The sequence below is a fragment of the Bradyrhizobium sp. NC92 genome (assembly GCF_025200865.1).
In the GTDB taxonomy this organism is placed as follows: Bacteria; Pseudomonadota; Alphaproteobacteria; order Rhizobiales; family Xanthobacteraceae; genus Bradyrhizobium.
Map to the genome: position 1 here is coordinate 393095 of NZ_CP104171.1, position 230686 is coordinate 623780.

General features: G+C 64.2%; 199 protein-coding genes, 2 tRNA genes and 2 pseudogenes (2 of these 203 cut by a window edge). 100 read left to right on the top strand and 103 right to left on the bottom strand.

The window, feature by feature from the left end; translation table 11 throughout:
- A protein-coding gene (locus tag N2602_RS01885) for a DUF2336 domain-containing protein (RefSeq protein ID WP_260383821.1) crosses the window boundary here: on the bottom strand, nt 1-545 show its 5' portion. The gene continues 565 nt to the left of window position 1, outside the view; 545 of the gene's 1110 nt are visible here — the first part of the coding sequence; its start codon is at nt 543-545; the stop codon falls past the left edge of the window.
- Between the two features lie 232 nt (nt 546-777).
- Nucleotides 778-1479: an RluA family pseudouridine synthase gene (locus N2602_RS01890; protein ID WP_172789712.1), complete on the bottom strand. Its 702-nt coding sequence runs from the start codon at nt 1477-1479 to the stop codon at nt 778-780.
- 57 nt (nt 1480-1536) lie between these two features.
- Between N2602_RS01890 and ftsY the strand changes: the two genes are divergently transcribed.
- Entirely contained in the window at nt 1537-2481 is a 945-nt protein-coding gene (gene ftsY, locus N2602_RS01895) for a signal recognition particle-docking protein FtsY (protein WP_260381582.1), read from the top strand.
- Between the two features lie 122 nt (nt 2482-2603).
- Nucleotides 2604-3206 carry a septation protein A gene (locus tag N2602_RS01900; protein WP_172789710.1) on the top strand — a complete coding sequence of 201 codons (603 nt, stop codon included), beginning with the start codon at nt 2604-2606 and terminating at the stop codon, nt 3204-3206.
- Between the two features lie 138 nt (nt 3207-3344).
- Here N2602_RS01900 and N2602_RS01905 read toward each other — a convergent pair whose 3' ends face one another.
- From N2602_RS01905 to ccmA, 5 genes are all read right to left on the bottom strand, one after another.
- Entirely contained in the window at nt 3345-3935 is a 591-nt protein-coding gene (locus N2602_RS01905) for a DsbE family thiol:disulfide interchange protein (protein ID WP_260381583.1), read from the bottom strand.
- Nucleotides 3932-4117, bottom strand: a complete 186-nt coding sequence (gene ccmD / locus N2602_RS01910; RefSeq protein WP_172789708.1) for a heme exporter protein CcmD — start codon at nt 4115-4117, stop codon at nt 3932-3934. Before ccmD ends, N2602_RS01905 begins: the two co-directional genes overlap by 4 nt.
- Nucleotides 4114-4905, bottom strand: a complete 792-nt coding sequence (locus tag N2602_RS01915) for a heme ABC transporter permease (protein WP_172789707.1) — start codon at nt 4903-4905, stop codon at nt 4114-4116. The genes ccmD and N2602_RS01915 overlap by 4 nt, the downstream gene beginning before the upstream one ends.
- A 91-nt stretch (nt 4906-4996) precedes the next feature.
- Entirely contained in the window at nt 4997-5665 is a 669-nt protein-coding gene (gene ccmB / locus N2602_RS01920) for a heme exporter protein CcmB (protein ID WP_172789706.1), read from the bottom strand.
- A 77-nt stretch (nt 5666-5742) separates the two neighbouring features.
- On the bottom strand, nt 5743-6345 hold the full coding sequence (gene ccmA, locus N2602_RS01925) for a heme ABC exporter ATP-binding protein CcmA (RefSeq protein WP_260383822.1): 603 nt from the start codon (nt 6343-6345) through the stop codon (nt 5743-5745).
- Between the two features lie 241 nt (nt 6346-6586).
- On the opposite strand from ccmA, the gene acnA reads away from it, so the two are divergent.
- The 3 genes from acnA to N2602_RS01940 all read left to right on the top strand — a co-directional run bounded on the left by acnA (nt 6587) and on the right by N2602_RS01940 (nt 11158).
- On the top strand, nt 6587-9307 hold the full coding sequence (gene acnA / locus N2602_RS01930; protein WP_260381584.1) for an aconitate hydratase AcnA: 2721 nt from the start codon (nt 6587-6589) through the stop codon (nt 9305-9307).
- A 231-nt stretch (nt 9308-9538) separates the two neighbouring features.
- Entirely contained in the window at nt 9539-10315 is a 777-nt protein-coding gene (locus N2602_RS01935; RefSeq protein ID WP_260381585.1) for a thioredoxin family protein, read from the top strand.
- Nucleotides 10316-10786: 471 nt separating this feature from the next.
- Nucleotides 10787-11158 (top strand): DUF2794 domain-containing protein, encoded by a 372-nt coding sequence (locus N2602_RS01940; RefSeq protein WP_172788847.1) that lies wholly within the window; start codon nt 10787-10789, stop codon nt 11156-11158.
- Between the two features lie 213 nt (nt 11159-11371).
- Here N2602_RS01940 and N2602_RS01945 read toward each other — a convergent pair whose 3' ends face one another.
- From N2602_RS01945 to N2602_RS01965, 5 genes are all read right to left on the bottom strand, one after another.
- Nucleotides 11372-12625 (bottom strand): IS110 family transposase, encoded by a 1254-nt coding sequence (locus N2602_RS01945; RefSeq protein ID WP_172789764.1) that lies wholly within the window; start codon nt 12623-12625, stop codon nt 11372-11374.
- 319 nt (nt 12626-12944) lie between these two features.
- Entirely contained in the window at nt 12945-13475 is a 531-nt protein-coding gene (locus N2602_RS01950) for a GNAT family N-acetyltransferase (protein WP_212257666.1), read from the bottom strand.
- Nucleotides 13476-13750: 275 nt separating this feature from the next.
- Nucleotides 13751-14542: a Bax inhibitor-1/YccA family protein gene (locus tag N2602_RS01955; RefSeq protein WP_172788845.1), complete on the bottom strand. Its 792-nt coding sequence runs from the start codon at nt 14540-14542 to the stop codon at nt 13751-13753.
- 276 nt (nt 14543-14818) lie between these two features.
- The gene (locus tag N2602_RS01960; protein WP_260381586.1) at nt 14819-17389 is read right to left on the bottom strand and encodes an ABC transporter permease; all 2571 of its coding nucleotides are present in this window, start codon (nt 17387-17389) and stop codon (nt 14819-14821) included.
- Nucleotides 17386-18108, bottom strand: a complete 723-nt coding sequence (locus N2602_RS01965; protein ID WP_260381587.1) for an ABC transporter ATP-binding protein — start codon at nt 18106-18108, stop codon at nt 17386-17388. The genes N2602_RS01960 and N2602_RS01965 overlap by 4 nt, the downstream gene beginning before the upstream one ends.
- A gap of 55 nt (nt 18109-18163) precedes the next feature.
- Between N2602_RS01965 and N2602_RS01970 the strand changes: the two genes are divergently transcribed.
- The 12 genes from N2602_RS01970 (at nt 18164) to N2602_RS02025 (ending at nt 32343) form a co-directional block, all read left to right on the top strand.
- Nucleotides 18164-18799 (top strand): arylesterase, encoded by a 636-nt coding sequence (locus tag N2602_RS01970; protein WP_260383823.1) that lies wholly within the window; start codon nt 18164-18166, stop codon nt 18797-18799.
- A 176-nt stretch (nt 18800-18975) separates the two neighbouring features.
- Nucleotides 18976-19512 carry an RNA 2',3'-cyclic phosphodiesterase gene (gene thpR / locus N2602_RS01975; protein ID WP_172788842.1) on the top strand — a complete coding sequence of 179 codons (537 nt, stop codon included), beginning with the start codon at nt 18976-18978 and terminating at the stop codon, nt 19510-19512.
- A 197-nt stretch (nt 19513-19709) separates the two neighbouring features.
- Entirely contained in the window at nt 19710-20897 is a 1188-nt protein-coding gene (gene zapE, locus N2602_RS01980; protein ID WP_260381588.1) for a cell division protein ZapE, read from the top strand.
- Between the two features lie 321 nt (nt 20898-21218).
- Entirely contained in the window at nt 21219-22187 is a 969-nt protein-coding gene (gene mdh / locus N2602_RS01985) for a malate dehydrogenase (protein WP_027572983.1), read from the top strand.
- A 202-nt stretch (nt 22188-22389) separates the two neighbouring features.
- Nucleotides 22390-23586 carry an ADP-forming succinate--CoA ligase subunit beta gene (gene sucC / locus N2602_RS01990; RefSeq protein WP_260381589.1) on the top strand — a complete coding sequence of 399 codons (1197 nt, stop codon included), beginning with the start codon at nt 22390-22392 and terminating at the stop codon, nt 23584-23586.
- Between the two features lie 4 nt (nt 23587-23590).
- Nucleotides 23591-24070: a DUF1579 family protein gene (locus tag N2602_RS01995; RefSeq protein ID WP_172788839.1), complete on the top strand. Its 480-nt coding sequence runs from the start codon at nt 23591-23593 to the stop codon at nt 24068-24070.
- A 36-nt stretch (nt 24071-24106) separates the two neighbouring features.
- A complete protein-coding gene (gene sucD, locus N2602_RS02000) occupies nt 24107-24991 on the top strand; it encodes a succinate--CoA ligase subunit alpha (RefSeq protein WP_260381590.1) in 885 nt (294 codons plus the stop codon).
- Nucleotides 24992-25127: 136 nt separating this feature from the next.
- Nucleotides 25128-28085, top strand: a complete 2958-nt coding sequence (locus N2602_RS02005) for a 2-oxoglutarate dehydrogenase E1 component (RefSeq protein ID WP_260381591.1) — start codon at nt 25128-25130, stop codon at nt 28083-28085.
- A 182-nt stretch (nt 28086-28267) separates the two neighbouring features.
- Nucleotides 28268-29509 (top strand): 2-oxoglutarate dehydrogenase complex dihydrolipoyllysine-residue succinyltransferase, encoded by a 1242-nt coding sequence (odhB, locus tag N2602_RS02010; protein WP_172788836.1) that lies wholly within the window; start codon nt 28268-28270, stop codon nt 29507-29509.
- A 54-nt stretch (nt 29510-29563) separates the two neighbouring features.
- The gene (locus tag N2602_RS02015) at nt 29564-30325 is read left to right on the top strand and encodes an SDR family oxidoreductase (RefSeq protein WP_260381592.1); all 762 of its coding nucleotides are present in this window, start codon (nt 29564-29566) and stop codon (nt 30323-30325) included.
- Nucleotides 30326-30377: 52 nt separating this feature from the next.
- Nucleotides 30378-31778, top strand: a complete 1401-nt coding sequence (gene lpdA / locus N2602_RS02020; RefSeq protein ID WP_172788834.1) for a dihydrolipoyl dehydrogenase — start codon at nt 30378-30380, stop codon at nt 31776-31778.
- Nucleotides 31779-31812: 34 nt separating this feature from the next.
- Nucleotides 31813-32343 carry a hypothetical protein gene (locus N2602_RS02025; protein ID WP_172788833.1) on the top strand — a complete coding sequence of 177 codons (531 nt, stop codon included), beginning with the start codon at nt 31813-31815 and terminating at the stop codon, nt 32341-32343.
- Between the two features lie 162 nt (nt 32344-32505).
- Here N2602_RS02025 and N2602_RS02030 read toward each other — a convergent pair whose 3' ends face one another.
- The 5 genes from N2602_RS02030 to N2602_RS02050 form a co-directional block, all read right to left on the bottom strand.
- Nucleotides 32506-33093, bottom strand: a complete 588-nt coding sequence (locus N2602_RS02030) for a DUF4337 domain-containing protein (RefSeq protein ID WP_172788832.1) — start codon at nt 33091-33093, stop codon at nt 32506-32508.
- 136 nt (nt 33094-33229) lie between these two features.
- The gene (locus tag N2602_RS02035; RefSeq protein ID WP_260381593.1) at nt 33230-34699 is read right to left on the bottom strand and encodes an LTA synthase family protein; all 1470 of its coding nucleotides are present in this window, start codon (nt 34697-34699) and stop codon (nt 33230-33232) included.
- Nucleotides 34700-34769: 70 nt separating this feature from the next.
- Entirely contained in the window at nt 34770-36179 is a 1410-nt protein-coding gene (locus tag N2602_RS02040; protein WP_260381594.1) for a bifunctional 2-polyprenyl-6-hydroxyphenol methylase/3-demethylubiquinol 3-O-methyltransferase UbiG, read from the bottom strand.
- Complete coding sequence (locus N2602_RS02045) at nt 36172-36420, bottom strand: hypothetical protein (protein ID WP_260381595.1); 249 nt, start codon at nt 36418-36420, stop codon at nt 36172-36174. Before N2602_RS02045 ends, N2602_RS02040 begins: the two co-directional genes overlap by 8 nt.
- Nucleotides 36421-36572: 152 nt before the next feature.
- Nucleotides 36573-37538: a tyrosine recombinase XerC gene (locus N2602_RS02050; protein WP_260381596.1), complete on the bottom strand. Its 966-nt coding sequence runs from the start codon at nt 37536-37538 to the stop codon at nt 36573-36575.
- A gap of 112 nt (nt 37539-37650) precedes the next feature.
- Between N2602_RS02050 and N2602_RS02055 the strand changes: the two genes are divergently transcribed.
- Complete coding sequence (locus N2602_RS02055; protein ID WP_260381597.1) at nt 37651-39855, top strand: primosomal protein N'; 2205 nt, start codon at nt 37651-37653, stop codon at nt 39853-39855.
- A 207-nt stretch (nt 39856-40062) separates the two neighbouring features.
- Here N2602_RS02055 and N2602_RS02060 read toward each other — a convergent pair whose 3' ends face one another.
- Complete coding sequence (locus N2602_RS02060; RefSeq protein WP_172788828.1) at nt 40063-40560, bottom strand: septal ring lytic transglycosylase RlpA family protein; 498 nt, start codon at nt 40558-40560, stop codon at nt 40063-40065.
- A 658-nt stretch (nt 40561-41218) separates the two neighbouring features.
- On the opposite strand from N2602_RS02060, the gene N2602_RS02065 reads away from it, so the two are divergent.
- The 6 genes from N2602_RS02065 to N2602_RS02090 all read left to right on the top strand — a co-directional run bounded on the left by N2602_RS02065 (nt 41219) and on the right by N2602_RS02090 (nt 48137).
- Nucleotides 41219-41779 carry a F0F1 ATP synthase subunit delta gene (locus tag N2602_RS02065; RefSeq protein WP_172788827.1) on the top strand — a complete coding sequence of 187 codons (561 nt, stop codon included), beginning with the start codon at nt 41219-41221 and terminating at the stop codon, nt 41777-41779.
- Entirely contained in the window at nt 41779-43308 is a 1530-nt protein-coding gene (gene atpA / locus N2602_RS02070; protein ID WP_172788826.1) for a F0F1 ATP synthase subunit alpha, read from the top strand. Before N2602_RS02065 ends, atpA begins: the two co-directional genes overlap by 1 nt.
- A gap of 144 nt (nt 43309-43452) precedes the next feature.
- Complete coding sequence (locus N2602_RS02075; protein ID WP_172788825.1) at nt 43453-44328, top strand: F0F1 ATP synthase subunit gamma; 876 nt, start codon at nt 43453-43455, stop codon at nt 44326-44328.
- 34 nt (nt 44329-44362) lie between these two features.
- Nucleotides 44363-45805, top strand: a complete 1443-nt coding sequence (atpD, locus tag N2602_RS02080) for a F0F1 ATP synthase subunit beta (protein ID WP_172788824.1) — start codon at nt 44363-44365, stop codon at nt 45803-45805.
- An 85-nt stretch (nt 45806-45890) separates the two neighbouring features.
- Entirely contained in the window at nt 45891-46298 is a 408-nt protein-coding gene (locus N2602_RS02085; protein WP_172788823.1) for a F0F1 ATP synthase subunit epsilon, read from the top strand.
- A gap of 165 nt (nt 46299-46463) precedes the next feature.
- Nucleotides 46464-48137 (top strand): adenylate/guanylate cyclase domain-containing protein, encoded by a 1674-nt coding sequence (locus tag N2602_RS02090; protein ID WP_260381598.1) that lies wholly within the window; start codon nt 46464-46466, stop codon nt 48135-48137.
- A gap of 115 nt (nt 48138-48252) precedes the next feature.
- Here the strand turns inward: N2602_RS02090 and N2602_RS02095 are convergent, their stop codons facing one another.
- From N2602_RS02095 to proB, 10 genes are all read right to left on the bottom strand, one after another.
- Nucleotides 48253-48753, bottom strand: a complete 501-nt coding sequence (locus N2602_RS02095) for an RNA pyrophosphohydrolase (RefSeq protein ID WP_260381599.1) — start codon at nt 48751-48753, stop codon at nt 48253-48255.
- Nucleotides 48754-48952: 199 nt separating this feature from the next.
- Nucleotides 48953-49459, bottom strand: coding sequence for an RNA pyrophosphohydrolase (locus N2602_RS02100; RefSeq protein WP_172788820.1), 507 nt, complete (start codon nt 49457-49459; stop codon nt 48953-48955).
- A 75-nt stretch (nt 49460-49534) separates the two neighbouring features.
- Nucleotides 49535-50758 (bottom strand): divergent polysaccharide deacetylase family protein, encoded by a 1224-nt coding sequence (locus N2602_RS02105; protein WP_260381600.1) that lies wholly within the window; start codon nt 50756-50758, stop codon nt 49535-49537.
- A gap of 145 nt (nt 50759-50903) precedes the next feature.
- A complete protein-coding gene (locus N2602_RS02110; protein WP_172788818.1) occupies nt 50904-52265 on the bottom strand; it encodes a S41 family peptidase in 1362 nt (453 codons plus the stop codon).
- Nucleotides 52262-53620 (bottom strand): murein hydrolase activator EnvC, encoded by a 1359-nt coding sequence (locus N2602_RS02115; protein ID WP_260381601.1) that lies wholly within the window; start codon nt 53618-53620, stop codon nt 52262-52264. Before N2602_RS02115 ends, N2602_RS02110 begins: the two co-directional genes overlap by 4 nt.
- A gap of 32 nt (nt 53621-53652) precedes the next feature.
- Nucleotides 53653-54135 carry a 23S rRNA (pseudouridine(1915)-N(3))-methyltransferase RlmH gene (rlmH, locus tag N2602_RS02120; protein ID WP_172788816.1) on the bottom strand — a complete coding sequence of 161 codons (483 nt, stop codon included), beginning with the start codon at nt 54133-54135 and terminating at the stop codon, nt 53653-53655.
- A gap of 90 nt (nt 54136-54225) precedes the next feature.
- Nucleotides 54226-54582 (bottom strand): ribosome silencing factor, encoded by a 357-nt coding sequence (rsfS, locus tag N2602_RS02125; RefSeq protein ID WP_024338888.1) that lies wholly within the window; start codon nt 54580-54582, stop codon nt 54226-54228.
- Nucleotides 54583-54790: 208 nt separating this feature from the next.
- Nucleotides 54791-55435: a nicotinate-nucleotide adenylyltransferase gene (locus N2602_RS02130; protein WP_260381602.1), complete on the bottom strand. Its 645-nt coding sequence runs from the start codon at nt 55433-55435 to the stop codon at nt 54791-54793.
- Between the two features lie 20 nt (nt 55436-55455).
- A complete protein-coding gene (locus N2602_RS02135) occupies nt 55456-56751 on the bottom strand; it encodes a glutamate-5-semialdehyde dehydrogenase (protein WP_260381603.1) in 1296 nt (431 codons plus the stop codon).
- A 213-nt stretch (nt 56752-56964) separates the two neighbouring features.
- Nucleotides 56965-58086, bottom strand: a complete 1122-nt coding sequence (gene proB / locus N2602_RS02140) for a glutamate 5-kinase (protein ID WP_260381604.1) — start codon at nt 58084-58086, stop codon at nt 56965-56967.
- 208 nt (nt 58087-58294) lie between these two features.
- Between proB and N2602_RS02145 the strand changes: the two genes are divergently transcribed.
- Nucleotides 58295-59272 (top strand): Bug family tripartite tricarboxylate transporter substrate binding protein, encoded by a 978-nt coding sequence (locus N2602_RS02145; protein ID WP_260381605.1) that lies wholly within the window; start codon nt 58295-58297, stop codon nt 59270-59272.
- A gap of 145 nt (nt 59273-59417) precedes the next feature.
- Here N2602_RS02145 and N2602_RS02150 read toward each other — a convergent pair whose 3' ends face one another.
- The 3 genes from N2602_RS02150 to N2602_RS02160 form a co-directional block, all read right to left on the bottom strand.
- Nucleotides 59418-61052, bottom strand: coding sequence for an alkaline phosphatase family protein (locus N2602_RS02150; RefSeq protein WP_260381606.1), 1635 nt, complete (start codon nt 61050-61052; stop codon nt 59418-59420).
- A gap of 191 nt (nt 61053-61243) precedes the next feature.
- Complete coding sequence (gene obgE / locus N2602_RS02155) at nt 61244-62284, bottom strand: GTPase ObgE (RefSeq protein ID WP_260381607.1); 1041 nt, start codon at nt 62282-62284, stop codon at nt 61244-61246.
- An 84-nt stretch (nt 62285-62368) separates the two neighbouring features.
- The gene (locus tag N2602_RS02160) at nt 62369-62851 is read right to left on the bottom strand and encodes a MaoC family dehydratase (protein WP_260381608.1); all 483 of its coding nucleotides are present in this window, start codon (nt 62849-62851) and stop codon (nt 62369-62371) included.
- A gap of 267 nt (nt 62852-63118) precedes the next feature.
- Between N2602_RS02160 and N2602_RS02165 the strand changes: the two genes are divergently transcribed.
- Nucleotides 63119-64033, top strand: coding sequence for a DMT family transporter (locus N2602_RS02165; RefSeq protein WP_260381609.1), 915 nt, complete (start codon nt 63119-63121; stop codon nt 64031-64033).
- Between the two features lie 166 nt (nt 64034-64199).
- On the opposite strand, the gene N2602_RS02170 is transcribed toward N2602_RS02165, so the two are convergent.
- The 3 genes from N2602_RS02170 to rplU form a co-directional block, all read right to left on the bottom strand.
- On the bottom strand, nt 64200-64793 hold the full coding sequence (locus tag N2602_RS02170; RefSeq protein WP_260381610.1) for a GNAT family N-acetyltransferase: 594 nt from the start codon (nt 64791-64793) through the stop codon (nt 64200-64202).
- A 148-nt stretch (nt 64794-64941) separates the two neighbouring features.
- Nucleotides 64942-65211 carry a 50S ribosomal protein L27 gene (gene rpmA, locus N2602_RS02175; RefSeq protein WP_008538809.1) on the bottom strand — a complete coding sequence of 90 codons (270 nt, stop codon included), beginning with the start codon at nt 65209-65211 and terminating at the stop codon, nt 64942-64944.
- A 102-nt stretch (nt 65212-65313) separates the two neighbouring features.
- A complete protein-coding gene (gene rplU / locus N2602_RS02180) occupies nt 65314-65694 on the bottom strand; it encodes a 50S ribosomal protein L21 (protein WP_172788806.1) in 381 nt (126 codons plus the stop codon).
- Nucleotides 65695-66028: 334 nt separating this feature from the next.
- Between rplU and N2602_RS02185 the strand changes: the two genes are divergently transcribed.
- Nucleotides 66029-67159: an ROK family protein gene (locus tag N2602_RS02185; RefSeq protein WP_260381611.1), complete on the top strand. Its 1131-nt coding sequence runs from the start codon at nt 66029-66031 to the stop codon at nt 67157-67159.
- Nucleotides 67160-67555: 396 nt separating this feature from the next.
- Here N2602_RS02185 and N2602_RS02190 read toward each other — a convergent pair whose 3' ends face one another.
- Complete coding sequence (locus tag N2602_RS02190; protein ID WP_260381612.1) at nt 67556-68419, bottom strand: alpha/beta fold hydrolase; 864 nt, start codon at nt 68417-68419, stop codon at nt 67556-67558.
- 161 nt (nt 68420-68580) lie between these two features.
- On the opposite strand from N2602_RS02190, the gene N2602_RS02195 reads away from it, so the two are divergent.
- Nucleotides 68581-68670: transfer RNA gene (locus N2602_RS02195), tRNA-Ser, on the top strand.
- A 35-nt stretch (nt 68671-68705) separates the two neighbouring features.
- On the opposite strand, the gene N2602_RS02200 is transcribed toward N2602_RS02195, so the two are convergent.
- The gene (locus N2602_RS02200; RefSeq protein ID WP_260381613.1) at nt 68706-69617 is read right to left on the bottom strand and encodes a LysR family transcriptional regulator; all 912 of its coding nucleotides are present in this window, start codon (nt 69615-69617) and stop codon (nt 68706-68708) included.
- 111 nt (nt 69618-69728) lie between these two features.
- Here N2602_RS02200 and N2602_RS02205 point away from each other — a divergent pair, with 111 nt between their 5' ends.
- Together N2602_RS02205 and N2602_RS02210 are read left to right on the top strand one after the other, a co-directional pair.
- The gene (locus N2602_RS02205) at nt 69729-71369 is read left to right on the top strand and encodes an FAD-dependent oxidoreductase (RefSeq protein ID WP_260381614.1); all 1641 of its coding nucleotides are present in this window, start codon (nt 69729-69731) and stop codon (nt 71367-71369) included.
- A 78-nt stretch (nt 71370-71447) separates the two neighbouring features.
- Nucleotides 71448-72428, top strand: coding sequence for a tripartite tricarboxylate transporter substrate binding protein (locus N2602_RS02210; RefSeq protein ID WP_260381615.1), 981 nt, complete (start codon nt 71448-71450; stop codon nt 72426-72428).
- Nucleotides 72429-72624: 196 nt separating this feature from the next.
- Here N2602_RS02210 and N2602_RS02215 read toward each other — a convergent pair whose 3' ends face one another.
- Nucleotides 72625-73527, bottom strand: a complete 903-nt coding sequence (locus tag N2602_RS02215; RefSeq protein WP_260381616.1) for a LysR family transcriptional regulator — start codon at nt 73525-73527, stop codon at nt 72625-72627.
- 92 nt (nt 73528-73619) lie between these two features.
- Here N2602_RS02215 and N2602_RS02220 point away from each other — a divergent pair, with 92 nt between their 5' ends.
- The 4 genes from N2602_RS02220 (at nt 73620) to N2602_RS02235 (ending at nt 78072) form a co-directional block, all read left to right on the top strand.
- On the top strand, nt 73620-74681 hold the full coding sequence (locus N2602_RS02220) for an aldo/keto reductase (protein WP_260381617.1): 1062 nt from the start codon (nt 73620-73622) through the stop codon (nt 74679-74681).
- A gap of 88 nt (nt 74682-74769) precedes the next feature.
- The gene (locus tag N2602_RS02225) at nt 74770-75285 is read left to right on the top strand and encodes a nuclear transport factor 2 family protein (RefSeq protein WP_260381618.1); all 516 of its coding nucleotides are present in this window, start codon (nt 74770-74772) and stop codon (nt 75283-75285) included.
- A 370-nt stretch (nt 75286-75655) separates the two neighbouring features.
- A complete protein-coding gene (locus N2602_RS02230) occupies nt 75656-76795 on the top strand; it encodes an FAD-dependent oxidoreductase (RefSeq protein ID WP_260381619.1) in 1140 nt (379 codons plus the stop codon).
- 416 nt (nt 76796-77211) lie between these two features.
- Nucleotides 77212-78072 carry a DMT family transporter gene (locus N2602_RS02235; RefSeq protein WP_260381620.1) on the top strand — a complete coding sequence of 287 codons (861 nt, stop codon included), beginning with the start codon at nt 77212-77214 and terminating at the stop codon, nt 78070-78072.
- 15 nt (nt 78073-78087) lie between these two features.
- Here the strand turns inward: N2602_RS02235 and N2602_RS02240 are convergent, their stop codons facing one another.
- Nucleotides 78088-79023 carry a LysR family transcriptional regulator gene (locus N2602_RS02240; RefSeq protein ID WP_260381621.1) on the bottom strand — a complete coding sequence of 312 codons (936 nt, stop codon included), beginning with the start codon at nt 79021-79023 and terminating at the stop codon, nt 78088-78090.
- 94 nt (nt 79024-79117) lie between these two features.
- On the opposite strand from N2602_RS02240, the gene N2602_RS02245 reads away from it, so the two are divergent.
- On the top strand, nt 79118-79972 hold the full coding sequence (locus N2602_RS02245; RefSeq protein WP_260381622.1) for an NAD(P)H-dependent oxidoreductase: 855 nt from the start codon (nt 79118-79120) through the stop codon (nt 79970-79972).
- Nucleotides 79973-80020: 48 nt separating this feature from the next.
- Here the strand turns inward: N2602_RS02245 and N2602_RS02250 are convergent, their stop codons facing one another.
- Both N2602_RS02250 and N2602_RS02255 read right to left on the bottom strand, forming a co-directional pair.
- Nucleotides 80021-81229, bottom strand: coding sequence for an EAL domain-containing protein (locus N2602_RS02250; RefSeq protein ID WP_260381623.1), 1209 nt, complete (start codon nt 81227-81229; stop codon nt 80021-80023).
- A 601-nt stretch (nt 81230-81830) separates the two neighbouring features.
- A complete protein-coding gene (locus N2602_RS02255) occupies nt 81831-82994 on the bottom strand; it encodes a hypothetical protein (protein ID WP_260381624.1) in 1164 nt (387 codons plus the stop codon).
- Nucleotides 82995-83331: 337 nt separating this feature from the next.
- Here N2602_RS02255 and N2602_RS02260 point away from each other — a divergent pair, with 337 nt between their 5' ends.
- On the top strand, nt 83332-83952 hold the full coding sequence (locus N2602_RS02260; RefSeq protein WP_260381625.1) for a LuxR family transcriptional regulator: 621 nt from the start codon (nt 83332-83334) through the stop codon (nt 83950-83952).
- 77 nt (nt 83953-84029) lie between these two features.
- Here the strand turns inward: N2602_RS02260 and N2602_RS02265 are convergent, their stop codons facing one another.
- The 4 genes from N2602_RS02265 to N2602_RS02280 all read right to left on the bottom strand — a co-directional run bounded on the left by N2602_RS02265 (nt 84030) and on the right by N2602_RS02280 (nt 86209).
- A complete protein-coding gene (locus N2602_RS02265) occupies nt 84030-84278 on the bottom strand; it encodes a hypothetical protein (RefSeq protein ID WP_172788790.1) in 249 nt (82 codons plus the stop codon).
- Nucleotides 84279-84431: 153 nt separating this feature from the next.
- Entirely contained in the window at nt 84432-84806 is a 375-nt protein-coding gene (locus N2602_RS02270; RefSeq protein WP_172788789.1) for an Hpt domain-containing protein, read from the bottom strand.
- Nucleotides 84807-84960: 154 nt separating this feature from the next.
- Nucleotides 84961-85659 carry a Crp/Fnr family transcriptional regulator gene (locus N2602_RS02275; protein ID WP_172788851.1) on the bottom strand — a complete coding sequence of 233 codons (699 nt, stop codon included), beginning with the start codon at nt 85657-85659 and terminating at the stop codon, nt 84961-84963.
- On the bottom strand, nt 85607-86209 hold the full coding sequence (locus N2602_RS02280; RefSeq protein ID WP_260381626.1) for a hypothetical protein: 603 nt from the start codon (nt 86207-86209) through the stop codon (nt 85607-85609). Before N2602_RS02280 ends, N2602_RS02275 begins: the two co-directional genes overlap by 53 nt.
- A 343-nt stretch (nt 86210-86552) precedes the next feature.
- On the opposite strand from N2602_RS02280, the gene N2602_RS02285 reads away from it, so the two are divergent.
- The 7 genes from N2602_RS02285 to N2602_RS02315 all read left to right on the top strand — a co-directional run bounded on the left by N2602_RS02285 (nt 86553) and on the right by N2602_RS02315 (nt 93023).
- The gene (locus tag N2602_RS02285) at nt 86553-87005 is read left to right on the top strand and encodes a response regulator (RefSeq protein ID WP_260383824.1); all 453 of its coding nucleotides are present in this window, start codon (nt 86553-86555) and stop codon (nt 87003-87005) included.
- A 407-nt stretch (nt 87006-87412) separates the two neighbouring features.
- A complete protein-coding gene (locus tag N2602_RS02290; protein ID WP_260381627.1) occupies nt 87413-90199 on the top strand; it encodes a hybrid sensor histidine kinase/response regulator in 2787 nt (928 codons plus the stop codon).
- 27 nt (nt 90200-90226) lie between these two features.
- Nucleotides 90227-90700: a chemotaxis protein CheW gene (locus N2602_RS02295; protein ID WP_260381628.1), complete on the top strand. Its 474-nt coding sequence runs from the start codon at nt 90227-90229 to the stop codon at nt 90698-90700.
- A gap of 33 nt (nt 90701-90733) precedes the next feature.
- Complete coding sequence (locus tag N2602_RS02300) at nt 90734-91120, top strand: response regulator (protein ID WP_018321619.1); 387 nt, start codon at nt 90734-90736, stop codon at nt 91118-91120.
- 60 nt (nt 91121-91180) lie between these two features.
- A complete protein-coding gene (locus tag N2602_RS02305) occupies nt 91181-92059 on the top strand; it encodes a protein-glutamate O-methyltransferase CheR (RefSeq protein WP_172789328.1) in 879 nt (292 codons plus the stop codon).
- Nucleotides 92060-92061: 2 nt separating this feature from the next.
- Entirely contained in the window at nt 92062-92379 is a 318-nt protein-coding gene (locus N2602_RS02310; RefSeq protein WP_172789327.1) for a PilZ domain-containing protein, read from the top strand.
- A 140-nt stretch (nt 92380-92519) separates the two neighbouring features.
- The gene (locus N2602_RS02315; RefSeq protein ID WP_172789326.1) at nt 92520-93023 is read left to right on the top strand and encodes a response regulator; all 504 of its coding nucleotides are present in this window, start codon (nt 92520-92522) and stop codon (nt 93021-93023) included.
- Between the two features lie 20 nt (nt 93024-93043).
- On the opposite strand, the gene N2602_RS02320 is transcribed toward N2602_RS02315, so the two are convergent.
- Nucleotides 93044-93346 carry a hypothetical protein gene (locus tag N2602_RS02320; RefSeq protein ID WP_172789325.1) on the bottom strand — a complete coding sequence of 101 codons (303 nt, stop codon included), beginning with the start codon at nt 93344-93346 and terminating at the stop codon, nt 93044-93046.
- Between the two features lie 150 nt (nt 93347-93496).
- On the opposite strand from N2602_RS02320, the gene N2602_RS02325 reads away from it, so the two are divergent.
- Complete coding sequence (locus N2602_RS02325) at nt 93497-94132, top strand: response regulator transcription factor (protein WP_172789324.1); 636 nt, start codon at nt 93497-93499, stop codon at nt 94130-94132.
- Between the two features lie 199 nt (nt 94133-94331).
- Here the strand turns inward: N2602_RS02325 and N2602_RS02330 are convergent, their stop codons facing one another.
- Together N2602_RS02330 and N2602_RS02335 are read right to left on the bottom strand one after the other, a co-directional pair.
- Entirely contained in the window at nt 94332-97940 is a 3609-nt protein-coding gene (locus N2602_RS02330) for a PAS domain S-box protein (protein ID WP_260381629.1), read from the bottom strand.
- A complete protein-coding gene (locus N2602_RS02335) occupies nt 97918-98337 on the bottom strand; it encodes a response regulator (protein ID WP_172789322.1) in 420 nt (139 codons plus the stop codon). The genes N2602_RS02330 and N2602_RS02335 overlap by 23 nt, the downstream gene beginning before the upstream one ends.
- A gap of 387 nt (nt 98338-98724) precedes the next feature.
- Here N2602_RS02335 and N2602_RS02340 point away from each other — a divergent pair, with 387 nt between their 5' ends.
- Nucleotides 98725-100905: a methyl-accepting chemotaxis protein gene (locus tag N2602_RS02340; RefSeq protein WP_260381630.1), complete on the top strand. Its 2181-nt coding sequence runs from the start codon at nt 98725-98727 to the stop codon at nt 100903-100905.
- A gap of 60 nt (nt 100906-100965) precedes the next feature.
- On the opposite strand, the pseudogene N2602_RS02345 reads toward N2602_RS02340, so the two are convergent.
- Nucleotides 100966-101046: pseudogene (locus N2602_RS02345) on the bottom strand (GntR family transcriptional regulator); the annotation flags it as partial.
- A gap of 121 nt (nt 101047-101167) precedes the next feature.
- Between N2602_RS02345 and araD the strand changes: the two are divergent.
- Nucleotides 101168-102904, top strand: coding sequence for an L-arabinonate dehydratase (gene araD / locus N2602_RS02350; RefSeq protein ID WP_260381631.1), 1737 nt, complete (start codon nt 101168-101170; stop codon nt 102902-102904).
- 114 nt (nt 102905-103018) lie between these two features.
- On the top strand, nt 103019-103738 hold the full coding sequence (locus N2602_RS02355) for a ribonuclease activity regulator RraA (protein ID WP_260381632.1): 720 nt from the start codon (nt 103019-103021) through the stop codon (nt 103736-103738).
- 156 nt (nt 103739-103894) lie between these two features.
- Here N2602_RS02355 and N2602_RS02360 read toward each other — a convergent pair whose 3' ends face one another.
- Nucleotides 103895-106000, bottom strand: a complete 2106-nt coding sequence (locus N2602_RS02360) for a S9 family peptidase (protein ID WP_260381633.1) — start codon at nt 105998-106000, stop codon at nt 103895-103897.
- Between the two features lie 315 nt (nt 106001-106315).
- Here N2602_RS02360 and N2602_RS02365 point away from each other — a divergent pair, with 315 nt between their 5' ends.
- From N2602_RS02365 to N2602_RS02375, 3 genes are all read left to right on the top strand, one after another.
- On the top strand, nt 106316-107749 hold the full coding sequence (locus N2602_RS02365; protein WP_260381634.1) for an MBOAT family protein: 1434 nt from the start codon (nt 106316-106318) through the stop codon (nt 107747-107749).
- Nucleotides 107749-108855 (top strand): hypothetical protein, encoded by a 1107-nt coding sequence (locus N2602_RS02370; RefSeq protein ID WP_260381635.1) that lies wholly within the window; start codon nt 107749-107751, stop codon nt 108853-108855. The genes N2602_RS02365 and N2602_RS02370 overlap by 1 nt, the downstream gene beginning before the upstream one ends.
- A gap of 217 nt (nt 108856-109072) precedes the next feature.
- Nucleotides 109073-110401, top strand: coding sequence for an IS1182 family transposase (locus N2602_RS02375; protein WP_212257604.1), 1329 nt, complete (start codon nt 109073-109075; stop codon nt 110399-110401).
- 135 nt (nt 110402-110536) lie between these two features.
- Here the strand turns inward: N2602_RS02375 and N2602_RS02380 are convergent, their stop codons facing one another.
- From N2602_RS02380 to N2602_RS02390, 3 genes are all read right to left on the bottom strand, one after another.
- Nucleotides 110537-111724, bottom strand: coding sequence for an alanine--glyoxylate aminotransferase family protein (locus tag N2602_RS02380; protein ID WP_172789316.1), 1188 nt, complete (start codon nt 111722-111724; stop codon nt 110537-110539).
- A gap of 102 nt (nt 111725-111826) precedes the next feature.
- On the bottom strand, nt 111827-112552 hold the full coding sequence (locus N2602_RS02385; RefSeq protein WP_260381636.1) for a thermonuclease family protein: 726 nt from the start codon (nt 112550-112552) through the stop codon (nt 111827-111829).
- A 293-nt stretch (nt 112553-112845) separates the two neighbouring features.
- Nucleotides 112846-114573 (bottom strand): hypothetical protein, encoded by a 1728-nt coding sequence (locus tag N2602_RS02390; RefSeq protein ID WP_260381637.1) that lies wholly within the window; start codon nt 114571-114573, stop codon nt 112846-112848.
- 421 nt (nt 114574-114994) lie between these two features.
- On the opposite strand from N2602_RS02390, the gene N2602_RS02395 reads away from it, so the two are divergent.
- Entirely contained in the window at nt 114995-115843 is an 849-nt protein-coding gene (locus N2602_RS02395; protein ID WP_260381638.1) for a caspase family protein, read from the top strand.
- Between the two features lie 282 nt (nt 115844-116125).
- On the opposite strand, the gene N2602_RS02400 is transcribed toward N2602_RS02395, so the two are convergent.
- From N2602_RS02400 to N2602_RS02415, 4 genes are all read right to left on the bottom strand, one after another.
- On the bottom strand, nt 116126-117019 hold the full coding sequence (locus N2602_RS02400; protein ID WP_260381639.1) for an efflux RND transporter periplasmic adaptor subunit: 894 nt from the start codon (nt 117017-117019) through the stop codon (nt 116126-116128).
- 162 nt (nt 117020-117181) lie between these two features.
- A complete protein-coding gene (locus N2602_RS02405) occupies nt 117182-117352 on the bottom strand; it encodes a hypothetical protein (protein ID WP_172789311.1) in 171 nt (56 codons plus the stop codon).
- A 68-nt stretch (nt 117353-117420) separates the two neighbouring features.
- Nucleotides 117421-118548 carry a lactonase family protein gene (locus N2602_RS02410; protein ID WP_260381640.1) on the bottom strand — a complete coding sequence of 376 codons (1128 nt, stop codon included), beginning with the start codon at nt 118546-118548 and terminating at the stop codon, nt 117421-117423.
- Between the two features lie 128 nt (nt 118549-118676).
- Nucleotides 118677-118808, bottom strand: a complete 132-nt coding sequence (locus N2602_RS02415) for a hypothetical protein (protein WP_257187544.1) — start codon at nt 118806-118808, stop codon at nt 118677-118679.
- Between the two features lie 148 nt (nt 118809-118956).
- Here N2602_RS02415 and N2602_RS02420 point away from each other — a divergent pair, with 148 nt between their 5' ends.
- Entirely contained in the window at nt 118957-119133 is a 177-nt protein-coding gene (locus N2602_RS02420) for a hypothetical protein (RefSeq protein WP_260381641.1), read from the top strand.
- 88 nt (nt 119134-119221) lie between these two features.
- Nucleotides 119222-119344 carry a hypothetical protein gene (locus N2602_RS02425; RefSeq protein ID WP_260381642.1) on the top strand — a complete coding sequence of 41 codons (123 nt, stop codon included), beginning with the start codon at nt 119222-119224 and terminating at the stop codon, nt 119342-119344.
- A 31-nt stretch (nt 119345-119375) separates the two neighbouring features.
- On the opposite strand, the gene N2602_RS02430 is transcribed toward N2602_RS02425, so the two are convergent.
- The 4 genes from N2602_RS02430 to N2602_RS02445 form a co-directional block, all read right to left on the bottom strand.
- A complete protein-coding gene (locus N2602_RS02430) occupies nt 119376-119714 on the bottom strand; it encodes a hypothetical protein (RefSeq protein ID WP_172789308.1) in 339 nt (112 codons plus the stop codon).
- A gap of 220 nt (nt 119715-119934) precedes the next feature.
- Nucleotides 119935-120411 (bottom strand): hypothetical protein, encoded by a 477-nt coding sequence (locus N2602_RS02435; RefSeq protein WP_260381643.1) that lies wholly within the window; start codon nt 120409-120411, stop codon nt 119935-119937.
- 98 nt (nt 120412-120509) lie between these two features.
- Nucleotides 120510-123173 carry an EAL domain-containing protein gene (locus N2602_RS02440; protein WP_260381644.1) on the bottom strand — a complete coding sequence of 888 codons (2664 nt, stop codon included), beginning with the start codon at nt 123171-123173 and terminating at the stop codon, nt 120510-120512.
- 139 nt (nt 123174-123312) lie between these two features.
- Nucleotides 123313-124005: a hypothetical protein gene (locus N2602_RS02445; protein WP_260381645.1), complete on the bottom strand. Its 693-nt coding sequence runs from the start codon at nt 124003-124005 to the stop codon at nt 123313-123315.
- 181 nt (nt 124006-124186) lie between these two features.
- Between N2602_RS02445 and N2602_RS02450 the strand changes: the two genes are divergently transcribed.
- The 3 genes from N2602_RS02450 (at nt 124187) to N2602_RS02460 (ending at nt 127043) form a co-directional block, all read left to right on the top strand.
- On the top strand, nt 124187-125278 hold the full coding sequence (locus tag N2602_RS02450) for a LysM peptidoglycan-binding domain-containing protein (RefSeq protein ID WP_260381646.1): 1092 nt from the start codon (nt 124187-124189) through the stop codon (nt 125276-125278).
- A 148-nt stretch (nt 125279-125426) separates the two neighbouring features.
- Nucleotides 125427-126728, top strand: a complete 1302-nt coding sequence (locus N2602_RS02455; protein WP_260383825.1) for a Spy/CpxP family protein refolding chaperone — start codon at nt 125427-125429, stop codon at nt 126726-126728.
- Between the two features lie 66 nt (nt 126729-126794).
- Nucleotides 126795-127043, top strand: a complete 249-nt coding sequence (locus N2602_RS02460) for an AbrB/MazE/SpoVT family DNA-binding domain-containing protein (protein WP_409241882.1) — start codon at nt 126795-126797, stop codon at nt 127041-127043.
- A 46-nt stretch (nt 127044-127089) separates the two neighbouring features.
- Here N2602_RS02460 and N2602_RS02465 read toward each other — a convergent pair whose 3' ends face one another.
- The 3 genes from N2602_RS02465 to N2602_RS02475 form a co-directional block, all read right to left on the bottom strand.
- Nucleotides 127090-127956, bottom strand: coding sequence for a hypothetical protein (locus N2602_RS02465; RefSeq protein ID WP_260381647.1), 867 nt, complete (start codon nt 127954-127956; stop codon nt 127090-127092).
- A gap of 217 nt (nt 127957-128173) precedes the next feature.
- Nucleotides 128174-130621, bottom strand: coding sequence for an adenylate/guanylate cyclase domain-containing protein (locus N2602_RS02470; RefSeq protein WP_260381648.1), 2448 nt, complete (start codon nt 130619-130621; stop codon nt 128174-128176).
- Nucleotides 130622-130813: 192 nt separating this feature from the next.
- Nucleotides 130814-132865, bottom strand: coding sequence for an AsmA family protein (locus N2602_RS02475; RefSeq protein ID WP_260381649.1), 2052 nt, complete (start codon nt 132863-132865; stop codon nt 130814-130816).
- A 236-nt stretch (nt 132866-133101) separates the two neighbouring features.
- Between N2602_RS02475 and N2602_RS02480 the strand changes: the two genes are divergently transcribed.
- Nucleotides 133102-133776: a Crp/Fnr family transcriptional regulator gene (locus N2602_RS02480; RefSeq protein WP_172789300.1), complete on the top strand. Its 675-nt coding sequence runs from the start codon at nt 133102-133104 to the stop codon at nt 133774-133776.
- 24 nt (nt 133777-133800) lie between these two features.
- On the opposite strand, the gene N2602_RS02485 is transcribed toward N2602_RS02480, so the two are convergent.
- From N2602_RS02485 to N2602_RS02505, 5 genes are all read right to left on the bottom strand, one after another.
- Nucleotides 133801-136950, bottom strand: a complete 3150-nt coding sequence (locus tag N2602_RS02485; RefSeq protein WP_260381650.1) for an efflux RND transporter permease subunit — start codon at nt 136948-136950, stop codon at nt 133801-133803.
- Nucleotides 136950-137879: an efflux RND transporter periplasmic adaptor subunit gene (locus N2602_RS02490; protein WP_212258985.1), complete on the bottom strand. Its 930-nt coding sequence runs from the start codon at nt 137877-137879 to the stop codon at nt 136950-136952. Before N2602_RS02490 ends, N2602_RS02485 begins: the two co-directional genes overlap by 1 nt.
- A gap of 157 nt (nt 137880-138036) precedes the next feature.
- Nucleotides 138037-138708, bottom strand: coding sequence for an OmpA family protein (locus tag N2602_RS02495; RefSeq protein WP_260381651.1), 672 nt, complete (start codon nt 138706-138708; stop codon nt 138037-138039).
- A gap of 145 nt (nt 138709-138853) precedes the next feature.
- Nucleotides 138854-140425: a caspase family protein gene (locus N2602_RS02500; protein ID WP_212258984.1), complete on the bottom strand. Its 1572-nt coding sequence runs from the start codon at nt 140423-140425 to the stop codon at nt 138854-138856.
- Nucleotides 140426-140521: 96 nt separating this feature from the next.
- Complete coding sequence (locus N2602_RS02505; RefSeq protein WP_260381652.1) at nt 140522-140788, bottom strand: hypothetical protein; 267 nt, start codon at nt 140786-140788, stop codon at nt 140522-140524.
- On the opposite strand from N2602_RS02505, the gene N2602_RS02510 reads away from it, so the two are divergent.
- Nucleotides 140787-141593, top strand: a complete 807-nt coding sequence (locus N2602_RS02510; protein ID WP_172788228.1) for an N-acyl homoserine lactonase family protein — start codon at nt 140787-140789, stop codon at nt 141591-141593. The two genes, N2602_RS02505 and N2602_RS02510, sit on opposite strands and share 2 nt — an antisense overlap.
- Nucleotides 141594-141702: 109 nt before the next feature.
- Here N2602_RS02510 and N2602_RS38775 read toward each other — a convergent pair.
- From N2602_RS38775 to N2602_RS02530, 5 genes and pseudogenes are all read right to left on the bottom strand, one after another.
- Nucleotides 141703-141780 (bottom strand): annotated as a pseudogene (locus N2602_RS38775) (MarR family transcriptional regulator); the annotation flags it as partial.
- A gap of 114 nt (nt 141781-141894) precedes the next feature.
- Nucleotides 141895-142875: an ABC transporter substrate-binding protein gene (locus N2602_RS02515; RefSeq protein WP_260381653.1), complete on the bottom strand. Its 981-nt coding sequence runs from the start codon at nt 142873-142875 to the stop codon at nt 141895-141897.
- A 271-nt stretch (nt 142876-143146) separates the two neighbouring features.
- Nucleotides 143147-144592: an IS1182 family transposase gene (locus N2602_RS02520; RefSeq protein ID WP_260379597.1), complete on the bottom strand. Its 1446-nt coding sequence runs from the start codon at nt 144590-144592 to the stop codon at nt 143147-143149.
- Between the two features lie 156 nt (nt 144593-144748).
- Nucleotides 144749-145468, bottom strand: coding sequence for a class I SAM-dependent methyltransferase (locus N2602_RS02525; RefSeq protein ID WP_172788314.1), 720 nt, complete (start codon nt 145466-145468; stop codon nt 144749-144751).
- A gap of 89 nt (nt 145469-145557) precedes the next feature.
- Nucleotides 145558-146100, bottom strand: a complete 543-nt coding sequence (locus N2602_RS02530; RefSeq protein ID WP_212258981.1) for a MarR family winged helix-turn-helix transcriptional regulator — start codon at nt 146098-146100, stop codon at nt 145558-145560.
- 110 nt (nt 146101-146210) lie between these two features.
- On the opposite strand from N2602_RS02530, the gene N2602_RS02535 reads away from it, so the two are divergent.
- From N2602_RS02535 to fahA, 5 genes are all read left to right on the top strand, one after another.
- Nucleotides 146211-147827 (top strand): FAD-dependent oxidoreductase, encoded by a 1617-nt coding sequence (locus tag N2602_RS02535; RefSeq protein WP_260381654.1) that lies wholly within the window; start codon nt 146211-146213, stop codon nt 147825-147827.
- An 8-nt stretch (nt 147828-147835) separates the two neighbouring features.
- Nucleotides 147836-148060 (top strand): DUF2783 domain-containing protein, encoded by a 225-nt coding sequence (locus N2602_RS02540; RefSeq protein ID WP_025032749.1) that lies wholly within the window; start codon nt 147836-147838, stop codon nt 148058-148060.
- 18 nt (nt 148061-148078) lie between these two features.
- Nucleotides 148079-149035 (top strand): MBL fold metallo-hydrolase, encoded by a 957-nt coding sequence (locus N2602_RS02545; RefSeq protein WP_260381655.1) that lies wholly within the window; start codon nt 148079-148081, stop codon nt 149033-149035.
- A gap of 2 nt (nt 149036-149037) precedes the next feature.
- Entirely contained in the window at nt 149038-150384 is a 1347-nt protein-coding gene (gene hmgA / locus N2602_RS02550) for a homogentisate 1,2-dioxygenase (protein WP_260381656.1), read from the top strand.
- Between the two features lie 210 nt (nt 150385-150594).
- The gene (gene fahA, locus N2602_RS02555) at nt 150595-151866 is read left to right on the top strand and encodes a fumarylacetoacetase (RefSeq protein WP_260381657.1); all 1272 of its coding nucleotides are present in this window, start codon (nt 150595-150597) and stop codon (nt 151864-151866) included.
- Between the two features lie 118 nt (nt 151867-151984).
- Here fahA and N2602_RS02560 read toward each other — a convergent pair whose 3' ends face one another.
- Together N2602_RS02560 and N2602_RS02565 are read right to left on the bottom strand one after the other, a co-directional pair.
- Nucleotides 151985-152296: a DUF1272 domain-containing protein gene (locus tag N2602_RS02560; RefSeq protein ID WP_260381658.1), complete on the bottom strand. Its 312-nt coding sequence runs from the start codon at nt 152294-152296 to the stop codon at nt 151985-151987.
- A gap of 74 nt (nt 152297-152370) precedes the next feature.
- Nucleotides 152371-152850: an Lrp/AsnC family transcriptional regulator gene (locus tag N2602_RS02565; protein ID WP_036045971.1), complete on the bottom strand. Its 480-nt coding sequence runs from the start codon at nt 152848-152850 to the stop codon at nt 152371-152373.
- Nucleotides 152851-152971: 121 nt separating this feature from the next.
- On the opposite strand from N2602_RS02565, the gene hppD reads away from it, so the two are divergent.
- The gene (gene hppD, locus N2602_RS02570; protein ID WP_260383827.1) at nt 152972-154090 is read left to right on the top strand and encodes a 4-hydroxyphenylpyruvate dioxygenase; all 1119 of its coding nucleotides are present in this window, start codon (nt 152972-152974) and stop codon (nt 154088-154090) included.
- Nucleotides 154091-154225: 135 nt separating this feature from the next.
- Here hppD and N2602_RS02575 read toward each other — a convergent pair whose 3' ends face one another.
- From N2602_RS02575 to N2602_RS02590, 4 genes are all read right to left on the bottom strand, one after another.
- Nucleotides 154226-155332 (bottom strand): CaiB/BaiF CoA-transferase family protein, encoded by a 1107-nt coding sequence (locus tag N2602_RS02575; protein ID WP_260381659.1) that lies wholly within the window; start codon nt 155330-155332, stop codon nt 154226-154228.
- 309 nt (nt 155333-155641) lie between these two features.
- Nucleotides 155642-156442, bottom strand: a complete 801-nt coding sequence (locus tag N2602_RS02580; RefSeq protein ID WP_260381660.1) for a xanthine dehydrogenase family protein subunit M — start codon at nt 156440-156442, stop codon at nt 155642-155644.
- A gap of 13 nt (nt 156443-156455) precedes the next feature.
- On the bottom strand, nt 156456-158798 hold the full coding sequence (locus N2602_RS02585; protein WP_172788238.1) for a xanthine dehydrogenase family protein molybdopterin-binding subunit: 2343 nt from the start codon (nt 158796-158798) through the stop codon (nt 156456-156458).
- 84 nt (nt 158799-158882) lie between these two features.
- Complete coding sequence (locus N2602_RS02590; protein ID WP_025032739.1) at nt 158883-159368, bottom strand: (2Fe-2S)-binding protein; 486 nt, start codon at nt 159366-159368, stop codon at nt 158883-158885.
- Between the two features lie 697 nt (nt 159369-160065).
- On the opposite strand from N2602_RS02590, the gene N2602_RS02595 reads away from it, so the two are divergent.
- The 5 genes from N2602_RS02595 to N2602_RS02615 all read left to right on the top strand — a co-directional run bounded on the left by N2602_RS02595 (nt 160066) and on the right by N2602_RS02615 (nt 165687).
- The gene (locus N2602_RS02595; protein WP_260381661.1) at nt 160066-160509 is read left to right on the top strand and encodes a carbon monoxide dehydrogenase subunit G; all 444 of its coding nucleotides are present in this window, start codon (nt 160066-160068) and stop codon (nt 160507-160509) included.
- A 487-nt stretch (nt 160510-160996) separates the two neighbouring features.
- Complete coding sequence (locus N2602_RS02600; protein ID WP_246571711.1) at nt 160997-162712, top strand: PQQ-dependent methanol/ethanol family dehydrogenase; 1716 nt, start codon at nt 160997-160999, stop codon at nt 162710-162712.
- 142 nt (nt 162713-162854) lie between these two features.
- Nucleotides 162855-164030 (top strand): c-type cytochrome, encoded by a 1176-nt coding sequence (locus N2602_RS02605; protein ID WP_260381662.1) that lies wholly within the window; start codon nt 162855-162857, stop codon nt 164028-164030.
- Between the two features lie 153 nt (nt 164031-164183).
- Entirely contained in the window at nt 164184-164876 is a 693-nt protein-coding gene (locus N2602_RS02610; protein WP_260383828.1) for a response regulator transcription factor, read from the top strand.
- 115 nt (nt 164877-164991) lie between these two features.
- Nucleotides 164992-165687 (top strand): response regulator transcription factor, encoded by a 696-nt coding sequence (locus N2602_RS02615; RefSeq protein WP_260383829.1) that lies wholly within the window; start codon nt 164992-164994, stop codon nt 165685-165687.
- Nucleotides 165688-165828: 141 nt separating this feature from the next.
- Here the strand turns inward: N2602_RS02615 and N2602_RS02620 are convergent, their stop codons facing one another.
- Nucleotides 165829-167184 (bottom strand): hybrid sensor histidine kinase/response regulator, encoded by a 1356-nt coding sequence (locus N2602_RS02620; protein WP_260383830.1) that lies wholly within the window; start codon nt 167182-167184, stop codon nt 165829-165831.
- 5 nt (nt 167185-167189) lie between these two features.
- Nucleotides 167190-168356: an FIST N-terminal domain-containing protein gene (locus N2602_RS02625; protein WP_260381663.1), complete on the bottom strand. Its 1167-nt coding sequence runs from the start codon at nt 168354-168356 to the stop codon at nt 167190-167192.
- Nucleotides 168357-168622: 266 nt separating this feature from the next.
- Between N2602_RS02625 and N2602_RS02630 the strand changes: the two genes are divergently transcribed.
- Complete coding sequence (locus tag N2602_RS02630) at nt 168623-170662, top strand: methyl-accepting chemotaxis protein (protein ID WP_260381664.1); 2040 nt, start codon at nt 168623-168625, stop codon at nt 170660-170662.
- A gap of 159 nt (nt 170663-170821) precedes the next feature.
- Nucleotides 170822-172870 (top strand): methyl-accepting chemotaxis protein, encoded by a 2049-nt coding sequence (locus N2602_RS02635; RefSeq protein ID WP_260381665.1) that lies wholly within the window; start codon nt 170822-170824, stop codon nt 172868-172870.
- Nucleotides 172871-172987: 117 nt separating this feature from the next.
- Here the strand turns inward: N2602_RS02635 and N2602_RS02640 are convergent, their stop codons facing one another.
- The gene (locus tag N2602_RS02640) at nt 172988-173368 is read right to left on the bottom strand and encodes a DUF3175 domain-containing protein (protein WP_260381666.1); all 381 of its coding nucleotides are present in this window, start codon (nt 173366-173368) and stop codon (nt 172988-172990) included.
- A gap of 181 nt (nt 173369-173549) precedes the next feature.
- On the opposite strand from N2602_RS02640, the gene N2602_RS02645 reads away from it, so the two are divergent.
- The 3 genes from N2602_RS02645 to N2602_RS02655 all read left to right on the top strand — a co-directional run bounded on the left by N2602_RS02645 (nt 173550) and on the right by N2602_RS02655 (nt 177566).
- Nucleotides 173550-175034 carry an MFS transporter gene (locus N2602_RS02645; RefSeq protein ID WP_172788245.1) on the top strand — a complete coding sequence of 495 codons (1485 nt, stop codon included), beginning with the start codon at nt 173550-173552 and terminating at the stop codon, nt 175032-175034.
- 4 nt (nt 175035-175038) lie between these two features.
- Complete coding sequence (gene otsB, locus N2602_RS02650) at nt 175039-175860, top strand: trehalose-phosphatase (protein WP_172788246.1); 822 nt, start codon at nt 175039-175041, stop codon at nt 175858-175860.
- A gap of 242 nt (nt 175861-176102) precedes the next feature.
- A complete protein-coding gene (locus N2602_RS02655; protein ID WP_260381667.1) occupies nt 176103-177566 on the top strand; it encodes a trehalose-6-phosphate synthase in 1464 nt (487 codons plus the stop codon).
- Nucleotides 177567-177610: 44 nt separating this feature from the next.
- On the opposite strand, the gene N2602_RS02660 is transcribed toward N2602_RS02655, so the two are convergent.
- Complete coding sequence (locus N2602_RS02660) at nt 177611-177952, bottom strand: hypothetical protein (RefSeq protein ID WP_260381668.1); 342 nt, start codon at nt 177950-177952, stop codon at nt 177611-177613.
- A gap of 194 nt (nt 177953-178146) precedes the next feature.
- On the opposite strand from N2602_RS02660, the gene N2602_RS02665 reads away from it, so the two are divergent.
- Nucleotides 178147-178236, top strand: a tRNA-Ser gene (locus N2602_RS02665).
- A 762-nt stretch (nt 178237-178998) separates the two neighbouring features.
- On the top strand, nt 178999-184323 hold the full coding sequence (locus tag N2602_RS02670; RefSeq protein ID WP_260381669.1) for an NACHT domain-containing NTPase: 5325 nt from the start codon (nt 178999-179001) through the stop codon (nt 184321-184323).
- A gap of 196 nt (nt 184324-184519) precedes the next feature.
- Here N2602_RS02670 and N2602_RS02675 read toward each other — a convergent pair whose 3' ends face one another.
- From N2602_RS02675 to N2602_RS02685, 3 genes are all read right to left on the bottom strand, one after another.
- Nucleotides 184520-184981, bottom strand: coding sequence for a hypothetical protein (locus N2602_RS02675; RefSeq protein ID WP_260381670.1), 462 nt, complete (start codon nt 184979-184981; stop codon nt 184520-184522).
- Nucleotides 184978-186219: a recombinase family protein gene (locus N2602_RS02680; protein ID WP_260381671.1), complete on the bottom strand. Its 1242-nt coding sequence runs from the start codon at nt 186217-186219 to the stop codon at nt 184978-184980. Before N2602_RS02680 ends, N2602_RS02675 begins: the two co-directional genes overlap by 4 nt.
- 134 nt (nt 186220-186353) lie before the next feature.
- The gene (locus N2602_RS02685) at nt 186354-186797 is read right to left on the bottom strand and encodes a DUF2924 domain-containing protein (RefSeq protein ID WP_260381672.1); all 444 of its coding nucleotides are present in this window, start codon (nt 186795-186797) and stop codon (nt 186354-186356) included.
- A gap of 357 nt (nt 186798-187154) precedes the next feature.
- On the opposite strand from N2602_RS02685, the gene N2602_RS02690 reads away from it, so the two are divergent.
- The 5 genes from N2602_RS02690 (at nt 187155) to N2602_RS02710 (ending at nt 189646) form a co-directional block, all read left to right on the top strand.
- Entirely contained in the window at nt 187155-188012 is an 858-nt protein-coding gene (locus tag N2602_RS02690) for a hypothetical protein (RefSeq protein WP_260381673.1), read from the top strand.
- A gap of 90 nt (nt 188013-188102) precedes the next feature.
- Nucleotides 188103-188324 (top strand): AlpA family transcriptional regulator, encoded by a 222-nt coding sequence (locus N2602_RS02695; protein WP_260381674.1) that lies wholly within the window; start codon nt 188103-188105, stop codon nt 188322-188324.
- On the top strand, nt 188321-188530 hold the full coding sequence (locus tag N2602_RS02700) for a hypothetical protein (protein WP_260381675.1): 210 nt from the start codon (nt 188321-188323) through the stop codon (nt 188528-188530). Before N2602_RS02695 ends, N2602_RS02700 begins: the two co-directional genes overlap by 4 nt.
- Nucleotides 188527-189153: a helix-turn-helix domain-containing protein gene (locus tag N2602_RS02705; RefSeq protein ID WP_260381676.1), complete on the top strand. Its 627-nt coding sequence runs from the start codon at nt 188527-188529 to the stop codon at nt 189151-189153. The genes N2602_RS02700 and N2602_RS02705 overlap by 4 nt, the downstream gene beginning before the upstream one ends.
- A 286-nt stretch (nt 189154-189439) precedes the next feature.
- Entirely contained in the window at nt 189440-189646 is a 207-nt protein-coding gene (locus N2602_RS02710) for a hypothetical protein (protein ID WP_260381677.1), read from the top strand.
- A 70-nt stretch (nt 189647-189716) separates the two neighbouring features.
- Here the strand turns inward: N2602_RS02710 and N2602_RS02715 are convergent, their stop codons facing one another.
- Nucleotides 189717-190613, bottom strand: a complete 897-nt coding sequence (locus tag N2602_RS02715) for a 3'-5' exonuclease (protein WP_260381678.1) — start codon at nt 190611-190613, stop codon at nt 189717-189719.
- 36 nt (nt 190614-190649) lie between these two features.
- Here N2602_RS02715 and N2602_RS02720 point away from each other — a divergent pair, with 36 nt between their 5' ends.
- Nucleotides 190650-192632 carry a DUF2075 domain-containing protein gene (locus tag N2602_RS02720; RefSeq protein WP_260381679.1) on the top strand — a complete coding sequence of 661 codons (1983 nt, stop codon included), beginning with the start codon at nt 190650-190652 and terminating at the stop codon, nt 192630-192632.
- 324 nt (nt 192633-192956) lie between these two features.
- Here N2602_RS02720 and N2602_RS02725 read toward each other — a convergent pair whose 3' ends face one another.
- From N2602_RS02725 to N2602_RS38880, 4 genes are all read right to left on the bottom strand, one after another.
- Entirely contained in the window at nt 192957-193685 is a 729-nt protein-coding gene (locus N2602_RS02725) for an SOS response-associated peptidase (RefSeq protein ID WP_260381680.1), read from the bottom strand.
- Nucleotides 193686-193687: 2 nt separating this feature from the next.
- On the bottom strand, nt 193688-194137 hold the full coding sequence (locus N2602_RS02730) for a hypothetical protein (RefSeq protein ID WP_260381681.1): 450 nt from the start codon (nt 194135-194137) through the stop codon (nt 193688-193690).
- Between the two features lie 20 nt (nt 194138-194157).
- Entirely contained in the window at nt 194158-194463 is a 306-nt protein-coding gene (locus tag N2602_RS02735; protein ID WP_260383831.1) for a hypothetical protein, read from the bottom strand.
- 172 nt (nt 194464-194635) lie between these two features.
- Complete coding sequence (locus N2602_RS38880; RefSeq protein WP_409241883.1) at nt 194636-194956, bottom strand: GAF domain-containing protein; 321 nt, start codon at nt 194954-194956, stop codon at nt 194636-194638.
- A 1626-nt stretch (nt 194957-196582) separates the two neighbouring features.
- Here N2602_RS38880 and N2602_RS02750 point away from each other — a divergent pair.
- Complete coding sequence (locus tag N2602_RS02750) at nt 196583-196999, top strand: hypothetical protein (protein WP_260381684.1); 417 nt, start codon at nt 196583-196585, stop codon at nt 196997-196999.
- A gap of 503 nt (nt 197000-197502) precedes the next feature.
- On the opposite strand, the gene N2602_RS02755 is transcribed toward N2602_RS02750, so the two are convergent.
- The gene (locus tag N2602_RS02755; protein WP_260381685.1) at nt 197503-197766 is read right to left on the bottom strand and encodes a hypothetical protein; all 264 of its coding nucleotides are present in this window, start codon (nt 197764-197766) and stop codon (nt 197503-197505) included.
- A 282-nt stretch (nt 197767-198048) separates the two neighbouring features.
- On the opposite strand from N2602_RS02755, the gene N2602_RS02760 reads away from it, so the two are divergent.
- The 3 genes from N2602_RS02760 to N2602_RS02775 all read left to right on the top strand — a co-directional run bounded on the left by N2602_RS02760 (nt 198049) and on the right by N2602_RS02775 (nt 199844).
- Nucleotides 198049-198216 carry a hypothetical protein gene (locus N2602_RS02760; protein ID WP_409241884.1) on the top strand — a complete coding sequence of 56 codons (168 nt, stop codon included), beginning with the start codon at nt 198049-198051 and terminating at the stop codon, nt 198214-198216.
- A 1078-nt stretch (nt 198217-199294) separates the two neighbouring features.
- Nucleotides 199295-199579, top strand: coding sequence for a hypothetical protein (locus tag N2602_RS02770; RefSeq protein ID WP_260381686.1), 285 nt, complete (start codon nt 199295-199297; stop codon nt 199577-199579).
- Between the two features lie 34 nt (nt 199580-199613).
- On the top strand, nt 199614-199844 hold the full coding sequence (locus N2602_RS02775) for a hypothetical protein (protein ID WP_027571090.1): 231 nt from the start codon (nt 199614-199616) through the stop codon (nt 199842-199844).
- A 502-nt stretch (nt 199845-200346) separates the two neighbouring features.
- Here the strand turns inward: N2602_RS02775 and N2602_RS02780 are convergent.
- Nucleotides 200347-200589 carry a hypothetical protein gene (locus tag N2602_RS02780; RefSeq protein ID WP_260381687.1) on the bottom strand — a complete coding sequence of 81 codons (243 nt, stop codon included), beginning with the start codon at nt 200587-200589 and terminating at the stop codon, nt 200347-200349.
- 616 nt (nt 200590-201205) lie between these two features.
- Between N2602_RS02780 and N2602_RS02785 the strand changes: the two genes are divergently transcribed.
- The 3 genes from N2602_RS02785 to N2602_RS02795 all read left to right on the top strand — a co-directional run bounded on the left by N2602_RS02785 (nt 201206) and on the right by N2602_RS02795 (nt 205276).
- Nucleotides 201206-201802, top strand: a complete 597-nt coding sequence (locus N2602_RS02785) for an RNA ligase family protein (protein WP_260381688.1) — start codon at nt 201206-201208, stop codon at nt 201800-201802.
- 154 nt (nt 201803-201956) lie between these two features.
- Nucleotides 201957-204725 (top strand): adenylate/guanylate cyclase domain-containing protein, encoded by a 2769-nt coding sequence (locus tag N2602_RS02790; RefSeq protein ID WP_260381689.1) that lies wholly within the window; start codon nt 201957-201959, stop codon nt 204723-204725.
- A 95-nt stretch (nt 204726-204820) separates the two neighbouring features.
- Nucleotides 204821-205276, top strand: coding sequence for a hypothetical protein (locus tag N2602_RS02795; protein ID WP_260381690.1), 456 nt, complete (start codon nt 204821-204823; stop codon nt 205274-205276).
- 245 nt (nt 205277-205521) lie between these two features.
- Here the strand turns inward: N2602_RS02795 and N2602_RS02800 are convergent, their stop codons facing one another.
- The gene (locus tag N2602_RS02800; protein WP_260381691.1) at nt 205522-208545 is read right to left on the bottom strand and encodes a BTAD domain-containing putative transcriptional regulator; all 3024 of its coding nucleotides are present in this window, start codon (nt 208543-208545) and stop codon (nt 205522-205524) included.
- Between the two features lie 142 nt (nt 208546-208687).
- Between N2602_RS02800 and N2602_RS02805 the strand changes: the two genes are divergently transcribed.
- A complete protein-coding gene (locus tag N2602_RS02805; protein ID WP_260381692.1) occupies nt 208688-208978 on the top strand; it encodes a hypothetical protein in 291 nt (96 codons plus the stop codon).
- 278 nt (nt 208979-209256) lie between these two features.
- Here the strand turns inward: N2602_RS02805 and N2602_RS02810 are convergent, their stop codons facing one another.
- From N2602_RS02810 to N2602_RS02835, 6 genes are all read right to left on the bottom strand, one after another.
- Complete coding sequence (locus N2602_RS02810) at nt 209257-210249, bottom strand: ABC transporter substrate-binding protein (RefSeq protein ID WP_260381693.1); 993 nt, start codon at nt 210247-210249, stop codon at nt 209257-209259.
- Nucleotides 210250-210429: 180 nt separating this feature from the next.
- Nucleotides 210430-211413 (bottom strand): ABC transporter substrate-binding protein, encoded by a 984-nt coding sequence (locus N2602_RS02815; RefSeq protein ID WP_260381694.1) that lies wholly within the window; start codon nt 211411-211413, stop codon nt 210430-210432.
- A gap of 306 nt (nt 211414-211719) precedes the next feature.
- A complete protein-coding gene (locus tag N2602_RS02820) occupies nt 211720-212760 on the bottom strand; it encodes an SMI1/KNR4 family protein (protein ID WP_260381695.1) in 1041 nt (346 codons plus the stop codon).
- A 204-nt stretch (nt 212761-212964) separates the two neighbouring features.
- The gene (locus N2602_RS02825) at nt 212965-214041 is read right to left on the bottom strand and encodes a murein L,D-transpeptidase family protein (protein WP_260381696.1); all 1077 of its coding nucleotides are present in this window, start codon (nt 214039-214041) and stop codon (nt 212965-212967) included.
- 32 nt (nt 214042-214073) lie between these two features.
- Nucleotides 214074-214751: a nitroreductase gene (locus N2602_RS02830; protein WP_260381697.1), complete on the bottom strand. Its 678-nt coding sequence runs from the start codon at nt 214749-214751 to the stop codon at nt 214074-214076.
- 154 nt (nt 214752-214905) lie between these two features.
- On the bottom strand, nt 214906-215859 hold the full coding sequence (locus N2602_RS02835) for a LysR family transcriptional regulator (RefSeq protein WP_260381698.1): 954 nt from the start codon (nt 215857-215859) through the stop codon (nt 214906-214908).
- A gap of 98 nt (nt 215860-215957) precedes the next feature.
- Between N2602_RS02835 and N2602_RS02840 the strand changes: the two genes are divergently transcribed.
- The 7 genes from N2602_RS02840 (at nt 215958) to recQ (ending at nt 225382) form a co-directional block, all read left to right on the top strand.
- Complete coding sequence (locus N2602_RS02840) at nt 215958-217139, top strand: MFS transporter (RefSeq protein ID WP_260381699.1); 1182 nt, start codon at nt 215958-215960, stop codon at nt 217137-217139.
- Between the two features lie 10 nt (nt 217140-217149).
- Nucleotides 217150-218184: an aldo/keto reductase gene (locus tag N2602_RS02845; protein WP_260381700.1), complete on the top strand. Its 1035-nt coding sequence runs from the start codon at nt 217150-217152 to the stop codon at nt 218182-218184.
- 123 nt (nt 218185-218307) lie between these two features.
- Nucleotides 218308-219882: an amidase family protein gene (locus N2602_RS02850; RefSeq protein ID WP_260381701.1), complete on the top strand. Its 1575-nt coding sequence runs from the start codon at nt 218308-218310 to the stop codon at nt 219880-219882.
- Between the two features lie 247 nt (nt 219883-220129).
- On the top strand, nt 220130-221431 hold the full coding sequence (locus tag N2602_RS02855; protein ID WP_212258949.1) for an O-acetylhomoserine aminocarboxypropyltransferase/cysteine synthase family protein: 1302 nt from the start codon (nt 220130-220132) through the stop codon (nt 221429-221431).
- A 12-nt stretch (nt 221432-221443) separates the two neighbouring features.
- A complete protein-coding gene (locus N2602_RS02860; RefSeq protein ID WP_260381702.1) occupies nt 221444-222442 on the top strand; it encodes a homoserine O-succinyltransferase in 999 nt (332 codons plus the stop codon).
- Nucleotides 222443-222548: 106 nt separating this feature from the next.
- The gene (locus N2602_RS02865; protein ID WP_311738869.1) at nt 222549-223292 is read left to right on the top strand and encodes a polysaccharide deacetylase family protein; all 744 of its coding nucleotides are present in this window, start codon (nt 222549-222551) and stop codon (nt 223290-223292) included.
- Nucleotides 223293-223516: 224 nt separating this feature from the next.
- On the top strand, nt 223517-225382 hold the full coding sequence (gene recQ / locus N2602_RS02870; RefSeq protein ID WP_172788294.1) for a DNA helicase RecQ: 1866 nt from the start codon (nt 223517-223519) through the stop codon (nt 225380-225382).
- A gap of 180 nt (nt 225383-225562) precedes the next feature.
- Here the strand turns inward: recQ and N2602_RS02875 are convergent, their stop codons facing one another.
- On the bottom strand, nt 225563-226579 hold the full coding sequence (locus tag N2602_RS02875; protein ID WP_172788295.1) for a 1-aminocyclopropane-1-carboxylate deaminase: 1017 nt from the start codon (nt 226577-226579) through the stop codon (nt 225563-225565).
- 157 nt (nt 226580-226736) lie between these two features.
- Here N2602_RS02875 and N2602_RS02880 point away from each other — a divergent pair, with 157 nt between their 5' ends.
- Nucleotides 226737-227201, top strand: a complete 465-nt coding sequence (locus tag N2602_RS02880) for an Lrp/AsnC family transcriptional regulator (RefSeq protein WP_036014765.1) — start codon at nt 226737-226739, stop codon at nt 227199-227201.
- Between the two features lie 12 nt (nt 227202-227213).
- On the opposite strand, the gene N2602_RS02885 is transcribed toward N2602_RS02880, so the two are convergent.
- A complete protein-coding gene (locus N2602_RS02885; protein ID WP_260381704.1) occupies nt 227214-227504 on the bottom strand; it encodes a hypothetical protein in 291 nt (96 codons plus the stop codon).
- 291 nt (nt 227505-227795) lie between these two features.
- On the opposite strand from N2602_RS02885, the gene N2602_RS02890 reads away from it, so the two are divergent.
- Nucleotides 227796-228956: a PLP-dependent cysteine synthase family protein gene (locus N2602_RS02890; RefSeq protein ID WP_172788297.1), complete on the top strand. Its 1161-nt coding sequence runs from the start codon at nt 227796-227798 to the stop codon at nt 228954-228956.
- Nucleotides 228957-229068: 112 nt separating this feature from the next.
- Nucleotides 229069-229629, top strand: a complete 561-nt coding sequence (locus N2602_RS02895) for a carboxymuconolactone decarboxylase family protein (RefSeq protein WP_172788298.1) — start codon at nt 229069-229071, stop codon at nt 229627-229629.
- A gap of 16 nt (nt 229630-229645) precedes the next feature.
- Here the strand turns inward: N2602_RS02895 and N2602_RS02900 are convergent, their stop codons facing one another.
- Nucleotides 229646-230686 carry the 3' portion of a sensor domain-containing diguanylate cyclase gene (locus N2602_RS02900; RefSeq protein ID WP_260381705.1) on the bottom strand. It continues 543 nt past the right edge of the window, so only the last 1041 of its 1584 coding nucleotides appear in the window; its start codon lies off the right edge, out of view — the gene reads right to left on this strand; it ends in the stop codon at nt 229646-229648.

Below are 230686 nucleotides of genomic sequence, written 5' to 3' on the forward strand. Positions count from 1 at the left end.
TCGGCCTGGCCGACGATGATGGCAAACCCTTTTCCGGAGACGCGCGCGCCGGGATTGGCGGCGAGCCGCCGGCTGACGCTGGGATAGCGGCGCGCCAGCAGCGCGTCGGTGACGATCTCCTTCAGCCACCAGCGGCCGGCGACCGCGAGCAGATGCGGCTCGCCCTTGCTGGAGGCGATCTTCACCAGCTCGCCGTCGTCGAGCCGCGCGGATTCCTGCAGCACGGGGCCGGCGATGCGGATCTCGTCATTGTTGGCGAGGCGGCGGATCACCGACGGCGGCGCCTGCGCGATCGGCGCCAGCTGAGCGCTGATCTCGGCCAGGGCGACGCGTGCTGCCACATCGGCGATGGCGCGCAGCTCGATCGTGCCGATCAGGCGCTCGAGCACCTCGTCGAACAGCGCGATCTGCTCGTCGTCGAAATTGCCGGCGGAGGAGAGGAACAGCTCGGTGACGCGCCGCGCCGTCGCCAGGCCCTTTTCCGGCGAGCCGATCCGAAGTGCGGATTCGACCTCGTCGATGATCGATAGCCCGGCCTTGGTCATCACGCGCGGCTCGTCCTGAGCGGTTACGGAAGCTTTTTCTAAGCAACCGTTATCATTAGAGGTGAGCCCTGAACGTTTCGTAAACCATGGCGCGGTAGCCGGGCACGGCTCCGCTCCTCATCCTGAGGAGCCCGCAAAGCGGGCGTCTCGAAGGATTTGGCCGCGGGCGAGATGCGGGCCTTTCATGGATCGAGACGGCGCTAGCGCGCCTCCTCACCATGAGGGTCGACACCTATTCCCCATTCCACCCGCAGGCCCGGAGCTTCTCATGCATGTGCGGCGGGGCCGGCGCCACCACGCGGATCGGCTCCTTGTTCCGGGAGATCGGCACCACGATCTCGCGCGAATGCAGGTGCAGGCGCGGCTCGCCGAAGCGCGGGCCGTTGCCGTAAATGTTGTCGCCGAAGATCGGCCATCCGGTCGCCGACGAATGCACGCGCAATTGATGGGTGCGGCCGGTGACGGGTTCCATGGCAAGCCAGGCGAAACCGTCGCCCCGACCCAACACCTTCCAGTTGGTGATGGCCTTCTGGCCGTCGGGATCCGGCTTCTGCCACCAGCCGCGTTCGGCATTGAGCCGGCCGAGCGGCATGTCGATGATGCCCTCATCTTCAGCAGGGCCGCCTTCGACCACGGTCCAGTAGGTCTTGCCGATCTTGCCGTGCTTGAACAAAAGGCCCAGCGATGCCGTCGCCTTGCGGTGGCGGCCGAGCACGAGGCAACCCGAGGTATCCTTGTCCAGCCGGTGGGCCAGCACCGGCGGCCGCGGCAGGCCGAAACGCAGCGCGTCGAAGGAATCCTCCAGATTGGGGCCACCCTTGGGGCCGCGATGCACCGGCAGGCCGGCCGGCTTGTCGATGACCAGCATCAGCCCGTCGCGATGGAGCACGCGGGCCAGGATCTCATCGGCGGTCAATTGGGGAACATCGAGCAATTGCAGGACTTTCGGTCAAGGCTTTCGTTTACGGGCCGGAACGGCTAACACGCCATCATGAACGATACCACGTCAGATCCCCCCAAGCTGAGCTGGTGGCGCCGCCTGTCCAACGGGCTGAAGCGCACCTCGTCCTCGCTCGGGACCGCGGTCGCCGACCTCGTCACCAAGCGCAAGCTCGACCGCGCCATGCTCGACGACATCGAGGACGTGCTGCTGCGCGCCGACCTCGGCACCTCCGTCGCGGTGCGGATCGCGGACGCGGTCGGCACGGGGCGCTACGACAAGGCGATCTCGGCGGACGAGGTCAAGGACGTCGTCGCGACCGAGGTCGAGAAGGTGCTGTCGCCGGTGGCAAAGCCGCTCGTGATCGATGCGGCCAAAAAACCGTTCGTCATTCTCGTCGTCGGCGTCAACGGCTCCGGCAAGACCACCACCATCGGAAAGCTCTCGCAGAAATTCGCCTCCGAAGGCCGCAAGGTGATGCTGGCCGCCGGCGATACGTTTCGCGCCGCGGCCATCGAGCAGCTCAAGGTCTGGGGCGAGCGGACCAAGACGCCGGTCATCGCGGGCGCGCAGGGCTCGGATTCGGCGAGCCTTGCCTTCAACGCGCTCACCGCGGCGAAGGAGCAGGGCATCGACGTGCTGCTGATTGACACTGCCGGCCGCTTACAGAACAAGGCCGAGCTGATGAACGAGCTCGAGAAAGTCGTGCGCGTGATCCGCAAGGTGGATGACACTGCGCCGCATGCCGTGCTGCTGGTGCTGGATGCGACCGTCGGCCAGAATGCGCTGTCGCAGGTCGAGGCCTTCCATCGCACCGCCGGGGTCACCGGCCTCGTGATGACCAAGCTCGACGGCACCGCGCGCGGCGGCATCCTGGTGGCGCTCGCCGAGAAATTCAAGCTGCCGGTGCACTTCATCGGCGTCGGCGAAGGCGTCGACGATCTCGCGCCCTTCACCGCGCGCGACTTCGCCCGCGCCATCGCCGGAATCGAATAGCTTCATCCTTCGAGACGCCGCTTGCGCGGCTCCTCAGGATGAGGTCGTGCCACATAAGAGGTCCTCATCCTGAGGAGACCGCGAAGCGGTCGTCTCGAAGGATGGGAGAGACGGAAGAGAGAATGGACAAGACCCAGCCGCATCCGCTGTTCAAGCTCGCGACCGAGCTCGGTCCGCTGCTCGTATTCTTCTTCGTCAACGCGAAGTTCAATCTGTTCGCCGCGACCGGCGCCTTCATGGTCGCGATCGTGGCGGCGATGGCCGCCTCCTACATGGTGACGCGCCACATCCCGATCATGGCGATCGTCACGGGTGTGATCGTGCTGGTGTTCGGCACCCTGACGCTGGTGCTGCATGATGAGACCTTCATCAAGGTCAAGCCGACCATCATCTACGGCCTGTTCGCCGCGATCCTCGGCGGCGGCCTGTTGTTCGGCCGCTCCTTCATCGCCGTGATGTTCGATCAGGTGTTCAACCTGACCCCGCAGGGCTGGCGCATCCTCACCTTGCGCTGGGCGCTGTTCTTCGCCGGCATGGCGGTGCTGAACGAGATCGTCTGGCGCACCCAGAGCACGGATTTCTGGGTGAACTTCAAGGTGTTCGGCGTCACCCCGATCACGATGATCTTCGCCATCGCCCAGATGCCGCTGACCAAGCGCTATCACCTCGCGCCGGTCTCGCTGGAAAGAAGCGAGGCCGAGGCGGGCGATGTGAGCAAGGGGTAACGGTCTCTCCGCTCGTCATTGCGAGCGAAGCGAAGCAATCCAGAATGTCTGTGCGGAGGGACTCTGGATTGCTTCGTCGCACCAGCGCAAAATTGCTTCGCAATTTTGTCGCGGGGCTCCTCGCAATGAGGGTCTTGGCTAAGACCCCTTCAGCGCCTTCTCCATCTGCGGCATCAACACCGTCCGCAGATTGTCCGGCGTGATCGGACCGACCAGCTTAAAGACGATGGTGCCCTCGCGCCCGACGACGAAAGTCTCCGGCACGCCGTAGACGCCCCATTCGATCGAGGCGCGGCCGTTGGCGTCCACGCCGACATGGCCGAACGGGTTGCCGTGGCGGCCGAGGAAGCGCCGCGCATTGTCGGCGGCGTCCTTGTAGTTGATGCCGACGAGCTGGAAGCGCTTGTCCTTGGCGAGCTCGGTCAGGAGCGGCGCTTCGTCGTGGCACGGCACGCACCAGGACGCCCAGACATTGACGAGGCTGACCTTGCCCTTGAAGGCGGCGGGATCGAGCCCCGGCACCTGCGTGCCGTTGTCCTGCAACCCCTCGATCGGCGGCAGCACGGTCTGCGGCGCGGGGCGGCCGATCAGCGCGGAGGGAATCCGCGAGGGATCGCCGCTGCCGAGCCGGAACCAGAACAGAAGCGCAAGGCCGATGAAGGCGATCAGCGGCAGCACCACCAGGAAGGTGCGGCGCTGCGGCGGAGCGGAGGCAGGTTGATCGCTCATCGCGGCTCCGTCGCGCTGCGGCCCGACCGACGGGTGATGCCGCGCTGCTCCAGCTCGCGCAGGCGCTGCGTCTGGCTGCGATAATCGAGTATGACCCAGCCGATCAGGATCACGATCACGAGGGCGGCAGCGGCATAAGAGGTCACGATGAAGGAGGCGTAGGGACCGAGCGACATCGTCATGCAGCCCCAGCTTCTTTTGACGCATTGTCTTCACGCGAGCCGGATGCCACCTCGCTCGAAAACGCGATGCGACTCGCCTGCATCATCTGCAGCGAGCGGACACGGCGGCGCAAAATCTCGTTGCGCATCGCGGCCAGGTGCAGCGTGACGAACAGCAGCGTGAAGGCGATCGCCATCACCAGCAGCGGAATCAGGAACGATTTGTCCAGCGCCGAGCCGCCCATGCGCATCACCGAGGCGGGCTGGTGCAGCGTGTTCCACCAATCGACCGAGAACTTGATGATCGGCAAGTTGATCGCGCCGACCAGCGTCAGCACCGCAGCGGCGCGCGCCGCGCGCGAGGGATCGTCGACCGCGCGCCACAGCGCCATCAGGCCGAGATACATCAGGAACAGGATCAGCACCGAGGTCAGCCGCGCGTCCCATTCCCAATAGGTGCCCCACATCGGCCGACCCCACAGCGAGCCCGTGAGCAGCGCGAGGAAGGTGAAGGCGGCGCCGATGGGCGCTGCGGCCTTGGCGGCGACGTCGGCGAGCGGATGCCGCCACACCAGCGTGCCCAATGATGCGATGCTCATCACGCCCCACACGAACATCGACAGCCAGGCATTGGGCACGTGGATGAACATGATCTTCACGGTCGCGCCCTGCTGATAGTCGTCCGGCGCGTAGGCGGCCTGATAAAGACCGATCGTGAGCAGGATGATTGTCGCGGCCGCCAGCCACGGCAACACCCGCGCTGTCAGCGCGAGGAACCGCGTGGGGTTGGCGAGGTCGATCAGCGTCATGGTATCCTGATAATCACCGGGGGCCGCTCAGGCAATCAGCACGAAAGCCCGTGGCGAAAGTTGATCGGGGTCAAGGTTGGTCCGACCGATCTCAATCGAGACCATGGCGCAGGCTCGCCGCCGCCGCGAACGGGCCGATCACGAGGCTGACCAGCGACAGCGCGCACAAGATCGAGAACGGCGCGCCGAAGGTCATGGGACCGACGATCACCGCCTGAGAGGCCGCAACGCCGAAAATCAGCACGGGAATCGACAGCGGCAGCACCAGGACGGCCATCAACAGCCCGCCGCGATGCAGCGTCACCGCGAGCGCTGCGCCGATCATGCCGGTGAAGGTCAGGGCCGGGGTGCCCGCCAGCAGCGTCAGCGCCACCGCCGCCGTGGCGACCATGTCGAGGTTGAGCAACAGGCCGAGCACGGGGGTTGCGACAATCAGCGGCAGGCCGGCGGCGAGCCAATGCGCCAGCGCCTTGGCGGCGCAAGCGAGTTCCAACGGCGTCCGGCTCATCGTGATCAGGTCGAGCGAGCCGTCCTCATGGTCGGCCATGAACAGCCGGTCCAGGGTCAGCAGGCTCGCCAGCAGCGCGCCAAGCCAGAGAATGGCCGGGCCCAGCCGCGACAGCAGCGCCAGATCCGGCCCGACCGCGAACGGCATCAGCACCACCACGGTCAGAAAGAACAAGACGCCAATCAAGGCTCCGCCGCCGACGCGGAGCGCGATGCGGATGTCCCGGCGGATGAGGGCGGCGAGGGCGGTCATGGGGCCTCGGACCCCACAGGGGGAGGGTAGGGAGAGCACGGCGCCCAGCCGCTCGGAAAGCTGAGGGTGCATCGGAATCATGCCGCACCCCCGATCCGCAGCTCTCGCGAATCGACGCCGAGCGGCGAATGGGTCGCCGCGACGATCATGCCGCCGCCAGCCAGGTGCTCCCGCATCAATCCGGAAAACATGTCCTGACCGGCGACGTCCAGCGCGTTGGTCGGCTCGTCCAAGAGCCAGACCGGGCGGCGGACGGTCAGCAGCCGGGCCAGCGAGAGCCGGCGGCGCTGTCCCGCGGACAGGAATCCGGCGGGCAAATGGGTGGCGTGGTCGAGGCCGACCTTGGCGAGGCTGTCAGCCGCATCGAAACGCTCTCCTCCAAGAAAATCAGCCCAAAACGTCAGGTTTTCGGCAACGCTCAGCGCCGGCTTCAGGGCATCGCGATGGCCGAGATAGTGGCACTGCTCCGCCAGGGTCAGCTCGCCATCGCCCCCGTCCAGCGCGATCGTCCCGCCTGCGGGAACGAGCAGGCCCGCGATCAGCCGCAGCAGCGAGGTCTTGCCCGATCCATTGCGGCCGACGACCGCGACGGCCTCGCCCGAGACGGCCGCGAAATCGAGCCCGGCGAACACCTCGCGTCCGCCGCGCACGCATCTCAGCCCGTGACTGGACAGCTGCATGTCGCCCTGGTTCAATCCGCTCACAGCCGGGCCTCAGGAAATCTTGGGGTAGCGCATGGGAATTTTTGGCTCGCGGATTGCTGCAGCACGATAGTGGCTGTGGCGGCGCGGTTAGAAAGCTTCTATAAGCCCGGAACTACTTGATGCAGCAACTCAACCTGCCCCTGCAAGCGGCCCAGCCTGATACGCTGACGGTGTTAAAATACCCTGCCGGGTATAACTAACAATTGGGATCTCCTACATGACCTCGCTCGACAGCTTCAAATGCAAAAAGACCCTCAAGGTCGGCGCCAAGACCTATGTCTATTACAGCCTGCCTACCGCCGAGAAGAATGGTCTGAAGGGAATTTCCAAACTTCCCTATTCGATGAAGGTCCTGCTCGAGAATTTGCTGCGCAACGAGGACGGCCGCTCGGTCAAGAAGGAAGACATCGTCGCGGTGTCGAAATGGCTGCGCAAGAAGTCGCTGGAGCATGAGATCGCCTTCCGCCCGGCGCGCGTCTTGATGCAGGACTTCACCGGCGTGCCCGCGGTGGTCGACCTCGCCGCGATGCGCAACGCGATGCAGAAGCTCGGCGGCGATGCCGAGAAGATCAATCCGCTGGTGCCGGTCGATCTCGTCATCGACCACTCCGTGATCGTGAACTTCTTCGGCGACAACAAGGCCTTCGGCAAGAACGTCACCGAGGAATACAAGCAGAACCAGGAGCGCTACGAGTTCCTGAAGTGGGGCCAGAAGGCGTTCTCGAACTTCTCCGTCGTGCCGCCCGGCACCGGCATCTGCCACCAGGTCAACCTCGAATATCTGGCCCAGACGGTCTGGACCAAGAAGGAGAAGATGACGGTCGGCAAGAAGACCGGCACCTTCGAGGTCGCCTATCCCGATTCGCTGGTCGGCACGGATTCGCACACCACCATGGTCAACGGTCTTGCCGTGCTCGGCTGGGGCGTCGGCGGCATCGAGGCGGAAGCCTGCATGCTCGGCCAGCCGCTGTCGATGCTGCTGCCCAATGTCGTCGGCTTCAAGCTGAAGGGCGCGCTGAAGGAAGGCGTCACCGCGACCGACCTCGTGCTCACGGTGACGCAGATGCTGCGCAAGCTCGGCGTGGTCGGCAAGTTCGTCGAGTTCTTCGGCCCCGGCCTCGACCACCTCTCGGTCGCCGACAAGGCGACGATCGCCAACATGGCGCCCGAATACGGCGCGACCTGCGGCTTCTTCCCGGTCGATGCCGCCGCGCTCGATTACCTCAAGACCTCCGGCCGTGCCTCCGCCCGCGTTGCGCTGGTCCAAGCCTATGCCAAGGCGCAGGGCCTGTTCCGCACCGCCAAGTCGCCCGACCCCGTGTTCACGGAGACGCTGACCCTGGATCTCGGCGACGTCGTGCCGTCGATGGCCGGTCCGAAGCGTCCCGAAGGCCGCATCGCGCTGCCCACCGTCGCGGACGGCTTCTCGCTCGCGCTCGCCAGCGAGTACAAGAAGGCCGAGGAGTCGGCCAAGCGCTTCCCGGTCGAAGGCAAGAACTTCGATATCGGCCATGGCGACGTCGTGATCGCCGCGATCACCTCCTGCACCAACACGTCGAACCCGAGCGTCCTGATCGGCGCCGGCCTGCTCGCGCGCAATGCGGCCGCGAAGGGCCTCAAGGCCAAGCCGTGGGTGAAGACCTCGCTCGCCCCCGGCAGCCAGGTCGTCGCGGAATATCTCGCCAATTCCGGTCTGCAGCCCGATCTCGACAAGGTCGGCTTCAATCTGGTCGGCTTCGGCTGCACCACTTGCATCGGCAATTCCGGTCCGCTGCCCGAGGAGATCTCGAAGTCGATCAACGACAACGGCGTCGTCGCGGCCGCCGTGCTCTCCGGCAATCGCAACTTCGAAGGCCGCGTCTCGCCGGACGTGCAGGCGAACTACCTGGCCTCGCCGCCGCTGGTGGTCGCCTATGCGCTCGCCGGCAGCGTCACCAAGAATCTCGCCACCGAGCCGCTCGGCGAGGGTAAGGACGGCAAGCCGGTGTACCTGAAGGACATCTGGCCGACGACCAAGGAGATCAACGCCTTCATGAAGAAGTTCGTGACCGCGTCGATCTTCAAGAAGAAGTACGCCGACGTGTTCAAGGGCGACACCAACTGGCGCAAGATCAAGACGGTCGAAAGCGAGACCTATCGCTGGAACATGTCCTCGACCTATGTGCAGAACCCGCCTTACTTCGATGGCATGAAGAAGGAGCCGGAGCCGGTCACCGACATCGTCGAGGCGCGCATCCTCGCCATGTTCGGCGACAAGATCACGACCGACCACATCTCGCCGGCCGGCTCGATCAAGCTCACCTCGCCAGCCGGGAAATATCTCAGCGAGCACCAGGTGCGTCCGGCCGACTTCAATCAGTACGGCACGCGCCGCGGCAACCATGAAGTGATGATGCGCGGCACCTTCGCCAACATCCGCATCAAGAACTTCATGCTGAAGGGCGCCGATGGCAACATCCCCGAGGGCGGCCTGACGAAGCACTGGCCCGACGGCGAGCAGATGTCGATCTACGACGCCGCGATGAAGTACCAGGAAGAGAAGGTGCCGCTGGTGGTGTTCGCCGGCGCCGAATACGGCAACGGCTCCTCGCGGGACTGGGCCGCCAAGGGCACGCGCCTGCTCGGCGTGCGCGCCGTGATCTGCCAGAGCTTCGAGCGCATCCACCGCTCCAACCTGGTCGGCATGGGCGTGCTGCCGCTGACCTTCGAGGAAGGCACCTCCTGGTCGTCGCTGGGCCTCAAGGGCGACGAGAAGGTCACGCTGCGTGGCCTCGTCGGCGACCTCAAGCCGCGCCAGAAGCTGACCGCGGAGATCGTCTCCGGCGACGGTTCGCTGCAGCGCGTTTCGCTGCTCTGCCGCATCGATACGCTGGACGAGCTCGACTACTACCGCAACGGCGGCATCCTGCACTACGTGCTGCGCAAGCTCGCGGCGTAAGCGCGGATTTGTGAACGATGGCTCACTGCGAAGTGAGTAGAAGCCTTAACGAAGGCGGCCTATCAAAGGCCGCCTTCGCGCGTTTGCGGTACGCTTCAGATGGGCCCGCCCGGCGGAAAACCTCCCCTCGGACGGTGGCCCGGATGGATGAATGTACCGCGCCCCGTAAGACTACGGTGACCATCCGGCGATAAGATTTCCCTCTGAGAGCAACGGTGTGCGGCGTTCGACATGACGACAATGACGGCTTCCCATCTGATTCCACGTTGGACCGGTGCGCTCTGGTCGGGCGCTCTCGGCATATGTGCGATCATCGCCGTCATTCGTCCTGCCGAGGCTGATCCCCGCGCCGTCGTCGAATTGTTCACCTCGCAGGGCTGCTCCTCCTGCCCGCCCGCCGACCAGATCATCGGCGATCTCTCCAAGGATCCCTCGGTCATCGCGCTGAGCATGCCGATCGATTATTGGGACTATCTCGGCTGGAAGGACACGCTGGCGGATTCGCGTTTCTCTGCACGGCAGCGCGCCTATTCGCGCATGCGCGGCGACCGCGAGGTCTACACGCCACAGGTCGTGGTCAACGGCTCCACGCATGTCATCGGCAGCGATCGCGCCGGCATCGAGAACGCGATCGGCAAGACCGACAAGGGCAACGGCGTGATGAGCGTGCCGGTGACGATGTCGCTCTCGGGCAAGCAGATCAACGTGTCGGTGGCCGCGAGCAAGGAGCCCACGGTCTCGCATGGCGAGGTCTGGATCTGCTCGATCGCCAAGTCGGTGCCGATCGCGATCACCCGCGGCGAGAACCGCGGACAGCAGGTCACCTATCACAATGTGGTGCGCAACCTGCTCAAGGTCGGCGACTGGACCGGCCGTCCGGAGAGCTGGACGGTGCCGATCGAAAATCTCACGCGCGATGGCGTCGACGGCGCGGTGGTCTACGTTCAGGACGGCAGCCGCGAGCGACCGGGCCCGATGTTGGGTGCGGCGTACACGTCGCTGCATTGAAGCAAGCAGAACGTCTCAGCAATTGATGCTTCGCCATTCCGGGTTCGCGCCAAGAGGCGCGCCCCGGAATGACAGTGGCCGGAAACATCGCGGCACAAACAAAAAAGGACCAACTTGCGTTGGCCCTCCTTGTCGTGCGTACAGACCCGATCCTGTTCGACCCCGGGGGGCTGGGGGCTGAGGAATCCGGAACCGAAAGGACCGGGTCAACGCACACCAGTCTTTTCGCAATGCAGGGCGGCGGGCGGTTGGCGGAAAAGCGGCGATACTATGATTCCTGCTAACGATCCCGTGACGGTTTGCCGCGACGGAGTTCCACCCTTGCGTGTGCCCAGACGCACTGTCGATTCGACCGGTTGAGCCCCTTGCGGCGCGGAACGGTTGGCGCAATCATGCAAGTGTCATGAACGCGGTTCCGGGGACGGTCTTCGCGGACCCGGGTCATAGCCGTGCGATGAGGAGGCGCTTCCCATGAGTCTGACGTCGGAGGATGCCGAGCCGAGCGAGCAGCGCGCGGCGGCGCGTCCCGCCGCGGCGCATGCGCCGCCGAACCGGGTGACCTTCAACCGGCTCGAGCTGCACCGGATTCTCAATCTCTACGGTCGCATGGTCGCCGACGGCGAGTGGCGCGACTATGCCATCGACTTCCTGAAGGACCGCGCCGTGTTCTCGGTCTATCGCCGTGCCTCGGAAGTGCCGATCTACCGCATCGAGAAGGACCCGCGCCTCGCGCGCAAGCAAGGCATGTACAGCGTGATCTCGGCGACCGGCCTGATCCTGCGCCGCGGCCACGAGCTCGAGCGCGTGCTGCTGGTGATCGATCGCAAGCTGGCGGTGGTGTAGCGGCACGAACGCTGCCGTAGGACCTCCTACCCTTGGTCAAGGGGAACGTCCTTATAGGGCAATATGGTAGCGCCGTGCTCGATGCAGTCCAGGACGCTGCGCGCCGGCTTTGCCGGTGCCTTCGGCATCCTGGACAGCATCTGCGGGCGGCGCTCTGGCGCTCGGCAGGTCGGGACGAAGGAATGGTCGCCCGGCCGAACAAAGGAATGGGGCTCACCCGTTCGCGGAGTTCTTTGTGCCGTTATGGTCCGCATCGTATGGGGTCTGTCGCTTGAGCGTCGTGCACAGGGCAAAAAGCAAGCGATCTCCCACGCTGCGCAGAGCCCGCGCGTGACCGTGTCCTTTTCTGCGCAAGGCATCATACCGTCGCCTGCTGGCAGCGTCGTGTTGGATGGCGACACGCGACCAGTGATGGACGGCGCTCTGTAGCCGCCTGTTGCAGGCGAGGCGGCGGATCACGAAGCGTTGTTTGCCGCTTTGCCGCGTCACCGGCGCAGCCCCTGCCAAGGCGCGCAGAGCATGGTAATCTCGTCTGCGCAGGGGCTCTGCGGCCTCGGCGAGCAGTGTGGCGAGATTGATCCTGCCGATTCCTGGCCAGGAGCGTAGGATCGTCACGTCGCACTGCTCCGAGCTCTGCCCCGACGGCTTCTCCTCTCCTTCGAACTCGGCACATAGCCGGTCCAGGTTCTGATGAGCCTCTTTGATCTGCCGATTGACCAGGTGCAGACGTGCCGCCAGGCTGCGGATGTGAGCGCAGGCTGCCTCCGTCGTGCCGGGGGCTACGAACAGCGGTGCCTCGCGCAAAGTCCCGAGCACCGTCGCCGCATTGAGACGGCGGATACGATAGTCCCTGAGAACACCTGCGATGGCCTTCTCGCTGGCCTTGACCGCACTGGCGGGGGTCGGCACCTTCTGCCAAAGCGCCAGGAACCATTCGTCGGCGACATCGTCGGTCAACTTGGTGGCCTGGGGATAATATCGCCACAACTGCTGACGCAAGCGGTTGGCAAGCCGCGTGCGTTCCTGCTGCAGTTCGTCCGCCAGGCGCGACCACTCCCGCAGCTCAATCATCGCCGCATCGTCTGCCACAAGCCGACGGAAAGCAGCACGGTCAGTGCGCAGCGAGGCGCCGAGCACATGAGCATCGCGGCGGTCGTCCTTGGCACCGGCCACCGTGAAGCGATCGCGGAAGCGATCCAGTTGCTTGGGATTGATGGCAAACACCGCAAACCCGTGCTCGAGCAGCATCTCCACCACCGGGCCGTGCGGCATCTCGATCGCCACGGCGATCTGTCCCGGTGCGGCCTTGGTCTTCTCCAGCAGCCAGTCACGCAACTCCGTCAGCCCGGCGCCGCCATGGTCGAACTCGTGCTGCGCAACCTGTCTTCCCGCGGCATCCAGCAGGCAAACGCTATGGCTCCGCGTTGCCCAGTCGATCCCGACGAACCAGCGTACATCTTCGATCATTGTTGAGACCTCCTTGCTCGCAAGGCGGGCCACCACGATCCTGATCAGTCCCTGTACCGGCGCTCTTGGCGCGACCTCCTACCGGATCTCGATCGCGGTCGCTCCGCCGGGGCGCGGTTCCTACGTCGGTGCTCGAGGCACAGGTGGACAAGGCTGCTCCCGGCGGATCGGCCCGGACGGCCAGTCTACATCCGAAGGCCGCCACGAACCCCACAAGGGTACAGGGTGGGCAAAGGCGCACCGCGCCGTGCCCACGTCCTATCTCAATCGCCGCGAACGGTGGGCACGCTTGCGCTTTGCCCGCCCTACGAAACCGAGCTTACTTCCCCGGCACCGTGCGCGCGCCCTCGCCGAGGTCGCGCTGCATCATCACCGTGTCCAGCCAGCGCCCGAATTTCAGCCCGACGCTGGGATGCGTGCCGATCATCTTGAAGCCGCACCTTGTGTGCACGCCGATCGATCCGGCATTGGCGGAATCGCCGATCACCGCGATCATCTGGCGGAAGCCGCGCGTCTCGCATTCGGCGATCAGCCGTTCCAGCAGCATTGAGCCGACGCCGCGGCGGTGGAAGGACGGATCCAGATAGATCGAGTTCTCCACCGTGAAGCGGTAGGCCGGCCGCGGCCGGTAAGCGCCGGCATAGGCATAGCCGGCCACGCGTCCGTCCAGCATGGCGACGAAATAGGGATAGCCGCCGTCGATCAGCGCGCGATAGCGGCGCGTCATCTCCGTAAGGTCAGGCGGCTCCAGCTCGAACGTCGCCGTGCCCTCGCGGACGGCCTGCTGGTAGATGGCGGTGATGGCGGGAAGGTCGGCCTCGGTGGTGGGCCTGATATCGGGTGCGGACATGGCGGGAAGATTAGAGTGTTCCCGCGGCGGCCGGAAGGGGTTCCGCCGCCTCCGCCCCCGTCATTGCGAGCGGACCCTCCACTTTCTCCGCCGTCATTCCCCGCGAAGGCGCGGAATCCAGTACGCTGCGGCCTCTCGGTCAATCACGACTGCCTCTGGAATACTGGATCGCCTGCTTTCGCGGGCGATGACATTGAGCGTGTGGCGCGCTCCCGCCCCAAACAAATACCCCGGCCTCTCGGCCGGGGTTCGTGTCGTTCGCTCGGTCCTGTCGCCTACTCGCGCTGGCCGAGGAGCTGCAGCAGCAGCGTGAACAGGTTGATGAAGTTCAGGTACAGCGACAGTGCGCCGGTGATGGCCGCGCGCTCTGCGATGTCACCGCCGGCCGAGGCATAGCCGTAGATGTAGTCGTTCTTCAACCGCTGGGTGTCCCACGCGGTGAGGCCCGAGAACACCAGCACGCCGACCACCGAGACGATGAACTGCAGCATCGAGCTGGCCAGGAACAGGTTCACTAGGCTGGCGATGATGATGCCGATCAGGCCCATGAACAGGAACGAGCCCATCCCGGTCAGGTCACGCTTGGTGGTGTAGCCGTAGAGGCTCAGCGCACCGAAGGTGGCCGCGGTGATGAAGAACACCCGCACGATCGAGGTGTGGGTGAACACCAGGAAGATCGACGACAGCGAGATGCCCATCAGCGCCGAGAACACCCAGAACAGGATCTGGGCGGTCGAGGGGGCCAGGCGGTTGATGCCCGCCGAGATCACGAACACCATCGCGAGCGGCGCGAGCATGAACAGCCACTTCAGGGGGCTGACGAACATGGCGTAGCCGAACGGCGTCAGGAACAGCTTGCCGACGCGGACGGCGTCCGCCGTCGGGACGTCGGTCACGGCGGCCATGTAGACGCCGAGCGCGGCAAGGCCGGTGATGGCCAGGCCAATGCTCATGTAGTTGTAGATGCGCAGCATATAGGCGCGCAGGCCGGCATCGACCGTCGCGGCGTCGACACGCCCGGCGGCCCTGCCGAAAGGAGAAGCGTAGTTACGGTCTAGGTCCGACATGGTCGAATTCCCGTTGGTTGGTCCGGTCCGGCATGAGGGTCGCCATGCCGCCGGTTCGTCAAATTCTATCTCGGAGACCGCTGCCAGCCGACTAAATTTTGGCTCACAATCGGGGCCCCGAACCCATTCGATATGTGGGAAACTAACACATTCGCTGCAACCTTCCACGCGCGGCCGAATGTCGCCCTTGGCGGCAATCCTGACGTGGAGCTGACGAGCAGCGTGGTTAATCGCGGAAACCGGGGCGATTCCGGCTCGATCCGCCGCTTCAATTTGTCACAAATTTCGCAACACCGTCGCGGGCTTTTTGTTCAATGCCAGCAGCGTGCCGGCAAGCCCGAGCCCGACGGTGACGACCAGCGCGGCCGCGACCACGCCGGCGGCGCTGCCGGCCTGCCAGACGAAGCTCAGCGTCATCAGCCGCGTGACGATCATCCACGCCGCGATGCTGCCGGCGATCACCCCGAACACCGCCGTGGCAAGGCCGATCAGGAGGTATTCGAGAGCATAGGCGCCGAGCAGCCGCAGCCGCGTCGCGCCCAGGGTCTTCAGGATCACCGCATCATAGACCCGGTGGCGGTGGCCGGCGGCGAGCGCCCCGCCCAGCACCAGGATCGCCGAGATCAGGGTCACGGCGCTGGCGCCGCGGATCGCCAGGGCCAGATTGGTCACGACCGAGCCGACCGTCTGCATCACCTCGCGCACGCGCACGCTCGTCACCATCGGATAGGCGTCGGCGATCTCCTTGATGATCTTGCCGTCGCCCGCCGCATTTCCGCCCGCTTCCGTCAGCGTCGCGATGTGGGTGTGCGGCGCGCCCTTGAAGGCGTTGGGCGAGAACACCAGGACGAAATTGATGCCGAGCCCCTGCCAGTCGATCGTGCGCAAATTGCTGATCTTCGCCGGGATGTCGCGGCCGAGCACGTTGACCACCACCTCGTCGCCGAGCTTGAGGCCGAGCCCGTCGGCGATCTTCTTCTCCATCGAGACCAGCGGCGGGCCGGAATAATCGGCGCGCCACCACTCGCCCTCGACCACCTTGGAGCCCTTGGGCAGCTCGGCGGTGTAGGTCAGCCCGCGGTCGCTCTGCAGCACCCATTCGGAATCGGTTGTGGGCTTGAGCTCCTCGGCGCGCACCCCGCGCGCGGCGACGATGCGCCCGCGCAGCATCGGCACGTCCTCGATTCGGGCGCCGGGGGCGATCCGGTGCAGATAGGCGTCGAACTGCTCGGCCTGCGCGCTCGGAATGTCGATGAAGAAGAACGACGGTGCCTGGTCGGGGAGCGCGGCCAGGAACTGCCGGCGCAGATTGCCGTCGATCTGGGTGATGGTGACGAGCACGGCGAGCCCGAGTCCCAGCGACAGCACGACTGAAGGCGTCAGCGCGCCCGGCCGGTGGATGTTGGCAATCGCCAGCCGCAGCATCGGCAGCCGCGTCCGCGGCAGCCGGCGTGCGATCGCCATCAGCAGGGCGGCGATGCCGCGCAGCAAGGCGAACACGACGACGGAGGAGGCCACGAACACCGCGGCGATGCGCTTGTCGAACGACAGGCCGATCACGACCGCGATGAGCAGCGCGATCACGACCCCCATGAACACGAGATAGCCCGCACGCGGCCGGTGCCATTCGGAGCTGATGGTGTCGCGGAACAGCGCGGCCACCGGCACGTCGTGCACGCGCCCGAGCGGCCACAGGCCGAAGGCAAGCGCAGTGAGGAGGCCGTAGACGAAGGACAGCGCGAGCTCGTCGGCATGCACGGCCGGCACCACCGGCAGCGGCAGCAGCTTGCCGAACAGGCCAACGATGGCAAAGGGCATCGCGGCGCCGAGCGCAAGGCCGATCACGGATCCGATCGCCGCCAGCAGGACCACTTGCGCCAGGTAGATGCCGAACACGTCCCGGCCGGTGGCGCCGACGGCCTTGAAGGCGGCGATCACCTCGAGCTTGCGGTCGATGTGGCTCTTGACGGCATTGGCGACCCCGACGCCGCCGACCAGCAGCGCGGCGAGGCCGACCAGGGTCAGGAACTGCGTGAAGCGGCTGATATTGCGCTCGAGCTGCGGCGAGGCATTGGACCGGCTGCGGATCTCCCAGCCGGCTTGCGGCGCGGCGCTGCGCGCATCCGCGATGAAGGCTTCGGTGGCGCGCTCGTTGTTCGCAGCCTCTGGCAGCTTGACCCGGTAGACCCAGCGCACCAGGCTGCCGGGCTGGATCAGGCCGGTGGCGCGCAAGGCCGCCTCGCTGATCAAAAAGCGCGGCCCGAAGCCGATGCCGCCCGCGAGTTTGTCGGGCTCGGCCTCGACCGTCGAGCGGATCTGGAAGGTCGCCGCGCCGATGGTGACGCGGTCGCCGGTCTTGAGCGAAAGCCGCGCCAGCAGCGTCGGATCGGCGGCGGCGCCGAACGCACCGTCGCGCTCGGCGAGCAGATCGGCCATCGGCAGGGGCGGCGCCAGCGTCAGCTGCCCTAGCATCGGATAGGTGCTATCGACCGCCTTCATCTCGACCAGCGCCAGCTTGCCGTCAGCCGAACGCGCCATGCCGCGCAAGGTCGCAGCGGTCGACAGCGTGCCGCGCGAGCGCAGGAACGCGACCTCTTCCGGCTTGGCCTCGCGCTGGAACAGCACGAACGAGACGTCGCCGCCGAGCAGTGTGCGGCCCTCGCGCGCGAGACCATCGCTCAGGCTGGCGGACACCGAGCCGACGCCGGCAATCGCCATCACGCCGAGCGCGATGCAGGCGATGAAGACGTAGAAGCCGCGCAGGCCACCGCGCAATTCGCGCAAGGCGTAGCGCAGCGACAGCGCGACGGCGTTCGGCTTCGCGAACGGTTCGGCCACGGCGCTCATGCCGGCGCAGACTGCGTGTCGATGCGCCCGGAGCGCAGGCGGATGACGCGGTCGCAGCGGTGTGCGAGCGAGGAATCGTGCGTCACGAGCACCAAGGTCATGCCGCGCTCGGCATGCTTGGTGAACAGCAGATCGACGATCTGCTTTCCGGTCGCTTCGTCGAGATTGCCGGTCGGCTCGTCCGCGACGAGGATCGCGGGATCGGGTGCCAGCGCGCGGGCGAGCGCGACGCGCTGCTGCTCGCCGCCGGAGAGCTGCGTCGGATAATGATGCAGGCGGTCGCCGAGCCCGACCGATTGCAGCTCCTCTGCCGCGCGCTTGGCGGCGTCGGGATTGCCGGCGAGCTCCAGCGGCACCGCGACGTTCTCCAGTGCTGTCATGGTCGGGATCAGGTGGAAGGACTGGAAGACGATGCCGACCTGGCGGCCGCGGAAGCGCGCCAGCGCGTCCTCGTCGAGGGCATTGAAAGGCGTGCCATTCACCACCACCTCTCCGCTGTCAGGACGCTCCAGCCCCGCCATCACCATCAGCAGCGTGGATTTGCCCGAGCCTGACGGGCCGATCAGGCCGATCGTCTCGCCCGAGGCGACGCGCAGGCTGATATCCTTGAGGATGTGAACGCGTGCCGCGCCCGTGCCCAATGACAGATTGACGTTGGAGATGGCGATGGTGTCCGCGGCAGTAGCGGCGAGCGAAGAGAGGTCGATGCGAGTGTCCATGGTCCGGTCATATGGCAACTCCGCACGCGGGGTCGAGAGGCGTTACGGATTGTTCATGCACATAGCCGTGTTGATGCTCGCCTTCATGACGATGGCGAACCCGGCTTGGGCGGGCGCGACAAAACCGGTCAAGCTTGTCGTCCTCGGCGATTCCCTGAGCGCCGGCTTCGGCCTTCCGGCCCAGGAGGCGTTCCCCCAAAAGCTTCAAAAAGCCTTACAGGCCAAAGGCATAGAGATCGACATGACCAATGCCGGGGTGTCCGGCGACACCACCTCGGGCGGCCGCGACCGGCTCGACTGGTCGGTGCCCGATGGAACTGACGGCGTCATCGTCGAGCTCGGCGCCAATGACGCGCTGCGCGGCATCGATCCCGACGTGGCGCGCGCGGCGCTGACCGACATCGTCCAGCGGCTCAAGGCGCGAAAGATTTCAGTCATGCTCTGCGGCATGCTGGCGCCGCCGAATTACGGCGCCGAATACGCCGCGCGCTTCAATTCGATTTATCCGGATCTGGCGAAGACATTCGACGTGCCGCTCTATCCGTTCTTCCTCGAGGGCGTCGCGGCCGACGCCAAGCTCAACCAGGCCGACGGCATTCATCCGACCGCTGAGGGCGTCGACATCATCGTCGGCAGGATCATGCCCACGGTGGAGGCATTCGTTGGCACGATCGCTGAGCAACGGCGTTGAAAACCAGGCAAAGCTAACCCTAATTCCCAGGGTTTTACCGGGGTGAGGCGCGGCATGCTTCGCAGAGTCACACAACTGCGATAGGAATCAGGGTACCGGTGATTCGTCGCCGGCTCTAATTTGGATATGGTTCTCGCACTTCGAGGACTGTACCCAAGCATCGGGAGTGCGAAACGATGCCGCGTTTGTTCACGGGTCTGGAAATTCCGGCCGAGATCGGCCAGTCGCTTTCCAACTTGAGGGGCGGCCTCCCCGGCGCCCGCTGGATCGATCCCGAAAATTATCACGTCACCCTGCGCTTCATCGGCGACATCGACGGCGCTTCCGCCAACGAGATCGCCTCGATGCTGTTTCGCGTCGACCGCAAGCCGTTCGAGGTGAAGGTGCAGGGGCTCACCAGCTTCGGCGGCCGCAAGCCGCGCGCAGTGGTCGCCACCATCGCGCCGAGCAAGCCGCTGATGGAATTGCAGGCCGAGCTCGAGCGCATGATGCAGCGGATCGGCCTCGACCCCGAGGGACGCAAGTTCATCCCCCACGTCACGCTCGCGCGGCTACACGACGCTTCCGACCGCGACGTCGCCGACTATCTCTCGATCCGCGGCTACTTCCCGAGCAAGGCGTTCATGGCGGAACGCTTCGTGCTGTTCTCCTCGCGCGCCTCCACCGGCGGTGGCCCGTATGTGGTCGAGGACGCCTATGAGCTGTGTGAGTAGCACCGCTCTCGTGCCCCGGCCGCAGAGCCGGGGCCCAGTGCTCCGCGATGAACGTAAATGTGGTGATGAACGAGACGGTGGGTCCCGGCTCTGCGCAGCAGCGTTGCACGCTGCAGCGCGTCCGGGACACGAAACCGCATAGCTCTGACCTCATTTCACGGCTTGCAATTTCCGCCGGTCTCTGGCCGTAAAGGGCCATGCTCTCCACCGAAAGCTCCTCATTCCGCGAGGCCTACCAGGCCGAGATCGCATCCGGCGCGATCGAGCCCGATGCCGCGCAGGCCGAGGTCGCCGAGGCCTATGCGGCGCTCGACCTGCGGCTCTCGACCTACAAGCCCGCTCGCAAGCAAGGCCTGCTCAGCCGCCTGTTCAGCTCTGGTGACAAGGACGAGGCGCCGCGCGGGCTCTACATCCATGGCGAGGTCGGCCGCGGCAAGACCATGCTGATGGACCTGTTCTTCCAGCACTCATCGGTCGAGCACAAGCGCCGCGCGCATTTCCACGAGTTCATGGCGGACGTGCACGAGCGCATCTACGACTACCGCCAGAGCATCGCGCGCGGCGAGATCGCCGATGGCGACGTCATCGCGCTGACCGCCAACGCGATTTTCGAGGAGAGCTGGCTGCTCTGCTTCGACGAATTCCACGTTACCGACATCGCGGACGCGATGATCCTGGGCCGCCTGTTCGCGAAACTGTTCGAGCTCGGCACCGTCGTGGTCGCGACCTCCAACGTCGCGCCCGACGATCTCTACAAGGGCGGCCTCAACCGCTCGCTGTTCCTGCCCTTCATCAAGCAGATCACCGACCACATGGACGTCGCGCGGCTCGATGCGCGCACCGACTTCCGGCTCGAAAAACTTCAGGGCGTGCGGATGTGGCTGACGCCGGCCGATGGCGATGCCGACGCCGCGCTCAACCGCGCCTGGGTGAAGATGACCGGCAATGCCAAATGCAAGCCGCGCGACATTTCGATCAAGGGGCGCATCCTGCACGTGCCGTGCTCGGCCCATGGCGTGGCGCGGTTCTCCTTCGCAGACCTCTGCGAGCAGCCGCTCGGCGCATCCGACTACCTCAGGCTGGCGCACGACTATCACACCATCCTGGTCGACCATATTCCAGTGATGGACTCCTCCCAGCGCAACGCGGCCAAGCGCTTCATCACGCTGATTGATACGCTCTATGACAACGCCGTGAAGCTGATGGCCTCGGCCGACGCCAACCCGATCTCACTTTACCTCGCGACCGAGGGTGTTGAGGCCATGGAGTTCAAACGGACCGCCTCGCGCCTGATCGAAATGAGCTCGGAATCCTATCTGGCGCTGCCTCACGGCCGCAAGGATTCCACCGCCAGCGGCTCGACCAAGGGCCTGGTGGAGACTTAAGTCCTATTTCACCATCGTCCCCGGTGTCATTCCGGGGCGCGCGGAGCGCGAGCCCGGAATCCATACTCCCGGCTCGCGTGGCCCTTGGGCCATTCGCGCTACTTAAATTTGCCGCGCATGCGGCAAGCCGCAAGCGCGGGCGTGGTTATGGATTCCGGGCCTGCGCCTGTCGGCGCATCCCGGAATGACGGAGCGGGTATGCTGGCTGCTATCGCGGCAAGCCCGACAATTGGGCATTGGGCGACTTGAACGGGGGAGGCGAAAGGGATAACCACCCGTCTCAGTTTTCCCCTCCTTACGTGGTCTAAAGGACAGGTTCACATGGCGCGCGACAAGATTGCTTTGATTGGCTCCGGTCAGATCGGCGGAACGCTGGCTCACCTCATCGGCCTGAAAGAACTGGGCGACGTCGTGATGTTCGACATCGCCGAAGGCGTGCCGCAGGGCAAGGCGCTCGACATCGCGCAGTCCTCGCCGGTCGACGGCTTCGACGCCCACTACACTGGCGCGAACTCCTATGAGGCGCTCGACAACGCCAAGGTCTGCATCGTCACCGCCGGCGTGCCGCGCAAGCCCGGCATGAGCCGCGACGACCTCCTCTCCATCAACCTCAAGGTCATGGAGCAGGTCGGTGCTGGCATCAAGAAGTACGCCCCCGATGCCTTCGTCATCTGCATCACCAACCCGCTCGACGCCATGGTCTGGGCGCTGCAGAAGGCTTCCGGCCTGCCGCACAAGAAGGTCGTCGGCATGGCCGGCGTGCTGGATTCGGCCCGCTTCCGCTACTTCCTTGCCGACGAGTTCAACGTCTCGGTCGAGGACGTCACCGCCTTCGTGCTCGGCGGCCACGGCGACACCATGGTGCCGCTGGTGAAGTACTCCACCGTCGCCGGCATTCCGCTGCCCGACCTCGTCAAGATGGGCTGGACCTCGCAGGCGCGCCTCGACGAAATCGTCGATCGCACCCGCAACGGCGGCGCCGAGATCGTCAATTTGCTGAAGACCGGCTCGGCCTTCTACGCGCCGGCGGCCTCCGCGATCGCGATGGCTGAGAGCTATCTGAAGGACAAGAAGCGCGTGCTGCCCTGCGCCGCCTATCTCAACGGCGAGTACAGCGTGAAGGACATGTATGTCGGCGTGCCCGTCGTGATCGGCTCCAAGGGCGTCGAACGCGTGGTGGAGATCGAGCTCGCCGGCAAGGACCGCGAAGCCTTCGACAAGTCGGTCGGCGCCGTGCAGGGCCTGGTCGATGCCTGCAAGAAGATCGCACCCGATCTTCTCGGCCGCTAAGGCGCAAACGACATCCCGCCGAAGATCGAAACCCGGTCTTCGGCGGTTTCATTTCCGGGACCCACTGCCGGGGCGGGTTCCCTAGTCCAGAGATCTCGAAGTCAAAGAATCCGGGTTGCAGTTCCTGTGGTATATGGTATGCCAGCCACAAGACTGAGGTGGGCCCATGAGGTCACCGCCCGCGGGTTCAGGGAGCGACCATATGAATATCCATGAATATCAGGCCAAAGCGCTGCTGAACGAGTTCGGCGTGCCGATCTCCAAGGGCGTCCCGGTCCTTAAAGCGAGCGACGCCGAAGCTGCGGCCAAGGCGCTGCCCGGCCCGGTCTGGGTGGTGAAGAGCCAGATCCATGCCGGCGGCCGCGGCAAGGGCAAGTTCAAGGAAGCCTCGGCCGGCGACAAGGGCGGCGTCCGCATCGCCAAGTCGGCCGCTGAAGTCTCCGAGTTCGCCAAGCAGATGCTGGGCGCAACCCTGGTGACCGTGCAGACCGGCCCCGCCGGCAAGCAGGTCAACCGCCTCTACATCGAGGACGGCTCGGACATCGACAAGGAATTCTACCTCTCGATCCTAGTCGACCGCGAGACCTCGCGCGTCTCCTTCGTCGTCTCGACCGAAGGCGGCGTCAACATCGAGGAGGTCGCGCACAACACGCCTGAGAAGATCGTCACTTTCTCGGTCGATCCCGCCACCGGCATCATGGGGCACCACGGCCGCACGGTCGCGAAGGCGCTGAAGCTATCAGGCGATCTCGCCAAGCAGGCCGAGAAGCTCACCGCGCAGCTCTACGCCGCCTTCGTCGCCAAGGACATGTCGATGCTGGAGATCAACCCGCTGGTCGTGACCAAGCAGGGCCAGCTCCGCGTGCTCGACGCCAAGGTGTCGTTCGACGACAATGCGCTGTTCCGTCATCCCGAGGTGCTCGCGCTGCGCGACGAGACCGAGGAAGACGCCAAGGAAATCGAGGCGTCCAAGTACGATCTCAACTACGTCACCCTCGACGGCAACATCGGCTGCATGGTCAACGGCGCGGGCCTTGCCATGGCGACGATGGACATCATCAAGCTCTACGGCATGGCGCCGGCGAACTTCCTCGACGTCGGCGGCAGCGCCAGCAAGGAGAAGGTCGCGGCCGCGTTCAAGATCATCACTGCCGATCCCAACGTGAAGGGCATTCTGGTCAACATCTTCGGCGGCATCATGAAGTGCGACGTGATCGCCGAGGGCGTCACCGCTGCGGTTCGTGAAGTCGGCCTCAGCGTGCCGCTCGTGGTCCGCCTCGAAGGCACCAACGTCGAGCTTGGCAAGAAGATCATCCGTGAATCCGGACTGAACGTGGTGCCCGCCGACAATCTCGACGACGCCGCGCAGAAGATCGTGAAGGCCGTCAAGGGAGGCTAAGGCCATGACCCAGGACCATCTCGCCGCATCATCTCCGCTCCCCGAGCACACGCGCCTCGCCGCGTTCGCCGGCGAATGGGATGGTGAGGAGATGGTCTTCCCGTCGCGCTGGAACGCGGGCGGGCCGGCCACCTCGCACGTCGTCGCGCGCATGGACCTCAACGGATTTTATCTGATCCAGGACTCGGTCCAGATGCGCGACGGCAAGCAGATCTTCGCCACCCACGGCATCTTCACCTTCGACCGCGACGACCGGACCTACAAATTGTTCTGGTACGACTCGCTCGGCTACACGCCGCCTTCGCCCGCCTCAGGCGGGTGGGTCGGCAAGACCCTGACGCTGGTGCGCGGCTCGCTCCGCGGCAATGCGCGCCACGTCTACGAGATCATCAATGAGGATTCCTACTCGTTGAAGATTCAGTTCTCGCCGGACGCGGAAGGCTGGTCCGACGTCCTCACCGGCGTCTACCGCCGCATCCACTGACCCTCTCACTCTGTTAGTTTCGCGAAAGCAGACCTCATGTCCATCCTGATCGACAAGAACACCAAGGTCATCTGCCAGGGCTTCACCGGCAAGAACGGCACCTTCCATTCCGAGGCCGCGATCGCCTATGGCACCAAGATGGTCGGCGGCACCTCGCCGGGCAAAGGCGGCTCGACGCATCTGGGCCTGCCGGTGTTCGACACCGTGCGCGAGGCGCGTGAGAAGACCGGCGCCGACGCGTCGGTGATCTACGTGCCGCCGCCGGGCGCGGCGGACGCGATCTGCGAAGCGATCGACGCCGAGATCCCGCTGATCGTCTGCATCACCGAGGGCATTCCGGTCGTGGACATGGTGCGCGTCAAGCGCTCGCTGCTCGGCTCCAAGTCGCGCCTGATCGGGCCGAACTGCCCGGGGGTCATGACCGCCGGCGAGTGCAAGATCGGCATCATGCCCGCCAACATCTTCAAGACCGGCTCGGTCGGCATCGTCTCCCGCTCGGGCACGCTGACCTATGAAGCCGTGTTCCAGACCTCCCAGGAAGGCCTCGGCCAGACCACCGCGGTCGGCATCGGCGGCGACCCGGTCAAGGGCACCGAGTTCATCGACGTGCTGGAGATGCTGCTGGCCGATCCCAAGACGGAATCGATCATCATGATCGGCGAGATAGGCGGTTCCGCCGAGGAGGACGCCGCCCAGTTCCTCAAGGACGAGGCCAAGCGCGGCCGCAAGAAGCCGATGGTCGGCTTCATCGCCGGCGTCACCGCCCCTCCCGGCCGCCGCATGGGCCATGCCGGCGCCATCATCTCGGGCGGCAAGGGCGATGCCGGTTCCAAGACCGAGGCGATGAAATCCGCAGGGATTACAGTGTCTCCGTCGCCCGCCCGCCTCGGACACACGCTTGCCGAAAAGTTGAAAGGCTAATTCACTTCTTCGTGCTTTTCCGGGCGAAGTTTCGCAGCAAATAGGGTAAAGGGTGCCTGTCGCGTCGAGCCCTGTCGGGGAGCTCGGCGCCAGCGCCGTTTGTTATGCGCGAACCGAAATCGCCAGGAACTCAAGTATGTCTCGCCAGGACGCGAACGCAGCCTTTGCCCTGTCATCCTTTTTGCAGGGCACCAACGCCACCTACATCGACGAAATCTACGCCCGCTACCAGAATGACCCGTCCTCGGTCGACGCCGAGTGGCAGGAGTTCTTCAAGAGCCTGAACGACGCGCCTGCTGACATCAGCAAGAACGCGGAAGGCCCGTCCTGGGAGCGCGACAACTGGCCGCTGACCCCGAAGGATGACCTGACCTCCGCCCTCGACGGCAACTGGGCCGAAGTCGAGAAGGCGGTCGGTGCCAAGATCGCCGCCAAGGCGCAGACCAAGGGCGCCGACATCTCCTCCGCCGACGTGCTTCAGGCGACGCGCGACTCCGTCCGCGCCCTGATGCTGATCCGCTCCTACCGCATGCGCGGCCACTTCCACGCCAAGCTCGATCCGCTCGGCATCGAAGCCCAGCGCAACCGCGAAGAGCTCGATCCGCGCACCTACGGCTTCACCGAGGCCGATTTCGACCGCAAGATCTTCCTCGATCACGTGCTCGGTCTTGAATACGGCACGTTGCGCGAGATCACCGCGATCTGCGAGCGCACCTACTGCCAGACGCTCGGCGTCGAGTTCATGCACATCAGCAACGCCGCGCAGAAGGCCTGGATTCAGGAGCGCATCGAGGGACCCGACAAGGAGATCTCGTTCACGCGCGAAGGCCGCAGGGCCATCCTGCAGAAGCTGATCGAAGCCGAAGGCTTCGAAAAGTTCTGCGACACCAAGTTCACCGGCACCAAGCGCTTCGGCCTCGACGGCGGCGAAGCCCTGATCCCCGCGCTCGAGCAGATCATCAAGCGCGGCGGCAATCTCGGCGTGAAGGAAATCGTGCTGGGCATGCCGCATCGCGGCCGCCTCAACGTGCTGACGCAGGTGTTGGGCAAGGCCCATCGCGCACTGTTCCACGAGTTCAAGGGCGGGTCGGCCAATCCCGACGCGGTCGAAGGCTCGGGTGACGTCAAGTACCATCTTGGCGCCTCCTCGGACCGCGAGTTCGACGGCAACCGCATCCATCTGTCGCTGACCGCCAACCCCTCGCATCTCGAGATCGTCGATCCCGTGGTGCTCGGCAAGGTGCGTGCGAAGCAGGACCAGCACGGTGATCCCCCGGACATGCGCATCTCGGTGATGCCGCTGCTGATGCACGGCGACGCCGCGTTCGCCGGTCAAGGCGTGGTCGCGGAGTGCTTCGGCCTGTCCGATCTGAAGGGCTACCGCACCGGCGGCTCCGTGCACTTCATCGTCAACAACCAGATCGGCTTCACCACCTATCCGCGCTACTCGCGCTCCTCGCCCTATCCGTCTGATGTGGCGAAGATGATCGACGCGCCGATCTTCCACGTGAACGGCGACGATCCGGAAGCCGTCGTGTTCGCAGCCAAGGTCGCGACCGAATTCCGGCAGAAGTTCCACAAGCCCGTCGTCATCGACATGTGGTGCTACCGCCGCTACGGCCACAATGAGGGCGATGAGCCGGCCTTCACCCAGCCGGTGATGTACAAGCGGATCGCGGCCCATCCCTCGACGCTCACGCTCTACTCCAAGCGCCTGATCGCAGAAGGCGTCGTCACCGAGGGTGAGGTCGACAAGCTGAAGGCGGACTGGCGCGCCCGGCTCGACGCCGAGTTCGAGGCCGGCACCTCCTACAAGCCGAACAAGGCCGACTGGCTCGACGGCAAGTGGTCCGGCTTCAAGATCGCCGACCAGGAAGAGGATGCGCGGCGCGGCGTCACCGGCGTCGACATCGCCACGCTGAAGGATATCGGCCGCAAGATCACCAAGGTCCCGGACGGCTTCCGCGTTCACCGCACCATCCAGCGTTTCCTCGACAACCGCTCGAAGGCCATCGACACCGGCGCCGGCATCGACTGGGCGACCGGCGAGGCGCTGGCGTTCTGCTCGCTGCTCAACGAAAACCATCACGTCCGTCTGTCCGGACAGGATTCGGAGCGCGGCACCTTCTCGCAGCGCCATTCGGTCCTGATCGACCAAGAAGACGAAAGCCGCTACACGCCGTTCAACCATCTCGGTCACGAGCAGGGCCATTACGAGGTCATCAATTCGCTCCTGTCGGAAGAAGCCGTGCTCGGCTTCGAATACGGCTATTCGCTCGCCGAGCCGAACACGCTGACGCTGTGGGAAGCCCAGTTCGGCGACTTCGCCAACGGCGCGCAGGTCGTGTTCGACCAGTTCATCTCCTCGGGCGAGCGCAAATGGCTGCGCATGTCCGGTCTCGTCTGCCTCTTGCCGCACGGCTATGAGGGCCAGGGTCCGGAGCACTCCTCGGCGCGCCTCGAGCGGTACTTGCAGATGTGCGCGGAAGACAACATGCAGGTGGTCTACCCGACCACGCCGGCGAACTACTTCCACGTGCTGCGCCGGCAGCTGCATCGCGAGATCCGCAAGCCGCTGATCATGATGACGCCGAAGTCGCTGCTGCGTCACAAGCGGGCGGTGTCGCGTCTGGAAGAGCTGGCGAAGGGCACGACCTTCCACCGCATCCTCTATGATGACGCCCAGATGCTGCCGAACGAGGCGATCAAGCTCGTCCCCGACGAGAAGATCCGCCGCATCGTGCTGTGCTCCGGCAAGGTCTATTACGACCTCTACGAGGAGCGCGAGAAGCGCGGCATCGACGACATCTACCTGATGCGCGTCGAGCAGCTCTATCCGGTGCCGCTGAAGGCGCTGGTGGCCGAGCTGTCGCGCTTCAAGAAGGCCGAGATGGTGTGGTGCCAGGAAGAGCCCCGCAACATGGGTGCCTGGCACTTCATCGAGCCCTATCTGGAATGGGTGCTGAACCAGGTGAACGGGGTGAGCCGGCGTCCGCGTTATGTCGGCCGCGCTGCCTCCGCCGCGACCGCAACGGGTCTGATGTCCAAGCATCAGGCTCAGCTGAAGGCGTTCCTGGACGAAGCACTGAGCTGAGAAGGTTTTTAGGACTAGGTCATGCCCCGCCTAGTGCGCAATCGCGCACGGGGGCGGGGCATCCAGTATTCCGCGGCTTTCGTTCTGATCACGAAGGTCACGGCGTACTGGATTGCCCGCCTTCGCGGGCAATGACGTATGAAATTCATGACCGCTACCGGCGATCCCTTAAGGAAGAGACCATGACTGAAATTCGTGTGCCGACGCTCGGCGAATCCGTCACCGAGGCCACCATCGGCCGCTGGTTCAAGAAGGCCGGCGACCCCGTCGCCGTCGACGAGCCCTTGGTGGAGCTCGAGACCGACAAGGTCACCATCGAAGTCCCCGCGCCGTCCGCCGGCACGCTGAGCGAGATCATCGCTGCCGATGGTGCAACCGTTGCAGTGGGCGCGCTGCTCGGTCAGATCACCGACGGTGCCGGCGCGGCCAAGCCCGCCGCCGCGCCGGCCAAGGCTGCTGCGCCCGCGGCTGCCGCCGCTGCTCCCGCGCCGGCGCCCGCTGCCGCGAAGGCACCGCCGGCCGACGCGCCGCTCGCGCCGTCCGTGCGTAAGCTCTCCGCCGAGACCGGCATCGACGCCTCGACCGTTCCCGGCTCCGGCAAGGACGGCCGCGTCACCAAGGGCGACATGCTGGCCGCGATCGAGCGCGCCGCGTCCGCGCCGACCCCGGTCAACCAGCCCGCCGCCGCCGTTCAGGTCCGCAGCCCCTCGCCGGCCGATGACGCCGCCCGCGAAGAGCGCGTCAAGATGACCCGGCTGCGCCAGACCATCGCGCGCCGCCTCAAGGACGTGCAGAACACTGCGGCCATGCTCACGACCTTCAACGAGGTCGACATGACCAACGTCATGGCGCTGCGCGCGCACTACAAGGACGCGTTCGAGAAGAAGCACGGCGCCAAGCTCGGCTTCATGGGCTTCTTCACCAAGGCCGTCGTGCAGGCGCTGAAGGACATCCCGGCGGTCAACGCCGAGATCGACGGCAGCGACCTGATCTACAAGAACTACTATCACATCGGCGTCGCCGTCGGCACCGACAAGGGCCTCGTCGTGCCCGTCGTGCGCGACTGCGACCACAAGTCGATCTCCGACATCGAGAAGGGCATCGCCGATTTCGGCCGCCGCGCCCGTGACGGCCAGCTCAAGATCGACGAAATGCAGGGCGGCACCTTCACCATCACCAACGGCGGCATCTACGGCTCGCTGATGTCGACCCCGATCCTGAACGCGCCGCAGTCGGGCATTTTGGGCATGCACAAGATCCAGGAGCGGCCGATGGTCGTCGGCGGCAAGATCGAGGTGCGCCCGATGATGTATCTGGCGCTGTCCTACGATCACCGCGTGATCGACGGCAAGGAAGCCGTCACCTTCCTGGTTCGCGTCAAGGAGAGCCTGGAAGATCCGGCGCGCCTGGTGCTCGATCTCTGATCGCTGATGCGTTGCGAGCGCCGTCGCGACTGATGCGACGGCGCGTGTCGAACCATGGAGGCGCGCGTGACGGATAAAGTCGTTGTCATCACCGGCGGCAGCCGCGGCATCGGTCGTGCGACCGCGCTTGCGGCGGCCGCGCGCGGCTTCCGCGTCGTGGTCGGCTATGCCAGCAACAAGAATGCGGCCGACGAGGTGGTCGCGCAGATCGCGGCCAGCAATGGCAAGGCCATCGCGGTGAAATGCGACGTCGCCGAGGAAAGCGACATCCTCAATTTGTTCAAGGAGGCCGACAAGTTCGGTACGCTCGGCGCGCTCGTCAACAATGGCGGCATTGTCGGCAAGAGCGGCGTGCGTGTCGACGAGATGTCGGCCGAGCGCATCCAGCGCGTGATGGCCGTCAACGTCACCGGCTCCATCCTCTGCGCGCGTGAAGCAGTGAAGCGGATGTCGACCAAGCACGGCGGCAAGGGCGGCGTCATCGTCAACCTGTCCTCGGTCGCGGCCCGTCTCGGCGCACCCAACACCTATGTCGACTACGCCGCGTCCAAGGGCGCGGTCGATTCCTTCACCGTCGGCCTCGGTTATGAGGTCGCGGGCGAGGGCATTCGCGTCGCTGCGATCCGTCCCGGCCTGATCGACACCGAAATCCACGCCGCCGGTGGCGAGCCCGACCGCGCCCATCGTCTGGCCCATCTGGTGCCGATGAAGCGCGTCGGCACCGCCGACGAAATCGCCAATGCCATCGTCTGGCTGATCTCGGACGAGGCCTCCTACGTCACCTCAGCCATTCTCGATGTGTCCGGCGGACGCTGAGGCGCCGCGCGGACTCATCCTCATCACGCCTAACCTTACGGGACTTTCTCTCATGGCTACCTACGATCTCGTCGTCATCGGCACCGGACCGGGCGGTTATGTCTGCGCGGTGCGCGCAGCCCAGCTCGGCATGAAAGTCGCCGTGGTCGAAAAGAACGCAACCCTCGGCGGCACCTGCCTCAACGTCGGCTGCATGCCGTCGAAGGCGCTGCTGCACGCCTCCGAGATGTTCGAGGAAGCCGGGCATTCCTTCGCCAAGATGGGCGTGAGCGTTTCCGCGCCGAAGCTCGATCTGCCGTCGATGATGAACTTCAAGCAGCAGGGCATCGACGGCAACGTCAAGGGCGTCGAGTTCCTGATGAAGAAGAACAAGATCGACGTGCTCAAGGGCACCGGCAAGATCCTGGGCACCGGCAAGGTCGAGGTCTCCGCCGACGGCAAGTCGCAGGTGGTCGAGACCAAGAACATCGTGATCGCCACCGGCTCCGACATCGCGCGCCTGAAGGGCATCGAGATCGACGAGAAGCGCATCGTGTCCTCGACCGGCGCGCTGTCGCTGGAGAAGGTGCCAGGCCGATTGCTGGTCATTGGCGCCGGCGTGATCGGGCTCGAACTCGGCTCCGTGTGGCGCCGGCTCGGATCCGAAGTCATGGTGGTTGAATTTCTCGACCGCATCCTGCCCGGCATGGACGGCGAGATCGCCAAGCAATTCCAACGCATCCTTGAAAAGCAGGGATTTGCATTCAAGCTGGGCTCGAAGGTGACCGGCGTCGAGGTGAACAGCAAGGCATTGCTCGCGAAAATCGAACCGGCTTCCGGCGGTGCCGCCGAGACCATCGAAGCCGACGTCGTGCTGGTCTGCATCGGCCGCGTGCCCTACACCGACGGTCTCGGCCTCAAGGAAGCCGGCGTCGCGCTGGACGCGCGCGGCCGGGTGCAGATCGATCCGCATTTCGCCACCAGCCTGAAGGGCGTCTATGCCATCGGCGACGTCGTCGCAGGCCCCATGCTCGCGCACAAGGCCGAGGATGAAGGCGTCGCGGTCGCCGAGATCATCGCCGGCCAGGCCGGCCACGTGAATTATGACGTGATCCCGGGCGTCGTGTATACCACGCCGGAAGTGTCCTCCGTCGGCAAGACCGAGGAGGAACTGAAGCAGGCGGGCACGGCTTATACGGTCGGGAAGTTTCCGTTCACCGCCAACGGCCGCTCCAAGGTCAACCAGACCACCGACGGCTTTGTGAAGATTCTCGCAGATGCGAAGACCGATCGCGTGCTCGGCGTGCACATTATCGGCCGCGAAGCCGGCGAAATGATCCATGAAGCGTGTGTTCTCATGGAATTTGGCGGCAGTGCGGAAGATCTCGCGCGCACCTGCCATGCCCATCCGACCCGCTCGGAGGCCGTCAAGGAAGCCGCGCTTGCGGTCGGCAAGCGCGCCATCCATATGTAGCGAAGCGCCCAGCGCCAAATCGGGCGGGAAACACATGCTGCGCCGCCTTCTTCAACCGGTCTGGGTCCTGCTTGCGATCGTCTTCCTGATCGAAGCCTGGCTGTGGGACCATCTCGAGCCGATCGTTGCCAAGGTCGTCGCAGCCATCCCGCTTGCGCGCTTCAAGCAATGGCTGACCGAGCGCGTCGATGCGCTGTCGCCGGCCATGACGCTGATCGTGTTCGCGGTCCCAATCGTCCCGCTGTTTCCGCTCAAGCTGGTCGGCCTGTGGCTGCTCGCGCATGAATACTGGACCAGCGCCGTCTTCACGATCGTGTTCGCGAAGCTCATCGGCGTCGGCGTTACCGCCTTCGTGTTCGACGTCACGCGCGCCAAGCTTCTGGAGATGCGCTGGTTCGAGCGGATCTACGGGCTGGTGCTGAAGATCCGCGCCAAGGCTGCGGAGCTGGTCGACCCGATCAAGCGCCGCATCCGCGAGCTGATCGCCGGCGACGGCGAGGGCTGGTCCTCCCGCACGTTGCGTATGATCCAGCGTTTCAGGAAGAGCGTGCACCAGGCGCGCTAGCTGTTCACCACACGCTCGCTGTCATCGCCCGGCTTGACCGGGCGATCCAGTATTCCAGAGACGTCAGTGATTGAACCGAGAAGCCGCGGCGTACTGGATGCCCCGGTCAAGCCGGGGCATGACACTGTCTACGTGGTTTCGGGCGCGCGCCACACGCTCCCCTCAATGCAAATGCAGCAGATGCGGCCACCACAGGCCGAGTGCGGTCATGATCAGGCCGGCGATCGTCAGCACGCCGCCGACATAGGCGAGCGCGAACATGCCGGTGATGATGGTGGCCGAGGCCAGCACGATGCCGATCTGGAAGGCGGCCGAGGCCAGCTCGAAATGGTGGTATTTCGCGGTCGCCTCGTCGCGGTCGTGCTCGGCGTGCTTGGCCTTCTCCGCAAGCTGCTCGGTGCCTTCGCCGGTCTCGGGCTCGGAGCGGTAGCGCTGCGCGGTCTTGGTCCAATCCTCGATCTGCTTCTGCACGGCGGGCTTCTGCGCCTCGTCCGCGGCGGCCAGCGTCAGCTTGCCCTGCTCGGCCGCGGTCACCACCACGGTGCGGCGGATGCTCTTGGCCTGGAAGAACGCCCAGAGATTGGCGGCCTCGACGTTCTTGCTGATCGATTCGGTCTGGGCCCCCTTGCCGAGCGTCTCCGAGATCGCAAGGAAAAGCGCCAGCACGGCGATCAGAAGGGCGATCTTCTTGTTCGAGCCGGACGCGTGTTCGGCGTGCTCGGCATGCTCCATGCTTTCATGTGCGCTCATGATTCCCCTCTTGGTCGGTTCCGCAACGATTGACCGAACCGCGCAGCCTGCGCAAGAGGCACGCGCGCTATGACGAGAGTGTGTCAGTCTGCCGGCTGCGCCCGTGGGGCAGGCCGCGCCGCGACACATCGGTCGTTCACCGTACCCGCTCAGCCGGAAACTCGACCGCATCCCCGAAATCGGGCATGTCGTCATACGGGGTGACAAAGAAGCGCGGTTGACGCGGTTCAAACGCGCCGCCGGTCAGGCAGGCAAAGACCAGCGGAAAGGTGTCGATCAAGGTGATGTCGTCTGGAGCGGCCGCGCGGCATTGCTTCGGCAGCCGAATTGCGTTCAGAACGCCGAAGCGCTCGTGGAGATCGGCGTCCGACCAGGTAGATGGCGAGCGCTTGGTCTGGCCGCGGAAGTCCGTGCCATGATCCGACTGCAGGATGATCAGTGCGTCGGGATCTGACGTGACAATCTTGTCGACGAGCGTCAGCGTCTGAGAGTTGGTGCAGCGGAGCTGGTCGAGGAAGGCCGGGCGGCTCGCCGGGTCCCAGCGCTGCAGGTCCGGGGCGGCCGAGCGGAAACCGCAGTCCGCCGTGAAGCGGAACGGGATATGCGGGACCAGGATGTGTGCGTACAGGAAGAACGGCGATGGAGTCGCCTGGACCTCATTCAACAGACGGGTCAGGTCATCGACGCCGCCCCACGCAAACGGCGACTGCCGCCGACCGATGATCAAGTCGATGATCGGTGTGTTGGAGAGAATGGCGACGTCCATCTCGTCCAGCCCGACATTCCCGCGCAGGCAACGCGGCCCGTCGAACGCGCATTTGGTCAGGTTGTCATAGCCGTTTTCAAAATGGACATAGCTGTATCCGGCCGAGGTGAGCCGGGCCACCGTCCGGTTCTTGCCTCGAACGAGCGGATATAGCCGCTCCAGCGGGAAAGCCTTGAGGTCCTTGCCTTCGCCCTCGACGGTGTAGTCGGCGTTGGCCGTGCTCGATATCGAATTGGCCGTCGCCGGAAAATTCGAGCGGGCATTGCGAAATACCGTAAAGTCCTTCGCGCCGAGTGAGGCGAGGAAGCCGCTGTTGTCGAATGAAAAATCTTCCTTGAGGACGTCCTGCCTCGGATAGGCATCGAGCACGATCCAATAGATGTTGGGAGACATCGTAAGCTTCATCGCCGGCTCACCGGCGCCCGGGACCGGGCGCGGCGCGCGCTGCTCCTTCACAAGCGCGGTCGCGATGCGGGTGACGGGCAGGGCGGCAAACGCCAACGACGCCACCAGTGCGATTGTCACGAGCGCAGGTCGGCGGATGACAATCAGGGCACCGATGCCGGTGGCGATGGCCATCACGGTCCAGGCGATCGCGGCCCAGTCGCCGAAGCGGCCCTTCATCTCGTACTCGACCAGCTCGACGCGATAAGCGAAGAAGACGAAGATCGTCAGCCCGACCGCCAGAACGATGCGCCATGGCGGGACCTTGCGCAGCAGCAAGGCGAGACACACCGAGAGAACCGCCGCGATCGCCATGATGCCGGCCGCGTATTGCAACACGCGCGACGGACCAGCCAGCGCGCTCATGTTCGCTGCGTAAAAATTGAGGAGGGCCATCGTGGACAGAAGCACAGCCGTCGCGACGGCGCGGAGCAGGACGAATCTGTCATCGGATCGTAGCGGCATTTCAGTCTCCACCGGCCTGTGTTGCGAATTCGTACAGCGTGCGGCCGCCCGGGGTGAGCTCGAGCCGCCGCACGATCGCTGCATGGCGGGTCAAGGCGCGCTCGAATTGCTCGCCGTCATAGCCATCGAAGATGTCGCGCCTCAATCGCAGCATGCGCTGGATCATCGGGTCGGACTTCGGAACGAACTCGATCACGCCGCGGGGTGCCAGTCCGACGAGCCAATCCAGCACCGACGGCAGCGGAATGTTCCGGCCGATCGCGAGATGGTGCACGATCGCGAGCGCGATGACGGCGTCCGCGCGGCTGCGCGAATGCAGCCCCGAACGCTCGGTCTCCGCCCAGCCCTGACCGGGGCTTGGATTTGCGGCATCGCTGAACAGCGGGAGAAAGTCCAGATTGTCCGCGGTCGCACGCGCCACCGCAACGTCGAGCGCATTGAGATCGGCGTCGAACCCGATCACGGACCGGACCCCGTTTTGCAAAAGCGCTTGCGAATACCGACCGGTGTTGCAGCCGATGTCCCACGCGCAGGCCAGCGTATTGTTCTGCGCGAAGCAACTGACGAATTTCTCCTTCCTGCTTTCCTCGGTGTCGGAATACGAAAGATTGCCGCGCTCATATTGCTGCCATTCGGTCGGTCCGACGTCTTTCGGCGCGAGATTGGAGATCCAGCGCCGCAACCGGCGCAACATCATCTGAAGCGCGGCTTTGGGCAGCGGCTTTGGCTGACGTGAGGGCTGATCCGGCTCGCGGCGTGCCCGTCGCTGAAAACGGTCCGGAAGCGTGATGTTGGTCAGGACGTCCGGGGAGAGCCACCGTTTGGGCCATCCGATCAGTGCGGCCATGTCGGCGGTCGGAATGCCTTCCAGCGCGCCCCAGTACCAGGCGTTGTGGGCGACGCCGAGCAGCGCGCGCATCAGCAAGGGGTTCGCGAACTGCTCGACGAACTGCCGGTGGCCGTCCCAATAGTCGCCGTCCCGGTACGGCACGAATGAAGAAATGTCGATGAAGACCGGCCGGATTCCGATGAACTGAATATTGTACGCGGTCGCATCCGACAGCGTCAGTCCGAAATCGAGCGCGAGCAGATGGACATCGAGGTGGAGCAGTGCGGCGCGCTTGAGCAACTCGAACGGCCATTCATATGGATAGGAGATGAACGGGACGCGCGGATGCTCCAGGACTTTCAGTCGATCCGATTCGGCATGGATCAGAGTCTGCGTCGCCTCGTCGGAGCTTGCCTCCTCCGCGGCGACGATCCATCCTCTTTCCATCAGCGCGTCGTAGGCGCCCGACGATTTCAGCAGCAGGAAGTTGCGATATGCTTCGTCGTCGACCGCGCGAAAAACTCGGCCAGCATGGGTGAAGACGTAGCCTGAGGGATCGCGGAACGATCCGGGATCACGCATCGCGGTCCGGTATGGATCTGCTGGTGGCGACGTCCGGCGACGATTTCGAGCGCCGGAAGAAATCCATCACCCGCTTTCCGTACGCTCGAATGGCGATCAGGCCGCCGGCAATGCCGGCAAGCAGCGCCTGTACGGCGAAGGCGCCGCTCCCCGGATCCAGATAGGCATAGGCGCTGGTCGGCATCAGCACGGCGATTCCGGCCAGCACCGCCACAGTCATTCCCGGAGAGGTCTTGTTCATTTTCCACACGCCGTAGACGATAGTCGCGGGTCGCACATGCCGCCTATTGGTCTTTTGCACCATCCACCTACGCGCGTAAACGGAAATCCGCTCTATTCCACCGGTCGTCGACGGCCTGTCTGCCGTTGCGGTGCGGTGCGCACGGCCGTGCCTCAGCGCCGCGGATGCGCGCTGGCATAGACCTCCAGCAGCCGCTCGGAATCGATCCCGGTATAGACCTGCGTCGTCGACAGCGAGGAATGGCCGAGCAATTCCTGGATGGCGCGCAAGTCCCCGCCGCGCGAGAGCAGGTGCGTGGCGAAGGAATGGCGCAGCGCGTGCGGCGTGGCGCTGTCCGGCAGCCCGAGCGCACCGCGCAGCCGCTCCATCGCGAGCTGGATGATGCGCGGGCTCAAGGGACCGCCGCGTGCGCCGACGAAGATCGGCCCTTCCGCCGGCAGCGGATAGGGGCACATCGAAACGTATTCCTGCACCAGCTCCAGCACGTTTTGCAGCACCGGCACCATGCGGGTCTTGTTGCCCTTGCCGGTCACGACCAGCACGTCGCCCTCGCCGGGACGCGGCACCTCGCGGCGCTTCAGGGAGAGCGCTTCGGAGATGCGCAGCCCCGATCCGTACAAGAGCGCCATCACTGCGGCATCGCGCGCCAGGATCCAGGTCTCGCGTTCCTCGCCGGCACGCTCGTCGGCATCGGCAAGACGCTTTGCGGATGCCATCGGCAGGGGTTTTGGCAAGCTCTTCGCCACCTTCGGCGCGCGGATCGCCGACAATGCGCCGACCTTGCCCTTGCCCTCGCGCTCCAAGAAACGTCCGAACGAGCGCAGGCCCGCCAGCGCACGCATCAGGCTGCGGCCGGCAATGTCGTCGGCCCGGCGCATCGCCATGAAGGCGCGCACGTCGGTCGCCTCCAGCGCGTTGAAGCGCTTGAGCGTGACGCGCTCGCCCCAATGATTGCTGAGGAAATCCAGGCACTGCCGCAAGTCGCGGCCATAGGCCTCCAGCGTCTTCGGCGACAGCCGCCGCTCGGCGCCGAGATGCGCCAGCCAGCGCGCCATCTCCTGCGCGATCGAGGGATCGGCGCTGGCGAGCTCGATGTGTGGGGCGGCCGCTTTGCTCATGCGCTCTGGACGTGGTGATTCCGCACAGTATATCGCATCACACCAGTTTACTGTTCGCTAAGGCCGCCGCGCGGCGCTAGCCTCAAGGCCTCAAGGTTCCGATTCTCAGCTCATGGACCAATCGTCGCGCAGCAACACCGCCCCCGCCACCCGCATGGTCGACGTGCTGGTGCCGGTCGCGCTCGACCAGACCTATTCCTACAAGGTGCCGCGCGGCATGGAGCTGAAAGCGGGCGATCTCGTCGGTGTGCCGCTCGGTCCGCGCGAGGTGCTGGCCGTGGTCTGGGGCGAGAATGCCAATCCCGATCCGCGCCTGCACAACCGCCTCAAGGAGGTCAGCGAGAAACTCGACGTCCCGCCGCTCAAGCCGGAGCTGCGCTCGGTGGTGGACTGGGTCGCCAATTACACGCTGAGCCCGCGCGGCATGGTGCTGCGCATGTGCCTGCGCATGGGCGAAAATCTCGGCCCGGAGCGGGTGCGCGCCGGCGTGCGCCTGACCGGCGATCCGCCGAAGCGTCTGACGCCGGCGCGGGCGCGCGTCATCGCGGTGCTGTCGGACCGGCTGCTGCACGGCAAGTCCGAGGCGGCCAGGGAGGCCGGTGTCTCCTCGGGCGTGATCGACGGCCTCGTCGATGAAGGCACGCTCACGGTGGAGCCGATGCCGCCGCCGCCTCCGCCGCCGGCGCCCGATCCGGAATTCGGCCGGCCGGACTTCTCGCCGCTCCAGCGTGCCGGTGTGGATGCGATGCGCGCGCTTGCGGCCAACGGCACCTTCCATGTCGCGCTGCTCGACGGCGTCACCGGCTCAGGCAAGACCGAGGTCTATTTCGAAGCCGTCGCCGAGGTGGTCCGCCGCGGCAAGCAGGCACTGATCCTGATGCCGGAGATCGCGCTCACCGGCCAGTTCCTCGACCGTTTCGCGCAGCGCTTTGGCGTGCGGCCGATCGAATGGCATTCGGAGCTGACGCCGCGCACCCGCGCGCGCAATTGGGCCGCGATCTCCGAAGGCTCGGCGCCGGTCGTGGTCGGGGCGCGCTCGGCGCTGTTTCTCCCTTACGCCAATCTCGGCCTCATCGTCGTCGATGAGGAGCACGACCAGGCCTACAAGCAGGACGACGGCGTGCATTACCATGCCCGCGACATGGCGGTGGTGCGCGGGCATATCGCGAAAATTCCGGTCGTGCTGGCCTCCGCCACGCCGTCGGTGGAATCCGAGGTCAATGCGCGCAAGAACCGCTATCAGCGCATCGCGCTGCCCTCGCGCTTCGGCGGCCAGCACATGCCGCATATCGAGGCCATCGACCTGCGCCGCGAGCCGCCCGCGCGCGGCCGCTTCATCTCGCCGCGGCTTGCCGGCGAGATCCGAACCGCGATCGAGCGGCGCGAGCAGGCGCTGCTCTTCCTCAATCGCCGCGGCTATGCGCCGCTGACCTTGTGCCGTGCCTGCGGCCACCGCTTTGCCTGCACCATCTGCGATGCCTGGCTGGTCGATCACCGCTTTCGCCAGCGCCTGGTCTGCCACCATTGCGGCTTCTCGATGCCGCGTCCGCATATCTGCCCGAACTGCTCGGCCGAGGAATCGCTGGTTGCGGTCGGCCCCGGCGTCGAGCGCCTGCAGGAGGAGGCCGCCGCGCTGTTCCCGGACGCGCGCACCATGGTGCTGTCGAGCGATCTCATCACCTCGATCGAGACGATGCGAAGCGAGCTCGCTGAAATCGCGGAGGGCCGCGTCGACATCATCATCGGCACGCAGCTCGTGGCGAAAGGCCACAACTTTCCGCGGCTCAATCTGGTCGGCGTGGTCGATGCCGATCTTGGCCTCTCCAACGGCGATCCGCGCGCGGCGGAGCGGACCTGGCAATTGCTCAACCAGGTGATCGGCCGCGCCGGCCGCGAGCAGGGCCGCGGCGTCGGCTATCTGCAGACCCACCAGCCCGATCATCCCGTGATGCGGGCCTTGATCGCCTGCGACCGCGAGGCCTTCTACGACGGCGAGATCGAGCTGCGCGAGAAGACGCTCTATCCGCCGTTCGGCCGGCTCGCCAGCCTGATCATCTCCGCCGGCGACCGCCCGGGCGCCGAAGGCTTTGGCCGCAAGCTCGTCGCGCTCGCGCCGCGCGACGAGCGCGTCGTCGTGCTCGGCCCCGCCGAAGCGCCGCTCGCCGTCATCAAGGGCCGCTACCGCTTCCGCATCCTGGTGAAATCGGCGCGCGGTTTCGACCTGTCGGACTATTTGCGCAGCTGGCTCGCGGTCTGCCCGAAGCCGACAGGCAATCTGAAGCTCGAAGTGGACGTCGATCCGCAGAGCTTTTTGTAGTGGCTATTCCCCACTCTCTCCACGTCATTGCGAGGAGCCCTTGCGACGAAGCAATCCAGAGTCTTTCCGCGGAAAGATTCTGGATTGCTTCGCTGCGCTCGCAATGACGGGACGTAAAAAAGCCCGCGGTCCCCCAAGACCGCGGGCTTGTTTTCATGCGCGCATCAAACTGATGAAAAGTGCGCGGGTAGGCGGCTCGTCGCGCCTTTAGGAGACGACCTCCGCGGTGACGCGGCCGACGCCGGCACCGGTGAGGCCGATGGCGCGGGCTGCACCCGTGGAGAGGTCGAGGACACGGCCGCGAATGAACGGGCCGCGGTCGTTGATGGTGACGATCACGCTCTGGCCGCGGTGGGTGACGCGCAGCTTGGTGCCGAACGGCAGCGAACGGTGCGCCGCGGTCATGGCGTTCTGGTTGAAGCGCTGGCCCGAGGCGGTCCGGCTGCCGGACTCGTTGCCGTAATAGGAGGCCACGCCGGAGAAGCTGTGGCCGGTGCCGGAGGTCGGCGTCATCGACGCATTGGCATTGCGCCAATCGGAGGTCGCGTTGGCCTCGGTCTGGGCGTGGTGGCGGTGGTGATGCCGGTGATGCCGGGATTTGGCGGAAGCTTCGGTGGCAGTTCCACCGACGATCAGAGTTGCGGCGACGAAAGCAATCGCCGTGCGCGGCCGGGTCACAAAGCCCAGCGTCTTCAAAGACAGCATTTAATGGTCCCTAAGCTAGTATTGCCACATTTGTGGCAAGTGGAGCCCCCATCAGTTTGTGAGCGGGTTGGCGTTTCGATTCCTAATGAGGCGTGAATTGGGCAGTAAATCCGGTATGTGTCGTCATGAAATATCTTGTTACCGCCGCGCGATATTCGGCCGATGTTCCGAAATCTTCGGCTTTAACGATTTATTAACCTACCGATTACTTACAAATACTGTAAAGCGAAGTCATCGCCGCCAGCGTTTAGAATTCAATAAGTATTCGGCGCGTGGAACTCGCTGGGGCGGATTCACGCCTCAGCGATCCGTGTTCATGGCGGCTATGCGCTGGGGGCAGGAACCAATGGAGGGCGCGGCGGCAGGGCCGGCGCCAATTTCCGTGAGCTGGGAGGCCGCCGCCTCGGCCGGCCCCTCGGCGCGCGATGTGTCGCGCGGCTGCGACGAACTGGCGACAGAACCTCATGCCTTTAATTTGGCGTCATGTTGCACCTGCGCGCCTGCTATGTTAGCAAAGCCGCGATTTTAACGAGCCCGGCACCTCCCGTGCTGGTCGAAAATCGAAGTCCCGCTTGAATTCCAAGGGCTTGGATCGCTAGGCGCCGCTTCGTGGCGACGGTTTTTCCCTTGCGAGTTTGACAGCAAAAAGAGCGCGTCTGTGGCTGCAGAAGATACGTCCGTTTCCGGTGTGTCCGGCCGTTATGCAACGGCCTTGTTTGAACTGGCCCGCGACCAGAATTTGGTCGACGCGGTCAAAGCCGATCTCGACAAATTCGAGGCCCTGCTGAACGAGAGCGCCGATCTGAAGCGCCTCGTCCGTAGCCCGGTGTTCGCGGCCGATGCCCAGTCCAGGGCCCTCTCGGCCGTGCTGGACAAGGCGGGCATCGCCGGCATCGCCGCCAACTTCCTGAAAGTGCTGACGGCCAACCGCCGCCTGTTCGCGGTGGCCGACGTCATTCGCGCCTACCGCGCGCTCGTCGCCAAGTTCAAGGGCGAGACGACGGCCGACGTCACCGTGGCGGAAGCGCTCTCGGACAAGAATCTCGATGCCCTCAAGGTCGCCCTGAAATCGGTGACCGGCAAGGATGTCGCGCTGAACGTGAAGATTGATCCTTCGATCATCGGTGGCCTCGTCGTCAAGCTGGGCAGCCGCATGGTGGATGGTTCGCTTCGCACCAAACTCAATTCGATCAAGCACGCGATGAAAGAGGCAGGCTGATGGACATCCGCGCCGCGGAAATTTCCGCGATCCTCAAGGACCAGATCAAGAATTTCGGCCAGGAAGCTGAAGTCTCCGAAGTCGGACAGGTGCTGTCCGTCGGCGACGGTATCGCCCGCGTCTACGGTCTGGACAACGTCCAAGCCGGCGAAATGGTCGAGTTCGAGAACGGCACCCGCGGCATGGCGCTGAACCTCGAGACCGACAACGTCGGTGTCGTTATTTTCGGTGCCGACCGCGAAATCAAGGAAGGCCAGACCGTCAAGCGCACCCGCGCCATCGTGGACGCGCCGGTCGGCAAGGGTCTGCTCGGCCGCGTCGTCGACGCGCTCGGCAATCCGATCGACGGCAAGGGCCCGATCCAGGCCGACAAGCGCATGCGCGTCGACGTCAAGGCGCCCGGCATCATTCCGCGCAAGTCGGTGAACGAGCCGATGGCGACCGGCCTCAAGGCGATCGACGCCCTGATCCCGATCGGCCGCGGCCAGCGCGAGCTGATCATCGGCGACCGTCAGACCGGCAAGACCGCGATCGCGCTCGACACCATCCTGAACCAAAAGCCGCTCAACGCGCAGCCGGACGAGAACATCAAGCTGTACTGCGTCTACGTCGCGGTCGGTCAGAAGCGTTCGACCGTCGCGCAGTTCGTGAAGGTGCTGGAAGAGCAGGGCGCGCTCGAATATTCGATCGTCGTCGCGGCCACCGCCTCGGATCCGGCGCCGATGCAGTACATCGCGCCCTTCACCGGCTGCACCATGGGCGAGTACTTCCGCGACAACGGCATGCACGCGGTCATCATCTATGACGACCTGTCCAAGCAGGCCGTCGCCTACCGCCAGATGTCGCTGCTTCTGCGCCGCCCGCCGGGCCGCGAAGCCTATCCGGGCGACGTGTTCTATCTGCACTCCCGCCTGCTCGAGCGCGCGGCGAAGCTGAACAAGGACCAGGGCTCGGGCTCGCTGACGGCGCTGCCGGTCATCGAAACCCAGGCCAACGACGTGTCGGCCTACATCCCGACCAACGTCATCTCGATCACCGACGGCCAGATCTTCCTGGAAACCGACCTGTTCTTCCAGGGCATCCGTCCTGCCGTGAACGTCGGTCTGTCGGTGTCGCGCGTGGGTTCGTCCGCGCAGACCAAGGCCACCAAGAAGGTCGCCGGCAAGATCAAGGGTGAGCTCGCGCAGTACCGCGAAATGGCGGCGTTCGCGCAGTTCGGCTCCGACCTCGACGCCTCGACCCAGCGCCTGCTCAACCGCGGTTCGCGCCTCACCGAGCTCCTGAAGCAGCCGCAGTTCTCGCCGCTGAAGATGGAAGAGCAGGTCTGCGTGATCTGGGCCGGCACCAACGGCTATCTCGATCCGCTCCCGCTCAACAAGGTGCGCGCGTTCGAGGACGGCCTGCTCTCGCTGCTGCGCGGCAAGCACGCCGACATCCTCAACTCGATCCGCGACAGCCGCGACCTCTCCGACGACACCGCCGGCAAGCTGAAGTCGGTGGTCGAAGGCTTTGCGAAGAGCTTCGCTTAACCACATGTATGGCCGGATCGTCCGGCCATGACCGCTTCGCGAGAGGCAAATCAATAAGAAGCATGCCCGGCGCCCGGCCGGGCATTGCGGTAGGGACAGGCTAGCGGTCCGACGCTTCAGTCGAACCGCCGGGGTGAACGAAGAATGGCGTCACTTAAAGACATGCGCGTCCGCATCGCCTCCACCAAGGCGACGCAAAAGATCACCAAGGCGATGCAGATGGTCGCGGCCTCCAAGCTGCGCCGCGCGCAGACCGCGGCGGAAGCCGCGCGTCCCTATGCCGAAAAGATGAGCGCGGTGATCTCCAACATCGCCAGCGCCGCGGCGGGCTCGCCCGGCGCGCCGGCGCTGCTGGCCGGCACCGGCCGCGATCAGGTTCACCTGCTGTTGGTCTGCACCGGCGAGCGCGGCCTGTCCGGCGCTTTCAACTCCTCTATCGTGCGTCTCGCCCGCGAACGCGCTCTGGCGCTGGCTGCGCAGGGCAAGGAAGTGAAATTCTTCTGCGTCGGCCGTAAGGGCTACGAGCAGCTCCGCCGCCTGTTCGACAAGCAGATCGTCGAGCATCTCGACCTGCGCAGCGTGCGTCAGCTCGGCTTCGTCAACGCCGAGGACATCGCCAAGAAGGTGCTGGCGCGGTTCGACAACGGCGAGTTCGACGTCTGCACGCTGTTCTACTCGCAGTTCAAGTCGGTGATCGCACAGGTCCCGACCGCCCAGCAGATCATCCCGCTGGTCGTCGAGGAAGGCGGTGCGAACGCCAGCGCGACCTCCTACGAATATGAGCCGGAGGAGGACGAGATCCTCACGCGCCTGTTGCCGCGCAATCTCGCGGTGCAGATCTTCCGCGCCCTGCTCGAGAACAACGCTTCGTTCTACGGCGCGCAGATGTCGGCGATGGACAACGCCACCCGCAACGCCGGCGAAATGATCCGCAAGCAGACGCTGGTCTACAACCGCACGCGTCAGGCTCAGATCACCAAGGAACTCATCGAAATCATCTCCGGCGCAGAAGCAGTCTGACCGGACACGAAATTCGGATCGAAGGAGACAGTAAATGGCTACAGCAGCCACACAGATCGGTCGCGTTACCCAGGTCATGGGCGCCGTCGTCGACGTGCAGTTCGAAGGCCACCTGCCGGCCATTCTCAACTCGCTGGAGACCAAGAACGGCAACAACCGCCTGGTGCTGGAAGTCGCGCAGCATCTCGGCGAGTCGACCGTCCGCACGATCGCGATGGACGCCACCGAAGGTCTGGTGCGCGGCCAGGAAGTGACCGACACCGGTCAGCCGATCTCGGTTCCCGTGGGTGACGGTACGCTCGGCCGCATCATGAACGTCATCGGCGAGCCGATCGACGAGGCCGGCCCGATCAAGTCGGAAGGCATCCGCGCCATCCACCAGGAAGCGCCGACCTATACCGACCAGTCGACCGAAGCCGAAATTCTCGTCACCGGCATCAAGGTCGTCGATCTGCTCGCTCCGTATGCGAAGGGCGGCAAGATCGGCCTGTTCGGCGGCGCCGGCGTCGGCAAGACCGTGCTGATTCAGGAGCTGATCAACAACGTCGCGAAGGCGCACGGTGGTTACTCCGTGTTCGCCGGCGTCGGCGAGCGTACCCGCGAGGGCAACGACCTCTATCACGAGTTCATCGAGTCCAAGGTCAACGCCGATCCGCACAATCCGGATCCGAGCGTGAAGTCGAAGTGCGCTCTCGTGTTCGGTCAGATGAACGAGCCGCCGGGCGCCCGCGCCCGCGTCGGCCTGACCGGCCTGACTGTCGCCGAGCACTTCCGCGACCAGGGCCAGGACGTGCTGTTCTTCGTCGACAACATCTTCCGCTTCACGCAAGCGGGTTCGGAAGTGTCGGCGCTGCTCGGCCGCATTCCCTCGGCGGTGGGTTATCAGCCGACGCTCGCCACCGACATGGGCGCGCTGCAGGAGCGCATCACCACGACGCAGAAGGGTTCGATCACCTCGGTGCAGGCGATCTACGTGCCGGCCGACGACTTGACCGACCCGGCGCCCGCGACCTCGTTCGCGCACTTGGACGCCACCACGGTGCTGTCGCGCGCGATCTCGGAGAAGGGCATCTATCCGGCGGTGGACCCGCTCGACTCGACCTCGCGCATGCTCTCCCCGCTCGTCGTCGGCGAGGAGCACTACGCCGTCGCCCGTCAGGTCCAGCAGGTGCTGCAGCGCTACAAGTCGCTCCAGGACATCATCGCCATTCTCGGCATGGACGAGCTTTCGGAAGAGGACAAGCTGACGGTGGCCCGCGCCCGCAAGATCGAGCGCTTCCTGTCGCAGCCGTTCCACGTCGCCGAAATCTTCACGGGTTCGCCCGGCAAGTTCGTCGACCTAGCCGACACCATCAAGGGCTTCAAGGGCCTGGTGGACGGCAAGTACGACCACCTGCCGGAAGCGGCCTTCTACATGGTCGGCACCATCGAAGAAGCCGTCGAGAAGGGCAAGAAGCTGGCGGCGGAAGCTGCCTAAGAGGCGAACGGCGAATGGGAGTAGCGAATACAAGCTGCTCCCGACCGCCACTCGCTATTCGCCACTCGCTACTCGCAGGTTTCTCATGGCCACCTTCCATTTCGATCTCGTCTCTCCGGAAAAGCTCGCCTTCTCGGGCGAGGTCGATCAGGTCGACATTCCCGGCGTCGAGGGTGACTTCGGCGTGCTGGCAGGGCATGCGCCGGTCGTGGCTGCGATCCGGCCCGGCATCCTCACCATCACCAGCGGTGGCAGGCACGAGAAGGTCATCGTGCTCGGCGGCCTCGCCGAGGTGTCCGAGAGGGGCCTGACCGTGCTCGCCGACGTCGCGACCTCGCTGGATGAGCTCGATCGTGCCCAGTTCGCCGAGACGATCGCGGAGATGGAAGAGAATCTGAAGGAGCATGAAGGCGGCGAGCTCGATCAGGCCATCGAGCGACTGGATCACTTCAAGAGCATCCAGCACCAGCTCAACTCCACGGCTATGCACTAAGCCCCGGGGCACCGCTCCGGGGCTCGGGTAAGACATTCCTGCAAAGGAATTCCTGAACAAGTTCAGCGCTCGTCACGACCGTGGCGGGCGCTGAAACTTTGTTGCACCGCGCCGGAGATGGCGGCATTCTGCGCCCCGCGGATTTGTTCCGGGGGCCGGTGGCAGATGAAACGCAAGATCGCAGCGATTTTCGCAGCCGATATTGCCGGGTATTCGAGGCTGGTCGCGGAAGACGAAGAGGAGACGCTGCGGCGTCTCGCCTCCTATCGCGAGGTCGTCGACGATTTCATCGCCAAGGCCGGCGGGCGCATCTTCAACACGGCGGGCGATGCCGTGCTCGCGGAGTTTCCGAGCGCGGTGGATGCGGTGCGCTGTGCGATCGACATCCAGGAAAGCTTGCGAACCCGCAACATGGCCTATCCGCCGAGCCGGCAGATGTCGTTCCGCATCGGCATCACCATCGGCGACGTCGTCGAACGCGACGGCGATCTGTTGGGCGACGGCGTCAACATCGCCGCGCGCCTGGAGGGCCTCGCCGAGGTCGGCGGCATCTGCGTCTCCCGCGCGGTGCATGAGCAGGTCGCCAACAAGCTGTCGGTGCAGTTCGCCGATATCGGCGCGCAGGAGGTCAAGAACATCCCGACGCCGGTGCACGCCTATCTGGTGGCGATGCGGCGCGAGGACGGCAGCTATGCCAAGCCGCAGCTGAAGACGGCGGCTTCCAAGGCGGCCGCGGCACCGGTGTGGATGTGGCCGCTGGTGGTCGCCGTCGTCTCGATCGTCGCCATCGTCGTCACCGGCTTTCTCTACAACACCAAGCTCAAGCAGACCGCGAGTGCCGCGGCGCCGGCCGTGACGGCCAATGCGGCGCCGAGCCCAACGCCGGCTGCGGCGGCGGCGACGCCGAGCCCGATGCTGACCCAAATGGCAAAGGCGCCGATGGCTCCGATGGCTCCGTCTAACGCCGGCGCCGCGATGGCCCCGATGCCTGCGCCGTCACCATCGGCATCGCCGATGACAGGCAAGCTTGCTGCCGACAGCGTACCCTTCATCAACGAGCGCGTGCGCAGCTTCCTCGCTGGCGATTATGCGAGCTCCGGCGATTACAAGGCCTTCGCACTCAATGTCGGCGGCTTCACCGGCTCGTCGCTGAATCATGCAAGCGAGGAGGCTGCGCGAAGCGCCGCGCTGGAGCAGTGCCAGAAGCGCGCCGACGCCGCGCAATCGCCGCGGCGCTGCGAGCTCTACGCCGTCGGCAACACGATCGTTTACACGCACGGCAAGCCGCCGATGCCGCCGCCCTATGTCAGGCATGATGCGATGATCGAGCGGCCGTTCGCCTCGAAGGATTTTCCGATCGTACGCGAGCCGCAAAAAGTCCGGCTCGAGAACATGTTCGTGCCGGCGGCGAAGTCCCGCTCGGTGGCACTCAGTCCGGGCGGGCAATATTTCATGGTGCTGGGCGCATCATCAGCCGACGACGCGGCGAAGCGCTCGCTGGAATCGTGCGGCGCAATCGCCGGCGTGCCCTGCATGGTCGTTGCGGTTGACGATAATTTCGTCGTGCCGATCCCGACCCTGTTCAGGATCACCGGCTTCTTCAACGCCGCCTCCAATTCCTCGATCGTGGCCGAAGCGCGCGGCGAGGTCGTCCGCAAGCTCGGTGACGCCACGGGCTGGAACGCCGTCGCCGTCGGCACGTCCGGCCGCGCCGGCCTCGGCCTCAAAGCCGCCGACGAGCAGACCGCCGTCAATTCCGCGCTCGCCGACTGCGCCAAGCGCGACAGCGACTGCCACGTCATCGCCATCGGCCCATTCACGGTCGGCCCGATCAATTAGCGATGAGGCCCCGACTGGTGCGCTGGCAGAGGCGCCCCTTTATGCGTCCATCCCGGCAAAATAACCTAACGATTTCAACCCCATCTCTACTGTGCATGGGGTTGTTTTCGAAAGTTCAGCTCGCGAGGTGGGCAAACTCTCGCGCCACGGCCTGATAGACCTCGCGGCGGAACGGCACCACGAGGTCGGCGACACGGTCGAGGCGCTCCCAGCGCCAGGCATCGAACTCGGCAGGCTGTCCGTTGCGCGGCGTCAGCGGATCGATCTCGTCGTCGTGGCCGGTGAAGCGCAGCGCGAACCATTTCTGGCGCTGGCCGCGAAACTTTGCGAGGCGATGCGTCTGCGGTCCATCGTAAGGCGGGAATTCATAGGTGAACCAGTCGGTCTCGCCGAGATAGTCGGCGCTGACGACGTTGGTCTCCTCCCAGAGCTCGCGCAGCGCCGCATCGCGCAGGTTCTCGCCCTCGTCGACGCCGCCCTGCGGCATCTGCCAGTCGAGCCCCGGAAGGATGATCTCGGGCCCGTCGCCCTTGAAGCGATGGCCGATCAGCACATGGCCGTCCGGATTGAACAGCGCGATGCCGACGTTCGGGCGGTAGGGTTTTTCATTGTTCATCTTGTCATTCCGGGGTGCGCGGAGCGCGAGCTCTGGTGCGCAGTTGCGCACCTGAGAATCCATAACCACAGGCGGTGGACGGTTGGAAGCTCGTGGTGATATCCGGCCCACCACTCCCGTCCGGGGTTATGGACCCCCGCCCCGGTGCGCAATTGCGCACTAGGCGGGGGTGACGAGCGGAGTGCTGGGATGAAGCTCGCTATCCCTCCGCCAGCGCAGAAAATTCCTGCACCACGCGCTCATAGACCGGGCGCTTGAACGGGATGATCAGCTCAGGGAGATTCTTCATCGACTCCCAGCGCCAGCTCACGAATTCGGCCTTGTGGCCGCCGCCGCCGGGATTCGCGACGTTGATCTCGCTGTCCTTGCCGGTGAAGCGCACCGCGTACCATTTCTGGCGCTGGCCGCGGTAACGGCCCTTCCAGGCGCGCCCGGCGACCGTGCGCGGGATGTCGTAAGTGAGCCAGTCCGGGACCTCACCGAGCCGCTCGACCGAGCGCACGCTGGTCTCCTCGTAGAGCTCGCGCTTGGCCGCCTCCCAGGTGTCCTCGCCGGGATCGACCCCGCCTTGCGGCATCTGCCAGACATGGGTGTCGTCGACATGCTCGATGCCGCCGGCGCGGCGGCCGATGAACACCAGTCCCTTTGGATTGATCAGCATCACACCGACACAGGTCCGGTAGGGCAGATCCTCGTAACGCGCCATTCCGCCAGACCTCTTGCCTGCATTTTTGGAAGGCATGCCGGCCCCGCGAGACCCGTGCCGAACCAATTCGTTGATTTAGCTGGATTTTGATTTCAGCATCGCGGTTGTCAATGGCACCAAAAGGATACCTCGGTCGCCCAGGGTCTTGGTCCAGGCGCTGATGCGCTCGATCGAGACGGGCAGGGCGGAGGCCGTGCCGACGGCGATGCCGCGCTCGCGCGCCGTCGATTCCAGCTTGTTGAGGGCGCGGTCGATCTCGGTCGCCGTCGGCACCGCATCGATGGCGATATCGCCCTTGCCGAACGGCACGGCCTGGTTGGCCGCCGCCTGGGGCGCGATGCTGCGGGGCGAGGAGCCGTCGTCGAAGAAGCCGAGGCCGCGCTTGGCCGCCTCGCGGATGATCGGCTGCATCGCCGGCTCGGTCGCAATGAAGCGGGCGCCCATGAAATTGGTGAGGCCGGCATAGCCCTGCATCCGGCTGAGGTGCCAGTACAGGCGGTCCATGTTCTGGTCGGGGCTGAGCGAGGTCAGCAGCGTCTGCGGCCCCGGATCGTTGTCGGGGAAGTCGTAGGGCTCCATCGGGATCTGGAGGAAAATCTCGTGGCGCTTCGCCCGCGCCCGTTCGGCGAGTTTGCCGGGGTCTGATCCGTAGGGCGTGAAGGCCAGCGTCACCGCCGGCGGCAGCTTCATGATGGCATCGGTGGTTTTTGCGGCGCCGACGCCGAGGCCGCCGATCACGATCGCGACCACAGGCATCTTGGCAGCCTTGGCACGGTCGGCATCGGCCGCATAGACGGTGAACGGCCTCAGCCCGTCGGCCACCACCGGGATCATGCCGTAGCGTGATTTCTCCAGCAGCTTCGGATTGATCCCGGCCATGACGGGCGGCGGGCCGGATGCCGCCTCGCCCTTGTCGGCAGCATCGCCTGCGCCGATCACCACGTCGTGGCGGGCGCCGGTGGACCCGTCGATCATGGTGATGGTCTTCTGCTCGCCGGGCGCGGCCTGCTTCGGCGCTTCCTTGGTCTCGTGCTTGGCGTCCGGCTTGCTCTCGGCGCCGTGGCCGGACGCGGCCGGCTTCTCGTCCGTGGCACTGGGAGCGCGGATCGCGAGCCTGGCCATCGGCTCGCCGCCGAGCGGATCCTTGTTGAAGATGGCGAAGCCGGCAAAGCTAATCAGGAACAGGCCGAGCAGGACGGCCACTAGCTGCAGGGCGGTGAACGGCAGCCGCAGCCGGCGTTTCCGGCGCGGCTTGTCCTGTCCGAGCGGGGCGCTCAGATCGTCGGCCGTCTCAGTCATGCGCGATCCCGAATCACTCGTGCCGACGATACCACGCCGCGGTCAAGCGGCGGCAGGCCGGGAGAGGCCGGGGACGACGGGAGTTCCAAGCAAAAAGGGCGGCTTCAGGAAGCCGCCCTTTCGTGGGATCGCGCGTGACGCCGACTTAGTTCGCCGCTTTGGGCTTGTCGGTCGTGGCCTTGTTGTCGTTGCCCGGGGTCGGCGCGGCCGAGGCGCTGTTCTTGATGCCGTGGAGCAGGTCGCCGGCGAGCTTGAGCGCCTTGTCGTCCTTGGCGTCCGGCGGGACATAGGACTGCGAGCCGGTCTTCTCGTCGCCGTCGTTCTTCAGATGGCCGCGCAGCGAAGCCTCGCCCTTGGTGTCGGTGCGCGACTTCAATTCGTCAGGCACGTCCTGCAGCACTTCGATGTCGGGCACGATGCCCTTGGCCTGGATCGACTTGCCCGACGGCGTGTAATAGCGCGCCGTGGTCAGCCGCAGCGCGCCGTTGCCCGAGCCGAGCGGAATGATGGTCTGCACCGAGCCCTTGCCGAACGAGCGCGTACCGACGATCGTCGCGCGCTTGTGGTCCTGCAGCGCGCCGGCGACGATTTCCGACGCCGAGGCCGAGCCGCCGTTGACCAGCACGATGACAGGCTTGCCTTTGGTCAGGTCGCCCGCATGCGCGGTGCGGCGCTGGGTCTCCTCGGCATTGCGGCCGCGGGTCGAGACGATCTCGCCCTTCTCGAGGAAGGAGTCCGAGACGGTGACCGCTTCCTCGAGCAGGCCGCCCGGATTGTTGCGGAGGTCGATGATGAAGCCCTTGAGCTTGTCGCCGCCGATCTGGTTCGTGAGGTTACCGACCTCGCGCTTCAGGCCTTCGGTGGTCTGCTCGTTGAAGGTGGTGATGCGGATATAGCCGATGTCATCCTGCTCGACGCGCGCGCGCACCGAGCGGACGCGGATGTTGTCGCGCACCAGCGTCACGTCGAGCGGATTGTCCTGGCCCTTGCGGATGATCTTGAGCTTGATCTTGGTGTTGACGGGGCCGCGCATCTTCTCGACCGCCTGGTTCAGGGTCAGGCCCTGCACCGCCTCGTCGTCGAGATTGGTGATGATGTCGTTGGCCATGATGCCGGCGCGCGACGCGGGCGTGTCGTCGATCGGCGAGACCACCTTGATCAGGCCGTCTTCCATCGTGACCTCGATGCCGAGGCCGCCGAACTCGCCGCGGGTCTGCACCTGCATGTCGCGGAAGCTCTTGGCGTCCATGTAGCTCGAATGCGGATCGAGGCCGGTGAGCATGCCGCTGATGGCGGATTCGATCAGCTTGGTGTCATCGGGCTTCTCGACATAATCGGAGCGCACGCGCTCGAAGACGTCGCCGAACAGATTGAGCTGGCGATAGGTGTCCGCGGTGGCGGCTCGCGCGCTGGAGCCCATGAACACCGCGCGCGGCTGGGTCACGAACAGCGTCAGCGCCGCACCGGTGGCGGCGCTGAGGAGGATTACTGAAGTCTTGCGCATCATCCGCGAACCTTCTCGCCTTCATTTGCGGCCCACCATGGGCCTGGATCGATTGGAGTGCCGTCTTTACGGAACTCGACATACAGCACAGGTTGACTCGCGTTCGTGGCGAGAATGGAGGCGACCTGAGAGGTCGACCCCATCGTCGCGACCGGCTCCCCCGTGAGCACAAACTGCCCGATGTTGACCGAAATGCGCTCCATCCCGGCGATCAGGACATGATACCCGCCCCCGGCATTGAGGATCAAGAGTTGTCCATAGCTGCGGAATGGGCCGGCATACACAACCCAGCCATCACACGGCGTCGTGACCTGGGCGCCGGGCTTGGTCGCCAGCGAAATGCCCTTCTGGACGCCGCCGGCCCCGTCGGAACCGCCAAAATCCCTGATCTTGTTACCGTTAACCGGAAACGGCAGGAGACCCCTGGCCGAGGCGAAGGCGATCGCCGGGGTGGTGCGGGACTTGTCCTTGAACGCGCCCGGGCCCTGTTTGGCGCTGGCAGCCGCCTTGGCCTCGGCCTGCCTTGCGGCCTCGGCGGCTTTCTCGGCCGCCTTGGCGGCGCTTTGCAGGTCCTGCTCCATCTTGGCGATCAACCCCTGGAGATCGCCGACCTGCCTTGACAGCGCGATCGCGCGCGCGCCCTCGGCGTCGAGGTCTTTTTCGCGTGCGGACTGCTGGCGCTGCCGTTCCTCGATCAGGGCGGTGAGCCGGGTCTGGTCGCTCCTGACCTTGTCGCGGTCGGAGGCGAGCTGATCGCGCTCGGTGGCGATGGTCCTGCGCAAGGCCACAAGCTCGCCGAGCTCGCCCGCGATTCTTTCGGCGCGGCCGCGCAATTCCGGCACGACGGCACCGAGCAGCATCGCGGTGCGCAGTGATTGCAGCGCATCTTCGGGCCGCACCAGCAGCGCCGGCGGCGTGCGCCGGCCGGCGCGCTGCAAGGCCCCCAGCACCTCGACGATGTCGGCGCGGCGCGAATCCAGCGAAGCGCGCATCTGTTGCTCGCGGCCGTTCAGCGCGCGCAGCCGCGCCTCGGCCTCGTCGATCTTGGTCTCGACAGTGCGCACATTGGCGGCGGTTTCGATCAGCTGCTGATTGAGCTGGGTGCGGTCCTGGCCGAGCGCGGTGATCTCGCCCTTGAGCTTGGCCTGCGCTTCTTCCGCGCTTCGTTGCCTCGCGCGCGCGGCCTCCAGCTCCTGCTCGCGCTGCTTGATCGCATCGGGCGAGACCGCCGCGGTCTGCGGCGGCGGCGCAACTGTCTGACCTTGCGTCGGAGCTTGCGCGAGGCTTGTGTTCGCTTGCGCGAGGCTTGCGCCGGCGAGGCCCGTGATCAGCAGCAGGTTGAGGAGCGGCGCTCGCATCGTGTCGGCAAAGGTGCTCGTTGTGGCGCGCATCACGCGCGGTGATAGGGGTGGCCGGCCAGGATGGTGGCGGCCCGATACAGCTGTTCCAGAAGCATGACGCGGACCATTTGGTGCGGCCAGGTCGCAGAGCCGAACGCGATCGCGAGCTTGGCCTTACGGCGCAATTCGGGCGAAAGTCCGTCCGCCCCTCCGATCACGAAGAAAGTATGTCCGGCCCCCTCGTCGCGCCAGCGTCCGAGATGCCGTGCGAATACGGTGGAGTCGAGATTTTGGCCGCGCTCGTCCAGCGCCACCAGGATCGCCTTGTCAGGAATATGCGCCGAGATCGCCGCGGCCTCTTCGGCCATCCGCGTCGCGGCATCGCGCGCGCGGCTTTCGGCAACTTCATAGACACTGAGCCCGCGGAATCCGAGCTTGCCGCCGGCGTCGCAGAACCGTTCGAAATAGCGGTCGGCAAGCTCCCGTTCGGGGCCCTGCTTCAGCCGGCCCACCGCAATGACAGCAACACGCATGATTTCAGTGCCGCGTTGACAAGACCGCGCGCAACAGGCGCGCGCACGACGCTAGCATGCGCGTCAGCCGATTCGAAATCGGCAGTGAGCCTAGATCGCCTTCGCCGCCCCTGGGCCCTGCGTGTACAACCGCTCGAGGTTGTAGAACTCGCGGACCTCGGGTCTGAACACGTGCACGATCACGTCGCCGGAATCGATCAGCACCCAGTCGCAATTGGGCAAGCCCTCGACATGGATGTTCTTGATGCCGTTTTCCTTGAGGCTCTTGGTGACGTTTTCCGCGATCGCGCCGACGTGCCGGTTCACCCGGCCGGTGGTGACGATCATGTAGTCGGAGTACGCCGATTTGCCGCGAAGGTCGATTGTGACCGTCTCTTCCGCCTTCATGTCCTCGAGGCGGGAGAGGATCAGGCTCAGCGTCTTGTCGGCGTCGGGTTGCGCCTTCAAGGCCGCAGCTTTGGTCGATGTTTTACGCGTAGGCTTGGCAACCTTGGGTAAAACAGGCTTGGACAATACAGATGCGGTCAGGGACCATTCCTTTCACTGTATCGCGAACGCCGAATCCGGCGCCCACCGGTTACACTACATCATGTGGGGTTAAGGGTTTCAATATGCCAGAGAGCCCGTAGTCCACACCATGTCCGTACACTTCGTCTCACTTCGTACCTTTCCAGCTCCCATCCGGGTTCCGTAGGCCGGTCGAGGACAGGTTCAGCTTCAATCCGGTCAGGAACACCCAGGCCGGTGCCGGCCGATCTGCAAGCAGGGCCGCCTTTTTTTCGGGCAGGCGGTAGCGCGATAACGCCTGGGCTGCGGGCGAGCCGAGCGCGCGAAAACTCTGCGGCGGGCGATCGATCACCGCCATCGGCACCTGGGCGGCGATGCGCCGCCAGTCCTGCCAACGATGGAATTGAGCGAGATTGTCGGCGCCCATGATCCAGACAAAGCGCAAGCCAGGGAAGCGGCGGCGCAAGGTGTTGATCGTGTCGATAGTATAGCGGGTGCGAATGACGGATTCGAGACAGCTCACCTCGATGCGCGGATCGTCGGCGACGTCGCGCGCGGCCTGCATGCGCTCGCCGAGCTCGTGCAGCGTGCCGTTCTCCTTGAGCGGATTGCCTGGCGTGACCAGCCACCAGACGCGATCGAGCTGCAATCGCTTCAGTGCGAACTGGCTGATGGCGCGATGAGCCTGATGCGGCGGGTTGAACGAGCCGCCGAGCAGGCCGATGCGCATGCCCGGCGTCGAGGCCGGGACCGCTTGCGCCACGAAGCGCGGCACGACGAGATTGTTCCTCAATGCCCGCCCCGCGACGTCACTTACGGCCGGGTCTGCCCGGTGCCGCGAACGCGATATTTGAAGCTCGTCAATTGCTCGGCACCGACCGGGCCGCGCGCGTGGAAGCGGCCGGTGGCGATCCCGATCTCGGCGCCGAAACCGAATTCGCCGCCATCGGCAAACTGCGTCGAGGCGTTGTGCAGCACGATCGCGGAATCGACCTCGCTGAGGAATTTCTGCGCCGCAGCCTCATCCGCGCTCACGATGGCATCGGTGTGATGCGAGCCGTGGTCCTGGATGTGCGCGATCGCGCCGTCGACGCCGTCCACCACTTTCGCCGCGATGATCGCGTCGAGATATTCGGTGTCCCAATCCTCGTCGCTCGCCGGCTTGACGCGCGCATCGGTGTTCTGCACGGCCTCGTCGCCGCGCACCTCGCAGCCGGCATCGAGCAGCATCTCGACCAGCGGCTTAAGGTTCTTGCCAGCGGCAGCGCGGTCGACCAGCAGCGTCTCGGCAGCGCCGCAGACGCCGGTGCGCCGCATCTTGGCATTGAGCACGATCGACTTCGCCATGGCGAGGTCGGCGCTGGCATCGACATAGACGTGGTTGACGCCCTCGAGATGCGCGAACACAGGCACGCGCGCTTCCTGCTCGACGCGCGCGACGAGGCTTTTCCCCCCGCGCGGCACGATGACATCGATGGCGCCGCTCAGGCCCGACAGCATCATGCCGACCGCCGCGCGGTCGCGCGTCGGCACCAGCGTGATCGCAGCTTCCGGCAGGCCAGCTTCGCGCAGGCCCTGCACCAGGCAGTCATGGATCGCGCGGCACGATCGGAAACTGTCCGAGCCGCCGCGCAGGATTACGGCATTGCCTGACTTCAGGCACAGCACGCCGGCGTCGGCCGCAACGTTCGGCCGGCTCTCGAAGATCACGCCGATGACGCCGAGCGGCACGCGCACGCGCTCGATGGTCATGCCGTTCGGCCGCTGCCAGCTCTCGATGACGACGCCGATCGGATCTTTGATGCCGCGCACGATGCCGATGCCCTCGGCCATGCCCTCGATCCGCGCCGGCGTCAGCGTCAGGCGGTCGATGAAGGAGGAGGTGGCACTACCGGAGGCGCGGGCCTCCGCAACGTCCTCGGCATTGGCGGCGAGAATTTTCGCCGCGTTGGCGCGGATCGCCCGCTCCATCGCCTCCAGCGCCCGGTTCTTCTGCTCCGGCGGCGCCAGCGCCAGCACGCGCGCGGCGGCGCGGGCACGGGTTCCGAGATCGGACATCAGCGCCTGAAGATCGGCATTGCCGTCAACGGCTTTGAGGGGGGCGGCCATGGGGTCAAACCTTCTGCTAAGGCAGTGTCCTAGCACGGAAATCCAGCTTTTGCGAAGGGCGGGGAGGGTATGGCAGGGGTTCGCCCGGCGGTTGCTGTGCCTCGGTCACTGGCCTAGTCCCGTCCATGGCCGGGCTTGACCCGGCCATCCACGTCTTGGTGGCCCCGAAAGAACGTGGATGCCCGGGACGAGCCCGGGCATGACGAAAGAAGCCTACCCGCCCACGACCAGATCGTCCCGATGGATCATCTCGGCGCGGCCGCTGATGCCGAGGATGGTCATCACGTCAGGGGAGGAGCGGCCCTTGATCCGCTCGGCATCGTCAGCGTCATAGGCGATCAGGCCGCGGCCGACCTCGCTGCCGTCGGGGCCGCGCACGATCACGGCATCGCCGCGGGCGAACTGGCCCTCGACCTTGATCACGCCGGCCGGCAGCAGGCTGGCGCCGGCGCGCAACGCGGTCACGGCGCCGGCATCGATCGTCAGCGTGCCCTTCGGCTCCAGCGTCCCTGCGATCCAGCGTTTGCGCGAGGTGATGGGATTGGCAGGCGTCAGGAACCAGGTGCAGCGGCCGCCATCGGCGATCGCCTGCAAGGGATGCTCGATCTTGCCGGAGGCGATCAGCATGTGCGTGCCGCCGGTCGTCGCGATCTTGGCCGCCTCGACCTTGGTGCGCATGCCGCCGCGCGACAGCTCGGACTCGGCATCGCCCGCCACCGCCTCGATCTCCGAGGAGATGCTGTCGACGACGGGGATGAGCTTTGCGTTCGGGTTGTTCTTCGGCGGCGCGTCGTAGAGCCCGTCGATGTCGGACAGCAGCACGAGCAGATCGGCGCTCGCCATGGTCGCGACGCGCGCGGCGAGGCGATCGTTGTCGCCGTAGCGGATCTCGGTGGTCGCCACCGTGTCGTTCTCGTTGATCACGGGGATGGCGCGCCATTCCAGCAGCTTGCCGATGGTGGAGCGCGCGTTGAGATAGCGGCGGCGCTCCTCGGTGTCCTGCAGCGTCACCAGGATCTGGCCGGCGCCGATACCGTGCGCCCCGAGCACTTCCGACCAGATCCGCGCCAGCGCGATCTGGCCGACAGCGGCAGCGGCCTGGCTCTCTTCCAGCTTCAGCGGGCCGCGCGGCAATTTCAGCCGGCTGCGGCCGAGCGCGATCGAGCCCGAGGAGACGACCAGGACGTCGCGCCCTTCCTTGTGCAGCTTGGCCATGTCGTCGGCGAGCGCGGCGAGCCAGGACGCCCGCACCTCGCCCTTGTCCGAATCGACCAGCAGCGCGGAGCCGACCTTGACGACGATGCGGCGGAATTGACTGAGTTCGGGGCTGGCCATGTGCGTATGTATGTTGGCGCGCTTTGGGCGATCTGCTCTGCATTGGAAACGGCGGAGCGACAGGCGGCGCCGATGAGCCCTGCTTTTGCAGCAGGATGGTGACCGGCGCAAGGCAGCCGGCATGATAAACGGCGCATGTCGGCCTTGTGCCAGGCCTCCGCCTGGCTCTAACTGCGCTCAACGATAATGGGGCCGAGAGAGGAAACGCATGGATCGCCGCAAATTCATGGCCGGATGTCTTAAAGGATATCTTGGGCTGCCGCTGTTGGCGCAGGCGGGCGGGTCTCGAGCGCAGGCCGGGCTCACGAAAATCATCTTCCCGTTCGCGGCGGGAGCCGGCGGCGACACGCTGTGCCGGCTGCTCGCGCAGGAAATGGCGCCGGTGCTGCAACGGACCGTCTTGGTCGAGAATCGCACCGGTGGCGACGGCCTGATCGGCATCAAGGCGGTGAAGAGTGCGAGCCCCGACGGCAGCATGGTGCTGGTGACGACCGGGCCGACCATGTACCTGCTGCCAATGGTGGAGAAAACACCGAGCTTCGACACCGCGAATGATTTCGTGCCGGTGTCGCTGCTGGCGCGCTTCGAATTTGCGCTGGTGATCAACCCGGCGGTCGAAGCCGTCGATTTCAAGAGCTTCGTGACGTGGCTCAAGGCGCATCCCGACAAGACCTCGTTCGGCGTGCCGAGCAACGGCACGATCCCGCATTTCATGGGCTCCAAGCTCGAGAGGGACCTCGGCATTCCGCTGACCCGCGTGCCCTATCGCGGCAGCGCGCCCATCCTCAACGATCTCGTCGGCGGCCACGTCTCGTTCGGCATCACCACGCTCGCGGACGCGCTGCCGCAGCATCGCGCCAAGGGCGTGAAGATCATCGCGGTGTCGAGCGCGGAGCGTTCACCGTTCGCGCCTGACGTGCCGACGCTGAAGGAAAGCGGCATCGATCTCGTTGCGGATGCCTGGTACGGCATGTGGCTTCCCGCCGGCAGCCCGCCAGAGTTTGCGAGCAAGCTCGGCGCGGCCGCGAGCGCGACGCTTGCCAAGCCCGAGGTGAAGGAGAAACTGACGGCGATCGGCTTGATACCGGTCGGCAGCGATGCGGACGGGCTATCCAAGGAGCTCGCCGCGAACACCGCGCTGTGGCAGCCGATCGTCAAGGCGACGGGATACAAGATCGAGAATTGAGGTCTCTCCTCCCGTCATTGCGAGGAGCTCTTGCGACGAAGCAATCCAGAATCTCTCCGCGGAAGCAATCTGGATTGCTTCGCTGCGCTCGCAATGACGGTGTGGATCGATTCGCGGTCGTATGTTAATACAGACCGCGGTGGGTCTACATCTTCGTGCGCTGCGCGATCCCGTCCTTGATCGCGGCAAGCTCCGCTTCATCCCAGATGCCGATCAAAACGCCGTTCTTCACCTGGAGCTGATTGTCCGCATAGGCGGCGATCTTCTCGCGTGGTGTCGTGATGTGATCGTTCGGATGCAGCGCCCAGTCGAACAGCTCGGCCTGCAGCCGCGCGATGATGCCGGCGCAACCAGGATCGTCGCCGCGATCAACGTACTCGTCCGGATCGGTTTCGAGATCGTACAGCATGGGGCGGAAGCCGGAGGCGTGGATGTATTTCCAGCGGCCGTCGAACACCATGAACAGGCGGCAGCGCTCGATCGGCTGGTTCAGCTTCAGCCGCACGTCCTGCATGGAATAGTCGTATTCGGAGAACGCCACCTTGCGCCAATCCGGCGGCGTTGGCCCGCGCAGCAGCGGCAGCAGCGAACGTCCTTCGAGAATGTGGCCCGGCACCTGGCCGCCGAAATAATCGACGAAGGTCGGCGCAAGATCGATCGCCTCGACCAGCGCATCGCTGCGCGTGCCGCGCGTGGCGTCGGCCTCCCGGGAGGGATCGATGATGATCAGCGGAATCTTCGCCGACTGTTCGTGGAACAGATCCTTCTCGCCCATCCAGTGATCACCGAGATAATCGCCGTGATCGGACGTGAACACGATCATGGTGGTGTCCAGCAGGCCGCGCTCACCTAAGAACTTCATCAGCACGCCCATCTGGTCGTCGATCTGGGTGATCAGGCCCATATAGGTCGGGATCACCTTCTCGCGGGCCTCGTCGCGCGCCATGTTGCAGGAGTAGCGCATGTCCATATATGCGCCGAACACCGGGTGCGGATTCTGCCGCTCGCGCATAGAGCGGATCGCCGGGATCATGTCATCGGTCGAATACATGCTGGCATAGGGCTCGGGCGCGATATAGGGCCAGTGCGGCTTGATGTAGGACAGATGCAGGCACCACGGCCGGCCGTCGGTCTCGGCCTCGCCGATGAAGTCCATCGCGCGCCGCGTCATGTAAGGCGTCTCGGAATGCTCGTCCGGCACGCGCGCGGCCTTGTCGGCGTGCACCAGCAGCCAGCCGTTCTGCAAGCTGCCATCCTCGGCAGCGCCGGAATTGGCCCAATGCTCCCAGGGATTGGTGGCTTCAAAGCCGTGCTTTCGCAGATACTCATCGTATTTCGGGCGCGGCCGCCCGGTCGGATGTAGGCCGTCGTCGCGTTCATACGGCTCGAAGCCGCATTCGGCGACATGCACGCCGATCATGGATTCCGGCGGGATGCCGAGCGCCTTCATGCCTTCGATATCAGGGGCCATGTGGGTCTTACCGACCAGCACGTTGCGCACGCCGATTGTCTTGAGATGATCACCGAGCGTGGGCTCGCCGACCCGCAGCGGCCAGCCGTTCCAGTGCGAGCCGTGCGATCGCATGTAGCGGCCGGTGTAGAACGACATCCGCGACGGGCCGCAGATCGGCGATTGCACATAGGCCTTCGTGAACAGCACGCCGCGCTTCGCCATGGCGTCGATGTTCGGCGTCTTCAGTTTGGGATGGCCGGTGCAGCCGAGATAATCGTAGCGAAGCTGGTCGCACATGATCCAGAGAACGTTCTTCGCGCGCGCCATGCTTTGCCCCCGCTGTTTTTTAATGCTGCGCTATCGGAGCCGCGATGACAACCTCTCCCATAGGGAGAGGTCGGCGCGCAGCGCCGGGTGAGGGGTTACGCTCTTTCGTGGGACCCGAGCCCCCTCACCCGATTTGCTGCGCAAATCGACCTCTCCCCGTTGGGGAGAGGTTTTGAGAGAGCGTCGCCCTATTAGGCCGACCACGGCTCCGCTTCGGCCGCGCTCTTCGCCTTCGCAGACACCGGGCTCTCGCCGATCACATCGGCCAGCGCGCGCAACGCTTCCTTGACGCCCTGGCCGGTGGCGCCGGAAATCAGCAGCGGCGTCTTCTTGGCGGCGCGCTTCAGCCGGTCCTTCTGCTTCTTCAGTTCGTCCGGCTCGACCGCGTCGATCTTGTTCAGCGCGACGATCTCGATCTTGTCGGTGAGCTGGCCGCCATAGGCATCGAGCTCCTTGCGCACCGTCTTGTAGGCCTTGCCGGCATGCTCGCTTGTTGCGTCGATCAGGTGCAAGAGCACGCGGCAGCGCTCGACATGGCCGAGGAAGCGGTCGCCGAGGCCGGTGCCTTCATGGGCGCCTTCGATCAGGCCAGGAATGTCGGCGAGCACGAACTCGCGTCCGTCGGCATTCACGACGCCGAGCTGCGGATGCAGCGTGGTGAAGGGGTAGTCGGCGATCTTCGGCCGCGCCGCGCTGACCTTCGACAGGAAGGTCGATTTGCCGGCATTGGGCATGCCGACCAGGCCGGCATCGGCGATCAGTTTCAGCCGCAGCCAGATCCAGCGCTCCTCGCCGGGCTGGCCGGGATTGGCGTTGCGCGGGGCGCGGTTGGTCGACGATTTGAAATGCGCATTGCCGAAGCCGCCATTGCCGCCCTCAGCCAGCACGAACTTCTCGCCGACCTTGGTGAAGTCGTGGATCAGCGTCTCGCGGTCCTCGTCGAAGATCTGCGTGCCCATGGGAACCTTCAGCACGATGTTCTTGCCGTTGGCGCCATGGCGGTCCGAGCCCATGCCGTTCTCGCCCTTCTGGGCCTTGAAGTGCTGCTGGTAGCGGTAGTCGATCAGCGTGTTGAGGCCGTCGGCGACCTCGATGATGACATTGCCGCCGCGGCCGCCATTGCCGCCGGAGGGACCGCCGAATTCGATGAACTTCTCGCGGCGGAACGCCACGCAGCCGTTCCCGCCGTCACCGGAGCGGATATAGACCTTTGCTTCGTCGAGGAATTTCATGGGCCATAGGTAGGCCAGCCGGCCCCCTCCGGCAACCCGAACACCCTGCGAATCGGCCGAATTTCTGGCGATTCTGCCCCTTGCTTAACCGGCCGGCCGCCGCCGGATCAGGAATTTCTGCAGTCCCTCCAGCACCAGCTCCTTGCGCTGGTTGAACACGGTGCTGCGAAGCGCCACCGTGCCGGTCGAGCGCCCCGGCACAAGCTCGGTGACTTCGAGCGCCGGATAAAGGGTGTCGTCGGCGAACACGGGTTTCAGAAAGCGGCTCGATTGCTCGAGGAAGCCGACCAGCGATTCCTCGACCAGGAACGGAAACAGGCCGGCGCCCGGCGCGGTGTGGATCAGGGTCTGGAAGCCGTGGGCGAGCAGATGCGGCATGCCGCGGGCGCGGCAATATTCCACGTCATAGTGCACGGGATGGGTGTCGCCGCTCGCGGTCTGGAATGCGGCGAACACAGCCGAGGTCTGGGTGCGGCTCGGCAGCACGAAGCGTTCGCCGACGACGAAATCCTCAAACCAGCGTTGCGTCGGGATCATGCGATGCCGGGCCGGATCGAAATCGGTCATGGCTTAGCTCTCTTCTTGGCTCTCAAGTCGATGTGGCCCGTATCGCTACCGCGCTGCGAAGAGTGCGACAATCCGTTCAATTCGGCGGTAGTGGGCTTGTCCCGGCGGCTCACGTCATTAAAACGACCGCAAGCGACACTATTCGCCATGATTTCCGCGCTCTCTCCCCGTCATTGCGAGCGCAGCGAAGCAATCCAGACTGCCGCTGCGGAGACAGTCTGGATTGCTTCGCTTCGCTCGCAATGACGCTTCCCACGAACGACCGCAATGCCCCTCTTCAAGAATCTCTCCGCCTATGACGATCGCTCCGCGCGCCTGGCCGGCATCGGGCTCATGGTGCTGTCGATCTTCATGTTCTCGTTCGGCGATGCCATGGGCAAGTTCCTGGTCGGGACCTATTCGGTGGGGCAGCTCCTGTTCCTGCGCGCCTGCGCGGCGCTGCTGCTGCTGTCGCCCCTGATCTGGAAGCAGCGCGACCTGTTCCTGCATCTGGAGCGGCCGGGCCTGCAGCTGGTTCGCGTCGTGCTGTCGACGCTGGAAGTCGCGGCCTTCTTTCTCGCAACCGTCTATCTGCCGCTCGCCGACGTCATCACCTATTATCTCGCAGGTCCGATCTTCGTCACCGCAATGTCGGCGATCTTTCTGGGCGAGAAGGTCGGCTGGCGGCGCTGGACCGCGATCCTGATCGGCTTTTGCGGCGTCTTGATCGCGCTGCGTCCGTCGGCGCAGACGGTCAGCCTGCCGGCGCTGATCGCGCTCGGCGGCAGCCTCTCCTTCGCAACCCTGATGCTGATCACGCGCAGCCTGCGCAAGACGCCCGACATCGTGATGGCGTCCTCGCAATTCATCGGCACGTTTTCGCTGGGGGCGGTGCTGTCGGCGTTCCACTGGGTGCCGCCGACGCCTGGCAGCCTCGTGATCTTCGCGCTTGCCGGATGCGTCTCGGTGACCGCGCTGTTCTGCGTCAACCGCTCGCTCAAGCTCGCGCCGGCCAGCGTCGTGGTGCCCTATCAATATTCGATGATCGTCTGGGCGGTGATCTTCGGCTTCGTCGTGTTCGGCGACGTGCCACAGGTCGCAACACTCGTCGGCGCCGCCATCATCATCGGCGCCGGGTTCTATATCTATCTGCGCGAGCGCGATTTGGGACGTCTCGGCGACGAAGTGAATCCGCCGGCGTAACTCTTACCCTCCCCTGGAGGGGGAGGGTCGATCGCGCGAAGCGCGAGCGGGGTGGGGCGATCTCTCCACTCGGGGACTGCTTCCGCTGAGAGACTGTCACCCCACCCCGTCTCACATTTCGCTGCGCTCAATGTGAGCCGACCCTCCCCCTCCAGGGGAGGGTAAGCTACCGCACCCGTCTTGCACTGCTCCAGCTCTTCAGCGAGGCCCACACCCCGCGGGAGAGGCGGAAGCAGTCGACGGGCGTCGAGGAGCCCAGCGCCAGGAAGCGGTGCAGCTGCACGCCGCTCCATTGGAAGCCGCACTTCTCCAGCACCTTGCGCGAGGCCGGATTGGTGACGCGCGCGCCGGCGTAGAGATGCTCGTCCTCGAACTCCTCGAAGAAGAAGTCGATCGCGCCGCGCGCGGCCTCGGTGGCAAAGCCCTGGCCCCAATGCTCGACGCCGAGCCAGTAGCCGAGCTCGGCATTGCCGGGCCTGGAGCAATCGATGCCGACCATGCCGACCGGCCCGCTGTCGTGCTCGATCAGGAATACGGTCTCAGCTCCGAGCTCGGCGGTGGCGCGGATGAAGTCGGCGGCGTCGTCCTGCGAATAGGGATGCGGCAGGCGGCGGGTGTTCTCGGCGACACGGCGGTCGTTGGCGAGCCGGGCGATGGTCCTGACGTCGGCCAGCGAAGGCCGCCGCAAGGTCAGCCGTTCGGTGGCGACGACGCTGGGTCTCGCCTCGGCCAAGGTCACGCTCGAAAAATCCTGCAACATGTCCGGCTCCGTGAAAGTCACTAATGCAAAGTGAGCAACGAAAAGGGGAGGCCGGTTTCCCGCCTCCCCTTGGAGCCTTCGATCTGTTGGGATCTTCAGGACTCCGCCGGTTCAGTCGGGACCGGCGGACTCCGTTTTTGTCCACCGTCTATTCAGCAGCCTCGGCAATCGGGAGCACCGATACGAAGGTGCGGCCGTTGGCTTTGGCCTGGAACGCAACGCGGCCCTCGATCTTGGCGAACAGAGTATGATCCGTACCCATGCCGACATTGAGGCCGGGATGCCACGTTGTGCCGCGCTGACGCGCAATGATGTTGCCGGGCGTGACGATCTCGCCGCCGAACGCCTTGATACCGAGGCGCTTGCCCTTGGAATCGCGACCGTTGCGCGATGAACCGCCTGCTTTTTTGTGAGCCATGGCTCGTCTCCGAAATCCTGCGTAGTTCTAGGTCAATTCCTTGACGGAATCATTTCAAAATTTCTCACGCTTCAATTCGTGAATTGGCGTGATCGATTTCCGTTACTCGGCGGCTTCCGCTGCCGGCGCCACCTTCTCCTTCTTCGGACGCGGGCCCTTGGTGGGCTTGGCGCCGTCGGTCAGGATCTCGCTGATGCGCAGCACGGTGATCTCGTCGCGATAGCCGCGCTTGCGGCGCGAATTCTTGCGGCGGCGCTTCTTGAAGGCGATGACCTTGGGGCCGCGCTTGTGGTCGAGCACCTCGACCGCAACGGACGCGCCTGCGACCGTCGGAACGCCCAGCACCGGCGTGTCGCCGCCGACCACCAGAACTTCATTCAACTGCACGATCGAGCCGACTTCGCCTTCGATCTTGCCAACTTCGAGAACATCATCCGGCACGACGCGGTATTGCTTGCCGCCGGTTTTGATGACTGCGAACATCGTTCTTTCTCCGTGTTCAATCCCGGCCTCGGGACGTCTTCGTCCGGGTCGGCTTTTTGTCAGTCGCTATGGGTTTATCTGCGTTTTGCGCGGGTGGGTTTTATCCCTTTGAAAACCCACGCAAAAACAAGCGGCGCGAGAAACGCCCCGCGCCGGCTGTGGGACTTATAGCCGCGATCCGCCCAGAGTCAAGGAAAACTGGGCGAAAACCGCCCGGATTTGAAGGATTTGGCGAGAGTTGCAGCGCGTGGGCTGAATCTGCCGCCGGCTTGCAACCAACGGGTTCCCACCCCGTTGTGTCCTCGCAAATCGGACACGCGGGCAAGGGCTTATCATGGCGACGGACGAACTGGTCAAGACGACGGGCATCGCCCAGCACGGCGCGAGCCGCCTGCCGTCGGTCGATGTCGACAGCTTTAACATCGAGATCAAGGACGAGGACGGGTTTCTCGGCGACCGCGCCTCTAAGGGCGCCTTTCGCGAGATCCTCGAACAATGGCGCAAGCCCTTACGCAAGAGCGGCGAGGATCCGTTCGGCGACGAGCCCTCCGACAAGATCAGCAAGAAGCTCCTGGATGCCGTTCTGGTCGGCGACGATACCGAGGCCACCGCCGTCGTGCACAGCGCGATCGAGGACTTTGCCCAGGAGCTCGCCTACGTCACGCGGCGATTCCTCAAGACCAAGGCCTGGGCCAAGACCGAATGCATCGTGGTCGGGGGCGGCTTTCGCGCCTCTAGGCTCGGCGAGATCGCCATTGCCCGGGCCGAGATCATCCTGAAATCGGAGGGCTTCAAGGTCGACCTGGTGCCGATCCGCTTCGACCCTGACGATGCCGGCCTGATCGGAGCCTTGCACCTCGCGCCGTCCTGGATCTTCGAGGCCTATGACAGCATCCTCGCCGTCGATATCGGCGGCACCAACATCCGCTGCGGCATCGTCGAGACCCGCTGGAAGAAGGCGCCCGATCTGTCCAAGGCGATCGTCTTCAAATCCGAGCTGTGGCGCCACGCCGACGACGAGCCGAGCCGCGAAGCCGCCGTGAAGCGGCTGGTCAAGATGCTGCAAGGCCTCGTCGAGGACGCCGCGGCCGAAGGCTTCAAGCTCGCACCCTTCATCGGCATCGCCTGTCCCGGCGTGATCAACGCGGACGGCTCGATCGAGAAGGGCGCGCAGAACCTCCCCGGCAATTGGGAAAGCAGCAAGTTCAACCTGCCGGCGAGCCTGGTCGAGGCCATTCCAGAGATCGGCGAGCACGACACCGCGGTCCTGATGCACAATGACGGCGTCGTTCAGGGCCTCTCCGAGGTGCCGTTCATGCAGCACGTCCAGCGTTGGGGCGTGCTCACCATCGGCACCGGCCTCGGCAACGCGCGCTTCACCAATCGCCGCAAGGAGAACGGCAACGGCAAGGACCGGGATTCCACGGAGAGCGGGAAGAAAAAGAGCAAGAACGACAAGGAGTAACCTTGACTGGTTAGGTTAAGGAACGGATTGCGTTGCGGGAAACCCGCCGCCCGCTAGGGTCTAGCCGTCGCTTCCACTCGGCCGGCGAAGCCGCCCTTCACGGCCAGTATTTCAATGAGCGGCACGGGACCGCCAGTGTTTACCGCGTCTGGCGGTCCCACCCCATTTTTTCCGAACATTGGCATTTGAGAGTTTTCGCTGCTGCCATCCTTCGAGACGCCCGCCTTGGGCGGGCTCCTCAGGATGAGGGCGGAGTGCGTGGCTGCAGCTTCAACGGGCACTGACGCTGATGAGCCTCATCCTGAGGAGGCGCGTAAGCGCCGTCTCGAAGGACGAGGCGTGCGCGCAGGCCGCCGCACCAGGTCCATCGCTGCCCGAGTTCGGCCTTCTTGCGCCTCAACTCCACCCCACACGCTGAAAGAACGCCGCGATCTCGCTTGCCGCGCGATCCGGATCTTCCCGATGCGGGAAGTGGCCGACATCGGGAAACATCTTCAGATCGAGATCGCTGAAGGTCTCGGACAGCCGATCCGTCCACGAATAAGGAAACAGCGGATCGTGCTCGGCCCAGCGCACGCAGGTCGGCACCGCGATCGGCGGCAGGTGGGGCGCTTCGCCCTTCATCATCGCGACCCGCCCTTCATGCGAGGCGCGGTAATGCGCAAAGCCGCCGGCGAGGTTGCCGTCTTTCAGGAAATTGTCGGTGAAGGCCTCCAGCACGTCGTCGAAGGCGCCTCTCCGGTGCGCCCAGCCTTTGAGGAAATGGCCGATATAAAGCCGGCAGCTCTCCCGGCTCGCACCGACGAGCTGTGGCGCCATCTCCATCTGGTGAAAGGACTGGTACCAGATGTGGTTGAGCCGATCGGGTGCCCCCATCCGCGGCCCGATCCCGGGATAGACGAAATCGAAGAAGAACAGCCCGGCGAATCGCGCCGGCGCCAGCCGGGCCAGCGGCTGCATGACCGCGCCGCCGACATCGTGGCCGACGACGCCGAATCGGTCGAAACCAAGCGCGTCCATCAGCGCCAGCATGTCGGCGGCATGGCCGTCCGGCCCGTAAGGCCCATCCGGCTTGTCGCTGTCGCCGAAGCCGCGCAGATCGGGCGCGATAAGCGTGAACCGGTCCGAAAGCCGCGATATGACCGGCTCCCAGGTCAGCCAGAATTCCGGCCAGCCATGCAGCAAAAGCAGCGGTTTGCCTCTTCCGGCGCGTACCACGTGGAAATCGGCGCCATTGGCCGTGACGGTCAGGTGCTCCATGGCGGTTCCTTTCGCGCTTAGAGGCCAATCGGACGACAAATGGGCCGACAAGGGCTGAAACAGGCAGCGGATTTTCCCCTTTCGCGCCTTGTCTGGCCCGCCATCCTCGCTTATGAACGCCCCCAACCACAGGGGCGCCTCGCCTCTATATGGCGCCTTCAGGAGAGGTGGCAGAGTGGTTGAATGCACCGCACTCGAAATGCGGCATAGGTGCAAGCCTATCGGGGGTTCGAATCCCTCCCTCTCCGCCATAGCAACGACGATCCTTCCAAATAGCTCCGCAAAATCAACCTGATGCCGGTGTCGTTCGCCCGGCCAGCACCGCCCGCGCCGTCGCCACGAAGGCCTGCGCCGCCGGCGACACTGTTCGGCCCTGGCGCTGCAGCAGCGACACGGGTCGCGTGAGGGCGGGGCGCACGAGCGGTCTTGCGATCAGTGTCGGGAACTGGTCGGCCGGCAGCATCGTCGCGGGAAGGATCGCGAGACCGAGGCCCTGCGCCGTCATGGCGAGGGCGGTGTTGATCAGGGTCACTTCATAGGTCGGATCGAGGCGCTTGCCCTGCGCGCTCAGGGCCTGATCGATCTGCATGCGGATCCGCGTCTCCCGGCGCATCGCGATGGTCGGCAGTTGCGCCAGCTCGTCCCAGGTGAGGGAGCGACGTGCGGCGAAGTCCGCGGTGCGGCGGCCGATCGCGCTCAGGCGGCCGCTTGTCAGCGTCTCGATCGTCAAGTCCGCGAATTCGCCTTCCACGCTGCCGATCGCGAACTCGGCATCGGTCGTGGCCAGCCGTGGCACGAGATCGTCGGCGGCAACATCCCGCATGTCGATCTCGATGCCGGGATGGCTGGCGCGGAATTTCGCCAGCACCATGGGCAGCAGCGCCGATGCGGTGCCGGCCGAGGCGAGAAACGCGACGCGGCCGGCGCGGGCCTGCGCGAGGTCGCGCATGCGGCGCGACAGGCCTTGCGCATCGCTCAGCATACGTTCGGCGGCGTGGAACGCCTCGTCGGCAGCCAGCGTCGGCTGCACCAAACGCGTGGAGCGGTCGAACAGCTTGACGCCGAGCTGGGTCTCGAGCTGCTGGATCAACAGGCTCGCCGCCGATTGCGTAATGCCGAGCTCGCGGGCGGCCCGCGTGATGCTGCGCGTCCGGTACACGCCGGTGAAGGCCTCCAATTGGCGCAAGGTGACATTCATCGGAAAAGCTCATGAATTGATGAGTACTTTCCGGCTTATCTCATAAGCCGGCCTGCAATAAAATGCATGATGTGCGGGCGGACAGAATCCGCGGCAAGGATTGGAGCGAGCATGAGAGCGCAAGTGCTGGTGGTGGGCGCCGGGCCCGTCGGATTGACTGCGGCGATGGATCTCGCCTCGCGCGGGATCGACGTCGTCGTCGCGGAAATCCGCCACGCCGGCGATCCGCCCAGCGTCAAGTGCAATCACGTGTCGGCGCGCTCGATGGAGATTTTTCGACGGCTCGGAATTGCCGCCAGGCTGCGCGATGCGGGACTTCCTGCGGACTTTCCCAACGATTGCTCCTATCGGACCACGGCGACCGGGATCGAGCTTTGCCGCATCGACATTCCCTCCCGCGCGCGCCGCTATAGCGCGACGGGCGGCCCCGATACCTGGTGGCCGACGCCCGAGCCGCCGCACCGGATCAACCAGGTCTATCTCGAGCCGATCCTGTTCAGCCATGCCGCCGCGCAGCCGCGCATCAAGATCCTGCCGCGCACCGAAATCACCGACATCGAGCAGCACGATGACCACGTCGTCGCGCTGGCGCGCGATCTCGACAGCGGACATGCGCTCCGCATCGAAGCCAGCTTCGTGATCGGCTGCGACGGCAGCCGATCCCTCGTTCGGAAAGCGATCGGTGCCAGCCTGTCCGGCACGCCGGTGATCCAGCGCGTGCAGTCGACCTTCATCGAGGCCCCGCAACTGAAGGAGTTGATGGGCGCACACAAGCCGGCCTGGATGGTGCTCGCGCTCAATCCGCGCCGCTCCGGCACCATTGTTGCGATCGACGGTCACGACCGCTGGCTGATCCACAATCATCTGAAGTTAGATGAGCCCGAGTTCGATTCGGTCGATCGTGACTGGGCCATCCGCGCCATCCTCGGCGTCGACGCGCGCTTCGAATACCGCGTGCTCAGCAAGGAGGATTGGGTCGGGCGTCGCCTCGTGGCCGATCGCTTCCGCGACCGCAGGGTCTTCATCTGCGGCGACGCCGCGCATCTGTGGATGCCCTATGCCGGCTACGGCATGAATGCGGGCATTGCGGATGCCGTCGATCTCTGCTGGCAATTGGCGGCGCATCTGAACGGCTGGGCGCCGGCTGCGATCCTCGATGCCTATGAGGCGGAGCGCCAGCCCATCACCGAGCAGGTGTCGCGCTTTGCGATGGACCATGCGATGAAGATGATGGCGCAGCGCGGCGGCGTACCTTCGGAGATCGAGGACGACACGCCGCGCGGCCATGCGGCGCGCGCCGCGCTGGCGAGAGCGGCCTATGATCTCAACGTGCAGCAATATTGCTGTGCCGGCCTCAACTTCGGCTATTATTACGATGCCTCGCCGATCATCGCATATGACGGCGAGACGCCGCCGCCCTATGCGATGGGCAGCTTCACGCCCTCCACCGTGCCGGGCGCTCGCGCGCCGCATTTGTTCCTGCGTGACGGACGCTCGCTCTACGACGCCTTCGGCCCCGGCTACACATTGCTGCGGTTCGACCCGGCCATCGATGTGACGCCGCTGCAAGACGCTGCAAAGGAGCGGGGCGTGCCGCTGGCGCTGGTCGACGTTGCGCCGGAGGAGGCGAACGGCGCCTATGCCGAGAAGCTCGTGCTGGCGCGGCCCGACCAGCACATCGCCTGGCGCGGGCAGTCCGCGCCGGAGAACCCGCTGGGCCTGCTGGCACGTATCACTGGCGCTGCGGCGTAAGACGACAAAGGGCGGATGGCCTGGCGGCGCAGCTCGCCAGGTCGGTTTCAAGAACAGCAACGCATGGAGGAGGAGAATGTGTTTCACGTTGCAAGGCGCCGCATCCTGGCCGCGCTGACGGCCGCGGTTTTCGCGATGTTGCCACCGGCCACGGCCCGAGCCGCCTATCCCGAGCAATTGATCAAGGTCATCGTGACGTTCCCGCCCGGCGGCAGCGCCGACACCGTCATCCGCGCGCTCGAGCCGCTGGTCACAGCCGAGCTCAAGCAGAGCCTGGTGATCGAGAACCGCGCCGGCGCCGGCGGCAACATCGGCATGGCCGCGGTCGCGCAGGCGAAGCCGGACGGCTACACGCTCGGCGTGGCGCCGGCAGGCGCGCTGACGGTGAATCCACACCTCAACGCCGCGATGCCGTTCGCGCTGAAGGATCTCGCGCCCATCACCCTGCTCGCGGAAATTCCCTTTGTGCTGGTCGCATCCGCGAATATCCCGGCGCGTAACACCGCGGAGACGATCGCGCTTGCCAAGGCGAGGCCAGGTGCACTGTCGATCGGGCATGGCGGCAACTCGACGGCGATGCATTTGACCGCCGCGCTGTTCACGCAGAAGACCGGAATCGCGATGGAGCTGGTGCCTTATCGGGGGACGGCGCCGGCGGCGGTCGATGTTCTCGCAGGCCATGTCCCCTTCGCGGTGCTGGATATTCCGGCATCGCGGCAGTTGATCCTCGATGGCAAGCTCAACGCCATCGGCGTTTCCTCCGCGCGCCGTCTTTCGTCCCTGCCCGATGTGCCGACGCTGGCCGAGAGCGGCATTGCGGGTTTCGAATCCGTCGGCTGGTTCGGGCTCGTTGCTCCCGCCGGCACGCCTGCGGATGTCATGGGACGGCTGAACGACGCCTTCACCAAAGCGCTGAAGGATCCTGCCGTGGCGGAGAAGATCCGGACACTCGGCGCGGAGCCTGCGCCGACCTCGCCGGAGCAGTTCGGCCGCTTCATTGAGAGCGAGAGCACGAAATGGGGCAAGCTGATCAGCGAGGCCGGCATCAAGGCAAACTAGAGCGGGCTTGAGGGATTGCCGCGGCTCGTTCACCTCTCCCGCTTGCGGGAGAGGTCGGCGCGAAGCGCCGGGTGAGGGCTTTCTCCTCTTGGGGATTGTCCCATTGCGGAAACACCCTCTCCCCAACCCTCTCCCGCAAGCGGGAGAGGGAGCGCACGTTCGTCTTTGCGGCGATCGAGCCTCATTTCACTGCGCGCTAGCGCTTTCCGCTCGGCCGATAACGCACGTGATCGATCAGCGCGCGCAGCTTCGGCGGAAGATTCCGCCGATCCGGAAAGTAGAGGAAGAAGCCGGGGAAGAACGGGCAATATTCCTCCAGCACGGGCACCAATTCTCCTCGTTCGATATAGGATCGAAACGTTTCCTCCATGCCGAATGTCAGGCCGCCGCCCGCGCAGGCGGTCCGCACCATGACCCGCATGTCGTTCGTCGTGATCCTCGGCTCCACCGCGACGTCGAACTCGCGCCCTCCTTCCGCAAATTCCCAGCGGTAGGGAGCGACGTGCGGCGCCGGCCGCCACCCGATGCAGCAATGCTGCGCAAGCTCGCGCGGATGAGAGGGGGCGCCGAACCGTTCCAGATAGGCCGGAGCGGCCACGACCAGCTGGCGCTGATCGCCCGAGACCGGCACGGCGATCATGTCCTGCTCGATCACTTCGCCGAGCCGGACGCCTGCATCAAAGCCCTCGGCCACGATGTCGAATTCGTCATCGGTCACGGTCACGTCAACCCGCACGCCGGGATTGGCGTGCGTGAATTCGGCCAGCAATGGACCGCGAATGAAACGCTCGGCGATCGATGAGACGGCGAGACGCAGCTGCCCCGTCGGCTGCGCGTCCCGGTCGCGGGCGCCATTGATCGCCTGTTCGACTTCGGCGAGCGCCGGCGCCACGCGCTGATGCAAGCGCACGCCGGCTTCGGTGAGACTGACGCTGCGCGTCGTGCGCTGGACGAGAGCCACGCCCAACTGGTCTTCCATGCGTCGGACGGCCTGGCTCACGGCGGATCGCGTCACGCCGAGCCGCTCGGCGGCGCCACGGAAGCTCTTGGCTTCCGCGACCGCGATGAAAACGGCGACGAGGTTCAGGTCGGTGGTCATTGGTTAGCTAGGCTTACCACCCCGGTCATCATTGGCCAACTTCTCCCACCTCTCACCGGGGACTACCTCCGAACCACACGAAGGAGGCTCTGATGACGTCGCTCGATCAATACCGCCTGCTTGGCCGCTCCGGCCTGCGCATATCTCCCCTTGCCCTGGGCACGATGACCTTCGGGACCGAGTGGGGATGGGGCGCCGATCCCAGTGAGGCACGGCGGATCTTCGATCTGTATGTCGACCGTGGCGGCAATTTCATCGACACGGCGGTGAACTACACCAATGGCGCGTCCGAGCGCCTCGTCGGCCAGTTCGCCCGGGACAAACGCGATCGTCTCGTGCTCGCGACCAAGTTCACCATGGCCCGCGATCCCGGCAATCCCAATTCCGGCGGCAACCAACGGCTCAACATGGTTCGTTCGGTGGAACAGAGCCTGCGGCAGCTCGAGACCGACCGCATCGACCTGCTTTACCTCCACGCTTGGGACGCGACGACGCAGCCCGATGAAGTTATGCGCGCCCTGGACGATCTCGTGCGCACCGGAAAGATTTTGTACGTCGGCATCTGCAACACGCCGGCCTGGCGCATTTCGCAGCTGCAGACGATGGCAGATCTGCGCGGCTGGTCGCCCTTCGTTGCCCTGCAGATCGAATACAATCTGGTCGAGCGCACCGTCGAACACGAGCTCATTCCGTTGGCGGCGACCCTCGGCCTGGGCGTGCTGCCCTGGTCGCCCCTCGGCGGCGGCGTGCTCACCGGCAAGTACACCCGCGCCGATCTCAGGGATTCTCAGGAACGGGCGGTCGGAGCGACACGCGCCTCGATCATCGCGTCGTCCGGCCTTCTCAACGAGCGATCGCTCGCCGCGGCCGAAACGGTGCGAACCATCGCCACGGAGCTCGGCGCAACGTCCTCGCAGGTGGCCATCGCATGGACGCTGGCCAATCCGGCGGTCACCGCGCCGGTGATCGGGGCCCGCACGCTGGAGCAGGCGGAAGACAATTTCGGCGCGGTCGGGATAACGTTGTCTGCCGAACAGATGGCGCGCCTCGACCAGGCGACTGCGCCAGATCCCATTTTTCCAGGCCGCTTCTTGCGCCGCCCCATGGTGGAGCAACTCATCTTTGGCGGCGCCCGCGTCGCGCGGCGCGGCTAGATCAGCAACAACAGGTCGCCGATCTCGACCGACCGCGCGTGCACCACTTCGGGGCAGAACGACATCTTGCACCAGAAAGGGAGACACAATGGCAGTCATGGTCAATCGCGTACTTGCGTGGTGCTTCTATGCGGTCATCTTCACGGCATCCAGCCTGACAACGGCCGCGCCTTGCGGACAGGCCAGTTCGGTGCAGGGCGACAACAAGCGGGTCGTCGCCGATGCATTCGATCGATGGGCGGCGGGAGGAACCAGATTCTTCAATGACCTGCTGCACGAAAACGTGGTGTGGCGCATCAAGGGATCCGGTCCAAGCGCCGGCGAGTTCAGAGGGCGCGAGGTGTTCCTCGATCGAGCGGTCCGCCCGTTCGCCAGCCGATTGTCGACACCGGTGCGTCCTACTGCCGTGAGGATCTTCGCTGATGGTGATCACGTCATCGCGCATTGGGAAGGCAGCGGTGTGGCCCGTGACGGCAGGCCTTACGCGAACAGTTATGCGTGGATCATGCTCATGCAGGATGGCAAGGCGGCCGAGGTCACGGCCTATCTCGACCTCGCACCCTATGACGACGTCCTGCGGCGTATTCCTTTGCCAGCGCAATAGGCGGGGTGCGAGTAGGCTTGATCGCGACAAGGGAAGGTGCGCTCCCTCCCACGCTTGCGGGGGAGGGGTGGGGAGAGGGTGTCTCCGCGCTGGGATTATCGAGATTAACTGAGGACGTCCCTGCGCGGCGAGAGCGCTCACCCGCCGCGCTCTGCGAGCGCGATAGCCGAGGCTACGCCTCGGCGTCCTTTTGAAGGACGGCCGCCGAAGGCGGCCTATGCTCTCCCGCAAGCGGGAGAGGCGGAGCAAGCCTGCAGACGATCTGATACGCCGCTGTCGATGCCGGCCGTAATCCCCCTCCCGCAGCCCTTGTCAACACGCGAAATCCTCCGGATGATCGCCGTGTCGTAGCATCGCTCGCGAGGCCTTCATGCGAAAATGCGAAGTCGCCGTGCTCGGTCTGGGGCTCATGGGCGGAGCAGCGCTGGGCGCATTGCTGGATGCCGGCGTCGATGCGCTCGGCTTCGACCCTGTCGCAGCAGGTTCGGATCGCGGCTCGTCACATGGTTCATGTCGCATTTTCCGTCGCTTCAATTTCGAAAACCCCAACTACACCAGCCTGAGCGACGAGGCTCATGCCGGCTGGATCCGGCTGCAGAGCGAAAGCGGTCAAACGGTTCTGACGGAAACCCCTATTTTGGAGGCCGGCCACCCCGGCTCCGCCATGGTGGCGTCCTCGCGCGCGGCCGCGATCGCGAAAGGGCGCCCGGATCCGATGTTGACCGCGGCTCAAGCGAACAAGGAATTTCCGGCTTTCAGCCTGCCCGGCGACTGGGACGTCGTCGTGCAGGACGGTGGCGCGATCCTGCACACCGAGGTCGTCATGAAACTGATGCGCGCACGCGCTCGCGACCGCGTGATTCCGGAACGCGCGAGCTTCACGCCGCACCACGACGGCGTATCGATCCGCACGGCCACGCAAGAGTTCTTCGCCGAGCGCGCGATTCTGGCGCTGGGCCCATGGCTTGGTCGCGCGCTCCCGCGACTAGGCGCGCTGCTCAACGTGACGCGACAGGCGGTCGGCTGGTTCGCGCCTGCTAGCCCCGACACGGTGGCGCTCGGTCGTTTCCCGATCTTCATTCTGGACCGAGGTCCGAACGACATGGTCTACGGCTTTCCGGACTTCGAACAGCGCGGCGTTAAAGCTGCGCCTCACAACCACGGGCGCGTGGTCGGCCCCGACGACTGGGGCCCGCAGGCCAGCGATACCGAACTCCGCCCGATCGGCGAAGCGTTGGCCGCCCTTGTCCCGGGCGCGGCCGGGCCCATCATCGATCGCGACGTCTGCCTCTACACCAACACCGCGCCCGCCGACCGCTTGCCCGATGCGGGCGAGGAATTCATCATCGATCGCTGGCCGGAGTCCCGCCTGATCGTCTGCTCCGCGTGTTCAGGCCATGGTGCGAAGTTCGCGCCCGCCGTCGGGCAAAGGCTTGCTCGCCTTGCCACCGATCCGTCCTACCAGGCAGAACCCTTCTTTCAGCTGTCCCGCTATTCTCAATTCGCCTGAGCGGATACCCCATGTTGCGGTGACAGTGCACAAGTCGCGCACCGTCCGGCGGCAAACGCCTTCAAGAGACCCGGCCAGAACACTACCTGGCGACCTCCTGCGACGATGCCACTATGCTCCTGTTTTGCCCGACGAAGCAAATGACGGGAGACGTCATTCGGAATGGGCCGCAACGATCGCCGCTAGATTCTCGTTGGGTCGCAGGACTGCGCTGCAGAGGCGAGTCAACCACGATCACTCGGCTTTTTGGCTCCCGAAATCCTGTCCGGCCCGCACCTGATCCAGCCCTCCGCGTAACCCATTGATCTTGCAACCCCCGTCTACTGTGCATGGGGTTGTTTTCGCACTTTTGTTGTTCCATGGCTGAACGCGAAGCGTTCAACCCTCACGGCACGCCCCCACCAAGCGAGACCAACATGCACTCTTCCGCCAGCGGCTGGGGCAACGGGCTTCTCGGCGTCATCATCTTCAGCGGCTCGTTGCCGGCGACGCGCGTGGCCGTCGGCGGCTTCTCGGCGCTGTTCCTGACCTCGGCACGCGCCGTCATAGCGACGCTGATCGGTGCGGCGGTGCTCGGCCTGCTCCGCCAGACTTGGCCGCAGCGGCAGGATCTCGCCTCGCTCACCATCGTCGCGATCGGCGTCGTGGTCGGCTTTCCCCTGCTGACGGCGCTCGCGCTCCAGCACATCACGTCCGCGCGTTCCATCGTCTTCATCGGCCTGTTGCCGCTGTCGACCGCGATTTTCGGCGTGCTGCGCGGCGGCGAGCGGCCGCGGCCGCCGTTCTGGCTGTTCGCTTGTCTCGGCAGCGCCACGGTGGCCGGCTTTGCCCTCGCCGGCGACGGCGTGGCGTCGCTCACCGGCGATCTCCTGATGGTCGCCGCGATCGTGCTGTGCGGCCTCGGCTATGCCGAGGGGGCCGCGCTGTCGCGTCGCCTCGGCGGCTGGCAGGTGATCTCCTGGGCGCTGCTGCTCGCGCTGCCGCTGATGCTGGCGCTCGCAGTTCTGACGTGGCCGCCCGTCTGGAGCGGCATCAGTGGGCCCGCCTGGGTCGGGCTCGCTTATGTCTCCGTCTTCAGCATGTTCGTCGGCTTCATCTTCTGGTACCGCGGGCTCGCCATCGGCGGCATTGCCCGCGTCGGCCAGCTGCAGCAGCTACAGCCGTTCTTCGGTCTCGCGCTCGCAGCTCTTCTGCTGCACGAGCCGGTCGCAGGAAGCATGATTGCCGCGACCGCGATCGTGGTCGCCTGCGTCTTCTTCGCGCGGCGGTTTGCGTGAGGACAACCCGCTTCGTTACTTCCTGCCGGATTGAGGCCTTTCGATTCCGGGCAATCGCGCGATCTGCTCGGCGAGGAAATCGACCAAGAGGCGCACGCGCGCAACGCCGGACCGCTCCGGCACGATCAGCATGTTCAGCGGAACGGGCGGCGGCGAATAGTCCGGCAGCACGCGTTCGAGGCGGCCGTCGGCGAGCAGGTCGCTGACCAGCCAAAGATGCGCCGGCGCAATGCCGCGGCCGGCCGCGAGCGCCTCACGCGCGGCAAGCCCGTGATCCAGGCGCAGCCGCCCGGTGAAGGGTTTCGCGTGGCGGCCGCCGCGGCGCCCTTGCAGCACGAGGACATCGCTGCCGGCGATGTTGGACATGCGAACGCCCTCGTGATGGGCGAGGTCTTGCGGACGCGCGGGCCGGCCACGCGCGGCAAGATAGCCGGGTGCGGCCACAAGCAGCCGCCGCGACTGGCCAAGCGACTTCAGCTTCATCGTGCTTTCGGCGAGCGGCCCCAAACGGAGTGCGACATCGACGCCCTCCCGGACGAGGTCGATCCGCTCGTCGGTCAGGCTGAGGTCGACCGACACGTCCGGATAGATGTCCTGGAAGGCGAAGATGAAACGGCTGACGTGGAGCACGCCGAACGCCGCGGTGCAGGAGACCCGGACAGTTCCGGCGGGCGCGCCGCGCGTCGAGCGCGCCTCGTCGCCGGCCTGCTCGACGAGACGCAGGATATGCACGCAATCGGCGTAGTAATTGCGGCCCTCCGCCGTCGCGGTGACCCGGCGCGTGGTCCTGGTGAGCAGCGGCACGCCGACCGCCCGTTCCAGCTCTCGAATGTGCCGCGTCACCGTGGATTGGCCGATCCCGAGCTCGCGCGCGACCGCGGACAGGCTTCCGCGCTCGGCAACGCGCACGAAGCTGCGCATACGCTCGAGCGTAACCTCCGACCTATCCATTTTCCGGCACAATCTTATCCATTGGCCGCTTCTACCGGATCGCGGTCCAGGGCGCTATCTGCCGATCGCAAATCATCAATCCAATGGTGCTGACATGAAAGTGTTGATCGTCTTTGCTCATCCCGAAGCGCGCTCGCTGAATGGTTCGCTCAGGGATGTCGCCATCAGAGAGCTCGAGGCCCAGGGCCACGAGGTGCGGGTCTCCGACCTCTATGCCGAGGGCTGGAAGTCCGAGGTCGGTCGCGGCGACTTCCCGTCGCTGCCGATCGATGGGCGTCTCGGGGTCGCCGCGGCATCCAAGCAGGCGTTCGAGGCGGGCACGCTGACCGCCGACGTCAAGGGCGAGATCGAGAAGCTGCTGTGGGCGGATGCTCTGATTCTCCAATTTCCGCTGTGGTGGTTCAGCATGCCTGCGATCCTCAAGGGCTGGGTCGACCGCGTGTTCGCCTACGGCTTCGCCTATGGCGTCGGCGAGCACAGCGACAAGCGCTGGGGTGACCGTTACGGCGAGGGCACCTTGGCCGGCAAACGCGCGATGCTGATCGTGACCGCCGGCGGCTGGCAGGACCATTATTCCGCCCGCGGAATCAACGGGCCGATCGACGACCTGCTGTTTCCGATCAATCACGGCATTCTCTATTATCCCGGCTATGACGTCCTGCCGCCGTTCGTGGTCTATCAGGCCGACAAGCTCGATGAAGCCGCATTCGGCGCGACGGCCGAACGCCTGCGCGAAAGGATGAGGACGCTTGCGACGACGTCACCGATTCCCTATCGGCGTCAGAATGGCGGCGATTACGTCATCCCGAGCATGCAGCTCCGCGCCGGGCTCGAGTCGCCCGGGGCGCGCGGTTTCGCGCTCCACGTCGATCGGCCTGATGAATGCGGCGCGGCGGACAAGCCTGGCGTGATTCGATCGACGACAAATCTCCGCGCCGCAACCGCGTAGTTGCGAGACGGCTCGCGTCGCGCTCTCGAGGCTGGGAGCGCGACGCGCTCATCCCATCACGGTTCGCGTCAGCGCGCTCCGTGCAAACTTCTTCAGCGGCATCGGCTTGCCGAACAGAAAGCCCTGCACGAGGTCGAAGCCGAGCTCGTTCGCGGCGACGAGATCGGCGCGGCTTTCGACCCCTTGCGCCACCGCGCGCGCGCCAAAGCCCTGCGCCAGCTCGACGATGTGACGGCACACCGTGCGCTTCAGCCGGTCGCCGCCGCTGCCGGTGACGAATTGCCGATCGGCCTTCAGCTTGACGAAGGGAATCTTGTCCAGGTCCATCAGCGAGGGCCAGTTGGCGCCGAGATTGTCGATCGACAGGCCGATATTGTGCAGGCCGACCTCGCGCGCGACCTCGCCCAGGAGATCGAGCTCGCGGATCGCCTCCTCGCTGTCGATCTCGACCGTCAGTCCGCCGAAGGCCGGGTGCGTCGGCACGCGGCGGCAGAGATCGCGCACGGCCTGCGGCTCCCTGAGATAGGAGGCGGGAAGATTGATCGACAGGTCGACCGGACTTTGTTGCTCCAAAAGATAGTGCCAGTCCTGCATGGCGCGATCGATCACGAACTCCGACAGCGCGCGAAAATGCGGATCGTGCGGCTCCGGGATGAAATAGGCCGGCGGCACCACGCCCCAGGTCGGATGCCGCATCCGCACCAAGGCCTCGGCGCCGTTGCGGACCAGCGTGCGCGCGTCGATCTTGGGCTGGTACCAGAGCTCGAGCCAGCCGGCATGCAAGGCCTCGCCGACATGCACGGCCGGGCTCGGCGCCGGCTCTTCCGGCAGCAGCATGGCAACGCGCTCGCGCAGCGTCTCCGCGGCAAAGGGCGTCGTCAGCGGCGGCAGCATCGCAAGGCCGTATTCCTCACCGACCTGCCGCACGGCTTTGACGATGATCGAATCGCGGGCGCCGACGGCGAGAACCTTGCCGGCAAATGCCTCGCGCACCAGGACTTCGAGGAATCGTCCCGGCTCGATGCCGTCGGCGGCGACGCCGAGCAGGATCAGGTCGGGCAGTTCGCTGGCGAGCACGGTCTGCAGCTCGTCGGCGCTGGCGCATTCGCAGGTGACGAAGCCGAGATCTTCGAGGATCTCGCTGAGAAAGGCGCGCAAGTGACGCTTGCTGTCGGCCACGCAGGCGCGCGGCGTCACCTTTCGTCGTCCGAAGGTCACAGGCCTTCGTCCGACGAGCTCAATCATCCCATCGTTCATTGCAACACCACTCCCGTTCCGTGACGGTTTCATAACCGCGGAGCGTGGGTTCAAATAAGGAGAGCTTCACATCGTTCTTGAATTATCTGAGTAACGTTAAGCCATGCAATTCGAGCTAATTTGTCGACAGATTCTTCGAAATGAATTCGCATACCCGAGCACCACACGCGCAGCGCCGGTTGTTGCAGGTGAAATGCCTCCGAGCGTGCTTGGCGCGCGACTTGCCGCTCGACGGCGTCGAAGGATGCACGCGCGCGGTTGCTCCGAGGCGGCGATCAAGCCGGCGCAGCGTTAATCGGCGGCGACTTTCAACTCGCGCCTTCCCGCGATGCGCGCGTCGCGGCCTTCCGCGCGTGACGATTCTGCGACAACGGGTCCGGGTTAGCGGCCTAGAATGTGAAGTACATCACACGCGCATTGCTGCACTCGCGCTAAAGGTTCCCCGAGCTGGTGGAGGGCTGTCGAGGACTACAGCTATGTCGATGCGGCGAATGATGTATTGGTGGTTCAGGTTCGTGCTGTCAGGGCGATTCATGGATCGCTTCCTGTGCCTGCCGCGTTAGCCGCGCTGTGCACCGTGGCCTTCGCGGCCGGACCCGATCTAGGTCTGCCCGATCAATTTGCGGAACGCCGCCGCGCCGTCCTGCATCGCGTCGCGTCCCTTCCAGGCCAGATAGCTCAGCTTGCCGCCGATCGTGTCGTGGCTGCGCAGCCGCCGCGAGCCGAGAATGTGGCCGACATTGGAGGGGAATCGGCTCACCTCGGCGGAGACCAGCGCCGCGATCGCGTCCATCAATTGCTGGAGGCGGACGCCCCATTCGCAATGCTCGATGCCGTCGATGCGAACCTTGAGCGCATATTCGGTGTCATAGATTTCGGCGAGCAGGTCGCGGGCGATCAGCACCCGGTTGTGCCGGAGTGCGACACGAAGCGCGAGGCGCTTGTCGTCGAGCCGGTCGAGGACCATCGGCACGACGCAGGCATAGGGTGTGGCGGCGACGTCTGCGGCGGCCTTGCTCGCAGCCGCCCTGGTGGCAAGCCGCACCAATTGCCATGAGGTCTTCAGTCGTCGCGCCACCAGCGCCAGCGCGAAGGGCAGCGCCTGGGGATGAGCCTTCTTGAAGGCGTCGAGCTGCGCGGTGATCTGGGCGACCTGGCCATCGTCGAACTTCGCGATCTTCTCGGGCAGCTTCGCGTTGAACTTCGGTAGCGCATCGCCGGCGCGCAACACATGCAGCATCTTCACGACGTCGTCGAAAGCGGTGCGCGAGGCCGTATATTGCCCGAGCTTGGCGCGCGCAGATTCGGCGCTCTCGGGCGAATTGAGCGTGCTCTCGAGGACCTTGACGACCTTGGTCTGGAAGGTCGAGGCGATCTTCTGCACTTCCTTGGGGTTGTTGGCGGCGACCTGGTCGCCGATCGCCTTGATGTAGTCGCGCGCCATGGTCGGCAGCAGGTCGCGGCAGATCCACTCCCAGATCGGGGTGAGGGTGTTGCGCGAGATCCGCCCCATGTTGGCATGCTCGGGCGCGCCGTCGATCAGCAGCAGCTCCAGCGGTGCGAAGAAATAGCGCGACGGGCTGGTGGCGCGCGCCTGGGTCGATCCGTCCTTGCGGAATTCGGCGCGCAAGCGCGCCTGGATGTCGGCCGAACCGGGCATGTCGATGCCGCACAGCTCGAGCCGCTCGAGCTCGCTGAGCAGACAGCTGCGCGACAGCGGCGTCAGCCTCTGCAGAAATTCCGACAGCCGATCGATCTCGTCCATGGCACGCAATCTTTCGCAGCGTGGCCCGCGGGCTTGCGGGCCCAATGCGTGGAGGCATTTGCGCGCTCTCAACCTCCCTAGAGAAGCAAGTCGCCGTTAATTAATCCGTAAAATCCGGGGGGCGGATATCGGAGCAAGGCGGCCGCACGAGGAGCTTTTCCTCGTCCGAGACCAGGAACTGGGCAGAAAACTCAACCGCTACATGGTCGCGTGCGACGTCGCGCAAGCACAAATTGTGCCGAAGCCGTCATTTTAGCGTAAAAGGGCCCAAATCACCGTAGTCTTACGGAGCAGAAAGTTAACCACAGACCCGCCCCGGTTCCGGTAAACGAGTGACATGGGGTCACAGAATGATACGGCCACCGATTCGCGGCCGTCGGAATGGCACGAAAGCGCTGCTTCAGCTGAAGAGCCCGATTTCGTCCGTCTGAGCGCCGTTCGTGCGCAGGCGGCCGACGAAATGGCGGCTGCGATCGCTCGCGAGCTCAACGGCCCCCTGACCGCGCTGCTGCTCTACATGGGCGAGATCAAGCATCACAGCGATCAGCTCGTCCCCGCCATGGGCGATCGTGCCTATCTGCAGCGGGTGGTGGAGAACGCGCTGGCACAGACCGAGCGCGTTTGCGGCCTGGTCAAGCAGCTCGCCGGCGCTCACAAGGGCGGCTTGTCGGCCCCGTCCAGCACCGAGGAGGCAGAATCGAGGGCCGCCCGCGTGCTGCAGCCGCCGCGCGCACCGAACGCCGATCTGCTCGGCCCGTCCGGCCAGAAGCGGCTGACCAAGCGCGAGCGCGAGGTGCTGAGGCTGATCAGCGAAGGCTACTCGAACAAGCAGGGCGCGCTACGCATGCAGATCAGTCCGCGCACCTTCGAGAGTCATCGCGCCGAGGCGATGCGCAAGCTCGGTGCGCGCAACACCGCGGACCTCGTCCGTGCGGCGCTCTTGCATGCGATCGACTGATCCGGGCTGGTTGCGCCGCCCTCGGGCGGCGCGGACGAGATGCCGAAGATCCATCTCGATAGTTTGGAAATCCACGCTCAGAAATAGTCTTCGGCGAACGGACGTGCGCGCGGGGCGGGACGCAGCGGTTTGATCTCTTCCTTCGGCGCGCTCGGAATGATCGTGATGGTCCAGCGGGGAGGCATGCTCGATTCCTGCTCCAGCACCGAGCGCACGAAACCGGTCACGGTCGACTCGCCGGCCCTGACCGTCGCCATCCGGCCGTTGAACTGTGCGATGCGGAAGCGACGAACCTCCTTCTGGTCGGCGGTCTCGTAGGTGAACATGGAAAACCCTCCTGGTTTTCCGGGACTATCGCCAGCTATGATTAGCCATCTGTGAAAATCGCAAACCGTAGAAGTACGGCGGGAATACACGCGCCGGTAGTTCGGGAGCGCTTTTACGCGAAGTAGCGCGACGAGGGCGCGCCAAAAAGCGAACTAGCCTTGCGGCTCCTGCGCATGCGCGGCGGCGTAGGCCGCATCCATCAGGTCCAGCATCGCGTGGAATTCGGCCTCGCCGAGGCTTTCCGCGGTTTTCTCCAGCCGCAGTGCCAGCGCTGCGAGCCTGAGATAGCCGAACGTTCCGGCCGCGCTCTTCAACGAATGCGCTTCGCGCGCGATCTTGGCGTGGTGCTGCGCAGGCGAGAGCGTGCGGAACAATTGCAGGCGTGCGCAGGTCTCGCTCCAGAACACGTCGCGCACTTCAGTGGCACCGTCCTCGCCGATCTCGCGCACCAGCGCTTCGTACGCCCGCGGCTCGCGCGCGGGTTCGGCATCGAGCGCCATCGCAGGCGCGACGGTGACGTCAAACATGGCCTTGCCTGCCTTGATCACGGTTCGTTGTCGCGCGGCACGTCGCCGCGCGAGGCATGTCGCGTATCTACGGCATTCGAATTTCAGTTCCGGTAGCGGGATGGCCGGTGTTTGCAGGCCGACTTTAGCGCCCGGTTTACCAAGCGGGCGGCGCTCAGTGCGGGCCGAGCAGCCGGTCGTACTGGCCCTTCACGGCGGCGTAGCATTCGCATGCCGTCTGGCGCAGCCCGTCGAGGTTGGTGATCTGGATGTGCCCGCGGCTGTAGTGGATGAAATTGGCCTGCTGCAGCGAGTTGGCGACCAGCGACACGCTGTTGCGCCGGGCTCCGATCATCTGGGCCATGGTCTCCTGGGTCAGCAGCAGACGCGACTCGCCCGACAGATCATGAGTGTGCAGCAGGCAGCGCGACAGCCGCGACTCCACCGGATGGGCGGCGTTGCAGCCCGCGGTCTGCTGCACCTGGGCGTAGACCGCCAGCCCGTGGCGCGAGAGCTGTGCGCGCAGGGTGCTGCTCTGGTCGGCGGCCATGCGCAGGCGGTCCAGATCCACCACCGAGGCGACGCCGGGCACCAGCACGATGGCCGTGTTCAACGCACACGCATCGCCCACGATTGCGAGCGTCCCGAGCAGGCTGTCGCGGCCGATCATGGCGACTTGCACATGCTCGCCCTTGGCCAGTTCCACGACCAGCGAGATGACGCCGCGGTGAGGAAAATAGGCGCGCCTGAGCGTCTCGCCGGTCTCGACCAGCACCGCCTCGTGGGGCAGATCCGCCGTTCGCAGGTGCGGGCGGATCAATTCATAATCGTCCGCCGACAATGCGGACAGGAAACCGTTGGATGGACGCATCATCGTTTCCAAGGCTGCCTCCCCGTTCCCATGCGCCTTCGAATTCGCAGCGCGCGGATGACGTCGTGTGCGGGTAAGTTCCATCATCTTCGCGTCGGGATATATTGGCAATTGAGACAAGTTGTCCGGCCCTGGCGATGCGTCGACGCTGCGTGCACGTCGGCATACAGGGCTCGCATCGTGCTCCCGTCACGCCACCAAGGCCTGGGAACAGCATAACCGCGTCCATCGGCGAGATGCCGTCGACAAGTGCCGCACCGGTCCCCACGACGCCGTCGCGGCCCAGCATCGCAATTTCGATCGTCTGTCCTTCGGACAGGCTCACCCTGATCGAAACGGATCCACCATGCGGGAAGTAGACGTGTCCCGGCGCAATGCCGACCTCGCCCACGACAGATTTACTGACCATTTCGACCGTCGCGAGATACGGACACAGCAAATCGAAATCTGCCGCGTCGAGCAGTTGCAGCAGCTGATTGGGCGGGGGCTCGCTCACGGTCATGCAGGTCAATCCGGCGGGTTCGATGGTCGGCGGGCGGGGCGGCTTCGTCACTCAGGTGCACAGCGCGCAAATACTAACCTGAAGGTTGTGGTGGCGTCCATATACCCGTTAGAGGGCAGACAGGCTGTCTCATTTGCGGCGGAGTTAAGAAGCGCACACTGATTCGCTGGCGAGGCGGCCGTCCTGCAACGCGTACGCGGGAATTAGCGGCAAGGGGGCCTCAGGAGCTGGAAGGCATTGCATCCGCGCTGGCCATCGGGCCGGTTCGCGTCGCCTCGTCCGCTTCCGCAAACGACGTTCGTTCCATCCCTCATCGAAACCAAAGGAGAAAGGCGTGCCCCACGGTTCAATCGTTGAATCGCCGAAACGGGAAGCTCAATTGGGGCGAGACGATCTGCGCCATATTCTCGTCGTCGACGATGACCCGATGGTGTGCATGGCCATCGAGGTCTACCTCCAGCGCAACAATTTTCGGGTGACGATCGCCGAGGGCGGTGAAGCCGGACTGCGTGCCCTCGAGGACAAGCAATTCGATCTGATGATCATCGACATCTTCATGCCGCACATGCGCGGGTTCGAATCGATCCGGATTTTCCACGAGCAGGCGCCGGTGATCCCGCTGATTGCGATGTCCGGCCACGCTTTCGCAAATCTGAACTCGCCCGCGCCCGACTTCCTGCGGATGGCGCTGGAGCTCGGCGCCGCGCGTTGTCTGCGTAAGCCGTTCACGCCGGACGCGCTGCTCGCCGCCATCAACGATTGCCTGGCAGAGCATCGCCCCCGCTCCGACGTTGCCACGGCGGTGCAGCTCGGTTGGCGCCGCACGAGCCGCTCGGCCGCAGGGTAACCCTTCGTTTACCTCGAGCGCGGATCGCGCAAATCGCGGCAGCGCCCAGGAAACGTTCAAGAGCGCGCGCGGCGAGAGCCCCGCCGATTGCGGGCGGCCCGCGCCAACCGCCTGCGGGCCGGCCCTATCGTTCTTTGCGAGCAGGACTTTCCCACGCGCCTCGTCGCGCAATTATCGGCTCGTTGACCGCGCGGCTCCCGCCGTTGCGGCGCGGAGGCGGTTTTGCCGAAAAGCGCTGCAGCATGCAGCAGAACCGCAAACTTCTCTTCAATATCCGTAGTAGCACGGAGGATGAAATTAACGGGACTGTGAAAGGGGATGTCTAACGATCCAGGATAGGGGCTTCCGTCCGTGCCGAGGGTGGCTCGGACGTCGCGTTTGCGGCCCAGGTCAGTAAGGCGTAGCTCATGGATGATCTGTTGCGGGAGTTTCTGACGGAGACCAGCGAGAGCCTGGACACCGTGGACAATCAGCTGGTGAAGTTCGAGCAGGAGCCGAACAACGCCAAGATCCTGGATAACATCTTCCGCCTGGTCCACACCATCAAGGGCACCTGCGGCTTTCTCGGCCTGCCGCGGCTGGAAGCGCTGGCGCATGCCGGCGAGACCCTGATGGGCAAATTCCGTGACGGCATGCCTGTCACCGCCGAGGCGGTGACGGTGATCCTGTCCTCGATCGACCGCATCAAGGAGATTTTGGCCGGCCTGGAGGCAACCGAGGCCGAGCCTGAAGGGAACGACCGCGATCTCATCGACAAGCTGGAGGCCATGGTCGAGCAGGGCATGGCCGCGATGGCGGCGGGAAGCGCTGCGCCTGTTGCAGACGCACCGCCGTTGGCGCCGGAAGCACCAGTTGCCGCGGCGCCGGCCAAGGAGATGACCACGGGCTCGCTGGTCGAGCAGACCCTGGAGCGTCCGCTGCGTCCGGGCGAGGTCTCGCTCGACGAGCTCGAGCGCGCCTTCCGCGAGACCGCGATCGAAGCGCCGGTCGCCGCGCCCGTGGCCAAGACTGAGGTCAAGGCTGCACCTGCGCCGGCTGCCGAAGCCGCCGTTGCCAAGGAAGCCGCAAAGGCGCCCAAGGAGAAGGCCGCGAAGAAGTCGATGGCCGACGAGATGGCGGGCGAGGGCGACCGCATCGCCAACCAGTCGATCCGCGTCAACGTGGATACGCTGGAGCACCTGATGACCATGGTCTCCGAGCTGGTCCTGACCCGCAACCAGCTCCTGGAGATCTCCCGCCGCAACGAGGACACCGAGTTCAAGGTGCCCTTGCAGCGCCTCTCCAACGTCACCGCCGAGCTGCAGGAGGGCGTCATGAAGACGCGCATGCAGCCGATCGGCAATGCCTGGCAGAAGCTGCCCCGCATCGTCCGCGACCTCTCATCCGAACTCGGCAAGCAGATCGAGCTCGAGATGCACGGCGCCGACACCGAGCTCGACCGCCAGGTGCTCGATTTGATCAAGGACCCGCTCACCCACATGGTGCGCAACTCCGCCGATCATGGCCTCGAGACCCCCGCCGAACGCCTCGCCAGCGGCAAGGGCGAGCAGGGCACCATCCGCCTCTCCGCCTATCACGAGGGCGGCCACATCATCATCTGCATCGCCGACAACGGCCGCGGCCTCAACACCGAGAAGATCAAGGCCAAGGCGCTTTCCTCAGGTCTCGTCACCGAGGCCGAGCTGGAGAAGATGAGCGAAGCCCAGATCCACAAGTTCATCTTCGCGCCGGGCTTCTCGACGGCGGCCGCCATCACCTCGGTCTCGGGCCGCGGCGTCGGCATGGACGTGGTCCGCACCAATATCGACCAGATCGGCGGCACCATCGACATCAAGTCGGTCGCGGGTGAAGGCTCCTCCGTCACCATCAAGATCCCGCTGACGCTCGCCATCGTCTCGGCGCTGATCGTCGAAGCCGCCGGCGACCGCTTTGCGATTCCGCAGCTCTCGGTGGTCGAGCTGGTGCGGGCCCGCGCCAACTCCGAGCACCGCATCGAGCGCATCAAGGACACCGCGGTGCTGCGCCTGCGCAACAAGCTGCTGCCGCTGATCCACCTGAAGAAGCTGCTCAAGATCGACGACGGCGCCGCCAGCGATCCCGAGAACGGCTTCATCGTGGTCACCCAGGTCGGCAGCCAGACCTTTGGCATCGTCGTCGACGGCGTGTTCCACACCGAAGAAATCGTGGTCAAGCCGATGTCGACCAAGCTGCGTCACATCGACATGTTCTCCGGCAACACCATTCTGGGCGATGGCGCGGTGATCATGATCATCGATCCCAACGGCATTGCCAAAGCGCTCGGCGCCGCCGGCTCCTCGGCCCATGACATGGGCGACGAGAACGGGGCGCATCACATCGGCTCCGGCGAGCAGACCACCTCGCTCTTGGTGTTCCGCGCCGGCTCGTCGCAGCCCAAGGCGGTCCCGCTTGGCCTCGTCACGCGCCTGGAAGAGCTGCCCGCCGACAAGATCGAGTTCAGTAACGGCCGCTACATGGTGCAGTACCGCGAGCAGCTGATGCCGCTGGTCGCCATGGACGGCGTCACCATTGCGAGCCAGGGCGCCCAGCCGATCCTGGTGTTCGCCGACGACGGCCGCTCCATGGGCCTCGTCGTCGACGAGATCATCGACATCGTCGAGGAACGCCTCAACATCGAGGTCGGCGGCTCCTCCTCCGGCATTCTCGGCTCGGCCGTGATCAAGGGCCAGGCCACCGAGGTGATCGACGTCGGCCACTTCCTGCCGATGGCGTTCGCCGACTGGTTCACCCGCAAGGAGATGAAGCCGTCGCTGCACTCGCAGTCGGTGCTGCTGGTCGACGACTCGGCGTTCTTCCGCAACATGCTGGCGCCGGTGCTGAAGGCCGCCGGCTACCGCGTCCGCACCGCGCCGACCGCGCAGGAGGGCCTCGCTGCCCTGCGCGCCCAAAACTTCGACGTGATCCTGACCGACATCGAGATGCCCGACATGAACGGGTTCGAGTTCGCGGAAGTCGTCCGCTCCGACAACAACCTCGCCGCGACGCCGATCATCGGCCTCTCGGCGCTGGTGTCGCCGGCGGCGATCGAGCGCGGCCGGCAGGCCGGCTTCCACGATTATGTCGCCAAGTTCGACCGTCCCGGTCTGATCGCGGCGCTGAAGGAGCAGACCGCGGGCGCCGCCGGCGCCTCCGAGCTGAGCCGGGCCGCGGCGTAAGCAGGACGGGGATCAGGAGACACCGAGATGAGCAAGAAGACCCAGTCCGCTGAAGGCGCCATGGTCGAGTACGTCACCGCGATGATCGGCGGCCAGCTGTTCGGCCTGCCGATCTCGCGCGTCCAGGACGTGTTCATGCCCGAGCGCGTCACCCGCGTGCCCCTGTCCTCGCGCGAGATCGCGGGCGTCCTCAATCTGCGCGGCCGCATCGTCACCGTGGTCGACATGCGTGCCCGCCTCGGCCTGCCCAAGGCCGAAGACGGCAAGGTGCCGATGGCGGTCGGCGTCGACCTGCGCGGCGAATCCTACGGCCTGCTCATCGACCAGATCGGCGAGGTGCTGCGCCTGCCCGAGGCCGGCATGGAGGAGAACCCCGTCAACCTCGACCCCCGCATGGCCAAGCTCGCCGGCGGCGTCCACCGCCTCGACGGCCAGCTCATGGTCGTGCTCGACGTCGACCGCGTCCTCGAGCTCGAAACCAAAGTGCAAATGGCCGCGTGAGCCAACGAAAAGCATCGAAGCCGGAGAACCGAAATGAAAACCTGTTTGGTGGTCGATGATTCCAGCGTCGTGCGCAAGATCGCACGCCGGATCCTGGAAGGCCTCGAGTTCGAGGTCACCGAGGCTGAGGACGGCTCGAAGGCGCTCGAGATCTGTCAGCGGCAGCTGCCCGATGCGGTGCTGCTCGACTGGAACATGCCGGTCATGGACGGCTTCGAGTTCATGGGCCACATGCGCCGCCTGCCCGGCGGCGATCAGCCGAAGGTGGTGTTCTGCACCACCGAGAACAACGTGGCTCATATCGCTCAGGCGCTCAGCGGCGGCGCCAATGAGTACATCATGAAGCCCTTCGACAAAGACATCATCGCCGACAAGTTCGCTGAAGTTGGTTTGATCCCGGTCGGACAAGCCATGGTCTGAGTGTGTCTGGCCCAAAGTGCTTGGGCCAGAGTGTTCCAGTACAGTTCGAAGAGGCCATCCGTGACCCCGACCGAGTATGAGTATCTGCGCAAGTTCCTGAAGGACAATTCCGGTCTCGACCTGTCCGCAGACAAGCAATATCTGATCGAAAGCCGCTTGATGCCGCTGGCCCGCAAGGCCGGGATCTCTGGCATCGCCGAGCTCGTGCAGAAGCTGCAAGGCGGCTCGCGCCAGCTGATCACCGACGTGGTCGAAGCCATGACCACCAACGAGACCTTCTTCTTCCGCGACAAGGTCCCGTTCGATCATTTCCGCGACCACATCATGCCGGAGATCATCAGGGCGCGTGCGGCCAAGCGCAGCGTGCGCATCTGGTGTGCCGCCGGCTCGACCGGGCAGGAGCCCTATTCGCTGGCGATGTGTCTGAAGGAGATGGGCGCGGCCCTCACCGGCTGGCGCGTCGAGATCATCGCCACCGACCTGTCGCAAGAGGTGCTGGAGAAGGCCAAAGCCGGCGTCTACAGCCAGTTCGAGGTGCAGCGCGGCCTGCCGATCCAGATGCTGGTGAAATATTTCAAGCAGATCGGCGAGACCTGGCAGATCAATCCCGAATTGCGGGCGATGATCCAGCACCGGCAGCTCAACCTGCTGCACGATTTCGCCCAGCTCGGCACCTTCGACGTCATCTTCTGCCGCAACGTGCTGATCTATTTCGATCAGGACACCAAGATCAACATCTTCAACCGCCTGGCGCGCCAGATCGAGCCCGACGGCTTCCTGGTGCTCGGCGCCGCCGAAACCGTGGTCGGGCTGACCGACACGTTCCGGCCGATTCCGGAGCGGCGCGGCCTCTACAAGCCGAATGATCCGCGCGCGGCAGCGGCCAAGCCGGTTCTCGCCGGTGCGGCGCCGCGCATGGCGGCGGTGGCGGGACGATAATCATGGCCGAGGAGGGCAAGGGCGTCGAGCGCGTGACTTTCAGCCGCGGTTATGATGTCTGCATCATGGCCATCGACGGCACCTGGCGGCGCGACTGCAAGCTCAACGCGATCTCCGACACCGACGCCGTTCTCACGGTGGAGGGCTCGATTCAGGGCTTGAACCTGAAAGAGTTCTTCCTGCTGCTGTCGTCCACGGGTCTCGCCTATCGTCGCTGCGAGCTGGTCCGTGTCAACGGTGCCGAAATGGATATCCAGTTCCTGCGCGGTAAGAACCGGAAGAAGCGCGGTGCGGCCGGCGGTCACGACGCCGCGGCCTGATCCCGCCGCCACTGCCGCCACGCTTTCCGACACTTTGCTTCACATTTGCTGAAGACTTCGGAGTCAATTGCTCGCAGCAGCTTTACGCGGCTTAAGCGCGAGCCGTGTACCCATGGCGCTCTCAATCTCAGGATACGGCAATGCCCAGAAGTTCTCTTTCCCCGATCTCGTCAAACCTGCCCGACGGCACTGAACGGCGTGCGCTTCAGCTCCTGGTGGTCGACGACGACGCCACGCAGCGCAGCCTGATCACGGTCGCGGCCAAGCAGGCCGGCCACGAGGTCACCGTGGCGCCATCCGTTGCGGACGCGATCGAGAAGCTTCGCGCTGCGCGCTTCGATTGCGTGACGCTCGACCTCGTGCTGGAGGATGGCGACGGCGTCGACGTGCTGCGCGAGATGGCGAGCGCCAAGTTCGCCGGCTCCGTGATCGTCATCAGCGGCATGGACGGCAAGCGCCGCAGTGCCGCCCGCAGCTTCGCCCGTTCCGTCGGGATCGAGCTCCAGAGCCTGCCGAAGCCGCTGGATCTCGCGGCGCTGCGCATCAGCCTCGCCAATCTCGGCAAGACCGCGATGGGCCTGCCGGCGATTCACACCTGGGGTGGTGTCGCCACCGACGCTATCGTGGAGCGGCACCGCGCCTAGCTCGCGGAGCTGCCATGCGGTCAGATGCTGCCGCCCGCCGCGTTGCCGGATTCCGATAGGCATTGCAGGGCGTGGCCGAGGCCCGCCCGGCAGGCATTGAGGGCCGCGCTCGCGCTGGCGTAGCGGGGCGTGACGTCGTCGAGCACGACGATATCCGCGGAACCTTCCGGATCGCTGCCGTGTTCTTGGTCCATGGCTGCGGCGATCCGGCGCATGCTGGTCTCGATCTGTGCGATCAGCAAACGAAGGTCCGCCGCAATCAGCTCACGGCTCGCGATTTCGGGCGTTGCGACGGGAGGCGGCGTGTCGGCCAAATTTAGCATGGATATTCTCCGTCCACTGCAATTAGGCGCCATGCCGCTACTTGTGCGTTAAGTCCATGTCCCGTACAAATACGGGTGGGCCGAATCCGCGCCGAGCGCCATAACGAATGGCGCGGAACGCGAGTCCTTCATGCCAACCGGATGTGGCACATGGCCGAACAAAGCTCTCGCGGTGAAATCTTCGTGGTCGACGACGACCCTGCCGTTCGCGACACCTTGTCGATGGTGTTGAAGGCGGCGGGCTATGAGGTGATCTGTTTTGCCGACGGTGCAGCGCTGCTCTCGGTCGCGCGAAACCGCACACCGGCTGCAATCCTGCTCGACGTGAATATTCCCGGAAAGTCGGGTCTCGACATCCTGAAGGAGCTGCACGGCGAGGACTACCCGGCACCGATCTTCATGATCTCCGGGCAGGGCGACATCGCGATGGCGGTGGGCGCGATCAAGAGCGGCGCACTCGACTTCATCGAGAAGCCGTTCCGCGGCAGCGAGATCGTCGGTCGCCTCGACGAGGCGATCGGCGCCTATGCACGCCGGCAGGCGGAGAACGCGTCGCCGAAATTCGGCTCGCTGCATTTCCCCGGCCGCGAGCCGCTGACGCGCAGGGAGCGCGAGGTGCTCGAGCAGTTCGCCGCCGGTGCCTCCAACAAGGAGGCCGGCCGCACGCTCGGCATCAGCCCGCGCACCATCGAGGACCACCGCGCCAACATCATGAAGAAGCTCGGCGCACGCAATGCCGCCGACCTGATCCGCATCGTGATGACGGCGGCCCAGCGCGCGTCGTAGCGTTATACGTGAGATGCCGTAGGGTAGGCAAAGCGAAGCGTGCCCACGAACTTCACGTGATGCAGTGAGAGAGATCGTGGGCACGGCGCAAGTGCGCCTTTGCCCACCCTACGAGAGCTCGCTGCGCCGCTAAGTTCGCGCTCGTGCAGGCTTCAACACTGTTCTCATATTGCGCTGCGCTCGATCCGGGCTACGGCTCTCACCCGCTCAGCGCCTTGCGGATGATCCGTGCCAGATCCGATTTGCGATAGGGCTTGGCCAGCAACATCACGCCGGAATCCAGCCGGCCGTGATGGATGATCGCGTTCTCGGTATAGCCTGACGTGTAGACCACCTTGAGATCCGGGCGCGTCTTCATCAGCTCGTCCGCGAGCTGCCGTCCGTTCATCTTGCCGGGCATGATGACGTCGGTGAACAGAAGGTCGAACGGCTTGCCGGCGGCGACGATCGCGAGCGCCTCCGCGGCGTCCGCGGCCTGCAGGGTGACGTAGCCCAGCGAATGCAGCTGCGCGAGCACGTAGTCCCGCACCAGCCGGTCGTCCTCGACGACCAGGATCGTCTCGTGTCCGCCCTCGATCGTCGCCGGCGTCACGCCCTCGCCGCTCGCCGTCGGCGTCTTGCCGGGCGGCAGATACATCTTGATCGTGGTGCCGTGGCCCTCCTCGCTGTAGATCTTGATGTGACCTGCGGACTGCTTGATGAAGCCGTAGACCATCGAAAGCCCGAGCCCGGTGCCCTTGCCCGGTCCTTTCGAGGTGAAGAAGGGGTCGAACACCCTGGGCAGCATGTGCGCGGGAATCCCGGTGCCGGTGTCGCTCACCGCGATCAGCACGTAGTGCCCCGGCGGCACGTCGTTGGCGCCGGCATAGACCTCGTCGAGATAGGCGGCGCCGGTCTCCACGATCAGCTTGCCGCCGCCGGGCATGGCGTCGCGCGCATTCAGCGCCAGGTTGAGGATCGCGGTGGTGAGCTGGTTGGGATCGACGATGGCGACGCAATTCTCGTCCTCGAACACCGATTCGATCTGGATCTGCTCGCCCAGCGTCGGACGCAGCAATTTCGCGGTGTCGACGATCAGCGAGTTGATGTCGATCTCGCGCGGCTGGAGCGGCTGCTTGCGCGCGAAAGCGAGCAGGTGCTGGGTCAGATCGGCACCGCGCGCGGCGGCCTCGTCGATCATCTTGGTGATCGCCGCGAGCTGCGGCTCCTTGGCGACCGCCTCCGCGAGAATTTCGATCGTCCCGGTGATGACGGTGAGAATGTTGTTGAAGTCATGCGCCACGCCGCCGGTCAGCTGGCCGACGGCCTCCATCTTCTCGGCGTGGCGGATGCGCTCCTCGGCGGCGATCTTGTCGGTGAGGTCGCGGTAGAAGACGTTGAACAGCAGGCCCTCGCGCCGCTTCAGCGCGGTGACGCTCAGCTCGGCCCTGAATTCCTTGCCGTCGCGGCGGCGGCACATCAGCTCGCGGCGGCGGTTCAGCGTCGTGCCGTCCTCTTCGGCCAGGAATTGCTTCAGCCCCGCCCTGACCCTCTCGCGTTCGCCCTCGGCGACGATGAGGTCGATCGTGCTCTTGCCGAGCACCTCGTCGCGGCGCCAGCCGAACAGCTGCTCCGCCTGCGAGTTCCAGTTCAGGATGCTTCCGGTCTCGTCGGTCTGGACGAAGGCGTCGAGCGAGGTCTCGACGATGTTGCGGGCGAGCCGCTCGCTCTCGCGCAGCGATTCCTGCGCGAGCCGCGCTTCGGTCATGTCGCGTCCGACGAAGAAGAAGCGCTTGGCAGGCTCGGACCAGCTGCCGAGCCAGGACAGCCAGACCTCGTGCCCGTTCTTGTGGAGGCAGCGCGTGTCGGCGAGCTTGACGCGCTCGCCGCGGCGCATCGCGCGCATTTCGGCACGGGACTGCTCCAGATGAGCGGGATGAATGAAGTCGGCGCCGCTGCGGCCGATCATCTCGTCCGGTCGATAGCCGAGAATGGTCTGGCTGCTCGGGCTGATCTGCGCGACATGGGCTCGCGCGTCCATGACCATGATCAGGTCCTGCGACGTCTCGAAGATCTGCCGCCGCTCCTCCAGCTGGTTCTGCAGGGCCCGCTCGGCGCGGCGCGCCTCGGTCAGGCTGCGCGCGCTTCCCGAGGCGCCGATGACCTCGCCCGCCGGTCCCTTGATCGGCGACAGGCCGAGCGAAATCTCGACCGGCGTGCCGTCCTTGCGCAGGCGGACCGTCTCGAAGCGTTCGATCGGCTCGCCCCGCGCGATCCGCCGCAGATAGTCCTTGCCGTGCTCGCGGCGGTCGGGTGGGACAATGATCGACGTGGGCTTGCCGATCGCCTCCTCCGCCGTATAGCCGTAAAGGCGTTCGGCGGCCGGATTCCAGCCGGTGATGACGGCATCGAGCGTCTGCATCACGATCGCATCGTCGGACGATTCCACCGCGGCACTGAACAGGCTCTCGCGCGCCGCATGATGGCTTCGCGCCGCCTCGGTGCGGCGATGCTCCTCGATCTCGCGTTCGAGCGCGGCTGTTTTCGCGCGCATCTCCTCCACCATCCGCGCAAAGGCCCGTGCCAGCACGCCGGTTTCGCCGCTGGCATCGACGGGGATATCCGCGGGACGTCCGCTGCCGATGGCCTGCACCGCCTCCGTCAGGCGCCCGATCGGGCGGGTCAACGAGCGCGCCAGCAGCACCGCGAGGGCAGCTGCGGCGAGAACGGCCAGCACGCCGACGAGCAGGGACGTTTTTTGAATGGCGGCCGGCACGCGGCCGAACACGGGCGCAGGGATCGTTTCGATGATGGCGACCCATTCCTTGCCCGCGAGCAGGGTCGGCGCCAGCGCTGCCCCGCTCGGCCGGCCCGATGAATCGGTCATGAGCCGCGTGGATCCTTCCAGCGTGCCCGTCAGAGCCCCGAAGTATGGAAAGTCCTTGCGCCAGTCGTTGGGGCGGTCATGCGCTGCGCCGAATTCGCGCGTGCGGTCGGGATGGACGAGATAGTCGCCGCGCGCGTTTACAACGTGGATCTCTCCGCCGGAGGTCGTTGTCGCACGGACCCGGTCGAGTGCCGGGCGCATGTCGACATTGGCCACGATGATGCCGAACGGCTTGTCGTCGGCTGTGAACAGCGGCATCGCGACCCGCAAAGTCGGCGCGTGGGACGCCCTCGTTCCCCCCTGACGCGTGGCGAGCTCGATGGGAGACACATAGATCTCGCCGGGCGCGAGCCGTATGGCTTCCTGGAAGTAGGCTCGGTCGCTCTTGCGCTCCAGTTCACCGTCCGGGGCGATCCTGACTGCTCCGTTCGGTCCGGAGCGATCGACGTGGACCAGTTCGCGCTGGTCGTTGTCGACGCCGATGATCCTGAACTGCCCGTAGATGGGCTTGGCCTCGATCTCGGCCGCGAGCCGTGCCGCGATACGCTCGCGCCAGGTTTGCTCCGAGACGCCATCCACGGGATCGACCCCTCCGCCGACATGCGCGCGGATCAGGCCGTTGATCGCCGCTGCAGCGCGATAGCCGACCAGATCGCCGCGCACGCCGGCAACGTAGGATTCAAGGTTGGTCGCGAGCAGGCGCGATTGGGCTTCGACCCGCTCCAGCACCCGCGGAATGACGGCCTGTGTGGTGTTGCGATAGCCGAGCCATCCGACCGCGGCCACGGTAACCGCCACCAGCAGGATCATCGCGATGGCCAGCCGCGTGGCCAGCGTCGTTGCTGCTCTCATGGGGAATTTCGCCGGACCCGCCGCATCGCTGCGCCATTTCTGGCTTGCAGCAGAGGAGGTGCCCTTGTCATCGGCGGCCGGAGCGGACATCGGACCCCTCCGGCTCGTGGGCCTTCAGGCAATCTGCGACCACGGCGAGCAGTGTACCGGGCCGGAACGGCTTTTGCAGGCTGGCGACCGCGCCGAGCTTGGTCGCCATCTTCAGGAAATCCGGCTCCGCATAGGCATCCGGCGTGCTCGAACGGCCGGAGATGACGACGATCGGAACGGCCGGGGCCAGCACCCGAATGTGACGCATCGTCTCCAGTCCGTCCATGCCGGGCATGAAGATGTCGAGAAACAGGAGGTCGAACCGGCTCGCCTCGAACAGCGCTAGCCCCTTGCGGCCATCCCCGGCGACCGTCACGTGATGACCAGCCCGTTCCAGCAGCAGCCGGATGGTGAACTGGACGGCCGGATCGTCATCCACGATCAGGATGTTGGCCACGTCTGAAATCCTCCGGAGTCGGCGGAGTTAGTCCCACCAACCGCAAATCAAGCCAATCAACTCGAAATTGTTGCGCGGATTCTGTCCGCGCTGCAAGCACCTCGCGTTTGCCGCGATGGCCTTCCTGGCGCGGCTATAGACCAGGCGCTGTGGGGCCGGTACGCACGCTTGCGTGCATATCTGCTATGGTTCCGAACGAGCAAGTCATTTCAAAGACATAAGGCATTCTTCTCGCCTTAGTTGTACGGAACTCGATCTTCACCACAAATTAAAGACGGCGAATTACAATCTCTGCGAGTTTTTCCCTTGTCGGTACCTTCGCGCATTTCATTTCGGCATTCCGTACCCCGAAGCCGCCCCCAACCGGCCATCAGCTCGAGACCTCTCATGTTCAAATCGATCGCGAACACCGGAATTCGCACCCGGCTGCTCGGCGGCTTTGCGTTGATCTGCGGCCTGCTCGCAGCGACCGTGATCTATACCGTCGCCGCCGTCTCGGACATTTCGTCGCGGATCAGGGCTGTCGTGGATCAACGCGCGCCGGTCGCGATCGCGAGCACGGAGCTCGTCGGCAATCTCTATTCCACGCTTTCGACGCTGCGCGGCTATCTGCTGACCGGCGATGCGCAGGGCAAGCGCGACCGGGCCGCCGTCTGGGCCGAGCTGGATCGCACGGCCGGCGCAGTTGACCGCTTGGCAGAGGACTTTTCCAGCCCACAGAACAAGACCAATTGGAGCGAGGCCAGAACGCTGCTGGCGGAATTCCGCAAGGCGCAGGACAAGGCCGAAGCGGCGGCCTTCACCCCTTCGGCCTATCCGGCGAGCGAATTGCTGGCGAAGGAAGTCGCGCCGTTGATCTCGGCCATGTTCGCCGAGATCACCGGCATGATCGATGAGGAAGAGGCGCTGGAGGCGACGCCGCAGCGCAAGCGCCTGCTCAAGACGTTTGCCGATGTGCGCGGTAATCTTGCCGCTGCGGGATCGCAATTGCGCCTGTACGTGGCCTCGGGCGAAGCGGCCGATCGCGACAAGTTCGAAAAGCCGCTGGCGACCTTCAGGGCCGCGCTTGCGTCGGTCGGCACCCAGGCGGATCTGCTCACCGAACGTCAGGCGACCGCATACCGGGCCATCGCCAAGGCGAACGAGGCTTTCACCCCGCTGCCGCAGAAGATCTTCGCCATCCGCCAGACGCCGCAATGGAATATGCCGGTCTTCATCCTGTCGAGTGAGGCCGCGCCGCGCGCCGCCCGGATCCTCGATCTGCTCGACGGTCGCAAGGATGCCGATGGCAAGCGCTCGGGCGGTCTCAAGAGCGATCAACAGTCGAAGCTCGCCGACGACGCCCGCAGCGTGGCCGACGCGGTCGAGAGATTGCTCCTGCTGCAATGGATCCTGCTCGCCGCAGCGCTTGCGCTCGGGGCGACGATTGCGATCCTGGTTGCGCGCTCCATCACCCGTCCGATCTTCGAGCTGGTGAGCGATTCCGCGCGCCTGTCCGGCGGCGACACCAGTGTCGAATTCAGGACGGCCGAGCGGGGCGACGAGATCGGCGTGGTGTCGCAGGCGGTGGCCAAATTCCGCGATAACGTGATTGCCCAGCAAGAGGCGGCGGCGTCTCTCGTGCGCGAGGCGGAGGCACGCGAAGCGTCCAACCGCAACACGGAGGATGCAGTCGAGGAATTTCGCGCGACCTCGCGCGACCTGCTCGCGCTGGTCGGCGAGAATGCGGGGACCATGCGGCAGACCGCAGAGAGCCTCGGTGGCATCGCCAATCATGCGACGAGCCAGGCCGCGTCCGCAGCGACCACCTCCGAACAGACCGCGGTCAACGTCCAGACCGTCGCCGCTGCGGCCGAGCAACTCGCGGGCTCGATCGTCGAGATCGGCCGCCAGATCGAGCTTTCCAACACGACCGTGCGCTCCGCGGGCGAGGTGACCGCGCATTCGGAGAGTGAGATCGAAGGGCTCGCGCATGCCGCACAGAGCATCAGCTCGGTGGTCGACCTGATCCAGGCGATCGCGGCCCAGACCAACCTCCTGGCACTCAACGCCACCATCGAGGCCGCGCGCGCCGGCGAGGCCGGTCGCGGCTTCGCCGTGGTGGCGTCCGAGGTCAAGGCGCTGGCCGAGCAGACCCGCAAAGCGACGCAGGAGATCGCCCAGCACATTGTCGCGATCCAGAACGCGACCGGCAGCGCGGTCGCCTCAGTCAAGGAGGTCGCAACCGCCATGCGCCGGATCGACGAGGTGACCGCGGCGATCGCAAGCGCCGTGGAAGAGCAGGGGGCCGCCACGCGCGAGATCTCGCAGAACGTCCAGATGGCCGCGTCGGGGACACAAACGCTGGCGACCAGCATCGGCACCGTCTCCGGCGCCATCGCGGAAACCAATCGCTCGGCCGACGAGGTGATGGGGGCCGCGAACCACGTCGCAGGGGCGGCCGAACGCCTCGCCACCGAGGTCCAGGCCTTCTTCGTCAGGTTGCGCACTGGCCCGATGAACCGCCGCGCAGGCGGCGATGCCGATTACCAGGGGCCGGAACGGCGCAGCGGCCGCAACGCGGCCTAGATCGGGAATGGCACCGGTCAAATCGATTGTCGCGGAGCGGCGTTGGCCGCCCTCGGCGGCCGGGTGAGGCAGATGCAGCCGGCGCAGCCGGCCGATGTGCCCGCTGCGACTGCACACCAGCATCCAAAGCTCCCCTTGCCCTCCTCGACATACCTGCAGTCTTCGCGGGGCCTCTTGACCGAGCTCATCATCGGGTCTTTGTCGAGTCCCTGATCTTCCGCGCCTTCGAGCGGAACAAAGTCCGGAAATGGGGCACCCCATCATGTCCAAGAAGAAAACGCCCGACCAGCTCCGCAGTGCGCGTTGGTTCGCGCCCGATGATCTGCGCTCGTTCGGCCACCGCTCCCGCGCCATGCAGATGGGCTACGCGCCGGAGGAGTGGAAGGACCGCCCGATCATCGCGATCCTCAACACCTGGTCGGACGCGCAGCCCTGCCACATGCACTTCAAGTCTCGCGTCGAGGACGTCAAGCGCGGCATCCTGATGGCGGGCGGCCTGCCGCTGGAGCTGCCGGCGCTGTCGCTGTCGGAATCACTGCTCAAGCCCACCACCATGCTCTATCGCAACCTGCTGGCAATGGACGCGGAGGAGCTGCTGCGCAGCCATCCGGTCGACGGCGTGGTGCTGATGGGCGGCTGCGACAAGACCACGCCGGCGCTGCTGCTGGGCGCAACCTCGATGAACATCCCGGCGATCTATCTGCCGGCAGGCCCGATGCTGCGCGGCAATTGGAAGGGCAAGACGCTCGGCTCCGGGTCCGACGGCTGGAAATATTGGGACGAGCGCCGCGCCGGAAAGATCTCCGACAAGGACTGGCTCGACATCGAGGCCGGCATCGCCCGCAGCTACGGCACCTGCATGACCATGGGCACCGCCTCGACCATGACCGCGATTGCAGAAGCGATCGGCATGACGCTGCCCGGCGCTTCCTCGATTCCCGCCGCGGATGCCAACCACATCCGCATGGCCTCTGAATGCGGCCGCCGCATCGTCGACATGGTGTGGGAGGATCTGACGCCGAAGACGATTCAGACCCGCAAGGCGTTCGAGAATGCCATTGCGGTCGCGATGGCGATGGGCTGCTCCACCAACGCCATCATCCATCTGATCGCGCAGGCCCGCCGCGCCGGCCAGGACATCGGCCTCGACGATTTCGAGAAGGCCAGCCGCAAGGTGCCCGTCATCGCGAACGTGCGGCCGAGCGGCGAGACGTACCTGATGGAGGACTTCTTCTACGCCGGTGGCCTGCCGGCGCTGATGAGCCAGATCAAGCCGCATCTGCATCTCGAGTGTGTCACCGTCACTGGAAAGACGGTGGCTGAGAACATCGAGGGCGCCGAGGTGTACAATGCCGACGTGATCCGCGGCATCGACAATCCCATCTACAAGGAAGGCGCGCTCGCCGTGCTCAAGGGCAATCTCGCGCCCGACGGCTGCGTCATCAAGCCCTCCGCCTGCGCACCGCGCTTCCTCAAGCACACCGGGCCGGCGCTGGTGTTCGACGACTATCCCTCGATGAAGAAGGCGGTCGACGATCCCAACCTCGACGTCACCGAGGATCACATCCTCATCTTGCGTAATGCCGGGCCGCAAGGTGGCCCCGGCATGCCGGAATGGGGCATGCTGCCGATTCCCACAAAACTCGTGAAGCAGGGCGTGCGCGACATGGTGCGCATCTCGGATGCGCGCATGAGCGGCACCAGCTACGGCGCCTGTATCCTGCACGTCTCGCCGGAATCGTATATCGGCGGTCCGCTGGCGCTGGTGCGGAACGGCGACCGCATCACGCTCGACGTCGCCGCGCGCACCATCAATCTCGACGTCCCCGAAGCCGAGCTCGCAAAACGCCGCGCCGCCTGGAAGCAGCCCGAGCGCCGCTTCGAGCGCGGCTATGGCTGGATGTTCACCAGGCACATCAAGCAGGCCAATGACGGCTGCGATTTCGACTTTCTGGAGACCGATTTCGGCGCGCCGATCGGCGAGCCGTCGATTTACTGACCGTCGTTCCGGGGCGATGCGAAGCATCGAACCCGGAACCCATTTCACCCCAGCGTATGCGGCCCGATGGATTCCGGGCTCGCGCTACGCGCGCCCCGGAATGACGAGTACATCATGACCAAACTCACCGAAGCCACCCGCAACAAGCTCAAATCCGTCTCCACCGCCACCGTCGCCACCGCCTTGTTCAAGCGCGGCCTGCGCATCCAGATGATCCAGGATGTCCGCCCCTTGAGCCCGGACCAGCCGACCATGGTCGGCGAGGCCTTCACGCTGCGCTACATGCCGGCGCGAGAGGACCTCAACACTATCGACGTGTTCAGGGATCGCTCCCATCCGCAGCGCAAGGCGGTCGAGGAGTGCCCGCCGGGCGCCGTGCTGGTGATGGATAGCCGCAAGGATGCGCGCGCGGCCTCGGCCGGCGCGATCCTGGTGACGCGCCTGATGAAGCGCGGCGTCGCCGGCGTCGTCACCGATGGCGGCTTTCGCGACTCCGCCGAGATCTCAAGGCTCGGCTTTCCCGCCTTCCACCATCGCCCCTCGGCGCCGACCAATCTGACGCTGCATCAGGCGATCGAGATCAACGTGCCGATCGGCTGCGGCGATGCGCCGGTGTTTCCCGGCGACGTCATCCTCGGCGATGCCGACGGCGTCATCGTGATCCCCGCGCATCTTGCGGACGAGATCGCCAACGAAACCTTCGAGATGACCGCATTCGAGGATTTCGTCACCGAGGAAGTCGGCAAGGGCCGCGGCATCTTCGGTCTCTATCCCGCCACCGATCCCCAGACGCTCACCGATTTCGCGGAATGGCGCAAGAAGAACGGGCGGTAGTTCCTTCGCCTTTCCCCGCTTGCGGGGAGAGGGGGAAGCCCCGCAATCTGAGCTGTCGTAGGGTGGGCAAAGCGAAGCGTGCCCACCTCGCCTTATTTGGAGACGGTGGGCACGGCGCTACGCGCCTTTGCCCACCCTACAAGGCTGCGGCTATGGCTACACCTCAGCCTCCGCCATCCCCGCCGCCCACAGCGCGAACGCGTAGACGATCGCGACTTCGTCCAGCCGGTCGAAGCGCCCCGACGCGCCGCCGTGGCCGGCGCCCATGTTGGTGCGCAGCAGGACCGGGCCGCCGCCGGTCATGGTGGCGCGCAGGCGTGCGATCCACTTGGCGGGCTCCCAGTAAGTGACCCGGGGATCAGTAAGTCCGCCCATCGCCAGGATCGCCGGATAGTCCTTCGCCGCGAGGTTGTCGTAGGGCGAGTAGGAGAGGATGGTGCGGAAATCCTTCTCGCTCTCGATCGGGTTGCCCCATTCCGGCCATTCCGGCGGCGTCAACGGCAGCGTGTCGTCGAGCATGGTGTTGAGCACGTCGACGAACGGCACCTCGGCGACGATGCCGGCGAACAATTCGCCGGCACGGTTGGCGATCGCGCCCATCAGCATGCCGCCGGCCGAGCCGCCATGGCCGATGATGCGCTTGGCGCTGGTATATTTCGCGGTGATCAGCGCGCGGGCGCTGGCGGCGAAATCGTCGAACGAGTTGGTCTTTTTCTCGCGCTTGCCGTCGAGATACCAGCCCCAGCCCTTGTCGGCGCCGCCGCGGATATGCGCGATGGCGTAAACGAAGCCGCGATCGACCAGCGACAGGCGGTTGGCGCTGAACGAAGCTGGCATCGCCATGCCATAGGAGCCGTAGCCGTAGAGCAGGAGCGGCGCTGTGCCGTCGAGCTTCAGCCCGCGGCGATGGAGGATCGAGACCGGCACCTCGGCGCCGTCATGCGATTTCGCCATGATGCGCGTCGTGACGTAGTCGGCCGGGTTATGCCCCGACGGAATCTCCTGCCGCTTGCGCAGCACGCGCGTCCGTTTCGTCATGTCGTAATCATAGACTTCCGACGGCGTCGTCATCGACGAATAGGCAAAGCGCAGTGTAGTCGTCTCGAACTCGTAGGAGCCCATCGTGTCGAGCGAATAGGCGGCCTCGTCGAACGCGATGGCATGCTCCTCCCCGCCAGCGAGATCGCGGATCACGACCGACGGCAGCGCATGGGCGCGCTCGAGCCGCACCAGATGGCCGGCATAGAGATCGAGGTCGATGATGTAGATGCCTGGGCGATACGGGATCAGATCGCGCCAGTTCTTGCGCTCGGGCGCGTGAAGCGGCGCGGTGACGATCTTGAAGTCGATGGCGTCATCGGCATTGGTGAGGATGAACAGCTCGTCGCCGCGGTCTGCGAGCGAATATTGCACGCCCTCCTCGCGCGCCGCGACGAGGCGCGGCGGCACGTCGGGGTTGGCGAGGTCGATCAGCCGTTGCTCGCTCGTCTCGTGATCGCCGCCCGCGATCACGCAGAAGCGGCCGCTGGTGCTCTCATGCAAATGGGTGAACCAGCCGGAATCCTGCTCCTCATAGACCAGCGTGTCGTCGGCCTGCTGGGTGCCGAGCCTGTGCCGCCACACCTGCATCGGCCGATGATTGTCGTCGAGCTTCACATAGAAGAAGCTCTTGCAGTCCGCGGCCCAGACCACGCCGCCATCGGTCTCCTCGACGAGATCGTCGAGATCCCTACCGCTCGCCCAGTCGCGGACGCGGATCGAAAAATACTCCGAGCCCTTGGTGTCGGCGCTCCAGGCCTGCAGCTTGTGATCGTAGGAGTGCCGGCTGCCGCCGAACTTGAAATATGTGTGGTCCTTGGCGAGCGCGTCGCCGTCGAGCACGATCTCGCCGTCGCCGCCGTCGCGCGGCATGCGGCCGAACAGCTCGTGCTGCCCGCCCTCGCGAAACCTGCGGAAATAGGCAAAGGGACCGTCGGGTGACGGCACGCTGGAATCGTCCTCCTTGATCCGCCCGCGCATCTCGCGCACCAGCGTCTTCTGCAGCGGCGCGGTATGGCCGAGCAGGCTCTCGGTATAGGCGTTCTCCTCGTCGAGATATTTGCGGATGTCAGGGTCGATCACCGCGGGATCGCGCAGCACCTCCTGCCAGTTCGCATCCTTCAGCCAGGCATAATCGTCGGTCACGGTGATGCCGTGCCGCGTGAAGGCATGCGGCCGGCGCGGGGCAACGGGGGGCTTCGAAGGCGTCTTGGCTTGGGTCACTCGGTCCTCATTCGTGTCCGTACGTCGCTGCACTTCGCCTCTCCCCGCTTGCGGGGAGAGGCCGGATTGCATCGCAGATGCAATCCGGGTGAGGGGGACTCTCCGCGAGTCCAACTCTCACCGTCCTTGCGGAGACTCCCCCTCACCCCGACCCTCTCCCCGCAAGCGGGGAGAGGGAGAAGGCGCGTTCCCTTATATCGTTCCCATTCCGTGGATTGCCAGCACGCCTGTTCCAAAGGCGGCGCCATCTCACCGGGTTGTTGATCCGTCCCTTGTATGCTTTAGGGACGCTATCCCCGCCGCCGGTCCAGCCCGATGCTGTTCAATTCCTACCCCTTCATCCTGCTGTTCCTGCCGGTCGTGCTCGCCGGCTATTTCCGGCTCGACCGGCGCAGCAACCTGGCTCCGGTGATCTGGCTGGCACTGGCCTCCATCACCTTCTATGCAATCGGCAGCTGGCAGTTCGTCGCCCTGCTGCTGCTTTCGATCGCCTTCAACTACGGCGTCGGCCATCTTCTCATCGTGGCGGAGCTCACGCACCGGCAACGAAAGGCCTCGCTCGCACTCGGCGTCGCCGGCGATCTCCTCATGCTCGGCATCTTCAAATATGCCGGCTTTGTCGCCGAGAACGTCAACGCGCTGCTCGGCACGCATGTCGCGATCCACATCCTGCTGCCGGTCGGCATCTCCTTCTACACCTTCACCCAGATCGCGTTCCTGGTCGATGCTTATCGCGGCCAGGTCGCGGCCTATGCGCTGCCGCACTACGCGCTGTTCGTGACTTACTTCCCGCATCTGATCGCCGGGCCCATCCTCCATCACAAGGACATGATCCCGCAATTCGAGGAGGAGGAGACCAAGCGCCCGGACGGGCATCTCATGTTGTGCGGCGTCATCATCTTCGCGATCGGCCTGTTCAAGAAGACCTGCCTTGCCGACGGCATCCAGCCGCTGGTCGCGCTTGCTTTCGAGGCGCGCTCGCCGAGCTTCGATCAGGCCTGGCTTGGCGCACTCGCCTACACGTTCCAGCTCTATTTCGACTTCTCCGGCTATTCCGACATGGCGATCGGCATCTCGCTGATGTTCGGCATCTTTCTGCCCGTCAATTTCAACTCGCCCTACAAGGCGACCAGCATCGTCGAGTTCTGGCGGCGCTGGCACATGACGCTGTCGCAATTCCTGCGCGATTATCTCTACATCCCGCTCGGCGGCAACCGCCGCGGCCGCGTGCTCCGCTACGTCAATTTGATGATCACGATGCTGCTCGGCGGGCTCTGGCACGGCGCGGCCTGGACTTTTGTCATTTGGGGCGCGCTGCATGGCGCTTATCTCTGCGTCAACCACGCTTTCAGCGCGCTGGTGCCGAACGTTCCGTTGCTGGCGCGTCCCGGCCGCATGCTTGGCGCCGTGCTGACCTTCCTCGCCGTCGTCATCGCCTGGGTGTTCTTCCGCGCCGAGAGCGTCGCCTGGGCACTGCGGGTGCTCCACGCCATGGCTGATCCCGCCAACATCGTGCTCGGCCGCGAGGAGATTGCAGCGCTGGTGCAGGTCGCAATCTACGCGGCGCTGGTGTGGCTGGCGCCGAACACGCAAGCGCTGATGGGATACGACCACGGCAACCGCAAGGTCGGCGAGGCCTTGCGGGCGGGGCGCATGCGGCCCCTGGTGCTCTATGCGGCCTCGCTGGTGCTCGCCTTCGGCTTCCTGGGCATCCAGAGCCACAGCGAATTCATCTATTTCCGGTTCTGATGCAGGGCGCGTTCACCCATCTCACACGTCTTCTGCTGGCGAGCGCGGCCTGCGTGCTCGGCGCCGCAGCGCTCACCTTCGCCGTCGATCCCCTGCAATTATTCCGCCCCTCGCGCCTGATCCCCGCCTTCTACTCGGAGGACACGCGCGTGCAGAATGCCGGGCTGATCCGCAGCCAGCCGTTCGACACCGCCTTCATGGGTACCTCGCTCGCGATCCATTTCCGCCAGAGCGACATCGATCGCGCGCTCGGCGTCCGCTCGCTCAAGCTCGCGATGACCGGCTCCAATTCGCGCCAGCAGGCTTTCGTGCTGGAGCAGGCGATCGACCGCGGCGCAAGGCGCGTGATCTGGGCGATGGACGACTTCATCTTCATCGATGCCGCCGACATCGAGGCCGATCCATATTTGTCCGTCGATCTCTACCGCCGGACCACGAAAGGCGTCGCCTCCTATCTGTTCAGCGCGGCGATGGCGAAGGAATCCCTGTTCGCGCTGCTGCGGTCCGTCCCGCTGCTGCGGGAGCCGCTGACCCGGGCGTCGCCCTATCTCCCGGTCAAGTTCGCGCTGGCGGACATCGACGACATTTACGCCCTGGCGCGGGATTTCGACGTTGCGCGAGACTACAACGCGAAGAAGACGCTCGCCGCCTTCGCCTATATCACCAGCCCCGTACGCAGCCGCTTCCTCGGCGAAGGCTACGGCTTCGAGGCCATGGTCCGGCATTTCGAGCGGGACGCCGCCGGCCTGATCTCGCGCCACCCCGACGTAACCTTCGACATCTACTTCCCGCCCTATTCGATCCTGCAATTCGTCGCGATGCGCGATGCCTCGCCTCAAACGCTGAAGATCGTCACCGATCTCACGGCGCACATTGCGCGGCGCCTGACGCAACTGCCCAACGTCCGCCTGCATGATTTCCGCGCGATCAAGGCGGTCACGCACGATCTCGACAATTACAGCGACGTCATCCACCATTCGCCGGTGGTGGATGCGATGGTGCTGAGATGGCTTGCGAGCGGGGAGCACCGCGTCGATCCGAAGGCACCGCTTGCGCCGCTGGAGGAGTTGAAGGCGCAGGTGGAGGCGTATCGCGTCGAGCGATGATCTTCCGCTCTCCTTTTACGGGAGAGGGTGGGTCTTTCCGCTAGCTCGGAATCGTAGGGTGGGCAAAGGCGCGCTTAGCGCCGTGCCCACCATCGATTCAACGGTACGACAGAAGTGGTGGGCACGCTTTGCTTTGCCCACCCTACGAGACTGTGAATCTTTTGTACCGCGCGTCAGACGAATGTGATTCTCTGGGCAGACTGATCTGCTGGAGAGGATGATGGCTGACGACGGACTTTTTGGTGAATTGCCGGAGCAGTCGGCACGAACCGAAGCGGTGCCGCAAGGCGCACCTCGGCTGCGCGAGCCTGTGCGCAATCAGGTCGAATTGCGAGCGGTCGATATCGACAGCCTGATCGGGCAGGATCATCCAGCGCGGGTGATCTGGGCTTATGTCGAAGGGCTGGACCTGAGCGAGCTGGAAGATCGCGTCAAGGCACGGGAAAACAGGCCGGGCCATCCGGCGCCATCGCCACGGTTGTTGCTGGCGCTTTGGCTGTACGCCGCGAGCGATGCCGTTGGCAGCGCGCGGGCGCTGGACCGGCTCTGCGACAGCCACGACGTCTACCGCTGGCTCTGCGGTGGCGTGTCGTTGAACCATCACGGGCTGTCGGACTTCCGGGTCGGCTGTGCCGACTTGCTCGACCGTTTGCTGGTTGAACATCTGGTGGCCCTGAACGAGGCAGGGCTGGTCGATCTGGAGAAGCTGACCCAGGACGGGGTGCGGATACGAGCGAATGCCGGGACCGGATCTTTCCGGCGGGAGGCGACGCTGGATCGGCAGATGGCGCAGGCCGAGGCCATTGTGGAAGAGCTCAAGCGCGAGGTCGATGCGGACCCGGAAGCCAGCAATCGGCGGATCCGGGCCGCCAAAGAGCGGGCGGCGCGCGAACGCAGCGAGCGGGTGCAAGCCGCGCAGGCCGCGCTGGCCGAGATCAAGCGCAAGCGAAAACAGCTCGACGACAAGGGCGGCAATGGCAAGAAGCCGAAGGAGCCTCGGGCCTCCACCACCGACCCGCAGGCCAGGGTGATGAAGATGGCCGATGCCGGCTTCCGTCCGGCCTATAATGTGCAGGTGGCTAGCGCGGCTGGCGAACTGATCGTGGTCGCGATCGATGTCGACAACAGCGGCTCAGATCGTGGCTTGATGCGCCCGATGCTGGAGCGAACGCGCGCTCGGCTGAAGCGCTTGCCACGCCGCTACCTCGCCGATGGCGGGTTCTGCACTGGCGACGACATCGAATGGGCGCATGGCGAGGGCATCGAGGTTTACTGTCCACCGCCCCAATCCAGGAGCGGTGTCGATCCCTTCTTACCCCGGAGCAGCGACGGTCCTGGCATAGCGGCCTGGCGTGCTCGCATGGCCAGCGAAGCCGGCAAGGCACAGTACCAGGCCCGTACCATCTGCGAATGCATCCATGCCCGCTGGCGCAACTGGGACCTCAGGCAACTGACCGTGCGCGGCATCGAGAAGGTCCGTGCCGTCGTGCTCTGGTACGCCCTCACCAACAACATCCTGCAAGGGCATCGTCTCGCAAAAGCATAGATAACCAACAGCCTGACGCCGCCGGCTTCCCCCATCAAGGGGCGATACCACCCCTTGATGCCGAAGCCGAAACAAAACGAATTGGCTCACAGGCTCTACGATACTGCGCTGCGTCCGGGGCACGAGCACGCTTTGCTACACCGCCACCTCGTCGCCGAGATACGCGACCGCCGCCTCCAGCCCGCCTTTGCCGTGCGGGATCTTCAGCGCGTTCAGCCCCACCTCGATCACTCCTAACGTGCCGAGCAGCATCGGCGCATTCACATGGCCCATATGGGCGATGCGGAAGGCTTGTCCGGAGAGATCACCGATGCCGGTGCCGAGCACGACGCCGCACTTGTCCTTGCAATAGCGTTGCAGCACGGCCGGGTCATGGCCGTTGCTCATGGTCACCGTGGTCACGGTGTTGGAGCGCTCGCTGGCCTCGGCGACGTTGAAGCCGAGCACCTGGCCTTCCGACCACATCGCAACCGCGCGGCGCGCGGCCTCACCGAGCAGGCTGTGGCGGCGGAAGGCGTTCTCGAGGCCTTCCTCGTGCAGCATGTCGATCGCCTTGCGCAAGGCGAACAACAGATGCACCGGCGCGGTGCCGGCATATTTGCGATAATTCTCGGTGCCCTCGCGCTCGCTCCAGCTCCAATAGGGCGTCGACATGCCGGCCTTCTTGTGCACCTCCAGCGCGCGCGCATTGGCGGCGACGAAGCCGAGACCGGGCGGCGTCATCAGGCCCTTCTGCGAGCCGGACATCGCGACGTCGATGCCCCATTTGTCCATCTCGAACGGCATGCAGCCGAGCGAGGCGACGGTGTCGACCATGTACAGCGCGGGATGGCCGCTCGCCTTGATCGCCTTGCCGATCGCCTCGATGTCGTTCTGCACGCCGGAGGCGGTGTCGACCTGGACCACGACGACGGCCTTGATGCTGTGCTCCTTGTCGCGGCGCAGGCGTTCCTCGACCTCGTGCGGCCGCACCGCGCGGCGCCAGTCGCCCTTGAGCACCTCGACCTCGGCGCCCATTAGCGCCGCCGCATTGCCCCAGCCGATGGCAAAGCGTCCGCTCTCCAACACCAGCACCTTGTCGCCGCGCGACAGCACGTTGCTCAGCGCCGCTTCCCAGGCGCCGTGGCCGTTGGCGATGTAGATGTAGGACTTGCCCTTGGTCGCGAACAGCTTCGAGATGTCGCTGAGCAGGCTCTCTGTCAGATCCAGCATCTCCTTGGAGTAGATGTCGATCGCCGGACGGTGCATCGCCCGCAGCACCTCGTCGGGCATCGTGGTGGGCCCGGGGATGGCCAGAAACTCCCGGCCCGCGCGAACGGTCATTGCTGTCAGTCCTTATTGCCAGAGAACAGGATGGTGGGTTGCTGATTCACGGTTTTACGCGGCGGAGGGCCTTGAGAAAAGCACGTAAAACGCAGGGCTGGGTTATCGCTTCGTCTCCCGGCATCCGGCCGCTTCGGCCTCTTCGACCGAGCAGAACCAGCGGGTGCCCTTGCTGATCTTCATCTTGATCTGGGTGTACCAGCGGCTGGTCGGCTGGTGATAGATGCACTCGCCGGCGCTGTTCACATTGCCCTTGATGGTGCAATCCGGCGACGGCGCGACCGGCCCCGAGGCCGAAGCGAGCAGCACCGCATGCGCGCCGTCCGGCGGCTTGGTCGCGCCGAGGATCGCGGTCTTCTTGTTGCGCTCCCGCCAGTCCCACGGCGCGATGAAGGCACCCTGCCACATGCCGGCTTTTGCCTCACGCGCGGCAGCCTCGTCGGGCTCGTAGTCCTTGGAGATGCGGGTGTAGGCCAGCGCCCAGCCGTTGCGCACCAGCCATTTCTGGATGTCCTCGCCGCCGACCTCGCAGCGCGCCACGGTGCGGCCGCGCCGGTCGATCGCGCGGGTGTGGCAGACCCAATTCTTGCCCTCGCTGTATTTGGCGAGCTCGTCGCGGGCCGCGACGCCGCAGGTCCAGCGTTCGGTCTTGGTGTTGAGGCAGAGCTGGTCGACCGCCGGCGCGTCGATGCCGCCGAGCCGGATCCGCGTGTTGCCGATCACCACGGCATCGCCGGCGCGAACCTTTGCCGTGCCGGTGATGTCGGCGGCATCAGCCAGCGACGGGATGGCGAACAAGGACAGCGCAATCAGGACTTTTCGCAACATGCCGGTCCGGTTGTGATGACAATCTCGATAAGCCGCGCAATTGTGGTCGGCTTTTGGCCGCGCGGCCAGCGCAGGCCGAACAGATTGCCTTTCAACTTCCTGTCATTGTGGCGGCGTTGCTTACCCTCCCCTGGAGGGGGAGGGTCGGCATGCGATCGAGCGAAGCGAGATTGCATGACGGGGTGGGGTGATCTCTCCACTCGGGCACTGTTCGTCGCGGAGGGACCGTCACCCCACCCCGCTCGCGCTGCGCGCGATCGACCCTCCCCCTCCAGGGGAGGGTAAAAGGACCATCACCCCCGGGCCATCGCCCGCTTCGCCACCGCCAGCCCCATCAGCACGAACGCCGACGTCACCTCGGGTCCGCCGACCAGGATCCTCGTCGGCGTCTTCATCTTGTTCCATTCATAGGCGCGGAACGGGCCGCGGCGGCCGCCTTCACCGAGCCCGGCGACGATCACGTTCAGCGCCGGTGCGAAGGTGCGCGGGTCGGCGCCGAGATGGCCGAGCGCGATCAGCGCCAGCGCGGCGTCGAACACGTTCATCTCGGCCGCCATCAGCTCGCCCTTGACGTAGGACAGCACGCGGTGGCGGATGAAGTCGAAATCGCCGGCGGGATCAATCGCGGCCTGCGCCGCCAGCGGCAGCGCCAGGAAGGCGGCATAACAGCGGCCGAAATAGGCGCTGTAGAGCTCCGGCAGATAATAGATGTGCGAGCGCGGATTGGCGAAGGCGCCGCTGGCCGCGAGGCGCTTCTGGAATCCGATGATGCGATGGACCGTGGCGAGCCGCGCCGGCGTCTCCAGCACTTTCCAACGCGCCAAGTTACGGAAGCTGACCTCGAGAATGTCGAGATTGAGCGTCGGATCGAGATCGTTGCCGTATGGGCGCTCGCCGGCGAGATTGTCGATCCAGGTCGCGACCCCGCCCTCATAGTCGATATTGTCGTTGAGCGGCACGGTCACGCGGGGCTCGTTGACGCCGGCGCGCACCTGATAGCCCGCATAGAAGTCCAGGAGCGGCTGGTCGATGATGGCATCAAGGCAGCCGGCCTGCGTCGCCGCGGAGATCGAGCAGGCCGTGGTGTCGCAATCCGGCACGTAGATGCCGAAGCCGAGGTCTTGCTTGATCTGCGCGAAGTAGCGCGAGAAGCGCGGATGCGGTGCGGGCGCCAGGGCGGTGATGACGTTGAAGCGGGCGCCGCCCAAGCCTTCGACCTCCTCGCGGCTGATGTTGACGCAGAAATCGACCATGTCGGCGATCGCGCGCTCCGCCGCGATCTTGTCGGCGACCGAGGCGAGCCCGGTCTCGACGAAGCTGAGCAGGGCCTCGATGAAGAACGCGTCGTAATAGGCCGAGCGATGGCGGATCTGCACCGGCTCCCACATCGGCTCGGCAATGCCCTTCCAGGGCGGATTGACCACGGCGCGCGCGGGCGAGCGCGCGATGAAGACGCGGGCGAGGTTGAACAGCAGCGAGGAATTCTTGTAGCCGCGCGCGTTGAGGCCCGTGAGCGCCATGATCAGCTCGCGGCCGCGGACGTCGGGATCGCCGATCAGGTTGAAGGCGGCATAGGTCGGCAGGAAGCCGTTGCGGCGGTAGGAGCCGAGCAGATGCTGCGCGCAATCGCGGATCACGCCGTCGATCTGCGCGATCTGCGGCATGGCGGCGTTGAACGGCACCGGCGGCGGCCTGGGATGGTCGAGCGTGATGCCGTCGACGAGATCGGCGATCGGCTGCCCGACTGCCGCCCAGTCGGGCTCGGCCTCGTCGCGGGCCCGGGTGAGCGCCGCGCGCAGCCGCGTCAGCATCCCCTCGTCGCGCAGCTCGGGCAGGCCGGCGCGGCGGAGCAGGATCCGCAGCGCGGGATTGCCGAGCGCGGTCTTGTAGAATTTGGCCAGATGCGGATCGCCGCTGGCCGTATCAGACAATACGGGATCGCAGACCTCGTAAAGCGAGGGGCCGTCCTTCCGCGCCGTCAGCGCCCGGCAGGCGGCGCCGGCAAAATAATGAAAGCTCATGAAATACCTGGTCGCGGGGGCCTTGGTCGGGGATATCAGGCACGCTGGCATCTGCGCGCCACCCCCTTGCAAGTCGTTGAAAAGGCTACCCGGATTCGCAGGAAATACAAATGTGATGAACGTCACGGAAAAGCCGGCACGAGGGCTGCATGGTCGATCTCCGGAAGGCTACGGGGAAGCCAATGATGCAGGAATCCAGCCCGGAGAATTAGCGAACATATTCAGATACTTAGTTCAAATTTTTGGCAATCTATTGCCCCACGACCTATATCCGGTTAAGGGTTTGTTTGGTGCGGCGCCGCAAATTGCGCGCAATTCGGGGGCACTTCCCCGGCCAATCCCTCAAACCTAAAGACGCTATCGCGCTACTCAAACAGTGTGCGCGCGCTTGGCCGGTCTTTGGCACAGGAAACGAAGCGAGATGAATGTAAAGCAGCTCGACCTTTCCAGACGTACGATCGCCCTCGCCGCAGCCCTCATCGGCACGGTGTCGCTGGTGATCGGCGCCCATGCTGCTCTCAACATGCGTGCGATCGATGCCGCCAAGGCCGTCTCGACCGACCAGATCACCGGCTCGATCGGCCAGACCTCGCGCCTCGCGCTCGTCATCGGCAATGGCCATTATCCCGATGCCAGCGCGCCGCTGACGCAGTCGATCAACGACGCCCGCGCGCTGTCCTCGTCGCTGCGCAAGAACGGCTTTGACGTCGACATGGTGGAAGACGCGACCAAGGACGACATGGTCCGTGCCGTCGCCCGCCTGAAGTCCCGGATCACGCGCGACAGCGTCGTCATGCTGTTCTTCGGCGGCTACGGCGTGCAGGCCGGCCGCGAGAGCTACATGCTGCCGGTCGATGCCGTGATCTGGAAGGAAGGCGACGTCCGCCGCCATGGCGTCTCCATCGACGGCGTGCTCGACATGATGAAGGAGCAGGGTGCCAAGGCCAAGCTCGTCGTGGTGGACGCCTCCCGCCGCAATCCTTACGAGCGCCGCTTCCGCTCCTATAGCCACGGTCTCGCGCCGATCACCGCGTCCGACAATGCGTTGATCCTCACCTCCGCCTCGCCCGGCAAGGTCGTCGACGACGGCAAGGGCGAGCACAGCGTGCTGGTCAGCGAATTCCTCAACAATCTCAGCAAGCCCGGCAGCGCCGAGAGCGTCTTCAACAAGACCCGCCTCGCCATTTCCCGCGCCAGCGAAGGCGACCAGGTCCCGACCGTGTCGTCGTCGTTGCTCGAAGACGTCCGTTTCGGCGAAGCCGGCGGTTAGGTCTTGCAGCAATCGCAGCTGCTGTAGGGTGGGCAAAGGCGCAGAGCGCCGAGCCCACCAACTTTCCAACCTTCCGATAGAAGAGACGTGGGCACGCTTCCGCCGTCGCTCTGCGAGCTATGGCGGACAAGTCGCTTTGCCCACCCTACGATAGCCGTGCCTTAGCGCACACCTGCCTCCACGATCGTCATTGCGAGCGCAGCGAAGCAATCCAGAATCTTTCCACGGAAAGACTCTGGATTGCTTCGTCGCAAGAGCTCCTCGCAATGACGATCGTGGCCGCTACTTCGCCGCTTCCGCGCTCGCCATCACCGGACGCACGGGATCGCCTTCGCGCAGCAATGCACCGGCGCGGGCGACGACGACGTCGCCTTCGTTGAGGCCGTCGCGGACCTCGATATTGCCGCCCGACATCAATCCGACCTCGACACGCTTGGTCTCGACGCGGTTGCGGCGGATCACCTGCACCACGGTGCCGGCGGACGAATATTGCACTGATGTCAGCGGCACCGCGACGTTGCAGCTTTGCCCGGTCTTGATCAGCGCGCGCCCGCTGGCATTCAGCAAGAGCCGCTTCTGCGAGGAGATGCCGATATAAACCATCCCCTGCTGGATGTTCGGCTCGACGGTCGGGCCGATGCGGCGCACCTTGCCGTTGATGTCGCCGGCGCCGGCGATCCGGACGGTGGCTTGCTGATTGACCGCGAGCTTGCGCACATCGGTGGTGGCGACGAGACCGACGAGATCGTACTCGCTGCGCGCCACGATCGTGAACAGCGCCTCGCCCTTGGCGGAGGCGAAGTTGCCGATCTGCGCGGTCGAGGTTGCGATCACCCCCGCCACGGGAGCGGTGACCTGAAGCGTGCCGCCCTCGGGCAGCGCCAGCCGTGCCAGCACCTGGCCGGCGGTGGTGGTATCGCCGGCTTCGGCCAGCACGTCCGTGACCTTCAGGCCGGGACGCTCGGGCCGCACCGAGGTTTCCTCCCGCGCGATGATCGAGCCGGTGGCCTCCACGATGTCGGAGAAGCAGGATTTCGCGACCTTCAGCACCGTGACCGCCGGCCCTTTGGGCGCGTCGTCATCGGCGGCACCGGCCGGATGGGAGCTGAGGACGAGCAGGCCGGCGACGGCTGCGGGATACAGGTTTCGAGCAACGGCGCGGGGCAAATGACGCATCGGAAATTCCACGGGGGCTGTGCCTCCAATCGATAGCAGATGGCTGCCGCCCGCACTACGGCCGCGTCGTCCCAAAACAGGACTCAGCGCCGCCGACAGTCGCGGCAAGTCTTTGATGAGTCGCGGAATTGGAGAACAGGTTCGCTCGAAGGGCTCAGGCCGTCAGCGGCGCCGATCACCCAGCAGCTTGCCGCTGGCCCGCTCGAGCAGATGCAGACGCGTGCAGGCCGGACAGGACACGGATACGTGCGTGCGGTCAGCCGGCTCGTCGGTGAGCCGATGCTGCACGTTCAGGCCCGTCTGGGGGCATTTGAAGACAATCTGCCGGTCCATGACCGAGATATGACGTCAAGCCGGGCCGCGCGAAATTACGGATGATTACGTAGGTCAGTGGCGGCGCCTCACGGCAGGTTCAGGAACTCGACCCAGTTCGGCTTCTTGCCGGTGGGGTAGGATTTCAGCTTGGCGAGCGCGCCGCTGCCCTGGTCGATGGCATAGACCGTCATGCTGTCGGAGAGCTCGCCGACGGCGGCGAGGTAGCGGCCGGCGGGATCGACCTGGAAGCCGCGCGGCTGCTTCTCGGTCGGCACGCTGCCGATCGTGGTCAGCTTGCCGCTCGAGCCGTCGACCTTGTAGGCGGTGAGCGTGCTGGTGGTGCGCTCGGAGGCGTAGAGGAAGCGGCCGTCCGGGGTGATGTGGATGTCAGCGCCCCAAGGTTTTCCGGAAAACCCGTCCGGCAGCGCGGTGGTGCGCTGGATCTCGTCCCAGGCGCCGCTCCTGGCCTTATAGGTGAATGCTGCGACGTCGCCGTTCAGCTCGTGGAGGAGATAGACGAACTTGCCGCCAGGGTGAAACACGAAGTGCCGCGGCCCCGATTTCTCCGGCACCTTGTGCACCGGCGGATCGCTCGGCGTCAGCGTGCCCGCTGCGGCATCGAACGCGAAGGCCAGCACCTGATCGGAGCCGAGATTGGTGGCGAACGCGAAGCGGTTGTCGGGCGAGGGCAGGAAGGCGTGGGCGTTCAGCCCGGTCGGGATCACCTGCTTAGGCTCGCCGGCGACGCCGTTGCCAAGCAGCGGATTCAGCGCGACCTTGTTGCCGCCATAGGAGGCGCTGAACAGGAACTTGCCGCTGCGGTCGATGGCGATATAGGCCATGCTGTCGGCGAGCGGTCCGTTGCCGAGATGGCTGAGCTCTCCCGTCTTGGGATCGATCGCAAAGCTCACCGCGACATACGGCTGCGAGCGGATTCCGGCGATCAGCACGCGGTGGTCGGGCGTGATCGCGAGCGGTGTCGATGAGCCCGGCTTTTCGACGCCCTTGAAGGCGGCCGTCTGCACGGGCGTCATCTCGCCGCTCTCGCTCATCTTGAACACGCTGATGTCGTTGCTGTCGGCATTGCCGACATAGGCGAAGGTTTCGGCCATGCCGGCACGGACTCCAGAAACGAGGGTGAGGGAAGCGAACAGGGTGGCGGCGATCGCAGCGCCTGGCACGCGCGATACGATGCGTCGGATCGATCTCGACATGGGCTCCTCCTGAAAGCCGGCTCGCGGCATTGTCGTTTTGCCGCGAGGATAGCGGGAGCTGCGCCGCCGCACCAAAATCCAGATGGGATCGATCGATGCCGAAATCGCATCGGTCGCGGGATGACGGGTCAGCGCACCGCCGCAGTGCGGGACGGCAAATGCGGCCACGGCGGGCGGTCCGGCGGCCCGAGCATGGTCCACACGGTCACCGCGACCAGGGCAGACGTCATGAGCGTCCAGAGGATGAGGCGTTTTCGCATCAGGCCAATCCGTCGGTGCAAGCTGCGAGGCCGAGGGCCGCGTCCGCCATCCTGCACTGCAAAGAGCGGCGGTTCTATGAGGCCGTTCACAGGGCGGAAACAGCCGATGCCGTTGCGAACCAATGCGCTGCGAACGCATTGAACCGGCATGCCCCGCGAAAACGATCTCGAAGGCAAGCCAGACATGGGCGGCAAGCATGGCGGTCAGGCCGGCCAGCCCAGGCCTCCGCCGCGCCCGCACGAGGGCGAGCGCGACGAGGACGTCGTGGCAAAGCGCCACACCGGCCAAACCGACCGGGCGCCGTCGCCGACCAAACCAAAATAGCGCCTCGCCGCCCGCCATCGCGGCGGCTTGGCGTGGGGAACGGCGGCATCGCTTTGCCGCGTGAGAAAAGGAAGAGGGAGGCTGGCTCGTGTTTTGGATCTATTGGAACACCGCCTGGTCGCTGATCATCAGCGGCATCTGGATCGCCACCATCGTCAGCCACCCCGACGCCGAATTCGTCGAAGTGCAGGCGGCCCGACGATCGATGTGAGCGTCCCGCCCTTGCGGACGCTCGTCCCGGATCACGTCATGCTGCCGGGCATGAAGCAGCGAATCATCGGACGGCCGTTGACGTAATAAGGCCAGACCATGGTGCGCCCGGCGCGGTTGGGCTCGGTGATGACCGTGTCGTCGGGCACCTCGACCCAGTTGCCGAGGAGCCGCACCCGGTAATGTCCGTCCCGCGTCTCCCAGTCGACGTCGTCGAGCGCGGTGCCGTCGGCATCGGCACAACAGGGGCCGCCGCCCTTGCTCTTCAGGCTCTCGAACCAGCCCTTGAGGGGAGAGTTTGCGTAGCGCCCGTCGTCGCGGGCCTCCGCGGCGAGTCCGATCAGGGCCCCAACCGCGACGAGAGGGATCATTCTGAACGCCAAGATTCTGAACGCCAAGATCGCCATGTCACCTCGCTCGTTTCACGCACGCGCGCGCGACAGTGCGGGCGAAAAGCCGCCTGTGGTGCACGTGATGCAATGTCGACTAGGGCCCGTCGGCCGGAGTTCCCGACCGTCTCAGCGAGGCGATAACCGCAAGGCGCAAGGTTTGATCCTAAATTTTGGGAGGGGGGCGCGAACCCCGGTGCGGTTAGTCGGCGTCCGGTGCAGTATTGGTGCAATCGACTCGCTTCGGATCCAGCTTGACGAACTTGCCCGAGGGGTCATCGACCCGGTAGGCCCAGCCAACGGCCTTTAGCCAGGCGCGCTTGGAGTCCTTGACGACAGTCACCACGGTGCCGTCCTCGACCCGGTCATGCCGGCACACCCCCCATTCCAGATGATGCCCCTTGCGCACCTCCGGATAAGGCATCACGTCGGTGACGATGCCAAATCGCCTGCCTCGCTCGTCGGCCCCGTCTGTCACCGTCGCGTAGATCAGAATCTTCTTGCCGGTCGCGTCCTTGAGGGCCGCCATGGTCCGTCGGCACGGGTCACGCTCGGCGAGCGTGATACACAAGCCGCCATCCTCGTCCATTCCAGCCGGGAACGGCGGCACCCGCTTTCCCAACAGATCCTCGGCATGCGCCGCGCAGGTCAAGGCAAAGAACAATGCAAGCCGCCACACCTGACTGATCCCAGTCCCACTTTTTCGCTGTCGCGGCATTAACGATGGGGCTGCCTCGAAAATCAAGCCTTCGACGGTCTCGCAGATAAAGGCTCGGCTCAGGCCGCGACCGCCTGCGCCGCGAGCAGCTGCTTCAGCTTCGCTGCCGGCACCGCCGGGCTGAACAGCCAGCCCTGCATCTGGCTGCAGCCGAGCTGGCGCAGCACCTCGCGCTGGGCTTCAGTCTCGACGCCTTCGGCCGTCGTCGCCATGTGGCGCGCGGCGGCCATGTGCACCACGGCCTGCACGATCGGCGAGGAATCTTCGGACTGACCGATGTCGCTGATGAAGCTGCGGTCGATCTTGATCTTGTCGAACGGGAAGCGGTGCAGATAGCTCAGCGACGAATAACCGGTGCCGAAATCGTCGAGCGCGATGCGCACGCCGAGCTCGCGCAATTGCTGCAGGATCGCCAGCGCCTCCGCGTCGTCGCGGATCAGCACCGTCTCGGTGATCTCGAGCTCGAGCCGCCCCGGCGCGAGCCCGGACTCCGCGAGCGCGGCGGCGACCTTGAGCGCCAGCGTGCGCGAGCGGAACTGGAGCGGCGACACGTTGACCGCGATGTGAATCGGGCCGGGCCACGAGGCGGCCTCAACGCAGGCCTGCTTCAGCACCCATTCGCCGATCTCGCCGATCAGGCCGGTGTCTTCTGCGACCGGGATGAACTCCGCCGGCGAAACCATGCCGCGCTCGGGATGGCGCCAGCGCAGCAACGCCTCGCAGCCGGTGACGACATTGGCGGTGAGGTCGACCAGCGGCTGGTAGTGCACCTCGAACTCGCCGCGCGCGAGCGCCTGGCGCAGGTCGAGCTCGAGCTGGCGGCGCTGCCGCGCCTTGGCGTCGTATTCGGGGGCGAACAGGCGGAAGGTGCGGCGGCCTTCCGACTTCGCCGCATACATCGCCAGATCGGCGCGCTTGAGCAGATCGTCGAGATTGTCGCCATGATCGGGCGCGATGGCGATGCCGATGCTGGCATCGGTCGGAATCTCCTGCCCCTTGCAGTCCACCGGCGCGCGCAACGCTTTGAGAATGGTTTCCGCCAGTGCCGTCAGCTCGGCCGGATCGGAGGTCGCGGCCTTGACGATGGCGAATTCGTCGCCGCCGAGCCGCGCGACCATGTCGTTGCCGCTGACGCAGGCGCGCAGGCGGCTCGCCACCTGGCGCAGCAATTCGTCGCCGACCTCGTGCCCGTGCGAATCGTTGACGCCCTTGAACTCGTCGACGTCAATATAGAGGATCGCGAACGGCTTGCCTTGCGCGAGCTCGGCGACGCGGCGCTCCAGATGCCCGCGCAGCAGCACGCGGTTGGGCAGATCGGTGAGCGCGTCGTAATGCGCCAGATGGGCGATGCGCTCGTCGGCGCGGATGCGCTCGGTGACGTCGTCATGGGTGGCGAGCCAGCCGCCGGCAGCGGCCGGCTGGTTCTTGATCTCGATCAGCCGGCCGTCGGCGGTTTCCACGACGGCGCTCTGGGTGCGGCCGATATTGCTCAGGATGTCGTCGCAATAGGCTTCGACGTCGCCCTCGAACGAGCCGGTGTCCCGGCGGTGCCGGATCACGTCGCGGAAGTGGACGCCGGGCTTCACCGATGCAGCCGAGAGCCCGTACATCTCGATGTAGCGGCGGTTGCAGACGATCAGCCGCTCGTCCTGGTCGAACATCAACAGGCCCTGCGTCATCGTGTTCATCGCGGTGTCGAGCCGCTGCTTCTCGAGCGAGAGCCGGTGCGTCACCTGGCGGAAGATCAGAAACAGCGTGAGCACCAGGAGGCCGATCGACAGCACGGCAATGGTGACGAAGAATTTCGTCTGCGTGCGCCAGGTCGCCAGCGTCGCATCCAGCGATTTGGTCGCGACCACGACCAGCGGCTCGCCGGCGAGCAGGCGCGAGGCGACGATGCGGTCCTTGCCGTCGATCGGGCTTGCGAGCTGGGTGGTGACGAAGGTGCGCGCGAACACCGCCATCTGCTCCGGCGTGCCGTTGCGGAAGTTTTGACCGATCAGCGCCTCGACATGCGGAATGCGGGCGAGCAGCTGTCCGTTCTGGTGGTGCATCGCGATCGAGGAATCCTCGCCGAGCCCGGTCGAGGCGAAGAAGGATTCGAGCTGCTCGGGCGCGATCGCGCGGGTGACCAGCCCGAGGAACTCGCCGTGCGGTCCGGAGACGCGCCGCGCGAACACGATCGCCGGTCCGCTGCCGAACCGGCCGGGCACGACCTCCACGTCCTCCTGCGCGGCCGGATCGTCCTTGAGACGGTTGAAGTAGCCGCGGTCGGCGACCGAGATGTCGGCGACCGGCCATTGCCGCGACGAGTTGATCAGCACGCCCTTGGAATCGAACAGATTGGCGCCGGCGACGTCGGACCAGCCGCTGGCTTTCGCGCGCAGCACCTCGTGCACGGCGAGCGTGCCCATCTCGCTGCGGAAGATTTCGGCGGACTCGATGCCGTGGCTCTCGAGCTCGGCGATGATGCTCTTCTGCAGCACCGCGAAGTCCTCGAACTGGCGGTCGAAATGCCGGGCGAGCATGCGGACGGCGTTTTCGAGGCTGTCGCGGCCGCTCTCGATGGCGTTTTGCCGGAAGCGGTCGACGGTGAGCGCGGTGCCGATCGCGGTCGCAAGCATCAGCACGAAGCCGCCGGCGATCAGCCACGTCAGCGGCGCCCCGCGCCAACGGCGGAGCAACGCGCGCGTTCGCGCGGTCCATCGGATCGATGCGCCCATCCCAGTCCTCCCGTGGGATGCAAGATGCTGCAAAACCGACAAGACCCCGTTACCACAAAGGGTTAGGAAAACATGAATCGGAACGAAATCAGAGGGTTGGTTCCATCGCGCGGGAGATTGCGGCGAGACCGCAGCACCCTCAGCGCTTGATTTCCCACCTCAAGGCTTCCGCATTGCCTTTGGCGAACATCGCCGGGACGTCGAACTTGCCGGTCTTGAGGTCATACCGGCATTTCCAATCCGCCAATCCCTTCACCGCGACGTTCTTCGGATGCTTGTCCATTTCGCCCGACAGCGAGATCAGGAGATAGCGGTTGTTGGGCCAGTCGACGCCGAGCCAGCGATACCCATCTTCGGTGCCCTTCATCAGATTGGCCGAGATGTGGTAGTCGAGCTTCATCTTGCGAGTGTCGGGCCGGCTGTGGAAATAGGCCCAGGCGAGATCGCTGAGCGATGTCTTCGTCGCGTTGACGAAGGCGCCATTCTCGACATGGTAGAGAAAGAGATCCTGCTCACCCGAGCCGGTCTTCTGCATGCGCACCAGCCATTGCGAGTCGGCCGTGAAACGGAAGCCGGCCGGATAGCCCTGCTCGGGCTTCAGCTCGCGCATCTCCTCGCCGCGCCGCGCCCAGACCTGCCACTTGATGTCGAAATCCTCGCCCTCCTTCATGTACTGCTCGAGCCTGGTGGCGCCGTCGGGCGAGGTGAAGGCGAGATCGGCATCGTCGGTGAGGATGTAACCGGGGGGCGGGACGGAGGCGGCGAAAGCGGGTGAAGCGGCCAGCGTCAGCGCCAGCGCCAGCGATGGCGCGGCACGGGAAAATACGGTCACGGCAAAAATTCCCTTGAAGAATGCCGCGAGGCGGCCTTGATACTTGGACACCCGCATGGTCGCGCCGGTTCATCCCGCGCGCCCTGGACGGAGGCATAATCCCATCGGCAGTCTTGCTGCGGCAGCCAAATCGGCGCACCTTGCCGGCCTCGGCTGATTTGCCACCCAAGGTCCTTTTCAAATGATCACCGCATCCAAGGCCTTCATCGCCTTCTGTCTGCTCGCGCTGGTCGGCACCGCGCTGGTGATCGGCCCGACCGAGCTGCGCCGCCTGTTGCCGGACGGGACCAAGGTCACCGTCGCCGCCAAGCCGGAGGCCAAGGCCGAGCCCAAGATCGAGGCCAAGGTCGAGCCCAAGCTCGAAGCCAAGGTGGAGTCCAAGCCGGACACGTCCAAGCCCGAATCCAAGCCCGAGTCCAAGCCCGAGTCCAAGCCGGGGCTCGAGCCGGAACAGCCGAAGCTCGCCGGTAGCGCGCCGCCTGCTCCCGAGCCGAAGGCGGGCCCGCTGGCCGAGACCCAGAAGCAGGTGGCCGCGCTCGGCGATCTCGTCCCGGTCAAGCCGCCGGCGCCGGCTGCGGACGCCGGCCCCCGTTTCGACGTCGCCCGCGTCGACGAGCACGGCGAGGCGGCGGTGATTGCCGGCCGCGCCACGCCGGGTGCCAGGGTCGAGCTGCTGCGCGACGGCAAGCCGCTCGATAGCGTGGTTGCGGACGCCTCCGGCCAGTTCGTGATGACCCCGCCGCAACTGCCCGCCGGCTCTTACGACCTGACGCTCCGGGCCAAGGCACCGGACGGCACGGTCACCGAATCCGGCCGGACCATGCCGGTGACCATCGCCGCGGCGGCGCCGCCGCCCGCGCGCACGCCACCGGTCGCGAAGCAGGAGACCAAGCAGGCCGAGAAGCCCGACGACAAATCGGATGTCGTCGCCGCCCTGCCGTCGGCCTCGCCGCGCCTGGCCTCGGTGCCCGACAAGCAAGCGGCCCGGCCGAAACTGATCGGCGCGCCGAAGCCCAAGGCTTTCGCGCATGCGCCGGCGGGCACTGCGGTCGCATCGGCCTCGCCCGCGGAGGCGCTCACCGCCGCACCGGCCGAGGCCGCCGGCGGCAGCCGGATCATCGCCCGCGGCGACAGCCTCTGGGCGCTCAGCCGGCTCGCTTACGGCGACGGCGCCCGCTACGGGGTGATCTTCAAGGCCAACCGCGACAAGATTCACAACCCCAACTTGATCTATCCCGGCCAGACCTTCGTGATGCCGCAAAAGGCGGAGTGACACTGCACCGGCATTGGCCGGCCAGCGTTGCGACGCATTGTCCTGTGTCCGTCTGGAACATTCGGTTCCCTCGCGCGTCATTGAGATGCGACGCATTGCGCACGCGGGAGCGAGGGACGTGATCAAGCCCGTGGTTAGGTCAGCGATCATGCCGGGACGCATGGGATTGACGCTCGCCGGTGCGACCCTGCTGATTGCGGCCGTGCTGCTGCCTGGTAGGGCTGAGGCGCAGTTCGGCTTGCGCGGCGGTCCGCTCGGAGTTGCGCGTTTCGCCGTCGGCCACGTGATCGGCCTGTCGCGCCTGCGCCATTCCCGCATGGCGGTGCGCGGTGGCCGCTACCGCTCCGCTGCGCTGAGGTCGCAAGACCCGCGCGGGGCCGAGCGCGGCCAGCTATCGAACCCTTACGTGCTGCGTGCGGCCCTCACGGCGCCGGCTGCGCTGGCGGGATGGCAAGGCGGCCGCCGTCCGCAGGGTTGGTGGCGTCATCCCGACGGCAGCTACGGCTGGGTCGGCCCGGTGTTCTGGCCGTTCGCGCATGACGATCTCACCAATGCGATCATCTTCGGCGACACCACCAGCCTCTCGCTCTACGGCTACGGCGACATCTATGCCGCGCTGTTCACGCCCTATGCCGCCACCGAGCTGGCCGCCTACACCGTGCCGCAAGGCCGTCGCGCGCGACGAATTCCGGCCGCGGAAACGATGTGCGAGGCCAGCGACACCGGCGGCCTGCCGGTCGAGCGCATCGCGAGCGCCGTTGCACCGAACGAAGCGCAGCGTACCGCGCTCGACGAGCTCTCATCCGCCTGGAATGCCGCGCGCGACACCATCCGCACCGCCTGCCCGGCGCAGGTCCCTGCGAGTGCGGCGGAGCGCCTCGGCCTGATGCGCGAGCGCATCGAGGCCATGATCAAGGCCGTCGACGCCATGGAGGCGCCGCTGTCGAAATTCGTCGGCCTGCTCAATGACGACCAGAAAGCCCGGCTCAACGCCCTCGCGCATGAACGGCGCGCCGCGCTGGCGTCCTACCAGTCCAAGAACGCTGACAGGACCGCAAGCAAGGACGCATCCAAGGACGCGCAGGCGGCCAAGGCCTGCCAGGCGGACTACGATCCTCTTTCTGACGAGAACGCGCAGCGCCAATACGAGCAGCTCGTCCAGCAGCAATGGCCCGCCGAGATCGCCGCCACGCTCCACCTCGACGATGTCGCCCGCGCCCGCTTCGAGGTGCTGCAGGACACCACGCTCCGCACCATGCAGACGCTCAGCGCCTGCCCGACCGAGCCCGCCGCAACCCCGCAGGCCCGCCTCGCCGCCGTGAAGACGCGGCTGCAGACCATGCTTCAAGCCGTCGGCGCCGTCAGCGACGCGCTCGACGATTTCCAGGCGGACTTAAGCGACGAGCAAAAAGCCGGGTTCGAGGCAATCGGACCGAAGCGGGGGGCGTGATCACTCACCGGGCGAGCTTGAGGCGGAATGATAACCGCGCCAAGATATACATACGAAATGTATCTCTTGGAGGACACCGTGCAGATATCCAAATGGGGTGACAGCCTAGCCGTCCGACTGCCCAAAGCGCTAGTTGATGAACTCGGCCTCAAGGAAGGCGACGAAATCGATATCGTGGCCGCTCGCAAAGGCACGATCGAAATCGAGACCAAGGAGGAGCGGCGTCGACGCGCGATCGAGAACATGGAGGCGCGCGACTGGCCGGCCTTGCCCGACGGCTACAAATTCGATCGGGACGAGGCGAACGAGCGGTGAGCGCTCGCATCACTGCAACGTCCGGACTCTTGCGGTCTCTGTGATCTCACCCGCACGCCCAGTCGAACTTCATGTCCTTGAAGTCCAGCTGCGCGTTGCCGCCGCCGAAATTGTAGCCGCCGAAATATTCCTCGAACTCAATGTAGAACGGGCTCATCTCCGGCACCGCCTGGCAGGGCCGCATGGTGCCGCCGAGATGGTTGTGGGCGTGACCCTTGGCCCAATCGTGCAGGCGGAAATTGTCGCGGCCCGGCTTGCCGCCGACATAATAGTAATAGGGCTGATAGCCGGTCGGCGGATTTTCGCGCACGTACTCGTCCTGCGGGCCCTTGCCGGCGTTGGGATCATCAGCGCGCGGCGACAGCGCAATCGCGCGCGTCTCGCCGAGATCGGCGCGCGGCGGGGCCGCAAACATCTTCTTCGCATAAGCCGGCGCGGCCTCGAAGAAGGCGCTGGCGCCGCCGACATCGAGCCAACGCGGCCGCTCCGCGGTCGCCAGCGCAAGCGGCGCCGGCGGTGTCGCGAACGCGCCGTCATATTCGGCCGTCGTCAAGAGCAGCGCGGCATAGGAATAGTCGAGAATGTCGGTCATGCGCGACAGCCGCGGATGCGACGGCCGCGCCAGCACTGCCTCGCGGATCTCGGGATCGTCGGGCGCACCGCCGTCATTGTGATCGGGCGCCGTGGCAAAGAACGACAATGCGACGATGTCCGCGCCATGCACCCGGTAATCCTCCGGCAGCAAGAGCGTGAAGCCGTGCATCAAGGGATAGCCGGTGACGGGATCGAGCGGCCATTGCTCGGATGCAATGCCCGGCGGCAGCCCAAACACCCAGCCCTGATCGCGCGCGCGATCCGCGGGCCGGTCGAGCATCTGCAAATCATAGGCACGCGAAGGCAGCGCAAGCGTCACGAATCGTCTCCCAGAAACAACCTCGCCGTTGAGGCGATGGTTGGTCGCGGGGAGGAGGGAAGTGGTTCGTGGGAGGCGTCCGGGGATGCTGCCAATCTGCCGGTGTTTTCGACTGACGGGGCAAATCGCGTGGGCTCGCGCAGGGCCTGCCGTAAGTCATTGATTTCGCAACCCCTGCCTACTGTGCATGGGGTTGTTTTCGCACTTTTTGGTTCGGCTACCCTCTCCGCCGCACCGCCGCGGCATCCACCACATTCTCCACCTCCTCGCGCCAGCTCAGGATCTCCATCGCCAGCACGGGGTGATTGAAGCCCTTAAGCTGGAGGTCGTCGAGGGCGCGGGCCTCGACCCAGGGCTCGACCATGCCGTAGACGCGGCGGCTGACCACGATCTGGTTCGGCTTGGCCTCGCTGCAGAGGCGGGAGGCGAGGTTGGTGACGCTGCCGATCGCGGCATATTCCAGCCGCTGCTCGAAGCCGACCTGTCCGAGCGTGGCATAGCCGAGCGCGACGCCGATGCCGAAGCCGAGACTGTGCCCGCGGTTGCGCCAGCGCTCGGTCAAGGGGCCGATGGTGTCGCGCATCTCCACCGCCATCTTCACCGCGCGCTTGGTGTGGTCCTCGAACTGGATCGGCGCGTTGAACAGGATCATCACGCCGTCGCCGGCATATTTGTCGAGCGTGCCCTCGTACTTGAAGATCAGCTGGCCGAGCGCGGCGTGATATTCGCGCAGCACGTTCATCGCCTCTTCCGGCTCGGTCGCTTCCGTGAACGCGGTGAAGCCGCGCAGGTCGCAGAACACCACCGTGACCTCGCGGCGCTGGCTGGTCAGCAACCCCTCGGGGCTGTCGGAGGATGCGATCAGCTGCGCCACCTGCGGCGCCAGGAAGCGCTCGAGCTTGCGGATGCGCTCGATCTCGCCGAGCTGGGTCCTGACGCGCTCCTCCAGCGACTTGTTCCAGTCCTTGAGCTGCTCGGTCTGCTCGCGGAGCTTGTCGGCCTGGGCGCGCACCGTCGTGTTCGCCGCTTCCAGCGCGTGGCTCTTGTGGTCGACCTCGGTGAACAGGCGCGCGTTGCGCATCGCCAGCACGGCCTGGTTGGCGAAGGTGCGCATCAGGCCGATGATGCTGGGCGCGAACGCGCCGGCGGCGCGGCGCAGCACCACGAGCGAGCCCAGCGTGCCCTGCTGGTCGATCAGCGGCACCACCAGCACCGAGCTGAAGCCGGCTGCGAGCGCGACCTCGCGCAGCGGCTGCTCGGCGGCATCGCCGAGCTCGGCCAGCGCGATCGGCGCGCCGCTGTCGGCGGCATCGCTCAGGATGTTGCCGCCTTGCGCGATGGTGACATGCGCGCCGTCGGCGGATGTGTCGATGCCGTTGGCTTCGACCAGGTTGAAGCGGCGCGCCTCGGCGTCGAAGCCGTAGATCAGCACCGCATCGGCATGGGTGATCTCGATCGCGCGGGCGGCGATGGTCGCGAGCACCGCGTTGAGATCGAGCGAGGAGGCCACCGCGCGGCCGACCTCCTCGAGCACCTTGAGCTCGTGGATCGACTGCGCGAGATCGCGGGTGCGCTCCTCGACCTTGGTCTCCAGGTTCGAATAGGTCTCCTGGATCTGGTCGGCCATGCGGTTGAACTGCCCGGCGAGGTCTTCCAGCTCGTCGGAGGTGTGCACGTCGATGCGGTGGCTGAAATCGCCGGCGCCGAGCAGTTGCGCGCCGTCGCGCAGCGCCGTGATCGGGATGATCATGCGGCGGGCGAGCAGCGTGCCGGCGAGGATCGCGACCATCAGGCCCATGCCGATCAGCAGCGCGATGCGCACCAGCTGGTCGCGGATCGGCATCAGGGCCTGCGTGGTCGGCTGCTCGAACAGCACGCTCCAGCCGAGCTTCGGCACGAGGCTCGCGGCGCTCATCACCGCATGGCCGTTGAAGTCGGTGCCGGACGTGTCGGCTTCGTGACCGGGCGCAATCGCGGCCGCCACCTGCGGCAGCTTGGAGAGGTCCGCGCCGATCTCGGGCCCCTTCGATGACGTCGCCAGCACCCGGCCGCGCGGATCGACGACATAGGCGAAGGCGGCCTTGCCGACCTGGGCGTCGGACAGGAAGTCGGAGAGGAAGCTGAGGTCGATCTCGGCCACGGTGACGCCGGCATTGAAGCCGGAATGCGCCACCGAGATCGACATCAACGGCGTCCGGTCGGCGAACCAGGCCGGCGCGTAGGTGACGCCGCGGGCGACGGCCTCGGTGAAGCGCATGTCGCGGGAGAGGTCGGCGTTGCCGCCGGTCGTGGTCGATTGCCGGGAGACGCGCAGCACCTCGCGGCCGTCGCCGTTGAGCTGGAACAGCTGGTTGACGACCGAGACCTGGTGCAGCAGCGAGGCGTAGTCGGCGCGGCGCTTCTCCAGCGTGTCCTGGCTCGCCCGCGTCACCCAGCTGATCTGGCGGTCGAGCTCGGAAATCGCCTGCTCGATGCGCCGGGCGGCGCCTTGCGCCTTGTCTTCCAGCCCGTCGGTCAGCTGGGTCCGTGTGGCGCGGTAGGAGATCCAGGTCTCCATCGCGCCGTTGACGGCGAGGACGAACACGACGAGGCCGACGAGGGAGACGACGTATTTGGCGAACAGGCCCTCGCGCAGAGATCGTGTCTTGTCGTTCGCTCCTGCCATCCCGATCCTCTCGCGCTGCCACAGACGCCGCGCGCCACGGGCCGTACAGGCCCTTCCAAGCCGTTCTACCATAATTCGGACCGAAGGGCCGTCATGCAGCCGGCGGACCGGCCGGTGTGGTTACCCCTGTGGATTCCTGGGCAGGTGGACCGGCGGCGATTGTAGCAGCCCGATCCGTTCGAACGAGGGAGCCTATCGATTGAACAGCTGCCGCAGCACGTCGTTCATTGGCTGACTGTCCTGCTGCGCGACCGGCGAGTCCTCCAGGGCGGGAGCGGCAGGGGAGGCCTGCGGCGCCGGCGTGGAGGGCGTTGCCGGCAGGCTGCGACTGCGGCTGGTGCCGGTGCCGCTTCCCGCGCCGCTGGAGAGTCCCTGCTGAATCAGATTGCCGATCGCCTCCCCGAGCGGGCCGCCGAGCAGATTGTTCTGCCCCGGTTGCTGACCTTGCGGATTGGCATTGCCGGTTGCATTGCCGCCGCCCGGCGCGGCGGTGCCACCTAGTCCGAGGCTGCCGAGGATGTTGCCGAGCCCGGCGCCGTCGGGGCCGAACAGGCCCTTGCCCATCTCGCGCAGCTTGGCATAGGCGGCGTCCGGATTGTCCAGCATGCCGGCCATGTCAGGGTAGATTCGCGGCTGCGACCAGGAGCCCTGGATCATCACGGGAATGCCGAAGCCGACCGGCTCGTTGGCGCGGCCCTGGCCTTCGGTCGTCATCACGAGCTTCGGCTCGACGCGAAAGCCCATCATCTTGGTGTCGAGGGCGATGGTGCCGGCGCCGGTGACGCGCACCAGCGGCCCGATCAGGTTAAGGTCGGTCGTCACGGCCTGGCCCTTGTCGATGCGGAAGGAGGCCGAGAGCTGCGACAGATCCGTGCTCTGCTCCTGGTTACTGTTCTGGCTGCTGTTCTGGTTGTCTTGCCAGCCGGAGAGCGTGCCCGTCGTCAGCGAGCGGATCATCTGCGCAACATTGATGCCGCGGATGGCGCCGTCCTGGAAATTGACGAAGGCCGTGCCCTGCATGTTCGCCATCAGCGTGCGCTGGCTGTTGCCGGCGCTGCGCAAGGCGAGCTTGGCCTGCAGCTTGCCGTCGATGCGGTCGAACTCGGCAAGGCTCTGGAGCAGCGGCAGCGCGCGCACGCCGACGAGGTCGGAATGCATGGCAAAGCTCGGCGCGCCGGTGGTCGCGTCCAGGATCACCTCGCCCGAGACCTGGCCGCCATAGGCGCCGAGATTGGCCGTGCCGGCCTTCAGCACGCCGCCCGCGAGCTTGGCATCGAGCGCCAGCGGCGCAATGCGCGCGTCGCCGATCACGGCCTCGCTCGCGGAGATCCGCACCTGCGCATCGACGTAATTGAGCCCGGAGACGTCGATCGGCGCATTGCTCCAGGGCTGCCCGGACACGCCTTCCGGCGATTTCGCCAGCGGTATAGACAGCCGCTGGAAGTCGAGGTCGACCTTGACCAGCGGCTTGCTAGCGATGTCGACCGAAGCCCAGCCGTTGAAGGCGCCGTCGCCGAGCCTGCCGTTCACGCCGTTGATCATCACGACATTGCCGTTGAGCCGAATCTCGGCGTGACCGGTGAGCTGGGACTTCAGGACGCTGGGCATGTCGATGGCGAAATCCACCGGCACCGAGGAGGCCGGTGTGGCCGCCTTGATGTCGAACTTGGTCGGATGCTCGCCGACGCGCGCCGTGCCGGTGATATTGACCTTGCGGTCGCGGTCCATGACCGCGTCGGCGTTGATGGCGCTGATCCGGCTCTCGACACGGTCGCGCAGGCGCGAGAATGCGACTTCGCCGTCGGTGATCCTGATGCGCTCGATGGTGGCGCCGCTGGTGTCGAGCGCGAGCGGCTTCGAAGGCGCGGTTGCATTCGGCAGGCGTTCGCGGAGCAGCGGCTGGTAGAGCACGGGATGGGTGACGACGAGCTCGCTGATCTCAGGCTTGCCTGACCATATGCTGGCGAGCGACATGTCGGCCTGTACGCGGTCGATTGTGAGGCGCGTGATGCCGCTGCGGTCCTTAGGGTCGGCCAGCGTGAGGTCGTTCAGCGTGATGTTCAGCGTCGGCCACAGGCTGATCTTGGTGGTGCCGTCGATCGACAGGCGATAGCCGGTCGCACTCTCGAGGCGCGAGGCGATCGTCGAGGTCAGGAAGCCCGAGGGGATCCCGACCACGAGCAGAAGTGCGATCACGACCATGACGGCGGCCAAAGCCCCGCCGACGAATTTCAATGCTCTCATGTCGACTTTCCAAGCGACGGACAATCCGCGTCGAACCGGCAGATCACCCGTCCTTTGCGCCCAGAGTTTATCCCCGGACGGGAAGCGGCTCCAAGCGCGTAAAAATAGTCGGGGGGTGCTGCAAAGTTATGTGACTTATGACACACTTCTCCGGCGCGGTTTTACGCGATCCTGAAGTCGATGGTTTCAAGCGATTTGCCAAGAACGATGACCAGGACGTTCACAAGGACATTGAAATGAGCAAGCAGGCCGAATTTGCGGTCATCCTGAAGATGAACCCGATGTTCGCCGATCTCGGCGCGGACGAGCTCCAGCGGCTGTCCAATCTCTGCCACACCCAGCATTTGGCCAGCGGCGAGGTGCTGTTCCAGAAGGGCGATCCCGGGAACGCGCTGTTCGGCGTGCGCCGCGGCCAGGTCCGCATCGAAACCGGCGCCTCCGACGGCAGCCGGCTGACGCTGAACTTCATGGGGCCGGGCGACCTGTTCGGCGAGGTCGCGGTGCTGGACGGCCAGAACCGCACGGCGGACGCGACCGCGGGCGAAGCCAGCGAATTGTTCGTGCTGCGGCGCGAAGACTTCCTCGGCTTCCTCGAGCGCGAGCCCAAGGTCGCCATCAAGATCATCGCGCTGCTGTGCCAGCGCATTCGCTGGCAGAGCGAGCGCATGGAAGAGTCCATGCTGCAGCCGCTGCCGGTGCGTCTGGCGCGGCGGCTGTGCGCGCTCGCGGCCGATTTCGGCTCCGAGGTCCACATCTCGCAGGAGCAGCTCGGCGTCTTCGTCGGCGCCGCCCGCGAAAGCGTCAACCGCCAGCTCCAGGCCTGGCGCAAGGACGCGATCCTCGATCTCCAGCGCGGCCGGATCCTGCTTCGGAACATGACCAAGCTGACCGCGATCGCGCGGAACGAGTAAGGCTTACGAGCACGCTTCGTAAGGCTACTCCGCCGCTGGACGCGCGACGCTCTTCGGTGCCGATGCCGCGTGGGCCGGTGTTGGCTCGTGATGAGAGGCAACCTCCGCGTCCTCGCTGTGCACGATCAGCCGCTTGGCGAAGCGCCAGATCAGGGCGCCGAAATCGTCCATCACCATGAACATCGCGGGCACGAACACCAGCGACAGGATGGTCGAGAAGATCAGGCCGCCGATCACCGCAAGCGCCATCGGCGAGCGGAACTCGCCGCCGGCGCCGACGGCGAGCGCGCTCGGCATCATGCCCGCGGCCATCGCGATCGTGGTCATCACGATCGGGCGGGCGCGCTTCATGCCGGCGTCGATCATGGCCTCTTCGCGCGGCTTGCCGGCGTGGATCGATTCGATCGCGAATTCCACCAGCATGATCGCGTTCTTGGTGACGATGCCCATCAGCATCAGGATGCCGATCCACACCGGCGTGGTGAGCTGCTTGCCGGTGACGAGCAGGGCCGCGATCGCGCCGCCGATCGAGAGCGGCAGCGAGAACAGGATGGTGATAGGCTGCAGGAAGGTGCCGAACAGCAGCACCAGCACCGCGTACACCATCATCAGCCCCGCCGTGATGGCGGTCGCAAAACCCTCCGACAATTCGTTCAGGCTTTCGGCATCGCCCGAGGGCGAGACCTTCACGCCCTTCGGCAGGGTCTTCATGACAGGCAGCTCGTAGATCTTCTTGGTGGCGTCGCCGAGCGCGGCGGAGCCGACGAGGTCGGCGGCAACGGTCGCCTGCCGTTCACGATCGTAGCGGCCGATGCTGGTCGGACCCTGGTCGAGCTTGACGTCGGCGATGACCGAGAGCGGTACGCCGCCCTTCTCGCCGCGCTCGCCGAGCGGCACGCGGAGCTGCTCCAGCGTCTTCAGATTGCCGCGGGCGGCATCCTCGAGCTGCACGCGGATCGGCACCAGGCGGTCGCCGACGTCGAACTTGGCGAGCGCCGGCCCGACGTCGCCGATGGTGGCGACACGGATGGTCTGCGACAGGCTTTCGGTGGAGACGCCGAGCCGTGCGGCGAGATCGGCGCGCGGCTCGATGCGCAGCTCGGGGCGCTCCAGCGAGGTCTCGGAGATGACGTTGGCGATGGTGGGAATGCGCTTCATCTGCGTCGCAAGCTCGCTCGCGACGTTGTTGACGATGTTGGGATCGACGCCGGTCACCACCAGCGAGATCGCGCGCAGGCCGTTCTCGTCCAGGAACCAGAAGCGGATATCGGGAACGTTCTCCAACTCCTGGCTGATCGAGAATTCGAGCTCGCGCTGGGTGATGTCGCGGCTGTCCTTGGGCGTGTAATTGATGATCAGTGCGGCGCGCCGGACTTCCTGGGTGCCCGGCGGAACGCGCCCGCCATCGACGAAGATGCTCTTGACCTCGGGCCGCTTGCGCAGGCGCGCGACGATGTCCTCGGTGACCTTTTCGGTGTAGGCGAGCTGGGTGCCCGGCGGCAGCTCGAGCGCAAGCAGGGATCGCGCGCTGTCCTGGGCCGGCAGGAAGCCCTGCGGCAGCAGCGTGATGCTCCAGATCGAGGCCGCGAAGACCCCGAGGCCGATCAGCACCGTGATGAAATAGTGCCGCACCGACCAGGCGACGATGCCATGATAGGACCGCAGGATGCGGCCGGGCGGCGGCTCCTCATGCGTACTGTGCTTGAGGAAATAGGCGGCCAGCACCGGCGTGACGAAGCGCGCGGCGAGCAGCGAGAAGAACACCTGCACCGAGACGGTGATGCCGAACTGCTTGAAGAACTGTCCGGCAATGCCCGACATGAAGCTCGCCGGCGCGAAGATCGCGATGATGGTCAGCGAGATCGCGATGACGGCGAGGCCGATCTCGTCGGCGGCCTCGAGCGCGGCCCGGTAGGGCGACTTGCCCATGTTCATGTGCCGGACGATGTTCTCGATCTCGACGATGGCGTCGTCGACGAGAATGCCAGTCGAGAGCGTGATGGCGAGGAAGCTGACGAGGTTCAGCGAGAAGCCGAGCAGGTCCATCGCCCAGAACGCCGGGAAGATCGACAGCGGCAGCGAGATCGCGGCGATGATGGTGGCGCGCAGGTCGCGCAGGAACAGCAGCACGATGATGACGGCGAGGATCGCGCCTTCGAACAAGGTCGAGATCGCCGCGTGGTAATTGCCCTTGGTGTATTCCACCGAGGTGTCGATCAGCTTCAGGTCGACCTCGGGATAGGCGGCTTTCAGCGCGTCGATGCGCTTCTGCACGGCCTCGGCGACCTTGACGTCGCTGGCGCCCTTGGAGCGCTTGATGCCGAGCGCGACCACCGGCTCGCCGTTGAAGCGGGCGAAGGTGCGGCGGTCGGCGATGGTGTCGGTGACGGTGCCGAGATCGTCGAGCCGGACCTCGCCGCCGCCGAACAGCGGGATCATGGTGCCGGCGAGATCGCCCAGCGTCTTGGCGCCGGCCAGCGTGCGGATCGCCTGGTCGTTCTTGCCGATCTCGGCGCGGCCGCCGGCGACGTCGACATTGGTGCCGCGCAGGCTCTGGCTGACATTGACCGCGGTCAGGCCCATCGCCTGCAGGCGATCGGGATCCAGCGAGACCAGGATCTCGCGCTCGACACCGCCGATGCGCTCGACCTGGGCGACGCCGCGCACGCCTTGCAGCGCGCGCTTGACCACGTCGTCGACGAAATACGAGAGCTGCTCCGGCGTCTTGCCGGGCGAGATCGCGGCATAGGTCACGATCGGCAGGCCGATGACGTCGACGCGCTGGATCAGCGGCTCGGTGACGTTCTGCGGCAGGTTGGAGCGCACGCGCGTCACCGCGTCCTTGACGTCGTTGAGCGCCCGGTCGGTGTTGGTCTCGAGCGCGAATTGGATCGTGGTGACCGACAGGCCGTCGGTGATCGAGGAGGTGATGTGCCTGACGCCCTCGACGCCGGAGACGGCGTCTTCAACCGTCTTGGTGACCTGAGATTCGAGCTCGGCCGGCGCTGCGCCGAACTGCGACACCGCCACCGAGATCACGGGGATGTCGGCCGAGGGCAGCCTTGTGATCGCGAGCTTGGTGAAGGACACCCAGCCCAGCACCAGCAGGATGATCGAGAAGACGACCGACGGCAGCGGATGACGGATCGACCATGCCGAGATATTGAGAGCCATCAGCGTACCCGCGTGCGATCGAGTTCATCGGCGAACATGGTCTTGATCTGGTCGCCGTCATGGAGCGAAGAGCCGGCGTCCGCCACGACGATTTCGCCGACCTCGAGCCCTTCCAGGATTTCCGTCGCGCTGTCGGACGACAATCCGACCCGCACCTTGCGTGTCTCGACGATGTTGCCTTTGACGACCTGCACCGTGAGGTGATCGATGGCGGTCTTGGGGATCGAGACGCCGCAGCTTCGCTTGGCGTCGATCGAGGCGCGCGCGAACACGCCGACCTTGAGCGACGGATTGTTGGTGACGCTGATGCGGACCCGCCCGAGCTGCGTGGTGCGGTCGATCTCGGGGGCAACCAGCCGGACCCGCCCGATCAGATCCGGTGCGTCGTCGCGGCTGATGCGCACGGTGGCGCCGGAGGTGAGCTTGGACATGTGCACCGCCGGGACCTGGGCGTCGAGCTCGATCTCGTTGTTGACGGCGATGCGGAACATCGGACCGGCCTGCGGCGAGGCCGGCGCACCGACGATGGTGCGGACCTCGGTGACGAGGCCGGGCGCGGGCGCCTTCAGCGAGATCGGGCCTTGCGGGCCGGGCCGCTGCGGCTGGCCCGGAATCTGCGGCGGCGCAGTCAGGCGCGCCATCTCCTGGTTGTCGGCGACGATCGTGCCCTCGGTGACCAGGAGGTCGGTGACCCTGGAGCCTTCCTGGTCGGCCACGACCACCGCCTCGCGGCGCGGCACGAAGAAGCCGGTCACCCGCACCAGATCGGAGAAGCAGGCATTGGTCGACTTCGTCACGATGACGAGCGCCTCGCTTTGCGTCTCCTTCGGCTCGGGACGCTTGCGATGCTCGAACAGATAGTAGCCGATGCCGAGCACGACGACGAACGCCACGGTTCCGGCCGGCTTGAGATATTCAGTCAAATTCATCGCCGGATCATCCTGACCTGGCTCACGGCCATCCGCGCGAGGTCCAAACGGAGCGTTTCCCTGAAATGAAGCGGCGTCCCGCAAGGCTGCGGGACGCGCTTTGGAAGCGAGACCTTACACCACATCACGACTTGTCACTGCAAAGGATACGTCGCGCTCACTTCGATGCGGTGGTCTTGTTTTCCATGTTGACGACCTGCACGCGGCGGTTGACCTCCGCCAGCGGCTGGTTCGCGTCCTTGAGCTTGCTCTTGCCGTAGCCGACGGTGACGAGGTCGGTGGCGGAGATGCTGTACTTCTCGACCAGATAGCGCTTGATCGCGTCCGCGCGACGCTCCGAGAGATCCTGGTTGTAGGCTTCGCCGCCGGCGGCGTCGGTGTGTCCCGCGACCACGAAGGTCGAGCCCTTCAGGTCGGTGCTGGTCAACGCGCGGCCGAGCGCCTGCACTGAGGGCATCGACTTGGCGCTGATATTGGCGGAGTTGTAGTCGAACGTGATCTCGAGATCGATGTTCGGCTTGTCCTTGGCGACGGAGGCGATTTCCTCGCGCTCGGTCGACGACAGCGAGCGCGTCGAGCGGCCGCGCACGGATTGCAGCAGCTTGGTCTCCGCGGCGTTCGGCGCGGATTCGGTCTGCGGACCGATCGAGAGGCCGCGGGTCAGGGGCTTCTTCGGCGCCGGCGCCAGCGCGCGGACGATCTCGTCCTCGGTGACGTTCTTGCTGTTGCCGTCATCGCCCGCATAGGCGGCCGAGGTCGGCAGCGACAGCGCGACGCCGACGGTGATGATGGACAGAATCGCGGTAAGCCCTTTTGCAGCCGATCTCATAGCCAGTCCCTCCTGCGCAGCCAGCTCGCGTGATCTCAAATTCAAGCAACCCACCCCCGAAAAGGCCTGTTGCGGCATCCGCCCATTGGTCTTCCCAGGGCTGTTCAAGGTTCGAGCCTTGGGCGGGGCCCAACTCAAAAAAATACTAACGCACTCCGTAGCTTGCGAATTCCTGAACGATGTTCGGGTCCATCGCCTTGGCATTGGCGATGTCCAGCGCCCCCTCCTGGGCCGAGCCGTTGCGTTGCTTGGCAAGGCCCCGTCCGTAGAGCGAGGAGGTCAGGCGCGGGTTGATCTTCAGGGCCGCGTCGAAATCGGCGATCGCATTCTTCACTGCGCCCGACTTGAGGTTGACGAGGCCGCGGCTGTCCAGTGCATCGACGAAGTTCGGCCGCAGCCGCAGCGCCTCGTTGCAATCCTTCAGCGCGCCCTGGAGATCGCCGACCACGGTGCGGGTCCAGCAGCGGTTGTTCAGCGCCTCGACGTCCTTCGAATTGATCCGGAGGGTGTCGTCGAAATCCTTGATGGCGAGGCTGTAGGCGCCCTTGCTGGCATAGACCTGGCCGCGCCGGTACAGCGCGTTCACGTCGTCAGGATTGGCGGCAATCTTGGCGGTCAGGCTCTTGATCGTGGGATCGTCGGCCAGCGCGGCGGCACTGGGCCCGCCGTCCGTGCTCGGCGCGGGAGCGGGATCAGCCGGCTTCACTGGCGGTGGCGGCGGGGGCAGGGCGGCCTCGATCTGCGGCCGCGGCGTGGGAGCAGGCGTGGGAGCAGGCGCGGGCGCCGGTGCAGGCGCCGCAACTGGAGCCGCAGGCGCCGGAGCCGCGGGAGCGGGGGCCGCAGCGCTCTCGGCCGGCTTCGGCGGCGGCGGCGGCGCGGGAGGGGCGGGTGGCGGATTGTTGGCGACGACGGCCGGCGCGGCGGGAGGCGCGGGCGGCGGCGGCGTTGCTGGACGCGATCCGCCGGCGCCGGGAATGAACGAGAAATCTTCGGCCAATGACGAGGAAATCCACGGTACCTGCTCGCCGCGCGAGGCGCGGGTGACGCCCATCTTGGTGCGGTTCAGCGTCTCCTCGGCCATCAGGTCGGGGACGCGGATTTCCTTCAGCAGCTCCTGGACGAACAGGCTGCGGTCGCCGCCGGCGTCCGAGACCACCGAGGCCAGCGCCGCCGAGTACATCACCAGCGTGCCGTTCGGTGCGATCACGGGGGTCAGGCCGGCCGAGAAGCTGCGGAACCGGCGCTCGAACGGGTTGCGCCTGGACGCGTCGATCAGCGCGATCTTGACGCCGGCGCCGCGGGTGTTGAGCTCGCCGAGGACGGTCTCGAGGCTGAAGCCGTCGCGGCGCACGTCGGACTCGGTCCAGATCTGCGCATCCACCGGCAGCAGATAGCTCTGGCGCGCGGACTGGATGCCGAAACCCGAGAAGAACACCAGCGCGACCGAGCCCGGCTTGATCTTGCCGTAGAGCTTGTCGAAGGCGCGGCGCATGGCGTCGCCGGTCAGGTTCTCGCCGAGCTCGACCGAAAAGCCGTCGCGCTTGAGCTCGTCGGCGACGGCGCGCGCATCGTTGATCGGTTCCTTCAGCGGGGCATCCGCGTCCGGATATTTGGCGTTGCCAATGACAAGCGCGAAACGGTCACCGGCCGCAAGCGACGGGGCAGTCGGGACGAGCGAGATGAGCAAGGACAGGAGAACAAAGAAGCGAATTTTCATAATCAGCGCGGTCCAGCCAAAAAGGCGCCGTTCCAGCTTGCGCCGCGGCGACCTTAACTTACGCTTACCCCATTATCAAACCGGGGACGGGGGGCGTCAACCACTTGGAGATTCGACCTTAATCCGACGATTGACCGCAAAGGACGGGCGTGCCGCGAGCGAAAATAGACGGGTTGTCATGACAGTCCTCGGTATCTCGATGCGATCGGCGGACGTTAAGACAACCATGGCGATGAAGACGTGATCGGTCTCACATTGCAGGCCCGCCTCCGCCGCAACGCCCCGCGTTTGACCTTTCCTGCCGGCGATGGCTTGTTGGCGCGATCGCTCCAGAAGATCCAACGCGAAAAAAGCAAGACCCATGGGAAACGTCTACGAGATCTACGCCCTGCGCTATGCGACGATGTCGCCGCGCACCCCCCACATGAACTTCCTCGCGCCCGACCCGCATGACAGCGCGGCGCAGGACCTCGATTATTTCGTCTGGCTGATTCGGGGCCACGGCCGCGACATTCTGGTCGATACCGGCTTCAACGCCGAGGAGGCGAGCGCGCGGGCGCGCAAGCTCACGCTCAATCCGGTCGATGCGCTGGAGCGTTTCGGCGTCGCGGCGTCAGCCATTCGTGACGTCATCGTGACGCATCTGCATTACGACCACGCCGGCAATCTCGACCGCTTTCCCAATGCGCGCTTCCATCTGCAGGAGCGCGAGATGGCCTACGCGACCGGGCGCTGCATGTGCAACGGTATGCTGCGCCACCCGTTCTCGGTCGAGCATGTCACGCTGATGGTGCGCCACGTCTATGGCGAGCGCGTCACCTTCTATTCCGGCGACGGCGAGGTCGCTCCCGGCGTGACCGTGCACCGCGTCGGCGGCCATTCCGACGGCTTGCAGGTGGTGAGGGTCGACACCGCGCGCGGCCCCGTGGTGCTCGCCTCCGATGCCGCGCATTACTACGCCAATCTGCAGCGCAGGAGCCCGTTCCCGATCGTCTACAATGTCGGCGACATGGCGCAAGGCTGGGAAACGATCGAGCGCCTCGCCGGCCATCCCGATCGCTACATCCCCGGTCATGATCCGATCGTGACCGAGATCTACCCGCGCGCCAGCGACAAGGTCGACGCCTGGGCGCTGCACCTGCCGCCGTCGCGGTCGTTTGCGAGGTGACGGCGAAGCCGTCATTCCGGGGCGCGCGGAGCGCGAACCCGGAATCCAGAAGTTGTAGCGCGAGATTCCGGGTTCGCCGCTTTGCGGCGCCCCGGAATGCCAAATTGGGCTAATACGCCTGCTTCGCATCCGCCTCTTCGCGGGTCTGGATCAGGTCGAGGCTCGCTTCGGTCTTGCCGGGCAGCGCCGCGAGCACTCTTTTGGCTCGGGTCAGGCGGGCCTTATGTCCGCTATGCTCCCGAATGCAGCCGAAAAGAACATCGTCGGAGGTCTGAGTCGGGCCAATTCCGGAAGTAGCATCTTATTCGATCACTTCGTCCGCACGAGCGAGCAGCAATGGCGAAACGGTGAGGCCAAGTGTCTTGGCGGTCTTCAGATTGATCACCAGTTCGTAGCGTGTCGGCTGGAGGACGGGCATTTCGGCCGGATTTGAGCCTTTCAGGATTTGTCCGACGTAGTCGCCTGCTTGTCTGTACATCCAACTGATGCTCGGACCATAGCTCAGAAGGCCACCCGCAGCAGCGATCTGTTGCACAAAGCCTATGGCCAGCACGTTGTGCCGTAATGCGAAGGAAGCAATCTGCTCGCGCCGATCCAGCAGGATCGGATCACTCGCGGTAATCAATGCTTCGGCCTTCGCCCTCAGCAACTGTTCGAGCGCGGCTTCCATTTCGCTCGCGTTTCTCGCATTGAACGTGATGGTCTGCAGGCTCAGCTTCCTCGCCCCTGCTTCGGCATCAGCTTCTTCGATTTTGGCGTTTGGGTTCGTGGGGTTCATCAGCAGTGCGATGCGGGAAATATCCGGGGCAATTTCATGGAGCAATTCAACTCGCTTTGCGCCGAGTACGTTCGGATTGAAAAGGATTCCAGTGACGTGCCTGCCGGGGCGGTTTATGCTTTCGACGAGTCCATGGCGGACTGGGTCTCCGCCGATAGTAAACACCACTGGCACCGTGTTGCTCGCAAGCTGCGCCGCCCGAGCAGAGGCGACATCTCCTGTGGCAGCAATCGCGACGACGCCCATAGCGACAAGTTCGGCCGCAAGGCGGGGTAACACGCTGTAGTCACCCCGAGCCCAGCGTTCCTCGATACGGACGTTGCGCCCCGCAACAAAGCCAGCTTTTGCCAGACCTTCTTGAAAAGAGTCGGCATTGAAGCGATAGGTCTCGGGCGATGCGCTATTCAGGAAGCCAACCAATGGCATCTGGCGCTGCGCCATCGCGGCAAATGGCAACCCGACCGCTGCACCGCCGACGATGCTGATGAATTCACGTCGTTTCATCTGCGCTTCCTCCGGCGATGAATTCCCGACGTCGCATGTGCCGCTCCCTGCAAGAGACCACACCTACGGAAGGCGACCTTAGCACTTTCTAGAAGGAAGGAGAGTGGAAGGACTGCTTTGGGTCTTGGCTGTGTGCAAACGGATGGTCGGCACGCGGCCGTGGGTCGCCAATCATTGCAGGCGGCCGATGTTCTCGCGTCGGATCGTCCAATGACCGGCCAAAGTAGGTATCGCGACGCGGTATTGCGCTTTTGGACGCACTTTCCGGGCTTCAGGCGGCGCGGATGGCTGCAATCAGGCGCGGTTTGCCGACGATGTTCATCACCCGTGTGAGGTTATAGGCGAGAACATGCAGCGCCATTTCGGCGGCGACGTTCCGTAGGCGCTTCATCAGGAAGTGGGTCGCCCCCATACGGGCCTTGATCGTGCCGAAGGGATGCTCGACCGTCTCGCGCCGCCTCCGCATGGCGTCGGGGTCGGAATCGAGCCGTCTCTGGACCTCCTCGACCACATGCTCATGCTCCCAGCGTGTGATGCGGCGCTCCTTGGACGGCGTACATTGGCTCTTGATTGCGCAGCCTTGGCACGCTGCTGTCGACCAGTAACGGCGCAGCGTCATTCCATGCTCGATGTTGGTATAGCGATAGGGCAGCACCTGGCCGGACGGGCAGCGGTAGACGTCCTCGTCAGGTAGATAGGCGAAGTCCTGTTTGCCGAACCGACCCTCCGCCTTGGCGTTCGACGTCATGGGCTTGGGCAGCGTGACTGCAACGCCAGCCTCTTTGCAGGCCAATATCTCCTCTCCGTCGAAGTAGCCACGGTCGGCGACCGCCTCGAGTTTGTCCACTTCGAGCACTTCTTTGGCTTGCTTCGACATCCGAGCAAGCTGCCCACGGTCATTGCCGACGTTTATGACCTCATGCGTAACAATCAGATGGTGTTCGGTGTCCACCGCGACCTGGACATTGTAGCCGACGACACCCGATCCGCGTCCACTGGTGGCCATCGAACGGGCATCCGGATCGGTCAGCGATATCTGTTGATCCGGCGTCTTGCGCATCTGCGCATCGAGCACTTCCAGGCGGCCCATCTCCTGCTTCAGTCGAGCGATCTTTTCCTTAATCCTCGTTGTCTTGATGCTGATCGCTTCCGATGGCTCCTGCCGATCGGCGCTATCCAGTTGACGCAGATATCGCCCGACGCTTTCCTCGATCTGCGCCATCCGCCTCGCCATCTTGGCATGTGTGAAGTTGCGATCGCGGTTGTTCACTGCCTTGAACTTGCTGCCATCGATTGCGACGCTTGGGGTCTGCAACAGGCCCATTTGCCGGCATAGCGCAACGAACTTCGCACAAACCTTCCGAAGCGCCGCACCATTGTCCTTCCGGAAATCGGCGATCGTCTTATGATCGGGAGCCAGGCGGCCGATCAGCCACATCACCTCGATATTGCGGCACGCCTCACGTTCCAGGCGGCGACTGGATTGCACCCGATTGAGATAACCGTAGATGTAAAGCTTCAGAAGGACTGCCGGATGATAGGAAGGCCGGCCCGTCTCCTTGGCGATCACACGCTCAAATCCCATTCCATGCAGGTCGAGCGCCTCGACAAACACGTCGATCACATGGACCGCGTTGCCCTCGTCTACCCAATCCTCCAGACATTCCGGCAAGAGCGTCAGCTGGGATCTGTCCGCGCCTTCAACGAAGCGTCCCATCCGTATCCCCCCATTAGGAAACGGAGGAATCGTAACCGACTCGCGGCTTTTCACACAGCCAGGGTCAAAAGCGCCCGGTTTGAGTCTCAGCCGGCGACTTCCGGTCTGCCCCTTGCTTCGGACACGTTCAGCCTCTGAGATCGGGGGGGCGTGGTGTCAACGAGCGCCGGCAGGATTCCTACAAGCAACGATATCGTGGGGAGATTTTCGAGCCGCTACCTCCGGCGGAGAGAATACCGCCAAATATCCTCCGTCACCTGCTAGCTTATATGTGGCGACCTCGCGATAACCGACGGCGGTCACTTCGCAGCGCAAGAGCTCAATTGGCGTGCCATGCTTCGACGTCGGAAGCTCGAGATCGACAATTCCGACCCGCGCACCCTGCTTCAAGGCGGGTGCGAGGTTGTAGAGGAAGGCATAGGGTTGGGCTATCTCGTGATACATGTGAACGAGGATTGCGGCATCCAGCGAGGAAGCGGGCAGACGCGGGTCGTGGGGTTCGCCGAGCGCGAATTGCACGTTCGTCAACTTCAGAAGTTCTGTTCGCCTGGCGAGTTCGATGAGGTAATCCCGCGTGACGTCCTGGGCAACGACAGAGCCAGCGGGTCCGACGAGGTGCGAGAGCCGGACCGTGTGGTAGCCACTGCCTGCTCCAATGTCGCCGACTGTCATGCCTGGTTTCAGTTCAAGAACACGCGCGATTTGGCCGGCCTCATTGAGGGCGTCGCGGCGCTCTTCGGCGGCGCGGCGTGGGCTGACGATCCGTGCAACAGGGCGTCGCGGTGAGGGAAACTCGTTTGCCGCGACTCCGGGGGGAGCCAGATAACCTATGTCAGCGGCGTATGCGCGAGTTGCGATAAGCGCCACAAGTAGCATCGCTATATACGTCGCTGCCGTCACGGTCCTACCAAGCTTTCTCAACCGGACTCCCAAAAGCTGACGTCTGCGCCTTATGGGTGGGCGCCCTAAAATGCCTGCTTGGCGTCGGCCTCTTCGCTGGTCTGGATCAGATCGAGGCTCGCTTCGATCTTGCCGAGCAGGGCCGAGAGCTGCTTGCGCTCCTGCGCGGAGAGGCAGGCCAAAATCTCGTCCTCACGCCGCAGCAATTGCGGGAACAGCTCTTCGTAAAGCGCGCGTCCCTTCTTCGTCAATTGCAAGCGGAATTCGCGGCGGTCGGCTTCGTTCTCGACGCGCTCGATCAGTTGCTCATTGAGCAGCGTGGTGACCGCGCGGCTGATGGTGGATTTGTGCGTGCGGGTACACTGGGAAATGTACTGCGCACTGCAGGCATCGTTACGGAAGCCGAGCGTGGCGATCACGCGCCAGGCCGGAATGTCGAGGCCGTGGCGTTCCTGATATTCGACCGACAGCGCGGAACTGACCTCCGCCGCGAGCCGGTTGAGGCGGAACGGCACGAACTTGAACAAATCGAGCCGCGGCTTGGGCCGCGTTGAAGCCTCGTCGGCCGCGCGCGCTTTGAGCGCGATGTCGCTGGATGTCCTCGCCAAGGAGAGCGCTCCGAATTCCAGTTGACGGCCGGCCGGCTCCGGTCCAAAATAGTTGCACGTGAGACTATCTAGCAGATCAGTCCTCTTCTGACCAGAGCCGAGGTTAGTGTATGGCGCCGGCCAATACGCATCAGGCCAAAACCCAGTTCGGCTATCGCCGTCACCCCGATCAGGACCGTCCTGGCTCGAGCCCCGCGGAGCATCCGGTCGTGATCGTCGGCGCGGGTCCGGTCGGCTTGTCGCTGGCGATCGATCTCGCCCAGCGCGGCCAGCGCGTCGTGCTGCTGGATGATGCCGACCGCATCGGCGAGGGCTCGCGCGCAATCTGTTTCTCGAAACGCTCGCTGGAATATTGGGACCGGCTCGGCGTCGGCGACCGCATGGTCGAGAAGGGCGTGGTGTGGAGTGTGGGGCGGATCTTCCACGGCGAGTCGCAACTCTATCAGTTCAACCTGTTGCCGGAAGACGGGCACAAGCGGCCGGCCTTCATCAATCTCCAGCAATATTACGCCGAGGCTTATCTGGTCGATCGCATCAACGAGCTGCCCGCGATCGACCTGCGCTGGCGCAACAAGGTGACGGCGCTCGAGCAGCGCAACGATTCCGTGGCGCTGACGATCGAGACGCCGGAGGGCGCCTATCGCCTGCATGCGCAATATGTCATCGCTTGCGACGGCGCGCGCTCCTCGCTGCGGCAGATGGTCGGTGCGGAATTCGCCGGTCAGGTGTTCGAGGACCAGTTCCTGATCGCCGACGTCAAGATGACGGCGGAATTCCCGACCGAGCGCTGGTTCTGGTTCGATCCGCCGTTCCATGCCGGGCGTTCGGCGCTGCTGCACCGGCAGCCCGACGATGTCTGGCGCATCGACCTCCAGCTCAACCGCTATGCAGATCCGGTTCTCGAGAAGAAGCCGGAAAACGTGCGGCCGCGGATCGCCCGCATGCTCGGCCACGACAAGTTCGAGTTCGAGTGGATCTCGCTCTACAAATTCCAATGCCGGCGGATGGACCGCTTCATCCATGGCCGCGTGGTCTTCGCCGGCGATTCGGCGCACCAGGTCTCGCCCTTCGGCGCGCGCGGCGCCAATTCCGGACTGGAGGACGCCGAGAACCTGTCTTGGAAGCTCGACCGCGTGCTGCGCGGCAAATCGCCCGCGAGCCTGCTGGAGAGCTACCATCTCGAGCGCAGCATGGCGGCTGACGAGAACATCCGCGAATCCACCCGCTCGACCGACTTCATGGCGCCGAACTCGCACCAGGAGGCGCGGCTGCGCAAGGCGGTGCTGGCGCTGGCCAAGGAGACCGATTTCGGCAAGCGCATGGTCAATGGCGGCCGGCTCTCGGTGCCGTGCAGCTACGACACGCCGTTGTCGTCGCCAGACGCCGATGCCTGGGCCGGTGGGCCTCGGCCCGGCTGTTCCATGCTCGATGCGCCCGTTGCCCAGCGGGGCTATCTGACCGATGCCTTCCGCAAGGGCGGAACGGATTTCACCTTGCTGTCGTTCAGCAATGGCGTGGCGCTCGCCGCGCCGGACGGCGTCAAGAACATTCGCATCGGCGGCGAGGAAGGACTAGGCGATCCCTCCGGCCTCGTCGCCAGGCGCTACGATGCGGGACCGGGCGCAGCCTATCTGCTCAGGCCTGATGGCTACGTTGCGGCGCGCTTCCGCCATCCGACGCGCGAGGCGATCGCGGCGGCATTGTCTCGGGCTGAAGGGCTGAATTGAGGTTTCGCATGCCGCTGTCCACCAGCTCGAACTTCGCACGCCCCGACGATGCGTTCCGCGCCATCGTCGAGGCGCATCGCGGGCTCACCGAGGAGCAGAGCGCCGATTTCGACGCGGCGCTGGTGCTGATCCTCGCCAACCATATCGGCGACATCGACGTGCTGCGCGAGGCGATCGGACTGGCCAAGCGCCGCATGATCGATGGTCAGCAGCAACAACAGCAACAACAATAGACTTGTAAGGATGAATTGATGGCGAAGAACTTCGCATCCACCGGCGATCTTGCCGAGAAAAAGATCACCTTCTCCGAGATCGGCACCGATCTCTATGCCTTCACCGCCGAGGGCGATCCCAACACGGCCGTGATCGTCGGCGACGATGGCTGCCTCGTGTTCGACGCGCAGGCAACGCCGGCGATGGCGAACAAGGTGATTGAGCGCGTGCGCTCCGTCACCGACAGGCCGATCAAATATGTCGTGCTGTCGCACTATCACGCGGTGCGCGTGCTCGGCGCCTCCGCCTATCACGCCCAGGGCATCGTCGCCTCGCAGGAGACGTATCGGCTGATCGCCGAGCGCGGCAAGCAGGATTGGGATTCCGAGTACGGCCGCTTCCCGCGCCTGTTCCAGGATGCGCAGAGCATTCCCGGCCTGACCTGGCCGACGCTGACCTTCGAAGGCGAGATGACGATCTATCTCGGCAAGCGCGAGGTGCGCCTGATGCAGCTCGGCGCCGGCCACACCTCCGGCGACATCGTCGCTTGGGTCCCCGATGCGGAGGTGATGTTCTCCGGCGACCTCATCGAATATCACTCGGCCTGCTATTGCGGCGATGCGCACTTGCGCGAATGGCCGATGACTCTGAACGAGATCCGCAACTTCAATCCGAAGGCGATCGCGCCGGGCCGCGGCGATGCGCTGAAGGGCACCGCTACGGTGCGCGAGGCCATCGCGATGACACGCGACTTCGTCACCTCGCTCTACGGCGCCGCCGAGATCTCGGTCGCGAAGGGCCGCACGTTGAAGGAATCGATGGCGGCGACGCGCGAGGTGATGGATCCGAAATTCTCGAGCTTTGCCATCTACGAGCACTGCCTGCCGTTCAACGTGTCGCGCGCCTACGACGAAGCGTCCGGAATCGACGACCCCGTGATCTGGACCGACAAGCGCGACCAGGAAATGTGGGCCGCCTTGCAAGGAGGAGGATAGTCATGAACATCAATACCTCGCCTGACCAGATCATCCGCAGCTCGGCCCAGGTGACGCCGGGCTACATGTCCGGCTTCGGCAATTCTTTCGAGACCGAGGCGCTGCCGGGCGCGTTGCCGATCGGGCGCAACTCGCCGCAACGCTGCGCCTACGGGCTCTATGCCGAGCAGCTTTCGGGCTCGCCCTTCACCGCGCCGCGCGGCAGCAATGAGCGCTCCTGGCTCTACCGCATCCGCCCTTCCGTGAAACATTCCGGCCGCTTCGAGAAAGTCGATGCCGGCCTGTGGCGTTCGGCGCCGTGCCATGAATACGACCTGCCGATCGCTCAGCTGCGTTGGGATCCGACGCCGCTGCCCAAGGAGGAGGTCACCTTCGTCCAGGGCGTGCAGACCATGACGACGGCGGGTGACGTCAACACGCAGGCCGGCATGGCCGCGCATGTCTACCTCATCACCAAGTCGATGGTGGACCAGCATTTCTACAATGCCGACGGCGAGCTGATGTTCGTGCTGCAGCAGGGCAATCTTCGCCTCGTCACCGAGTTCGGCCGCATCGATGCCGAGCCCGGCGAGATCGTGGTGATCCCGCGCGGCGTCAAGTTCCGGGTCGAGATCCCGAACGGGCCGGCGCGCGGCTATCTCTGCGAAAACTACGGCGGCGCCTTCACGCTGCCCGAGCGCGGTCCGATCGGCGCCAATTGCCTCGCCAATGCGCGCGACTTCCTGACGCCGGTCGCAAACTACGAGGACAAGGACACGCCGACCGAGCTCTACGTGAAATGGGGCGGCTCGCTGTTCAAGACGACGTTGCCACACTCGCCGATCGACGTCGTCGCCTGGCACGGCAATTACGCGCCGTACAAATACGATCTGCGCACCTTCTCTCCCGTCGGAGCGATCGGCTTCGACCATCCCGATCCCTCGATCTTCACCGTGCTGACCTCGCCGTCGGAGACGGCGGGCACCGCGAACATCGACTTCGTCATTTTCCCCGAGCGCTGGATGGTCGCCGAAAACACCTTCCGGCCGCCCTGGTACCACATGAACATCATGAGCGAGTTCATGGGCCTGATCTACGGCGTCTACGACGCCAAGCCGCAGGGCTTCGTGCCGGGTGGCATCTCCTTGCACAATTGCATGCTGCCGCACGGCCCGGATCGCGATGCCTTCGAGCACGCCAGTAATGGCGAATTGAAGCCGGTGAAGCTGACCGGCACCATGGCCTTCATGTTCGAGACCCGTTACCCGCAGCGCGTGACGGCACACGCCGCTAACGCGTCCACGCTCCAGGACGATTACGCCGATTGCTGGAAGGGCCTGGAGAAGCGGTTCGATCCGAGCAAGCCGTAGTCTCGCTTACCCTCCCCTGGAGGGGGAGGGTCGCTACGCATGCAGCGAAGCGGAATGCGTAGCGGGGTGGGGTGACGGTCTCTCCGCAAGGAAAACTGCCCGTGTCGAGAGATCACCCCACCCCGTCTCATATTTCGCTGCGCTCAATATGAACCGACCCTCCCCCTCCAGGGGAGGGTGACACCGTCACCGCTGTGCCACGGGAAACCCATGCCCCATCCCAACGACCCCAGCCTCCGCTCCTTCATCGCCGTCGATCCCGCCTCGGACTTCCCGATCCAGAACCTGCCTTACGGCGTGTTCTCGACTGCGGCCAACCCGACGCCGCGGGTCGGCGTCGCAATCGGCGATTACGTGCTCGATCTCTGGGAGCTCGAGCAGGATTCCCGGCTCGACGTCGGCGCGCTCGGCGTGTTCTCGGGCCCCTCGCTCAATCCCTTCATGGCGCTGGGGCCGAAGGTCTGGACCAAGACCCGCGCACGCATCAGCGAGCTCTTGCGCGCCGATCATCCGGAGCTGCGCGACAACGAGGAGCTGCGCAAGCAGGCCCTGGTGCCGATGCGCGAGGCCCGACTGCACCTTCCGTTCGCCGTCGCCGGCTACACCGATTTCTATTCCTCGAAGGAGCACGCCACCAATGTCGGCGTCATGTTCCGCGGCAAGGACAATGCGCTGCAGCCGAACTGGCTGCACATGCCGATCGCCTATAATGGCCGCGCCTCCACCGTCGTGGTCTCCGGCACCAGGGTGAAGCGGCCGCGCGGGCAGCTGAAGCCGCCGAATGTCGAGTTGCCGAGCTTTGCGCCGTGCAAGCGGCTCGATTTCGAGCTGGAGATGGGCGTCGTGATCGGCCAGCCGTCGCCGATGGGCGGCATGCTCACCGAGAGCCAGGCCGAGGAGATGATCTTCGGCTTCGTGCTGCTCAACGACTGGAGCGCGCGCGATATCCAGCAATGGGAATATGTGCCGCTCGGGCCGTTCCTGGCCAAGGCGTTCGCGACCTCGATCAGTCCCTGGGTGGTGACGCGCGAGGCGCTGGAGCCGTTCCGCCTGAACGGGCCGGAGCAGCAGCCGGTGCCGCTGGATTATCTCAAGCAGACCAAGCCCCAGAACTACGATGTCGAGCTCGACGTGTCCTTGCGCGCTGCCGGCATCAATGCGCCGGCCAGCATCAGCCGCACCAATTTCAAATACATGTACTGGTCCTCGGTGCAGCAGCTGATGCACCACGCCTCCTCGGGCTGCGCCATGAATGTCGGCGATCTCTTAGGGAGCGGCACCATCTCCGGGCCGGAGAAGAACCAGCGCGGCAGCCTGCTCGAGATCAGCTGGAACGGCACCGAGCCGGTCGAGCTGCCCGGCGGTGCCAGGCGCTCGTTCCTGGAGGACGGCGATAGCCTCGTCATGCGCGGCTGGTGCCAGGGCAACGGCTATCGCGTCGGGTTCGGCGAGGTCGAGGGGACGATTTTGGCGGCGGAGTAGCCTCGGTCGCCGCCACGACTTCCGTCATTGCGAGCGCAGCGAAGCAATCCAGAATCTTTCCGCAGGGGCAGTCTGGATTGCTTCGTCGCAAGGGCTCCTCGCAATGACGTGGAGAGACCTACCGCCTCTCCGGCGGCACGTCGCGCACCCGCGCGCAATGCGCCTCGACGTCCTCCACGCTGTACTTCAAATGCACCCGTTTGTCGGACGGCACCTGCCTAGTCGTGCACACGCCCGGCCGCCATTCCTGCGCCGGCCTGATCGGGCGCGGGGCAAAGCCGCCGCCGCAATTCGGGCAGACATTGAACAGCTTGGTCTCGACGCAGTCCGCACAAAACGTGCATTCATAGGAGCAGATCCGCGCATTGGTCGCGTTCGGCGGCAGATCGCAATCGCAATATTCGCAGTTCGGTCGCAGCTGGAGCGCCATGTTGAATCTCCGCATATGGAGCTGCGATCATCGCAGATCGTGCGCTGCGCGCGAATGCCGCAGTTCCCTCGATTTCAGCCGGGCTTGATCTCCTTGAGCGGCAGCTTCGAGCTTTCCTTCAGCCGGTCCAGCACGATCGAGGAGCGCACATGCGCCACGCTCTGGTGCGGCATCAGCACGTCGTTGACGAGGTTGGAGAGGCCCTTGAGGTCACGCAGCACGGCTTTCAGCACGTAGTCGGCGTCGCCCGTCAGCGAATAGGCCTCCTGGATCTCGTCGATCCGGTTCACCAGCGCACGGAAGCGCTTTGAGTTGTCCGGCGAGTGTGTCGCAAGCCCGACCTGGATGAAGGCGATCACGCCGAAGCCCAGTGCCTCGCTGGAGAGGTCGGCGTGATAGCCCGCGATCACTTTCTCCTCCTCCAGCCGCATCCGCCGCCGCGAGCATTGCGAGGCGGAGAGGCCCGCGAGCTCGGCCAGCTCCTGGTTGGTGAGGCGGCCGTCGTCCTGGAGCGCGCCTAAAATCTTGAGGTCGAAGGCATCTACGGAAATCATGCGCGTTTTGTCCATTTGATGCACGGATCGTGCATATTATAGCCAATTGGTGCCCCGTTTGCACGCTCCTTGCGCGCCCCATGAAGGATAGTTCGTGCCAGCAGCCATTTGGGAGAACACCATGGGTCCGTTTCCGCACGATGCACCGCCGGCCACTATTAGTGCCGACAATCCGATGGGCACCGACGGCTTCGAGTTCGTCGAATACGCGCACCCTCATCCGGAAGAGCTGCACGCTTTGTTCAAGCTGATGGGCTATGCGCCCGTCGCGCGCCACAGGACCAAGAAGATCACGGTCTACCGTCAGGGCGACATCAACTATCTCGTCAACGAGGAGCCCGGCACCCATGGCACTGAGTTCGTCGCCGCGCACGGTCCCTGCGCGCCGTCGATGGCGTTTCGCGTCGTCGGTGCCAAGGCGGCCTATGACCGCGCGATCGCGCTCGGCGCCGAGCCGGCCGACGTATCGTCCGCGCAGAAGACGCTCGACGTGCCCGCGATCAAGGGCATCGGCGGCAGCCTGCTCTATCTGGTCGATCGTTACGGCGCCACGGGCTCGGCCTATGATGCCGAATTCGAATGGCTGGGCGCGCGCGATCCCAAGCCGGTTGGCGCCGGCCTGTTCTATCTCGACCATCTCACCCACAACGTCCATCGCGGCCGCATGAATGTCTGGGCCGGCTTCTACGAAAAGCTGTTCAACTTCCGCCAGATCCGCTTCTTCGACATCGAGGGCCGCGCCTCCGGCCTGTTCTCGCGCGCGCTGACCAGCCCGGACGGCAAGATCCGGATTCCGATCAACGAGGACGCCGGCGATTCCGGCCAGATCGAGGAATATCTGAATATCTATCGCGGCGAAGGCATCCAGCACATCGCCTGCGGCTGCCGCGACATCCACCGCACCATCGAGGGTCTGCGCGAGGCCGGCCTGCCGTTCATGCCCTCGCCGCCCGACACCTATTTCGAGAAGATCGACGCGCGCCTGGCGGGGCATGGCGAGGATGTTGCACGGCTCAAGAAGAACGGAATCCTGATCGACGGCGAGGGCGTGGTCGATGGCGGCCAGACCAAGGTGCTGCTGCAGATCTTCTCGGCCAACGCGATCGGGCCGATCTTCTTCGAGTTCATCCAGCGCAAGGGCGACGACGGATTCGGCGAGGGCAATTTCAAGGCGCTGTTCGAATCGATCGAGGAGGACCAGATCCGGCGCGGCGTGTTGAAGGTTGGGAACGCGGCGTAGGTTGCCGCCGTCACGCACACTGCCGTAGGGTGGGCAAAGCGAAGCGTGCCCACGTACCTGCCGAACTGATGCGAAGACGTGGGCACGGCGCTTCGCGCCTTTGCCCACCCTACGCGACCTTTGCCGGCGCTAGATCTATCGCGTCCACGCCGTCATCACCGCGCCGATCTCCGCCGCCTCCGGCTCGCGTGCGGCCGACGGCGTCCGCGAGAATCGCGGCGCAGGTGCCGGCTGCTTCACGCCGTGACGCTCGATGAAGACGTTGCGGGCGACCATGTGCGGATGCTGTGTCGCCTCCGACATGGTCAGCACCGGCGCGAAGCAGATGTCGGTGCCTTCCATGATCTTGCACCAATCCTCGCGCGTCTTGCTCTTGAACACGGCCTTGAGCTTCTCCTTCAACGCCGGCCAGGCCTTGCGATCCATCTGCGCGTCGAAATCGGCGTCGGTGAGGCCGGCGTGCTCGCGCAGCAGCGCGTAGAATTGCGGCTCGATCGAGCCGATCGAAACGAAGTGCCCGCAGGCGCATTCGTAGACGCCGTAGAAATGCGCGCCGCCGTCGAGGAAGTTCTGGTTGCGCGCCTCGGTCCATCGTCCCATCGTGGTCATGTCGAAGAAGAACGACATCAGCGAGGCCGCGCCGTCGCACATCGCCGCGTCCACCACCTGGCCCTTGCCCGATCTCTGCGCTTCCAGCAGTGCCGCCAGCACGCCGACGACGAGATAGAGCGCGCCGCCGCCGAAATCGCCGACCAGGTTCAGCGGCGGCACCGGCGCTTCCTTCGTGCCGATCGCCGCGAGCGCGCCGGTGATGGAGATGTAGTTGATGTCGTGGCCGGCGGCGTTGGCGAGCGGGCCTTCCTGGCCCCAGCCGGTCATGCGGCCATAGACCAGCTTCGGGTTGCGTGCGAGCACGACGTCCGGCCCGAGCCCGAGCCGCTCCATCACGCCGGGGCGGAAGCCTTCGACCAGCGCGTCTGCGCTCGCGAGCAGATCCAGCACTTGCGCGATCGCGGCCTTGTCCTTGAGGTCGAGCTCGATCACCTTGCGGCCGCGCCCCGCCACCGACTTCATGCTCTTCTTCGCGCCGACGCGGTCGAGCGTGACGACATCGGCGCCCATGTCGGCCAGCATCATGCAGGCGAACGGGCCGGGCCCGATGCCGGCGAATTCGACGATGCGGAAGCCCGAGAGCGGGCCGGAAGTGCGGACGGAGGAGGTGGGGGCTGGTTTGTCGAGCACGTTGTTGTTTCCTCGGGTCGCGGGCGCATGCGCCTGATGCGGCAATCGCCTCTGACGTTTCTTCTGTTGAGCGAGTTAATCGGCCGATTAACTTTTCCCGCCTTCACGCCGACGAGGCAAGCGGTTTTCATGCCGCACGGCCAAAATAAAACGGCGCGCACCGAAGTGCGCGCCGCGGAAAATTTGCGTGGAGACGCTAGAGCATGATCCGGAAAAGTGCGTAGCGGTTTTCCGAAAAGATCATGCTCAAACAATAACCTAAAGCGCGATGACGATTCATCCTAATCGCATCGCGCTTTAGTCGGACCGTCAGCGCGCAGCGGCGACCGCGCGTTGTGCCATCACCTTGATCAGATTGGCGCGATACTCTGCCGTGCCGTGGATGTCCGCCAGCAATCCGTTCGCCGAGATGCTGACGCCGTCGATCGCCGACGGCGACCAGTTCGCCTTCAGCGCCGCTTCGATCGCCGGCACCCGCATCACACCGGTTTGCGAGGCGCCGGTGGCGGCCACCCGAACCTCGCCCGACTTGGTCTGTGCCACGAACACGCCGGTCAGCGCGAAGCGCGACGCCGGATGCCGCATCTTCTCGTAACCTGCCTTCGCCGGCACGGGGAACGACACGGCGGTGATGATCTCGCCGTCTTCGAGCGCCGTCGTGAACAGGCCCTGGAAGAAGTCATCCGCCGCAATCGACCGCTTGTTGGTCTTCACGGTGGCGCCGAGCGCGAGCAGCGCGGCCGGGAAATCCGCGGCTGGATCATTGTTGGCGATCGAGCCGCCGATCGTGCCGCGATACCGCACGGCGGGATCGCCGAGCACCGAGGTGAGATAGGCAATCGCGGGGATCGCCTTCTTCACATCGGCATTCGTCATGATGTCGTAATAGGTCGTGGCGGCCTTGATGGTCAGCGTGTCGCCCGACAGCTCGACGCCCTGCAGCTCCTTGATCTTGCCGAGATCGATGACGTCGGAGGGGCTAGCAAGGCGCTGCTTCATGACCGGAAGCAGCGTCTGGCCGCCGGCGAGGAACTTCGACTCGCTGCCCTTGGCGAACAGGCTGGCGGCTTCGTCGACCGAGGAAGCGCGATGATAGGTCGTCTGGTACATCTTCGGTCCTCCCTTAAGCCGCGTGGATCGTGCGCCACACCCGGTCGGGGGTTGCGGGCATTTCCAGATTGTTCTTGCCGATCGCATCCGTGATCGCGTTGATCACGGCTGCCGATGCGCCGATCGCGCCGGCCTCACCGCACCCCTTGATGCCGAGCGGATTGCCCGGGCACAGCGTCGTGGTGTGGGACAGGTTGAACGACGGCACGTCGTCGGCGCGCGGCATGGCATAATCCATGAACGAGGCCGTGACCGGCTGGCCGTTGGCATCATAGATAGCATGCTCGAGCAACGCCTGCCCGATGCCCTGCACGAGGCCGCCATGGACCTGGCCTTCGACGATCATTGGATTGATCAGCCGGCCGAAATCGTCGGCCGCGACGAAGTTGACGAAGGAGGTCTTGCCGGTGCCGGGATCGACCTCGAGCTCGCAGATATAGGCGCCGGCCGGGAAGGTGAAGTTGGTCGGATCGTAGAAGGCGCTCTCCTTCAGGCCCGGCTCCATCCCGTCAGGCAGATTGTGCGCCGTATAGGCCGCGAGCGCGACCATCGGCAGGGCAATCGCCTTGTCGGTGCCTGTTACCTTGAACTCGCCGTTCTCGATGACGATGTCGGCTTCCGACGCTTCCAGCGCGTGCGCCGCGATCTTCTTGGCCTTGGATTCCATCTTCTCCATCGCCTTCAGGATCGCGGTGAGGCCCACGGCCGCCGAGCGCGAGCCATAGGTGCCCATGCCGAACTGCACCTTGTCGGTGTCGCCATGAACGATCGAGACCTGGCTGATCGGAACCCCCAGGCGCTCCGCGACGAGCTGGCAGAAGGTGGTCTCGTGGCCCTGACCGTGGCTGTGCGAGCCGGTGAGGATCTCGATGGTGCCGACCGGGTTGACTCGCACCTCGGCCGATTCCCATAGGCCCACGCCGGCGCCCAGGCTGCCGACCGCCTTCGACGGCGCGATGCCGCAGGCCTCGATGTAGCAGGATACGCCGATGCCGCGCAGCTTGCCGTCCGCCTTCGCCTTGGCCTTGCGCGCAGGGAAGCCGGCATAGTCGATCGCCTTCATCGCCGCATCGAGAGAAGCGTTAAAGTCGCCGGTGTCGTAGGCCATGATGACAGGCGTCTGGTGCGGGAACTGGGTGATGAAGTTGGTCCGCCGCAACTGGGCCGGATCGACGTTCAGCTGCCGCGCCGCCGTCTCCATCAGTCGTTCGATCAGATAGCTCGCCTCGGGCCGGCCCGCGCCGCGGTAGGCGTCGACCGGCGTCGTGTTGGTGTAGACCCCGATCACCTCGGCGTGGATCGCCGGGATGTTGTACTGGCCCGACAGCAGCGTCGCGTAGAGATAGGTCGGCACCGAGGACGAGAACAGCGACATGTAGGCGCCGAAATTGGCGTAGGTCTTCACCTTGAGGCCGACGATCTTGTTGTTGGCGTCGAAGGCCATCTCGGCATGGGTGATGTGATCGCGGCCATGCGCGTCGGTGAGGAAGGCTTCGGTGCGGTCGCCGGTCCACTTGACGGGACGGCCGACCTTCTTCGAGGCCCATAGCGCCACCATTTCCTCGGGATAGATGAAGATCTTGGAGCCGAAGCCGCCGCCGACGTCGGGCGCGATCACGCGCAGCTTGTGCTCGGGGGCGATGTTGTAGAACGCCGAGAGCACGAGACGCGCGACGTGCGGGTTCTGCGACGTCGTATAGAGAGTGAAGTGCTCCTCGGCGGTGTCGTAATCGGCGATCGCCGCGCGCGGCTCCATCGCATTCGGCGCGAGCCGGTTGTTGGTCACGTCGAGCTTCACCACATTGGCGGCTTTCGAGAAGGCGGCATTCACCGCGCCCTCGTCGCCGATCACCCAGTCATAGACCTGGTTGCCGGGCGCCTCGGGATGAAGCTGCGGCGCGCCGGACTTGATGGCGGCGTGCATGTCGGCGACCGCGGGAAGCTCCTCGTAATCGACGACGACGGCTTCCGCCGCGTCGCGCGCGAGATTCTTGCTGTCGGCGATCACGACCGCAACCGCCTGTCCGACGAAGCGCACCGTCTCCGGCGCCATCGCCGGCCATGCGCCCATTTTCATCGGGCTGCCGTCCTTGGAGGTGATGGCCCAGCCGCAGATCAGGTTGCCGACCTTGTCGTCGACCAGCTGCTGTCCGGTGAGCACTGCGACCACGCCCGGCATCTTCAGCGCCGCGGACGAGTCGATCTTCTTGACCTTCGCGTGCGCGTGCGGGCTGCGGATGAAATAGGCATGGGTCATGCCCGTCAACTTGATGTCGTCGACGTAACGGCCCTTGCCGGTAATGAAACGCTTGTCTTCCTTGCGCACCACGCGTGCGCCGATGCCTTCAACACCCATGTCTGGTCCTCCCGACCGGAAATTTCTTTGACCGCGCTGTCCATCGACAGCTGCGACGGTGGTACTTGTTTCGAGGCGCGCCGGTTACTCGGCCGCCTGCGAGACCTTCATGCGGCCGGCCGCATCCAGCACGGCCTTGACGATGTTGTGATAGCCGGTGCAGCGGCAGATATTGCCTTCGAGCTCGGTGCGGACGGTCGCCTCGTCGAGCTGTCCACCATGGCGCTGCACGATGTCGATCGCCGACATGATCATGCCCGGCGTGCAATAGCCGCACTGCAGGCCGTGATTGTCGCGGAAGGCGGCCTGCATCGGGTGCAGCTCGTCGCCCTTGGCGATGCCCTCGATCGTGGTGACGTTGGCGCCGTCGGCCTGCCCTGCCAGCATGGTGCAGGATTTCACCGCACGGCCGTCCATGTGCACGACGCAAGCGCCGCACTGGCTGGTGTCGCACCCGACATGGGTGCCGGTCAGGTTGAGGTGATCGCGCAGGAGCTGGACCAGCAGCGTGCGGTCCTCGACATCGACAGCAACGGCCTTGCCGTTGACCGTCAGTTTGACTGTAGACACTTGAAGTCCTCCCAAAGTGATTTTGATTGGTTCTAATTAGAGACAGCGCGAACGAAACTTTGCAACTGGGTTTTTGCTGACCGCGGTCATGGAAGGGTCATCGTGGTGACGGTCGCCGATGTGCGATTCGGCCACGATGTCTCGTGCCGCCGCCGTCACGTGCTGCGACGTTGCGAAAGACACGCGGAAAGTCGCAGCTAGCCTCTGCGATGGCGTGCTCGGCTGCCACCATAATAGGCGCGTGACCTGGTCGCGCGTGCCGTGGTCATCCTAGCCCCTTGCCCCTGGACTTCGGTCCGGTCGTGCGTCCTTCCTGCCTCGGGTGCCTTGCTCGTTGCGCGAATAGGAGCATGCGCCCCCGCCTTTGTAATCGCGATCTTGGTAGTAGGACGTCACGGCTTAAGTCTTTGATTTTGCTTATGGCAGTGCAGCGAAGTGCCGCCGTCAAGCCGCGTCGGCCAGTACAGCCCACTCCGTCATTCCGGGGCCCGAGCGGAGCGAGGGAGCCCGGAATCCATCGGGCCGCAGAGTCCGCGCGGAAATGGATTCCGGGTTCGCGCCAAGAGGCGCGCCCCGGAATGACAACGAGTGAATGGTCCGAAAAAGCAGCACTAGTACTTCCTGGCGATTGAACGCGGCCGCGCGCCCTCCTAGTGGAGCCGTACAAGCAACGGCAACAAGGGTGGAAGCGATGCAGATGAACGACAGTCAACGGATCCCGGCGTCGAAGGCCACGGTGTGGGCTGCGCTCAACGATCCCGAAATTCTCAGGCGCTGCATTCCCGGCTGCCAATCGCTCGAGATGGCATCGCCGACCGAGATGACGGCGACGGTGGTGCTGAAGGTCGGCCCGGTGAAGGCGACATTCAGCGGCAAGGTGACGCTGACCGATATCGATGCGCCGAACGGCTATCGCATCGTCGGCGAAGGCGCCGGCGGCGTCGCCGGCTTTGCCAAGGGCGGCGCGAAGGTCAGGCTGGAGGAAGAAGCGCCCGACGTCACCATCCTGCACTATGAGGCCGATGCGCAGATCGGCGGCAAGCTCGCACAGCTCGGCTCGCGATTGATCGACTCGACGTCGCGAAAACTCGCCGCAAACTTCTTCGAAAGTTTTGCAGGCGTGGTAGCGCCATCATCGTAACCCAGGGGCGGCAGGGCTGTCGGATCCGATTTTTTTCCTGCAGCCATCCTTCGAGACGCCCGCTTTGGGCGGGCTCCTCAGGATGAGGGCGGAGTGCGCGGCAGCAGGTTCAACAAGCGCCGATGCTGATTAGCCTCATCCTGAGGAGGCGCGTAAGCGCCGTCTCGAAGGACGAGGCGTGCGCGCAGGCCAGCGCCACAAGGATATGCGATACACCGCGATGCGCGGAGAGAATCGGATTGCGGCGCGATGTTGCCCACATCCGATGGCGCATTTCGAGCTGCAAAACAAGGGCAGGACGTGAGGCGCGACAACGAGATGAGCGGCGAAAGCCGCCAATGATTTGCACTACTACCTTCCGCCTATACTAAGCGCGAAAAAGCGATGCTGTAATTTCGAACGATGGCTCGCAGGCGAACTGCCCATCACGAGCGCAACGCGCTCAGGCGCCCAACGAGGCGTGCACAACAACACCGCGGAGGGATACATGACCTTTGGAACGAAGGGCTTCTTGGCCGGCATCTCCACGATTGCGATGCTTGCCGCCGTTACACCTGGCGTTCGCGCCAACGACTCCCTGCTCAAGGCGCAATCCGATTCGAATCAGTGGGCCGTTGCCGGCCACGATTACGGCAACACGCGCTTCAGCCCGCTCAAGCAGATCAACACCGAGAACGCCGGCAAGCTGACGCTCGCTTATTCCTTCTCGCTGGCGTCGCTGCGTTCGAACGAATCCTCGCCGATCGTCGTCGGCAACACGCTGTACGTTTCGAGCTCGTGGGGTCCGAAATACGTCTATGCGCTCGATGCGGCGACGGGGCAGCGCAAATGGACCTGGGAGCCCGACATTCCCGAGGACGTGCTGCAATACGCCTGCTGCGACGTGAACAGCCGCGGCGTCTCCTATGCCGACGGCAAGATCTTCGTCGGTCGCCTCGACGGCAAGCTGACGGCGCTCGATGCCGCGACCGGCAAGTCGCTGTGGACGGCGAAGGTGGTCGACTACAAGCAGGGCTCGGTCATCACCTCGCCGCCGCTCGTCGTGCGCGACAAGGTCATCACCGGTTTCGGCGGCGGCGAATACGGCGTGCGCGGCGCGCTGCTGGCCTTCGACATCAACACCGGCAAGCAGGTGTGGCAGACCTACACCGTTCCTTCGCCGGAGGAACCCGGTGGCGATTCCTGGAAGGGCGATTCCGCCCAGCATGGCGGCGGTGCGGCCTGGCTGGTCGGCTCCTACGATCCGAAGAGCGACACGGTCTATTGGGGCACCAGCAACCCCGGCCCGTGGAACACGGCGGTGCGTTCGACCGGCGACGGCAATTTCGGCAAGCTGACCAACCTCTACACGGCTTCGACGCTCGCGCTCGATCCCAACACCGGCAAGATCAAGTGGCACATCCAGACCACGCCGGCCGACGCCTGGGATTATGACGGCGTCAACGAAGCCGTGCTCGCGGATCTCAAGATCGGCGGCAGCACCGTTCCGGCGCTGATGAAGGCTGACCGCAACGGCTTCTTCTTCGTCGCCAATCGCGAGACCGGCAAGGTGCTGTCGGCGGAGAAATACGTGTTCTCCAACTGGGCCCAGAAGTGGGACGTCGCCACGATGCGCGCGGTCGAGGATCCCGACAAGCGTCCCGGGCCGAACCATCCGGCCAAGGACATCTGCCCGAACCTGATCGGCGGCAAGAACTGGCAGCCGATGTCGTTCAACCCGCAGACCGGCCTCGTCTACATCCCGTCCAACAACGTCTGCATGGACTGGTCGGTCAGCGATGTCGCCTACAAGCGCGGCGTGTTCTACCTCGGCGCCGAATTCCCGACCAAGGAAGGCCCCGGCGGCTTCCTCGGCGAGCTCGTCGCCTGGGATCCGGTCGCGCAGAAGAAGGTCTGGTCGATCAAGGAAGACTTGCCCTTCAATGGCGGCACCTTGACCACCGGCGGCGGGCTCGTGTTTGCCGGCAACATCCATGGCGACTTCCGTGCCATCGATGCGAAGTCCGGCAAGGTGCTGTGGAGCAAGAATCTCGGCTCCGGCATCGGCGCAGGCCCGGTGACCTATCAGGTCGACGGCAAGCAATATGTCGCGATCGTCGTCGGCCGCACCGCTGCGCTGCCTGCGTTCCTGGGCGAGGTAGGAAAGAAGATGACGGCCGCAGCCCCCGAGGGCGGTTCGCTCTTCGTGTTCTCCGTCCAGTGACAACTCGCGCGCGTATCCTCGAGGTGACGGGATACGCGCGCGCTTTCTCCAGACTTTAGCTGCGGCATCGGGCGGTGCCTGGTGTCGCCATGCCTGGCTCAACAAGCGCCGGCGCAACAAAGCCAACGCAAGGGAGACGAGGATGCGTCCGAATCATTCCGCCACCGGTGCGAGCCGACATCGCGCCATCGCAGGCCTGCTGGCATGTGCCGCCGCCGCGCTGATCGGTCCGGCCTCGTCGCTGCAGGCCGAGGAAGCGCAGCCGTTCCGTCTCTGCGCCGATCCGACCAACCTGCCATTCTCCAGCGACAGCTCGTCGAAGCCGGGTTTCTATGTCGAGATCGGGCAGGCCCTGGCGCAGGCGCTCGGCCGGCCAATCGCTTACGACTGGTACAAATCCTATTTCGGCAAGCGCACCGTGCGCGTCACGCTGCTCGGCAAGCAGTGCGACGCCATGATCGGCCTGCCGCGGTCCGAGGATTTCATGGGCCCTGCCGTGATCTTCTCCGACGCCTTCGCGAAGGAGGGCTATGCCCTCGTGGCTGCCAAGGGCGCGGCGGTCGGCGGCATCGACGGCCTCAAGGGCAAGCGTGTCGCCGTGCAGTTCGCCAGCACGCCGCAAAACCTGCTCGCGAGCCGCGACGACATCCAGAAGGTGACGGTGCTGTCGCCCGAGGAGGGCATGCAGGCGCTCGACCAGGGCAAGGCCGACGTCGCCTTCATCTGGGGACCGGTCGCCGGCTGGCTGAACAAGACCAGCTACGACGGCCGCTACCAGATCGAGCTCACCGAGGGCGAAGGCCTGTCATGGGATGCCGCCATCGGCTTCGCCAAGACCTCGACCGAGCTGCGCGACCGCGTCAATGCCGTGCTGCCGCAGCTTCAGGGCACGATCGGCGAGCTCGCCGCGAAATACGGTTTGCCGAGCGGCGCGCCGGTTCGCTTCGGTGCGGTGCCGGCGGTCACGACGGGGACGGGAACCGGAGCCGGCGTGGTGCAGGTCGCCAATGTGGTGGCGACCGAGACCAAGGGCGACGCGGCCGCGGCAGGCGCCGAGGCCGTCGGCGCCGGCAAGGAGATCTTCAACGGAACCTGTGCGCATTGCCACGGTCCCGACGCGATCCAGAGCGAGCGGAAGATCGATCTGCGGCTGCTGCGTCACCGCTACGGCGACGAGATGCGCGAGAAGTACTGGACGACCGTGCACGAGGGACGGCCGAACAAGGGCATGCCGGCCTGGAAGGAGGTCTATACCGATGACCAGTTCGACAGCATCTATTCCTTCCTGCTGACGGTCCAGACCGAATCCAACGACTGAACGGTCTTGACCGAACCCGATCAGGAGGATGTGGTAGCGTCCATCCGGCACCATCCCGGTGCCGGACGGATGTCGGATGGTTCCGCCTCTTCCGCTGCGGCGGCGGATGCCCATACGGTGCAGCATTCGGCGGTGCAGTCCTGTGAAGGCGCCATGACCAGCTTCCTGATCGTCGACGATCATCCGCTGTTTCGCGAGGCGCTCGGCAATGCGGTGCGGCTGGCCTTGCCGGAGGCGCGGATTGTCGAGGCGGTGTCGATCGAGGATGCCCTTCATATCCTGACGGCCGAGCAGGGCGAGGGCATCGACCTCGCGCTGCTCGACCTCTCGCTGCCGGATGCGACCGGCTTCTCCGGCTTTCTGCGCTTGCGCGAGGCCCATCCGCGCCTGCCCGTCGCCATCGTGTCGAGCGAGGAAGACCAGCGCGTCGTCCGCGAGGCGCTGGAGCTGGGAGCCGCCGGCTATCTGCCGAAGTCGCTGTCGAAGCGCGAGCTGGCGCAATCGATCGAGGGCGTGCTGAATGGATCGGTATCGGTGCCGAAAGATTTCCTGGCAACGCCGCAGCGGCGCCGGGCCGAGGCCAGCAAGGCGCTCGAGGTCAAGCTGCGCGAGCTTACCCCGCAGCAGCTTCGCGTGCTCGAGCTGCTGCGGCGCGGCTATCCGAACCGGCAGATCGGCCAGGAGCTTCAGCTCGCCGAATCCACGGTGAAGGCGCATATCACCGAAATTCTGCGCAAGCTCGGCCTGTTCAGCCGCAACAAGGCGATCATCGAGATCGGCAAGGTGGACCTGCCGGATCCCAAGGCGCGGCCTTATGCGCGGGCCGACCGCGGGCGGCCGCAATGACGCGCAATATACCGCTTGATCTGGATCAAGCCGGTCTGATCCGGCTGGGACATTCTCGTTTCGACACCGACCCCGTCGATCCTCTGGCCGATCAACCAGGAATGGCTCACACGTGATGCGATTTCTGATCGTCGAAGACCATCCGTTGTTTTGCGAGGCCCTCGAGGGCGCGCTCCAGTTGGTGGCGCCGGCCGCCGAGATCCTTCAGGCGACCTCGATCGACGGTGCGCTCGAGCAGGCCGCGGCGGCTGCCGAGCTCGACCTCATCCTGCTCGATCTGTCGATGCCGGGCACCACAGGCCTTTCGGGCATCATCCGCATCCGCAAGGCCTTTCCCAGGATTCCGGTCGTCATCGTGTCTGGCCATCAGGATCCGCAGATCATGTCCGGCGCCTTGTCGCTCGGCGTCTCCGGCTACATCCTCAAATCGTCCTCCAAGCAGGATCTGGCGCAGTCGATCGGCGAGGTGCTGCGCGGCGCGGTCTGTGTCCCTGCCGCCTATCGCGGGCTGGTCCGCCCGCAACGCGCCGCCGGCCCCGCGCAGGATCTCCTGAAACGCCTGCACGAGCTGACGCCGCAGCAATTGCGCGTGCTCGAAATGCTCAAGCGCGGCCTGCAGAACAAGCAGATCGCCTTCGAGCTGAATATCTCCGAGACCACGGTGAAGGTCCACGTCTCCGACATCCTGCGCAAGCTCAACGTGCTCAGCCGCACCAAGGCCATCGTTGAAATGTCCCGGATCGATTTCGCGACGCTGGCCGCCGAGGGGGCTCCGGCACGGCGCGAGCATGCTCCGCCGGATCGGCAGTGATTAGAGTCCCGCTTTTTGCCACGCGGACTTGTCTCAGCGGCAGCTAGTTCATTGACAGGTCAAAGCCATATCACGCTGTAAGATGCTACCGGTACGGTGCATGGGGTTGTTTTCAACTTTTGATGTGCGCCAAGTGCGGCTTCAGCTCAGCAGGAACGACAGCAGCGCCCGCATCTCGGCCGGCTTGATCGGCTTCTTCAGCACTTCGAGGCCCTGGAGGCTCGCCTGCTTCGCCGCCTGTTCGGAATAGTCGGCGGTGATGATCATGGCGGGCGTGTCGAGCTTCAAATGCTCTCGCACGTCGGTGATGGCCGACAGGCCGCTCTCGCCGTGATCGAGATGGAGGTCGGCGATCACGACATCGGGCGCGCCGCCAAGCTCGTTGAGGCGCACGAGCGCATCCGCGCCCGATCGCGTGGTCGCGACGTCGCAGCCCCATCCCTCCAGCAGCGCGGCCATCGCCTCCGAGCCGTTCGGATCGTTCTCGATCAGCAGGATCTTGGCGCCTTCGAGCCCGCTGTAATCGTAGTGACGCGCGGCGGGCGCGACCTCCTGCACCTCGTCGGCGACGTCAGCGAGGTCGGCCGGCTCCAGCTCCAGGGTGAAGGTCGATCCCCTGCCGAGCTGCGACGACAGCCGCACCTCGTGCCCGAGCTCACTTGCGAAGCGGCGGACGATGGAGAGGCCGAGCCCGAAGCCGGCCTGGTCGGCCGCGGTGGCATCGCCGCGCTGGAATTCACGGAAGATCGCCTCCTGCTGCGCCTGCGCGATGCCGGGTCCGGTGTCGGAGACCTGAACGCTGATCTGGCCGCCGCGCGGCCGGCATCCCATCACGACGCCGCCGCTGCGGGTGTAGCGAATGGCATTGGCGAGCAGGTTCTGCAGGATCCGCCGCAGCATCATCGCATCCGACCTCACCGCCAGCTTTGAGCTGCGGATGCGCAAGGATAGGCCTTGCCGCGCGGTGACCGGCTCGAATTCGTTGCGGAGCTGCTCGAACAGGGGCGCCAGCGCGATCGCGCGCACGTCGGGCTTGAGCGCGCCGGCGTCGAGCTTGGCGATCTCCAGCAGCGAGCGCAGCAGGTCCTCCAGCATCACCAGCGAGCGGCTCGCCTGGTCGATCAGCACGCCCGCTTCCTGCGACTCCATCATCTCCGTCAGCGCGGACAGGGTCAGGCGCGCCGCGTTGAGTGGTTGCAACAGATCGTGGGTGACCGAGATCAGCACCGAGGATTTCAGCGAGCTTGCCGCTTCCGCCTGCTGCTTGGCGCGGTAGAGCCCCTCATTGGCGCGCTCGACCGAATGCAGCGCTTCGCGCAATTGGTGCGTCCGGTCGCGAACCTTGTGGTCGAGCGCGATGGCGGTTTCGAACAATGAAAAGGCGTTGAGCTGCTGGTCCATCGAGCGCTCGACGCGCGACATCAGCGCGGCATTGATCTTCCTCAGCTTGGCGGCCTCGCGCCTGAGCTGGTCGACCGCATCAGGCCCCTGCCACATGTCCGTCACGACGGGCGCCTTCCGATCGCAACCCCCGTGAAGGTCTGGTTCACATGCATGGAGCCGAACTGCTCGCCGTAGGTGTGAAAGCCGACCACGCGGTTCTGCCGGTACAGTTCGGACATGTCGCGGGCGAGCTGATGCTGCTCGGCATCGAGCCGGCGGAGCAGGCACTCGAAGCCGATATAGAGCGAAACGTCTCCGATCTGGTCGCGGATGTCGGCGAACGTCTCGCGGGCCGCGCCGACCAGGCTGCGCGACGTCGCCGCGGTCAGCACCATGCCCTCGTCGATGGCGCAGAAGAAGTGCAGCGAGCCGTCCGGCTCGACGCGCTGGATCGAGCGCGCGTAATAGGCGCCGCCGACGCGGACCAGGACCGGATGCGAGGCGAAGGAGAACGGATCGAGCTTGGCGTCCATGATGCCGACCACGCGCGAATATTCCTGCGCAGCAGGCTCGGCGTTCAGCTCGCGGACCGTGCGGTTTTCGATGTCGGCCTCGGTCACCACCATCTTCTGCGCCTGCGGCTCGAAATTGTCGCACTTGAAGACGCGGAACGGCAACGAGGTGTTGAGCAGGATCAGCAGGGCGGCATTGCTGTGTGCCTTGCCCTCGAAGAACACGAACGTCTTCTCGAAGCGCAGCCCGTCGCCCGCGGACCCGCCGACGACCGGAATATCGTCCAGCGATGCATAGATCGCGGACATCACCGCTTCTTCGCGGCGGCACAGGCCGTCGATCAGGACCAGGCCGAAGGGACTGCCGCGCTCGACCTGCGGCGTGGCCCGCAACAGCTCGTGCCGGAGCTCGCCGCCGACCCTGCGGCCGTCCTCGACGCGGAAGCTGTCGAGGTTGAAGATGGGCCGAACCACCGCGGAGAAGTCGGCACGGCTGAACGCCAGCGCCACGACGCTGTTCTCGTCCCAGCCATCGGGGGCAAGCTCGCCTGCGGTGGTGCAACCGCAGACCTGTGTGTCGTCGAATTGCCGGCTGACCTCGGCGATGAAGTGATGGGGATCGTAGCTGGGGGAGAGGAACACCAGGAGCAGCGCCAGTCCGTCGGACGGGAGCTGGGCCGCGAGCTCGGCCACGGCGCCATCGACGCTCGCGGCCTTCGACTTGGCCACGGCAACGCCCGACGCACCGCCAAACCGGAAATCGGTTTGCCCCACTCCGTTTCTCCCTCGAGGCTTGGTCTAACGCCAAGTGCCTGACAAGTGCCTGATAAGTATTCGAGAGTAAGGCGTTTTGCAGGTCGCCGCAACACGGCAGCCGTCGCGCGCCAGCCCGGATCAGCACGGGAGGAACGCCTCCACTCAGGACGCAGACCGCGCGGATTTACCACCCCTTGAGGATTCTGCCCTAATTTTGCGCATGGTTCGGAACGGGCTGCTTCCGGACCGCAGAATGCTGAAAGAACATGAGCTGGGGGTTGGGAATGTCCGGGCGTACCGCGTCGCCGTCGAAGCGTGCACTTTTTCCGACCCTCAGGTTCCGCGCAAAAATCATCCTCGGCTTCGCCGCCGTGCTGGTGATCTCCGCCGGCAGCATGGCCTTCTCCTATTTCGGTTTCGAGCGGGTCGCCTCCGGGGTCGGTTCGTACCGCAGCAGCGTGTCGGAGGCCGATCTCGCCCGCAACATCGACCGCGAGCTGCTCGCCTATCGTTCGGCCGTCAAATATTTCGTGGTCACCGGCAAGGAAGACGACGCCAAGGCGGCGCTCGACGCCGAGGCCAGCCTGAAGAACGCCGTCGATCAGGCCGTCAAGGGCGCCAAGAAGCCGGCGCGGCAGGAAAGCCTCAACAAGCTCGCCAAGGAGTTCTCCAATTTCTCCGCGACCTTCGCCAAGGTGCTGCAGGCCAAGCGCGACAGTGCGCTGCTGGTGCAGAACCAGCTGCAGCGCCAAGCCAACCTCCTGAAATACAAGCTCGACGACATCGGCAACAATGCCTCCGATTCCGAGGCGCAGGCGATCGAGTTCGGCACCAAGCAGGTCAACGCCCAGTTCCAGACTGCGAGCGCAGCGGCGACCAATTTCGTGCTGACGTCCGACCAGGCGATCGCGACCAGCGCGCTGGCACGGCTCAAATTCGTCGAGAACTCGCTCGGTGCCGTCTATTCCATGGACGACAAGATCGTCGCTGGCCTGAAGGACGCCAAGACCATTCTCGGGGCCTATCGCGAGGCGCTGGAGAAGCTCATCGCCAACGCCAAGCTGGTCGATGACCTCGTCACCGAGATGAGCGGCTCGGCCGGTGCGATCCAGCAAGGAGCCACCGCCATGAAGGCGGACCTCGTCGCCGAGCAGCAGCGGCTGGATTCGGAGTCGGAGGCGACCATCGGGCAGACCGAGCAGCTGGTGCTGATGATGGCCGTCGGCGGCACGCTGCTCGGCGCGGTCCTCGCCCTGCTGCTCGCCACCGGCATCTCGCGGCCGATGATCGCGATGTGCAAGGCGATGCGCGAGCTCGCCTCCGGCAATTTCGACGTCGTGCTGCCCGGCTTGGGGCGCAAGGACGAGATCGGCGAGATGGCCGGCGCGGTCGAGGAGTTCAAGATCCAGGCCGTTGCCAAGGCCGAACGCGACGCCGCCGCGAGCGAAGTGCAGAACCGCGAGCAGGCCGCCGGCCGCCGCGCCGAGCTGATCCGCTTTGCCGACGATTTCGAGAGCGCGGTCGGCGCCATCGTCTCCAACGTCTCGGCCTCGGCCGTGCAGCTGGAATCGGCGGCCTCCACGCTGACCCGCACCGCCGAGACCACCCAGAGCCTGTCGAGCCAGGTCGCCGGCGTCTCCGAGCAGGCCTCCTCCAACATGCAGTCGGTCGCGACCGCAACCGAAGAGCTGTCGGCCTCGGTCGAGGAGATCGGCCGCCAGGTGCGCGATTCCAGCCGCATCGCAGAGGCTGCCGTCATGCAGGCCAAGGAGACCGACGGCCGCATCGGCAAGCTGTCGCATGCCGCCCAGCAGATCGGCGAGGTGGTCAAGCTGATCACCGCGATCGCCGAGCAGACCAATTTGCTCGCGCTCAACGCCACCATCGAGGCGGCCCGCGCCGGTGAAGCCGGCCGCGGCTTCGCGGTCGTGGCGAGCGAGGTGAAGTCGCTGGCGAGTCAGACCGCGAAGGCAACCGACGAGATCTCCTCGCACATCGCAGGGATGCAGGGCGCGACCGCCGAATCGGTCGCCGCGATCAAGGAGATCGGCGCGACGATCGGCCAGATCTCGTCGATCTCGACCTCGATCGCGAGCGCGGTGGAGCAGCAGGGCGCCGCCACCCAGGAGATCGCCCGCAGCGTTCAGACCGTCGCCCAGGGCACCCAGACCGCGGCCACCGACATCGGCCAGGTCAACCGCGGCGCCGCCGAAACCGGCTCGGCCTCGGAAGAGGTGCTGAACTCGGCCAAGACGCTGTCGAGCGAAAGCACCCGTCTTCGCGCCGAGCTCGACCGCTTCATGGCAAATATTCGGGCGGCCTAGGAAGGCGCGCCTTAACAAATCCCTACGCCACCTAACTGCCAGTTGCGGCGCCACAAATTTACCGCAGCTTATCCTTTGCCGGTTACCGTGCACACGAGTCGGGAAGCGGGCTGCTTCCCGGCTGCGCCTGGTTTTCCGCGAATGGAATGGGGTGGGGGAATGTCGGTGAAGTCCAAGTCGAGCCAATCGAAGTCGAGCCAATCGAAGCTGCCAACGCTGCGTTTTCGCGCAAAAATCATCCTCGGCTTCGTGGCGGTGCTCGCCATCCTCGCCGGCAGCATGGCGTTCGCCTATTTCGGCTTCGAGCGGATCGCAGGCGCCGTGGCATCCTACCGCACCAGCGTAGCGGAAGCCGACCAGGCGCGGACGGTCGATCGCGAGCTGATCGCCTATCAGGGGCTGACCCGAGCTTATACCCTGACCGGCGCCGTGGATGACGAGACTGCAGCCAAGGCTGCCGAGGGGAATCTGAAGAACGCGATCGCCAAGTCGATGGCTGCGACGACCGGCGCGGCCCGCCGTGAGCAGGTCGGCAAGCTCGAGGCCGAATTCCAGAGCTTTACGAAAGTCTTCAGCGAGATCATCGCGCTGACGCGCGAGAACGGCAAGATCGCGGCCGACGAGCTCAACAGTGTCGGCAACAAGATCCGATTCAAATTCGACGATCTCGCCGACACCGCGGCGCTGGCGGGCCTCGCCTCGGTGCAGACCACGGCCAAGGACATCACCTCGCAATATCTGGCGGTCTCCACCTCGGTCAGCGCCTTCGTGGCCAAGCCGGAGCCGAAGACCGCTGACGGCGTGATCGCCCGCATCAAGTTCCTCGAGACATTGCTGGTCTCCGTCTACGCGAACGACCAGAAGATCACGGATCGCGTCAAGGAGATCGGCGATCTCCTGAAGCAATACCGCGCCTCGTTCGCAAAGCTGACCGAGAACGTGAAGGTCGTCGTCAAGCTGAACGGCGAGATGACCAAGACCGCGGCAACCATCCTCAAGCTCTCGGCCGAGCTGCGTTCGGATCTGACCGCCGACCAGCAACGCATCGAGGCGAGCGCCAATGCGACGATCGGGGAGACCGAGCAGCTGATGCTGATGATGGCGCTCGGCGGGCTGGCTGTCGGCATCGTGCTGGCCTTGTGGCTCGGCAACGGCATCTCGCGGCCGATGATCGCGATGTGCAAGGCGATGCGCGAGCTCGCCTCGGGCAATTTCGACGTCGTGCTGCCCGGCTTGGGCCGCAAGGACGAGATCGGCGAGATGGCCGGCGCCGTCGAGGAATTCAAGATCCAGGCCGTTGCCAAGGCCGAACGCGACGCCGCCGCGAGCGAAGTGCAGAACCGCGAGCAGGCCGCCGGCCGCCGCGCCGAGCTGATCCGCTTTGCCGACGATTTCGAGAGCGCGGTCGGCGCCATCGTCTCCAACGTCTCGGCCTCGGCCGTGCAGCTGGAATCGGCGGCCTCCACGCTGACCCGCACCGCCGAGACCACCCAGAGCCTGTCGAGCCAGGTCGCCGGCGTCTCCGAGCAGGCCTCCTCCAACATGCAGTCGGTCGCGACCGCAACCGAAGAGCTGTCGGCCTCGGTCGAGGAGATCGGCCGCCAGGTGCGCGATTCCAGCCGCATCGCAGAGGCTGCCGTCATGCAGGCCAAGGAGACCGACGGCCGCATCGGCAAGCTGTCGCATGCCGCCCAGCAGATCGGCGAGGTGGTCAAGCTGATCACCGCGATCGCCGAGCAGACCAATTTGCTCGCGCTCAACGCCACCATCGAGGCGGCCCGCGCCGGTGAAGCCGGCCGCGGCTTCGCGGTCGTGGCGAGCGAGGTGAAGTCGCTGGCGAGTCAGACCGCGAAGGCAACCGACGAGATCTCCTCGCACATCGCAGGGATGCAGGGCGCGACCGCCGAATCGGTCGCCGCGATCAAGGAGATCGGCGCGACGATCGGCCAGATCTCGTCGATCTCGACCTCGATCGCGAGCGCGGTGGAGCAGCAGGGCGCCGCCACCCAGGAGATCGCCCGCAGCGTCCAGACCGTCGCCCAGGGCACCCAGACCGCGGCCACCGACATCGGCCAGGTCAACCGCGGCGCCGCCGAGACCGGCTCGGCCTCGGAAGAGGTGCTGAACTCGGCCAAGACGCTGTCGAGCGAAAGCACCCGTCTCCGCGCCGAGCTCGACCGCTTCATGGGCAATATCCGGGCGGCGTAGAGACCGCGGAAAGAGCGCGTTAGGGGGATTAGCGAAGCGTAATCCACCCTTTGATGTCACGGCCAGGAATGGAACGGTGGGTTACGGCTTCGCCTAATCTAACCCACCCTACAAATTTCACTCCCTTCCGAACGCCCGCTTCAGCTCGACCTTGGCCCGCTCCAGCCGCGTGCGCTGCGTCTTCGGCAGCGTCTTGCCGGCGCGGTTGATGTAGAAGGTCAGCATCGACAGCGCCGAGCGATAGGCGCCGGTCTTGCGTCGCGAGCTGTGCTCGGCCGAGCGCTTCAACGAAGCCGCGATCCTCTTCGCGCTCGTGAGCTTGAACACCCCTTGCTTGAGGTCGAGCGCATCGCTCCTCTCTGTCATGCGTTGCGACCAGCGCCTTGTGACGCGTTTCGTGCTCTTGGGCGCGGCCGCGCTACGCCGGGTGCTTGCCTTGCGGGCCGTCTTGCGCGGGCCGCTGTTTCGAGAATGTGTCGTCTTTCTGACCTGAGCCATGCGCCAACTCCTTGCGGCTCCAGCGGAAACGAGCGGTGCCCCCGGGCGTTCCGCGGGAACCCGGCCTCATCGCAAACGTTGTCGCAGGTGGCAGGCAGATTGCCGCACCCCGATGATCGGATCGACCCCGTCCACGTCGTGTGAAACGGGGTCGCTTCCATTGATCAGACGCAGCAACCCGATGGAATTGCAGCAAAGCCCAGCGCTGAACTATGCACCCGTCGTCCCGGCGGCCGCGACCGACCGCATCGTCGAGACCAGCATTCCCGCGCGGCTCGATGCGCTGCCGTGGAGCGGATTTCACACCCGCGTCGTGCTCGCGCTGGGCATCACCTGGATTCTCGACGGTCTCGAGGTGACGCTGGCGGGTGCGCTCTCCGGGGCGCTGAAGCAGAGCCCGTCGCTGCATTTCTCCAATCTCGATCTCGGCATCGCCAACTCCGCCTATCTCGCCGGCGCCGTGCTCGGTGCGCTCGGCTTCGGCTGGCTGACCGATCGTATCGGCCGCAAGAAGCTGTTCTTCATCACGCTCGCGCTCTATCTCTCGGCAACGGCCGCGACTGCGCTGTCGTGGGATGTCGCGAGCTACGCGCTGTTCCGCTTCCTGACCGGTGCCGGCATCGGCGGCGAGTACACCGCGATCAACTCGACGATCCAGGAGCTGGTGCCCGCGCGCTATCGCGGCTGGACCGATCTCGTGATCAACGGCAGCTTCTGGATCGGGGCTGCGATGGGCGCGGTCGCCGCCATCGTGCTGCTCGATCCCGCTGTTATCGGCCCCGATCTCGGCTGGCGCCTCGCTTATCTGATCGGCGCAATCCTCGGCCTCGTCGTGCTCCTGATGCGGATGTGGATTCCGGAGAGCCCGCGCTGGCTGATGATCCACGGCCGTCCCGACGAGGCCCACGCCATCGTCGACGAGATCGAACGCTCGGTGACCGGGCACGGCCAGGACACGGGCGAGGGTCGCTTCCCGAAGATCCGCCTGAGAATGCGCGATCACACGCCGATCGCCGAGGTCGTCCACACCTTGTTCTCCGTCTACCGCCAGCGCGCCCTGGTCGGCCTCGCGCTGATGAGCGCGCAGGCGTTCTTCTACAACGCCATCTTCTTCACCTTCGCGCTGGTGCTGACCGATTTCTACGGCATCAGCGCCGATCACGTCGGCTGGTACTTGCTGCCCTTCGCGGCCGGCAATTTCCTCGGGCCGCTGCTGCTCGGCCGCCTGTTCGATACGCTCGGCCGCCGCACCATGATCATGTTCACCTATGGCGCATCGGGCGTGCTGCTGGCGCTGTCGGGCTATCTGTTCTCGATCGGCGTGCTGAGCGCGCAGGGGCAGACCATCGCCTGGATGGTGATCTTCTTCTTCGCATCGCCCGCCGCGAGCGCGGCCTATCTCACCGTCAGCGAGACGTTTCCGCTGGAGGTTCGCGCGCTGGCGATCGCAGTGTTCTATGCGGTCGGCACCGGCATCGGCGGCGTCATCGGGCCGGCGCTGTTCGGCGCACTGATCGACACGGGATCGCGCACCAGCGTCTTCGCCGGCTATCTGCTGGGGGCAGTCCTGATGATCGCGGCCGCGATCGTGGCGTGGCGCTATGCCGTCGCCGCCGAGCGCAAATCGCTCGAACACATCGCGCGGCCGCTCGCCTTTATGGAGTAGACTGATGAAATCGGAACTTGCGGAAATGGCGTTGGACCAGAAGCTCACCACACCTGATGACGACGAGACGCCGGAAACGGTGCCAGTGCCGCATGCGTTGGTGCCGCATCTCGATGAGATCGCCATTCTGCTCGACATCGACGGTACGCTGCTCGAGCTGATGCCGACGCCGCGCGAGGTGTGGGTGCCACCGGGCCTGTCGGAAACACTGAAGCATCTGACCGAGCGCACCTCCGGGGCGCTGGCGCTGGTCAGCGGCCGCTCGCTCAACGACATCGACCTGATCTTCGCGCCCGATGTATTCCGCGCCGTCGCTGGCCACGGCGCGGAGATGCGGCTGGCGGTGGACAGTGAAGCGGATGCCCTGCACGCGCCGCCGCTCGACAAGGAGCTGAAGCGGCGGCTGGCCGCCATTGCCAAGCTCAGCCCCGGAATCCTGCTCGAGGACAAGGGCTATTCGCTCGCGCTGCATTACCGCCTGGCGCCGCATGCGGAGAAGGCGATCTACGAATCCGTCTCGCTGATCCGGGCCGATCTGCCGAGTGCACCGATCGAGGTGCTGCCCGGCAAGTTCGTCTGCGAGATCAAGCATTCCGGATTCACCAAGGCGAGCGGCGTGCGCGAGTTGATGAAGCACGCGCCGTTCAAAGGACGTCGTCCGCTGTTCATCGGTGATGACGTCACGGACGAGACCGTGTTCGCGATCATGCCCGACATGGACGGGCTTGCGTTCTCGGTCGGCCGCCGCGCCATGGGTGTGAATGGCCACTTCGATGCGCCGGCGGATGTGCGTGCGTTCCTGGCGCACCTGCTCGATCCCAGGTGAAACCAAGGCAGCGCCATCTCGCAGACATAAAGGCATTCATGGCGGCGCCATTGCGCGCCGCGATGCATGCTGCGCAACCGGGCCGGAAACGCTGTCTTTGCAGCGATATTCCCAGGTTCCGTGAGGAAAACCAGTTCCAACGCGCACGCCCGATTTTGGTTTCAATTGGTTGAAACGATGATCAGGAACCATATTGATGAACGGCAGTTAAATGGGGCGGAATGAACAGGAGGGGACGACCTGTGAACTTGATCGTCGTTTCAAATCGCGTCGCCCGCGGCAAACCCAATGAGCCCATGACGGGCGGCCTTGCGGCGGCATTGCTTCCCGTGGTGGAACATTCTGGTGCGATCTGGGTCGGTTCCTCCGGCCGGGTCCGTGATGGCCATCAGAAGGAACCGTTCGCCGAGATCGAGGCGCTCGGGACAGGTGCGATCGCAACGCTGGATCTGCCGGCGGCGCATTACGGCGGTTATTACGAAGGCTTCGCCAATTCGGCGCTGTGGCCGGCGTTGCATTCGCGCAGCGATCTCATTCGCGTCTCGCGCGAGGATTATGTCAGCTATCGCGAGGTCAACGCCTTCATGGCGCGCGCCTTGATGCGGTTCCGCAAGGTCCGGACTGCGTTCTGGGTGCAGGACTATCATTTCCTCGCGCTCGGCGCCGAGCTGCGCGAGCTCGGCGTCGACGATCCCATCGGCTTCTTCCTGCATACGCCATGGCCCGTCGCCGCAGTGATGCAGGGCGTGCCCAACCATCGCGAGCTGATCACGGCGATGCTGGCGTACGATCTACTCGGTTTCCAGACCGAGGAAGATCGGCAGAACTTCCTCTCTTATGTCGGCGGCGAGCTCGGCCTCACCATCGAGGACGGTGTCGTGATCTCGCAGCACGGTCGCACGCGCTGCGAAGTCTTCCCGATCGGCATCGATGCGGAGAAGTTCGCGGCCTATGCCACGAAGTCGGCTGCGCATCCGGACGTGTCGCGGCTGCGCCGCAGCCTCAACGGCGAGCGCCTCGCGATCGGTGTCGACCGGCTCGATTATTCCAAGGGTCTCGTCAACCGCATCAGCGCATTCGACCGGCTCTGGACCGAGCAGCCGCAGTTTGCGCGCAGCATCTCGCTGCTCCAGATCGCCAACCCTTCGCGCGGCGGCATCGAGGCCTATGGCAATCTCCAGAACGAGGTCGCGCGTCTCGTCTCCGACGTCAACGGCCGCCACGGCGAGGTCGACTGGACGCCGATCCGCTATCTGAACAAAGGCTTCAGCCAGGCCGTGCTCGCGGGTCTCTACCGCACCGCGCAGATCGGCGTGGTGACGCCGCTGCACGACGGCATGAACCTCGTCGCCAAGGAATATGTCGCCGCGCAAAACCCAGCCGATCCCGGCGTGCTGGTGCTGTCGAAGTTCGCTGGCGCCGCTAACGAGCTCGACGCCGCGCTGCTGGTCAATCCGCACGACATCGACGGCATGGCCCGCGCGATCGCGATCGCCGCATCCATGCCGCTCACCGAGCGCAAGATGCGCTGGGACGCGATGATGAAGAAGCTGCGCGGCCACACCATCCAGCAATGGTCCGCCGATTTCGTCGCCGAGCTCGAGAAGTGCCGCACCGAGAAGGCGGCCGTGGCCCCGCTCGCAGCCCAGCCGCCGCAGGCGCTGCGCTGGCTGAAGTCGGCGATCTCAGGCGTGCGGTTGATCTAGACTAGCTCGTCTCCCTCTCCCCACAAGCGGGGAGAGGTGAAACCTCAATAGCAATACGACACGCCATCCAGGATCGCGCATTGCCGCTTGTTCGGCGCGTTCGGATCGTCCAGCGGCACCACGCCCTTGCCCTGGCCGACTAACACGCCGGGCCCGACATGCACGGAGCTCTTGTTGCCGATGATCACGCTCTGATGCGGCGTCGAGCTCGAGCGCGTGCCGTCCGGCCAGAGGATGGAATCGCCCGAAAGCACCCCGCGCCGGCCGTCGTCGCAGCTGACGTCGACGCCCTGCCGGGTGCAGACCTCAGCCAGGGCCGGCGTGGCAAGAGCGGAGCCGAGGACCGAAATCAGGCTCAAGGCGGCGATGGTCTTGGTGATGGTCATGGCGTCCCCGGTCGTGTTTGGCGGCTTGCCGTGAATCGTCGCGCCAGAGCCGCCCGTGGTTCAGCCGGCAGGCCCGTCCAGGCACGTATCGAGCCTCATATTGTGCTGTAAATACAATAAGTTGCGGAAAATCACCTGATTTATCCCCCGATCCCTTGCAAAATCGTCGGCGCCCCTTCAAGAGAGGGCGCTCCGGAGAGATGGCCGAGTGGCTTAAGGCGCACGCTTGGAAAGCGTGTGTGCGGGAAACCGTACCGTGGGTTCGAATCCCACTCTCTCCGCCACTCCACCAATATCATTTCGTACTTCGAGCTGCCGACAGGCCCGAAACTCGGCCGTTTTCCTACATTTCCGCGGGCGGAGAACTCCGAAAGGTCATTCAACAAGGGCCTCAATGAAGCCGGAGAACCGAATTTTCTCTGAATCTTTGAACCGCCAAAATCGGTCTAGTACGGCATTTCTTAGAAAATCAAAGGCTTGGCTGCGCGATTTTGGATCCCTCTCGCTCAACCAACATAAACAACCGGAATCCGCAGTTCTATACGTTCCGCCGAGGCACCCAGTTCTAGTTCGATAGTTTACAACCTACGCCTCGCAAGCCCTGAATTCGGAAGGGCGCGTGCAACTTGTCTCCAAGCTCCCGCACTCCTAATCTCTCGGGGGAAATGGCGGCAAGTCTTTAGCCAACTCCGACAAAATTCCGGTTTTTGCGGGAGACTATTGGCAGAGACCAGTCCGATCACTGCAGCGGCCCGGATGACGCACTAGCGAGATCCCCACCACCCTCATCGTCGCCCTCGCGCTTTTCTGTCCCTTTCGGACCTGTGGAAGGTATTGCTACCTGCGGCTTGAAGCCCCTGAGCAACGGCACCCCATCGCTCACAACTCGACAGGCTCTCAACTCTGAAGGCGTTGGTTCAAATCCAACCACCGCCACCAATTCCCTTGTCGCGACCGAAATGTCGCCTAAATTGAGCCCAGCGCCGCGCCGCATCGCTCGCGCGGCCCAAAAAAACTTCTCGAAAATCGACCTCGGGCGGAGCGCCTTGACCGACAAACTCGAACAGAAACCAGCTTCTACCGAGTTGACCGGCGGCGCGGGCTTCACGTATGAAGACACCGTCGTCGCCTATTATCTCACGCATCTCCTGCGGCATGAGCGCGCCGCTGGCCAATCCGGCATTGTTACCAGCGTTGCCGTCCAACAGCGCGGCCAAGGTAATCCAATGGATGACCTTGTCGTTACGTTCGACGATGCCAGCAAGGCCCGAACCCTCGGGCTTCAAATCAAACGCTCCCTCACGATTAGCGGTGCCCCATCCAATAAGGATTTCCGCGCCATCGTCGAGGCCGCGGCCAAGACGCAAGCCCTGTCGTCGTTCACCAAAGGCACTGATCTTTGCGGCTTCATTGTCGAGTTCGTTACGCCGGATGCCATGCGAACCCTCAAGCGCGTCATTGATTGGGCCAAGGACAGCCCGACCTGCTCCGAATTTGCCGCCCGGTTCACGGCGTCAGGCTCTGCAGCGGCCGCCGAAACGGCATTGCGGAATGACCTTCGGCCAGTACTAGGCGCAACGAACGACGATGAGGAATTAGCGTTCTATCAGAGCTTCACTGCGATGCAGCTCGGCGGCTTGGAAGAAGGCGGCGCATTGCGCATCGATATCGTCAATCGCCTGGAGGAACTCGTCGTCGAGAACAAAGACGGCGTCGACCTCTTGCTTTTTGACCGCTTGTGCCGCATCGCGCGCGACGGCGCTGCGACGGGAAAACGGTGGAACCGCGCTGTGTTGCTCGAACAGCTTCGCAGCGCGGTTAAACTCAAGGTCGTGCCCTTCTTCGCGGACGACGTGAAGCGCCTTCACGGCTATTCGCTGGACTCGCTGAAAGTTGTCCAGGACGATGTGGATGGCTTTCGTGTGGAGCGCGATAGCCCGCAAATCGACATCGCCGAAAAACTGGAAAAGCATCGCGTCGTCTCTATCGGTGGCCTACCAGGCTGCGGCAAGTCCGCCGCCCTGAAGCGTTTTGCGCAAAATGCCGCGAGCGTGGGTCCAGTGCTCTTTGTTAAGAACGATCGGATTGATGCTAGCAACTGGCACGCGTTCGCAACCGGACTTGGAGTGTCGAACACGGACGCCGTCTCGCTGTTGCAGGAGATCGGATCGACCGGAACGCCGGTCCTCTTCATCGACGGTATCGATCGTGTCCGACCAGATCACCAAGGGGTCATCACCGATCTCGTCAACAAGATCTCAAGCGAGCCAAGTCTTAGCCAGTGGAAGGTGTTGGTAAGCTCGCGCGACCAAGGCCTGGAGGCGTTTCGCGCGTGGTTCCCGACGGCGCTGTACGCAAAGACCGGCATCGGGGATGTAATGGTAGGGCCGTTCACGGACGAGGAAGCCAAACAGCTCGCAGAATCTAAGCCGCAGCTCAAAGACCTCTTGTTCGGCAACGATAATGTGCAAAGCGTCGCGCGGCGTCCGTTTTTCGCGGCCGTGTTGGCCCATTCCATTCCAGAAGGAACAGTGCCGCAGACCGAGGTTGATCTCATTGATGCATGGTGGAAGCGCGCGGGCCATGACGCCTTGGCGGACACTATCCCTCAACGGCAGCGCGCCCTGATCGATATTGCAGAGCATGGCGTTGGAAGGCTCGGGAAGAGCATTCGGGCAAGAGACCTCAAGGACGCCACACACGCGCACATTGCGGCCCTGAAGAGCGATCACATTGTCCGCGACGAGCGCGGCGGTTCTTTGCTTGCTTTCGCGCATGATATCTTCTTCGAATGGGCGTTCCTTCGTTTACTGATCGATATGGGCGACGATTGGTTGAGGGCGATTGAAGACGCGGGCGAGCCACCTTTGCTCGGGCGCGTCGTCAGCTTGATGGCCCAAAAAGCGCTGACCGAAAAAGGCATGTGGACGCAAGGCTACCGTTTGCTGGAGAAAAAGAACCTGCGGCGTCAGTGGCGGCGCGAATGGCTCACGGCAATACCGTTCACTCCGGCGTTCGACAGCGCGAAGGAAGAGTTTTTGGAGCTTTTGAAAGCCGACGATTACGCGTTGCTCGAAAAAGTTCTGGTCTGGTTTCAGGCGCAGCACACCATTCCGAGCCCGATCTTTCTCGGTCAGATTCGCTCCCCGGTCGAGGGCGTCGACAATATCGCTGTTGCTGACATGCTGGGCTGGCCTTCAGATTTCAAAGCATGGGGCCGCTTGATTGATTGGATCGTTGTGGAGGCGGCGGCCTTTCCGGTCCGGCTGATTCCGAAAATCATTGAAGTCTTCGGCGTCTGGCAAAACGTTTTTTCCAACATCAGGAACGCGCGCTCGAAGGCCATTCTCACATTGGCGAATGACTGGCTCACCCGGTTGGAACAAGGAAGGCTGCGCGACTCAGAAGACAGCGGTAGCGTTTACAGAGCCAGCCGCAACGAAGGCTCACAAGTTGGTACGGCCCTGCGTTCAATCCTGTTGCGCTCCGCCGCAAGCTATCCTGAGTTTGCGAAAGGGATCTTCAACCGCGCCATCGCCGATAAGGACCGTCGCCGGAATGACTTCGACGATTTGATCGCGTTCTCGCCGATCATGTCGCAGGTCGATCCCGATCTGCTGGCTGATCTCGCTGAAGCCCAGCTCATGGAGGAATTGCCGCTCGACGAATACAGGCGAAAGCGGCAAGAGCGCGAAAATTATTACAAACGCCTTGCTGAAGTTCGTGCCGTGCCGGAAGCGGAACGCACGCAAAGCCAGCAGCGCATGCTAGATCATATCCACTTCCCCATGGGGGAAGACCGGTATGATGTAGACGACATCGGTATCGAACGTCACAACAACTTCTTTCACCCGCCATCCGCACTCCACGAACCATTCAAAAGCCTCTTTGAACACAAGCCCGACGTGGCGCTGCGGCTTATCCGCAATCTTTCCAATCACGCAACCGAAGGCTGGAAACAGGTTCGCGAAATCCGGCGGCGCGAGTTGGGGACGCCGCTTCCCGTCACCATCACGTTCCCTTGGGGCAAACAGGAATTTTGGGGCGATTGGCGCTTGTATAGTTGGGGCCAAGGCCAGCTAGCGCCCATGGCATTGGAATGCGCGTTTCTCGCGCTGACCTATTGGGCATTCAAGCAGGCCGAAGGCGGCAGGCCAGTCAGCGACGTCATTAAGGACATTGTTGAGGGCAATAAGTGTCTCGGTGTTCTCGGAATCGCTCTCGATCTCGCGCTTGAATCATGGGAAACCACTGAAACGACCATGGCGTTGGCAACTTGTCAGCGCATCTGGGCCTACGACCGCGCGCGACACGCGCAGGAATCGTCGAAGAATATCGATATACTCGGCTATGGTTTTCTGTCGCGCTTGCACGGCGAAAAGGCTGCGGCGAAAACCTATTTGGACGCCCGCGAATACCGCAACCGCAACATCATCCAGTTCGCGATGTTCTTTGCGTTGAACAAGGATGCGGCTCTCCGCGATAAATTCAAGGATGCACTCGCCGAATTCCCCAACGAACTCCCGTACGAGACCGAAGAGGATAAGGCTGATCAAAGCTGCACGGATCACCTGAAGGAGGAGGCCGAAGGCTGGGCAGGCCTCGGTGACCGCGCCAACTACAAACAGAGCGCCTACGACGAGGATCGCGTTGCGATCATGTACGACCGTCCAAAACCGCTCACGCCCGTGCAGGAAAAGAGACTCGAGAGAAGTACGAAAGCGCTCCAGGGGTTGAGAATTGTCGGCTGGGCCAACGAATCTATCTCAAAGAGCACGCTCCAAGAGGGGATAACCCTTGACGCCGCTGTTGCTCACGTCAAGAGCATCGATACAAATGCTTCTTTCGATGGCAAGGACGACATGGCATCGTCGCTCCCATCCGTTGCGTCGAGTGTTGCCGCATGCGTCATCCGGTTCAGTGCCGCCGATAGCCCGGAGCGAGGTTGGGCATGGGAAATTCTGGCCCGAACCGAAGCCATGACCGACAACCCTGAAACTTACGGCGGTTCGATTGTTCCTTGGCATCCCAAGCGGCGGCTTGTGATCGCCCTGTTTCACGACCGGCGCAGCGACGCGCCCCGTGCGGATAGCGTCGAGCGGCTCGCAAAGCTCACACTTCACCCGCTGAACGTCGTCAGCGAGCTCGCATTCGAAGCGCTGTTTAACGACAAGGACGAGCTTGTTCGCTGGATAGCCTTTCAGCTCGCCATGCGCCTGTGTGTTGTTCACAGCGGTGAGTTCAAAAACGAGGGCTGGGATCATTCCGCAAACGAAAAAGAGCGCGCTGATGCCCTTGCAAGCGCGCTGGCCGCACTCAAGGAAAAAGCGCCGGGTCCGATGCCAAAACTCCCGCCCGCTTGGGCGAAGGGAGGAACGCACCGGGGCCGGGGCATGCCAGAAGATTACTGGCATATGCCCGATCCGAACTTTGACTCGCAGACAGCGGCAAAGTTGTTCGCAAAAATGCCTCTGGAAAGCTGGTTAGTTTCTGAGTCCTATCGCCCTCACATGGAGGCGATGCTTTTTGATCTCGTTGCGTGGACCAAGGAAAGCCTTGTCCCCTCATGGCGCGACAAATCGAAGAAAGATCGGAACGGTGACCGGCGTTCCGACTTGCACGAATGGAGCGCCGAATTCGGTGATGTGTTGGCGAGGACTGCGCCCCTCGTCACACTGGACGCCGCTCGCAATTCCCTTATCGGGCCATTCTTGACCGAAGAAGAAGAGGCGCTTTCGGTCTTGGCCAGCTTTGCAGACAAAACAGTACGCCGCCATGTCTTTGACGCCGCGGTTATCCCAGCTAATACGATTACGTTACTGGATGATTGTGTGACGCGGCTGATCAACGACCGGGTCTTCCAGCCGAACGGCTGGCGCGCGGGAGAGGTTCACGGCTATTCCATGCCGGAATTGATCAAGGCTCTCCTCTTTGTAAATGTCGAAGATGACTGCCCTGGTGCCGCGCGTTTTGCGAACGGCAACTGGTCGGAAATTGCGACCATTATGCCCATTATCAATCGGGTGGTTCGCAGTACCGGCTGGTCGCAGTTCGTCATGGGCCGGTATATCGAGCTCCATAAGCGAGCCGGAAAAGCATTCCCTATTTCAGCTTTTGGCAGCCAGCTGAACGCCGCGCTCGGGGACATCGACTACTCGGAGGAGGGATGGTCCGGGACCGTTTTGGCGGCAAAACTGGCCGCCATCGTTCAACGTCAAGCCGATTGGAACTTCCCCTTGGGGGTTGATGATGCTCAATCGCTCCTCAAAATTCTCGACGCTCTCATTGATCTTGGGGATCGTCGCAGCGCGGCCTTAGAGCAAACGGAAGCTTTCAAGGGGGTTCAACTGTCTGGCCACAAAGGCGCATGATCGTACATGACTTTATCAATTCGCTTATTTCAGTGCCGAATTCCAAAAGGAAGCGGCTCATAGCCTTAAGGTCATCGACTTGGCAAAAGTGCCATAACATCAGAGGTGCGAAGTCCTGGTGGGCGTTCGAAAAATTCCATAACTTTCGATCAGCGAATCCGGAGTCGCCGAAACCACGTCCACATTGTGAGGGGTTTTAACGCGCTTCAGCTTTTCGGGACGGTGAGCTGATCAAACCCTGCTGCTCATCCCACTCCGCGGGGATGGACTTCAACAGCTGCGCTAGCTCAAGCCCGCCAGGCTGCAGGCCGTTCAGGATCGCTTCGGTGATGGCCGGCGAAAGCAAGGTCAGCCGAAGTACGCGGCAAAGATAGGACTCGTTGATCTTCTCAGCTTTGGCAAGCTCTCGCACTGAGCTGAACAGGTTGGATTCGAGCATATTGCGCCAGCGATGGGCCCGCACCACGGCTTTGATCAGGGTGTTGTCCACCTGCGGCTTCGGAGGCGCCCAAGCTTGGACATTTGCAGGCGTGACCACGCGCTTGCGCCCGCCCGATCGTCGGAATGAAATCGGGATGCTTACGACCATTGTCCGGCCGTCGCCGCTGAGCTTGGGGCGACTAATGGGGCCAAGGGTGAGGGTGGTCGGTCTGTTCATTCGGCGGCCTGCTGGAAGGGTTGCGACTGCAATTCCGAGGAAAGCGACGTTAGTCCTTGGATCTTCAAGGTGATATCCAATTGTTCAGCATGGATGTCTATGCGTTCGACCAGCAACTGAACAATGCGAGCTTGTTCTGCCGGGAATAGCTCATCCCAGAGTTCGTCGAAGTCGACTAGCGCGCTTCGCACCTCGCTTTCGCTGACCTCGATGGCTTGCTTACGCAGCGCACGCCAGGTCTGTACGATGACCTCAGGCATTTGCAGAAGTCGACGAACTTGATCGACGATGATGCGCTCGAGCTCCGCCGCTGGCACCAGCTTGACCGGACAATCTGATCGGCCCTGTTTCATGGCAGTCTGGCTGATGTAGTAGCTGTAAAGCCTGCCTGATTTTCGCGTGTGAGTCGGGGACATCGCCGCGCCGTCCGGGCCGAACAGCAGGCCTTTCAACAAAGCCGGCGTTTTTGCCCGACTGTTGTTGGCGCGCTTGCGGGGGCTTTCCTTCAAAATGCTGTGCGCTTGATCCCAGAGTTTCTGGTCGATGATCGCTTCGTGTTCGCCGGGGTAGCAGGTGCCCTTGTGAACGGCCTCGCCGAGATAAACACGGTTGCGGAGGATCCTGTACAGCAGGGTCTTGTCTAGGAGGTGACCGTACCGTGTGCGCTCGTTGGCAGCGATAAGTTCGCGGGCGAGCAGGGTTGCAGACTTCAACTGCACGAAGCGCCGGAAAATGGCCCTAACCCGCTCGGCATCGCCCTGGTGGACCAGCAATTTGCGATCCCGGACTTCGTAGCCGAGCGGCGTCCAGCCGCCCATCCATTTGCCGCGCTTGCGAGAGGCGGCCACCTTGTCGCGGATCCGCTCCCCGATCAGCTCGCGCTCGAACTGAGCGAATGTCACCAGGATGTTGAGCGCCATGCGGCCCATAGCATCCTTGGTATTGAAAGATTGGGTGACCGAGACAAACGTCACGCCATGGCGTTCGAACAGTTCGACAAGGTTGAGGAAGTCCAGCATCGACCGCGACAGCCGGTCGATCTTGTAGACGACAATGACATCGATCCTGCCGGCTTGGACGGCAGCCAGAAGGCGCTTCAGGGCCGGTCGCTCGAGGGTACCACCCGAGAATCCGCCATCATCGTAGCGGTCGGAAACCGCCGCCCAACCCTCCGCTCGCTGGCTCACGATGTAAGCCTCACAAGATTCTCTCTGAGCGTCGAGCGAGTTGAAGTCCATGTCGAGGCCTTCCTCGCTCGACTTCCGGGTATACACTGCGCAGCGAACCTTACGAGTTGCCGAACGAGGCAAGTCGGCATGTTCAAAGGCGCTTGCGAATGGGCTAGCTGGGCGCTTTTGCGGTCGGCGGGAGGTCATTTGCCAACCGAATTCTTGAGGCCAAAGAAGACCCAGCCGTTCCACTGGGTGCCGGTGATCTGGCGGGCGACTGAGGACAGAGACTTGTAGGGGCGGCCGAGATATTCGAAATCGTCATGACGAACGGTGACGCAGTGCTCCACGCCCTCCCATTCGCGGATCAGCTTCGTGCCGGCGACGGGGCGCAAAGGCGGTCGGGCCTTGCGGTCGGCCGGTTTTTGGTCGGCATACTGCTTGGCCATGGCTTTAAGCCGCTCGGTGGTTTCGCGGGACAGACCGCCGTAGGCCAATTCCTGAATGCGATAGGCCAGCCGGCTCGCCAAGAAGCGGCGGTTATAGGCAGGGGGCTCGGTATCGAAAAGCTCGCGCCAACGAGCCTTCAGAACGGGGGCGGAGGCGCCTTTCAGGGCCGCCAACTGCGATAAAGCGCTCTCTTTCACGGGCTAACTTCCTCGGCTTTGCGACCGACATCACCCCTAGACGGCCTGCCACAGTCGAGCAGAGATTTTGCTTCACCGCGTGATTTTTGACTGGACTTCCGCGCCAAAAGCCGCACGAGGGCTGCCGCGAGGAGGCTAGCGAGCTCTGGGAGTGTGTCCTCGTCTTGAGTAGTCATGCGCCGTTAATCAGCGCAGTCCTCTCAACGGTCCAACGGTTTCATATGAAACGGTAGGAGGACGCATGGCATCGCAATTGAGCGTGGACGATGAGGGATGTTTCTGTTGGAAAGTTTGTCCGCTGGATCTTCCACTCCGTCCTGGAAGCGGAAAAATGGACCGACTGATTCGGAGTCGCCAATGCCGTTCGAAAAGCCAGATGTCGACAAATGGGCGCGAACCAAAGCTCTGGAGGTGAACTGCTTCGACGGATTGGCGATCGGCGACGCGTTTCGTGGGCACGTCTTAGAAGACGAAGAGGTCGCTGAGCTAGGTCGGAAGGCATTAGAAAAACGACCCGTCAATGCAGAGGTCTTTTCGGAAGGGCGGTTTCCAGGACCGCCGTTCGGCTTTCACTGGTCCTTGCACCTAACCGCGCAATCTATTGCTTCCGCTTTCGTTAGCCTGCCCGTGATCTTCATAGGTCAGCCGTTGCCGAGCCCTTCTGACGAGGAGATTGCCGTTTCCCGTAAGCTCGCTGAACGGATCGGCTCGTTCAAAACTCTTCTTGTACGTGGCGAGCTCATTGCTGTCGGCACCGCCGCAGCTACAGGTCTGGAGGCGCCCATTGGTAGGGGCCAGTGGTCGCGACCAGACCTCTTGCTAGATGTCGAGAACAGTGCGGTTTGCGAGATGCGGGATCATCGTCCGGTGGCCGTTTGGACAGGAGTCTGGCTTCAGGTCCCCGAGGAGCCGGTAGTGATCCCGCAACCGTCCGTGGGGGAATCGGAGGCGGCTAAACCGACAAAGGCTCGAAAGCAGATCCAGACCAAAGACAAATCCCGCCGCCAGTGCGTAGATTGGCTGTTTGCCATGATGTCGGATCCTACAATCGAGCCGATGACTAACGAGCAGCTCTGGAACGAGGCGATACCCAAGTGGCCGGAATCACTTAGCAAGCGAGAGTTCACGAGATGCCGAGCCCGTGCCCTGGATAGGCTGAGCGAAGAACAGCGGTATCTTTGGGAGCGCCCAGGACCCCGCCGTAGGCAGTCGTAATTCTAATCACCGCACTTCGAGATCGCGGCGGCTATTTTCAGTACTCCAACGTAGCCAGTCTTACTGCATCAAAAACGATGCAGTACCGACATGCCCATCGAGAACACACAAAAAGACCTTGACGCCCTGCTGAGAGAGCAGGAGGCGGCAGACCTGTTGTGTCTGTCCATCCGGACGCTCCAGTCGTGGCGTATTCGCGCCGCGGGCCCGCCCTTCGTTCAGGTCGGCCGAGCTGTTCGCTATCGGCGGCGTGACCTCATCGCTTGGATTGATGCCAACACCTGCCGCGGCTCGGTGGAGCGTCAGCCGTGAAGAGCAAGCCCCAAATTTTGGCCGAACTGGCTGAAGAGCCGCGAGAATATTCCGTTTACTTCGGTCGAGAGCGGCTCGGCCGATACGTCCAAGTCGACAAGAAGACGTTTGAGGCATTCGGCAAAGACGATCGCCTCCTAGGGACCTTTCGGAAGGAAAAAGAAGCCCGCAAGGCTATCTATGCGGAAGCGGATGATTGCCCATGAGTTGGCAGGCAACAGCTTGGGCAATCAAACAAAACACTGGTTCGACACGCCGTAAGGCTCTGCTTCTGGCTCTAGCCAACTACGCAGATCCGAATGGTGTGTGCTGGCCTTCACAGGAACGCCTTGCTGGGGACACCGAGCAGTCAGTCGATTCCATTCAACGGCATTCGATCGCTCTCGAGAGGGCCCACCTTATCAAGCGTGAAATCATGCCGAAACGCCGTGGGCACTACGCTGGCTACCGCTATAAGCTCGCTATGCCCGATCCCCGTTCAGCCAACAGCTTTGATCCCAACAAGCTGCGGCCCGGCCAAGCCGCAAAACGTCGGCAGACCACGCCGCAGGACTTGCGGCACAAACCTTCATTAGAACCTTCATATGAAAATTCAGATGCAAAGGCTCAGGTGGAGCGCAGGGTGAGGGCCTTCCAGTCGCAAGAGGAGCCGTTGGAGGTCGTTCAGAATCGTATCGCTCGGCGGATTGGCTCAGACGGCTGGCTTATTCTCGGCGATATGAACGATCACCAGCGGTCCCACCTCTCAAAACTGGAGCGTCAGGGGCGGTTGGATGATAAGACGCTTGGCGAGGCAGTGCTTGCTGCCCGCTGCGCTGCTCACAGGTGAGGTCAACGTCCGCGGTGGGGGGTGGTCAAAAGTCTAGAGGCTCCTACGCGGGACCGGTCTTCCTGGTTCGCACGCAAAAAGTTCAGAAATAAAAACAAAAAGCCCACTTTGACTAAACAGGGAAAAGTCCTAGCCGGGTGAAGAAAGAACCCTGCGCTGTAATCATGGGCGACTTTACGGCATGTTTGTAGCGCGCAATGGCGACGTTGCGGCATCTGCCACGATTTCGCCTCTGACTGGTCAGCTAATTCCCCAGTGTCAGGAGCGATTCGCGCGAGGCATCGAGGTGGCTGATTTGAAGCTCTGGAATGGGCTGACGCGGCGGGAGCAGCGAATAGTCGTCAAGCTTTTCGGCGGCGGGTCGACACAGAATGACAGTCCCAATGAGACAGTCAACTTATCGCAGCTCGGCCTCATCACCGAAGACGGATTAACCATCGCCGGGGTCGAGGTATTCATTGCTGCGTTCAAGGCCCAACGTGAAGCACGCTAGTCAGAATCGATGATGTAGAGCTGGGCCGTTACCGGGAATTGCGGGGCCGGGCAGCAGTTCCACTATTCCTCTATATGCGGCTCGAAAATCTGTTCATCGCGCTCAACGTCTGAATTCTTGGATCGACATCCTGCAGATAAATGGTCGTTCTCAGGAAATCGATTTCTGCTACTTGGTGAGCCTCGTCGACATCGATGTACCAAGATCTCGGCCTTCCATCTGTGCCGTCGCTCCAACGATAACCTCGCTTTTTCAACGTGTCTTTTAGTTCGAAGGGCGATTGTTCCGCCCATATCCGAATTGTCTTGCGCCGAGCGCGTTCGAGGAGAATAGCGAAGGCCGATCGAAGCTGGTTTGGTACGTTTGTGGACAAAATTTCAATCAAGGCCCGGCAATCGTCGATTGCGCGATGCGCTTGGTGAAAGAGGCCCACGCCGGCCAATAAGTAGCCCAGGCGCGATCCGTCAAATCCGTGCCTACGCCATTCGATTTCCGTCGCAGAGCATGCCCACGGCTTCCGCTCAAAAACGGGCCAATAGCGCTCGGCAAATTTCCGATCAAAATTTGCATTGTGGGCGACGATGATCACAGCGTCCGAGACAAACGCCGAAACCGCATTCGGATCGATCCGATGCCCCAACACCATTTCGTCCGTAATGCCCGTGAGCTCGATGATCTCGTCGGGGATCGGATTCTGAGGCTCGTTGAAGGATGAAAAGAAATCGGTGATTCGTCCAATCCTGTCATCTGGCAGATAGTCGAATTTCACCATTGCCAGCTCGATGATTTCGTCTTTCGCTGTATTCAAGCCGGTGGTTTCGACATCCAGCAGAATGCCAGTCTTTGTTGCCTGTCCGTCGCATGGAGTGAATTCTGTCCGGGGCACGAGCCGACGAAGAACCCGATAGTCCTGGGACTTCGATAATATGTCGGCCATTGCTGCTAAATTGATCTCGTTCGACATCATATCAACCAAAAATCAGGCGGAAGCGCGCGAAACACAATGAATGGTGCCTTTTATTCGAGCTCGATCCAAGAGCTTGTCGATCTAACCGCAGACGCCATTCTGGGACGTCTCGCCAAGCAGAATCCCTTTGCACTAGAAGCGCTGCAGCGCAACGCTTGGCTGAGCCAGATCGAGCTCGCGCGGGCTCAATTTAGTGGGCTCGATGGTTGGATTGCATTTGAGTTTGCGATCCCGCGCATGGGCAAGCGTGCCGATGTGGTGGTGACTACGGCGGGAATCGTTTTCGTCATCGAATTCAAAGTGGGCTCGGATCAGTTCGAAGCGGCAGCCCTCGATCAAGTTGTCGACTATGCCCTCGACCTCAAGAACTTCCATGCTGGGAGCCATGATCGGCGAATCGTGCCGATCGTTGTGGCGACGATGGCGGCGAATCCATCCGTTGAGCTCGCATGGCAAAATGACGGAATCGCAAGCCCGGTCAAATCGAATGGGGATAATCTGCGAGAAATCCTCGGGCGTGTCGTGCGTGAGATACCAAAGCAGGCTGAGTTGGACGGCGCCCAGTGGTCGCGGACTGGCTACAAGCCCACGCCCACAATCATTGAAGCCGCGCAGGCGCTCTACCAGGGCCATCGAGTCGAAGATATTACGCGCTCCGACGCCGGAGCTAAAAATCTAAGTCAGACGGCAGTATGCCTTGCTGACATCATCGAGGATGCCAAGGCTCACCGACGCAAGGCGATCTGCTTTGTGACGGGAGTGCCGGGTGCCGGAAAGACCTTGGCAGGCCTCAATCTCGTGACACTTCGGACGAAGGCTCACGAGGAAGAGCATGCCGTCTTCCTGTCCGGCAACGGCCCCTTGGTGGAGGTGCTGCGCGAGGCACTCGCACGGGACGAACACGCGCAATTAAAGGAGCGCGGCGAGAAGAGTAAGAAGTCCGACGCGCTCCGGAAAGTCAAAAGCTTCGTTCAGAACATTATGCACTTCCGCGACAGCAACCTCGTCACCTCTGAGCCTCCGATCGAGCGGGTTGCGGTGTTCGACGAGGCGCAGCGGGCATGGGACGCCAAGCATCTGGCAAACTTTATGAGCCAGAAGAAGGGGCAGACGAACTTCCAGATGTCTGAACCTGAGTTTCTCATAAGCGTCATGGACAGGCACGACGGCTGGTGCACAATCATATGTCTCATAGGCGGAGGACAGGAGATCAACGCCGGTGAAGCGGGCCTAACCGAATGGTTTTCCGCGCTCCAGCGAAGCTTTCGGAGCTGGAAAGTCTACACTTCGGAACAACTAGCCCATCGAGACTACCATTGGGGGCAAGATCTACCGGCACTTCTCGCAGGGCTTGAGAGCCAATCTCTGCCGGCGCTTCATTTGGCGGTCTCGGTGCGATCGTTTCGTGCCGAAAAGCTCTCTGCGTTCGTTGGCGCCCTCGTCGCTGGGGAGGCCAAAGAGGCTAAAGCGCTATACCAGGCGATTAAGGAGACCTATCCGATCGTCCTGACGCGAGAGCTCGGCCACGCTCGGCAATGGCTCCGAGATCGTGGGCGGGGTTCGGAACGCATTGGTCTAGTGGCCTCGTCGGGCGCATCGCGCCTGAAGCCTGAGGGACTCAACGTTCACGAAAAGATCGAAGCAACGACGTGGTTCTTGAACGGAAAAGATGATGTTCGCTCGTCCTACTATATGGAGGATCCTGCAACCGAGTTCGATATTCAGGGCCTGGAGCTCGATTGGGTGGGGGTGTGCTGGGATGCTGATTTTCGGTCGGTCGATGGCAGGTGGCAGTTCTATCGGTTTTCCGGCACGCGATGGCAGAACGTCAATGACGACAACCGCAAGATCTATCTGACCAACGCTTACCGTGTGCTGCTGACACGCGCGCGACAGGGGATGGTGATCTACATTCCGAGGGGGGATTCGATTGACGCCACCCGTCCACCAGCCTTCTACGAAGGAACGGCCGCGTTCTTAGCGGAGTGTGGGTTGCCGCTGCTTGACCGAGCAAACTGAGCAGAGTGAAAGTCGGTCGCTGGCCGACTTCTTCCATAACGTCGAATACGCGAATCGCCACCCAGCTCGAATGTTCAAACCGCGCCGCTGGATCCGCGGGGGGCCAGTTCCGATCATTCGTCGAGCCAGGCCTCAATCTTTGGTTTGAGAACAGCGCAAGTGCATACAAGCGCCGCCGTAAGAATAAACGTGACAGACAGGGGTATCATCGCGCGCACCGATATGCTGCCGTCGTTAAACCCCGCGATGCCCGGATCGTTCACATGGAGCTGGACCTATGGTTAAGGCGCGACGCCAACCGGGTCAAAATCGTACGAGGCTCGTCTACTCCTTGGGTCCTGCATCTTCCTTCTCGCCGGTCGCAACGATTTGCAATGTCCCATCCGCAAGTGGCCTCTGTAGGGCCTCAGCTTCCTCCCAAGGTGCTCGGAGCCACACGTCGTATTCCTCGGGCTTTGTCAGGATGACGGGCATGGCTTTGGGATGAACGCGCTTAACCTCCGCGTTAGGCTCGCAGGTGAGGAAGCCGAACACATCAGTGGTAACTTCACCTTCCTTGGCCTTTCGAACGCTCGTCCAGTTCGTCCAGAGCCCGGCGAAGGCGATGAGAGGCCGGTCTTCGCTGAGCGCAAACCACACCGGCACCTTCTTTCCGTCGATAGTGTCGTACTCGCTAAAGGACGTGAACGGCACCAAGCATCGGTGCTCGGGAACTAACCAGCGCTTCCAGTGCGCGCTACTGACGTTCCGGATATTGGTGGTGCCGCTGTCGGGCTCCATCTTCAGTAGCTCCTTGAAGTCAACCGACTTGCCCTTCGATTGAAGCTTTTCGGCTCGCTTCTTGGTAGCATCCATCAAGGCCTTTTGCGAAGACGGCATGCCCCACCGGGCCATGACGATTGCCCGGCCATTCGCGGCATTGCGAACGATTGGTGCGGGATAGTCCGGGAAGATGCCAGGCATGCTCGGCAAGTTGCCAACGCTGCTGTTGAGCGCTTCGAACAAGCGCCGGATCGCATCGACGTTTTTCGTCATCGAGTAGAGATTGCACATTCTCATGTATCCTGATCGAACTGCCGCGGCCGCGGCCCCAGCTGCAACAACGTTGCGGTCGGCCTACGGCCAGCCTTGGCACACTTGCTACAACGAAGACGGCTGGCAAGATCGTGGACATGGGTTGTTGGCGGATGACGCAAAGAGGCCAAGTCAACTTCTCGCTTCGTCTTACAGCGAGAGCATTCGATTTCGAGCCATGCGTACCCACCATTCACCGCCTGGTCGATCGATGGCGAAGAATCGATCGGGCCACCGTCAGCCCACATGCGCTCGTTCCAGCTTTGGCAAAGAAGTTTATCGGCGGTCTGGATTAGGGCCTCGCCTTTGGCCCGGGCTTCCGACGATTGTGCGGCAAGGATTGTCGTCATTGCCCTCGCTTTCCCCAACTCCTTCGATAGAGCCTTCCGGCCGCCTCCTGAGAGCGGGGTCGGGTGGTGTTTTGGAGCCATGGGCCGTCCCCCTGGCTCAATCAGGCCACGTCAAACGACGGCCAACAGCCATCCTCCTCATGGCGTCCTGTCCTTTGCGTACAGGTGTTGTCGAGGAGGCGCTGACCAACGTTTCTCCAAGTTGCGTCCGGGCCATACAGCCGAACAGCGTCAGCCTTCTGAATCTCGACCGTCCTGGCACACCGCCGGCAGCTCACCCTCAGAATATGTCGAGCGATCTGGCCTAGTCGCTTTCCTTCCTCTGAGACGACGGGCTCGGCCTGTGCGCGAGGGTCATCGAGGAGTGCTTGCCAGTATTCAGCAGGGAGGTCCTGATTCGGTGTCAGGCCGACTGGAGTTGACCGCTAAGGGCCAATAGGCGACGTCGACAACCGGTCACGGCTTCGATTGCGCCAACCCTGAAAATGGTCATCGCCACTTATCGCCGAGACCGCAAGTGGCCACAAATCGGGTCGCGAGGCTGCCTCTGGGGACCGAGCTGTTTGACTGGCGGCTCTGCTATTTGGACAGCCGCTGGCGCAAGGCGAAGCCATCCAAATCGGGAAAAGCGGATCTCGCCGCGCGACCACGGAGTATGTTGCCAGCTGTTCGTATGGCTAAGCTCCTGATTAGGCCCAGCTGGTTTTCACTCGGAGTATGTTGGCCGTGGGTTGAAAGTACACCAACGAGGGCGCCGGAGTGGGTCATGAGCGGGGTTGATTGCACGGCCTTGAACCCGGCTCGTCCGGCGATGTCCCGAAAAGGCAGAAATCGGAGATCCATTGTGACGTCATCGAGAATGACGGGCTGCCGGTTAAACAGCGCACGACCGCAGCGCACCCGTCCCTGATCGTTACACGACGAAAGCAGTCGAGAAAGTCTTCCGAAAACCCCTGCTGAGCCATGATCTCCAGATGGCCCGTCTTCCAGTCGATCAGTTGAATGTTGCCGAGCTTTTGGCCGGTAATAACCAAAGCCTCGCTCAGAGCTGATTGTAGGAGCGGCAGTTCCGAAACGTCATGCATCATCGCGCGGGCGCGCTGCAGCGCCAGATGATCCTGTCGAAGTGAATTGGTCAGTCGATACAAGTTGGGATGTGAGGCCATGCTTAAACCTGCCATGCTGCAAGTCAAAGCGCTGTATCAAATGGATCTAAAGCGAACTGGAGGAGGTGAGTCAGTACTTTTCCTCGGTCCAAGTCTGGTCACCGCACGCGCACTTAAACATGCGAACGGTTCCACCAGAAACGGGATTGAGAAAAGACCGCACCTCCTTCAGGCTCTTGCCGCAAACATTGCATAAGCGGGACTGGCGGTGGGCGTAGCGTTTAAAGACTTGGTTGTCGAAATCCTCCGGCATCGCAATGTCTCGCGTTGCGATACGGTAATTGCCAAAGTGAACTTTGGTTCCAACTATTCGGGTGGTTGCAGGCCGGAGGAATGAATCCAGTCATTGATATGAGCGCCAGTCTCCGCGATCCTGGCCCGCCTCAGGAAGTCTTCCCGTTCCTTCCCGGGAGGAAGCTGACTGGCTTGCTCTGTGAGTGCGGCGGCCAGTTCGGCCATTCGGTCGTCAAGGGAACGAGTTTGGATCACTCTACGGCGCCCGGTCACATCGGTGCTCCTTGAGCCGTTAACGACGGATTCTCAATGTGCGCACGTACAAACAGTTCCCAAACGAGGTACGACACTCGCGTCCGAGTTAGGACGCTCGGGGTCAAATTACTGATCCCCAGGTCGAGAACTTGAACAATTTGGGTACGTGACTGCCTGATGGCCGGGTAAGCTGTTCGGGCTAAGGTCCAACAGGCGACATCGCAGGCCTGATCTGAAACAGGCTGCCAGGTCTACCGAGCGGGAACCCGGCGAGGGGTGACCGGGGCCCTTGTACTACCGGAACAGCGCCTCCCTCATGGCCGCTCGGTAAATGCTGGGCATAAAAAAAGATCTCGGAAAATTGTTCCGCCAGGCGAGGCGGGCGGCAGCGTTACTCTTTCGGAGGTTTGTTCCGCACCAGCTCAGTGTAGCGGTCTGTCTTGGCGATGTTCCGCCAATTGCGGATCAAGAGGTGAACGGTCGCCTCGGCCTGGCTCCCCGCCTAACAACAGATCCTTGCATTCCTGCATGTGCACCCGACAATTCTCCGAGCTGTCATGTCTTGCTTCGGCAAGTGCTCTACGCCGGATGAACGGGAGCAACGTCCGAGAGGCGGCCTTACCAGTCAGCTTTGGGCCAAAGTGCGAAGAACTCAACGTGAGCAAATCTGGTCGCTATGCCTTGGTGAGCGCACCTCGTGGCGAGGCGCCACCACTCACCGATGGCCAAGAGGCGAAATGAGTCGGCGTCACGCAAAAAAGTAAATGCCCTGCCGAGGAAGTGATCGGCGCCTCTAAAGGCATGCACTTCCGGTTGAACCTTCACGCGGTACCGACGACCCACGCAAACGGGCTGGGAAACGGAGGTTTCCATGGCCAGTTCCAATGGACGCCCGGCGTATCCTTATCGGTTGATCGTAGCGCGCGTGGTGGGATTGTGTACGGTCACATTTTTCGGCATCAACACAGCCTCTTCACATGACCTGATGCGGCCAGAACTGAACGCTTGGTTCAAAAGTCTCAAGAACGAGGCAGGTGAGCCGTGCTGTGATGGTGGGGACGGTCAATATGCGGAGGCCGAGTGGGATGTGGCAAAAAATGGCTATAGAGTTCTTCTGAAACATCCTCATCGGCTAAACGAACCCGGGCAGTGGTTTGACGTGCCAAACTCTGTCGTGCTCCACCGCCAGAACCTCAGCGGCAGGGCGATGGTTTGGTGGTGGCCGACCTACGCCGATGGAAGAATGACTCCTATGTGGCGCTGCTTCATTCCCGGACCGGAGGGATGATCCTCTCCCCTGGGAAACAATTGCACCGTAAGTCCGCCATGGGTCAAAAACGGTAATGTTCTAGCTGAGCGGAGAACTTCTGCTTAGCCACCAGGAGCCGACTTCGGGCGCCTTTGTAATTTTTTGGCTTTGCTCACGGCCCTCCGGGTTCGGCTGTTTAACCAGGCCAGCATCGGCCAGCGCGGGGCCGACAAGCCATTCGACGAACCGGCGACCGACAGCCCGCGCATCGCTGCGGCGCGCTCCAGGGCTGCCCTTGCGCGAGTTTGGAATCCATAGTCGGTGTGCGGTACGGTCTTGATCCATTCATCCGCGCGCTGCTCTCGTTCCTTCAATGCAGCCCGATGGGCCGCCCACCGCGCTATACGGAGCGGGACGCGCAACGATATTCTAGGCGCCCAAGCCGTTGGTCAGTTGGTGTCTGGAGAACAAAAAGTCGCGCCGACAGGAATGGGCGCGACTTTTATCGAATAGCCAAAGACGAATAGGAATGATGCCCTCGGCTATTTCTCTTTGATGACAGTCGTGCTGCTACTACCAACTGTGCCTTCCTCGCAGACTTTGGTCTGCTTGATGCGATCTTCGGCTTCCACGCGGCTCTTGAAGGCCAGCGGACCGATCTGTGTTATGACCTCCTTGTCCGCCGGACGTGTCGTGGTAACGGTGCATTGGCGGTTCGGACCCTGCACTACATAATACTCATCGGCCAGTGCCGGGGCGGCGCATCCGATGATTAATGCGCCCACAAGAAGAAGTGGTGCCTTCATTGTCGCCTCTCTCTGTTCAAGTGCTGCCGACCGGCGCGATCACGACCGCTCATGCTCCATCCAGTCTGCGGCTCTGTAACTCATTGCGGACTGCAAGAGTTCCGAACGGCCACGTCTGTGGTGCAGATACAAGTAAGACCCAAGGGATCGCCTCAGAATTCAATTCACGCGCCTGGAACTCCCCTATTACGTGCTCGCGTCAAAATACCAGAGTGGTAGAATACAAGAATCGCACAAGCAGAGTTCATCGTGAGTGCTGCAAGGACCGGCGACGCGCGAGCGATGAACATCTTGCGCGAACTGCACGAAGCCGAGACGGAGCTAGTCGGCAAGACTGTCGTTTTGATCGACGGCAAGGCTGGCATAATTGATCATGTCTTCCTCGATGATGAGCACGGACTTCGCATCTCGGTCGCGGGACATAAAGTCGCTGGCCGATTTCGACGGTGAAACACATTGAGGGCTAATCGGCCGTGTGCCCGGTGGCGGCGTACCCCTCCCAGCAGCGCGCTCAACGACCTGCGATCAATCAGTGAATGGTTGACTTCACCGGGTCTGCCGCTTGATCGAGAGCTGTATTCTCCTCGGCCTCTCGCACTCGCCCTCGAAGGGTCTCAAGTTCGGCAAGCTGAAAAAGAAGCGCCTGAGCACGCAGGCACAGGACAACGCGGTTCAACGCCCGACTACGGCTAGCCATTGCACGCCCCCGATGTTTGAAGAATTGGCCCATTGGTCGATTGCAGGAGTTTTCTCACCCAGCCGGATCAAGCGAGCTGATTGAGCTAGCGACGTTGCATTCCCGGAAGTGGGACGACAGCTCAAGCTCAGCCAAGTGCTCCCAGCATTCCGCGTCCGCGAGGAGTTTCCATTTGTTCATGCTGTTGTACGCGGCCTGTTGACGGCACAGCGAACCCATCGCGCGTAAGCGTCGCACCTTCTCCACTGCGAACCTCCTTCGGGCTTGTTCCTCGCAAGCCATTGTTTGTGTCGGATTGAAAGTCTCGCAAATTAGATTGACGAGTGAAAGTCCGGTGTTTGACTGGTTTAATGACAGCGCAATCGTCTGACTTTTCAACGGCGCAGTGTTTTCAGAAGGCGCTTGATTGCATCCAATGCTTCGATCGACGTTTGGCCGCGCTGGTCGAGGCGGCAAGCGCGGCCTGCGAGAGGGCATCGTGATCACAACAAACACGTTGATCAGTAGCCATAGCCCAAGAAGTAGGAGAACAGGCCGCACGCGAACCGCCCGAAAGATTAACTAAATATAGGGGCGCTCCATGTTTCGCGCGATGCGAGCGCTGGCACCGCGCGGGACAATGATGACCGCTCCAGGGTTGCCCTGCGCGAGTTTGGAATCCTAATCCCAATCGGAAAATTGTTCTGCGAGCTGCACATTGAGGGCCTCTGTCGAACGCCGAAGGGCGCTGCAAAAAACATCCTGCAGCGCAGCTACGGAACAATATTACAGCCGGGAGCTTTCGCGGAACGAAACGGATCGTCAGTCTTTCTCTGGCCGTGGGAGGTGCACATGAATTCTCAGTCCATAGAAGGCGCCTGTGCGTTCGCTTGGCGAAACTACCTGCTGCTTCACAGCGGCATCAGCGAGAACGATACTCGGTGCTCCGCCCTCTATCGCTACGTCGTCAATCTTCGTGATACCGGCGAAGACGATTTCGATCTCTTGCAAGTAGCGGCGGTCGCTTACTTGAAAAAACTGGACGAACTGCACGACGACCGATCGGCGAGACTCGCGGTAGATCAAATTTTGGCCGAACGTTTAGAGTCACGCAACGCACAGCCCGCCACTTACTAGCTTCAGGCAAGCAACATTAGAAGGAGAGAGCAGCATGGCAGACAAATCCGCTAACTCAGACCGGTTCGCGCGCGAACCACAAAGACGCATCGCCGCAGCGACAGCAATCGGCATGAATGCCTTGAACCCAATCATGCGCTTTCAGGTCTCAATGCTGAGGATGTGGGCCGATAGTATTGAGAGGTTCGCAGGCAATTACAAAAAGGAGTTGGAAGAAACTGCGACCGCCGTAGAGGAACAGACAGACAAGGAACGCGCCGCGTAGATCGACGCGAATGGTCACGTGGAATTCCCTTTGGGGACGCGGCACAGCTTGGGCGCGTCTCTACTGGTCCGTCAAAGCTTGCAGCGACGCTTCTATTTCCGCGAGGATGTCGTGCAGGAGCCCAAGCGCGAGCGAGTCGGTAACGTCGCGCTCCATCATGCGCTAGCGCATGATCTCGCGTTGAAGCTCTTGCTGTTCCTCGCCTTCGTCCATAGTGAGTTGTCCGCAATTACGCATGACGCCGAACGGCGACGATGGTTGCGGGCGATCTTGCAATATTTGAGCTGAAACTAAGGCATCCGGCACGCGCTATCCTGAGCGGGATGAGCGCTCCATTCAGAACATTCCGATCAGGCTGAAAAGGCCGATCTCGACCACGAACATCACGGCCATGACTGCGACCGTGAGGAACACATCGCCCACTGGGACAGGGGTCATGGCGCGCCTCGCACGTTGCGAAGCCCCGAAGCCCAATAGCCAACCTCCCGATCTCCGGATCGTTTCAGTTCGCCGGTCGGCGCTCGCCTAGCATTTCGAGTTCGGTGATCGCCTGCGCCGAAATCTGTGCAGGGTCTTTGAGCCCTTTTTGGACGATCTTGATGATTGTTTTCGCCACTAATTCCGTGAGCGGATCGTCGCGATCTTTAACGCACAGAGCACGTAGCGTTTGTTCGTAAGCCTTTATGATACACGCAATTTCTTTCGGTGCCATACCGTGGGTTTGCAAATGTAGGTAGATCGCCATGTCTCGCCCTCCAGCACGCCTGTGAGGTCGGAGAATACCATGGAACCGTAGGTTTACCGGCAAACCTTCATTGGAAGCCAATCGGAACGTCGAGCCGAGCGCGGCCGCCCTCTGAACCAAACCCGCGATCGATGCCGCTGTGCACCCCCGGACCAGCCTGCCCTCCTATGGGGCTGGAGGGGGACAATAGGGCAGGCGGTCCGACGGCTTGGCGCGTGAATGCGCCATGCAGTTCGCACGATAATCCACTTCGGTGATTGGGCTGTGTTCACTTGTGACTGGAACAAGTATTTGTAATGTTCCGACAAGGGAACAAGGCCGCAAAATGAAAGACATGCAGGCCCAGTTAGAGAGGCTTCGGCGAGACGCCGCTGAGTGCGCACTTATTCGAGATTTGGCGACCGATCCCCAAAAAGCGCGAGTTGTTTGGCCGATTGACCGAACATCTTGCTGGGCTCGCATCTGAGTGGAGCAAGCTGTCGGTGAGAGCACCGGGAGCGAAGTCGCGCCTGATCTGCCGCTCAGGCCGTAGAACAGGCCGCAGCTTTCGACTGCTTGTTGCATCTCGTATTCAGGCCGAGAATGCCTATCTTTCCCGCATGCGTTGATTTGAGTTTTGCCTGCCGACAAGGGCACTACGGTCCCGGACGGCCCCGATTGGCTGCATGAAATAAAGTATGATGGTTATCGCTTCCGCTTGGAGCGCGATGGCGACCGCGTGCGTCTGATCAAGCGCGGCGGCTACAATTGGGCCAGCCGTTATCCGTGGATTGTGGAAGCCGCGCGTAAGGTCCGCCAGAAGCAATTCGTGCTCGACGGCGAAGCTGTCGTGCTTGGCGTCGATGGCATCTCCGATTTCAACGCGCTGCACTCACGCAAGCATGACCACGAGGTGCAATTCTGTGCCTTCGACATTCTCGCCGAAGGCGGTGACGAGCTCCGCATGCTCCCGCTGTCGATGCGGAAGACAAACTTAGAGCGTCTGCTGGCGCGGCGCCCTGAAGGTGTCTTCATCAATCCTTTCGAACGCGGCGAGCTTGGGCCTGATCTGTTTCGCGCTGCCTGCAAACTGGGCTGGAAGGGTTGGTGTCGAAACGCGCGACCGGCCTTATCAGGCTGGGCGGAGCAAATACTGAGTCAAGGTGAAGAACCGCAAACACCCGGCGATGGAGCGCGAGCTGTGAGCAGAGCGGCAGGTCCGATCTGCAACTAACAGCGGACCTCAACGGCCAATTGGACCACTTCACCTTGGGGCCAGGAGCTGACCTTCACACCACTGCGTGCTTACATTTGAACGCGCCCAACATAAAATTTTGGGGTAGGTTTACGAAACTGGTGCTCTGAAGCAACCGAGCCTGGAGGCCCCCATGAACGTTGCGGCTTGGCTGCACGGTTTGGGACTAGGGCAATACGAGCGGGCATTCCGCGAGAACGACATTGACGCCCAGGTTCTTGTCCAATTGACCGCCGATGATCTGATCGGGGTGGGCGTCACTTCGGTCGGCCACCGGCGCAAGCTGCTCGCCGCGATCACGGCATTGCGTGATGCTACGGCAATGACGTCCATCCCAGGCGCGCCGGCCTCGATTTCGGCGGTGGCTTCGCGGCTGCCGGAGGCTGAGCGTCGGCAGGTAACGGTGCTGTTCGCCGACCTCGCCGGGTACACGAAGCTCGCCGACGAACTCGATGCAGAGGAGGTCCACGCCCTCCTTGGAAGCTTCTTCGACCTTGCCGATGCAAGCGTGGCCGATCACGGCGGAATTGTTGACAAGCACATTGGCGATTGCGTGATGGCTGTCTTCGGAGCTCCGGTGGCCCATGGCAATGACCCCGAGCGATGCGTCCGGGCTGCCCTTGAAATTCGGCGCCGCGTGCCCATGCTTGCGGCCGAACTTGGCCGCCCTATTGGCGTACACATCGGCATTGCCAGTGGCGAGGTTATGGCGAGCGGCACCGGCAGTGCGCGCCATCTTGAATATACGGTAACCGGCGACTCCGTGAACCTCGCCTCACGCCTGACGGATAAGGCGGAGACTGGCGAGATCCTCATTTCAGATTCAGTCCACCGGGCGCTTGCCGAACGGGTCGACTGCTCCGAGGTCGGTGAGCTGGCCATCAAAGGCCTCGCAAAGCCGGTCAGAGGGTGGCGACTCCGCGCCTTTCACGAGCCGGCCCGTTCGGAACGTCAAGTCTTTGTTGGACGGAAACGCGAACTACAGCAGCTCGAAGCAGCGCTGGTCCAGTGCCGGAACACGAGACGGGGTGGCGCCATCTACATCCACGGGGAGGCCGGAATCGGCAAAACCCGCCTGCTTGAGCAGTTCCAGGTGAAGGCCGCGGAAGAGAACTTCGCCTGTCACAGCGGGCTGGTGCTCGACTTCGGTATGGGCTCCGGCCAAGACGCAATCCGCTCGCTCATCCGCAGCCTGCTCGGCCTAACGGGCGAGAGCAGCCAGGAAGAGATCGACGCAGCGGCTGAGAAGGCCTTCAAGGATGGCACGCTTGCTGACGAGCGGCGGGTGTACCTGAACGACCTCCTGAATGTGCCGCAATCGACCGAGCTACGTACGCTCTATGATGCGATGGACAATGCGGCCCGCAACCGCGGCAAGCGGGCGACCGTTACCGAGCTAGTCACCCGCGTGAGCGACCGTCGTCCTCGGCTGCTGGTGATTGAGGACCTGCACTGGGCTGACCAGATGACTCTCGATCATGCAGCGAACCTTGTCGAGACAACCGCTGGGTGTCCGGCGCTCCTGGTCATGACCTCGCGGATCGAGCGCGACGCGCTCCATGAGCTCCGACGCGCGACGATTGCCGACCAGCCGATCGTGACGATTGAACTCGGTTCGCTTCAGCCGCGTGAAGCCAGCAGACTCGCCGCTGCCTACCTCGACACTCTCGGTGAGATCACCAAGCGCTGCGTCGAACGTGCCGCCGGCAATCCGCTATTTCTGGAGCAACTATTGCGGCATGCCGCGGACAGCACCGAAGGCGAGATCCCGGGGTCGATCCGCAGCTTGATACAGGCACGCTTGGATCGGCTCGCTTTGGCGGACAAGCGGGCGCTGCAAGCAGCCTCAGTGCTCGGCCAGCGTTTTACCGCCGAAGCGTTGGCAAACCTGCTCGATCAGCCCGGGTGGAATTGCGCCGACCTGGTGCGGCATCGCCTCGTGCGGCCTCAGGACGATCACTTCCTCTTCGCCCATGCGCTGATTCACGCGGGCGTCTACGAGACGCTGCTCAGGAGCCGGCGCCGCGCGTTGCACCGACGGGCCGCAGCTTGGTTCACGAGCCGTGACCTGACGTTGTGCGCACAGCATCTCGATCGCGGCGATGACGAAGGCGCACCCCGAGCTTATCTGGAAGCGGCTCGCGCCCAAGCAGCGGAATACCGGGCCGAACGGGCCCTGCGCCTCGTCGAACGCGGGATTGCCCTGGCAACGAAGCGGGCCGATCTGAGCGAACTATCCCTGCTTCGGGGGGAGATCTTGCACGATTTCGGTTCGGTTTCGGAATCAATTGCCGCGTTTGAGCAGGCCTTGGCAGTCGCCGACGTTGACATCGAGCGGTGTCGGGCCTGGCTTGGGCTCGCCGCCGGCCTGCGTGTGACGGATCGTTTTGATGAGGCCTTTGCAATGTTGGACAAGGCTGCGTCTGCGGCAGCTAACGAGGATCTCTCGGCCGAGCTTGCGCGGACGCATCACCTGCGTGGCAATCTCTACTTCCCGCTCGGAAGGCTCGTCGAGTGCGTGCAGGAGCATGAGCGTGCGCTCGACTGCGCCCGAAGAGCAAATTCGCCAGAGATGCAGGCGCGTGCGCTTGGCGGCCTGGGCGATGCCGAATACGCACGCGGTCGGATGGCCACTGCCCATCGGCACTTGAGCCGCTGCGCTGAGCTATCGCGAGCGTCCGGTGCCGGGCGCATCGAAGTCGCCAATCTCAGCATGGTCGCACATACCAAAGTCTACCTCAACGAGTTCTCCGACGCGCTCGCGACAGCCCAGACGGCGGTCGAGTTGGCGGCGCGGGTCGGGCATCAGCGGGCGGAAATCATCGCCCACAACGCGGCCTGCGCCGTGTTCCGCACGACCGGCGAGTTTGCACGTGGGAAGATGCATCAGAGCGGGCGCTGATCCTCGCTCGGCAGCTTGGCGCCAAAAGGTTCGAGGCGACCAGCCTCCGCGATCTGGCCATGGTCGCCCGCGCAGAGGCGAGTAGCGCAGAGGCGATGGACCTGCTGTACCGTGCCTTGGCGATCAGCCGCGAGGTCGGAGTCAATTTTGTGGGCCCGTGGATCCTTGGCCATCTTGCGGTCACGACTGAAAATCCAAATGAACGTCAAGCAGCGCTGACGGAAGGCGAGGAGATTCTCCGCAAAGGCGCGGTGAGCCACAATCATTTGTGGTTCTTCCGGTACGCGATGGATGCGGCGCTAGACTCTGAGGATTGGGACGGCGCGGAGCGGTACAGTGTGGCGCTCGAGGACTATACACGGTCAGAACCGTTACCTTGGGCCAACTTCTTCATCCGATATGGACGCGCGGTCGGTGCATATGGTCGCTGCCAACCCGAACAAGATACGACCAGCAAGCTTGCCGACCTGGTAGCCGAGGCCCGGCGCCTTGGCATCGGTCCGGCGCTTCAGACCTTGCGCGACCGCACCAGAAACGTGACGCAACTGTAGTCCGGGTTTTGAAATGAAGCATCAGTCCAAATCAAGAACGTCATTTCTGCGGCGCCGATCTTGCCGATTGATAACGACGTGCGCAGGACCAAGTCGGACAGGTCCGCTAAGGGTTCACGAGCGGCGGTTACCATAACCATCGCACAACGTCCGGTCCCCCGCAGACAGCCGACATGGCTGGTGGCGGCTGTGTTGTTCGGCTGAGGGCCATCAATCATCGTTCATTCTGACTAATGCTCCGCAAGTTATCGACATTCGGCATTAGACGCGCCCATCGCGGCCAGGGCGTGTTGGACTTTAGTGGTCGCATATTCGACCATCTCGCGATGGGTCATCGCCGCACCGCGGCGCTTCGCCGCCTCGAAGGAGGCATTCCCGAGCACATGACGAACGCGCGCGAGAATATCAGGCAGTTCCTGGAAAAAACCGATCGATGGGATCATCTGAGAAAGGGCGCCACTCAGCGTGGCCGCGACCTCTGGGTTGCCCAGCCGCTCAAACAGAAGAATCAGGGTCCCGGTCGTGAGCGTTGCAAGACCGATCTCTGTTGACTGGCTCCAAATCTCGAGCATTCGCGGCAGGGTTTGCAGCGTCTTCACCGGATCGCCACTCCGCACCTGCAACTCGGCAACGGCGGGGATGATGACGATTTCCCAGTAACGGTTACCGGAGGTCCGGGCATGCGCCAAGGCCTTCTCGAACGCATCCAAAGCGCGGGGCGGATCGGCTTCGCTAAAGGCTCTTCCCTTGGAAAACAGCGCAGCAATCAACGAGCTTGGAGTCCGAGTGGCCGCGACCTTGTCCACGATGTCGTCGGCGAGCGCCATCGCCTCCTTATGCGCGCCGGTCATTGCCAGGTAGAAGGGAAGCGTTGCCAGGCATTGCCGCTCGCGTCGGTCCGCCGGGTGCTCGGCGCCGGCACGCGAAAAGTTGACAGCGCTTTCTGCATTGCCCTCTCGAGACGCAATCATGGCCAGAACCGCGAACGCCCAGACCGGCGGATCAAAGTCGGCATTCCCGATCAGCGCTATTGCTTCCTCGGCGTAGAGCGTCGCTTCTTGAATACGGCCCAGGTTCCACGCTCTTTTTGCTGCATAAGTCAGCAGGGCGCCGAGCCGGCGATGGCCGACGCGCCGTGCCACATTGACGATCTCCGTCGGCCAATTGAGAGGTTCGCTGCGCACCCGGAGGATTGCCATGCTCGGGATCCTGGATGCGATGCGGGCCGCAACATCGATATCCTCTTGGCTGCTCGCCCACCGAAACGCTGCGCGCAGATTGTCCACCTCCTGATCGAGCCAGTGATACGCCATAAGTTGCTGTGGGCTTCGCCAGATCCTGTGGTGAGCCTCCGCGTCCTCCGCAAAAAATTGTGCATGGCGGCCCCGAAAGATCTCGGTTTCGCCCAGCATGTCGAGCCGCTCCTCGGCAAACTGTCTGATCGTTTCGAGCTGGTGATAGCGGACCACCTTCCCGGCTCGTGTGACGCTAAGAAGCGACTTTCGCACCAGCGAATCCAGGAGGTGGAGAACGTCGGCGGCATCGATGTCGCCACCGCTGCAAACGCGCTCGGCAGCCTCCAGCCTAAAACCTCCGGCAAATACCGACGCGCGCGAAAGCACGGCCTGCTCAGCTGACGACAGCAAGTCATATGACCATTCGACCGCGTGGCGCAGTGTCTGATGTCGCTTCAGGACGCGTCGCGATCCGCTCGTGAGCAGGCGGAAGCGTTCATCCAGGCGATCGCGGATCTGAGTGGGAGTCAGTGCCCGCGTTCGAGCGGCTGCAAGCTCGATTGCCAGAGGGATGCCATCGAGACGACGGCATATTTCGCAGACCGTTTCACCGTCACCATTAAGTTCGAAGTGTGGTTGAACAAACCGAGCGCGCTCTACGAATAACTCCACTGCCGGTGCATCAACTCCCTCGCCGCATTCAAGTGGAAGCACCGGGTAAGTCCGCTCGCCGTCGATCATCAACGTCTCTCGGCTGGTCGCCAGCAGGGTGACACGTGGGCATGCTGACAGGATCTCGCGTGCAAGGCCGGCGATCGCATCGACCAAGTGCTCGCAGTTGTCGAGGATGAGAAGAAGGCTTCGCCCGGACAACGAATTGGCGATGCTTTTCTCGATGGTTTTGCCGGCTTGCTGCGTAATGCTGAAAACGTCGGCGACAGCGTGACCGGTCGCATTGGGATCATCGAAGGCGGCAAGCTCCACCAACCATGTGCCATCTGGATAGTTGTCGCGCAGCTTCGCCGCAAGCTGGAGCGCGAGCCGCGTCTTGCCAATCCCTCCGGGTCCAGTCAGCGTGACCAGCCGCGCGCCGGCAAGCATCTCGCCGGCCCTGGCGAGATCACTGTCGCGTCCCAGAAAACTTGTTGCCTCAACAGGCAGATTGCTCGGTGCGGCATTCGCGTGCATCGACGGTGGAATGCTTCTGGTCAGGCCTTCCGCGTCTAGTGATTGATCGCTGGTCTCACTGACAGAACCATCCGGCATCAAGCTGCGTAACGTTGAGACCGTGGGCTGCGCGCGGTTCCACTCGCGCAGGATATAACGGTACAACGTCTTGGTCTGCGCGTCCGGCTCAATTCCCAGTTCTCTGGAGAGCAATTCGGCACAGCTGCGATATTGGCGGAGCGCTGCGCCTTGTCTGCCCTGCCGGGCGTACAGCACCATCAGGGTACGGTGAATACGCTCTTGCAAAGGATCTGCGGTTAGCAGGCGCGTTGCAATGTGAATGCCACGTTCGATATTACCTGCGGACAGGTGATGGTCGAGCAGCTTGGCCATGGCTTGCAAGGCGAGTTCACGGAACCGCTGACGTTCCGCCGCTGCCCAATTATCATACTCCGGCGCTGATATCTGAAAGCCCTCGAGGAGTTCGCCGCGATAGATTCCGATGGCACGCTCCAGGTTCTCCACCCTCGATTTCGCGATAAGATCTTCGAACAATTTTGCGTCGATCTCCAGCGCGGCCGACGCAAGGCAGATCGTGTCCTCGTGAGCAATCAAGGCACCGGGACAGGCGCGTGACAATGCCTTGCGCAAAATGCTCAGCGCCTGTCGTAAGCTGTCGCGGGCCTGCGTCTCGCTGTGGTCACCCCATAACAGAGCGGCAAGTTTTGGCCGCGTCTGTGCTTCGCCTGCGTGCAATGCCAGATAGGCCAGCAGGGCTGTCGTCTTTTTGGTGGTCAACGGAATGGGCTCTCCGGTGGCCATCTGGAGCCGGAAACTGCCGAGAAGTGCGAGGTTTGCCTTCGCCATATCCGCCGGCCCTTTGCTCAGGGTGCAAAAAGCACCCGGTCCGACGATTTTGCGAATTTATCACGCTGGCGGCGACAGGTCCATTGCGGCGGACCAGTAGTCTGATTGGGAGGTCAGGGCCACCTACTACATGGAGATCACTATGTGGAATCGATTTGCGATCGCAGCCACCGCAGCTCTCGTGATGGGAACAGTCGGAGCCAAGGCTACGGAACTGCCGACGTATGAAGTCATGGGCTTTCCGATCACGCCGCACCAGTTCGTGACGTTGGGCCCGGCCAACGCTCAGCAGGAGACGTCTGCAGCTGGCCTGTCGGCTCCGGTCTTGGCGCCGCGCCAAGGAGGTCGCGATGAGCAGATTGCCAGCAGCGGCGAACGCGCGATCACAGCGCTGGCCCTCTCCCCGGTTGTTGCGATCGAGCCTGCGCGGTAGCTGGCGCTGTCGCGCGGTGTCTTTCCTCCAGCAGCCACCGCGCGGCAGTCCGCGCTATCGCCGCGCTCCTGGCCCGCGGGCGACCGTCGCCCGCGCGAAGCGGGTGCAAGTGCTGCGTCGCAAATGCTTGTGGCGCAGGTCGGCTATGGGTCCGAAGGCTGCCGGCGGTAGCCAGCATTATCTTGGTCAGCTCACCTCTCGACGGCGGACATAGCGGCGCTTTGCATCGAGGTCAGCCACGGGCCAGAAGCCGTCTTTATACCTGCAGTGAACGCTCCTCATTCGATCACTTCGTCGGCCCGTGCAAGTAGCTGCTCAGAGAACACTACTCCGACTTCCTTTCCAGCCGCGCGATTGATGACGAGCTCGAACTTTGTCGGCTGGTAAAACGGAATGTCAGCTGGCTTCGAGCCCTTGAGAATCTGATCAATGGCACCGGCGGCACGGCGAAAAATCTCAACCAGATCTATCCCATAAGCTACCAGCCCGCCGGCTTCGACAAACGAACGAAACGGGTAAATGGTCGGTAATCGGGACTTCCCTGCCAAATCGACGATTAGTTGTCGCTTTGTAATGTGCTCCGGACTACCGTCGACGAAAAGAGCATCGGTACCTATCAGCGACATTGTCGCAAAGAGACTTCGGTATTCTTCCTCACTCCCAGTATCCACATAAGAGGGGCCCACAACGGTGATTCCGGCCTTATCGGCCGCGTCCCGTATTGCGGCTGCCTCCGGATTTGCTCTTGTAGCCAAAATACCGAGTTTTGATATCTTAGGAGCAATCTCCCTCAGAAGCTCGATGCGTTTTGCCCAAAGCTCTAAGCCGGGATCTACGGTAACGCCAGTGATGTTTCCGCCCGGCCGAGCGATGCTGGCTGCAATACCGTGACCCACGGGGTCGCTGGTCATGGCAACAACGGGGACTATTGACGTTGCGTGCTTCATGGCAAGGACCAGAGAAACACTAATCGCAAAAACAACGTCTGGATTACGAGCTGCGGCATCGCTAGCGAGCTTAGGATAGCCATCAACGCGACCTTCTCCGGAGAAGCGTTCGATGAATAGATTGCTCCCTTCGACATAACCGAGACGGCGAAGTTCCCTGAAGAACTCCCGGTAGTAACGAAAGCGGCTAAGTTCGTTCAGCTCTGTTACGGGGTGCGATGGATGCAATATCGCCATCCGACGCACTTTACTGGATTGCCCGTGTGCGCCAGCAGGCAGCATGGATGCTGCACCAACAAACGCAATGAAATCGCGTCGTCGCATGTGTCCCTCCCAATGCCAGGGCTGCACTGAGACAATGTAGCAGATCCCAAGCCGGATGTCCGTTGTGGGTCAAACGCGAAGAACTCAGGTTGAGCAAATCTGGTCCGCTCTGGCTCAACGAGCGGACTTCCGACCGCGGAGGCGCAACTTCGCAGATGGGCCAGAAGCAGAATTCTACACTCACTCGATGGTGCTGTCGGCACGAGAGAGTAGTATCGGCGGAATTTCGAGACCTAGCATTTTAGCTGTCTTGAGATTGATGACCAATTCGAACTTTGTCGGCTGCTCAACAGGTACGTCGGCAATATGTGCGCCTCGCAATAGTCTTGCGACTTGACGCGCGCATTGCTCGAAGACCGCGCTGAGGCGAGGACCGTATGCCATCAGTCCACCTTCTTCCGCCTGTTCGGGCCATTGCAGAATGGCGGGGAGACGACGGAGGGCTAGCCTATCGCGGATCAGGTGCTGGAATTTCGATGCCAGGATCGGCGAGGCCAGCAGGTTAACGGCCTCAACCTCTTCGATCTTCATGGCGTCAATTACCCGGATGAGATCTTCCTCTGATCGAGCGGCAAACGGAACGATCTCGACGCCGAGCCTCTTGGCCGCGCTTTTAAGAGCATCCATGTTTGGTATCGGCACGCGGTCGGCGAGAGCAGCTATTCGCCGGGTACCCGGCAGTGCTTCATGTAGCAACTCCAAGCGCTTGGCATCGAGCTGGAACGCAAAGATGGCGACACCAGTAGTGTTACCTTCGGGACGCGGCATCGAGGCGACAAGCTCGCTGCCGACCAAGTCGTCCGCGATCACCACGATTGGAATGCGCTGCGTGGCTTTCTGTGCTGCACGCCCTGCTTCGGCCCCAACCACCACCAACACATCTGGACTGGCCTTGGCCAGTTCAACGGCCATACTGACATAAGATACGGCGGCCGCGCTTTCGCCACGACTGTCGATCTCGAGGTTGCTGCCTTTGACAAAGCCGACTCTGTCCAGCTCATCGAAGAAGCTGGGTGGTATAGGTCCCAGTTGCGCAACGCGGTGGCGCCGGCCAGCCCGCTGCTGCGCGTGGGCCCCGAGCGGCGATGCCGCAGCGCCGGCAATCAGCGTGATGAACTCGCGCCGTTTCATGGGAGCCAGGGAGCCTTTGACCGGATTTTTCATACTAGCACATCGGAGCCGAAGACGGTTGTCCCGCTTCGAGTCAAAAGCCGCCGTCGGCGAGCAGCGCGATCTTGTCTGCTCGCCCTAGAAGGGGACGTGTCCACAACAGAACTGGGCGGTGTCCGGAATTCGCGCCGTCGGCCCGTTCGCATGGCCCAGGCAGTTAAGCGGTAAGTGCCCTTCGATGCCAAAATCTAAGTTGTTGAAACTTCTTCAGTTTCCGAGGCGGGCGTGGTTTAGTCGACTGGAGAATGTTAGAACTCGGTTTCTCTCCCTCCGCCACCGGCTCGAATCAATCGCGCCGGCTTACTTGCCTGGCGCGCCAGCAAACGTCGCCAAGCGGCCGAGCAGGGCCGCCTCGGCCTTGGGGGCCAGACGGTAGCCTTCCGCCATCTTGACGATGTCGCCGCGGGCGACGCACGCGTCCCACCAGTCCCTCACAAAGCCCTCGGCGTACCCGCGCGTGTTGAAGCCGTAAGGTTCGGCGACGAGGTCGAAAGCAATCATCAGCTCGTAACAGGGCGAGTCGTAGGAGGTGCCGGTCTCGGGACGGCCCACGAAAGCCTCGAAGGACTTGGCGGTACAAAGGCTCGAATAGAGCCAGAACATCAGCCCATACATCAGATGCGAGCGCTCGTCGTCGTGCAGGGCAAAGAAGCCTTTCTCGTCCACGATCTGCCGGGCCAAGGTGCGCAACATTCGCTCGCCGTGCGGCAGACGGTCGCCGACGGCGGCCAAAGCTCGCACCACGATCGGCGATAACGTTCCCTGCTCGACGGTTGCGATCGCAGCAGCCCGATCCTCATCAGCGGTGTCGTACTCGGACTCCTCGACCAAGCCTCGAATGAAGGTCTCGAAGTCCGGCGCGATGACGGCGATGCTGTAGTCAGCCTCTTGGTCGACGTACACGACCTGCGGCTCGCCGCGCTTTCCGCAGGTCCGGTAGTCCAGCATAATCAGCTCGTGGCCTCCGGCCGGCGTGTCGGCGATGCCGATGCCAATCGGCGGGTAGCCCCATTCCTCGATCATGAACTTGGCGCCGAGCTCACCGCCGAGTGAATATTTGGACGTGCGGCCGATGGCGTAGAGGCCCTCGATTGCCACGTGGTCCTCCGCCCAGCCTGTACGCTCCTTCATCGGGTGGCAGTTGCGCTTGACCATTCCGCCATTGTGGCGGCGTGCGAGATCGACATAGGCGGCCGGCAGCCGATACCCGCCCATCTCCTCTTCAATGGAGGCGATCAGCTCGTCGCTTGGCGGAGGCTCGACATAGTTCTCCAGGGAATACGGACAGTCGTCCCAGAAGCCTTCGAAGTCGAAGCCGTCAAAGGGCCTTTTCGACGTCATCCGCGTTACCCCATGATCTTACGGGAGACCCATCCAAACCCAGATCCGACAAACACCGTAGCTTTCTCGATAGATCTCGGCTCCGACGCCACCGCATTCGCTGGGACGGAATGTCGATGCCAGCCACCGTCGGCTGATGATCCATCGCGGACGCCGCACGAGCGTTCAGCACCGACCTGACGGGAAGCCGATACGCGTTGGATTTCATTCCGGCGGCTGGTCCAACAAGCTGCCAAACCATCTGCTCGTCAACGAGCCATCCCTGTCGATCCAGGGGATCGGTGGCAATTGCGGCAGGTAGGATGCATACGGCATGACTTTCGCAAGCGTCACTCTGCCCGGAAATCGTGTGAGGAACACCTTGTTCATTCCTCCGTCCAGTCCGCTGTATATCGGGGCGGCCGGCAAATCATCTTCAAGCAATCGCGCGTATTCGAGCTCGTCGGCGCGCCTCTTCTCCAGGGCCCGCCGCGCGATGTCCGGATTGACGGCGAAGGGGGGACATTTTTCGGTAGGGTTGAACACTGGAGGCGACGGCGAATTCGGTGGACCTTGCGCATCGAAGACGTAGCGGCGGTCGCACACATCCACCTTCGGTTCGATTCGCGTCGTCTCGAAATGATCGTTGCCGACCTTGAGCATTTTCCAGAACGCGAGGTTGGGACTGTTTCGATGCCGCGCCAGATTTGCCGGTGTCAGGCGGAACGGATAGGCCTGGACCTGGAACGACGGGCGGCCGCCGAGGAATGTGTCGCGCGCCAGCGCATAGATTTCGCCGATCTGTTCGTCGGTCATGGCATAGCAACCGCTCGACCAGCAGTCGCCGTGGATCATGAGGAAGCTGCCATTGCGCTTGTGCGCCTTGTCGAACGTGTTGGGGAAGCCGAGGTTGATCGAAAGATAGAAGTTGGAGTTGGGGTTCATCAACTCAGGTGTAATCGTATAGAACCCTTCCGGAGCTTGTCGGTCGCCCTCGTGCAATTTCGGCCCGAGATCGCCCGACCACCGGCAGATCGGATAGGTCTTGAGGATCTGGAAACGGCCGGTCGTGTCCTGTTTCCAGACCTCGAGCTCGGCCTCCTCCTTGAAAAGACGCACGAGGATAGGTGAATACTTCGGCATCCTTTTCTGCTCGAGCAGCGAGAGCAGCTCATCAGGTAGTTCCCGCGTCGCCTTCGCCGGCAACGGCTTGCTGCTTTCGCCAAGACACATGACCGGCGTCAAGGCGGCGGCAAAAGCCGCCGCCAGCACAAGGACACGTCGGACCATGGCGCGGATCACTGCTGTGCCTCCAGCCCTTCCGGCCCGCGCCGCTACGTCTCGAACCCGACGAACACCGTCGCTTCCTCGACGGACTTCCGCTCCGACACCACGGCATTCGCCGGAAAAGTTTCATCCGGCCAGCCCAGCGCGATGCTTTTCATGATGACCTGATCGTCGGCGATCCCTGCGTGCTCGCGCACCACGGGGGATTGCATGATGCCCTGGCTGTTGATCACGGCGCCGAGCCCGCGGGACCACGCGGCATTGACCAGGGCGGTCGCCACGGCGCCGCAGTCGAAGGGCGTATCGTCGCTACCGTCGAGCACGCGGTCATAGGTGATGATCACGCAGACGGGCGCTTCGAACTGACGGAAGCCGCGCAGGACCCAGTCCTGGCGCTTCTCCATGTTGTCGCGCTCGATTCCCATTGCGGAGAATAATTGCTTGGCGACGCCGACCTGCCTGTCGCGGTGCTTGCTTGCAAAGGCCTGGCCCGTGCGGAACTCGCGCGACTGCGGGATGCCCGCCAGCATCCGTTCGGTATTGCCGGCGCGGATCCGATCAAGTGGTTCGCCGGTGATGACATAGAAATTCCAGGGCTGGGTGTTCATCGACGACGGAGCGCGCATCGCCAATCCAATGATTTCCGCAATCAGCTCCTTGGGCACCGGATCCGGCTTGTAGCCGCGGATGCTCCGGCGACCGAGGATGACGTCATCGAACTGCATGTGTGTGGAATTCCCCTGGCGAGTTCTGAAACAGCCGGGATTTTCGCGATTTCCGCGCCCTCGCGCAAGCTCCGGCGGCGTGTCCTCAACGGTCCAGCCACACGGAACATGATCGCCAATCTGGATTGGCTGACGCTCGCTCCGCCATCGCGCCTCACCCCACCAGCTTCCACTTCCCATCCGCGGCCCGCTTCAATGCGGGGTCGCTCACGCGCACGTGCTCGGCGAGGAAATCGATGAACGCGCGCACGCGTGCCGGGAGTGGCGCGGTGTGGCCAACATAGACGGCGTGGATGTCTTCGCGGTCGCCGGGATTGTAGCCTTGCAGCACCGGGACGAGGCGGCCGGATTCGATATCGGGGCCGATGTGGAAGAGCGCGAGGCGCGCGAGACCGGCGCCGCCGAGGCAGAGGCGGCGGGCGGCTTCGCCGTCGCTGGCGCGTGCGACGGGCGGGGGCAGGGCCTCCTCGGCGTGGTCGCCACGCCTGAACGGCCAGCCGCGGATGCTGCGCGGAAAGGTCCAGCCGATGCCGCGGTGGTCGGCGAGATCGGCCGGAATCTTCGGCGTGCCGCAACGGGCGAGATAATCCGGCGCGCCGACCACGACCATGCGGCTGGTGCCGAGCTTTCGCGCGACCAGACGCGAGGCGCGCAGCGGACCGACGCGGATGGCGACATCGGCGCGCTCCTGCATCAGGTCGATCACCGTATCGGTCAGCACGAGATCGAGCGTGACGTCGGGATGCTGCTTCAGAAAGCGCGGGATCAACGGCATCACATGCAGCATGCCGAAGGGAATGTTGCAATTGACCGTGAGGCGGCCGCGCGGTGCCGCGCCTGAGGCCGCCTCGCGTTCGGCCTCCTCCATCTCGGCGAGAATGCGCAACGAGCGCTCGTAGAAGGCCTGGCCTTCCGCCGTCATCGTCAGCTTGCGCGTCGTGCGGTTGACGAGCCGTGCGCCGAGGCGCGCCTCCAGACGCGAGATCAGCTTGCTGACGCCCGATGGCGTCAGGCGCAGCTTTCGCGCGGCCTGGGTGAAGCCGCCGAGGTCCACGACGCGGACGAAGACCTCCATCTCGGCCGAGCGGTTGGTGTCGAAACGGGCCATGTTGAATTCATGTCACAAATGATTGGATTGCGGACATTCTAATGGTTTGGCGGCAGCGCCGCTATCTGCGTGGCTCGTCTCATCCCTTGGAGCAACGCATGCCTCCCGCCGTCCTCGCGCTCACCGCCGGTGCCTTCGGCATCGGCACCACCGAATTCATCATCATGGGCCTGCTGCTGCAGGTCGCCGCCGACGTGCACGTCTCGGTGCCGGTCGCGGGTCTGCTGATATCAGGCTATGCGCTCGGCGTGTTCGTCGGCGCGCCGGTGCTGACGCTGGCGACGCGGCGGATGCCGCGGAAAACCGTGCTGCTGGCGCTGATGGCCATCTTCACGCTTGGCAATGCGGCTTGCGCGCTCGCGCCCACTTACGAATTGCTGATGGCCGCGCGCGTGCTGACCTCGCTCGCGCACGGCACGTTCTTCGGCGTGGGCTCGGTGGTGGCCACCAGCCTCGTCGCTGAGGACAAGCGTGCGTCTGCGATCTCCACCATGTTCATCGGCCTGACGGTCGCGACGCTGCTGGGCGTGCCCTTCGGCGCCTGGTTCGGCCTGATGCTCGGCTGGCGCGCAGCGTTCTGGGCGGTGACTGTCATCGGCCTGATCGCATTCGCGGTCGTCGCTGCGCTCGTGCCGGGCCATGTCGGCAACGACGACAAGCCGATCTCGCTTGCCGAGGAAGTGGCCGTGCTCGGCCGTCCGCAGGTGCTGCTCGGTCTTGCCATGACCGTGTTCGGCTTCGCCGGACTGTTCGTCGTCTTCACCTATATCCAGCCGATCCTGACGCGCTTCACCGGTTTTTCGGAGACCGCCGTGTCGCCGATCCTGCTGGTGTTCGGCGTTGGGCTTGCGATCGGCAATGTCGCCGGCGGCAAGCTCGCCGATCGCGGCCTTGCGCGCGCCCTGATCGGCACACTGGCCGCGCTTGCCATCGTGCTGCTTGGCCTTGCGGCGCTGCTGTCGGTCAAGATCATCAGCGTCGTGCTGATCCTGCTGCTCGGCGTCGCCGCCTTCGCAACCGTCGCACCGCTTCAGCTCCGCGTCCTGGAGGCTGCCGGTCCCAGCGGCCGGACGCTCGCCTCCAGCCTCAACATCGCCGCGTTCAATCTCGGCAACGCGCTCGGCGCCTGGGCCGGCGGCGTCACCATCGACCGCGGCCTCGGCCTCTCGGCGCTGCCGCTGGTCGCAGCCGGCGTCACCGCCATCGGCCTCGTTCTGGCGCTGTGGAGCCTCCAGCTTGATCGCACGGCGACCGCAGTCGCGGCGTGCCCGGCGGAATAGGAGAGCGATCATGGAATACCGCAACCTCGGCGCTTCCGGGCTCAAAGTGCCCGTCCTCAGCTTCGGCACCGGCACGTTCGGCGGTCAGGGTCCGTTGTTTTCCGCTTGGGGCCGCAGCGGCATCGAGGAGGCGCGCAGGCTGGTCGACATCTGCCTCGATGCCGGCGTCAATCTGTTCGACAGCGCCGATGTCTATTCGAACGGCGCCTCGGAGGAGATCCTCGGTGCTGCGATCAAGGGGCGCCGCGACAAGGTGCTGATCTCGACCAAGATGAGCCTGCCGATTGGCGACGGTCCGCTCGATGCCGGCTCGTCGCGGCAGCGACTGCTGGCTTCGGTCGATGCGGCGCTACGACGGCTCGGCACCGACCACGTCGACCTGCTTCAGCTCCACGCCTTCGACGCGTTCACGCCGATCGGGGAGGTGCTGTCCACGCTCGATACGCTCGTGCGCGCCGGCAAGCTACGCTATGTCGGCGTCTCGAATTTCGCCGGCTGGCAGCTGATGAAGTCGCTCGCCATCGCGGACCGGCATGGCTGGCCGCGCTATGTCGCGCACCAGGTCTATTACTCGCTGCTCGGGCGCGACTATGAATGGGAGCTGATGCCGCTCGCGCGCGATCAGGGCGTCGGCGCTCTGATCTGGAGCCCGCTGGGCTGGGGCCGGCTCACCGGAAAGATCCGGCGCGGCCGGCCGCTGCCGCAAGGAAGCCGCCTGCATGCCACCGCACAGTTCGGTCCGTCCGTGGACGATGCGCGCCTCCATGCCGTCGTTGACGTGCTGGATGCGATTGCCGCTGAGGCCGGTCGTACCGTGCCGCAGGTCGCGATTGCCTGGCTGCTGTCGCGTCCCACGGTCTCCTCCGTGATCATCGGGGCACGCGACGAAGCGCAGCTGCGCGACAATCTCGGCGCCGTTGGCTGGTCGCTGAGCGCGGACCAGATCAAGCGGCTCGATGAGGTCAGCTTCGTGATGCCGCCTTATCCGTACTATCCCTATCGCGTCCAGGAGGGTTTCGCGCGGCTCAATCCACCGTTGGTGTAGGAGCTCTCTCAGAACGCTGCGAATTGCGACAGAGCGTCGCGACAATGCGCCATGCAGAAACGCGCCTGTACACGGTTGCGTGACCTCCATAACCTCCGCCGCGCAATTTTTTGGAGATGCGACGTGGCGAAGAAGACGGCGACCAAGAAGAAAAGTGCTTCAAGGCAGGTAAGCAGGGCCTCGAGCAAGACGAGCACCGCCCGAAAGGGCGCCATTGCGAAAACCGCGAAGACGACAGTCAAGAAGGCGGCACCGCGCAAGCCAGCCGCGGTCCGCCGGCCCAAGGGGCCGATCTGGCAATGGTCCGCGGTCGAGACCGCGGCCGCGGTCCGCGCCGGCGCGATCTCCGCCGTGGAGACCGTCGAGGCCCATCTGGACCGGATGCGCGCCGTCAATCCCAGGCTGAATGCGGTCGTCGTCGATCTCGGCGAGGAGGCGCTGAAGGCGGCGCACGCGGCGGACAAGCAGCGCGCCAAGGGCGGCGATCTCGGTCTCCTGCACGGCGTACCCATCACCATCAAGGAAAATGTCGACTACCAGGGCCGGCCGAATTTCAACGGCGTGCCCGCCAACAAGGACCTCATCGCGCCATCGGATGCGCCCGTGGTGCGCAACCTGAAGAAATCAGGCGCGATCGTCATCGGTCTCACCAACACGCCCGAATTCTCCTTCCGCGGCTTCACCGACAATCCCCTGCACGGGCTGACGCTCAACCCCTGGGATCCCGATATCACCTGCGGCGGCTCCTCGGGCGGCGCGGGCTCGGCGGTCGCCGCGGGCATCGGCACCATCGCCCATGGCAACGACATCGGCGGCTCGCTGCGCTGGCCGGCGCATTGCAACGGCGTTGCCACCATCAAGCCGACGCAGGGCCGCATCCCCGCCTTCAACGGAAGCGCGACGTCGGAGCGGCCGATGCTGGCGCATCTGATGTCGGCGCAGGGGCCGCTCGCACGCCATGTCGCCGACGTCCGCCTCGCGCTGGAGGTCATGAGCCGGCGCGATCCGCGCGATCCCTGGTGGGTACCGGCGCCGTTGGTCGGCGAGCGGCCGAAGGGGCCGATCAAGGTCGCGCTGGCAAAAATCCCAGAGGACATGGACGTCGATCCGTCTGTCGCTGCGGCGCTGCGCCAGGCTGCCGATCATCTCGAACGGTCCGGCTATCGCGTCAGCGAGGTCGAAGTGCCCGACATCAACGGGGTCTGGCAGACCTGGTGCGACATCATCACCAACGAGACCGTGATGATGCAGGAGGCCGCCATGCTGAAGGTCACGTCCGAGGATTTTCACAAGTCCTGGAGCGGCATGAAGGCCAAGGCCAACGTGCTCGATCTCAAGGCCTGGATGCAGGCCACCGCCGCGCGCAACGGTCACATCCGCGCCTGGCAATTGTTCTTCGAGGACTATCCGATCGTGCTGGCGCCGACCACGGTGAAGCCGACGCCGGGCCCGCGCGAGGACACCGTCAGCGCAGAGCGCGTGCGCGAGATATTCTGGGGCGAGATCCGCTTCATCTCCGCCATCAACGTGCTGGGCCTGCCCGGCGCGGTGGTGCCGGTGGCGCTGCATGACAGCAAGCCGATCGGCGTGCAGCTGATTGCCGGACGCTATCGCGAGGATCTCGCCCTCGATGCCGCAGCTGCGATCGAGAAGCGCGTCGGCGCGCTCACCCATCGGCTGTGGGAGCAGATGGGCTGACGCTGCGAGCTATCGCAGCGCTGACGGCGGCCGCTCGTCCTCGTGGGCGAGGGTGGCGCCGTGCGTTCGTTAATCGGCTTTAACCCGGTTTCCAGCCATTTCGCGAGCAAGCATTAGGGTTACTTCCTCGATCTCTAGGCGAATTATTGTCCGCTTTACCACCCGCCTCTAACAGAGGGACGGCGGACAACGCACATGCCTCATTCTAGGCCAATAAGTGCGGCCCGCCCCACGCGGAGGTGGCACGATGCGCAACGAGACGATCGCTATTCACGCCGGCTACGAGCCTGAAGCCACCACGCACGCAGTGGCCGTTCCGATCTACCAGACCGCGGCCTACGCCTTCGACAGCGCCGATCATGGCGCAGCCCTGTTCAATCTCGAGGCCGAGGGCTTTCGCTACAGCCGCATCGCCAATCCGACCAGCGCGGTTCTCGAGAAGCGCATCGCGCAGCTCGAAGGCGGCGTCGGCGCGCTCGCGGTCGCGACCGGGCAGGCGGCGCTGCATTTCGCCTTCGTCAACGTCGCCGATCACGGCGGCAACATCGTCTCGGTGCCGCAGCTCTACGGCACCACGCACACGCTGCTCTCCCACATCCTGCCGCGCCAGGGCATCACCGGCCGTTTCGCCGAGAGCGACAAGCCAGAGGCGGTCGAGAAGCTGATCGACGAGAACACCCGCGCCGTGTTCGCCGAGACCATCGGTAATCCCGCCGGCAATGTCTGCGACATCGAGGCGCTGGCGAGAATTGCCCACGCGCATGGTGTGCCGCTGATCGTCGACAACACCGTCGCAACTCCGATCCTCTTCAAGCCGTTCGACTACGGCGCCGACATCGCCGTGCATTCCCTGACCAAGTTCTTGGGCGGTCACGGCACTACGCTCGGCGGCGCCATCGTCGATTCCGGAAACTTCCCCTGGGCCAAGCACGCCGACCGCTTCCCGGCCTACAACAAGCCCGACGCCTCCTATCACGGCCTGGTCTATGCCGAGCGCTTCGGCAAGACCGCCTATATCGAGCGCGCGCGCAGCGTCTATCAGCGCACCATGGGCTCGGTGCTGTCGCCGTTCAACGCCTTCCTGCTGCTCCAGGGCATCGAGACCGTGGCGCTGCGCATGGAGCGCCATGTCGAGAACGCCCGCAGGGTCGCCGAATTCCTCCGCGTCGATCCACGCGTGGCCTGGGTCAACTACACCGGTTTTCCGGACAGCCCCTATTATCCCCTGGTGCAGAAATACTTGAATGGCAACGCCTCCTCGCTGTTCACCTTCGGCATCGAGGGCGGCATGGAGGCCGGCAAGACGTTTTACGACGCGCTGAAGCTGATCACGCGCCTCGTCAATATCGGCGATGCCAAATCGCTCGCCTGCCACCCGGCGTCGACCACCCATCGCCAGATGTCGGCGGAGCAGCAGCGCGCCGCCGGCGTGCTGCCGGAGACCATCCGTCTGTCGATCGGCATCGAGCATGTCTCCGACATCATCGCGGATATCGACCAGGCGCTGGAAAAGGCCTGCCCGTCGGCGCGCCGCGAGGCTGCGGAGTAGGCGGCGCCGTCCATGACGATCTTGATCGACAAGGATCAGGTCATCGCGGGCCCGACGCTGGTGCCGGCCGCGCACGAGCTCGCGCGCGATGCCGGCCCCGAGCTCACCATCGGCCTCGTCAACAACATGCCGGATGCCGCGTTGAAGGCGACCGAGCGGCAGTTCATGAAGCTGCTTCAGGCCGCAGCAGGCTCGCGCCGTATCCGTTTCCACTGCTTCTCGCTTCCCAGCGTGAAGCGGTCGCCGGAAGCGAAGTGGCATGTCGAAAGCGAATATTCCAACCTTTCCGATCTCGAGCGCGGCAAATTCGACGGGCTGATCGTAACAGGCGCAGAGCCGATCGCGCCCGAGCTCGACCGGGAGCCGTACTGGCGCGACCTCACCAACCTGATCGACTGGGCCAAGGCCAACACGCGTTCGACGATCTGGTCCTGCCTTGCCGCCCATGCCGCGGTGCTGCACCTCGACGGCATTGAACGGCAGCGGCTGCCGGCCAAATGTCACGGCATTTTCGATTGCGACGTCGTGGCGGACGATTCACTGACGCGGTTTGCGCCTGCGCCGCTCAAGGTCTCGCATTCACGTCTGAACGAGATCGCCGAGAGCGACCTTGTGCAGGCCGGATATCAGGTGCTGACCCGCTCGGAGGAAGCCGGCGTCGACGTCTTCGTTCGCCAATATGCCAGCCGCTTCGTGTTCTTCCAGGGCCACCCGGAATATGACGCGCTGTCGCTCCAGCGCGAATATCTGCGTGACATCGGTCGCTATCTCGCGCGCGAGCGGGAGAACTATCCGCACCTGCCGGTGAGTTATTTTGACGCAGCAACGGAAGAGAAGCTGGCGCGCTTCGAGAGGAAGGCGGCACACCAGCGCCATCCGGCGCTCAGCAACGAGCTGCCCGCGCTGAACCTGCGCGGCGATATCGGCGCTGGCGAGGCGGCGGCGGTGCTCTTCCGCAATTGGTTGCGCTATCTCGGCGCGGACGCCGACGCGCCGATGTCGGTGCGCTAGCCGAGGCGGTCTTGGTTCGGCGTTAGGATTACCCGGGCGTTAGGCTTGCCTCGACCTGCGCACGAATGTTTCAGTAGAGCAAGAGGGCATCACGGGAAACGCAGTCGTGTGGTCGGCACTCCAGGGACGCATGATCAATCGGCTGGCCCGGCATTTCCGCGCCGCGCCGCACCGGCTGCCTGCGCATGCGCCGATGGTGAGCTTCACGTTCGACGACGCCCCCGATAGCGCCGCAGGCGAGGGCGCCGAGCTTCTGGAGCAACATGGCGGCCGCGGCACCTATTACCTCGCCGGCAGCCTGATCGGTCAGCCGTCGGAGCATTGGCATGGCCTGTCGGATGACGCCATCGTCCGGCTCCACCGCGCCGGGCACGAGATCGCCTGCCACACCTTCTCGCATCAGAGCTCGGCCACGCTCGACGAGGCCGCGATGGCGCGCGAGATCGAACGAAACCGCAGCCATCTCCACGGCATCGATGCCTCGATCACGCTGCAGAATTTCGCCTATCCCTATGGCATCGCCTCGGTGTGGCGCAAGCCGCAGCTGGCAAAAGCCTTCCGTTCCGCGCGCGGCATTCTTCCCGGCGTCAATAGCGGCATCATCGACCTCCAATTTCTGCGCGCCTCGCCTTTGGTCGATTGCGAGATCGACAAGGCGGGGGTCGATCGCTATTTCGACGAGGCGGTCGCGAGCGGCGGCTGGCTGATCTTCTACGGCCACGACGTCACCGACAGGCCGAGCCCCTATGGCTGCACGCCGCATCTGATGCGTCACGCGCTCGAAGCCGCCGCCAAGCGCAACATGCCGATCGTGACCGTCGCAGAAGCGCTGCGGCGGATCGGGGCGTAGCTTTTTCACCTCTCCCCGCTTGCGGGGAGAGGTCGGATCGCTCTTGCGATCCGGGTGAGGGGGTACAGGCCCATCGGCATTCTCATGCGCGGAGAGAGGCCCCTCACCCCGTAAGAACGGGGAGGGGGAGAACAAGCAGCGTTGCCCCGCAAACAGTCTTGCCACGCCGACGCCAGCATGCGACTGGCCTTGTGACGAATCTCACGGCCTGATCTGCTCCGCCCATGTCTGCTCCGTCCCACGCCCCGCTGCCTGCGCCGACCAACGGCCGCGACGCGCTGTCGGTGCTGCATTCGGTGTTCGGCCTGCCGGGATTTCGCGGCGCGCAGGGCGAGATCATCCGCCACGTCACCGACGGCGGCAATTGCCTGGTGTTGATGCCGACCGGCGGCGGCAAATCGCTGTGCTATCAGCTGCCATCCCTGCTGCGCGAAGGCTGCGGCATCGTGGTCTCGCCGTTGATCGCCTTAATGCGCGACCAGGTCGCAGGCCTGATCGAGGCCGGCGTCAATGCCGCCGCGCTGAACTCGTCGCTGACGCCGCAGGAGGCGTCCGACATCGAACGCCGCCTGCTCGCCGGCGATCTCGACCTGCTCTATGTCGCACCGGAACGGCTGGTCACGCCGCGCTGCCTGTCGCTGCTGGCGCAGGCGAAGGTGGCGTTGTTTGCGATCGACGAGGCGCATTGCGTCTCGCAATGGGGCCACGACTTCCGGCCTGAATATGTCGGCCTTTCCGTCATCGCTGAGCGCTTTCCCGACGTGCCGCGGATCGCGCTGACCGCGACCGCCGATGAGCTGACGCGCAAAGAGATCGTCGACCGGCTTCAGCTGACGGGCGCGCCGCAGTTCGTCTCCAGCTTCGACCGGCCCAACATCCGCTACGAGATCGTCGACAAGCGCAATGCGGTGTCGCAGCTGAAGGAATTCATCCGCGAGCGCCACATGGGCGATGCGGGCGTGGTCTATTGCCTGTCGCGCAACCGTGTCGAGGAGGTCGCCGCTGCGCTTGCCGAGGCCGGCATTGCAGCGCTGCCCTACCACGCCGGGCTCGACGGCAGCGTTCGCTCGCGCAACCAGGACCGCTTCCTCAACGAGGACGGCATCGTCATCGTCGCGACCATCGCCTTCGGCATGGGCATCGACAAACCCGACGTGCGCTTCGTGGCCCATCTCGACCTGCCCAAGAGCATCGAGGCCTATTACCAGGAGACCGGGCGCGCCGGCCGTGACGGCAAGCCGTCGGCGGCATGGATGGCCTATGGCCTCTCCGACATCGTGCAGCAGCGCCGCATGATCGACGAGTCGGCGGGATCGGAGGATTTCAAGCGGGTCTCGATCGGCAAGCTCGACGCGCTGGTCGGCCTCGCCGAGACGCCGCATTGCCGGCGCCGGCGCCTGCTCGCTTATTTCGGCGAGATCGTGATGGGCGAGAGCTGCGGCAATTGCGACAATTGCCTGACGCCGCCGAAGATGCGCGACGGCAAGGTGCTGGCGCAGAAGCTGTTGTCCTGCGTCTATCGCACCGGGCAACGCTTTGGCGCCATGCATTTGATCGACGTGCTGATCGGACGCCTGACCGAGAAGGTCACGCAGTTCGGTCACGACAAGCTGTCGGTGTTCGGCGTTGGCCGCGAGCTCAACGAGAAGCAGTGGCGCACGGTGCTGCGGCAATTGGTGGCAATGGGCCATTTGCAGAGCGACAGCGAAGCCTACGGCGCGCTGAAGCTGACGGAGTCCTCGCGCGGGGTGCTGCGCGGCGAGACCGAGGTCTGGCTGCGCGAGGAGGCGCCCGGCACGCGTGTTCGTGCCAGCCGCACGAAGTCGCGACGCGGCGACCTCGCGCCCGCGGCCAGCGCGCCGCAAGGCGACGTCGACCCTGAATTGCGCGCGCGCCTGCGCGCCTGGCGCTCAGAGGTCGCGCGCGAACGCGGCGTGCCGGCCTATGTGGTGCTGCACGATGCAACGATCGACGGCATCGTCCGGGCCTGGCCGACGACGCTGGACGAGCTTCGCAACGTGCCGGGGATCGGCGACAAGAAGCTCGAGCATTACGGCGACGAGCTGCTGCAGATCGTGAGGACGAGGTAGGGCGCGCCACGAAAACTCCGCCGTCATCCCGGGGCGCGACGAAGTGGCGAGCCCGGAATCCATAACCACAAGCGGATGTGGCTACGGCAAGCTAGTCACCACGAGTCTTCGCCAAACATCTTCCTGGGGCTATGGGTCCCGGGGCTCGCGACTTCGTCGCGCCCCGGGACGACAGAGGAGCTAGCCGTTCCGGAACGCGTAGCCGTAGCCGTTTAGCGCCGGCGCGCCGCCGAGATGGGCGTAGAGGATCTTCGCGCCCTTCTCGAAATAGCCCTTCTTCGTGAGATCGATCAGGCCCTGCATCGACTTGCCCTCGTAGACGGGGTCGGTGATCATGGCTTCGAGGCGCGCGGTGAGGCGGATGGCCTCCTTGGTCTCTTCCGACGGCACGCCATAGGCGGGATAGGCGTAATCCTCGATCAGCACGACGTCGTCCGCGACGATCTCCTTGCCGAGCTCGACCAGCTTGGCCGTGTTCTGCGCGATCGAGAGCACCTGTGCTTTCGTCTGCGCCGGCGTGAACGAGCCGTCGATGCCGATCACCTTTCGCGCACGGCCGTCCGCCGCAAACCCGACCAGCATGCCGGCGTGGGTGGAGCCGGTGACGGTGCAGACGATGATGTAGTCGAACTTGAAGCCGAGTTCGGCTTCCTGCTTGCGCACCTCCTCGGCGAAGCCGACATAGCCGAGGCCGCCATATTTGTGCACGGAGGCGCCGGCGGGAATGGCGTAGGGCTTGCCGCCTGCGGCCTTTACTTCCTCGATCGCCTGCTCCCAGCTCTTGCGGATGCCGATGTCGAAGCCGTCGTCGACCAGGCGCACGTCGGCGCCCATGATGCGCGAGAGCATGATGTTGCCGACGCGGTCATAGACGGCGTCCTCGTGCGGCACCCAGGCTTCCTGCACCAGGCGGCACTTCATGCCGAGCTTGGCCGCGACGGCCGCGATCATGCGGGTGTGGTTGGATTGCACGCCGCCGATCGAGACCAGCGTATCGGCATTGGAGGCGATCGCATCGGGAATGATGTATTCGAGCTTGCGCAGCTTGTTGCCGCCATAGGCGAGACCGGAATTGCAGTCCTCGCGCTTGGCATAGATCTCGACATTGCCGCCGAGATGTTTTGACAGCCGCTCCAGCTTCTCGATGGGCGTCGGGCCGAAGGTCAACGGATAGCGCGGAAATTTGTCCAGCTTCATGGGTCATCCCGAGTGGCGTTGGTGTTGGCGGCTCCCTAGCATCATGTCGGGAAAATGTGCTCTCGAATATTGCGCCAATAATGCGCAGCTTCTTGCGAAATGGCGCTGGTAGCTAATATTCCTTCCAGATTAGTTCACATTTGTGGAAGTTCCTTTCATGGCTGCCCGGCTCGACCGCACCGACCTTAAGATCTTGAGATTGCTGCAGAATAACGGCCGGCTCAGCAATGCCGAGCTGGCCGAAACGGTCGCGATCAGCCCCGCCACGTGCCATCGCCGCACCCAGCGCCTGTTCGAGGACGGCTTCATCGCCACTGTCCGCGCCATGGTCGCGCCGAAGAAAGTGGCCAAGGGCACGCTGGTGATGGTTGGCGTCGTGCTCGACCGCTCCACGCCGGAGAGCTTTGCCACCTTCGAGCAGGCCGTCGCAAAACTGAAATTCGTGCTCGACTGCCACCTCGTCGCCGGCGACTTCGACTACTTCCTCAAGATCCGCGTCGGCGACATGGAGGATTTCAACCGCATCCACGGCGAGCAGCTGATTGCGCTCCCCGGCGTGCGCCAGACCCGCACCTTCTTCGTGATGAAGGAAGTCGTCGACAATGCGCCGCTGGAATTTTGAGCTGGCGTGCCGCTATTGGACGGTGATCGAATAGGTATCGACGTCGCGGCTGCCCCTGCCGGTGATCATCTCGATGGTGAAACTATCCGGGCCGTGGTAGCCCGGATTCGATCGGTAATTGACCTCAAAGGCCTTGATCGGCCGTCCGGTGCACGGCGTGCCGCCGCCGCGGGCGAAGCGGTTAATCTCGATGCGCGAGTCCACGGTGCGCGTCGTCAGCTTGCCGTGCTGCGGCTTGGTCAGCAGCCTCACCACGCCGCCATTGCCCTCGCAGTTCGGTCCCCACGAGCGGTAGTGATGCATTCTGACCATCGCTCCGGAGGGGACCGTTCGATCGAACTGCATCGCACATGCTGGTCCGACTGTTGCGCAGAGTAGGCCCAGCGTCGCGATCCAGGCTTCAAATTTCATTCCGTGAGCCCCCCAGCATCACGGCAATGTCAGCATATCGCAGTCGTTCTGCCAAGCCACCTCGGCCGTCCCGGAAGCTTCACTTGCCTAGCGCACCACACGCGAGCCTCGCCGCTGGAGTTTCGAGCAGGAGCGTTATTCAGCGCACTTGATGCGCGATCCGTGTCATGAGAGATTCATGCGATGCAGACATTCCCCTTCCGCCAGCACAATCCGGCCGGGCCGGCCTATCGGCGCGGCTGGGTCGACGAGGCCGTGGCCGCGATCGAGGCCGACCAGTGCCGCACCGCCGACACGCATCTGATCCGGCTGATCGTGCCGGCGCTATCGGGCATCGACATCTATCTGAAGGATGAGTCCACGCATCCGACCGGCAGCCTGAAGCATCGCCTCGCGCGCTCGCTGTTTCTGTACGCGCTCTGCAACGGCCACATCCGCGAAGGCACGCCCGTGGTCGAGGCCTCGTCGGGATCGACGGCGGTGTCGGAGGCCTATTTCGCAGAAATGATCGGCGTGCCCTTCTATGCCGTGATGCCGCGCACGACGTCGGCGGAGAAGATCGCCGCGATCGAGCATTATGGCGGCAATTGCCATTTGATCGACGATGGCCGCGCGCTCTATGCGGAAGCCGCCGCGCTCGCCGCCCGGCTCGACGGCCATTACATGGACCAGTTCACCTTCGCCGAGCGCGCCACCGACTGGCGCGGCAACAACAACATCGCCGAATCGATCTTCACGCAGTTGCAGGGCGAGCCGCGCCCGCTGCCGGACTGGATCGTGATGGGCGCCGGCACCGGCGGCACCTCGGCCACCATCGGACGTTATCTACGCTATCGGCAATATCCGACGCGGCTGTGCGTCGCCGATGTCGAGCATTCCGCCTTCTTCGACTGCTTCCGCACGCAGGACCGCTCGCGTGTCTGCGACCGCCCGTCGCTGATCGAAGGCGTCGGTCGTCCCCGCTGCGAGCCGTCCTTCGTGCCCGGCGTGGTCGACCGCATGATGAAGATCCCGGATGCGGCGACGATCGCGGCGATGAACGTGCTGTCGCGCCGGCTGCGTCGTCCGGTCGGCGGCTCCACCGGCACCAACTTCCTGGCGCTGTGCCGGCTCGCCTCGGAGATGCGCCAGGCGAACGTCACGGGATCACTGGTGACGCTGATCTGCGATTCCGGCGAGCGCTACCGGCAGACCTATTACGAGCCCGCTTGGCTCGCCGCACGCGGTCTCGATCCGGCGCCGTTCGAAGCGGCGCTGTCGTCGTTTCTCACCACAGGTGAGCCACTGGCGCTGGACGTCGACGATGTCGTCAATCCGCAAAGCGTGCCAGGCCCCACGGCGTGATAGCCGAGATCTCCCTGGGATTTGCGAAAGGGCAAGGTCGTCACGGCAACTTCACTTGCCTTGCGATCTCCTGCGGGTGACGGTTGCCTCTTCTCAATGAGGAGATCCCGCCGTGCGCCTTCCCATTCTCGATCCGAAAGACCTGAGTGCTGAGCAGAAGCCGCTCTATGACGACATGCAGGCCGGCATCAAGGACCACTTCAAAGGCTTTGTGAACATGCGCGAGGACGGCGCGCTGCTCGGGCCCTGGAATCCCTGGATCCGCGAGCCGCGCTTCGGCAAGCCGGTGTGGGAGCTGGTCAAGGCGATTGCGTCGAACCCGCTGCTGCCCGCGCCGGTGCGCGAGGTCGCGATCCTCGTCACTGGCTCGCATTTCCGCTCCGGTTACGAGCTCTATGCCCATGTGCTGGTGGCCGAGCAGCGTGGCCTCTCCGACGAGAAGCTCGCGACCATCGTCGCCGGCCAGCGGCCGGTCGATCTCACCAAGCAGGAGGCAGTCGCCTACGACATGGCCTCGGCCCTGGTAAGCGGCGGCGTGCTGCCCGAGCTGACTTATCGTGCGGCCGTGAAGGAATTCGGCGAGCACGGTGCGGCCGAACTGTCCTATCTCGTCGGCGTCTACTGCATGGTCTCGGTCACGCTCAACACGTTCGACGTGCCGGTGCCCGAGTAGACGGCAACTGCTGCCGTCACTCCGCCGCCTTGGTTGCAGGGGGCGGGGGCATCCAGGCTATGCAGCGGTTGCGGCCCTCGGCCTTGGCCTGGTAGAGGGCATGATCGGCCGCGACCATCAGCGCATCGATGCCGGACATGCTGACGGTGGCCTCGGCAATGCCGATGCTAACGGTGACACCGAACTGCACCTTGTCGGCAAAGACCTGCGTGCTCATCACGCGCTTGCGGATGCGCTCGGCTACCGTTCTCGCCCTGGACAGGCTGGTTTCGGGCAGCAGCACGGCAAATTCCTCGCCGCCGAGACGGCCGACGATGTCCGATTTCCGCTTGCCGTCAAGGCAGGCGGCCGCAACCGCCTTGATCGCCGCATCGCCCACGGCATGACCGTGACGATCGTTGACCGACTTGAAGTGATCGATGTCGAGCATCAACACGGAGACAGAGCGATAATAGCGTTGAAAGCGACTCCATTCCGCTTCGAGGTTGTCGAGGAAGTGGCGGCGATTGTGGAGGCCGGTGAGCGGATCGGTGGTGGCGAGCGTCTCCAGCATTGCGGCCTTTTGCGTCAGATCGGTGATGTCGACATAGGTCAGCATGCGCCCGCCATTCGCCATCGTGGTGCAATGGGCCCGGATGCGGCGTCCGTCCGGCGTCTGCAGGTCGCGTACGTGATCGCCGGCCTTGACCTCCTCGACACGCCGCGCCGGAAACTGCGCGAGCTCGCTGTTCGGAAGATTGGGCGCGCTGGCGCGATGCAGACGTCGGACCAGCGAGGAATAGGCCGGGCGGCTCGCCGCCTCGTCTTCGCTGACCTCCCAGAACCGCCGCATCCGCCGGTTCATGAAGGTGGCGTGCAGGTCGGCATCGAGCAGCAAAACGCCGTCCTGGACATTCTCCAGCGCATCCCGCAGCAGCTTCAACTCGTCGGAGGTGCGCACGATATCGGTGACGGGCGTATAGGTCAGCATGCGCCCACCGTCGGGCAGCGGCGTGACCTGAACGCGTACGACATCGCCATTGGTTCGGCGCACGTCGATTGGGGTTGGATCGCCCGA

Excerpts from the sequence above, each read along its gene's own strand:
- ftsY (WP_260381582.1), top strand. The coding sequence starts at position 1,537 with ATGAACGATACCACGTCAGATCCCCCCAAGCTGAGCTGGTGGCGCCGC.
- N2602_RS01900 (WP_172789710.1), top strand. The coding sequence starts at position 2,604 with ATGGACAAGACCCAGCCGCATCCGCTGTTCAAGCTCGCGACCGAGCTC.
- N2602_RS01905 (WP_260381583.1), bottom strand. The coding sequence starts at position 3,935 with ATGAGCGATCAACCTGCCTCCGCTCCGCCGCAGCGCCGCACCTTCCTG.
- ccmD (WP_172789708.1), bottom strand. The coding sequence starts at position 4,117 with ATGACGATGTCGCTCGGTCCCTACGCCTCCTTCATCGTGACCTCTTAT.
- N2602_RS01915 (WP_172789707.1), bottom strand. The coding sequence starts at position 4,905 with ATGACGCTGATCGACCTCGCCAACCCCACGCGGTTCCTCGCGCTGACA.
- ccmB (WP_172789706.1), bottom strand. The coding sequence starts at position 5,665 with ATGACCGCCCTCGCCGCCCTCATCCGCCGGGACATCCGCATCGCGCTC.
- ccmA (WP_260383822.1), bottom strand. The coding sequence starts at position 6,345 with ATGCAGCTGTCCAGTCACGGGCTGAGATGCGTGCGCGGCGGACGCGAG.
- acnA (WP_260381584.1), top strand. The coding sequence starts at position 6,587 with ATGACCTCGCTCGACAGCTTCAAATGCAAAAAGACCCTCAAGGTCGGC.
- N2602_RS01935 (WP_260381585.1), top strand. The coding sequence starts at position 9,539 with ATGACGACAATGACGGCTTCCCATCTGATTCCACGTTGGACCGGTGCG.
- N2602_RS01940 (WP_172788847.1), top strand. The coding sequence starts at position 10,787 with ATGAGTCTGACGTCGGAGGATGCCGAGCCGAGCGAGCAGCGCGCGGCG.
- N2602_RS01945 (WP_172789764.1), bottom strand. The coding sequence starts at position 12,625 with ATGATCGAAGATGTACGCTGGTTCGTCGGGATCGACTGGGCAACGCGG.
- N2602_RS01950 (WP_212257666.1), bottom strand. The coding sequence starts at position 13,475 with ATGTCCGCACCCGATATCAGGCCCACCACCGAGGCCGACCTTCCCGCC.
- N2602_RS01955 (WP_172788845.1), bottom strand. The coding sequence starts at position 14,542 with ATGTCGGACCTAGACCGTAACTACGCTTCTCCTTTCGGCAGGGCCGCC.
- N2602_RS01960 (WP_260381586.1), bottom strand. The coding sequence starts at position 17,389 with ATGAGCGCCGTGGCCGAACCGTTCGCGAAGCCGAACGCCGTCGCGCTG.
- N2602_RS01965 (WP_260381587.1), bottom strand. The coding sequence starts at position 18,108 with ATGGACACTCGCATCGACCTCTCTTCGCTCGCCGCTACTGCCGCGGAC.
- N2602_RS01970 (WP_260383823.1), top strand. The coding sequence starts at position 18,164 with ATGCACATAGCCGTGTTGATGCTCGCCTTCATGACGATGGCGAACCCG.
- thpR (WP_172788842.1), top strand. The coding sequence starts at position 18,976 with ATGCCGCGTTTGTTCACGGGTCTGGAAATTCCGGCCGAGATCGGCCAG.
- zapE (WP_260381588.1), top strand. The coding sequence starts at position 19,710 with ATGCTCTCCACCGAAAGCTCCTCATTCCGCGAGGCCTACCAGGCCGAG.
- mdh (WP_027572983.1), top strand. The coding sequence starts at position 21,219 with ATGGCGCGCGACAAGATTGCTTTGATTGGCTCCGGTCAGATCGGCGGA.
- sucC (WP_260381589.1), top strand. The coding sequence starts at position 22,390 with ATGAATATCCATGAATATCAGGCCAAAGCGCTGCTGAACGAGTTCGGC.
- N2602_RS01995 (WP_172788839.1), top strand. The coding sequence starts at position 23,591 with ATGACCCAGGACCATCTCGCCGCATCATCTCCGCTCCCCGAGCACACG.
- sucD (WP_260381590.1), top strand. The coding sequence starts at position 24,107 with ATGTCCATCCTGATCGACAAGAACACCAAGGTCATCTGCCAGGGCTTC.
- N2602_RS02005 (WP_260381591.1), top strand. The coding sequence starts at position 25,128 with ATGTCTCGCCAGGACGCGAACGCAGCCTTTGCCCTGTCATCCTTTTTG.
- odhB (WP_172788836.1), top strand. The coding sequence starts at position 28,268 with ATGACTGAAATTCGTGTGCCGACGCTCGGCGAATCCGTCACCGAGGCC.
- N2602_RS02015 (WP_260381592.1), top strand. The coding sequence starts at position 29,564 with ATGGAGGCGCGCGTGACGGATAAAGTCGTTGTCATCACCGGCGGCAGC.
- lpdA (WP_172788834.1), top strand. The coding sequence starts at position 30,378 with ATGGCTACCTACGATCTCGTCGTCATCGGCACCGGACCGGGCGGTTAT.
- N2602_RS02025 (WP_172788833.1), top strand. The coding sequence starts at position 31,813 with ATGCTGCGCCGCCTTCTTCAACCGGTCTGGGTCCTGCTTGCGATCGTC.
- N2602_RS02030 (WP_172788832.1), bottom strand. The coding sequence starts at position 33,093 with ATGAGCGCACATGAAAGCATGGAGCATGCCGAGCACGCCGAACACGCG.
- N2602_RS02035 (WP_260381593.1), bottom strand. The coding sequence starts at position 34,699 with ATGGCCCTCCTCAATTTTTACGCAGCGAACATGAGCGCGCTGGCTGGT.
- N2602_RS02040 (WP_260381594.1), bottom strand. The coding sequence starts at position 36,179 with ATGCGTGATCCCGGATCGTTCCGCGATCCCTCAGGCTACGTCTTCACC.
- N2602_RS02045 (WP_260381595.1), bottom strand. The coding sequence starts at position 36,420 with ATGAACAAGACCTCTCCGGGAATGACTGTGGCGGTGCTGGCCGGAATC.
- N2602_RS02050 (WP_260381596.1), bottom strand. The coding sequence starts at position 37,538 with ATGAGCAAAGCGGCCGCCCCACACATCGAGCTCGCCAGCGCCGATCCC.
- N2602_RS02055 (WP_260381597.1), top strand. The coding sequence starts at position 37,651 with ATGGACCAATCGTCGCGCAGCAACACCGCCCCCGCCACCCGCATGGTC.
- N2602_RS02060 (WP_172788828.1), bottom strand. The coding sequence starts at position 40,560 with ATGCTGTCTTTGAAGACGCTGGGCTTTGTGACCCGGCCGCGCACGGCG.
- atpA (WP_172788826.1), top strand. The coding sequence starts at position 41,779 with ATGGACATCCGCGCCGCGGAAATTTCCGCGATCCTCAAGGACCAGATC.
- N2602_RS02075 (WP_172788825.1), top strand. The coding sequence starts at position 43,453 with ATGGCGTCACTTAAAGACATGCGCGTCCGCATCGCCTCCACCAAGGCG.
- atpD (WP_172788824.1), top strand. The coding sequence starts at position 44,363 with ATGGCTACAGCAGCCACACAGATCGGTCGCGTTACCCAGGTCATGGGC.
- N2602_RS02085 (WP_172788823.1), top strand. The coding sequence starts at position 45,891 with ATGGCCACCTTCCATTTCGATCTCGTCTCTCCGGAAAAGCTCGCCTTC.
- N2602_RS02090 (WP_260381598.1), top strand. The coding sequence starts at position 46,464 with ATGAAACGCAAGATCGCAGCGATTTTCGCAGCCGATATTGCCGGGTAT.
- N2602_RS02095 (WP_260381599.1), bottom strand. The coding sequence starts at position 48,753 with ATGAACAATGAAAAACCCTACCGCCCGAACGTCGGCATCGCGCTGTTC.
- N2602_RS02100 (WP_172788820.1), bottom strand. The coding sequence starts at position 49,459 with ATGGCGCGTTACGAGGATCTGCCCTACCGGACCTGTGTCGGTGTGATG.
- N2602_RS02105 (WP_260381600.1), bottom strand. The coding sequence starts at position 50,758 with ATGACTGAGACGGCCGACGATCTGAGCGCCCCGCTCGGACAGGACAAG.
- N2602_RS02110 (WP_172788818.1), bottom strand. The coding sequence starts at position 52,265 with ATGATGCGCAAGACTTCAGTAATCCTCCTCAGCGCCGCCACCGGTGCG.
- N2602_RS02115 (WP_260381601.1), bottom strand. The coding sequence starts at position 53,620 with ATGCGAGCGCCGCTCCTCAACCTGCTGCTGATCACGGGCCTCGCCGGC.
- rlmH (WP_172788816.1), bottom strand. The coding sequence starts at position 54,135 with ATGCGTGTTGCTGTCATTGCGGTGGGCCGGCTGAAGCAGGGCCCCGAA.
- N2602_RS02135 (WP_260381603.1), bottom strand. The coding sequence starts at position 56,751 with ATGGCCGCCCCCCTCAAAGCCGTTGACGGCAATGCCGATCTTCAGGCG.
- proB (WP_260381604.1), bottom strand. The coding sequence starts at position 58,086 with ATGGCCAGCCCCGAACTCAGTCAATTCCGCCGCATCGTCGTCAAGGTC.
- N2602_RS02145 (WP_260381605.1), top strand. The coding sequence starts at position 58,295 with ATGGATCGCCGCAAATTCATGGCCGGATGTCTTAAAGGATATCTTGGG.
- N2602_RS02150 (WP_260381606.1), bottom strand. The coding sequence starts at position 61,052 with ATGGCGCGCGCGAAGAACGTTCTCTGGATCATGTGCGACCAGCTTCGC.
- obgE (WP_260381607.1), bottom strand. The coding sequence starts at position 62,284 with ATGAAATTCCTCGACGAAGCAAAGGTCTATATCCGCTCCGGTGACGGC.
- N2602_RS02160 (WP_260381608.1), bottom strand. The coding sequence starts at position 62,851 with ATGACCGATTTCGATCCGGCCCGGCATCGCATGATCCCGACGCAACGC.
- N2602_RS02165 (WP_260381609.1), top strand. The coding sequence starts at position 63,119 with ATGCCCCTCTTCAAGAATCTCTCCGCCTATGACGATCGCTCCGCGCGC.
- N2602_RS02170 (WP_260381610.1), bottom strand. The coding sequence starts at position 64,793 with ATGTTGCAGGATTTTTCGAGCGTGACCTTGGCCGAGGCGAGACCCAGC.
- rpmA (WP_008538809.1), bottom strand. The coding sequence starts at position 65,211 with ATGGCTCACAAAAAAGCAGGCGGTTCATCGCGCAACGGTCGCGATTCC.
- rplU (WP_172788806.1), bottom strand. The coding sequence starts at position 65,694 with ATGTTCGCAGTCATCAAAACCGGCGGCAAGCAATACCGCGTCGTGCCG.
- N2602_RS02185 (WP_260381611.1), top strand. The coding sequence starts at position 66,029 with ATGGCGACGGACGAACTGGTCAAGACGACGGGCATCGCCCAGCACGGC.
- N2602_RS02190 (WP_260381612.1), bottom strand. The coding sequence starts at position 68,419 with ATGGAGCACCTGACCGTCACGGCCAATGGCGCCGATTTCCACGTGGTA.
- N2602_RS02200 (WP_260381613.1), bottom strand. The coding sequence starts at position 69,617 with ATGAATGTCACCTTGCGCCAATTGGAGGCCTTCACCGGCGTGTACCGG.
- N2602_RS02205 (WP_260381614.1), top strand. The coding sequence starts at position 69,729 with ATGAGAGCGCAAGTGCTGGTGGTGGGCGCCGGGCCCGTCGGATTGACT.
- N2602_RS02215 (WP_260381616.1), bottom strand. The coding sequence starts at position 73,527 with ATGACCACCGACCTGAACCTCGTCGCCGTTTTCATCGCGGTCGCGGAA.
- N2602_RS02220 (WP_260381617.1), top strand. The coding sequence starts at position 73,620 with ATGACGTCGCTCGATCAATACCGCCTGCTTGGCCGCTCCGGCCTGCGC.
- N2602_RS02225 (WP_260381618.1), top strand. The coding sequence starts at position 74,770 with ATGGCAGTCATGGTCAATCGCGTACTTGCGTGGTGCTTCTATGCGGTC.
- N2602_RS02230 (WP_260381619.1), top strand. The coding sequence starts at position 75,656 with ATGCGAAAATGCGAAGTCGCCGTGCTCGGTCTGGGGCTCATGGGCGGA.
- N2602_RS02235 (WP_260381620.1), top strand. The coding sequence starts at position 77,212 with ATGCACTCTTCCGCCAGCGGCTGGGGCAACGGGCTTCTCGGCGTCATC.
- N2602_RS02240 (WP_260381621.1), bottom strand. The coding sequence starts at position 79,023 with ATGGATAGGTCGGAGGTTACGCTCGAGCGTATGCGCAGCTTCGTGCGC.
- N2602_RS02245 (WP_260381622.1), top strand. The coding sequence starts at position 79,118 with ATGAAAGTGTTGATCGTCTTTGCTCATCCCGAAGCGCGCTCGCTGAAT.
- N2602_RS02250 (WP_260381623.1), bottom strand. The coding sequence starts at position 81,229 with ATGAACGATGGGATGATTGAGCTCGTCGGACGAAGGCCTGTGACCTTC.
- N2602_RS02255 (WP_260381624.1), bottom strand. The coding sequence starts at position 82,994 with ATGGACGAGATCGATCGGCTGTCGGAATTTCTGCAGAGGCTGACGCCG.
- N2602_RS02260 (WP_260381625.1), top strand. The coding sequence starts at position 83,332 with ATGGGGTCACAGAATGATACGGCCACCGATTCGCGGCCGTCGGAATGG.
- N2602_RS02265 (WP_172788790.1), bottom strand. The coding sequence starts at position 84,278 with ATGTTCACCTACGAGACCGCCGACCAGAAGGAGGTTCGTCGCTTCCGC.
- N2602_RS02270 (WP_172788789.1), bottom strand. The coding sequence starts at position 84,806 with ATGTTTGACGTCACCGTCGCGCCTGCGATGGCGCTCGATGCCGAACCC.
- N2602_RS02275 (WP_172788851.1), bottom strand. The coding sequence starts at position 85,659 with ATGATGCGTCCATCCAACGGTTTCCTGTCCGCATTGTCGGCGGACGAT.
- N2602_RS02290 (WP_260381627.1), top strand. The coding sequence starts at position 87,413 with ATGGATGATCTGTTGCGGGAGTTTCTGACGGAGACCAGCGAGAGCCTG.
- N2602_RS02295 (WP_260381628.1), top strand. The coding sequence starts at position 90,227 with ATGAGCAAGAAGACCCAGTCCGCTGAAGGCGCCATGGTCGAGTACGTC.
- N2602_RS02300 (WP_018321619.1), top strand. The coding sequence starts at position 90,734 with ATGAAAACCTGTTTGGTGGTCGATGATTCCAGCGTCGTGCGCAAGATC.
- N2602_RS02310 (WP_172789327.1), top strand. The coding sequence starts at position 92,062 with ATGGCCGAGGAGGGCAAGGGCGTCGAGCGCGTGACTTTCAGCCGCGGT.
- N2602_RS02315 (WP_172789326.1), top strand. The coding sequence starts at position 92,520 with ATGCCCAGAAGTTCTCTTTCCCCGATCTCGTCAAACCTGCCCGACGGC.
- N2602_RS02320 (WP_172789325.1), bottom strand. The coding sequence starts at position 93,346 with ATGCTAAATTTGGCCGACACGCCGCCTCCCGTCGCAACGCCCGAAATC.
- N2602_RS02325 (WP_172789324.1), top strand. The coding sequence starts at position 93,497 with ATGGCCGAACAAAGCTCTCGCGGTGAAATCTTCGTGGTCGACGACGAC.
- N2602_RS02330 (WP_260381629.1), bottom strand. The coding sequence starts at position 97,940 with ATGTCCGCTCCGGCCGCCGATGACAAGGGCACCTCCTCTGCTGCAAGC.
- N2602_RS02340 (WP_260381630.1), top strand. The coding sequence starts at position 98,725 with ATGTTCAAATCGATCGCGAACACCGGAATTCGCACCCGGCTGCTCGGC.
- araD (WP_260381631.1), top strand. The coding sequence starts at position 101,168 with ATGTCCAAGAAGAAAACGCCCGACCAGCTCCGCAGTGCGCGTTGGTTC.
- N2602_RS02355 (WP_260381632.1), top strand. The coding sequence starts at position 103,019 with ATGACCAAACTCACCGAAGCCACCCGCAACAAGCTCAAATCCGTCTCC.
- N2602_RS02365 (WP_260381634.1), top strand. The coding sequence starts at position 106,316 with ATGCTGTTCAATTCCTACCCCTTCATCCTGCTGTTCCTGCCGGTCGTG.
- N2602_RS02370 (WP_260381635.1), top strand. The coding sequence starts at position 107,749 with ATGCAGGGCGCGTTCACCCATCTCACACGTCTTCTGCTGGCGAGCGCG.
- N2602_RS02375 (WP_212257604.1), top strand. The coding sequence starts at position 109,073 with ATGATGGCTGACGACGGACTTTTTGGTGAATTGCCGGAGCAGTCGGCA.
- N2602_RS02380 (WP_172789316.1), bottom strand. The coding sequence starts at position 111,724 with ATGACCGTTCGCGCGGGCCGGGAGTTTCTGGCCATCCCCGGGCCCACC.
- N2602_RS02385 (WP_260381636.1), bottom strand. The coding sequence starts at position 112,552 with ATGTTGCGAAAAGTCCTGATTGCGCTGTCCTTGTTCGCCATCCCGTCG.
- N2602_RS02390 (WP_260381637.1), bottom strand. The coding sequence starts at position 114,573 with ATGAGCTTTCATTATTTTGCCGGCGCCGCCTGCCGGGCGCTGACGGCG.
- N2602_RS02395 (WP_260381638.1), top strand. The coding sequence starts at position 114,995 with ATGAATGTAAAGCAGCTCGACCTTTCCAGACGTACGATCGCCCTCGCC.
- N2602_RS02400 (WP_260381639.1), bottom strand. The coding sequence starts at position 117,019 with ATGCGTCATTTGCCCCGCGCCGTTGCTCGAAACCTGTATCCCGCAGCC.
- N2602_RS02405 (WP_172789311.1), bottom strand. The coding sequence starts at position 117,352 with ATGGACCGGCAGATTGTCTTCAAATGCCCCCAGACGGGCCTGAACGTG.
- N2602_RS02410 (WP_260381640.1), bottom strand. The coding sequence starts at position 118,548 with ATGTCGAGATCGATCCGACGCATCGTATCGCGCGTGCCAGGCGCTGCG.
- N2602_RS02415 (WP_257187544.1), bottom strand. The coding sequence starts at position 118,808 with ATGCGAAAACGCCTCATCCTCTGGACGCTCATGACGTCTGCCCTGGTC.
- N2602_RS02420 (WP_260381641.1), top strand. The coding sequence starts at position 118,957 with ATGCCCCGCGAAAACGATCTCGAAGGCAAGCCAGACATGGGCGGCAAG.
- N2602_RS02430 (WP_172789308.1), bottom strand. The coding sequence starts at position 119,714 with ATGATCCCTCTCGTCGCGGTTGGGGCCCTGATCGGACTCGCCGCGGAG.
- N2602_RS02440 (WP_260381644.1), bottom strand. The coding sequence starts at position 123,173 with ATGGGCGCATCGATCCGATGGACCGCGCGAACGCGCGCGTTGCTCCGC.
- N2602_RS02450 (WP_260381646.1), top strand. The coding sequence starts at position 124,187 with ATGATCACCGCATCCAAGGCCTTCATCGCCTTCTGTCTGCTCGCGCTG.
- N2602_RS02455 (WP_260383825.1), top strand. The coding sequence starts at position 125,427 with ATGCCGGGACGCATGGGATTGACGCTCGCCGGTGCGACCCTGCTGATT.
- N2602_RS02470 (WP_260381648.1), bottom strand. The coding sequence starts at position 130,621 with ATGGCAGGAGCGAACGACAAGACACGATCTCTGCGCGAGGGCCTGTTC.
- N2602_RS02475 (WP_260381649.1), bottom strand. The coding sequence starts at position 132,865 with ATGAGAGCATTGAAATTCGTCGGCGGGGCTTTGGCCGCCGTCATGGTC.
- N2602_RS02480 (WP_172789300.1), top strand. The coding sequence starts at position 133,102 with ATGAGCAAGCAGGCCGAATTTGCGGTCATCCTGAAGATGAACCCGATG.
- N2602_RS02485 (WP_260381650.1), bottom strand. The coding sequence starts at position 136,950 with ATGGCTCTCAATATCTCGGCATGGTCGATCCGTCATCCGCTGCCGTCG.
- N2602_RS02490 (WP_212258985.1), bottom strand. The coding sequence starts at position 137,879 with ATGAATTTGACTGAATATCTCAAGCCGGCCGGAACCGTGGCGTTCGTC.
- N2602_RS02495 (WP_260381651.1), bottom strand. The coding sequence starts at position 138,708 with ATGAGATCGGCTGCAAAAGGGCTTACCGCGATTCTGTCCATCATCACC.
- N2602_RS02500 (WP_212258984.1), bottom strand. The coding sequence starts at position 140,425 with ATGAAAATTCGCTTCTTTGTTCTCCTGTCCTTGCTCATCTCGCTCGTC.
- N2602_RS02510 (WP_172788228.1), top strand. The coding sequence starts at position 140,787 with ATGGGAAACGTCTACGAGATCTACGCCCTGCGCTATGCGACGATGTCG.
- N2602_RS02505 (WP_260381652.1), bottom strand. The coding sequence starts at position 140,788 with ATGGGTCTTGCTTTTTTCGCGTTGGATCTTCTGGAGCGATCGCGCCAA.
- N2602_RS02515 (WP_260381653.1), bottom strand. The coding sequence starts at position 142,875 with ATGAAACGACGTGAATTCATCAGCATCGTCGGCGGTGCAGCGGTCGGG.
- N2602_RS02520 (WP_260379597.1), bottom strand. The coding sequence starts at position 144,592 with ATGGGACGCTTCGTTGAAGGCGCGGACAGATCCCAGCTGACGCTCTTG.
- N2602_RS02525 (WP_172788314.1), bottom strand. The coding sequence starts at position 145,468 with ATGCTACTTGTGGCGCTTATCGCAACTCGCGCATACGCCGCTGACATA.
- N2602_RS02535 (WP_260381654.1), top strand. The coding sequence starts at position 146,211 with ATGGCGCCGGCCAATACGCATCAGGCCAAAACCCAGTTCGGCTATCGC.
- N2602_RS02540 (WP_025032749.1), top strand. The coding sequence starts at position 147,836 with ATGCCGCTGTCCACCAGCTCGAACTTCGCACGCCCCGACGATGCGTTC.
- N2602_RS02545 (WP_260381655.1), top strand. The coding sequence starts at position 148,079 with ATGGCGAAGAACTTCGCATCCACCGGCGATCTTGCCGAGAAAAAGATC.
- hmgA (WP_260381656.1), top strand. The coding sequence starts at position 149,038 with ATGAACATCAATACCTCGCCTGACCAGATCATCCGCAGCTCGGCCCAG.
- fahA (WP_260381657.1), top strand. The coding sequence starts at position 150,595 with ATGCCCCATCCCAACGACCCCAGCCTCCGCTCCTTCATCGCCGTCGAT.
- N2602_RS02560 (WP_260381658.1), bottom strand. The coding sequence starts at position 152,296 with ATGGCGCTCCAGCTGCGACCGAACTGCGAATATTGCGATTGCGATCTG.
- N2602_RS02565 (WP_036045971.1), bottom strand. The coding sequence starts at position 152,850 with ATGATTTCCGTAGATGCCTTCGACCTCAAGATTTTAGGCGCGCTCCAG.
- hppD (WP_260383827.1), top strand. The coding sequence starts at position 152,972 with ATGGGTCCGTTTCCGCACGATGCACCGCCGGCCACTATTAGTGCCGAC.
- N2602_RS02580 (WP_260381660.1), bottom strand. The coding sequence starts at position 156,442 with ATGTACCAGACGACCTATCATCGCGCTTCCTCGGTCGACGAAGCCGCC.
- N2602_RS02585 (WP_172788238.1), bottom strand. The coding sequence starts at position 158,798 with ATGGGTGTTGAAGGCATCGGCGCACGCGTGGTGCGCAAGGAAGACAAG.
- N2602_RS02595 (WP_260381661.1), top strand. The coding sequence starts at position 160,066 with ATGAACGACAGTCAACGGATCCCGGCGTCGAAGGCCACGGTGTGGGCT.
- N2602_RS02600 (WP_246571711.1), top strand. The coding sequence starts at position 160,997 with ATGACCTTTGGAACGAAGGGCTTCTTGGCCGGCATCTCCACGATTGCG.
- N2602_RS02605 (WP_260381662.1), top strand. The coding sequence starts at position 162,855 with ATGCGTCCGAATCATTCCGCCACCGGTGCGAGCCGACATCGCGCCATC.
- N2602_RS02610 (WP_260383828.1), top strand. The coding sequence starts at position 164,184 with ATGACCAGCTTCCTGATCGTCGACGATCATCCGCTGTTTCGCGAGGCG.
- N2602_RS02615 (WP_260383829.1), top strand. The coding sequence starts at position 164,992 with ATGCGATTTCTGATCGTCGAAGACCATCCGTTGTTTTGCGAGGCCCTC.
- N2602_RS02620 (WP_260383830.1), bottom strand. The coding sequence starts at position 167,184 with ATGTGGCAGGGGCCTGATGCGGTCGACCAGCTCAGGCGCGAGGCCGCC.
- N2602_RS02630 (WP_260381664.1), top strand. The coding sequence starts at position 168,623 with ATGTCCGGGCGTACCGCGTCGCCGTCGAAGCGTGCACTTTTTCCGACC.
- N2602_RS02635 (WP_260381665.1), top strand. The coding sequence starts at position 170,822 with ATGTCGGTGAAGTCCAAGTCGAGCCAATCGAAGTCGAGCCAATCGAAG.
- N2602_RS02640 (WP_260381666.1), bottom strand. The coding sequence starts at position 173,368 with ATGGCTCAGGTCAGAAAGACGACACATTCTCGAAACAGCGGCCCGCGC.
- N2602_RS02645 (WP_172788245.1), top strand. The coding sequence starts at position 173,550 with ATGGAATTGCAGCAAAGCCCAGCGCTGAACTATGCACCCGTCGTCCCG.
- otsB (WP_172788246.1), top strand. The coding sequence starts at position 175,039 with ATGAAATCGGAACTTGCGGAAATGGCGTTGGACCAGAAGCTCACCACA.
- N2602_RS02660 (WP_260381668.1), bottom strand. The coding sequence starts at position 177,952 with ATGACCATCACCAAGACCATCGCCGCCTTGAGCCTGATTTCGGTCCTC.
- N2602_RS02675 (WP_260381670.1), bottom strand. The coding sequence starts at position 184,981 with ATGAACAGACCGACCACCCTCACCCTTGGCCCCATTAGTCGCCCCAAG.
- N2602_RS02680 (WP_260381671.1), bottom strand. The coding sequence starts at position 186,219 with ATGGACTTCAACTCGCTCGACGCTCAGAGAGAATCTTGTGAGGCTTAC.
- N2602_RS02690 (WP_260381673.1), top strand. The coding sequence starts at position 187,155 with ATGCCGTTCGAAAAGCCAGATGTCGACAAATGGGCGCGAACCAAAGCT.
- N2602_RS02695 (WP_260381674.1), top strand. The coding sequence starts at position 188,103 with ATGCCCATCGAGAACACACAAAAAGACCTTGACGCCCTGCTGAGAGAG.
- N2602_RS02705 (WP_260381676.1), top strand. The coding sequence starts at position 188,527 with ATGAGTTGGCAGGCAACAGCTTGGGCAATCAAACAAAACACTGGTTCG.
- N2602_RS02715 (WP_260381678.1), bottom strand. The coding sequence starts at position 190,613 with ATGATGTCGAACGAGATCAATTTAGCAGCAATGGCCGACATATTATCG.
- N2602_RS02720 (WP_260381679.1), top strand. The coding sequence starts at position 190,650 with ATGAATGGTGCCTTTTATTCGAGCTCGATCCAAGAGCTTGTCGATCTA.
- N2602_RS02725 (WP_260381680.1), bottom strand. The coding sequence starts at position 193,685 with ATGTGCAATCTCTACTCGATGACGAAAAACGTCGATGCGATCCGGCGC.
- N2602_RS02730 (WP_260381681.1), bottom strand. The coding sequence starts at position 194,137 with ATGGCTCCAAAACACCACCCGACCCCGCTCTCAGGAGGCGGCCGGAAG.
- N2602_RS02750 (WP_260381684.1), top strand. The coding sequence starts at position 196,583 with ATGGCCAGTTCCAATGGACGCCCGGCGTATCCTTATCGGTTGATCGTA.
- N2602_RS02755 (WP_260381685.1), bottom strand. The coding sequence starts at position 197,766 with ATGAAGGCACCACTTCTTCTTGTGGGCGCATTAATCATCGGATGCGCC.
- N2602_RS02760 (WP_409241884.1), top strand. The coding sequence starts at position 198,049 with ATGAACATCTTGCGCGAACTGCACGAAGCCGAGACGGAGCTAGTCGGC.
- N2602_RS02770 (WP_260381686.1), top strand. The coding sequence starts at position 199,295 with ATGAATTCTCAGTCCATAGAAGGCGCCTGTGCGTTCGCTTGGCGAAAC.
- N2602_RS02775 (WP_027571090.1), top strand. The coding sequence starts at position 199,614 with ATGGCAGACAAATCCGCTAACTCAGACCGGTTCGCGCGCGAACCACAA.
- N2602_RS02780 (WP_260381687.1), bottom strand. The coding sequence starts at position 200,589 with ATGGCGATCTACCTACATTTGCAAACCCACGGTATGGCACCGAAAGAA.
- N2602_RS02790 (WP_260381689.1), top strand. The coding sequence starts at position 201,957 with ATGAACGTTGCGGCTTGGCTGCACGGTTTGGGACTAGGGCAATACGAG.
- N2602_RS02795 (WP_260381690.1), top strand. The coding sequence starts at position 204,821 with ATGGACCTGCTGTACCGTGCCTTGGCGATCAGCCGCGAGGTCGGAGTC.
- N2602_RS02800 (WP_260381691.1), bottom strand. The coding sequence starts at position 208,545 with ATGGCGAAGGCAAACCTCGCACTTCTCGGCAGTTTCCGGCTCCAGATG.
- N2602_RS02805 (WP_260381692.1), top strand. The coding sequence starts at position 208,688 with ATGTGGAATCGATTTGCGATCGCAGCCACCGCAGCTCTCGTGATGGGA.
- N2602_RS02810 (WP_260381693.1), bottom strand. The coding sequence starts at position 210,249 with ATGCGACGACGCGATTTCATTGCGTTTGTTGGTGCAGCATCCATGCTG.
- N2602_RS02815 (WP_260381694.1), bottom strand. The coding sequence starts at position 211,413 with ATGAAAAATCCGGTCAAAGGCTCCCTGGCTCCCATGAAACGGCGCGAG.
- N2602_RS02820 (WP_260381695.1), bottom strand. The coding sequence starts at position 212,760 with ATGACGTCGAAAAGGCCCTTTGACGGCTTCGACTTCGAAGGCTTCTGG.
- N2602_RS02830 (WP_260381697.1), bottom strand. The coding sequence starts at position 214,751 with ATGCAGTTCGATGACGTCATCCTCGGTCGCCGGAGCATCCGCGGCTAC.
- N2602_RS02835 (WP_260381698.1), bottom strand. The coding sequence starts at position 215,859 with ATGGCCCGTTTCGACACCAACCGCTCGGCCGAGATGGAGGTCTTCGTC.
- N2602_RS02840 (WP_260381699.1), top strand. The coding sequence starts at position 215,958 with ATGCCTCCCGCCGTCCTCGCGCTCACCGCCGGTGCCTTCGGCATCGGC.
- N2602_RS02845 (WP_260381700.1), top strand. The coding sequence starts at position 217,150 with ATGGAATACCGCAACCTCGGCGCTTCCGGGCTCAAAGTGCCCGTCCTC.
- N2602_RS02855 (WP_212258949.1), top strand. The coding sequence starts at position 220,130 with ATGCGCAACGAGACGATCGCTATTCACGCCGGCTACGAGCCTGAAGCC.
- N2602_RS02860 (WP_260381702.1), top strand. The coding sequence starts at position 221,444 with ATGACGATCTTGATCGACAAGGATCAGGTCATCGCGGGCCCGACGCTG.
- recQ (WP_172788294.1), top strand. The coding sequence starts at position 223,517 with ATGTCTGCTCCGTCCCACGCCCCGCTGCCTGCGCCGACCAACGGCCGC.
- N2602_RS02875 (WP_172788295.1), bottom strand. The coding sequence starts at position 226,579 with ATGAAGCTGGACAAATTTCCGCGCTATCCGTTGACCTTCGGCCCGACG.
- N2602_RS02880 (WP_036014765.1), top strand. The coding sequence starts at position 226,737 with ATGGCTGCCCGGCTCGACCGCACCGACCTTAAGATCTTGAGATTGCTG.
- N2602_RS02885 (WP_260381704.1), bottom strand. The coding sequence starts at position 227,504 with ATGCATCACTACCGCTCGTGGGGACCGAACTGCGAGGGCAATGGCGGC.
- N2602_RS02890 (WP_172788297.1), top strand. The coding sequence starts at position 227,796 with ATGCAGACATTCCCCTTCCGCCAGCACAATCCGGCCGGGCCGGCCTAT.